General features: G+C 59.7%; 210 protein-coding genes, 2 tRNA genes and 4 pseudogenes (2 of these 216 only partly in view). 105 read left to right on the top strand and 111 right to left on the bottom strand.

The features are described 5' to 3' along the window. The 13 genes in view from ACA058_RS02045 to ACA058_RS01985 are tightly spaced (at most 46 nt apart) and all read left to right on the top strand, a layout consistent with a single transcriptional unit that may run on beyond the window. Positions 1-604: the 3' portion of a glycosyltransferase family 2 protein gene (locus ACA058_RS02045; protein ID WP_497637615.1), read on the top strand. Its footprint begins 131 nt before the window's first position; only the last 604 of its 735 coding nucleotides appear in the window; the start codon falls outside the window, past its left edge; the stop codon is at positions 602-604. Continuing rightward, complete coding sequence (locus tag ACA058_RS02040; RefSeq protein WP_497637614.1) at positions 601-1542, top strand: lysophospholipid acyltransferase family protein; 942 nt, start codon at positions 601-603, stop codon at positions 1540-1542. The genes ACA058_RS02045 and ACA058_RS02040 overlap by 4 nt, the downstream gene beginning before the upstream one ends. Then, positions 1523-3067, top strand: coding sequence for an HAL/PAL/TAL family ammonia-lyase (locus tag ACA058_RS02035; RefSeq protein WP_497637613.1), 1545 nt, complete (start codon positions 1523-1525; stop codon positions 3065-3067). Before ACA058_RS02040 ends, ACA058_RS02035 begins: the two co-directional genes overlap by 20 nt. Next, entirely contained in the window at positions 3060-3485 is a 426-nt protein-coding gene (locus ACA058_RS02030; protein ID WP_497637612.1) for an acyl-CoA thioesterase, read from the top strand. Before ACA058_RS02035 ends, ACA058_RS02030 begins: the two co-directional genes overlap by 8 nt. After that, positions 3482-4186 carry an outer membrane lipoprotein carrier protein LolA gene (locus ACA058_RS02025; protein ID WP_497637611.1) on the top strand — a complete coding sequence of 235 codons (705 nt, stop codon included), beginning with the start codon at positions 3482-3484 and terminating at the stop codon, positions 4184-4186. Before ACA058_RS02030 ends, ACA058_RS02025 begins: the two co-directional genes overlap by 4 nt. Next, positions 4170-6509, top strand: coding sequence for an MMPL family transporter (locus ACA058_RS02020; protein ID WP_497637610.1), 2340 nt, complete (start codon positions 4170-4172; stop codon positions 6507-6509). Before ACA058_RS02025 ends, ACA058_RS02020 begins: the two co-directional genes overlap by 17 nt. Next, on the top strand, positions 6506-7666 hold the full coding sequence (locus ACA058_RS02015; protein ID WP_497637609.1) for a cation:proton antiporter: 1161 nt from the start codon (positions 6506-6508) through the stop codon (positions 7664-7666). Before ACA058_RS02020 ends, ACA058_RS02015 begins: the two co-directional genes overlap by 4 nt. Further along, on the top strand, positions 7653-8900 hold the full coding sequence (locus ACA058_RS02010; protein WP_497637608.1) for an NAD(P)/FAD-dependent oxidoreductase: 1248 nt from the start codon (positions 7653-7655) through the stop codon (positions 8898-8900). The genes ACA058_RS02015 and ACA058_RS02010 overlap by 14 nt, the downstream gene beginning before the upstream one ends. 46 nt (positions 8901-8946) lie before the next feature. Beyond that, on the top strand, positions 8947-9429 hold the full coding sequence (locus ACA058_RS02005) for a hypothetical protein (RefSeq protein ID WP_497637607.1): 483 nt from the start codon (positions 8947-8949) through the stop codon (positions 9427-9429). Beyond that, a complete protein-coding gene (locus ACA058_RS02000) occupies positions 9426-10622 on the top strand; it encodes a beta-ketoacyl-[acyl-carrier-protein] synthase family protein (protein ID WP_497637606.1) in 1197 nt (398 codons plus the stop codon). The genes ACA058_RS02005 and ACA058_RS02000 overlap by 4 nt, the downstream gene beginning before the upstream one ends. Continuing rightward, positions 10619-11080: a hotdog family protein gene (locus tag ACA058_RS01995; protein ID WP_497637605.1), complete on the top strand. Its 462-nt coding sequence runs from the start codon at positions 10619-10621 to the stop codon at positions 11078-11080. The genes ACA058_RS02000 and ACA058_RS01995 overlap by 4 nt, the downstream gene beginning before the upstream one ends. Next, entirely contained in the window at positions 11077-11805 is a 729-nt protein-coding gene (locus ACA058_RS01990; RefSeq protein ID WP_497637604.1) for a 3-ketoacyl-ACP reductase FabG2, read from the top strand. Before ACA058_RS01995 ends, ACA058_RS01990 begins: the two co-directional genes overlap by 4 nt. After that, positions 11805-13031, top strand: a complete 1227-nt coding sequence (locus ACA058_RS01985; RefSeq protein WP_497637603.1) for a beta-ketoacyl-ACP synthase — start codon at positions 11805-11807, stop codon at positions 13029-13031. Before ACA058_RS01990 ends, ACA058_RS01985 begins: the two co-directional genes overlap by 1 nt. A gap of 111 nt (positions 13032-13142) precedes the next feature. On the opposite strand, the gene ACA058_RS01980 is transcribed toward ACA058_RS01985, so the two are convergent. The 3 genes from ACA058_RS01980 to ACA058_RS01970 all read right to left on the bottom strand — a co-directional run bounded on the left by ACA058_RS01980 (position 13143) and on the right by ACA058_RS01970 (position 15011). Further along, positions 13143-13373 carry a helix-turn-helix domain-containing transcriptional regulator gene (locus ACA058_RS01980; RefSeq protein WP_497637602.1) on the bottom strand — a complete coding sequence of 77 codons (231 nt, stop codon included), beginning with the start codon at positions 13371-13373 and terminating at the stop codon, positions 13143-13145. Next, entirely contained in the window at positions 13370-13633 is a 264-nt protein-coding gene (locus ACA058_RS01975) for a DUF6124 family protein (protein ID WP_497637601.1), read from the bottom strand. Before ACA058_RS01975 ends, ACA058_RS01980 begins: the two co-directional genes overlap by 4 nt. 475 nt (positions 13634-14108) lie before the next feature. Continuing rightward, positions 14109-15011, bottom strand: a complete 903-nt coding sequence (locus tag ACA058_RS01970; RefSeq protein WP_497637600.1) for a LysR family transcriptional regulator — start codon at positions 15009-15011, stop codon at positions 14109-14111. 119 nt (positions 15012-15130) lie between these two features. On the opposite strand from ACA058_RS01970, the gene ACA058_RS01965 reads away from it, so the two are divergent. Further along, positions 15131-16411 carry an MFS transporter gene (locus ACA058_RS01965; RefSeq protein ID WP_497637599.1) on the top strand — a complete coding sequence of 427 codons (1281 nt, stop codon included), beginning with the start codon at positions 15131-15133 and terminating at the stop codon, positions 16409-16411. Here ACA058_RS01965 and ACA058_RS01960 read toward each other — a convergent pair. The 23 genes from ACA058_RS01960 to ACA058_RS01850 all read right to left on the bottom strand — a co-directional run bounded on the left by ACA058_RS01960 (position 16404) and on the right by ACA058_RS01850 (position 43467). Beyond that, on the bottom strand, positions 16404-16865 hold the full coding sequence (locus ACA058_RS01960; RefSeq protein ID WP_497637598.1) for a type II secretion system protein M: 462 nt from the start codon (positions 16863-16865) through the stop codon (positions 16404-16406). The genes ACA058_RS01965 and ACA058_RS01960 overlap by 8 nt on opposite strands. Further along, complete coding sequence (gene gspL, locus ACA058_RS01955) at positions 16862-17968, bottom strand: type II secretion system protein GspL (RefSeq protein WP_497637597.1); 1107 nt, start codon at positions 17966-17968, stop codon at positions 16862-16864. The genes ACA058_RS01960 and gspL overlap by 4 nt, the downstream gene beginning before the upstream one ends. After that, the gene (locus ACA058_RS01950) at positions 17965-18795 is read right to left on the bottom strand and encodes a type II secretion system protein GspK (RefSeq protein ID WP_497637596.1); all 831 of its coding nucleotides are present in this window, start codon (positions 18793-18795) and stop codon (positions 17965-17967) included. The genes gspL and ACA058_RS01950 overlap by 4 nt, the downstream gene beginning before the upstream one ends. Next, positions 18792-19334, bottom strand: coding sequence for a type II secretion system protein GspJ (locus tag ACA058_RS01945; RefSeq protein WP_497637595.1), 543 nt, complete (start codon positions 19332-19334; stop codon positions 18792-18794). Before ACA058_RS01945 ends, ACA058_RS01950 begins: the two co-directional genes overlap by 4 nt. Further along, positions 19327-19710, bottom strand: coding sequence for a type II secretion system minor pseudopilin GspI (gspI, locus tag ACA058_RS01940; protein WP_497637594.1), 384 nt, complete (start codon positions 19708-19710; stop codon positions 19327-19329). Before gspI ends, ACA058_RS01945 begins: the two co-directional genes overlap by 8 nt. Continuing rightward, positions 19703-20170: a type II secretion system minor pseudopilin GspH gene (gene gspH / locus ACA058_RS01935; RefSeq protein ID WP_497637593.1), complete on the bottom strand. Its 468-nt coding sequence runs from the start codon at positions 20168-20170 to the stop codon at positions 19703-19705. Before gspH ends, gspI begins: the two co-directional genes overlap by 8 nt. A 3-nt stretch (positions 20171-20173) precedes the next feature. Then, positions 20174-20623, bottom strand: coding sequence for a type II secretion system major pseudopilin GspG (gspG, locus tag ACA058_RS01930; protein ID WP_497637592.1), 450 nt, complete (start codon positions 20621-20623; stop codon positions 20174-20176). 3 nt (positions 20624-20626) lie between these two features. Continuing rightward, on the bottom strand, positions 20627-21835 hold the full coding sequence (gene gspF, locus ACA058_RS01925; RefSeq protein ID WP_497637591.1) for a type II secretion system inner membrane protein GspF: 1209 nt from the start codon (positions 21833-21835) through the stop codon (positions 20627-20629). A 3-nt stretch (positions 21836-21838) separates the two neighbouring features. Further along, a complete protein-coding gene (gene gspE / locus ACA058_RS01920; protein WP_497637590.1) occupies positions 21839-23317 on the bottom strand; it encodes a type II secretion system ATPase GspE in 1479 nt (492 codons plus the stop codon). Continuing rightward, entirely contained in the window at positions 23314-25242 is a 1929-nt protein-coding gene (gspD, locus tag ACA058_RS01915; protein WP_497637589.1) for a type II secretion system secretin GspD, read from the bottom strand. The genes gspE and gspD overlap by 4 nt, the downstream gene beginning before the upstream one ends. An 8-nt stretch (positions 25243-25250) precedes the next feature. Beyond that, the gene (locus ACA058_RS01910; protein ID WP_497637588.1) at positions 25251-25748 is read right to left on the bottom strand and encodes a type II secretion system protein N; all 498 of its coding nucleotides are present in this window, start codon (positions 25746-25748) and stop codon (positions 25251-25253) included. A gap of 195 nt (positions 25749-25943) precedes the next feature. Continuing rightward, the gene (gene gbpA / locus ACA058_RS01905; RefSeq protein WP_497637587.1) at positions 25944-27410 is read right to left on the bottom strand and encodes an N-acetylglucosamine-binding protein GbpA; all 1467 of its coding nucleotides are present in this window, start codon (positions 27408-27410) and stop codon (positions 25944-25946) included. 292 nt (positions 27411-27702) lie between these two features. Further along, positions 27703-28770 (bottom strand): uroporphyrinogen decarboxylase, encoded by a 1068-nt coding sequence (gene hemE, locus ACA058_RS01900; RefSeq protein WP_015093145.1) that lies wholly within the window; start codon positions 28768-28770, stop codon positions 27703-27705. Positions 28771-29024: 254 nt separating this feature from the next. Beyond that, the gene (locus tag ACA058_RS01895) at positions 29025-30443 is read right to left on the bottom strand and encodes an FAD-dependent oxidoreductase (protein WP_497637586.1); all 1419 of its coding nucleotides are present in this window, start codon (positions 30441-30443) and stop codon (positions 29025-29027) included. Positions 30444-30475: 32 nt separating this feature from the next. After that, complete coding sequence (gltB, locus tag ACA058_RS01890) at positions 30476-34921, bottom strand: glutamate synthase large subunit (protein ID WP_497637585.1); 4446 nt, start codon at positions 34919-34921, stop codon at positions 30476-30478. A 350-nt stretch (positions 34922-35271) separates the two neighbouring features. Beyond that, on the bottom strand, positions 35272-36855 hold the full coding sequence (locus ACA058_RS01885; protein ID WP_497637584.1) for an SPOR domain-containing protein: 1584 nt from the start codon (positions 36853-36855) through the stop codon (positions 35272-35274). A 10-nt stretch (positions 36856-36865) separates the two neighbouring features. Continuing rightward, complete coding sequence (gene aroB, locus ACA058_RS01880) at positions 36866-37966, bottom strand: 3-dehydroquinate synthase (RefSeq protein WP_497637583.1); 1101 nt, start codon at positions 37964-37966, stop codon at positions 36866-36868. Positions 37967-38110: 144 nt separating this feature from the next. Then, a complete protein-coding gene (gene aroK, locus ACA058_RS01875) occupies positions 38111-38629 on the bottom strand; it encodes a shikimate kinase AroK (RefSeq protein WP_032831512.1) in 519 nt (172 codons plus the stop codon). A 4-nt stretch (positions 38630-38633) separates the two neighbouring features. Then, positions 38634-40685, bottom strand: a complete 2052-nt coding sequence (locus tag ACA058_RS01870; protein ID WP_497637582.1) for a type IV pilus secretin PilQ — start codon at positions 40683-40685, stop codon at positions 38634-38636. 13 nt (positions 40686-40698) lie between these two features. Continuing rightward, the gene (locus ACA058_RS01865; RefSeq protein WP_497637581.1) at positions 40699-41223 is read right to left on the bottom strand and encodes a pilus assembly protein PilP; all 525 of its coding nucleotides are present in this window, start codon (positions 41221-41223) and stop codon (positions 40699-40701) included. Next, the gene (pilO, locus tag ACA058_RS01860; RefSeq protein ID WP_497637580.1) at positions 41223-41843 is read right to left on the bottom strand and encodes a type 4a pilus biogenesis protein PilO; all 621 of its coding nucleotides are present in this window, start codon (positions 41841-41843) and stop codon (positions 41223-41225) included. The genes ACA058_RS01865 and pilO overlap by 1 nt, the downstream gene beginning before the upstream one ends. Then, positions 41840-42406, bottom strand: coding sequence for a PilN domain-containing protein (locus tag ACA058_RS01855; protein ID WP_497637579.1), 567 nt, complete (start codon positions 42404-42406; stop codon positions 41840-41842). The genes pilO and ACA058_RS01855 overlap by 4 nt, the downstream gene beginning before the upstream one ends. Further along, entirely contained in the window at positions 42406-43467 is a 1062-nt protein-coding gene (locus ACA058_RS01850) for a pilus assembly protein PilM (RefSeq protein ID WP_497637578.1), read from the bottom strand. Before ACA058_RS01850 ends, ACA058_RS01855 begins: the two co-directional genes overlap by 1 nt. 218 nt (positions 43468-43685) lie before the next feature. On the opposite strand from ACA058_RS01850, the gene ACA058_RS01845 reads away from it, so the two are divergent. After that, positions 43686-46124 carry a penicillin-binding protein 1A gene (locus ACA058_RS01845; RefSeq protein WP_497639847.1) on the top strand — a complete coding sequence of 813 codons (2439 nt, stop codon included), beginning with the start codon at positions 43686-43688 and terminating at the stop codon, positions 46122-46124. Positions 46125-46179: 55 nt separating this feature from the next. Here the strand turns inward: ACA058_RS01845 and ACA058_RS01840 are convergent, their stop codons facing one another. Then, positions 46180-47448, bottom strand: coding sequence for a malic enzyme-like NAD(P)-binding protein (locus ACA058_RS01840; protein ID WP_497637577.1), 1269 nt, complete (start codon positions 47446-47448; stop codon positions 46180-46182). A gap of 288 nt (positions 47449-47736) precedes the next feature. After that, a complete protein-coding gene (rpmE, locus tag ACA058_RS01835) occupies positions 47737-47955 on the bottom strand; it encodes a 50S ribosomal protein L31 (protein ID WP_008047849.1) in 219 nt (72 codons plus the stop codon). A 166-nt stretch (positions 47956-48121) separates the two neighbouring features. Between rpmE and ACA058_RS01830 the strand changes: the two genes are divergently transcribed. The 10 genes from ACA058_RS01830 (at position 48122) to ACA058_RS01785 (ending at position 61214) form a co-directional block, all read left to right on the top strand. Beyond that, on the top strand, positions 48122-50341 hold the full coding sequence (locus ACA058_RS01830; protein ID WP_497637576.1) for a primosomal protein N': 2220 nt from the start codon (positions 48122-48124) through the stop codon (positions 50339-50341). A gap of 238 nt (positions 50342-50579) precedes the next feature. Continuing rightward, entirely contained in the window at positions 50580-52316 is a 1737-nt protein-coding gene (gene argS, locus ACA058_RS01825; protein WP_497637575.1) for an arginine--tRNA ligase, read from the top strand. Position 52317: 1 nt separating this feature from the next. Then, positions 52318-53028, top strand: coding sequence for an SPOR domain-containing protein (locus ACA058_RS01820; protein ID WP_497637574.1), 711 nt, complete (start codon positions 52318-52320; stop codon positions 53026-53028). Between the two features lie 253 nt (positions 53029-53281). Next, the gene (hslV, locus tag ACA058_RS01815) at positions 53282-53812 is read left to right on the top strand and encodes an ATP-dependent protease subunit HslV (protein ID WP_007948954.1); all 531 of its coding nucleotides are present in this window, start codon (positions 53282-53284) and stop codon (positions 53810-53812) included. A gap of 54 nt (positions 53813-53866) precedes the next feature. Further along, positions 53867-55204, top strand: coding sequence for an ATP-dependent protease ATPase subunit HslU (hslU, locus tag ACA058_RS01810; protein ID WP_497637573.1), 1338 nt, complete (start codon positions 53867-53869; stop codon positions 55202-55204). A gap of 121 nt (positions 55205-55325) precedes the next feature. Next, positions 55326-55703, top strand: coding sequence for a gamma-butyrobetaine hydroxylase family protein (locus tag ACA058_RS01805; RefSeq protein ID WP_497637572.1), 378 nt, complete (start codon positions 55326-55328; stop codon positions 55701-55703). Between the two features lie 257 nt (positions 55704-55960). Then, positions 55961-57640: a class II poly(R)-hydroxyalkanoic acid synthase gene (gene phaC, locus ACA058_RS01800; protein WP_497637571.1), complete on the top strand. Its 1680-nt coding sequence runs from the start codon at positions 55961-55963 to the stop codon at positions 57638-57640. A gap of 233 nt (positions 57641-57873) precedes the next feature. Further along, positions 57874-58728, top strand: a complete 855-nt coding sequence (phaZ, locus tag ACA058_RS01795) for a poly(3-hydroxyalkanoate) depolymerase (RefSeq protein ID WP_497637570.1) — start codon at positions 57874-57876, stop codon at positions 58726-58728. A 128-nt stretch (positions 58729-58856) separates the two neighbouring features. After that, positions 58857-60539, top strand: a complete 1683-nt coding sequence (gene phaC, locus ACA058_RS01790; RefSeq protein ID WP_497637569.1) for a class II poly(R)-hydroxyalkanoic acid synthase — start codon at positions 58857-58859, stop codon at positions 60537-60539. 57 nt (positions 60540-60596) lie between these two features. Beyond that, complete coding sequence (locus tag ACA058_RS01785) at positions 60597-61214, top strand: TetR/AcrR family transcriptional regulator (RefSeq protein WP_497637568.1); 618 nt, start codon at positions 60597-60599, stop codon at positions 61212-61214. Between the two features lie 156 nt (positions 61215-61370). On the opposite strand, the gene ACA058_RS01780 is transcribed toward ACA058_RS01785, so the two are convergent. The 3 genes from ACA058_RS01780 to ACA058_RS01770 form a co-directional block, all read right to left on the bottom strand. Beyond that, positions 61371-62159 (bottom strand): phasin family protein, encoded by a 789-nt coding sequence (locus tag ACA058_RS01780; RefSeq protein ID WP_497637567.1) that lies wholly within the window; start codon positions 62157-62159, stop codon positions 61371-61373. A 10-nt stretch (positions 62160-62169) separates the two neighbouring features. Continuing rightward, a complete protein-coding gene (locus ACA058_RS01775) occupies positions 62170-62592 on the bottom strand; it encodes a phasin family protein (protein ID WP_497637566.1) in 423 nt (140 codons plus the stop codon). Between the two features lie 226 nt (positions 62593-62818). Beyond that, on the bottom strand, positions 62819-63094 hold the full coding sequence (locus tag ACA058_RS01770; RefSeq protein WP_497637565.1) for a polyhydroxyalkanoic acid system family protein: 276 nt from the start codon (positions 63092-63094) through the stop codon (positions 62819-62821). A gap of 155 nt (positions 63095-63249) precedes the next feature. Between ACA058_RS01770 and ubiE the strand changes: the two genes are divergently transcribed. The 9 genes from ubiE to ACA058_RS01725 all read left to right on the top strand — a co-directional run bounded on the left by ubiE (position 63250) and on the right by ACA058_RS01725 (position 69280). Further along, a complete protein-coding gene (gene ubiE, locus ACA058_RS01765) occupies positions 63250-64020 on the top strand; it encodes a bifunctional demethylmenaquinone methyltransferase/2-methoxy-6-polyprenyl-1,4-benzoquinol methylase UbiE (RefSeq protein WP_497637564.1) in 771 nt (256 codons plus the stop codon). After that, complete coding sequence (locus ACA058_RS01760; RefSeq protein ID WP_497637563.1) at positions 64020-64643, top strand: ubiquinone biosynthesis accessory factor UbiJ; 624 nt, start codon at positions 64020-64022, stop codon at positions 64641-64643. Before ubiE ends, ACA058_RS01760 begins: the two co-directional genes overlap by 1 nt. Then, a complete protein-coding gene (gene ubiB, locus ACA058_RS01755) occupies positions 64640-66244 on the top strand; it encodes a ubiquinone biosynthesis regulatory protein kinase UbiB (protein ID WP_497637562.1) in 1605 nt (534 codons plus the stop codon). The genes ACA058_RS01760 and ubiB overlap by 4 nt, the downstream gene beginning before the upstream one ends. Before the next feature lie 80 nt (positions 66245-66324). Continuing rightward, positions 66325-66726, top strand: a complete 402-nt coding sequence (gene hisI, locus ACA058_RS01750) for a phosphoribosyl-AMP cyclohydrolase (RefSeq protein WP_497637561.1) — start codon at positions 66325-66327, stop codon at positions 66724-66726. Beyond that, positions 66719-67051 (top strand): phosphoribosyl-ATP diphosphatase, encoded by a 333-nt coding sequence (locus ACA058_RS01745; protein WP_007899279.1) that lies wholly within the window; start codon positions 66719-66721, stop codon positions 67049-67051. Before hisI ends, ACA058_RS01745 begins: the two co-directional genes overlap by 8 nt. A gap of 25 nt (positions 67052-67076) precedes the next feature. Continuing rightward, positions 67077-67349, top strand: a complete 273-nt coding sequence (locus ACA058_RS01740; protein WP_497637560.1) for a twin-arginine translocase TatA/TatE family subunit — start codon at positions 67077-67079, stop codon at positions 67347-67349. A gap of 10 nt (positions 67350-67359) precedes the next feature. Further along, positions 67360-67785 carry a Sec-independent protein translocase protein TatB gene (gene tatB, locus ACA058_RS01735; RefSeq protein ID WP_497637559.1) on the top strand — a complete coding sequence of 142 codons (426 nt, stop codon included), beginning with the start codon at positions 67360-67362 and terminating at the stop codon, positions 67783-67785. After that, complete coding sequence (gene tatC / locus ACA058_RS01730; RefSeq protein ID WP_497637558.1) at positions 67782-68576, top strand: twin-arginine translocase subunit TatC; 795 nt, start codon at positions 67782-67784, stop codon at positions 68574-68576. The genes tatB and tatC overlap by 4 nt, the downstream gene beginning before the upstream one ends. After that, positions 68573-69280 carry a 16S rRNA (uracil(1498)-N(3))-methyltransferase gene (locus ACA058_RS01725; RefSeq protein WP_008058090.1) on the top strand — a complete coding sequence of 236 codons (708 nt, stop codon included), beginning with the start codon at positions 68573-68575 and terminating at the stop codon, positions 69278-69280. The genes tatC and ACA058_RS01725 overlap by 4 nt, the downstream gene beginning before the upstream one ends. A gap of 258 nt (positions 69281-69538) precedes the next feature. Here the strand turns inward: ACA058_RS01725 and ACA058_RS01720 are convergent, their stop codons facing one another. The 18 genes from ACA058_RS01720 to hutC all read right to left on the bottom strand — a co-directional run bounded on the left by ACA058_RS01720 (position 69539) and on the right by hutC (position 92128). Beyond that, a complete protein-coding gene (locus tag ACA058_RS01720; protein WP_497637557.1) occupies positions 69539-70273 on the bottom strand; it encodes an amino acid ABC transporter ATP-binding protein in 735 nt (244 codons plus the stop codon). Then, positions 70266-71225 (bottom strand): amino acid ABC transporter permease, encoded by a 960-nt coding sequence (locus tag ACA058_RS01715; RefSeq protein WP_497637556.1) that lies wholly within the window; start codon positions 71223-71225, stop codon positions 70266-70268. The genes ACA058_RS01720 and ACA058_RS01715 overlap by 8 nt, the downstream gene beginning before the upstream one ends. Positions 71226-71365: 140 nt before the next feature. Beyond that, entirely contained in the window at positions 71366-72163 is a 798-nt protein-coding gene (locus tag ACA058_RS01710) for a transporter substrate-binding domain-containing protein (protein WP_339553539.1), read from the bottom strand. 305 nt (positions 72164-72468) lie between these two features. Beyond that, positions 72469-75039: a glucans biosynthesis glucosyltransferase MdoH gene (gene mdoH, locus ACA058_RS01705; protein WP_497637555.1), complete on the bottom strand. Its 2571-nt coding sequence runs from the start codon at positions 75037-75039 to the stop codon at positions 72469-72471. Continuing rightward, the gene (locus tag ACA058_RS01700; RefSeq protein ID WP_497637554.1) at positions 75032-76849 is read right to left on the bottom strand and encodes a glucan biosynthesis protein G; all 1818 of its coding nucleotides are present in this window, start codon (positions 76847-76849) and stop codon (positions 75032-75034) included. Before ACA058_RS01700 ends, mdoH begins: the two co-directional genes overlap by 8 nt. Before the next feature lie 320 nt (positions 76850-77169). Next, complete coding sequence (gene dtd / locus ACA058_RS01695; RefSeq protein ID WP_497637553.1) at positions 77170-77607, bottom strand: D-aminoacyl-tRNA deacylase; 438 nt, start codon at positions 77605-77607, stop codon at positions 77170-77172. Continuing rightward, positions 77604-78575, bottom strand: a complete 972-nt coding sequence (gene pip, locus ACA058_RS01690) for a prolyl aminopeptidase (protein ID WP_497637552.1) — start codon at positions 78573-78575, stop codon at positions 77604-77606. The genes dtd and pip overlap by 4 nt, the downstream gene beginning before the upstream one ends. A gap of 220 nt (positions 78576-78795) precedes the next feature. Further along, positions 78796-79596, bottom strand: coding sequence for an N-formylglutamate deformylase (gene hutG / locus ACA058_RS01685; protein ID WP_497637551.1), 801 nt, complete (start codon positions 79594-79596; stop codon positions 78796-78798). Between the two features lie 10 nt (positions 79597-79606). Continuing rightward, positions 79607-80812, bottom strand: coding sequence for an imidazolonepropionase (gene hutI / locus ACA058_RS01680; RefSeq protein ID WP_497637550.1), 1206 nt, complete (start codon positions 80810-80812; stop codon positions 79607-79609). A 101-nt stretch (positions 80813-80913) separates the two neighbouring features. Beyond that, positions 80914-82446 carry a histidine ammonia-lyase gene (gene hutH, locus ACA058_RS01675; protein ID WP_497637549.1) on the bottom strand — a complete coding sequence of 511 codons (1533 nt, stop codon included), beginning with the start codon at positions 82444-82446 and terminating at the stop codon, positions 80914-80916. A gap of 131 nt (positions 82447-82577) precedes the next feature. Continuing rightward, positions 82578-84101 (bottom strand): histidine ammonia-lyase, encoded by a 1524-nt coding sequence (gene hutH / locus ACA058_RS01670; protein ID WP_497637548.1) that lies wholly within the window; start codon positions 84099-84101, stop codon positions 82578-82580. A gap of 173 nt (positions 84102-84274) precedes the next feature. Then, positions 84275-85105, bottom strand: a complete 831-nt coding sequence (locus ACA058_RS01665) for a quaternary amine ABC transporter ATP-binding protein (protein WP_497637547.1) — start codon at positions 85103-85105, stop codon at positions 84275-84277. Beyond that, a complete protein-coding gene (locus tag ACA058_RS01660; protein ID WP_053153259.1) occupies positions 85102-85953 on the bottom strand; it encodes an ABC transporter permease in 852 nt (283 codons plus the stop codon). The genes ACA058_RS01665 and ACA058_RS01660 overlap by 4 nt, the downstream gene beginning before the upstream one ends. Positions 85954-86023: 70 nt before the next feature. Continuing rightward, complete coding sequence (locus ACA058_RS01655; protein WP_497637546.1) at positions 86024-86992, bottom strand: ABC transporter substrate-binding protein; 969 nt, start codon at positions 86990-86992, stop codon at positions 86024-86026. A 69-nt stretch (positions 86993-87061) separates the two neighbouring features. Further along, complete coding sequence (locus tag ACA058_RS01650; protein WP_497637545.1) at positions 87062-88531, bottom strand: purine-cytosine permease family protein; 1470 nt, start codon at positions 88529-88531, stop codon at positions 87062-87064. Positions 88532-88674: 143 nt separating this feature from the next. Beyond that, positions 88675-90357 carry a urocanate hydratase gene (hutU, locus tag ACA058_RS01645; RefSeq protein ID WP_497637544.1) on the bottom strand — a complete coding sequence of 561 codons (1683 nt, stop codon included), beginning with the start codon at positions 90355-90357 and terminating at the stop codon, positions 88675-88677. Between the two features lie 494 nt (positions 90358-90851). Further along, on the bottom strand, positions 90852-91421 hold the full coding sequence (locus tag ACA058_RS01640) for a HutD/Ves family protein (RefSeq protein ID WP_497637543.1): 570 nt from the start codon (positions 91419-91421) through the stop codon (positions 90852-90854). Next, positions 91418-92128, bottom strand: coding sequence for a histidine utilization transcriptional repressor HutC (gene hutC, locus ACA058_RS01635; protein WP_162135916.1), 711 nt, complete (start codon positions 92126-92128; stop codon positions 91418-91420). The genes ACA058_RS01640 and hutC overlap by 4 nt, the downstream gene beginning before the upstream one ends. 146 nt (positions 92129-92274) lie before the next feature. On the opposite strand from hutC, the gene ACA058_RS01630 reads away from it, so the two are divergent. After that, positions 92275-93639: a formimidoylglutamate deiminase gene (locus ACA058_RS01630; RefSeq protein ID WP_497637542.1), complete on the top strand. Its 1365-nt coding sequence runs from the start codon at positions 92275-92277 to the stop codon at positions 93637-93639. Positions 93640-93753: 114 nt separating this feature from the next. Here the strand turns inward: ACA058_RS01630 and ACA058_RS01625 are convergent, their stop codons facing one another. Further along, on the bottom strand, positions 93754-94323 hold the full coding sequence (locus ACA058_RS01625) for a lipocalin family protein (RefSeq protein WP_497637541.1): 570 nt from the start codon (positions 94321-94323) through the stop codon (positions 93754-93756). 31 nt (positions 94324-94354) lie between these two features. Continuing rightward, positions 94355-94609, bottom strand: coding sequence for a hypothetical protein (locus ACA058_RS01620; RefSeq protein ID WP_497637540.1), 255 nt, complete (start codon positions 94607-94609; stop codon positions 94355-94357). 280 nt (positions 94610-94889) lie between these two features. Between ACA058_RS01620 and ACA058_RS01615 the strand changes: the two are divergent. Then, a pseudogene (locus ACA058_RS01615) lies at positions 94890-95924 on the top strand (HAMP domain-containing protein); the annotation flags it as partial. A 93-nt stretch (positions 95925-96017) separates the two neighbouring features. Beyond that, positions 96018-96782, top strand: a complete 765-nt coding sequence (locus ACA058_RS01610) for a methyl-accepting chemotaxis protein (protein WP_497639846.1) — start codon at positions 96018-96020, stop codon at positions 96780-96782. Between the two features lie 117 nt (positions 96783-96899). Here the strand turns inward: ACA058_RS01610 and ACA058_RS01605 are convergent, their stop codons facing one another. The 3 genes from ACA058_RS01605 to ACA058_RS01595 all read right to left on the bottom strand — a co-directional run bounded on the left by ACA058_RS01605 (position 96900) and on the right by ACA058_RS01595 (position 101276). Next, complete coding sequence (locus ACA058_RS01605) at positions 96900-97502, bottom strand: DUF924 family protein (protein ID WP_497637539.1); 603 nt, start codon at positions 97500-97502, stop codon at positions 96900-96902. A gap of 3 nt (positions 97503-97505) precedes the next feature. Then, positions 97506-98516 (bottom strand): class 1 fructose-bisphosphatase, encoded by a 1011-nt coding sequence (locus ACA058_RS01600; protein WP_497637538.1) that lies wholly within the window; start codon positions 98514-98516, stop codon positions 97506-97508. Between the two features lie 309 nt (positions 98517-98825). Next, positions 98826-101276, bottom strand: a complete 2451-nt coding sequence (locus ACA058_RS01595; protein ID WP_497637537.1) for a glycogen/starch/alpha-glucan phosphorylase — start codon at positions 101274-101276, stop codon at positions 98826-98828. 257 nt (positions 101277-101533) lie between these two features. Here ACA058_RS01595 and ACA058_RS01590 point away from each other — a divergent pair, with 257 nt between their 5' ends. Continuing rightward, on the top strand, positions 101534-101974 hold the full coding sequence (locus ACA058_RS01590) for a YkgJ family cysteine cluster protein (RefSeq protein WP_497637536.1): 441 nt from the start codon (positions 101534-101536) through the stop codon (positions 101972-101974). A gap of 211 nt (positions 101975-102185) precedes the next feature. Here ACA058_RS01590 and typA read toward each other — a convergent pair whose 3' ends face one another. Together typA and thiI are read right to left on the bottom strand one after the other, a co-directional pair. After that, positions 102186-104006 (bottom strand): translational GTPase TypA, encoded by a 1821-nt coding sequence (gene typA, locus ACA058_RS01585; protein WP_497637535.1) that lies wholly within the window; start codon positions 104004-104006, stop codon positions 102186-102188. Positions 104007-104145: 139 nt separating this feature from the next. Then, complete coding sequence (gene thiI / locus ACA058_RS01580; RefSeq protein ID WP_497637534.1) at positions 104146-105600, bottom strand: tRNA uracil 4-sulfurtransferase ThiI; 1455 nt, start codon at positions 105598-105600, stop codon at positions 104146-104148. Between the two features lie 328 nt (positions 105601-105928). Here thiI and glnA point away from each other — a divergent pair, with 328 nt between their 5' ends. The 4 genes from glnA to ntrC all read left to right on the top strand — a co-directional run bounded on the left by glnA (position 105929) and on the right by ntrC (position 110780). Then, positions 105929-107335, top strand: a complete 1407-nt coding sequence (glnA, locus tag ACA058_RS01575; RefSeq protein WP_060542571.1) for a type I glutamate--ammonia ligase — start codon at positions 105929-105931, stop codon at positions 107333-107335. A 153-nt stretch (positions 107336-107488) separates the two neighbouring features. Next, the gene (locus ACA058_RS01570) at positions 107489-107998 is read left to right on the top strand and encodes a DUF4124 domain-containing protein (protein ID WP_497637533.1); all 510 of its coding nucleotides are present in this window, start codon (positions 107489-107491) and stop codon (positions 107996-107998) included. Between the two features lie 263 nt (positions 107999-108261). After that, positions 108262-109347, top strand: a complete 1086-nt coding sequence (glnL, locus tag ACA058_RS01565) for a nitrogen regulation protein NR(II) (protein ID WP_497637532.1) — start codon at positions 108262-108264, stop codon at positions 109345-109347. After that, entirely contained in the window at positions 109344-110780 is a 1437-nt protein-coding gene (gene ntrC, locus ACA058_RS01560; protein WP_497637531.1) for a nitrogen regulation protein NR(I), read from the top strand. The genes glnL and ntrC overlap by 4 nt, the downstream gene beginning before the upstream one ends. A gap of 464 nt (positions 110781-111244) precedes the next feature. Here the strand turns inward: ntrC and ACA058_RS01555 are convergent, their stop codons facing one another. Further along, positions 111245-111685, bottom strand: coding sequence for a hypothetical protein (locus tag ACA058_RS01555; RefSeq protein ID WP_497637530.1), 441 nt, complete (start codon positions 111683-111685; stop codon positions 111245-111247). On the opposite strand from ACA058_RS01555, the gene trmL reads away from it, so the two are divergent. After that, on the top strand, positions 111684-112139 hold the full coding sequence (gene trmL / locus ACA058_RS01550; protein ID WP_497637529.1) for a tRNA (uridine(34)/cytosine(34)/5-carboxymethylaminomethyluridine(34)-2'-O)-methyltransferase TrmL: 456 nt from the start codon (positions 111684-111686) through the stop codon (positions 112137-112139). The genes ACA058_RS01555 and trmL overlap by 2 nt on opposite strands. 132 nt (positions 112140-112271) lie before the next feature. Here trmL and secB read toward each other — a convergent pair whose 3' ends face one another. The 3 genes from secB to ACA058_RS01535 are packed head-to-tail and all read right to left on the bottom strand — an operon-like array spanning position 112272 to position 113475. Further along, positions 112272-112763 (bottom strand): protein-export chaperone SecB, encoded by a 492-nt coding sequence (secB, locus tag ACA058_RS01545; protein ID WP_497637528.1) that lies wholly within the window; start codon positions 112761-112763, stop codon positions 112272-112274. 42 nt (positions 112764-112805) lie between these two features. After that, entirely contained in the window at positions 112806-113060 is a 255-nt protein-coding gene (gene grxC / locus ACA058_RS01540; RefSeq protein WP_008058538.1) for a glutaredoxin 3, read from the bottom strand. Between the two features lies 1 nt (position 113061). Then, complete coding sequence (locus ACA058_RS01535) at positions 113062-113475, bottom strand: rhodanese-like domain-containing protein (protein ID WP_046815277.1); 414 nt, start codon at positions 113473-113475, stop codon at positions 113062-113064. Between the two features lie 153 nt (positions 113476-113628). Here ACA058_RS01535 and gpmI point away from each other — a divergent pair, with 153 nt between their 5' ends. From gpmI to ACA058_RS01510, 5 genes are all read left to right on the top strand, one after another. Continuing rightward, positions 113629-115158, top strand: coding sequence for a 2,3-bisphosphoglycerate-independent phosphoglycerate mutase (gene gpmI, locus ACA058_RS01530; RefSeq protein WP_497637527.1), 1530 nt, complete (start codon positions 113629-113631; stop codon positions 115156-115158). Positions 115159-115400: 242 nt separating this feature from the next. Beyond that, positions 115401-116696 (top strand): murein hydrolase activator EnvC family protein, encoded by a 1296-nt coding sequence (locus ACA058_RS01525; RefSeq protein ID WP_497637526.1) that lies wholly within the window; start codon positions 115401-115403, stop codon positions 116694-116696. 34 nt (positions 116697-116730) lie between these two features. Further along, positions 116731-118050: a S41 family peptidase gene (locus ACA058_RS01520; protein WP_497637525.1), complete on the top strand. Its 1320-nt coding sequence runs from the start codon at positions 116731-116733 to the stop codon at positions 118048-118050. 1 nt (position 118051) lies between these two features. Continuing rightward, positions 118052-118819 carry a divergent polysaccharide deacetylase family protein gene (locus ACA058_RS01515; protein WP_497637524.1) on the top strand — a complete coding sequence of 256 codons (768 nt, stop codon included), beginning with the start codon at positions 118052-118054 and terminating at the stop codon, positions 118817-118819. A 116-nt stretch (positions 118820-118935) separates the two neighbouring features. Further along, positions 118936-120270 carry a Vps62-related protein gene (locus ACA058_RS01510; RefSeq protein WP_497637523.1) on the top strand — a complete coding sequence of 445 codons (1335 nt, stop codon included), beginning with the start codon at positions 118936-118938 and terminating at the stop codon, positions 120268-120270. Here ACA058_RS01510 and ACA058_RS01505 read toward each other — a convergent pair. The 7 genes and pseudogenes from ACA058_RS01505 to ACA058_RS01475 all read right to left on the bottom strand — a co-directional run. Continuing rightward, the gene (locus tag ACA058_RS01505; RefSeq protein WP_497637522.1) at positions 120251-121006 is read right to left on the bottom strand and encodes a substrate-binding periplasmic protein; all 756 of its coding nucleotides are present in this window, start codon (positions 121004-121006) and stop codon (positions 120251-120253) included. The genes ACA058_RS01510 and ACA058_RS01505 overlap by 20 nt on opposite strands. A 78-nt stretch (positions 121007-121084) precedes the next feature. Next, positions 121085-121855 (bottom strand): imidazole glycerol phosphate synthase subunit HisF, encoded by a 771-nt coding sequence (gene hisF / locus ACA058_RS01500; RefSeq protein WP_007897430.1) that lies wholly within the window; start codon positions 121853-121855, stop codon positions 121085-121087. 9 nt (positions 121856-121864) lie between these two features. Then, positions 121865-122602 (bottom strand): 1-(5-phosphoribosyl)-5-[(5-phosphoribosylamino)methylideneamino]imidazole-4-carboxamide isomerase, encoded by a 738-nt coding sequence (gene hisA / locus ACA058_RS01495; protein WP_007972753.1) that lies wholly within the window; start codon positions 122600-122602, stop codon positions 121865-121867. Between the two features lie 41 nt (positions 122603-122643). Then, entirely contained in the window at positions 122644-122901 is a 258-nt protein-coding gene (locus ACA058_RS01490) for a DUF2164 domain-containing protein (protein WP_007989200.1), read from the bottom strand. Next, on the bottom strand, positions 122902-123540 hold the full coding sequence (gene hisH / locus ACA058_RS01485; RefSeq protein ID WP_497637521.1) for an imidazole glycerol phosphate synthase subunit HisH: 639 nt from the start codon (positions 123538-123540) through the stop codon (positions 122902-122904). Further along, complete coding sequence (gene hisB / locus ACA058_RS01480; RefSeq protein ID WP_007939452.1) at positions 123540-124133, bottom strand: imidazoleglycerol-phosphate dehydratase HisB; 594 nt, start codon at positions 124131-124133, stop codon at positions 123540-123542. The genes hisH and hisB overlap by 1 nt, the downstream gene beginning before the upstream one ends. Before the next feature lie 250 nt (positions 124134-124383). Continuing rightward, positions 124384-125250: pseudogene (locus ACA058_RS01475) on the bottom strand (MFS transporter small subunit); the annotation flags it as partial. 140 nt (positions 125251-125390) lie between these two features. Here ACA058_RS01475 and ACA058_RS01470 point away from each other — a divergent pair. The 4 genes from ACA058_RS01470 to ACA058_RS01455 all read left to right on the top strand — a co-directional run bounded on the left by ACA058_RS01470 (position 125391) and on the right by ACA058_RS01455 (position 129127). Continuing rightward, positions 125391-127616: an AsmA family protein gene (locus ACA058_RS01470; protein WP_497637520.1), complete on the top strand. Its 2226-nt coding sequence runs from the start codon at positions 125391-125393 to the stop codon at positions 127614-127616. Further along, positions 127613-128680 (top strand): A/G-specific adenine glycosylase, encoded by a 1068-nt coding sequence (gene mutY / locus ACA058_RS01465; RefSeq protein ID WP_497637519.1) that lies wholly within the window; start codon positions 127613-127615, stop codon positions 128678-128680. Before ACA058_RS01470 ends, mutY begins: the two co-directional genes overlap by 4 nt. After that, the gene (locus tag ACA058_RS01460) at positions 128677-128949 is read left to right on the top strand and encodes an oxidative damage protection protein (protein WP_497637518.1); all 273 of its coding nucleotides are present in this window, start codon (positions 128677-128679) and stop codon (positions 128947-128949) included. Before mutY ends, ACA058_RS01460 begins: the two co-directional genes overlap by 4 nt. 102 nt (positions 128950-129051) lie before the next feature. After that, positions 129052-129127 (top strand) — tRNA-Phe (locus ACA058_RS01455). A gap of 163 nt (positions 129128-129290) precedes the next feature. Here the strand turns inward: ACA058_RS01455 and ACA058_RS01450 are convergent. The 5 genes from ACA058_RS01450 to ACA058_RS01430 form a co-directional block, all read right to left on the bottom strand. Next, the gene (locus ACA058_RS01450; protein WP_497637517.1) at positions 129291-130670 is read right to left on the bottom strand and encodes an APC family permease; all 1380 of its coding nucleotides are present in this window, start codon (positions 130668-130670) and stop codon (positions 129291-129293) included. 184 nt (positions 130671-130854) lie between these two features. After that, positions 130855-132237: an aspartate aminotransferase family protein gene (locus ACA058_RS01445; protein ID WP_497637516.1), complete on the bottom strand. Its 1383-nt coding sequence runs from the start codon at positions 132235-132237 to the stop codon at positions 130855-130857. Positions 132238-132285: 48 nt separating this feature from the next. Further along, the gene (locus ACA058_RS01440; RefSeq protein ID WP_497639845.1) at positions 132286-133083 is read right to left on the bottom strand and encodes a helix-turn-helix transcriptional regulator; all 798 of its coding nucleotides are present in this window, start codon (positions 133081-133083) and stop codon (positions 132286-132288) included. 278 nt (positions 133084-133361) lie between these two features. Further along, the gene (locus ACA058_RS01435; RefSeq protein WP_497637515.1) at positions 133362-134852 is read right to left on the bottom strand and encodes an aldehyde dehydrogenase; all 1491 of its coding nucleotides are present in this window, start codon (positions 134850-134852) and stop codon (positions 133362-133364) included. Between the two features lie 171 nt (positions 134853-135023). Continuing rightward, the gene (locus ACA058_RS01430; RefSeq protein ID WP_497637514.1) at positions 135024-135464 is read right to left on the bottom strand and encodes a carboxypeptidase regulatory-like domain-containing protein; all 441 of its coding nucleotides are present in this window, start codon (positions 135462-135464) and stop codon (positions 135024-135026) included. Between the two features lie 262 nt (positions 135465-135726). On the opposite strand from ACA058_RS01430, the gene ACA058_RS01425 reads away from it, so the two are divergent. From ACA058_RS01425 to ACA058_RS01410, 4 genes are all read left to right on the top strand, one after another. Further along, entirely contained in the window at positions 135727-136779 is a 1053-nt protein-coding gene (locus ACA058_RS01425; RefSeq protein ID WP_497637513.1) for a PDDEXK nuclease domain-containing protein, read from the top strand. Positions 136780-136841: 62 nt separating this feature from the next. Continuing rightward, positions 136842-137804 carry an alpha/beta hydrolase family protein gene (locus ACA058_RS01420; RefSeq protein ID WP_497639844.1) on the top strand — a complete coding sequence of 321 codons (963 nt, stop codon included), beginning with the start codon at positions 136842-136844 and terminating at the stop codon, positions 137802-137804. 38 nt (positions 137805-137842) lie between these two features. Then, positions 137843-138259: a hypothetical protein gene (locus ACA058_RS01415; protein WP_497637512.1), complete on the top strand. Its 417-nt coding sequence runs from the start codon at positions 137843-137845 to the stop codon at positions 138257-138259. A gap of 6 nt (positions 138260-138265) precedes the next feature. Then, positions 138266-138718: a hypothetical protein gene (locus ACA058_RS01410; RefSeq protein WP_497637511.1), complete on the top strand. Its 453-nt coding sequence runs from the start codon at positions 138266-138268 to the stop codon at positions 138716-138718. Positions 138719-138789: 71 nt separating this feature from the next. Here the strand turns inward: ACA058_RS01410 and gabP are convergent, their stop codons facing one another. After that, positions 138790-140181 (bottom strand): GABA permease, encoded by a 1392-nt coding sequence (gabP, locus tag ACA058_RS01405; protein ID WP_497637510.1) that lies wholly within the window; start codon positions 140179-140181, stop codon positions 138790-138792. Between the two features lie 563 nt (positions 140182-140744). On the opposite strand from gabP, the gene ACA058_RS01400 reads away from it, so the two are divergent. The 7 genes from ACA058_RS01400 (at position 140745) to ACA058_RS01370 (ending at position 146117) form a co-directional block, all read left to right on the top strand. Continuing rightward, positions 140745-141518, top strand: a complete 774-nt coding sequence (locus ACA058_RS01400) for an ABC transporter ATP-binding protein (protein ID WP_497637509.1) — start codon at positions 140745-140747, stop codon at positions 141516-141518. Between the two features lie 13 nt (positions 141519-141531). Continuing rightward, positions 141532-142278 carry an ABC transporter substrate-binding protein gene (locus tag ACA058_RS01395; protein ID WP_497637508.1) on the top strand — a complete coding sequence of 249 codons (747 nt, stop codon included), beginning with the start codon at positions 141532-141534 and terminating at the stop codon, positions 142276-142278. A 72-nt stretch (positions 142279-142350) separates the two neighbouring features. Continuing rightward, positions 142351-143046, top strand: a complete 696-nt coding sequence (locus ACA058_RS01390; protein WP_008058481.1) for an ABC transporter permease — start codon at positions 142351-142353, stop codon at positions 143044-143046. Beyond that, positions 143043-143732, top strand: coding sequence for an ABC transporter permease (locus tag ACA058_RS01385; protein WP_497637507.1), 690 nt, complete (start codon positions 143043-143045; stop codon positions 143730-143732). The genes ACA058_RS01390 and ACA058_RS01385 overlap by 4 nt, the downstream gene beginning before the upstream one ends. Next, a complete protein-coding gene (locus tag ACA058_RS01380) occupies positions 143713-144942 on the top strand; it encodes a methyltransferase (RefSeq protein ID WP_497637506.1) in 1230 nt (409 codons plus the stop codon). Before ACA058_RS01385 ends, ACA058_RS01380 begins: the two co-directional genes overlap by 20 nt. 393 nt (positions 144943-145335) lie before the next feature. Beyond that, positions 145336-145411: transfer RNA gene (locus ACA058_RS01375), tRNA-Thr, on the top strand. Positions 145412-145433: 22 nt separating this feature from the next. Then, positions 145434-146117 carry a DUF4145 domain-containing protein gene (locus ACA058_RS01370; RefSeq protein WP_497637505.1) on the top strand — a complete coding sequence of 228 codons (684 nt, stop codon included), beginning with the start codon at positions 145434-145436 and terminating at the stop codon, positions 146115-146117. Between the two features lie 182 nt (positions 146118-146299). Here the strand turns inward: ACA058_RS01370 and ACA058_RS01365 are convergent, their stop codons facing one another. From ACA058_RS01365 to ACA058_RS01320, 10 genes are all read right to left on the bottom strand, one after another. Further along, positions 146300-147415 (bottom strand): hypothetical protein, encoded by a 1116-nt coding sequence (locus tag ACA058_RS01365; RefSeq protein WP_497637504.1) that lies wholly within the window; start codon positions 147413-147415, stop codon positions 146300-146302. Between the two features lie 116 nt (positions 147416-147531). Then, entirely contained in the window at positions 147532-149451 is a 1920-nt protein-coding gene (locus tag ACA058_RS01360) for an AAA family ATPase (protein ID WP_497637503.1), read from the bottom strand. Then, complete coding sequence (locus ACA058_RS01355) at positions 149438-149959, bottom strand: ABC-three component system middle component 5 (protein WP_497637502.1); 522 nt, start codon at positions 149957-149959, stop codon at positions 149438-149440. The genes ACA058_RS01360 and ACA058_RS01355 overlap by 14 nt, the downstream gene beginning before the upstream one ends. Further along, a complete protein-coding gene (locus ACA058_RS01350) occupies positions 149956-150438 on the bottom strand; it encodes an ABC-three component system protein (RefSeq protein ID WP_497637501.1) in 483 nt (160 codons plus the stop codon). Before ACA058_RS01350 ends, ACA058_RS01355 begins: the two co-directional genes overlap by 4 nt. 106 nt (positions 150439-150544) lie before the next feature. Further along, entirely contained in the window at positions 150545-150730 is a 186-nt protein-coding gene (locus tag ACA058_RS01345; RefSeq protein WP_497637500.1) for a hypothetical protein, read from the bottom strand. Between the two features lie 352 nt (positions 150731-151082). Next, positions 151083-151793 (bottom strand): SDR family NAD(P)-dependent oxidoreductase, encoded by a 711-nt coding sequence (locus tag ACA058_RS01340; protein ID WP_497637499.1) that lies wholly within the window; start codon positions 151791-151793, stop codon positions 151083-151085. Between the two features lie 42 nt (positions 151794-151835). Beyond that, positions 151836-152480 (bottom strand): DsbA family oxidoreductase, encoded by a 645-nt coding sequence (locus ACA058_RS01335; RefSeq protein ID WP_497637498.1) that lies wholly within the window; start codon positions 152478-152480, stop codon positions 151836-151838. Next, positions 152477-152695: a tautomerase family protein gene (locus ACA058_RS01330; protein WP_095192344.1), complete on the bottom strand. Its 219-nt coding sequence runs from the start codon at positions 152693-152695 to the stop codon at positions 152477-152479. Before ACA058_RS01330 ends, ACA058_RS01335 begins: the two co-directional genes overlap by 4 nt. A gap of 235 nt (positions 152696-152930) precedes the next feature. Next, a complete protein-coding gene (locus ACA058_RS01325; RefSeq protein WP_218536832.1) occupies positions 152931-153215 on the bottom strand; it encodes a helix-turn-helix domain-containing protein in 285 nt (94 codons plus the stop codon). Further along, positions 153205-153513: a transcriptional regulator gene (locus ACA058_RS01320; RefSeq protein ID WP_497637497.1), complete on the bottom strand. Its 309-nt coding sequence runs from the start codon at positions 153511-153513 to the stop codon at positions 153205-153207. The genes ACA058_RS01325 and ACA058_RS01320 overlap by 11 nt, the downstream gene beginning before the upstream one ends. Between ACA058_RS01320 and ACA058_RS01315 the strand changes: the two are divergent. Further along, a pseudogene (locus ACA058_RS01315) lies at positions 153511-153594 on the top strand (DUF3077 domain-containing protein); the annotation flags it as partial. The gene ACA058_RS01320 and the pseudogene ACA058_RS01315 overlap by 3 nt on opposite strands. Positions 153595-153836: 242 nt before the next feature. Here ACA058_RS01315 and ACA058_RS01310 read toward each other — a convergent pair. Beyond that, positions 153837-155123 (bottom strand): OprD family porin, encoded by a 1287-nt coding sequence (locus ACA058_RS01310; protein ID WP_497637496.1) that lies wholly within the window; start codon positions 155121-155123, stop codon positions 153837-153839. 454 nt (positions 155124-155577) lie between these two features. Here ACA058_RS01310 and ACA058_RS01305 point away from each other — a divergent pair, with 454 nt between their 5' ends. Then, on the top strand, positions 155578-157671 hold the full coding sequence (locus ACA058_RS01305) for a TonB-dependent receptor (RefSeq protein ID WP_497637495.1): 2094 nt from the start codon (positions 155578-155580) through the stop codon (positions 157669-157671). A 196-nt stretch (positions 157672-157867) separates the two neighbouring features. Here ACA058_RS01305 and ACA058_RS01300 read toward each other — a convergent pair whose 3' ends face one another. The 4 genes from ACA058_RS01300 to ACA058_RS01285 form a co-directional block, all read right to left on the bottom strand. Continuing rightward, positions 157868-158080 carry a hypothetical protein gene (locus ACA058_RS01300; RefSeq protein WP_046815312.1) on the bottom strand — a complete coding sequence of 71 codons (213 nt, stop codon included), beginning with the start codon at positions 158078-158080 and terminating at the stop codon, positions 157868-157870. Positions 158081-158324: 244 nt separating this feature from the next. Then, a complete protein-coding gene (gene aguA / locus ACA058_RS01295) occupies positions 158325-159431 on the bottom strand; it encodes an agmatine deiminase (protein WP_497637494.1) in 1107 nt (368 codons plus the stop codon). Positions 159432-159436: 5 nt separating this feature from the next. Then, complete coding sequence (aguB, locus tag ACA058_RS01290) at positions 159437-160315, bottom strand: N-carbamoylputrescine amidase (RefSeq protein WP_497637493.1); 879 nt, start codon at positions 160313-160315, stop codon at positions 159437-159439. A 266-nt stretch (positions 160316-160581) separates the two neighbouring features. After that, positions 160582-163494, bottom strand: coding sequence for an aminotransferase (locus tag ACA058_RS01285; RefSeq protein WP_497637492.1), 2913 nt, complete (start codon positions 163492-163494; stop codon positions 160582-160584). A gap of 186 nt (positions 163495-163680) precedes the next feature. On the opposite strand from ACA058_RS01285, the gene rfbC reads away from it, so the two are divergent. The 4 genes from rfbC (at position 163681) to ACA058_RS01265 (ending at position 168028) form a co-directional block, all read left to right on the top strand. Continuing rightward, the gene (gene rfbC / locus ACA058_RS01280) at positions 163681-164226 is read left to right on the top strand and encodes a dTDP-4-dehydrorhamnose 3,5-epimerase (protein ID WP_497639843.1); all 546 of its coding nucleotides are present in this window, start codon (positions 163681-163683) and stop codon (positions 164224-164226) included. A 106-nt stretch (positions 164227-164332) separates the two neighbouring features. After that, positions 164333-166141 carry a sensor histidine kinase gene (locus ACA058_RS01275; protein WP_497637491.1) on the top strand — a complete coding sequence of 603 codons (1809 nt, stop codon included), beginning with the start codon at positions 164333-164335 and terminating at the stop codon, positions 166139-166141. After that, a complete protein-coding gene (locus tag ACA058_RS01270; RefSeq protein WP_497637490.1) occupies positions 166138-167532 on the top strand; it encodes a sigma-54-dependent transcriptional regulator in 1395 nt (464 codons plus the stop codon). The genes ACA058_RS01275 and ACA058_RS01270 overlap by 4 nt, the downstream gene beginning before the upstream one ends. 40 nt (positions 167533-167572) lie before the next feature. Beyond that, on the top strand, positions 167573-168028 hold the full coding sequence (locus tag ACA058_RS01265; RefSeq protein WP_497637489.1) for a thioesterase domain-containing protein: 456 nt from the start codon (positions 167573-167575) through the stop codon (positions 168026-168028). A gap of 66 nt (positions 168029-168094) precedes the next feature. Here ACA058_RS01265 and cysQ read toward each other — a convergent pair whose 3' ends face one another. Next, the gene (gene cysQ, locus ACA058_RS01260; protein WP_497637488.1) at positions 168095-168922 is read right to left on the bottom strand and encodes a 3'(2'),5'-bisphosphate nucleotidase CysQ; all 828 of its coding nucleotides are present in this window, start codon (positions 168920-168922) and stop codon (positions 168095-168097) included. Further along, complete coding sequence (gene nudE, locus ACA058_RS01255; RefSeq protein WP_459730723.1) at positions 168919-169485, bottom strand: ADP compounds hydrolase NudE; 567 nt, start codon at positions 169483-169485, stop codon at positions 168919-168921. Before nudE ends, cysQ begins: the two co-directional genes overlap by 4 nt. Positions 169486-169575: 90 nt before the next feature. Between nudE and yrfG the strand changes: the two genes are divergently transcribed. Continuing rightward, positions 169576-170238, top strand: coding sequence for a GMP/IMP nucleotidase (yrfG, locus tag ACA058_RS01250; RefSeq protein WP_497637487.1), 663 nt, complete (start codon positions 169576-169578; stop codon positions 170236-170238). 122 nt (positions 170239-170360) lie between these two features. Here the strand turns inward: yrfG and lysM are convergent, their stop codons facing one another. After that, the gene (gene lysM / locus ACA058_RS01245; RefSeq protein WP_497637486.1) at positions 170361-170810 is read right to left on the bottom strand and encodes a peptidoglycan-binding protein LysM; all 450 of its coding nucleotides are present in this window, start codon (positions 170808-170810) and stop codon (positions 170361-170363) included. 129 nt (positions 170811-170939) lie between these two features. Here lysM and ACA058_RS01240 point away from each other — a divergent pair, with 129 nt between their 5' ends. The 4 genes from ACA058_RS01240 to ACA058_RS01225 all read left to right on the top strand — a co-directional run bounded on the left by ACA058_RS01240 (position 170940) and on the right by ACA058_RS01225 (position 175928). After that, positions 170940-171827, top strand: coding sequence for a LysR family transcriptional regulator (locus tag ACA058_RS01240; RefSeq protein ID WP_497637485.1), 888 nt, complete (start codon positions 170940-170942; stop codon positions 171825-171827). Between the two features lie 92 nt (positions 171828-171919). Further along, positions 171920-172759 (top strand): formate dehydrogenase accessory sulfurtransferase FdhD, encoded by an 840-nt coding sequence (gene fdhD / locus ACA058_RS01235; RefSeq protein WP_497637484.1) that lies wholly within the window; start codon positions 171920-171922, stop codon positions 172757-172759. Next, positions 172756-175104 (top strand): FdhF/YdeP family oxidoreductase, encoded by a 2349-nt coding sequence (locus ACA058_RS01230; RefSeq protein ID WP_497637483.1) that lies wholly within the window; start codon positions 172756-172758, stop codon positions 175102-175104. The genes fdhD and ACA058_RS01230 overlap by 4 nt, the downstream gene beginning before the upstream one ends. A 341-nt stretch (positions 175105-175445) precedes the next feature. Beyond that, on the top strand, positions 175446-175928 hold the full coding sequence (locus tag ACA058_RS01225; protein ID WP_497637482.1) for a glycine zipper domain-containing protein: 483 nt from the start codon (positions 175446-175448) through the stop codon (positions 175926-175928). A gap of 64 nt (positions 175929-175992) precedes the next feature. Here the strand turns inward: ACA058_RS01225 and ACA058_RS01220 are convergent, their stop codons facing one another. The 3 genes from ACA058_RS01220 to ACA058_RS01210 all read right to left on the bottom strand — a co-directional run bounded on the left by ACA058_RS01220 (position 175993) and on the right by ACA058_RS01210 (position 179861). Next, the gene (locus ACA058_RS01220; protein WP_497637481.1) at positions 175993-176412 is read right to left on the bottom strand and encodes an acyl-CoA thioesterase; all 420 of its coding nucleotides are present in this window, start codon (positions 176410-176412) and stop codon (positions 175993-175995) included. A gap of 173 nt (positions 176413-176585) precedes the next feature. After that, a complete protein-coding gene (locus ACA058_RS01215) occupies positions 176586-177812 on the bottom strand; it encodes a 3-hydroxyacyl-CoA dehydrogenase (protein WP_497637480.1) in 1227 nt (408 codons plus the stop codon). 120 nt (positions 177813-177932) lie between these two features. After that, on the bottom strand, positions 177933-179861 hold the full coding sequence (locus ACA058_RS01210) for a RecQ family ATP-dependent DNA helicase (protein WP_497637479.1): 1929 nt from the start codon (positions 179859-179861) through the stop codon (positions 177933-177935). A 263-nt stretch (positions 179862-180124) separates the two neighbouring features. Here ACA058_RS01210 and ACA058_RS01205 point away from each other — a divergent pair. The 6 genes and pseudogenes from ACA058_RS01205 (at position 180125) to ACA058_RS01180 (ending at position 184298) form a co-directional block, all read left to right on the top strand. Continuing rightward, a pseudogene (locus tag ACA058_RS01205) lies at positions 180125-181188 on the top strand (S8 family peptidase). Between the two features lie 305 nt (positions 181189-181493). Further along, positions 181494-181784, top strand: a complete 291-nt coding sequence (locus tag ACA058_RS01200) for a hypothetical protein (RefSeq protein ID WP_497637478.1) — start codon at positions 181494-181496, stop codon at positions 181782-181784. Between the two features lie 188 nt (positions 181785-181972). Continuing rightward, complete coding sequence (locus ACA058_RS01195; protein ID WP_497637477.1) at positions 181973-182467, top strand: helix-turn-helix domain-containing protein; 495 nt, start codon at positions 181973-181975, stop codon at positions 182465-182467. Beyond that, complete coding sequence (locus ACA058_RS01190) at positions 182464-183741, top strand: type II toxin-antitoxin system HipA family toxin (RefSeq protein WP_497637476.1); 1278 nt, start codon at positions 182464-182466, stop codon at positions 183739-183741. The genes ACA058_RS01195 and ACA058_RS01190 overlap by 4 nt, the downstream gene beginning before the upstream one ends. Beyond that, complete coding sequence (locus tag ACA058_RS01185; RefSeq protein ID WP_497637475.1) at positions 183738-184091, top strand: DUF1493 family protein; 354 nt, start codon at positions 183738-183740, stop codon at positions 184089-184091. Before ACA058_RS01190 ends, ACA058_RS01185 begins: the two co-directional genes overlap by 4 nt. A gap of 45 nt (positions 184092-184136) precedes the next feature. Beyond that, entirely contained in the window at positions 184137-184298 is a 162-nt protein-coding gene (locus ACA058_RS01180) for a hypothetical protein (RefSeq protein ID WP_497637474.1), read from the top strand. On the opposite strand, the gene ACA058_RS01175 is transcribed toward ACA058_RS01180, so the two are convergent. From ACA058_RS01175 to ACA058_RS01165, 3 genes are all read right to left on the bottom strand, one after another. Continuing rightward, entirely contained in the window at positions 184273-185814 is a 1542-nt protein-coding gene (locus tag ACA058_RS01175) for a phosphoenolpyruvate carboxykinase (protein WP_497637473.1), read from the bottom strand. The genes ACA058_RS01180 and ACA058_RS01175 overlap by 26 nt on opposite strands. 179 nt (positions 185815-185993) lie before the next feature. After that, complete coding sequence (hslO, locus tag ACA058_RS01170; protein ID WP_497637472.1) at positions 185994-186896, bottom strand: Hsp33 family molecular chaperone HslO; 903 nt, start codon at positions 186894-186896, stop codon at positions 185994-185996. 214 nt (positions 186897-187110) lie between these two features. Beyond that, complete coding sequence (locus ACA058_RS01165; RefSeq protein WP_274075090.1) at positions 187111-187515, bottom strand: RNA-binding S4 domain-containing protein; 405 nt, start codon at positions 187513-187515, stop codon at positions 187111-187113. A gap of 216 nt (positions 187516-187731) precedes the next feature. On the opposite strand from ACA058_RS01165, the gene rimB reads away from it, so the two are divergent. Together rimB and rimK are read left to right on the top strand one after the other, a co-directional pair. Further along, positions 187732-188211: a retropepsin-like aspartic endopeptidase RimB gene (rimB, locus tag ACA058_RS01160; RefSeq protein ID WP_497637471.1), complete on the top strand. Its 480-nt coding sequence runs from the start codon at positions 187732-187734 to the stop codon at positions 188209-188211. Next, a complete protein-coding gene (gene rimK / locus ACA058_RS01155; protein WP_008057588.1) occupies positions 188208-189113 on the top strand; it encodes a 30S ribosomal protein S6--L-glutamate ligase in 906 nt (301 codons plus the stop codon). The genes rimB and rimK overlap by 4 nt, the downstream gene beginning before the upstream one ends. Before the next feature lie 143 nt (positions 189114-189256). Here rimK and ACA058_RS01150 read toward each other — a convergent pair whose 3' ends face one another. Further along, positions 189257-190570: an ATP-binding protein gene (locus ACA058_RS01150; protein ID WP_497637470.1), complete on the bottom strand. Its 1314-nt coding sequence runs from the start codon at positions 190568-190570 to the stop codon at positions 189257-189259. Between the two features lie 116 nt (positions 190571-190686). Beyond that, the gene (gene ompR / locus ACA058_RS01145; RefSeq protein WP_020795794.1) at positions 190687-191427 is read right to left on the bottom strand and encodes an osmolarity response regulator transcription factor OmpR; all 741 of its coding nucleotides are present in this window, start codon (positions 191425-191427) and stop codon (positions 190687-190689) included. A 360-nt stretch (positions 191428-191787) separates the two neighbouring features. On the opposite strand from ompR, the gene ACA058_RS01140 reads away from it, so the two are divergent. The 7 genes from ACA058_RS01140 (at position 191788) to tauD (ending at position 200268) form a co-directional block, all read left to right on the top strand. Next, positions 191788-194112: a Tex family protein gene (locus ACA058_RS01140; RefSeq protein ID WP_497637469.1), complete on the top strand. Its 2325-nt coding sequence runs from the start codon at positions 191788-191790 to the stop codon at positions 194110-194112. Further along, positions 194112-194495 (top strand): PaaI family thioesterase, encoded by a 384-nt coding sequence (locus ACA058_RS01135; protein WP_020795796.1) that lies wholly within the window; start codon positions 194112-194114, stop codon positions 194493-194495. The genes ACA058_RS01140 and ACA058_RS01135 overlap by 1 nt, the downstream gene beginning before the upstream one ends. A 272-nt stretch (positions 194496-194767) precedes the next feature. Next, positions 194768-196351, top strand: a complete 1584-nt coding sequence (gene gshA, locus ACA058_RS01130) for a glutamate--cysteine ligase (RefSeq protein WP_497637468.1) — start codon at positions 194768-194770, stop codon at positions 196349-196351. 308 nt (positions 196352-196659) lie between these two features. Further along, positions 196660-197637, top strand: coding sequence for a taurine ABC transporter substrate-binding protein (tauA, locus tag ACA058_RS01125; protein WP_497637467.1), 978 nt, complete (start codon positions 196660-196662; stop codon positions 197635-197637). 31 nt (positions 197638-197668) lie between these two features. Further along, positions 197669-198448: a taurine ABC transporter ATP-binding subunit gene (tauB, locus tag ACA058_RS01120; protein WP_497639842.1), complete on the top strand. Its 780-nt coding sequence runs from the start codon at positions 197669-197671 to the stop codon at positions 198446-198448. Beyond that, entirely contained in the window at positions 198445-199275 is an 831-nt protein-coding gene (gene tauC, locus ACA058_RS01115; protein WP_497637466.1) for a taurine ABC transporter permease TauC, read from the top strand. The genes tauB and tauC overlap by 4 nt, the downstream gene beginning before the upstream one ends. Positions 199276-199425: 150 nt before the next feature. Continuing rightward, positions 199426-200268 (top strand): taurine dioxygenase, encoded by an 843-nt coding sequence (gene tauD, locus ACA058_RS01110; protein WP_497637465.1) that lies wholly within the window; start codon positions 199426-199428, stop codon positions 200266-200268. 123 nt (positions 200269-200391) lie between these two features. On the opposite strand, the gene mgrA is transcribed toward tauD, so the two are convergent. Both mgrA and ACA058_RS01100 read right to left on the bottom strand, forming a co-directional pair. Continuing rightward, the gene (mgrA, locus tag ACA058_RS01105) at positions 200392-201429 is read right to left on the bottom strand and encodes an L-glyceraldehyde 3-phosphate reductase (protein ID WP_497637464.1); all 1038 of its coding nucleotides are present in this window, start codon (positions 201427-201429) and stop codon (positions 200392-200394) included. Positions 201430-201562: 133 nt separating this feature from the next. Then, a complete protein-coding gene (locus ACA058_RS01100) occupies positions 201563-202453 on the bottom strand; it encodes a LysR family transcriptional regulator (RefSeq protein WP_497637463.1) in 891 nt (296 codons plus the stop codon). 119 nt (positions 202454-202572) lie between these two features. On the opposite strand from ACA058_RS01100, the gene ACA058_RS01095 reads away from it, so the two are divergent. Continuing rightward, on the top strand, positions 202573-203313 hold the full coding sequence (locus ACA058_RS01095; RefSeq protein WP_497637462.1) for an SDR family oxidoreductase: 741 nt from the start codon (positions 202573-202575) through the stop codon (positions 203311-203313). Between the two features lie 63 nt (positions 203314-203376). Beyond that, the gene (locus tag ACA058_RS01090; protein WP_497637461.1) at positions 203377-203637 is read left to right on the top strand and encodes a hypothetical protein; all 261 of its coding nucleotides are present in this window, start codon (positions 203377-203379) and stop codon (positions 203635-203637) included. Between the two features lie 8 nt (positions 203638-203645). Here ACA058_RS01090 and betT read toward each other — a convergent pair whose 3' ends face one another. After that, a complete protein-coding gene (betT, locus tag ACA058_RS01085) occupies positions 203646-205601 on the bottom strand; it encodes a choline transporter BetT (RefSeq protein ID WP_497639841.1) in 1956 nt (651 codons plus the stop codon). Between the two features lie 343 nt (positions 205602-205944). Continuing rightward, positions 205945-206871, bottom strand: coding sequence for a serine O-acetyltransferase EpsC (epsC, locus tag ACA058_RS01080; RefSeq protein ID WP_497637460.1), 927 nt, complete (start codon positions 206869-206871; stop codon positions 205945-205947). Positions 206872-207061: 190 nt separating this feature from the next. On the opposite strand from epsC, the gene ACA058_RS01075 reads away from it, so the two are divergent. The 13 genes from ACA058_RS01075 to ACA058_RS01015 all read left to right on the top strand — a co-directional run bounded on the left by ACA058_RS01075 (position 207062) and on the right by ACA058_RS01015 (position 219997). After that, the gene (locus ACA058_RS01075; RefSeq protein WP_497637459.1) at positions 207062-208054 is read left to right on the top strand and encodes a D-cysteine desulfhydrase; all 993 of its coding nucleotides are present in this window, start codon (positions 207062-207064) and stop codon (positions 208052-208054) included. A gap of 292 nt (positions 208055-208346) precedes the next feature. Further along, a complete protein-coding gene (gene tcyJ, locus ACA058_RS01070; RefSeq protein ID WP_401312607.1) occupies positions 208347-209147 on the top strand; it encodes a cystine ABC transporter substrate-binding protein in 801 nt (266 codons plus the stop codon). Next, positions 209147-209812, top strand: a complete 666-nt coding sequence (gene tcyL / locus ACA058_RS01065; protein WP_497637458.1) for a cystine ABC transporter permease — start codon at positions 209147-209149, stop codon at positions 209810-209812. Before tcyJ ends, tcyL begins: the two co-directional genes overlap by 1 nt. A gap of 4 nt (positions 209813-209816) precedes the next feature. After that, positions 209817-210572: an L-cystine ABC transporter ATP-binding protein TcyN gene (gene tcyN, locus ACA058_RS01060; RefSeq protein ID WP_497637457.1), complete on the top strand. Its 756-nt coding sequence runs from the start codon at positions 209817-209819 to the stop codon at positions 210570-210572. A 457-nt stretch (positions 210573-211029) separates the two neighbouring features. After that, complete coding sequence (locus ACA058_RS01055) at positions 211030-211788, top strand: hypothetical protein (RefSeq protein ID WP_497637456.1); 759 nt, start codon at positions 211030-211032, stop codon at positions 211786-211788. A gap of 298 nt (positions 211789-212086) precedes the next feature. Beyond that, on the top strand, positions 212087-213328 hold the full coding sequence (locus ACA058_RS01050; RefSeq protein WP_497637455.1) for an SfnB family sulfur acquisition oxidoreductase: 1242 nt from the start codon (positions 212087-212089) through the stop codon (positions 213326-213328). Positions 213329-213351: 23 nt separating this feature from the next. Further along, positions 213352-214545, top strand: a complete 1194-nt coding sequence (locus ACA058_RS01045; protein ID WP_497637454.1) for an SfnB family sulfur acquisition oxidoreductase — start codon at positions 213352-213354, stop codon at positions 214543-214545. Further along, the gene (locus ACA058_RS01040) at positions 214545-215903 is read left to right on the top strand and encodes an LLM class flavin-dependent oxidoreductase (protein WP_497637453.1); all 1359 of its coding nucleotides are present in this window, start codon (positions 214545-214547) and stop codon (positions 215901-215903) included. Before ACA058_RS01045 ends, ACA058_RS01040 begins: the two co-directional genes overlap by 1 nt. A gap of 120 nt (positions 215904-216023) precedes the next feature. Then, complete coding sequence (locus ACA058_RS01035; RefSeq protein WP_497637452.1) at positions 216024-216833, top strand: MetQ/NlpA family ABC transporter substrate-binding protein; 810 nt, start codon at positions 216024-216026, stop codon at positions 216831-216833. Between the two features lie 2 nt (positions 216834-216835). Beyond that, positions 216836-217957, top strand: coding sequence for a methionine ABC transporter ATP-binding protein (locus ACA058_RS01030; protein ID WP_497637451.1), 1122 nt, complete (start codon positions 216836-216838; stop codon positions 217955-217957). Next, complete coding sequence (locus ACA058_RS01025) at positions 217947-218591, top strand: methionine ABC transporter permease (protein ID WP_008057629.1); 645 nt, start codon at positions 217947-217949, stop codon at positions 218589-218591. Before ACA058_RS01030 ends, ACA058_RS01025 begins: the two co-directional genes overlap by 11 nt. 351 nt (positions 218592-218942) lie before the next feature. Beyond that, complete coding sequence (locus ACA058_RS01020; RefSeq protein WP_497637450.1) at positions 218943-219284, top strand: DUF6124 family protein; 342 nt, start codon at positions 218943-218945, stop codon at positions 219282-219284. A gap of 83 nt (positions 219285-219367) precedes the next feature. Then, positions 219368-219997, top strand: a complete 630-nt coding sequence (locus tag ACA058_RS01015) for a class I SAM-dependent methyltransferase (RefSeq protein ID WP_497637449.1) — start codon at positions 219368-219370, stop codon at positions 219995-219997. Positions 219998-220105: 108 nt separating this feature from the next. Here ACA058_RS01015 and ACA058_RS01010 read toward each other — a convergent pair whose 3' ends face one another. From ACA058_RS01010 to ACA058_RS00995, 4 genes are all read right to left on the bottom strand, one after another. Beyond that, a complete protein-coding gene (locus ACA058_RS01010; protein ID WP_497637448.1) occupies positions 220106-223159 on the bottom strand; it encodes an efflux RND transporter permease subunit in 3054 nt (1017 codons plus the stop codon). Further along, a complete protein-coding gene (locus tag ACA058_RS01005) occupies positions 223156-224223 on the bottom strand; it encodes an efflux RND transporter periplasmic adaptor subunit (RefSeq protein WP_497637447.1) in 1068 nt (355 codons plus the stop codon). The genes ACA058_RS01010 and ACA058_RS01005 overlap by 4 nt, the downstream gene beginning before the upstream one ends. Then, positions 224220-225323, bottom strand: coding sequence for an efflux RND transporter periplasmic adaptor subunit (locus ACA058_RS01000; RefSeq protein ID WP_497637446.1), 1104 nt, complete (start codon positions 225321-225323; stop codon positions 224220-224222). The genes ACA058_RS01005 and ACA058_RS01000 overlap by 4 nt, the downstream gene beginning before the upstream one ends. A 446-nt stretch (positions 225324-225769) precedes the next feature. Beyond that, positions 225770-226519 (bottom strand): RHS repeat-associated core domain-containing protein, encoded by a 750-nt coding sequence (locus ACA058_RS00995; RefSeq protein ID WP_497637445.1) that lies wholly within the window; start codon positions 226517-226519, stop codon positions 225770-225772. A 142-nt stretch (positions 226520-226661) separates the two neighbouring features. On the opposite strand from ACA058_RS00995, the gene ACA058_RS00990 reads away from it, so the two are divergent. Continuing rightward, a complete protein-coding gene (locus tag ACA058_RS00990; protein ID WP_497637444.1) occupies positions 226662-227858 on the top strand; it encodes an AAA family ATPase in 1197 nt (398 codons plus the stop codon). Between the two features lie 142 nt (positions 227859-228000). Here the strand turns inward: ACA058_RS00990 and ACA058_RS00985 are convergent, their stop codons facing one another. The 4 genes in view from ACA058_RS00985 to ACA058_RS00970 are tightly spaced (each overlapping or abutting the next) and all read right to left on the bottom strand, a layout consistent with a single transcriptional unit that may run on beyond the window. Continuing rightward, on the bottom strand, positions 228001-228882 hold the full coding sequence (locus tag ACA058_RS00985) for a transporter substrate-binding domain-containing protein (protein ID WP_497637443.1): 882 nt from the start codon (positions 228880-228882) through the stop codon (positions 228001-228003). Further along, the gene (locus ACA058_RS00980) at positions 228879-229661 is read right to left on the bottom strand and encodes an amino acid ABC transporter ATP-binding protein (RefSeq protein WP_497637442.1); all 783 of its coding nucleotides are present in this window, start codon (positions 229659-229661) and stop codon (positions 228879-228881) included. The genes ACA058_RS00985 and ACA058_RS00980 overlap by 4 nt, the downstream gene beginning before the upstream one ends. After that, entirely contained in the window at positions 229658-230317 is a 660-nt protein-coding gene (locus ACA058_RS00975; protein ID WP_497637441.1) for an amino acid ABC transporter permease, read from the bottom strand. Before ACA058_RS00975 ends, ACA058_RS00980 begins: the two co-directional genes overlap by 4 nt. Then, positions 230298-230686, bottom strand: partial view of an amino acid ABC transporter permease gene (locus ACA058_RS00970; protein ID WP_497637440.1) — the 3' portion only. 277 nt of this gene lie beyond the right edge of the window; 389 of the gene's 666 nt are visible here — the last part of the coding sequence; the start codon falls outside the window, past its right edge; its stop codon occupies positions 230298-230300. Before ACA058_RS00970 ends, ACA058_RS00975 begins: the two co-directional genes overlap by 20 nt.

The following is a 230686-nucleotide window of genomic DNA, read 5'->3' as shown; positions in this document are numbered from 1 at the left end:
GGTGCTCGATCAATTGGCCCAGCGCGACAACGTGCATCTGATCCGCCTCGCCGCTAACCAGGGCAAGGGCGGTGCGGTGATGACCGGTTTTCGAGAAGCATCGCGCCTGGGTTTCAGCCACGCCTTGCAGGTGGACGCCGACGGCCAGCACGACCTGCAGGATGTGCAACGTTTTGTCGAACTCTCGCGCGCCCATCCCGAGGCCGTGATCTGCGGCTATCCGCTATTTGACGACAGCGTGCCCAAGGGTCGTTTGTACGCCCGCTACCTGACCCACGTCATGGTCTGGATCAACACCCTGTCGCTGCAGATTCGCGATTCCATGTGCGGCTATCGCCTCTATCCCTTGCTCCCGGTCCTGGCGTTGATCGAATCGGCGAAGATCGGCAAGCGCATGGACTTCGACTCGGACATCCTGGTCCGTCTGGCATGGCGCGCAACGCCGATGCAATGGCTGCAAACCAGAGTCCATTACCCGCTGGACGGTGTTTCGCATTTCCGCATGTTCCACGACAACGTGCTGATTACGAGCATGCACACCCGGTTGTTCTTCGGCATGCTGCTGCGCTCGCCGGTGATCCTCTGGCGACGGTGGCGAACATGAACGCCGACAAGCAACACTGGGCCGACCGCGAGGAGCGCGGCAGCTTCTGGCTGATGAAATTCACCGCGGTCGCCGCCAGATTGCTGGGTCGTCGACTGCTGAGCCCACTGCTTTACGGCATCGTGTTGTACTTTTTCCTGTTCGGCCGCAGCGCCCGTCATAGTGCCTGGCAGTACCAGCAACGGCTCGCCGACTGGAGCGGTCGCGACGACCTGCGCCCGAGCCATAGGCGGGTGTTCGGCCAGTTCATGGCCTTCGCCGACTCCCTGCTCGACAAGCTCGACGTGTGGAACGGCAAGCTGAGCATCGAGCAAATCGAAATCATTGACCCGGCGCTGCTGCGCAACCAGTTACGCGGCACACGCGGGCAAATGCTGGTGGGCGCACACCTGGGCAACCTCGAAGTCTGCCGCGCACTGGCGGAGATCGGCGAAAAGGTCACCATGAACGTGCTGGTGCACACCAAGCACGCCGAGCGGTTCAACCGTTTGCTGGGCGAAGCTGGTGCGACCAATCTGCGGCTGATTCAGGTCAGTGAACTGGACCCGGTAATCATGCTGCAACTGCACGAACGCCTGGAACGCGGCGAATGGCTGGCGATTGCCGGCGATCGCGTGCCGCTGCACGGCGGGCGTAGCGTGACCGTGGACTTCCTGGGTCACCCGGCAAAATTCCCGCAAGGGCCGTGGCTGCTGGCCGGACTGCTGAAATGCCCGGTCAACCTGCTGCTGTGCCTGAAGAAACCCGATGGCGATTATCGACTGACCCTCGAACCCTTCGCTGACGCGATCACCTGGAAACGCAGCGACCGTGAACAGGTCATTCATCAGTGGGCCTCTCGCTATGCCGAGCGCCTGAGTCACTATTGCCTCGAAGCGCCCCAACAATGGTTCAACTTTTACCCTTTCTGGAAGACCGATGACGACGCCAACGCTTGAGCCTGTAATCTTCGGCGAACGCCCTTTGCGCATCGACGATGTGTTGGCCCTGGCCAACCGCCACGCGCCGACTCAGTTGCAGGGCGACCCCCAGTTCCGCCAGCGCATTGCCAAAGGCGCGCAGTTCCTTGATTCCCTGCTCGACAAGGAAGGCGTGATCTACGGCGTGACCACCGGCTACGGCGATTCCTGTGTGGTGGCGGTGCCGTTGCATCACGTCGAGGCCTTGCCGCGTCATCTGTACACCTTCCACGGCTGCGGCCTGGGCAAGCTGCTTGACGCGCAGGCCACCCGTGCGGTGCTGGCGGCACGCTTGCAGTCGCTGTGCCAGGGTGTATCCGGGGTGCGCGTGGAGCTGCTGGAACGCCTGCAAGCGTTCCTTGAACACGACATCCTGCCGCTGATTCCGGAAGAAGGTTCGGTCGGCGCCAGCGGTGATCTGACGCCGCTGTCGTACGTCGCCGCCACACTGTCCGGCGAGCGTGAAGTGATGTATCGCGGCGAGCGCCGGCAAGCCGCCGATGTGCACCGCGAACTCGGCTGGCAGCCGCTGGTGCTGCGTCCCAAGGAAGCCTTGGCACTGATGAACGGCACCGCCGTGATGACCGGGCTCGCCTGCCTGGCGTACGCCCGCGCCGATTACCTGCTGCAACTGGCCACGCGCATCACCGCGCTGAACGTGGTTGCGCTGCAAGGCAACCCGGAGCATTTCGACGAGCGTCTGTTCGCCGCCAAACCGCACCCGGGGCAGATGCAAGTCGCCGCGTGGCTGCGCAAGGATCTGGCCATCGAAGCGCCGACCGCACCGCTGCATCGTCTGCAGGACCGCTACTCGCTGCGTTGCGCCCCCCACGTCCTCGGTGTGCTGGCCGACAGCCTGAACTGGCTGCGCTCGTTCATTGAAATCGAACTCAACAGCGCCAACGACAACCCGATCATCGATGCCGAGGCCGAGCGAGTGCTGCACGGCGGGCACTTCTACGGCGGGCACATCGCGTTCGCCATGGACAGCCTGAAAAACCTCGTGGCCAACGTCGCCGACCTGCTGGATCGACAACTCGCCCTGTTGGTGGATGAGCGCTACAACCACGGTTTACCCAGCAACCTGTCCGGTGCCACGGCCGACCGCGCCATGCTCAACCACGGCTTCAAGGCCGTGCAGATCGGCACCAGCGCCTGGACCGCCGAAGCGCTGAAAAACACCATGCCCGCCAGCGTTTTCTCGCGTTCCACCGAGTGCCACAACCAGGACAAGGTGAGCATGGGCACCATCGCGGCCCGTGATGCGATCCGCGTGCTGGAACTGACCGAACAGGTCGCCGCCGCCACCTTGCTGGCGGCCAATCAGGGCGTCTGGCTGCGCGCTCAGGCCGAGGATGCGCGACCGCTGCCACCGGCCCTCGCGGCCATGCATGAAGCATTGGCCAAGGATTTCCCGCCGGTCATTGAAGACCGCGCGCTGGAAGGCGAATTGCGCCTGTGCCTGCAACGTATCGCCGCACAACACTGGAGGCTGCATGCGTAGCAAGGGAGTGCTTTACACCGATACGCAAATCCTCGTGCCGTTCTTCGACGTCGACAGGATGAACGTCGTCTGGCACGGCCATTACGTCAAATACCTGGAAATCGCCCGCTGCGCCTTGCTGGACAAGATCGGCCACAACTATACAGCGATGTCCGAGTCGGGCTACGCGTGGCCGGTGATCGATCTGCAATTGCGCTACGTGCGCGGTGCGCAGTTCGGCCAGAAGCTCAACGTGCGCGCCAATCTGGTGGAATGGGAGAACAGGTTGAAGATCAATTACCTGATCAGCGACCTGGAAACCGGCGAACGCCTGACCCGTGGCGTTTCCGTACAGGTCGCCGTCGACATGAGCAATCGCGAAATGCAATTGGCCTCGCCGAAGGTGTTCACCGACGCCGTAGAGAGGGCCCTGCCATGATTTTCTGCCAGCCTCGTTCCCCTGTAGGAGCGAGCTTGCTCGCGATGGTCGTTAACGATGACGCTGGGCGCCTGACACCCCGCGGCGCTCTCAGGATTTTCGCGAGCATGCTCGCTCCTACGGTGTTCTGCGTGTTACTGGGCATTCCAGGGCTGGCCAATGCCTTCGACCTGCAACAGCTCAGCGAGCAACTGGCCAGGCCCGATGTCATCCATGGCCACTTCATCCAGGAAAAACGCCTGCGTGCCCTGCCCCAGCCACTGACCAGCAAGGGCACTTTCGTCCTGGCGAAAAATCACGGTTTGTTGTGGCTGCTGAAAACGCCGTTGCAACAGGACTACCGCATCACCACCACCGGCATTGCCCGGCGTGATGCCAGCGGCTGGCAGATGTTGCCGGGCAAGGGTGCCGGTGCCGAGCAGAACCGCTTGTTCCTCGCCGTTCTGCAAGGCGACAGCAGCGGACTGCAACGGGATTTCGAGCTGTCGCTCAGTGGCGATGCACAGAACTGGACCCTGACGTTGACGCCACGCTCGATGCTACTCAAGCAGGTGTTCAACCAGATCAACATCACCGGCGGCGAACTGGTCCACAGCATCGAGTTGCTGGAAACCCAGGGCGACAGCACGTTGTTGCGCATGCAGGACAGCACCAGCGCGCAACCGTTGAGCGACACGGAGCAACATGACTTTGCCGAGTGAACGCAGGCTGCCGTGGCTGTTCCTGATCCTGCTGCTGGCAGTGCTGGCGCTCGCCGGCTGGCAATGGCGCGACGGCGCTCCGCTGTCGGCCAACCTGATGGAACTGGTGCCCGGCACCGCGCCGGATGCGCTGGAACTGCGCGCCGAACAGCGCATGCAAGAACCGCTGAACCGCGAAATGCTGGTGCTGGTGGGCCACACCGATCGCCAGCAAGCCATTGCCATGGCGCAGACACTGGGGGATCAGTGGCAAGCCAGCGGCCTGTTCGAAAAGGTCCAATGGAACCTGCAGGCCGACCTGCCGGCCCTGCGCACGCAACTGCTGCAAGGCCGACTGGCCATGCTCGCGGCAGAAGATCGCGAGCAGTTGATCGAGCACCCCGATGCCTTTATCCAGCAACGGGTGCAGGCGCTGTTTGACCCGTTCACCGGTTTCAGCCTGGTGCCGAGCCAGGATGACTGGCTGGGCCTGACCGGGCGCATCCAGAACAGCCAGCCACAGCACGGTGCCGTGCAATTGGACCTTGGCAGTGGCGCCTTGATCGCCGAGGCCGATGGCAAGCACTGGGTGCTGTTGCGGGCGCGCACCACCGGCAATGCTTTCGATATGAACCTGCCGCTGCAGGTGGCCGACCTGCTCCAGCACAGCCGTGAGCAGGCCGCCCGGGCCGATGTGCAACTGCTCGCCGCGAGTGGTTTGTTGTACGCGGCCAACGGCCAGCGCCAGGCTTCCCGCGAGATGACCTGGGTCGGTGGCGGTGCCACCGTCGGGATCCTGTTGTTGCTGTTGCTGGCCTTCCGCCGCTGGCGTGTCCTGCTGGCGTTTGTCCCCGTGCTGGTGGGCATGCTGTTCGGCGCGGTGGCCTGCGTGGCACTGTTCGGCCACATGCATGTGATGACGCTGGTGTTGGGTTCGAGCCTGATCGGTGTCGCCGTCGATTACCCGCTGCATTACCTGTCCAAGAGCTGGAGCCTGAAACCCTGGCACAGCTGGCCGGCGCTACGCCTGACCTTGCCGGGCCTGACCCTGAGCCTGGTCACCAGCGCCATCGGCTACCTGGCCCTGGCCTGGACGCCATTCCCGGCGCTGACCCAGATTGCCGTATTCTCGGCTGCGGGTCTGCTGGGTGCCTATCTGTCCGCGGTGTGCCTGTTGCCAGCGCTGCTCAAGGGTGCCGAGCTGCGCCCGGCGCTATGGCCACTGCGGCTTTGCGAGTTTTTACTGGGACGCCGCGAAGCGCTGCTCAGGCATTTGAGCACGCCGGTATTGCTGGCGCTGCTGATCGCTTTTTGTGCCGGCGGCCTGCTGCAGCTCGAGACCCGGAACGACATCCGCCAGTGGGTGGGCGCGCCGCAGCAGTTGACTGACGAAGCGCAGACCATTGCGCGAATCACTGGCTATCAACCCACCAGCCAGTTCTTCCTGGTGCAGGCGGCCGACCAACAGCAATTGCTCGAACGCCAGAGCGCCCTGAGTGAACGTCTGGATCAGTTGGTCAACCTGGAGAAACTCCAGGGTTACCTGTCGCTCAATCAACTGGTCAGCCCGCCCAGCGAACAGCGCAAGGTGCGCGAAGCGTTGAGCAGATTGCCGGCGTTCTGGCAGCCGTTGCTCGATGTCGGCGTACCGGCACAGGCGCTGCAAGCGGAGTTGAGCCAATTGCAAGCACTGCCCGTCGAAGACATCGACAGCGCGCTGGCCGGTCCGTTGGCCGAGCCTTATCGCCTGTTGTGGCTGGGGCCGACCGCTGACGGCGTGGCGGCGATGGTCAGCTTGCAGGGCCTGAACAATCCTGCCCTGTTGCGGGTACAAGCCGAGGATTTGCCAGGCGTGCAACTGGTGGATCGACTGGGCGAGTTGAACAGCGTGTTCGCCGCCACCCAGATAAGTGCCGCCGAACTGAAACTCGCCTCCTGCGTGCTAATCGTGCTGGTGCTTATCCTGCCGTTCGGTCTTGGCGGCGCGCTGCGCATTGTGTCCCTGCCATTGCTGGCGGCATTGTGCAGCCTGGCCAGTCTCGGCTGGCTGGGGCAGCCGCTGACCCTGTTCAGTCTGTTCGGCCTGCTGCTGGTGACGGCGATCAGCGTCGACTACGCCATCCTCATGCGCGAACAGGTCGGCGGCGCCGCCGTGAGCCTGCTGGGTACCTTGCTGGCCGCACTGACCACCTGGCTGTCGTTCGGCCTGCTGGCGGTTTCGAGCACACCCGCGGTGAGCAACTTCGGCCTGTCAGTGAGCCTGGGCCTGATCTTCAGCTTCCTGCTCGCGCCCTGGGCCGGTCGCCAGGTGCATGCCGCCAGCCTCACGGAACCGACAACATGATGATTGCGCTGTTTTGGGCGATGGCCCTGGTACTGTTCGCCGTAGCGACCCGGGTCGGTCGCCATTTCGGCCTGATTCCAATCGTCAGCCAGTTGTTGCTGGCGACCCTCGGCTTGCCATTGCTGATGTACTTCTGGATCGAACCCCAATGGCAACTGAGCGGCGCGGCGCTGGTGTCACCGGCCTGGCTGAAGCATCTCTACAGCCTGAGTTTCGCGCTGCTGCTGGGCTATATCCTCAGCGATGTGATCGATCTGCAACTGGATCGCCAGAGCCTGAAAATCGCCCTGCCGAGTTTCTGCGTTCCGTTCGCCTGCGGCCTGGCCACGGCCATCTGGCTGCTGCCACCGCAACCCTGGATAAGTTCGCTGGCGGTCGGCTTGCTGTTCGCCATTACCGCGATCCCGGTGTTGTACCTGTACCTGCGGCACATCGATTACCCCCACGCCGCCACCCGGCGACTGGTGCAGACCGCGATCATCATCGACCTGGCTTGCTGGACCCTGTTCGCCTTCGCCCAGGGCAGCCTGCATCTGAGCAGCCTGCTGCTACCCTTGGCCGGCGCGTGCCTGCCCGTGCTCCTGCGGTTACTGGGCCTGCGTCAGACGTGGCTGTACAGCCTGGGCTTTTTCGTGTTGCTGGTGGTTGCTGAACACTACAAGCTCAATGCCCTGATTTTCGGCATCGGCTATGTACTGATCATGGCGGCACTCAAGGCGCCGCTGGTCCTGCCGTTGCCGGCGATCTGGATGAGCCGCCTGCAGACGTACATTGCCATTCCCCTGATACTCACGTTCGGTATCGTGCAGATCAACGTGCACAGCGCAATGGACAGCCTCGGCTGGGCGCAGCTGGCGGCCCTGTTGCTGTTGCCGATTGCCAGCAAGCTGCTGGGCAACTGGCTCGGCCTTGGCTGGGCCGGCGCCTCGTTCCAGGGCGCCAGCCGCTGGCGGGAAAGCGTGCTGCTGAATATCCGCGGCTTGAGCGAGATCGTCTTTCTCAACCTGCTACTGCAACAACAGCTCATCAGCCCGGCGCTGTACTTTGCGTTGATGCTGATGGGCCTGGTCGCGACCCTGCTGCCGGCCCTGGCCGGCATGCACCGGATCCCATTGATAGCTGCCGCCCAGGCAAGGAGCCCCCATGCCAACCGTTGAAACGCAACGTCGCCAGATCGTAGTCATCGGCGCAGGTCCGTCGGGCGCCATCGCCGCCGCACTGCTCAAGCGCAAGGGGCATGACGTACTGGTGATCGAGCGCCAGCATTTCCCGCGGTTTTCCATCGGCGAAAGCCTTTTGTCCCACTGCCTGGATTTCGTTGAAGAAGCGGGCATGCTCGACGCCGTCAATGCGGCGGGTTTCCAATTGAAAACCGGGGCCGCGTTCGCCTGGGGCGAGCGCTACAGCACCTTCGATTTCGGCGACACATTCACTCAGGGCAAGCCGACGACTTTTCAGGTCCAGCGCGCCGATTTCGACAAACTGCTGGCTGACCAGGCCGCGTTGCAAGGCGTGGAAATCCGCTATGGCGAGACCATCGTCAGCGTCGATATCGATCAGGCCAAACCGCTGCTCGGCGTACGGCGCGAAGACGGCAGCGAGTACCGCATCGAGGCTGACTTCATGCTCGACGCCAGCGGTTACGGCCGCGTCCTCCCGCGCTTGCTCGACCTTGAAGCTCCGTCGAATTTCCCGGTACGCCAGGCGGTGTTCACCCATGTCGAAGACCATATCGACAAGCCGAATTTCGATCGCACCAAGATCCTCATCACCACCCATCCTGTCCAGCGTGACATATGGTTCTGGACCATTCCGTTCAGCAATGGCCGCTGCTCGGTCGGCGTGGTGGCCGCGGCGGAACACTTCGAGGGCCGCAGCGACAACCTCGACGATTGCCTGCGCGGCTTCATTGCCGAGACCCCGAGCCTGGCCGGGGTGCTGGACAACGCGGTGTGGGACACGCCCGCACGCACCATCGGCGGTTACTCGGCCAATGTGAAAACCCTGCACGGGCCTGGTTTTGCGTTGCTGGGCAATGCGGCGGAATTCCTCGACCCGGTGTTTTCCTCCGGCGTGACCATCGCCATGCGCTCGGCGAGCATGGCTGCCGCGGTGCTGCACCGTCAGCTGCAAGGCGAGTCCGTTGACTGGCAGCGTGAGTTCGCCGAACCGCTCAAGCGCGGGGTCGATACGTTCCGCTGCTACGTCGAGGGCTGGTACGCCGGGACTTTCCAGGACGTGATTTACTACCGTGGTGGCGCTGCGGAAATCCGCCGCATGATCAGCTCGATCCTCGCCGGTTATGCCTGGGACGAGCGCAATCCATTCGTCGCCGAACCGAAACGTCGACTGCGGATGCTGTCAGAACTCTGTGCAAGGGATGCGACATGAGCTACTTGAGCAACGTGCTGCGAAAGCCCGTTGAAGGGTGTGCCTGATGATGCGTTTCCTGCTACTCGGGTGCATCCTGTTGCTGAGCGCCTGCGCCAGCCAGGCGCCGTTGCCCGAGCAGACCCCGAGCGTGGCGTTGCCGCTGCAATTGCACATCAAGCGCCTGCAAGCCGAACAACGACTGGATTGGGTACTGGTCATCCAGCGTGAAGGCCCTGCCATACGCTGGTCGATGATGGACTTGCTGGGTATTCCGCAGGCCCGTCTGAAACTGATCGATGGCCGTTGGCACGCCGATGGCCTGTTGCCGCCTAACCCGGAAGCCCGGGAGCTGTTCGCCGCGTTGCTGTTTGCGCTGACACCCAGGGATGAACTGCCTGGCAACTACCCAGAGGCGTGGCAACACGGGGCGCAACGCTCGCTACCAGAGCGCTGGGCCGTCCGTTACTCACAACCATTGAGCTTTGAATTGAACCTGCCCAAAGGCCCGAAATATCAAATCACGCCCCTGAGCGGTGATACACCATGACGGCCTACCTCAATGCCCTCGGGGTCGTCTGCGCCCTGGGCCGCGACAAGCACGAAGTCGCGCGCAACCTGTTTGCCGGCGATTGCTCCGGCATGCGCAGCGAGGCCGGTTGGGTGGCGGAACGGTCGTTGCCAGTGGGCGCGGTCCCTGGCGAACTCGTGCCGATTCCCGCAGAGCTGACCCGCCAGCGCAGCCGCAACAATCAACTGCTGATGGAGGCCGTGCTGCAAATTCGCGGCGACATCGATCAGGCCATCCAGGCCTACGGCTGCGACCGCATCGGTATCGTGCTGGGCACCAGTACTTCGGGCATCGACGAAGCCAGTCAGGGCCTGGCCCGCTATGTGCGCGAACAGCAATTCCCGGCCGAATACGATTACCAGCAACAGGAACTCGGCGCACCGGCGAATTTTCTCGCCGACTGGCTGCAATTGAGCGGCCCGGCCTATGTGATTTCCACCGCCTGCACCTCCAGCGCACGCGCATTGATGAGTGCCCAGCGCCTGCTCGACCTGGGCGTGTGCGACGTGGTGCTGTGCGGCGGTGTTGACACACTGTGCAAGCTGACCCTCAACGGGTTCTCGGCACTCGAAGCGGTGTCCGGGCAACGCTGCAATCCGTTTTCGGTGAACCGCAACGGCATCAATATCGGCGAAGCGGCCGTGTTGTTCCTGATGAGCAAACAGCCTGGCGAAAGCCAACCGATTGCCCTGCTGGGCAGTGGCGCCAGTTCCGATGCGCACCACATTTCCGCGCCGGAACCCACCGGCCGCGGCGCCCAACAGGCGATGCGCAAGGCGTTGAGCCGGGCCAGACTGCAACCTGAGCAGATCGCCTACCTGAACCTGCATGGCACCGCCACCCAACACAACGACGCCATGGAAAGCCACGCGGTGGCGGCATTGTTCCCGGCCGGCGTCCCCTGTTCTTCGACCAAACCCATGACCGGTCATACCCTTGGCGCGGCCGGCGCGCTGGAAGCCGCGTTCTGCTGGTTGAGCCTGAGTGACGACAATCGCGAGCACAGCCTGGCGCCGCATGTCTGGGACGGCCAACCCGATCCCGAACTGCCCGCCCTGAAATGGGTGACTCCCGCCGATCGCCTGGCGTCCACTGGACCTCGCTACCTGATGAGCAATTCCTTCGCCTTCGGTGGCAACAACGTCAGCCTGATTATCGGAGACGCCCCATGATTGACTGGCCGCTCGCCGAACTGCTGCCCCATGCTGGCGATATGATCCTCATCGATCAGATCCTGGCATTCGATGAAGAGCAGATTCATACCCGCCTCAGGGTCAAGCCCGACGGGCTGTTCAACCTCCCCGACGGCAGCCTGCCGGCCTGGGTCGGGATTGAGCTGATGGCCCAGAGCGTCGCGGCCTTCGCCGGTTGCCATGCGCGCCAGCGTGGCGATGCAGTGGAACTGGGCTTTTTGCTCGGTTCTCGCAAGTTCGAATGCAACGTCGACCGTTTCCCCGCCGGCACCGAGCTGACCCTGCATGGCATCCGCTCGCTGGAAGATGACAACGGCATGGGCGTGTTCGAATGCCACATCAACGCACCCGGCATTCACGCCAGCGCCCGACTGAACGTGTATCGCCCGCCTCAGGCGGCTCAATATCTCCATGAATCCGAAGGAGTCCAGTCATGACTGAATTCGTACTGGTCACCGGTTCCAGCCGTGGCATCGGCCGCGCCATCGCCCTGCGCCTGGCCCAGGCGGGGCATGACATCGTGCTGCATTGCCGCAGCGGCCTGGCGGATGCTCAAGCCGTGCAAGTCGAAATCGAGGCTCTGGGTCGCACCGCGCGCATCCTGCAATTCGATGTCTCCGACCGCGCCGGTTGCAAGGCCATTCTTGAGGCCGACGTCGAAACCCATGGCGCCTATTACGGCGTGGTGCTCAACGCCGGGCTGACGCGTGACGGTGCTTTTCCGGCGCTGAGCGAGGATGATTGGGATGTGGTGATGCGCACCAACCTGGACGGTTTCTACAACGTGCTGCACCCGTTGACGATGCCGATGATCCGTCGGCGCGCCGCCGGGCGGATTGTCTGCATCACCTCGGTGTCCGGCTTGATCGGCAATCGCGGTCAGGTCAACTACAGTGCCTCGAAGGCCGGATTGATCGGCGCCGCGAAGGCGTTGGCGATCGAGTTGGGCAAGCGCAAGATCACCGTCAACTGTGTCGCACCCGGCCTGATCGACACAGCCATGCTCGATGAAAACGTGCCGGTGGAAGAAATGATTAAGATGATCCCCGCACAACGCATGGGCACCCCTGAAGAGGTGGCCGGCGCGGTGAATTTCCTGATGTCGGCGGAAGCCTCGTACATCACCCGGCAGGTTCTGGCCGTCAATGGAGGCCTGTGCTGATGAAACGCGTTGTCGTCACCGGCATGGCCGGCATCACCTCGCTGGGCAGCGATTGGGCAACCATCGCCGGCCATTTCGCGGCCAACCGCAGCGGCATCCGTCGAATGGATGAATGGGACCGCTTCACCGAACTCAATACGCGCCTGGCCGGGCCTATCGATGACTTCAAGGTGCCCAGCCACTGGACGCGCAAACAACTGCGCAGCATGGGCCGCGTTTCACGGCTGGCCGTCGGCGCGGCGGAGCAGGCGCTGGCCGACGCCGGATTGCTCGGTGACGAATCGATCAAGGACGGGCGCATGGGCGTTGCCTGCGGCTCCTCCACCGGCAGCACCGACGAAATCAAGGCGTTCGGCAACATGCTGCTCAACTCGGTGGCCGAAGGCCTGAACGCCAATTCCTACGTGCGCATGATGCCGCACACCACGGCGGCCAACATCAGCATCTTCTTCGGCCTCACCGGCCGCCTGATCCCCACTTCCAGCGCTTGCACCAGCGGCAGCCAGGGCATCGGCTATGCCTACGAAGCCATCAAATTCGGCCGTCTGCCGCTGATGCTCGCCGGCGGTGCCGAGGAACTGTGCCCGACCGAAGCCATGGTCTTCGACGCGCTCTACGCCACCAGCCTGAAAAACAATGCCCCGCACACCACCCCGCGCCCCTACGACAAAGGGCGCGACGGCCTGGTGATCGGTGAAGGCGGCGGCATGCTGGTGCTCGAAGAACTGGAACACGCCCTGGCGCGGGGTGCCCGTATTCATGCCGAACTCGTCGGTTTCGGCAGCAATGCCGACGGCCAGCACACCACCCGCCCGGAGCAAGTCACCATGCGCCGCGCCATGGAGCTGGCCCTGGAAGACGCGGGCTTGAGCCCTGCCGACATCGGCTACGTCAACGGTCACGGCACCGCCACCGAACAGGGCGACATCGCCGAAACCCTGGCCACCAGCAGCCTGTTCGGCGAACACATGCCGATCAGTTCACAAAAGAGCTTCCTCGGCCACACCCTTGGCGCCTGTGGCGCGCTTGAGTCCTGGTTCAGCATCGAAATGATGAACAGCGATCTGTATGCACACACCCTGAACCTTGATGAAGTCGACCCGCACTGCGGCAAGCTGGACTACCTGCGTGGCGAGTTTCGGCAGATGAGTAATCAGTTTGTGATGAACAATAATTTTGCGTTTGGCGGGGTTAATACGTCGCTGATTTTCAAGCGCTGGTCGTAGGAGCTGCCGCAGGCTGCGATCTTTTGATCTTGCCTTTAAAAATCAAAAGATCGCAGCCTCGTTGGGGGGCACTTCAATCCCCTGTGGGAGCGAGCCTGCTCGCGATGGATTTCAACGATAACGCGTGTTGCCTGAATGAACGCGTTGTTCGGACGATTTTCGCGAGCAGGCTCGCTCCCACAAGGATTTCGCCTCCCGAGCGTGCGCGATGGTCTTCAGCGCTTTGGCGATAAATGCAGGATCATCTCCACCCACCTCCATGCAAGCACGCAGATATTCTGCAATGTCCTCTTCGGTCTTCAGGTATTCGGCAGAGTCCCAGCGGCTGAAGTGATCGGTCATGGCGGATCAAGGTTATCCAACACCCGATTCACCGCCAGTTCTCCCAGCATGATCGATTGCTGAATTCCCAGCAGTGTATGACCCTGCGACCCCTTCAGGTCCCTGGCGAAGTCGCTCGCCATGACATTCGCGGATGCCAGTGAAACGCAGGCGTATTCCAGCAGGGTGTGGTTGTCGATATCGGGGGCGATGATGAAGAGGGGGCTGGGTTGGTGTGGCGCGTCCGGATCGGTGTCCGGTGGATTTGGCGTATTGGTCATGATTCAGCGTCCTGAAAGTGGGGAGCCACACCGAATCGCTACTGATGAAAAGGGTGGCAGCTGTACGCAGGTTAGTAGACCGGGTTACACGAACCGGCGCGCCCTAAGGCGCCCTGCGCACAGCTACCGTCAAGGGCAGGTATGGGCATACCTGCCTATCAGGAGCGCCAATGCGCTTCGCATAACAACGGGCTACTAAACCCGATCACTGACCATCAGTGACGCGAATCAAGTTAGCGATGCCCCTCAAAGCGCACAAGCCGGCGGATTCTGGAGTAGTTGTAGGCAACGCCGCAAGGCGCTGTAGCCTCTCCGGGATAGTTCAGAAATGTCCCACGAGCAGCGGCGAAAACTCTGACCTGTAGGAGCGAGCCTGCTCGCGATGGTCGTTAACGATGACGCGGGGTTCCTGGGTGCACGCGGCGTTCGTTGGTCCATCGCGAGCATGCTCGCTCCTACAGGGACGGTGCAGCCGTCATGGCTTCAACGGCTCAACCTTCCTCGTCAACAACTCCACAAACGCCCGCGCCATCGCCGATTTCTGGTCCTTGCGCTGCACCAGCCACACCGCCGACACCGCCGCCGGATCGAGCAGCGGTCGATAGACCACGCCGTCAATGCGCATCCGCTGATAAGACGCCGGCAGCACCGACACGCCCAGGCCCGCTGCCACCAACCCAATAATGGTCATCGCCTCGCCGGCCTCTTGGGCGAAGTGCGGGCTGAAGCCGACGTCACGGGCCAGGCTGAGTAACTGCGCGTACAGGCCACTGCCGTAGCTGCGTGGGAAAAACACAAAAGGCTCAAGGGCCAGCGCTGACAGAAACAATCCTTCTTCACTGCCATTGGCCAATGGATGCTTGGTGCTGAGAACGGCGACCAATGGCTCGCGCATCAATTCTACAACACTGAGGCAGTCCGGCAGCCCGAGCGGGCGCATGATCCCGACTTCGATCGACTCATCCACCAGCGCATCGGCCACCTGGGTGCTGCTCATTTCCCGCAGGTTCAAGTGCACTGCCGGAAAACGCTGGCGAAACGAAAATATCGCCTGGGGAATCGTTGAGTTGAACGGTGCCGACGAGGTGAAGCCGATTTTCAGTTCGCCCAACTCGCCCAACTGTGCCCGCCGCGCAACATCCGCCGCCTTGTCGACCTGCGCCAACACCAACCGCGCCTCTTCCAGGAACAATCGACCGGCCTCGCTCAGCTCGACCCGACGATTGGTGCGCTCGAACAAGCGTGCGCCGACTTCCTGCTCCAGCGCCTGAATCTGCTGGCTCAGCGGCGGTTGCGAGATGCCCAGCACCTGTGCGGCGCGGCCGAAATGCAGTTCTTCGGCGACGGCGATGAAGTAACGCAGATGACGCAATTCCATGAAAACTCCATTAGGTCGTTAAAGCTATCAAACAGGTCGAACAATATATTGGATTGAATCATTAGCCAGCTATATGCTTTTTTCATTGCCTGACCGGCTGCGCTCCTCCGAGGTCCAACGTGAAAACTGCTGTCGCTCCACTCGCTCATGAAGTTCCACCCGCCGCACAGGGCGAAGTCGTTGCTGAGCTGGCACAGATCTACATCGAAAAAGGCACCCCGGCGTTCATGCGCACCGTGTTGGCGCTGTTCTGCGGCGGCTTCGCCACCTTCGCCCTGCTCTACTGCGTGCAACCGATGATGCCGCTGTTGTCCCACGAATACTCCATCAACGCGGCACAGAGCAGCCTGATCCTGTCGGTGGCCACGGGCATGCTTGCCATCGGCCTGCTGATCACCGGCCCGATCTCCGACCGTGTCGGACGTAAACCGGTGATGGTTGCAGCGCTGTTCGCCGCCGCACTGTGCACCATGGCCAGCGCGATGATGCCGAGCTGGCACGGTGTCCTGGCGATGCGTGCGCTGATTGGATTGTCATTGAGCGGTCTGGCAGCGGTTGCGATGACCTATTTGAGCGAAGAGATTCACCCGCAGCACATCGGCCTCGCCATGGGTTTGTACATCGGCGGCAATGCCATCGGCGGGATGAGCGGGCGCTTGATCACCGGCGTGCTGATCGACTTCGTCAGCTGGCACACGGCAATGCTGGTGATCGGCGGTCTGGCGCTGATTGCGGCAGCGGTGTTCTGGAAAATCCTCCCCGAATCGCGCAACTTCCGCCCCCGCTCGCTGCACCCGCGCAGCCTGGTCGACGGTTTCACCATGCACTTTCGCGACGCCGGCCTGCCGCTGCTGTTCCTCGAAGCCTTCGTGCTGATGGGTGCATTCGTCACCTTGTTCAACTACATCGGCTACCGCCTGCTGGCCGAGCCGTATCACATGGAACAGGCCTTCGTCGGATTACTCTCGGTGGTGTACCTCTCGGGTATCTACAGCTCGGCGAAAATCGGCTCGCTGGCCGACAAAATCGGCCGCCGCAAAGTGCTCTGGAGCACTATCGCGCTGATGATCGGCGGTCTCGCCCTGACGATGTTTACGCCATTGCCGCTGGTCATCATCGGCATGCTGGTCTTCACGTTCGGCTTCTTCGGTGCCCACTCGGTCGCCAGCAGCTGGATCGGCCGCCGTGCCACCAAGGCCAAGGGCCAGGCATCGTCCTTGTACCTGTTCAGCTACTACGCCGGGGGGAGCATTGCCGGTACGGCGGGCGGCGTGTTCTGGCACTTGGGCGGCTGGAATGGCATCGGTCTGTTCATTGGTGGACTGCTGGTGGTGGCATTACTGGTCGCCTTGAAGCTGGCGAAGTTGCCGCCACTGTCGGGAGCCGGCGCGACTATCTGAGCACCATCCGCGCCTCCAGCACCGCGTTGCGCTTTTCCAGGGTCAAGGATTGCAGCACAGTGCCATTGCGTTCGATGCGGTCCAGCCATGCCAGCAAGGCCTTGACGTCACCGCGCAGACTCAGGCGCAACTGATCGCCGTCGGTGTTGACCTGATGCAGTTCGAGTCCCGCCTCGGTGGCGCTTTCGCTGACGTGTAGCGACAGCGGCCGAGTGACAGGCTCGATCGTGCTGCGCGGACGCGCCAGTTGCAGTTGCGCCGCCAGTGCCAGTTGCTGATGATACTGACGCTCGGCCGTCGCCAGACGCTGCTGCGTCGGTTGCCAGACCAGGCTGAATGCCGCGATGCCAAAGGCAAGCGCCCCCGACATCAGCAACAGCCGTCGTTCGCGCAGCGACAGACGTTGCCAGCGCTGCAGCAGCGCCGGCCATGTGATCAACCCGTTCAGCTTCATGCGCCTTGCTCCAGGGTCAGGGTCGCCTGCACCCGATCGCCTTCCTTGCTCGCACTGTCGAGTCGCACAGGCAAACCTTGCTGACGGCCACGTTCACGCAATAACTCCAGTTCGGTAAAACTATTGGCGGTCAGCCGGACTTTCCAACCATCGCTTTCGCGAAATTCAATGCGCTGGACATCGACATTGCTGGCGCCGATGACTTGCTCGACGAGTTTGACCAGCCCGGCGATATGGCCGTCCTGGGGGGCCGAATTTTGGTTTTGCAACGCCTTGAGTTGTAACGCCAGGTCAACGATGCGGGTCTGGTCCGGATAAAGCGCCTTGAATTGCTGCTCGTTGAGGTTGTAGAGCTGACGGGTCTGGCTTTGGACAAAGCCGATCCGTGCCTCGCTGGCGCCCCAGTCGAGCAGCAACAGCGCCAGCACGACCAGCCCGCCGAGACGCCAGGGCAGCCGCTTTCGCGGCGCAGCGAAATCACCGTGCAACAGGTTGATTGCCTGTCCGGGCAGCGAGGTCAGCCACTGATCGATATCAGTGAAGTCCTGACGCTCGTCGCGCCACTGAACGTCCATGGGCAAGCCTGGCTTGAGCGCCACCAAACCGTCATCCGACAAGGTCAGGCGAGCAGGCAAGCCGCCACCGAGCAACCAGCGGCCAAACCACCAGATACCGAGCGCCTGGTCACGAGGCAACACATCGGCATCGACAAACACAGATCGCACTTCAATACCCACTTCGGCCAGCAGCGCGAGCACAGCAGCAAATCGTTCGCGGTCGATCACCATCACCGGATAGCGACCTTGTGAATCGCGCGTACCGGTGCTCAGGTGCAGCTTTTCCAGCGCTTCGCTCAACTGCTCTTCGACGGCGAAGGCGATGGCCTGGGCATCAGGCTGGCGCCTGGACGGCCATGGATCGCTGAGCAACCAACTGCACAGTTCCATGGGCAACAGCACATCGACCGCCTGCCCAGCCAGTGCCTGTGCAGCTTGATCCAAGGGCAAGCGCTGCCTTTTGCCGGTCGACGTCCATAGGCAACAAGGCCAGGCGAGCGTGGGTAAGGCCAAGCCTTCGGCTGTCAGGTAAAGCCAGGTTTTCATTGCTGTATCTCGCTTGCATTCGAGGGTAGAACACGCCGTTGCAGGATGTTCAACTGACGCGTCTTTGGGTCGCGTTCGACATCGGTGGCCAGCCGCAGATGACCCTGCCCCTGGGTCACGTGAACGGTGATCCGGTACCAGCGGCTGTCAACGCCCAGGCCATGGCTGCTCAAGCCCAAGCCGGATAACAGCGGGTCCTGAGTAAAGGCTTGAACGCTTGGCCAGCCTGCCGCGGAACGCTGGCGTACCAGGGCTTCGGCCGTTGTGCGCTCGACACCGTCGAGCGTGCGCAATACCAGCGCCGGCGCCGTGTTGATGTTCGTCGCAGCCTCTACCGGTAACAGTGCGACCCAGGGCGCCAGGCGACGCAACAGCTCAGCGTCGACACCGGGAAGCAGTCGCAGCTGGCTGAGCTCGCGCAGCGCCCCCACTTGCTCCAGTTGCAACGACGGCAGTTCGAGCAGCGCCAGCAAACGCGTCCAGCGATTGAGCGTGACTTGATCGATCTGGCCCTGAATCAACAGGGCATTGAGGTTGAAACGCCCGGCCAGGTCCTCGATATCGACGCGTATCTGTGCGTCTTCAACGGCGAAAGCGCTGGACGGGTCAACAATCGGCTCGCTGTCTTTTTGCTGAGCCATGAGCAACGCCAGGCCCCAGGTTTCCCCGGCCACACCGAGTTGCCGCAGGTGCATCTGCTGTAACTGTTGCCCAGTGCTTTGCAGCAATGCGCGATGGCTGCGTAGCATGCCGCCGATGATTAACAGCGCCAGGCTCATGACCAGCAACACACTGATCAACGCAACGCCACGTTGACCTGCCCTCATGGCAGTGCCCCCGGCAATAACAGCACCCGGCGGATCGCCTCGAAACGCCCTGCCGACATTTGCATTTCCACCGCCAGGGGCGCCTTCAGGTTCTGCCCGGACGGCCAATCACCACGCCAACCGACCTGACTGTCGTACAGACGCCAGCGCACGTCTCGAACATCGTCGAGCAGTTTTTGCCGCTGCACGTTCCGGGCCCCTTCTGCCCGGCTGTCGCGCCATAGGACGCCGTTGTCGAGTCGATAGGTCAGCAGCTGTCGTTCACTGCGCGGCAAGTCCAGCGGATTACGCCAATTGCTGCGCAACAGCTGCAACTGCGACGGGTCAGGCACGACAGGCTGCTGCGCGATGTGCAGCAGGTCGCGCTCAATCACTGCCACGGCGCGTTGCAGGTTTCTGAGTTCTCGTTCGTGGCTCAGGGTGCCCTGCTGCACGCGCACCACACCGTCGAACAGCGTCCAGCTGGCCAGACCCAGCAAGGCGAAAATCGCAATGGCAATGACCAGTTCCAGCAGGGTGAATCCGCCTTGCTCATTCATGACGATTGGCTATCCAGCCACTGGCGCGGAACAGGGTATGGTCCCGACCGGCAAGGCCGACCTCGACCTCGACCGGCAACCCATGCGGATCGCTCGCCTCACCGACGGATTGACGCACAACCCAGTCGCGATCCCCCATGCTCACCACCCGTTGTGGCTGTGCAATTACGGGGAACGATTGCAGGCGCAACTCGTTCAGCTGGTTGTCTGCCACCCAGGCCGCGAGAAGGCGCTCCTCGGCAGCGCCTGCCTGCCTCACCACGTACTGGCTGGCGGACAGCACCGCCGTCGCCAGGGTCGCGAAAATCGCCAGGGCCACCATGACTTCAAGTAAGGTGAATCCCCCCATTCGAGGCATGAACGACGGCTCAGTCATCGATCATGACCTCACCGATGCCATCGCTGGTCAGGGTCGCCCAGATCCTGTCTTTGCCAGCGACTGTCAGTGTGAAGCTGCTGGTTTCATCGCTGCTGTACAGCAGAATCTGCGGATGACCGGCGTCAGCGCCCAGCCTCATGGAATACCCCTCCTGCTCAAGGCTCAGTCGCAAGCTCTCGGGCCATCGATAGAAAGCTGCCAACGGCTCCCAGCCAGAGTCATCGAGGCGCATTGACCGGTACCCTTCGACGCTCAGCCGCAGACCGTACTCCCGGCCCTCGAGCACTGCCTGTTCCCGCAGTTGGCGGATGACGCCAGCCAGGGCACCCGCTTCCTGCCTGGCTTGCTGTGCCGGGTTAACGCCAGTGGCAAGACTCACCATGCCCACCAGAACGCCGATCAAGACGATCACAATCATCATTTCCAGCAAGGTAAATCCCCGACAGCGGCGCGGCATGCTTCAACCACCCCAATTGCCGATTTCCGCCGCGTGCCCTTCGCCACCCGCTACGCCATCGGACCCGAGGGAATACAAGTCGTAGCCGCCATCGACCGATTTAACGCCAGGATTGAGGTACTGATAGGGCGTGCCCCACGGATCAACGGGCAAGCTTTTCAGGTAACCCTGAGGGTTCCAGCTCCTCGCCGCCGGCATCCCGGAAGGACGATTGCTCAAGGCCTCCAGCCCTTGTTGCGTGGAGGGATAGTGGAAGTTGTCGAGGCGATACATTTCCAGGGCGGTGCCAATGGCCTGGAGATCGACTTTGGCGGCGGTGACTTTGGCCTGGTCGGGACGGCTCATGAACTGCGGCACCACGATTGCCCCCAGGATGCCGATGATGACCACGACCACCATGATCTCTATCAGGGTAAAACCGTGCTGGGAAGTTCTGTGACGTAAAGCGTTCATGGGTCAATTCACCAATTGATTGAGGCTGAGAATCGGAAGCAGAATGGCCAGGACAATCAGCAGCACGACGCCGCCCATCAACACGAGCATGGCCGGCTCGAACAGGCTCACCACCAGGGCAATACGTGCCGCCAGGCTGCTTTCCTGTTGTTCGGCGGCGCGGGCCAGCATGCGATCGAGTTCGCCCGCACGCTCGCCACTGGCGATCATGTGCAGCATCATCGGCGGGATGTCGCCGCTCAGTTCCAGGCCATGGCTCAGGGTTCCACCTTCGCGGACCGAGCGGGCGACATCGGTCATCCGTGCACGGATGGTCAGGTTGCCGATCACGGCAGCGGCGATTTCCAGTGCGTCGACCAAGGGCACGGCGCTTTTGCCGAGGATGGCCAGGGTGCTGGCAAATCGTGCGGCTTCCATCGCTCGAAGCACGTCGCCAAAGACCGGCAAGTTCAACGCCAGGCGATGCCAGCGCAGGCGCCAGACCCGTTGGCGCAAGCTCCAGCGCCAGAGGGCGATCAGCAGCGCCAGCGCGACGATCAACAGCAGGCCATGGTTGCGCAACCCGTCACTGGTAGCGATCAACGCCCGAGTCAACCACGGCAACGGTTGGCCGCTTTCGACGAAAATCTTCACCACGTCCGGCACCACGTAACCGAGCAGAAAACCGACGATGACCACGCTGGCCAACATCAGGATCAAGGGGTACACCAGCGCCATCTGGATTTTTTGCCGTGAGGCCTGGCGAGCCTGGGTATACGCAGCCAATTGCTCCAGCACATGGCCAAGATGGCCGGAACGTTCGCCGGCGGCCACGGTGGCGCGGAACAGTTCAGGGAAGGCCTTGGGAAACTGCGCCAACGCAGCGGCCAAGGCATGACCTTCCATGACCCGGCTCCTGACCGCTGACAGCAAACTGGCAACCCGGCGCTTGACACTCTGTTTCGCTACGGCCTCAAGGGACTCCTCCAAGGGCAAACCAGCCTGAACCAGGGTGGACAACTGCAGCGTCAGCAGTGCCAGGTCGGCGGCACTCAATCGCCCTGCGCTGCCGGGCTTGTTTGCGCCTCCACCGACCCGGATTTCCTTCATGTCGCGCGGCCACAACCCGCGCTCACGCAACAGTTGCCGCGCATGACGGGGGTTTTCGGCCTCCAGCCGCCCCTTGCAACGGCGGCCCTGAACGTCATCGGCCCGGTAATCGAATGTCGGCATAACCTAGTCCTCCCGAGTCACGCGCAGCAGCTCGTCGAGACTGGTCAGCCCGTCCAGCACCCGTTGGCGGCCATCTTGGAACAAACTGCGCGACATCTGGCGTGCCTCGTTGGCCAAGGCCTGTTCACTGGCTCCCTGGTGAATCAGCGCTGCCAGTGCCGGTGTTACGCTGATCAGTTCATAGATGCCGACGCGCCCGCGATAACCGTGCTGACACTGCTCACACCCCACGGCCCGGAACAGCTGCAGCGGTGCGGCGCCAAGCCCCAGACGCTGGCAAGCAGTCGCATCCGCGCTGTAGGGCGCCTTGCAATGAGGGCATAACGTACGCAGTAATCTCTGGGCTAGAACACCCACCAGCGACGATGCCAACAGGTAGGTATCGACACCCATGTCCGCCAGGCGCGTCACCGCACCGACCGCACTGTTGGTGTGCAGCGTCGAGAGCACCAGGTGACCGGTCAGGGAAGCCTGGACGGAAATTTCAGCGGTCTCGCGGTCACGGATTTCGCCGACCATCACCACGTCCGGATCCTGGCGCAGGATCGCTCGCAACCCTCGGGCAAAGGTCATGTCCACTTTCGGGTTGACCGGCATCTGCCCCACGCCCGGCAGGTGGTATTCGATGGGATCTTCGACCGTGAGGATATTGCGGGTCTGGTCGTTCAGACTACTGAGCGCGGCGTACAGGCTGGTGGTCTTGCCTGAGCCGGTAGGCCCGGTCACCAGCAGAATGCCGTGCGGTTTGCCCAGCAGGTGGCGCAGGTCCCGGAGTATGTCCTGCGGCATGCCCAGGCGCGACAATTCAAGACGTCCGGCCTGCTTGTCGAGCAAGCGCAGTACCACCCGTTCGCCGTGTGCCGAGGGCAGGGTCGAGACCCGCACATCGACTTCATGCCCGGCCAGACGCAGGGCCATCCGACCGTCCTGAGGCACGCGTTTTTCAGCGATATCCAGGCGCGCCATGACCTTGATGCGCGACACCAGCAGCGTCGCCAATTCACGTCGAGGCCGGAGCATTTCACGCAATTGCCCGTCGACCCGCATGCGCACAGACAGATACTGCTCAAAGGTTTCCAGATGCACGTCCGAGGCGTGCTCGCGCATGGCCTCACTGAGTAACGCATTGATCAAACGGATGATCGGTGCATCGCCCTGCTGCTCCAGCAAATCGGCGGTTTGCGGCACCTTGTCCACCAGGCTGAGCAGATCCAGCTCTTCGTCCAGCCCTTGGGCAACCTGCTCCGCGGCACTCTGGCCTTCGCGGTAGGCGGCTGCCAGGCGTGTCGCAAAAATCTCGGGTTCCAGCACCCGCAGCGGCAGCTCGCGAGCGCATGCCCGGCGAGCTTCCGCCAGGGCGGTGAGCGGCGTATCGGCACGCACTGCAAGGCTCGACTCGCCGCCTTCGCACTCCAGCAGCACGCCGAAACGACGGGCAAAACCGAAGGGCAGTGGCTGGCAACCATCGATCGAACGGGTCATGGCGTTTGCGGCGTCGGCTTGCGCAGGTCGAATACGGGTGCATCGGAAACCGGTTCGAACAGCTGACGCGAATCAGCCGGCAACAGCAACGAGTTGTTATCCCGCGCCCCCGACTGGCTCAAGTCACGCAGCGCGTTGTAACGCTGCTGGCTGATGCCGCTCAGGTCTTCCTTGCTGCGCACGATCGTGGGCCGCAAGAACACCATGAGATTGCTTTTGCTCTGGGTGTCCCGGCTCCAGCGAAACAATGCGCCCAGATAAGGAATATCACGCAGTAACGGCACCCCGCTTTTCTGGGTTCTGACGCTGTCTCTGATCAAACCGCCAATGACGATGATTTCACCATCGTCTGCCAGGATGGTGCTCTTGAGGGCGCGCTTGTTGGTGATCAGGTCCGAAGAGTCGATGCCCGATACCGAGGGTGCGATGTCCGACACTTCCTGTTCGACCTCCAGCCGCAGCGTCGAGCCTTCGTTGATGTAAGGCTTGATCTTCAGGCTGATGCCCACGTCCTTGCGTTCGACTGTGGTGAACGGATTGTCCGCACCGTTGCTGTTTGTGGCGTAGGAGCCGGTCTTGAACGGGACGTTCTGGCCGACGATGATGTGCGCTTCCTGATTGTCCAGCGTCAACAGGCTTGGCGTAGAGAGCAGGTTGCTGTGAGTGTTGCTGGCCAAGGCCGAAATCAATGCGCCAAAGCGATCACTGCCCAGGCGCAACAGCGCGCCTTCGGGTGCGGACTTTTTCTCGTCGAAATCCAGGCCGCCGACAATCGGGATATCGGTGCCGGGGAAGTTGATGAACCCTTTCGCATCCCCCGTACTAATGCCCCATTGCACGCCTACCGCTTCAGCGATGTCCCCGGAAATCTCGACAATGGCGGCATGGATCAGCACCTGGGCGCGTGGCTGGTCCAACTGGCGCACAATGCTTTCGATGGTCCTGACCTGCTCCGGCTCGGCGATCAGCACCAGCGCATTCTGGCTTTCGTCGGCCTTGATCATGAAGGCAGTGCCTGGCGCTGCGTCCTTGCTGCCGCCAAGGGCTGGAGCGGCTTTTCGGCCTTGCCCCATGCTTTCCAGAATCTCGGCCAACTGCTTGGCGTCGCTGTGACGCAAGCGGATCACCCGGGCGTTGTCCGGGGTCGCCGTGGCAGGAATATCGAGACCGCGCGCCAGCTCGACCAAGCGTTGGCGAACGGCTGCCGGGCCGATCAGGATCAGACGATTGGTTCTGCTATCGGCCAATACCTGGATCGCGCTCTCGGCAGTGCGCTTGCCCAGGGAGGCTTCCATTACAGGAGCCACGTCACTGGCCCGGGCGTGGCGCAACTGCACCACGGCGTGCATATTGCTTTGCCCGGAGTCCAGTTGGCGGATGACCTGGACGATGCGTTGCGCATTGGCTGCCGTCTCCGTGACCACCACCGCATTGGCCGACACGGACGGCCCGACATAGCCGTTGGCCGAGACCAATGGCCGGACCAGCCCAGCGATGTCGGCGGCACTGCTATTGTTCAGCTCGATCACCCGGGTGACAAATTGCGAGGGCGTAGCGTTTTTTGCAGGGCTGGTGCCGGCGCGAGTCCTGGCTTCGGTCACTGGCGTGATCAGGATCCGGTCACCCTCATCGATCACCGTGAAGTTGTGGGCGTCGAGCACCCCGTAGAACAAGCGGCGCACGCCTTCGCGATCAAGGGCTTGCTGAGACATTACCGTGATGCGTCCGGAGACCCTGGGATCAAGCACCACGGTGGTCCCCAGAATGCCGGAGATTTCTTCAACGATGTCGCGCAGCTCGGCGTTGTTCATCGCCAACTGCCACTTTTCCTGCGCAGCCTGCAACGCGCCCGGCGAAGCCAGACTCGCCAGCACGATAAGGAAAAGCATGGAGCGCAAGGCCTGCGCGCCAATGAAACTGTTCATGATGTTGATCACTCTGACAGCCCGGAAACCGGGCGTAGATAACGCGGAGCAATAGCAGGAGCCTGTGTGTCGCCTGGCGACTCAAGCCTGCGCAGGAAACGCGCAGCAGACGGTTGCAGCGTTAATCGCTCTTCCCGCCCCTTGTTCCACAGCACCACCTGAGTGGCCTCGACGCGACGCAGCACGCTGCCACCGGGCAAACGTTCGCCCACCTGGTACATACGCGAGCCTTGCGCATCGGCGAGCAATGCTCTGGACAAACCGCTGTTCAGGACAAAACTGGCCTTCAAGGTCAGCGGCTCGGCACTGGCAAGCAACGAGGCTCCTTCCGTCAGGCCCAGCACCGACGCCACCGCAGTAGCATCCAGCGGTACATGGACGGGAACAGAGGTTGGCGCCACCACTGGCAGCGGCGGCGAGACGAGTCGCTCACGGAAGAGCCACTCCTGCCAGATCAGCAGCACGGCATAACCCACCGGCAAGACCAGCAGGCCAAAACGGCTCATCACCTTCCACGAATTCTTCACGAGCGGTTAACTCGAGCCGCTCGATAAAACGATTGCCGCATCAACATAAAGACATTCGCCGCAGTATCCGGTGGCCGCAGACTTTGTGCATGATCGAAACCGTCATTTGCAACTCGATAAAAAAAGTGAACCTTCAGGCAACCTTCACAGGTCACCTGAAGTACTGCGAGGGACTTAGAGTTTGTTCCAGGCCATGTGCCAATGCTCACCGATGCCAGGTTCAAAACCATTGGCAGACGGGCTGTACTGCTTGCAATAACCGGACTCCGGGAATGGCTTGCACTCAAAGACTTCATTGGTCTTCGGCTGCAGTACCTTGGTACCGGCGGTGTACTCGCTGAGGCCTTGCGGGAACACGAAGTCGTAGTCGGCGCCCGCGCCTTCACCGGCCAACTGGGTCACCTGAGTATCCTGGCGAGTGGTCCGGCCATCCAGAGTCGTGCCGACCAGCGTCAGGGTGTGCTTGCCGGGGTTGCTGCGAACATCCATGGCCAACCAGGTCGGGCCGCTGTCCACTTGTGCGGAAGTGGAACCGACCGGCTTGTTGCTCTCATCGAACAGCGTCGCTTCGACGTTCATCTTGCGATTGGACAGGATGCTGAAATCGATCTTGGCCAAGCCTTTGTCCAACACATACTCAGCTTGCTGGGCAGCCACCGACAGACGAGCCGCGGCATCTTCCTGCACGTTCAACTGCACTTCGTAGCGCGTCACGCCGCTGTCTTTTTGCGCGTACACGCTGTTGTTGCCCTTGACCGGCTCGATCGTCCCGCTTTCATCACGAACGCCCGCACGGACGAGGGTGTGAGCCTTGTTGATGGCTTCTGCCAACTTGAACGACCAGTTGTTTGGCGAGCCTTCCTCGGCACTATTGATGGAGATTTCAACGCTGTAGTCCGGGTTCTCGCCATTGGCGGAGAATGCCCGGGCCTTGACCTTGTCACCGACCAGCAACGAGGTCGACGGCGCGATGCTGCCTACGGAGGACCAACCGCCCGGAAGCTCCGGCTCGGCAATGATGTTCACATCCGCCACGTTATAGAACGCTGCAGCGGTATCACCGACCGACCAGATCGCCAGGATGACATGCTGGCCGGATTTGTCCGCGGGGATGTTGCAGTTGTGTTTGGCACCGGACTCGGGCTTCTGGTTGCCGCCGTCGATGGTGCAGAACGCCGTGCTTTCGAACGTGGCACGCTTGAGTGCTTCATTCGGATTCCAACCGTTGCGGGTGATGAAATACTCATGCTTGGTGGCTGGATGCACAGCCGTGTAGCGCCACTGGAAATCGATGTTGCGATCCTTGATTTCCGTCATATGCCAACGGGTGGCCGATTGGGCGTCCAGAGCGGAGAACAACGAGTGACCGCCACTCGGGATCTTGCCATCGACCGGCCCTTGCTCAGGCGCGCCGCCAGCACCGGCCGGAAAACCCTTGAAGGTTTCACCGACACTTTGAGGTTCGTATTGGGCGCCACCGCACTGGGTATTCAAGCCTTTCTGGCAGGCCAGTGCGCGCGAAGGCGGCACTTCCAGATAGCCATGCGCGGAAACACTTTGTGACGCCAACATTGCCGATAACAGGATCATTGAAGAAGTGCAGGCGGCCAGCGCACTTCCTTTGTAGTAAATATTTTTCATCCAATAAATTCCAGACTGCTTATCGAAAATCAAGGCGTGTATTGCAGACGCCGTTAATTGCAATTCTGCTCACCACGGGGAGAGCACTGGCCGGCAAATTTACTTGGATGAAAGAGCTTTATATGTAGGAAAAATCTCTACTTACATGAGGTTTTTACGATCTGATCCTTTATCCGAAACAGAATGAAAAAAATCTTACAAGAGGCAACACTTGAACTAGAGATGAAAACTAAAGGTATAAAAAAACCCGTCCGGCACCAGTCCGGACGGGTTTTACACAACTTGAACGCAGTTATTCGTGATACTGCGCCGACAACTCATGCACCGCGCGCAGGAAGGCGCCAGCGTGCTCCGGATCGACTTCCGGGGTGATGCCATGGCCGAGGTTGAACACGTGGCCGCTGCCTTTGCCGTAGCTGGCCAGAATACGCCCGACTTCAGCGCGAATGGCTTGCGGTTTGGCGTAGAGCACGGTCGGGTCCATGTTGCCTTGCAAGGCAACCTTGTCGCCGACACGTGCTCGGGCGTTGCCGATGTCGCAAGTCCAGTCCAGACCGAGCGCATCAGCGCCAGCGTCGGCAATGCTTTCCAGCCACAGGCCACCATTCTTGGTAAACAGGATGACCGGCACCTTGCGGCCTTCGTGCTCGCGGATCAGGCCGCTGACGATCTTGCGCATGTAGGCCAGGGAAAACTCCTGGTACGCCGCCGCCGACAGGTTGCCGCCCCAGGTGTCGAAGATCTGCACCGCTTGCGCGCCGGCCATGATCTGGCCGTTCAGGTAGCTGGTGACCGACTGCGCGAGCTTGTCGAGCAGCAGGTGCATGGCCTGTGGGTTGTCGTAGAGCATGGCTTTGGTCTTGCGGAAATCTTTCGACGAGCCGCCTTCGACCATGTAGGTGGCCAGGGTCCACGGGCTGCCGGAGAAACCGATCAGCGGCACGCGGCCGTTCAGTTCACGGCGAATGGTGCTGACCGCGTCCATTACGTAACCCAGGTCTTTCTGCGGATCGGGAATCGGCAGGGCTTCGATGTCGGCCAGGGTGCTGACGACTTTCTTGAAGCGCGGACCTTCGCCGGTTTCGAAGTACAGGCCTTGGCCCATGGCATCGGGGATGGTCAGGATGTCGGAGAAGAGGATCGCCGCGTCCAGCTGCGGATAGCGGTCGAGCGGCTGCATCGTGACTTCGCAAGCGAACGCCGGGTTCATGCACAGGCTCATGAAATCGCCGGCCTTGGCACGGCTGGCGCGGTATTCAGGCAGGTAGCGACCGGCCTGACGCATCATCCACACGGGGGTGACGTCTACGGGTTGCTTGAGCAGGGCGCGCAGGAAACGGTCGTTCTTCAGGGCAGTCATGTCGGCATCCGGAAAAAAAGTGCGGGCATTTTCTCAGAGCCGGGCGCAAAAGGCACGGCAAGCGCCGCACCTTTTGTCTATCGGGTCAATTTGTCGCAACGAATACACTGATTTCAGCAGTACACAGAAACAACTGTGGGAGCGAGCCTGCTCGCGAAGAGGCCGGCATATCCAACAAAGATGTTGGCTGACAGTCCGCTTTCGCGAGCAGGCTCGCTCCCACAGGTTTACTGCATTTCAGCTCGGGATCGCGTTTAGACGCCCAGGTAATCCAGGATCCCTTCAGCCGCATTACGGCCTTCGAAGATCGCCGTCACCACCAGGTCGGAACCGCGAACCATATCGCCACCGGCGAAGATTTTCGGGTTGCTGGTCTGGTGCTTGTACTGACCTTGTTCCGGGGCGACAACGCGGCCCTGACTGTCGGTCTGGATCTCGAACTGCTCGAACCACGGCGCCGGACTCGGACGGAAACCGAAAGCGATGACCACGGCGTCGGCCGGGATGATCTCTTCGGAGCCCGGGATCGGCTCGGGGCTGCGACGGCCACGGGCGTCCGGTTCGCCGAGACGGGTCTCGACCACTTTCACGCCTTCGACCTTGTCTTCGCCAACGATGGCGATCGGCTGGCGGTTGTAGAGGAATTTCACGCCTTCTTCCTTGGCGTTCTTCACCTCTTTGCGCGAGCCCGGCATGTTCGCTTCGTCACGACGATAGGCGCAGGTCACCGATTTGGCGCCCTGGCGGATCGATGTACGGTTGCAGTCCATCGCCGTGTCGCCGCCGCCGAGTACCACGACCTTCTTGCCTTTCATGTCGACGAAATCTTCCGGCGACTTTTCAAAGCCCAGGTTGCGGTTGACGTTGGCGATCAGGAAGTCCAGCGCGTCGTACACGCCCGGCAGGTCTTCACCGGCGAAACCGCCCTTCATGTAGGTGTAGGTGCCCATGCCCATGAACACTGCATCATATTCTTCGAGCAACTGTTCCATGGTCACGTCCTTGCCCACCTCGGTATTGAGGCGGAACTGGATGCCCATGCCGCTGAAGACTTCGCGGCGATTGCTCAGCACGGTCTTTTCCAGCTTGAACTCGGGGATGCCGAAGGTCAGCAGGCCGCCGATTTCCGGGTTCTTGTCGAACACCACCGGGGTCACGCCGCCGCGTACCAGCACGTCGGCACAACCAAGGCCCGCCGGGCCCGCACCGATGATCGCGACACGCTTGCCGGTCGGCTTGACCTTGGACATGTCCGGGCGCCAGCCCATGGCAAACGCGGTGTCGGTGATGTACTTCTCCACCGAACCGATGGTCACCGCGCCGAAGCCGTCGTTAAGGGTGCAGGCACCCTCGCACAGACGGTCCTGCGGGCACACCCGGCCGCAGACTTCCGGCAGGGTGTTGGTCTGGTGCGACAGCTCGGCGGCGGCGAGGATGTTGCCCTCGGCCACCAGTTTCAGCCAGTTGGGAATGAAGTTGTGCACCGGGCACTTCCATTCGCAATACGGGTTACCGCAACCCAGGCAGCGGTGGGCCTGGTCGGCCGACTGCTGGGGTTTGAACGGTTCGTAGATTTCCACGAACTCTTTCTTGCGTTGACGCAACAGTTTCTTCTTCGGATCCTTGCGCCCGACCTCGATGAACTGGAAGTCATTATTCAGACGTTCAGCCATTTTAAAACCTCATCAAACTCTTCAGGCGCATATCACTGCGGGTTGGCACGGGTGCTGGAAAGCAACGATTTCAGGTTGGCAGCCTTGGGCTTGACCAGCCAGAAACGACGCACGTAATCGTCGAGATTCTCGGCGAGTTCACGACCCCACTCGCTGTCGGTTTCCTCGACGTACTCGTTCAGCACGCGTTGCAAATGGCTACGGTAGGCTTCCATCGCCTCGCCGCTGATCCGCTGGATTTCCACCAGTTCGTGGTTGACCCGGTCAACGAAGGTGTTGTCCTGGTCGAGCACGTAGGCGAAACCGCCGGTCATGCCAGAGCCAAAGTTGTAACCGGTCTTGCCCAGGACGCAGACGAAACCACCGGTCATGTACTCGCAGCAGTGATCGCCAGTGCCTTCCACGACGGTGTGGGCACCGGAGTTACGCACGGCGAAACGCTCACCCGCGGTACCGGCGGCGAACAGCTTGCCGCCGGTGGCGCCGTACAGGCAGGTGTTGCCGATGATGGCACTGTCCTGGGTCTTGTAGATGCTGCCCTTGGGCGGAACGATCACCAGCTTGCCGCCGGTCATGCCCTTGCCGACGTAGTCGTTGGCGTCGCCTTCCAGGTACATGTTCAAGCCACCGGCGTTCCACACACCGAAGCTCTGGCCGGCCGTGCCTTTGAAGCGGAACGTGATCGGCGCGTTGGCCATGCCCTGGTTGCCGTGCTTGCGCGCGATGTCACCGGAGATCCGCGCGCCGATGGAACGGTCGCAGTTGCAGATATCCAGGGCGAATTCGGCGCCGCTCTTGTCGTTGATCGCCGAGGTGGCCATGTCGACCATTTTCTCGGCCAGCAGGCCCTTGTCGAACGGCGGGTTACGCTCCACACCGCAGAACTGAGGCTTGTCCGCCGGCACATGATCGCTGCCCAGCAACGGAGTCAGGTCGAGGTGTTGCTGCTTGGCGGTCTGGCCTTCGAGGACTTCCAGCAGATCGGTACGACCGATCAGCTCTTCGAGGGAACGCACGCCCAGCTTGGCCAGCCACTCACGGGTTTCTTCGGCGACATAGGTGAAGAAGTTCACCACCATGTCGACGGTACCGATGTAGTGATCCTTGCGCAGTTTCTCGTTCTGGGTCGCGACGCCGGTGGCGCAGTTGTTCAGGTGGCAGATGCGCAGGTATTTGCAGCCCAGGGCGATCATCGGCGCGGTGCCGAAGCCGAAGCTTTCAGCGCCGAGGATGGCCGCCTTGATCACGTCGAGGCCGGTTTTCAGGCCGCCGTCGGTCTGCACCCGGACTTTGCCGCGCAGGTCGTTGCCACGCAGGGTCTGGTGGGTTTCGGCTAGGCCGAGTTCCCACGGAGCGCCCGCGTATTTGATCGAGGTCAGCGGCGATGCACCGGTGCCGCCGTCGTAGCCGGAGATGGTGATCAAGTCCGCGTAGGCCTTGGCCACACCGGCGGCGATAGTGCCGACGCCCGCTTCTGCTACCAGCTTCACCGAGACCAGCGCCTTCGGGTTAACCTGTTTCAGGTCGAAAATCAGCTGCGACAAGTCTTCGATCGAATAGATGTCGTGGTGCGGTGGTGGCGAAATCAGGGTCACGCCCGGCACTGCGTAACGCAGCTTGGCGATCAGACCGTTGACCTTGCCCCCCGGCAGTTGACCACCTTCGCCCGGCTTGGCGCCTTGAGCGACCTTGATCTGCAGCACTTCAGCGTTGACCAGGTATTCCGGGGTCACACCGAAACGGCCGGTTGCCACCTGCTTGATTTTCGAGCTCTTGATGGTGCCGTAGCGCGCCGGGTCTTCGCCGCCTTCACCGGAGTTGGAACGCGCACCGAGGCGGTTCATGGCTTCGGCCAGGGCTTCGTGAGCTTCCGGCGACAGGGCGCCCAGCGAGATACCGGCGGAGTCGAAGCGCTTGAGCACCGATTCCAGCGGTTCGATTTCGCTGATGTCCAGCGGCGTGTCCAGGGTTTTGACTTTCAGCAGGTCACGGATCATCGACACCGGGCGGTTGTCCACCAGCGAGGTGTATTCCTTGAACTTGCTGTAGTCGCCCTGCTGCACAGCGGCTTGCAGGGTGTTGACCACGTCCGGGTTGTAGGCGTGATATTCGCCGCCGTGGACGAACTTCAGCAGGCCGCCTTGCTGGATCGGCTTGCGCGGACTCCAGGCTTCGGTAGCCAGGGCTTTCTGCTCGGCTTCGATGTCGACGAAACGCGCGCCCTTGATGCGGCTAGGCACGCCCTTGAAACTCAGGTTGCAGACTTCCTCGGACAGGCCGATCGCTTCGAACAGTTGTGCACCGCGGTATGAGGTGATGGTCGAGATACCCATCTTCGACAGGATCTTCAGCAGGCCTTTGGTGATGCCTTTACGGTAGTTCTTGAACACCTCGTAGAGGTCGCCCAGCACTTCACCGGTACGGATCAGGTCGCCCAACACTTCATAGGCCAGGAACGGATAAACGGCAGAGGCACCGAAACCGATCAACACGGCGAAGTGATGCGGATCGCGAGCGGTCGCGGTTTCCACCAGGATGTTGGAGTCGCAACGCAGGCCCTTCTCGGTCAAGCGGTGGTGTACCGCGCCGGTGGCCAAGGAGGCGTGGATCGGCAACTTGCCAGGGGCAATGTGACGGTCACTCAGTACGATCTGCGTACGACCGGCGCGAACGGCTTCTTCTGCCTGATCGGCAACGTTACGGATCGCCGCTTCCAGGCCGATGCTTTCGTCGTAGTTGAGGTCGATTTTCTGGCGTTCGAAGCCCGGACGATCGAGGTTCATCAGCGAGCGCCACTTGGCCGGGGAAATGACCGGCGAGCTGAGGATCACGCGCGAAGCGTGTTCCGGCGACTCCTGGAAGATGTTGCGCTCGGCACCGAGGCAGATCTCCAGAGACATGACGATAGCTTCACGCAGCGGGTCGATCGGCGGGTTGGTGACCTGCGCGAACTGCTGGCGGAAATAGTCGTACGGCGTGCGCACGCGCTGCGACAGCACGGCCATCGGCGTATCGTCGCCCATCGAGCCCACGGCTTCGTAGCCCTGCTCGCCGAGCGGACGCAGCACCTGATCGCGCTCTTCGAACGTGACCTGGTACATCTTCATGTACTGCTTGAGCTGATCGACGTCGTAGAACGCCGAACCGTGGTCGTTGTCTTCCATGGTCGCCTGGATGCGCAGGGCATTCTTGCGCAGCCATTGCTTGTACGGATGACGGGACTTCAAGCGGTTGTCGATGGCATCGGTGTCGAGGATCTGACCGGTTTCGGTGTCCACGGCAAATATCTGGCCCGGGCCAACGCGGCCCTTGGCGATCACGTCTTCAGGCTGGTAGTTCCAGACGCCGATTTCCGAAGCCAGGGTGATGAAACCGTTCTTGGTGGTGACCCAGCGCGCCGGACGCAGACCGTTACGGTCGAGCAGGCACACCGCGTAGCGACCGTCGGTCATTACTACGCCGGCCGGGCCGTCCCACGGTTCCATGTGCATCGAGTTGTATTCGTAGAACGCGCGCAGGTCCGGGTCCATGGTCTCGACGTTCTGCCACGCAGGCGGAATGATCATCCGCACGCCACGGAACAGGTCGATGCCACCGGTGACCATCAACTCGAGCATGTTGTCCATGCTCGAGGAGTCGGAACCGACGCGGTTGACCAGCGGGCCGAGTTCTTCCAGGTCCATCAGATCGTTGGTGAACTTGGTGCGACGGGCCACGGCCCAGTTGCGGTTGCCGGTGATGGTGTTGATCTCGCCGTTGTGCGCCAGGAAGCGGAACGGTTGAGCCAGCGGCCATTTCGGCAGGGTGTTGGTGGAGAAGCGCTGGTGGAACACGCAAATCGAGGTTTGCAGGCGCTCATCGCTCAGATCCGGATAGAAGGCGGTCAGATCCGCCGGCATCATCAGGCCTTTGTAAATGATGGTCTTGTGCGAAAAGCTGCAGACGTAGTGGTCGGTGTCGGCGGCGTTGGCCACCGAGGAGCGACGACGGGAGGTGAACAGCTTGACGGCCATGTCCTGGTCGCTCAGGCCTTCACCGCCGATGAACACCTGCTCGATCTGTGGCAGGCGCTCAAGGGCCAGGCGGCCGAGAACGCTGGTATCGATCGGCACTTTGCGCCAACCGGCCAACTGCAGGCCGGCAGCCAGGATCTCGCGGTTCATGTTCTCGCGAGCGGCCTGGGCTTTGACTGGGTCCTGGTTGAAGAAGACCATGCCCACCGCATATTGCTTGGGCATTTCGACGCCGAAGGTTTCCTGGGCGATGGCTCGCAGGAACGCGTCCGGCTTTTGAATCAGCAGACCGCAACCGTCACCGGTCTTGCCGTCGGCATTAATCCCACCGCGGTGGGTCATGCAGGTCAGGGCCTCGATGGCCGTTTGCAAAAGGGTATGACTGGGTTCGCCCTGCATATGGGCTATCAGGCCGAAACCGCAGTTATCCTTGAATTCATCTGGTTGGTACAGACCTGCTTTCATAGACACTTTCTCACCAGGCTGCTTCTCGCGAAGCAAATTTCTTTTCAATTCAACCACTTACCAACCGCGCCGAACGTACGCCAGCTTTGCGGGGGCAAAAGGGAGGTCATTGTACACACCGACACAGAGGCTCACAAATTTGACGACGAAATGTCGCAAATCTATGTCGCATTTGTGAAAGGTTTAAAGCGATCTGCTGTGCTAGTCAAAACTTTTTTTTAATTCTGACCGCAACGACTCAAAGACTACTGTGACGCAGACACCACAAGGCACGCAGCCTGGAAGGTTGCGCGCACTTGTAGAAATTTTGAGGTGCTTGGAGAGGCGGCCTGGGTAAGGCCACCGAATCTTCAGCGAGTTGTTGCCAGTTCCTGTTGGACGCTGGCGACAGTGCGAGGCCAAGGTTTACCAGCCTGAACCTTCGCTGGCAAGGCCTTGATGGCGGAAACGGCTGCATCACGATTGGCGAAGTTGCCGTAGGTGATCACGTAGAGCGGCTTGCCGTTGAGGACTTTCTTGAAATAACGGTACTCGCCGCCCTGCTCCTTGACGAAGTTTTGTGCGGCCGTTTCGGAGCTGGTGCCGAGGATCTGCACCACGTAGTTACCCGGCGCCTGACCTGCATACCAGGTGCCACCGGCAGCCTTGGCGACGGTCGCTGGTTTCTCGGCTGGCTTGGCGGCAACGGCGGCTGGCTTGGCTGGTGCTGGAGCCGGCTTGGCAGCCGGAGCAGGCGCTGGCTTGGCGGTAGCGACCTGGGTCGGCGCTGGAGTCGGGTTGGCTGTTGGCGTCGGCGCAGGACCGGCCGGAACGCCGGCTGGCGGTGCAGTCGTGGTCACGGTCGGCGGTGTCGCGCTGGAACCCTCGACCGGCACCCCGTCATCGCCCTCGGTAATGCCGCCCGCCGCTTCGGCCAATGGAGCCCGCATGACCGGTTGCGAATTGCCGACCAACGGCAATGGCGTTGGCTGCGTGTTGCCGGCGAATTCGACGGCCGGAGCGCCGCCCGGTTGTGGCGAGCCCTGGCCGAGCGGCAGTTGCGCCTGTTCGTTGGCAGGCGCACCCGTGGTCGGTGCCTTGCTGCGACCGGGCATCAACCAGGCGGCGGCTACCGCGACCACAACGACGGCGGAAATCGCCAATACGTGTTTCTTCGGCATATTGAACCCCATACTTGGACGCTTCACCGCTGAGCGGCTGGCAATCATGGCTTCGATCATTGCATCGCGGGCAACCTGGTTGATGTTGCCAGGCCAACCCTCGGAGCTTTCGTGAATATCAGAGATCTGATTTGCAGTGAAAAGTTCGATACCCCGGCCGGCGCCTTCGAGCCGCTGATCCAGATATTCGCGGGTTTCCTCTTCGGTGTAAGGCTGCAGCTCGATGACGTGGAAGCGTTCTTCCTCGAGTTGCAAAGCCTCAAGCTGAGCGATCATCGACGACTCGCCGAACAGAAACACATGCGGACGGCCTTCCGGCGCACCAGCGGCCAGAGCCATCAAGGCTTCCAGCGCGGACTCGTCGAGCTGCTCGGCGTCATCGACCAGCAGATAGACTTCCTGCCCAGTGAGAGCAAGCTGCACCACCTGCTTCAGGATTGCACCGATCTCGGCCTGGGCAACGTCCAGTGCCTGGGCGACCTGGCGCAACACGCCAGCCGAATCACCCGCACCTTGGGCGGAAACCACCAGGCTCTGCACGGTTTGCTTGTTGGTGCTGGCCACCAGGGCCTGACGCAGCAGGGTCTTGCCACTGCCATGCGGACCTGTGACCACCAACAGCAACTGGCTGTACCGCGCCAGATGGTGCAACTGCCCCAGCACCGGCTTGCGCTGGGCAGGGAAAAATTTGAAGCCAGGGACCCGCGGAGCAAAAGGGTCATGATTCAACTGGTAGTGGCCGAGGAAAGCCTCGTCGGCATGCAAACTAGTCATCGCGTTCTTATTAACCTTTAAGCTGAGCCAGGGCGCGGTAATCCGCTCCCAGCGTGGCCTGTAGAACCTCTTTCGGATAATCGTCGGTCACTACCGCTTCGCCCATGTGGCGCAGCAGCACCAGGCGCAAACGACCGTCGATCACTTTTTTATCAATTGCCATGTGTTCGAGGAAATCGGCTGCCGTCATTTCTTCAGGCGGAATAACCGGCAGACCGGCGCGCTGGAATAGGCGAATGCCGCGGTCGCGATCCTGTTCGCTGATCCAGCCCAGGCGCGCGGACATTTCCAAAGCCATCACGGTGCCAGCAGCGACCGCTTCACCATGTAGCCATACACCGTAGCCCATGTGGGTTTCGATGGCGTGACCAAAGGTATGGCCCAGGTTGAGCGTGGCACGCACACCGGTCTCTTTTTCGTCCGCGCCGACTACCGCGGCCTTGGCAGCACACGAGCGCTCGATGGCATAGGTCAGGGCTTGCTGATCCAGATTGCGCAGGCGGTCGACGTTGTCTTCGAGCCAAGTCAGGAACGGCTCATCGCAGATCAGCCCGTACTTGATGACTTCGGCCAGGCCGGCGGACAGCTCCCGGGGCGGCAGGGTATTGAGGGAAGTGGTGTCAATCAGCACGACGTTCGGCTGATAGAAGGCGCCGACCATGTTCTTGCCCAGCGGATGGTTAATCCCGGTCTTGCCACCCACCGAAGAGTCGACCTGCGACAGCAGCGTGGTCGGAACCTGGATGAAATCGACACCACGCTGGTAGCAGGCAGCCGCGAAACCGGCCATGTCGCCAATCACGCCGCCACCCAGGGCGATCACCGTGGTGCGCCGATCATGCCGCGCGGTCAGCAGACCGTCGAAAATCAGCTGCAGGGTTTCCCAGGTCTTGAAGGCCTCACCGTCGGGCAGCACCACGGAAATCACCGAGAACTGCGCAAGGCTGCGGGTCAGACGTTCGAGATAGAGGGGCGCGACGGTTTCATTGGAAATGATTGCCACTTGCCGTCCGCGAATATGCGGGGCCAGCAGCTCAGGCTGGTCCAACAAACCTTCGCCAATATGAATCGGGTAGCTGCGCTCGCCTAGATCGACCTTGAGTGTCTGCATGTGTCCCCACAGTGAAGATGGAATCAGGCAACCTGCCTTGAGTTAACGAATGTCTACGGCCATTGATGGTGTGACGCCGCTCGGTGGCCGCTCGCCACAGCGGTCATGGCAGGACGTCGAGGATAGCGCATTTCGCGCGGCGCTTTAACGGGGCGGCAATTGCTGCAGACGCTCCAGGATATCGAGCACTACCATTCGCGGCGGTCGTTCATCCGTTTCCACCACCAGATCGGCGATTTCCCGATAAAGGGGGTCCCGGATCGCCAGCAGATCCCTGAGGGTCTTGGCCGGATCAGCTGTGCGCAACAATGGCCGATTGCGGTCACGGGACGTGCGGCCGACCTGTTGCTCGACGGAGGCATGCAGATAGACCACCCGTCCGCCGGCACGCAGGGCCCGCCGATTGGCTTCGCGCATGACCGCGCCACCGCCGGTGGCCAGCACCACACCGTCGTAATCGCACAGCTCGGCAATCATTGCCTGCTCGCGCTCACGAAAGCCCGGTTCGCCTTCCTTGTCGAAGATCCATGGGATATTGGCGCCCGTGCGTAATTCAATTTCCTTATCGGAATCTTTGAATGGCAAGCGCAGCTCTTTGGCCAGCAACCGGCCGATGGTGCTTTTTCCAGCCCCCATCGGTCCTACAAGTATCAAATTTCGCACAGAATCAACGACTCACAGCAATCGCCTGGTTATTCATGATACGCGGTGTGAGAAACACCAACAGCTCGGATTTTTTCTCCGAAACCACGTCACGCCGGAAAAGGCGGCCAAGATACGGCACATCGCCAAGAAATGGCACCTTATCTACAACCTTGCTCTGAGTATTTGAGAAAACACCACCAATGACGATGGTCTCGCCATCGTTGACCAAGACCTTGGCATTGACTTCGTTTTTCTTGATCGGCGGTACATCCTGGACCTTGTTCAGGTAGTCCGGCTCGTCCTTGGTGACTTTTACCTCCATGATGATCCGGTTGTCCGGCGTGATCTGCGGCGTCACTTCCAACGACAGCGAAGCCTCTTTGAACGAGACCGAAGTAGCGCCGCTGGAGCTGGCTTCCTGATAGGGAATCTCGGTGCCCTTGAGGATCTTTGCGGTTTCCTTGTCGGAAGTGACCACCTTGGGTTGCGAGACGATTTCGCCATTGCCGGTCTTTTCCATGGCCGTCAATTCAAGGTCCAGCAAGACGTTGTCGGTAATGAAGGCAATGCCTATTCCCGAGGTGTTGTTGGCGACCCCCAGGTCGACGAACGGCGAACTGGTGCTGCCGCCGTCGCTGGTGCCGTTACCGACTCCCGAGGCATTCCAGTTGCCTCTATTCTGTATCGAGCCACCCCAGCGCACGCCGAGGCTCTTGTCGTAGTCGACGTTGGCTTCGACGATGCGCGCCTCGATCATCACCTGACGCACCGGAATATCCAGTTGCGCAACGATTCGCCGCAGTTCGTCGAGCCGGTCCTGGGTCTGGTAGGCAATGATGTTGTTGGTGCGCTCATCGACGGTGATTGACCCCCGTTCGTCGGCTTTCGCCTCGGCACTGGTCACCGACTGAAACAGTTTGGCGATATCGGCCGCCTTTGCGTAATTGACCTGCAACAGTTCCCGACGCAGCGGCGCAAGGTCGGCAATCTGCTTCTGCGACTCCAGCTCCTGGCGTTCACGGGCGGCAATTTCATCGGCCGGGGCGACGAGCAGCACATTACCCACCTTGCGCTTGTCCAGGCCCTTGGTTTTCAGCACCAGGTCCAGCGCCTGGTCCCAGGGTACATTTTGCAGGCGCAGGGTAATGCCCCCCTGCACCGTGTCACTGGCGACCAGATTGAGGTTGGTGAAATCGGCGATCAGTTGCAGCACCGAGCGCACGTCGATGTCCTGGAAATTCAGCGAGAGCTTTTCACCGCTGTAGGCATAGCGGTCCGCGTTGCGCTTTTGCAGGTCGTCGACAGTCATTGGGCGGATGCTGACGGTCAGCTTGTTGTCGGTCTGGTAGGTCGAATAATCGAAGGCACCGCTGGGTTCGATGGTGATCGTCGCCCTGTCGCCCGTGGCACTGGCATTGACGAACTGCACCGGCGTGGCGAAATCCTTGACGTCCAGGCGCACGCGCAATGCTTCGGGCAATCGGGTTTTGGCGAAACCGAGAATGATCTTGCCTTCGCGCTCCTGAATATCTGGCGCAATGGACGGATCCGACAAGTCGATCACGACATTGCCTTCCCCCTGGGTACCACGTTGGAAATCCACCGCACGAATGGCCTTGCCTGCCGGCGCAGCCGCGCGCGCCGGAGCCGGGACCGAAACGGCGGCAGCGGCCGCTCGCGGTGCCGTGCTTTTGCCACCCTGCCCGACAATCACAAACAGGTTATTTCCTTCGACCCGGGTGTCGTAAGGGCTCAACTGGGTCAGATTGATGATCAGCCGCGCACGATCCTTGGCCTCCACCACGGTCGCACTGCGGGCATTGCCACTGCCCAGGTCGCGAGTCTTGCTCGCCAGGTGGCTGACGACACCGGGCAGGTCCAGTGCAATCCTGGCCGGAGATTGCGTCGTGTAGCCACGGGGTGTCGGCGGTGGCTCGTCGAACACCAGCTTCAACTCGACGCGGTCTCCCGGCAACGCGGCGACATCCAGCGTCTTGAGGTTGGCCGCTTGTACCATCGGCGACAGCAACGCTATCCATAGCGATACTCCGAGGGTGGAGAAAATCCTGTTCATTGTTCGAGTTCCACTATGAATGCTCTTTCAAAGGAAGGGTCCGCGGCCGCTCCAGCCAGGCACCTTCGCCGTCGGGAACGATTTCGACCACATCGACTTGCGAGCCACTGATGGCGACTATCCGGCCATCGTTACGCCCCAAGTAATCACCGACTTTCAGCCGATGCACCCCACCGGCGCCGCGCAGCAACGCAAAGGCGCCTGCCGCATTGGAGATTGTGCCGACCATTTCAAACTGCTCGATATTGAAACCCTCGAGGTACTGCTTGACCCGGCCGGGATCAGGCTTGACATTGCGCGCGCCCTGCCTGTGCGCCAGATCGACTTTGGCCTGCCGGGAAAACGGGCTGCGCAAGTTGGCGGCGTTATAGGTGAATGTCGGGTAAGACCGGAATGTCGGCGTTGGTTCAATCTTGCCCGGCGCCCGCAGGCGCATTTCGTTCATGTAGGCGTCCAGGTCGCTGAAATCATCGCCGCCACCACAACCTGCCAAGACGGCGACCAATACCACTGTCGAACAACCACGAAGCGGGCTCATCAATGCAGCCCCTTGTCGTTGTAGCGGTAGGTCTTGGCCAGGATGCTCATGCGTAATTTCGGCCCGTCGCCGGGATTGACCGGCGCCAGGTCGAAATCATGCAGAGTGACGATACGCGGCAACCCGGCCACGCCACTGACAAAAGTGGCCAGGTCGTGATAGGCGCCGGTGACCGTGATCTGGATCGGCAGCTCGATGTAGAACGGCTGGGTGACCTCCGGCAACAGCTTGATCTCTTCGAACTCCAGGCCACTGCCCAGCCCCGTTCGCGTGATGTCTTCCAGCAAGCCGGGGACTTCGGTGTCGCTGGGCAGTTGTCGTAACAGCACGCCGAAGGAGTTCTCCATCTCCTTCATCTGCTGGGTGTAGAGCTCCAGATTCGCCGCTATATGGGATTTGCTGGCAAATTGTTCCTTGAGGCTCGACTCCTCCTCGCGCTTGAGTTCGAGCTGATTCTCAAGCTCGCTTGTGGAAAAGTTGTAGCCGATCGACAACACCAGGATCGCGATCACGATGCCCATCAGGACTTTGATCGCGGGTGGCCAGGAACCCATGTTATTGGTGTCCAGATCGTTGATGTCGATCCTGCGCAGCCCTTCGAACCATTCGGACGGACTCATTGGCCATCCTCCACGACCGCAGGCTGGATCTGACGAACGGTCAACTGAAAAACGTTGGCCTGGTCCAGTTGACCACCGGTCCTCGCTTTGACTTCGGTCAGGCTGGGTGCGTCGAACCAGTCGGACGCATCCAGGTTACGCATCAGGTCTGAAACACGGTTGTTCGATTGCGCCGCACCGGTGATGGACAAGGTCTTGCCCGTCATTTTGACTTCGGTGAAATACACCCCATCGGGCAAAGTCCGCGCCAGCTGATCAAAAATTCGCCCGCTGATTGGGCGATTGCCCTGCAAGGCCTGGATGATGCGCATGCGCTCGACCAATTGTTGACGACGAGCCTTGAGATCGCTGATCTGTTTGATCCGTTCGTCGACCACGGCAATCTGTTTGCCGATGTAATCGTTACGCGCAATCTGCCGCTCGATAGCGCTGTTGATGACCTGGTTGGCGATGAGCAATGCGCCTGCCGACCCCACGAGTACACCCGTCATCACCAGCAGAAAGCGTTTGCGACGCTCTTCACGCCGCTCTTCGCGCCAGGGTAATAGATTGATCCGCGCCATCAGTCGAAACTCCTGAGGGCCAGCCCGCAGGCAATCATTAGCGCCGGCGCATCGCTGGCCAGAGCCGCGGCGTTGACCTTGCTGCCCAATGTCATGTCGCAAAACGGGTTGGCCACCTGCGTCGGCATGCCCAATTGCTGCTCGATCAACCGGTCCAGACCGGGGACTGACGCGGTGCCGCCGGCCAGCAGAATATGGTCGACCGCGTTGTACTGGCCCGAAGCGAAGAAGAACTGCAATGAACGCGAAACTTGCAGCACCAGCGCCTCACGAAACGGCTGCAACACTTCGCTGACATAATCGTCCGGCAAACCGCCCTGCTTCTTCGCAAGGCCAGCCTGGTCAATGGTCAGGCCATATCGGCGCTGAATTTCCTCCGTGAGCTGACGGCCACCAAACAATTGCTCGCGGGTGTAGATGATCCGCCCGTCATGCAGCACGCTCAGGGTGGTCATGGTAGCTCCGACATCGACCACTGCCACCAGACGCCCTTGAGCGCCGCCCTGCTGGCTCTTGAGCAAACTGAAAGATCGCTCCAGGGCATAGGCTTCGACGTCGACCACGCGCGCAGTCAAGCCCGCCAGGGCCAGGGCGGCCTCACGGACCTCGACGTTTTCCTTGCGACAGGCGGCGAGCAACACATTGACCCGCTCAGGATTGCGCGCTGACGCGCCCTGGACTTCGAAATCGATGGCGACCTCGTCCAACGGATAAGGGATGTACTGGTCGGCCTCGATCTTCAGCTGGTCTTCCATCTCGTCGTCGGAAAGACCGGCATCCATCTCGATGGTCTTGGTGATCACCGCCGAACCGGCCACGGCCACAGCCACGCTTTTGAGGTTGGTCCGAGCCTTGGCCAGCACACGCGTCAGCGCCTGGCCCACGCCATCGAGCTCGGCAATATTTTTCTCGATGACCGCATTGGGGGGCAACGGCTCGACCGCGTAGGCTTCGACCCGATAGCCAGTGCCCTGGCGGCTCAGCTCCAGCAGCTTCACCGATGTGGAGCTGATATCGATCCCCAGAAGCGACCTGGCTTTTTTATTGAAGAGTCCTAGCACTACCAATTCCCTATGACTTTCCGTGAGTTACGGACTCCATTACGGGTGTTGCGTTCAATCCACCCGTCTTGACAGCTAGCGCAAATAACGCCTTGGACGGAAAAATGCTTATAATGCCCAGCGATTTTTTCCGCTTTTTTCTCAAGCGCGGGTCGTTCTCCTTTAGCCTGAACCCTGATGCCAAATTCATTCTTTGCCCTGGATGTCCAAAAGCCTTGATTCGTCTGCTGAAATTTTTCGGTTGGTCCATCGTCGCCGTATTCTGCGGACTGCTTCTGGGTCTGAGTGGGGCGTTTCTTTACCTTAGTCCCGGATTACCGTCCGTAGAGGCACTGAGAAGCATCCAGTTGCAGATTCCCTTGAGGGTCTACAGCAGCGACAACAAGTTGATCGCAGAATTCGGCGAAATGCGCCGTACACCGATCCGTTTCGCCGACATTCCCCCCAATTTCATTAATGCGTTACTAAGTGCTGAAGACGATAACTTCGCCAACCACTACGGCGTTGATCCCAGCAGCCTGATGCGCGCCGCTACTCAACTGGTAAAAAGCGGCCATATCCAGTCCGGTGGCAGCACCATCACCATGCAGGTGGCGAAGAACTTCTTCCTGACCAGCGAACGCAGCTTCTCGCGCAAAACCACCGAAATCCTTCTGGCCCTGCAGATCGAACGGCAACTGACCAAGGACGAAATCCTTGAGCTGTACGTCAACAAGATCTATCTGGGCAACCGCGCCTACGGCATCGAAGCAGCGGCTCAGGTGTATTACGGCAAGTCGATTCGCGACATCAGCCTGGCGCAGATGGCGATGATCGCCGGCCTGCCCAAAGCGCCTTCGCGATTCAACCCGCTGGCCAACCCGGCCCGTAGCAAAGAGCGTCGCGACTGGATCCTGGGGCGCATGTACAAGCTGGGCAAAATCAGCGAAGCCGACTACACCACCGCCATCAACGAGCCACTGAACGCCAGCTATCACGTTCCGACTCCGGAAGTGAACGCGCCCTACATCGCCGAGATGGCCCGCGCCGAAATGGTTGGCCGCTATGGCAGCGATGCGTACACCGAAGGTTTCCGCGTCACTACCACGGTGCCGAGCAACCTGCAGGAAATGGCCAACACCGCCGTCCACGAAGGCTTGATGACCTATGACCAGCGTCACGGCTATCGAGGCCCCGAGTCCCGCCTGCCGGGCAAGACGCGCGAGGCGTGGGCGACCGAACTGACCAAGCAACGCACCATCAGTAGCCTTGAACCGGCCATCGTCACTCAGGTCGACAAGAGCGGCCTGCAGGTGCTGACCCGCACCGGTAGCGAACATGTTGGCTGGGACAGCATGAAATGGGCTCGCCCATTCCTGAACACCAACAGCATGGGCGCCAATCCGAAGCAGCCTTCGGATGTAGCCCAGATCGGCGATCTGATTCGTGTGCAGCGCCAGGCAGACAATTCGCTGAAGTTCAGCCAGATCCCGCAAGCTCAGGGCGCGCTGGTCTCCCTTGATCCGCAAAACGGCGCCATCCGCGCGCTGGTCGGCGGCTTTGCCTTTGAGCAGAGTAACTACAACCGCGCCCTTCAGGCCAAGCGCCAGCCGGGTTCGAGCTTCAAGCCCTTCGTCTACAGCGCCGCGCTGGATAACGGCTACACCGCCTCCAGCCTGGTGAACGACGCACCGATCGTGTTTGTCGACGAATACCTGGACAAGGTCTGGCGTCCGAAAAACGACACCAACACCTTCCTCGGCCCGATCCGCCTGCGTGAAGCGCTCTACAAGTCACGCAACCTGGTTTCGATCCGCCTGCTGCAAGCGATGGGCGTTGGCAAAACCATCGACTACATCTCCCGCTTTGGCTTCAACAAGCAGGACCTGCCGCCCAACCTGTCCCTGGCCCTGGGCACCGCGACCCTGACGCCAATGGAAATCGCCACGGGCTGGAGCACCTTCGCCAACGGCGGCTACAAGATCACCCCGTACATCATCGACAAGATCGAAAGCCGCAACGGCGACACGCTGTTCGTCGCCAACCCGCCCAGCGTGCCAAAAGGTGGCGTCGCGACCGACGGTATCGCCGCACCGGCCGCCGAAGCCTTTACGGTCAATGCAACACCTGGCCAGACACTGAACCAGCAACCAGCAGCACAAACACCTGCCGTGGCTGAACGCATTGTCGATGGACGCACTACCTACATCCTCAACAGCATGCTGGAGGACGTGATCAAGCTCGGTACCGGCCGTCGCGCGCTGGCCCTGGGCCGCGGCGACATTGCCGGCAAGACTGGTACCACCAACGAGTCCAAGGACGCCTGGTTCTCCGGTTACAACGCCGATTACGTCACCACTGTCTGGACGGGCTTCGACCAGCCCGAAAGCTTGGGCCGCAAGGAGTTTGGCGGCACCGTCGCCCTGCCGATCTGGATGACCTACATGGGTGCTGCGCTCAAAGACATGCCGCCACACACCCAGCCAGAGCCGGAAGGTATCCTGAGCCTGCGGGTAGATCCGATCAGCGGTCGTGCAGCCACTCCAGGCACGCCAGGGGCCTACTTCGAACTGTTCAAGGTCGAAGATACGCCGCCGTCGGGCAATGAGCTGGGCAACGGAAATGCGCCAGGCAGCCCGCTGCCGGCGGATGAGGCGGCGCCGATCGATTTGTTCTGATCCCTTGGCCTATAAAAAACCCGGCCAATGGCCGGGTTTTTTATAGAGCCGCTACTTAGCCGTTGAACACATCATCCACGCTTTTCAGCGGGTAGTTCTTCGGATACGGCAGGGTCGCCACGCCGGTCTCGATCGCAGCCTTGGCCACAGCGTCGGAGATCAGGGTGATCAGGCGGGCATCCATTGGTTTCGGAATGATGTACTCACGACCGAATTCCAGCTTGATGCCGCCGTAGGCGTCGCACACTTCCTGAGGCACTGGCAGCTTGGCCAGTTCGCGCAGGGCGTTGGCCGCAGCCACTTTCATCTCTTCGTTGATGCGCTTGGCGCGAACGTCCAGGGCACCACGGAAGATGAACGGGAAGCCCAGAACGTTGTTGACCTGGTTCGGGTAGTCCGAACGGCCGGTGGCCATGATCACGTCGTCACGGGTGGCGTGTGCCAGCTCCGGGGAGATTTCCGGATCCGGGTTCGAGCAAGCGAACACGATCGGGTTGGCCGCCATGGATTTGAGGCCTTCCGGGCTCAGCAGGTTCGGGCCGGACAGGCCGACGAACACGTCTGCGCCTTGCAGGGCGTCTGCCAGGGTGCGCTTGTCGGTCGCGTGAGCGAAGACGGCTTTGTACTGGTTCAGGTCGTCACGGCCGGAGTGGATCACACCGGTACGGTCAACCATGTAGATGTTTTCGATGTTGGCACCCATGCTCACCAGCAATTTCATGCAGGAGATGGCGGCAGCACCGGCACCCAGGCAGACGATCTTGGCGTCGGCGAGGGTCTTGCCTGCGATTTCCAGGGCATTGATCATGCCGGCCGCGGTCACGATCGCGGTACCGTGCTGGTCGTCGTGGAATACCGGGATGTCGCACTGCTCGATCAGCGCACGTTCGATCTCAAAGCACTCAGGTGCCTTGATGTCTTCCAGGTTGATGCCACCGAAGGTGATGGAGATGCGTTTGACGGTGTCGATGAAGGCTTGTGGGCTTTCCGAGTCGACTTCGATGTCGAAAACGTCGATGCCGGCGAAGCGCTTGAACAGCACGCCTTTACCTTCCATCACTGGCTTGGAGGCCAATGGGCCGAGGTTACCCAGGCCCAGAATCGCGGTGCCATCGGAAATGACTGCAACCAGGTTGCCTTTGCCGGTGTATTTGTAGGCCAGCTCAGGATCGCGGGCGATCTCGCGTACTGGTTCAGCTACGCCGGGGCTGTAAGCCAGCGACAGATCGCGGGCGGTAGCAGTGGCCTTGGTGAGCTCGACACTCAGCTTCCCTGGACGAGGATTGGCGTGATATTCGAGAGCGGCAGTTTTCAGATCAGACATTTTGGCATTCCGCTTTTTACTGTTGGACAGACTGGTCAGCGAGGATACGCGCCTGGCAAAATCCCCACAAGACTGACCGGTCACCCCTGTCAAACGCCCTTCCCTACGACTTTGGGCCAAGAGCCACGGAACACAAGGGATAGACTGTTCACAATCTTTCTAAAAAATGTCTACAATTATTTTCAAATGGCCGTTGGTGCCAAATCACAGACACAAAAAAGGCGTCCGCAGGGGACGCCTTTTTCATCAGCATGGAAAAGCTGTAGCGCTTTCCCAGGTTGATCGGCCTTAGGCCTTTTTCGCACCGAAAGCACCAAAACGGTCTGCGAAGCGCTGAACGCGACCGCCAGTGTCCAGAGTCTTCTGCTTACCGGTGTAGAACGGGTGGCATTCGTTGCAAACGTCGATCGCCAGGGCTTTGCCGAAGGTCGAACGGGTTTCGAACTTGTTGCCGCAGCTGCAGGTAACAGCAACTGCTGGGTATTCTGGATGGATATCAGCTTTCATGGTGTCTTCCTCGGGCTAGCGTGCCGCCACCCAACACTATTGTTGAATACCGCACGTAATTAGGCCGCGGATTCTACCAGACAATGCCAATCACGCAAGCTGTCCCTCAAACCAGTCGTCTGCTAGGCTCGCGCCCTTCTTCATCGCTCCCTCATCGAGAAAACGCGTGCCCGACGCCATTCTGCGCCTCGCCTTGCCTTCGCCCCTGCGCCGCCTGTTCGACTACCGGGCGCCGGCCGGCGTGCTGCGTGCGCAGTTGCACCCCGGCATGCGTTTGCGGGTGCCGTTCGGCCGGCGGGAGATGATCGGGATTCTGGTGGAGGTCACCGACACCAGCGAAGTACCGGCGGAAAAACTCAAACCCGCCCTCGCCCTGCTCGACGCTACGCCGCCGTTGCCGCCCACGCTGTTCAAGCTGTGCCTGTGGACCTCGCAGTACTATCAGCACAGCCTCGGCGACACCTTGAGCTGGGCACTGCCGGTGTTGCTGCGCCAGGGCGAACTGGCCGAGGCGCGCCAGGAGCGCTTCTGGTCCGCTGCGCCGGGCGCCAGCCTCGATGACCCGCGTATCGCCCGTGCCCCGCGCCAGCGCGAAGCCCTGGCAACGCTGGCCCAGCACCCCCACGGCGTCGCCCATCAGTTGCTGAGCAAGCTGATGCTGAGCAAGGACAGCCTCGATCTATTGCTGGCCAAGGAACTGGTCCAGGTCGAAATCCGCAGGCACGCCCCCGGAGCCCGACACGAACACTGGCTGGCCCAACCCGAACTGCCACTCAACCCGGAACAGCGGGCAGCGTATGAAGCCATTCGCGCCGGGTTCGACAGTTACCACGCGTTCCTCCTCGCCGGCGTTACCGGCAGCGGCAAGACCGAAGTCTATTTGCAATTGATTCGCGAAACCCTGCAGGCCGGCAAGCAAGCGCTGGTGCTGATTCCGGAAATAAACCTCGGCCCGCAGACCCTGGCGCGCTTCGAGCAACGTTTCAACGCGCGCATCGCGCTGATTCACTCAGCGGTCAATGATCGCGAACGTCTCGACGCCTGGCTCGCTGCCCGCGACGGTGAAGCCGACATCATTATCGGCACCCGCTCGGCGCTGTTCACGCCGATGAAAAACCCGGGGCTGATCATCATCGACGAAGAGCACGACAGCTCCTATAAACAGCAGGAAGGCTTGCGCTATCACGCCCGCGATCTGGCGTTGGTGAGGGCACGCCAGGAAAACATCCCGATCGTCCTGGGCTCCGCCACGCCCTCACTGGAAAGCCTGCACAACGCCTACACCGGCCGCTATGGCCTGCTGCGGCTGAATGAGCGCGCCGGCGGCGCCAAGCAACCACGATTCCTGCGCCTGGATGTGAAAAGCCGTCCACTGGACAGCGGTATATCCGGGCCCATGCAACAAGCCATTGGTCAGACCCTCGCTGCCGGCCAGCAGGTGCTGGTTTTCCTCAACCGCCGCGGCTTTGCCCCGACCCTGCTGTGTCACGACTGCGGCTGGATGTCCGAGTGCCAACGCTGCGATGCGCGAATGACCGTGCACCAGCGTTACGGCGAACTGCGCTGCCATCATTGCGGCTATGTCGAACGCGTACCGCGCCAGTGCCCCAAGTGCAACAAGGTCGACTTGCGCCCCGTGGGAGCCGGTACCGAACGGGCCGAGGAACGCCTGGGGATCTTGTTCCCGGACTATCCGGTCCTGCGAGTCGACCGCGACAGCACGTCGCGCAAGGACGCGATGAACCAGTTGTTCGCGACCATCCAGAAAGGCCAGCCATGCATCCTGGTCGGCACGCAGATGCTCGCCAAGGGCCACCACTTTCCACGGGTAACCCTGGTCTCGATCCTGGATGCCGACGGCGGGCTGTTCTCCGGTGACTTCCGCGCCAGCGAGCGCATGGCGCAACTGATTGTCCAGGTCGCCGGTCGAGCAGGCCGGGCGGAAGAGCCGGGCAAGGTGATCATCCAGACACACCTGGCCGACCATCCACTGCTGGTGCAGTTGACCGAGCAGGGTTACTTCGCCTTTGCCGAGCAGGCCTTGAGCGAACGTCGCGCGGCAGGCCTGCCGCCGTTTGCGCATTTGGCATTGCTGCGCGCCGAGGCGCACAAGCCGGGTCAGGCCGAAGGGTTTCTTGATGAGGCGTGCAGCGAGGCCGAGCGTTTGCTGGCCGAACAGAATCTGACGGGGATCGAACTGCTCGGGCCGGTGCCGGCACCGATGGAGCGTCGGGCCGGGCGTTATCGTGCCCAGTTGTTGTTGCAGGCTACGGCACGGGCGCCGCTGCATCGGTTGCTTGCCAGTTGGTTGTTGGTGCTGGAGCAGATGCCGAGCGGGCGGGCGGTGCGTTGGTCGTTGGATGTCGATCCCGTCGATTTGTATTGATCTGAAGGATGCCTTCGCGAGCAGGCTCGCTCCCACATGGGGGTTATGGTGAATGCAGAATTTATGCACACACTGGATCTACTGTGGGAGCGAGCCTGCTCGCGAAGGGGCCCGATTTGTCACCACATATCCATAACCTGCCCGCTATAGTTGGCAAGCTCGCCTTGGCAACGGATAATGCCCAGTTTTTCCACCAGCGCATGATGCGCCGCCGCGCCTGCGGTCGAAAGAGAAGACCATGAAAGACACCATTCGCCAGCTGATCCAACAAGCCATCACCCAACTCGTCAACGAAGGTGTGTTGCCTGAAGGCCTGTCGCCGGCGATCCAGGTGGAAAACTCACGCGACAAGAAGAACGGCGACTTCGCCAGCAACATCGCCATGATGCTGGCCAAGCCGGCGGGCATGAAACCGCGCGACCTGGCGGAAAAAATCATCGCTGCGCTGCCGGCTGACGAAAACGTCTCCAAGACCGAAATCGCCGGCCCTGGCTTCCTGAATTTCTTCCAGAACACCGATGCGCTGGCTTCGCGCCTGGACGCCGCGCTGGCCGACGCCAACATCGGCGTACGCAAGTCCGGCCCGGTACAGCGCACCGTGGTCGACCTGTCGGCACCGAACCTGGCAAAAGAGATGCACGTCGGCCACTTGCGCTCGACCATCATTGGCGACGGCGTGGCCCGCGTGCTGGAATTCCTCGGCGACGAAGTGATCCGGCAGAACCACGTCGGCGACTGGGGCACCCAGTTCGGCATGTTGATGGCTTACCTGCAGGAAAACCCGATCACCAGCGACGAACTGTCGGACCTGGAAAACTTCTACCGCGCCGCCAAAGGGCGCTTTGACGAATCCGAAGAGTTCGCCGACCGCGCCCGTGGCCTGGTGGTCAAGCTGCAGGCTGGCGATGCCGATTGCCTGGCACTGTGGACCAAGTTCAAGGACATCTCGCTGTCCCACTGCCAGAAAATCTACGAGCTGCTGAACGTCAAATTGACCATGGCCGACGTGATGGGCGAAAGCGCCTACAACGACGACCTGATCAATGTGGTCAACGACCTCAAGGCCGCTGGCATGCTGGTCGAGAGCAACGGCGCCCAGTGCGTGTTCCTCGACGAGTTCAAGAACGCCGACGGCGACCCGCTACCGGTGATCATCGTCAAGGCCGACGGTGGTTACCTCTACGCCACCACCGACCTGGCCGCCGTGCGCTACCGCAGCGGCAAGCTCAAGGCCGATCGCGCACTGTATTTCGTCGACCAGCGTCAGGCCCTGCACTTCCAGCAAGTGTTCGCCGTGGCGCGCAAGGCCGGCTTCGTGACGCACCCGATGGAAATGGAACACATGGGCTTCGGCACCATGAACGGCGCCGATGGCCGCCCGTTCAAAACCCGTGATGGCGGCACCGTGAAGCTGATCGACCTGCTGACAGAAGCCCAGGAACGCGCCTACACCCTGGTGAAGGACAAGAACCCTGAACTGGCCGAAGCCGACCTGCGCAACATCGCCAAGGTCGTGGGCATCGGCGCGGTGAAATACGCAGACCTGTCCAAGCACCGCACCAGCGACTACAGCTTCAACTTCGACTTGATGCTGAACTTCGAAGGCAACACCGCACCGTACCTGCTGTACGCCTACACCCGCGTGGCTGGCGTGTTCCGCAAACTCGGCAAGGACTTCAGCGAAGTCGAAGGTAAAATCAGTCTCGAAGCAACCCACGAACACGAACTGGCGGCAAAACTCGCACAGTTTGGCGAAGTGCTGAACAACGTGTCCGAGAAGGGTACGCCGCACATCCTCTGCACCTACCTGTACGACGTCGCCGGCCTGTTCTCCAGCTTCTACGAGAACTGCCCGATCCTCGCCGCCGACACCCCGGAACAAATGCAGAGCCGTCTGCGCCTCGCCGCGCTGACCGGACGCACTCTCAAGCAAGGCCTGGAACTCTTGGGCCTGGAAACTCTGGAGCGTATGTAAGTTGGCTGCCAAGAAAAAACCTGCACCCAAGCGTGGCGCCAGCCGTTACCAAGCTCCAGCGAAGCAACCGATCCCGGGTTGGCTGTGGATGGCCATCGGCCTGACGGTCGGTGCTTTCATCGTATTCCTGATGAAGCTGGAACCGGGCAAGGGCAGCGACACGGTCAAGCGCGAGAAAGTCGAGCAGCAACAGAAAGCCACCAAGATCGCCGAGGCCAACAAGACCCCGCCAAGTCCGACGCAACCGGTGAAGCCGAAGTACGACTTCTACACCCTGTTGCCGGAATCGGAAGTCATCGTGCCGCCGGACGCCGTGCCGGAAAAAACCCTGCCGACGCCGCAAGTGCCGGCCATTCCGACCACGCCGGTTACCCCGGCGGAAGCGGCGAAGATCGACACCGCCCGCGCCCAGGCAGCCCTGGCCGGCATTACGCCGCCGCCAGCGCCACCGGTGACCAAGGCCGCACCGGTGACCAAGTTCTTCCTGCAGGCCGGATCGTTCCGCAAGGAGGCTGACGCGGACAAGGTACGGGCGCAGATCATCCTGCTTGGCCAGGCTGTGGCGGTTGAATCGGGGACGGTGAAGGACGAGACCTGGTATCGGGTATTAGTGGGTCCGTTCAGTAACCGTGAGCAGTTGACCACGGCACAGAAACAACTGGCCGGTGCCGGCTTCAGCAATCTGTTGTTACAACAACGCCAGAACCGCTGATCCACCACCTGTGGCGAGGGGATTTATCCCCGTTGGGTCGCAAAGCGGCCCTCAAGCCTGCGCCCGCGGGCTGCCAGATAAACCGCGAGCACCGGTTTGGCGACTGCTTCGCAGCCGAACGGGAATGAATCCCCTCGCCACAGTCATCGCACGCCATTCATCCCCTGCCGCGTCTTCGAGTTGAAATCCACTCCACCACCCCCATATGAATGGGCATAAGGCATTTTCGCCCCGCAGCGTGGAGACTCTTCCCTTGACCACCATCGTTTCAGTTCGCCGCCACGGCAAAGTCGTCATGGGCGGCGACGGCCAGGTTTCCCTTGGCAATACCGTGATGAAAGGCAACGCGAAAAAAGTTCGTCGCCTGTACCACGGTCAGGTCATTGCCGGCTTTGCCGGTGCCACCGCTGACGCCTTTACCCTCTTCGAACGCTTCGAAGGCCAGCTTGAAAAGCATCAGGGTCACCTGGTACGCGCAGCTGTCGAACTCGCCAAGGAGTGGCGTACCGACCGCACCCTGAGCCGCCTCGAAGCCATGCTGGCAGTTGCCAACAAAGACGCTTCCCTGATCATCACCGGCAACGGCGACGTGGTCGAACCCGAAGAAGGCTTGATTGCCATGGGTTCCGGTGGCGGTTACGCCCAGGCCGCCGCTAGCGCTCTGCTGAAAAAAACCGACCTGTCGGCCCGGGAAATCGTCGAAACCGCCCTCGGCATTGCCGGCGACATTTGTGTATTCACCAACCACACCCAGACCATTGAGGAGCAGGACTGCGCCGAGTAAGCCTGATTCGGCCCCGCGCCACGGCTCATTCTTGCTTGAGGTCCTTTAAATATTATGTCCATGACTCCCCGCGAAATCGTCCACGAACTCAATCGCCATATCATCGGCCAGGACGATGCCAAACGCGCCGTCGCCATTGCCCTGCGTAACCGCTGGCGCCGCATGCAACTGCCCGAAGAACTGCGCGTTGAAGTAACACCCAAGAATATCCTGATGATCGGCCCGACCGGTGTCGGTAAAACCGAGATCGCCCGCCGCCTGGCCAAGCTGGCCAACGCGCCTTTCATCAAGGTCGAAGCCACCAAGTTCACCGAAGTCGGCTATGTCGGCCGTGACGTCGAATCGATCATTCGTGACCTGGCCGATGCCGCGATCAAGTTGCTGCGTGAACAGGAAATCACCAAGGTCCGTCACCGCGCCGAAGATGCCGCGGAAGAGCGCATTCTCGACGCCCTGCTGCCACCGCCACGCATGGGCTTCAGCAACGACGACGCCCCGACCGCAGATTCCAACACCCGCCAGCTGTTCCGCAAGCGCCTGCGCGAAGGTCAGCTGGATGACAAGGAGATCGAGATCGAAGTCGCGGAAATGGCCGGCGTCGACATCTCCGCGCCACCGGGCATGGAAGAAATGACCAACCAGCTGCAGAGCCTGTTCGCCAACATGGGCAAGGGCAAACGTAAGAGCCGCAAGCTCAAGGTCAAGGAAGCGCTGAAACTGGTGCGTGATGAAGAAGCCGGTCGCCTGGTCAACGATGAAGAGTTGAAGGCCAAGGCCCTTGAAGCGGTCGAACAGCATGGCATCGTGTTCATCGACGAAATCGACAAGGTCGCCAAACGCGGCAACTCCGGCGGTGTCGATGTGTCCCGCGAAGGCGTGCAGCGCGACTTGCTGCCGCTGATCGAAGGCTGCACCGTCAACACCAAGCTGGGCATGGTCAAGACCGACCACATCCTGTTCATCGCCTCCGGTGCCTTTCACCTGAGCAAGCCCAGCGACCTGGTGCCCGAGCTGCAAGGTCGACTGCCGATCCGTGTCGAACTCAAGGCCCTGAGCCCGGAAGATTTCGAGCGCATCCTCAGCGAGCCCCACGCCTCGCTCACCGAGCAATATTGCGCGCTGCTGAAAACCGAAGGCCTGGGTATCGAGTTCCTGCCGAGCGGTATCAAGCGCATTGCCGAGATCGCCTGGCAGGTCAACGAGAAAACCGAAAACATCGGTGCCCGTCGCCTGCACACCTTGCTTGAACGCCTGCTCGAAGAAGTGTCTTTCAGTGCCGGCGACCTGGCCAGCGTGCATGACGACAAGGTGATCCAGATCGACGCCGACTACGTCAACAGCCACCTGGGCGAATTGGCGCAGAACGAAGACCTGTCCCGTTATATCCTGTAAGCCATACTTGTAGGAGCAAAGCTTGCTCGCGATGGTGCGTCAGCCACATTGATGTCAACTGACACACCATCGCGAGCAAGCATTGCTCCTACAGGGTTCCATCCATAACGGAACTTTGGCAATGACCCAACTCCCCACCGACATCAAGCTGCACAAAGCCTCGAAAACCCTGACGCTCAAATACGCGTCCGGTGAGGAATACACCCTGCCCGCCGAATTCCTGCGCGTGCACTCTCCTTCCGCCGAGGTCCAGGGCCACGGCAAACCCATCCTGCAATTTGGCAAGATCAACGTAGGATTGAGCAAGATAGAACCGGCCGGTCAGTACGCACTGAAACTGACCTTCGACGATGGCCACGACAGCGGCCTGTTCACCTGGGAATACCTCTACGAACTGGGGCGACGTTATGACGCACTCTGGGAGGATTATCTTTCCGAGCTCAAAGCTGCAGGAAAAACCCGCGACCCGAACGAATCTGTCGTCAAGCTGATGCTCTAGCCTGAGCTTCTTGCTCTTTAGAGGGCATTTTCTAATTCCATCTGTTTGAATGCTCGGCTTCAGGGTCGACGCTTGGCCCGCTTGCGAAAAAAATTAAACTCGGGTAACCAATGGATTGGCAAGTTCCCTGCAGTGCTCTCTGAACTAAAAAGCAGTGATGCAGAATTAAAGGTCACCCGAGCGGTAGTACCTGGCAGTAGCTGTGTGACTACACAGCAGGACCAAGGTACTCGTCTCAGGACAATGGAGCGTCGTAGATGAGTAACAAGAGTAACGATGAGTTGAAGTATCAAGCCTCGGAAAACACCTTGGGGCTCAATCCTGTCGTTGGGCTGCGTGGAAAGGATCTACTGGCTTCTGCTCGAATGGTGCTTAGGCAGGCCCTCAGGCAACCGGTGCACAGCGTCAAACATGTCGCGCATTTTGGTCTTGAACTCAAGAACGTGCTGTTTGGAAAATCCGGGCTGCAACCGACCAGCGATGACCGTCGCTTCGCCGATCCGGCCTGGAGTCAGAACCCGCTCTATAAACGTTATTTGCAAACCTACCTGGCGTGGCGCAAGGAACTCCACGACTGGATCGACGAAAGTAACCTCGCCCCCAAGGATGTGGCGCGCGGGCACTTCGTGATCAACCTCATGACCGAAGCCATGGCGCCGACCAACACCGCGGCCAACCCGGCGGCAGTCAAACGCTTTTTCGAAACCGGCGGCAAGAGCCTGCTCGATGGCCTCTCGCACCTGGCCAAGGACCTGGTGAACAACGGCGGCATGCCGAGCCAGGTCAACATGGGTGCGTTCGAGGTCGGCAAGAGCCTGGGCGTGACCGAAGGCGCGGTGGTGTTTCGCAACGATGTACTGGAACTGATCCAGTACAAGCCGATCACCGAGCAGGTACACGAGCGGCCATTGCTGGTGGTGCCGCCACAGATCAACAAGTTCTACGTTTTCGACCTGAGCCCGGACAAGAGCCTGGCGCGGTTCTGCCTGCGCAACAACGTACAGACCTTCATCGTCAGCTGGCGCAACCCGACCAAGGAACAGCGCGAATGGGGCCTGTCGACCTACATCGAAGCCCTCAAGGAAGCGGTTGATGTCGTCACCGCGATCACCGGCAGCAAAGACGTGAACATGCTCGGGGCCTGCTCCGGCGGCATCACCTGCACCGCGCTGCTGGGCCATTACGCGGCGATCGGCGAGAACAAGGTCAACGCCCTGACCTTGCTGGTGAGCGTGCTTGATACCACCCTAGACAGCGACGTCGCCCTGTTCGTCAATGAACAGACCCTTGAAGCCGCCAAGCGCCACTCGTACCAGGCCGGCGTACTGGAAGGCCGCGACATGGCGAAGGTCTTCGCCTGGATGCGCCCCAACGATCTGATCTGGAACTACTGGGTCAACAATTACCTGCTGGGCAACGAACCGCCGGTATTCGACATCCTGTTCTGGAACAACGACACCACCCGGTTGCCCGCAGCGTTCCACGGCGACCTGATCGAGCTGTTCAAAAACAACCCACTGATTCGCCCGAATGCACTGGAAGTGTGCGGCACCGCCATCGACCTCAAGCAAGTGACGGCCGACATCTTTTCCCTGGCCGGCACCAACGACCACATCACCCCGTGGAAGTCCTGCTACAAGTCGTCGCAACTGTTCGGCGGCAACGTTGAATTCGTGTTGTCGAGCAGCGGACATATCCAGAGCATCTTGAACCCGCCAGGCAATCCGAAATCCCGCTATATGACCAGCACCGAAGCGGCGAACAGTGCCGATGAATGGCAACAGAACGCCACCAAGCACACCGATTCCTGGTGGCTGCACTGGCAGGCCTGGCAGGCCCAACGCTCGGGCGAGCTGAAAAAGTCCCCGGTGAAACTGGGCAACAAGGCCTATCCGGCGGGTGAAGCAGCGCCAGGTACCTATGTGCACGAACGGTAACTGACACACCCCGCTCCATTGTAGGAGCGAGCTTTTGTGGTGAGGGGATTTAGCGAAACGTCGCACCGCCCCGTTGGGCGGCGACGCCGCCCCAAAACCTGCAAGCACGGTGTATCAGTTACACCAGGTGCATTGGTTTTACGACTGCTTCGCAGTCGAACGGGGATGAATCCCCTCGCCACAGCTCGCTCCTACAAAAGTTCGGGGATGAATTCATAAACAGGGCCAGAAGCATGCCGCAACCGTTCATATTCCGCACCGTCGACCTGGATGGCCAGACCCTCCGCACGGCGGTGCGTCCCGGCAAGCCTCATTTGACGCCCTTGCTGATTTTCAACGGCATCGGTGCCAACCTGGAGCTGGTGTTTCCGTTCGTCGCAGCGCTGGACCCGGACCTGGAAGTCATCGCCTTCGACGTGCCCGGTGTCGGCGGTTCGTCGACGCCGAAACTTCCGTATCGCTTTCCAAGCCTGGCGAAACTCACGGCACGCATGCTCGACTACCTCGATTACGGGAAAGTCAATGTGATCGGCGTGTCCTGGGGTGGCGCCCTTGCGCAACAGTTCGCCTATGACTATCCAGAGCGTTGCAAGAAGCTTGTCCTGGCAGCGACGGCAGCGGGCGCGGTGATGGTGCCGGGCAAGCCGAAAGTCTTGTGGATGATGGCCAGCCCACGGCGCTACATCCAGCCCTCCCACGTGATCCGCATTGCGCCGATGATCTACGGCGGCTCGTTCCGTCGCGACCCGACGCTGGCCGCGAGCCATGCGGCAAAGGTCCGTTCGGCGGGGAAGCTCGGTTACTACTGGCAGCTGTTCGCCGGCCTCGGCTGGACCAGTATCCACTGGCTGCACAAGCTCAATCAGCCGACCCTGGTCTTGGCCGGCGACGACGATCCGTTGATCCCGCTGATCAACATGCGCTTGCTGGCCTGGCGAATTCCCAACGCCCACTTGCACATCATCGATGACGGGCATCTATTCCTGATTACCCGGGCCGAAGCGGTGGCGCCGATCATCATGAAGTTCCTTGAGGAGGAGCGCCTGCGTGCGGTGATGCACCCGCATCCTGCGCCTCTGGGCGGCTGATCGGCCCATTTTTTGTATAGGTAAAGAGGGGGCGGCGGGCATCGCACCGCGCAACAACCCGTTACAGCGTCTATGGTGTTCTGGTTCGGTGTTTTGTATTTGGCCTGAAGACGAAGGAGTGTTGAGTCATGCGCGATAAACCAGCGAGGGAGTCACTACCCACTCCCGCCGCGTTCATCAACGCACAAAGTGCGATTACCGGCCTGCGCGGCCGGGATCTGGTGTCGACTTTGCGCAGTGTTGCCGCCCATGGCCTGCGCCACCCCGTGCACACCGCGCGACACGCCTTGAAACTGGGTGGTCAGCTGGGTCGCGTGTTGCTGGGCGACACTCTGCACCCCACCAACCCGCAGGACCGTCGTTTCGACGACCCGGCGTGGAGCCTCAACCCCTTTTATCGTCGCAGCCTGCAGGCCTACCTGAGCTGGCAGCAGCAGGTCAAAAGCTGGATCGACGACAGCAACATGAACCCGGATGACCGCGCCCGCGCGCACTTCGCGTTCGCCCTGCTCAACGATGCCGTGTCGCCGTCCAACAGCCTGCTCAATCCGCTGGCGATCAAGGAAATCTTCAACTCCGGCGGCAACAGCCTGGTGCGCGGGATCGGCCATCTGCTCGATGACCTCCTGCACAACGACGGGCTGCCCCGGCAAGTCACCAAGCACGCATTCGAGGTGGGCAAGACCGTCGCCACCACCACCGGCGCCGTGGTGTTTCGCAATGAACTGCTGGAGCTGATCCAGTACAAGCCGATGAGCGAAAAGCAGTATTCCAAACCGCTGCTGGTGGTGCCGCCACAGATCAACAAGTACTACATTTTCGACCTCAGCCCCCACAACAGCTTCGTCCAGTTCGCGCTCAAGAACGGCCTGCAAACCTTCGTGATCAGTTGGCGCAATCCGGATGTACGTCACCGCGAATGGGGCCTGTCGACTTACGTTGAAGCGGTGGAAGAAGCCATGAATGTCTGCCGGGCGATCACCGGCGCGCGCGAAGTCAACCTGATGGGCGCCTGCGCCGGCGGGCTGACCATTGCCGCCTTGCAGGGTCACCTGCAAGCCAAGCGACAGCTGCGCCGCGTTTCCAGCGCGACCTACCTGGTGAGCCTGCTCGACAGTCAAATGGACAGCCCGGCCACGCTCTTCGCCGACGAACAGACCCTGGAAGCCGCCAAGCGCCGCTCTTACCAGAAAGGTGTACTGGACGGCCGCGACATGGCCAAGGTCTTCGCCTGGATGCGCCCCAACGATTTGATCTGGAGCTACTTCGTCAACAACTACCTGATGGGCAAGGAGCCGCCGGCGTTCGACATTCTCTACTGGAACAACGACAACACACGCCTGCCGGCCGCCCTGCATGGCGACTTGCTGGACTTCTTCAAGCACAACCCGCTGAGCCATTCGGGTGGCCTGGAAGTGTGCGGCACCCCGATCGATTTGCAGAAGGTCACCGTCGACAGCTTCAGCGTGGCCGGTATCAACGACCACATCACGCCGTGGGACGCAGTGTATCGCTCGACCCTGCTGCTCGGTGGCGAGCGCCGCTTCGTCCTGTCCAACAGCGGTCATGTGCAGAGCATTCTTAACCCGCCGAACAATCCGAAAGCCAACTACGTTGAAGGCGCAAAACTGAGCAGCGACCCCAGGGCCTGGTACTACGACGCCAAGTCCGTCGACGGTAGCTGGTGGACACAATGGCTGAGCTGGATTCAGGAACGCTCGGGCGCGCAAAAAGAAACCCACTTGGCCCTCGGCAACCAGAACTACCCACCGATGGAGGCGGCGCCCGGTACTTACGTGCGCGTGCGCTGATGTTCAACGACCACGGCCTCTACTGGCCGTGGCATGACCCGATCATAAGAAGACTGGATGAAAACCCGCGAACGGATCCTCGAATGTGCCCTGCAATTGTTCAATGAGAAGGGCGAACCGAATGTTTCCACCATGGAAGTCGCCAACGAAATGGGCATCAGCCCAGGCAATCTGTACTACCACTTCCACGGCAAGGAGCCGCTGATCCTTGGTCTGTTCGAACGCTTCCAGGCCGAACTGGCCCCGTTGCTCGATCCACCGGCCGACGTCGAGCTGGCTCCCGAAGATTACTGGCTGTTCCTGCACCTGATCGTCGAACGCCTGTCCCACTATCGCTTTCTGTTCCAGGACCTGTCGAACCTGGCCGGGCGCCTGCCGAAACTGGCCAAGGGTATTCGCAACCTGCTCAATGCGCTCAAGCGCACACTGGCGTCGCTGCTGGCCCGATTGAAGGCCCTGGGGCAACTGGTCAGCGACACCCAGGCGCTGGGACAATTGGTGGAGCAGATCACCATGACGCTGCTGTTCTCGCTGGACTATCAGCGGATTCTCGGCCGTGAAGGCGAAGTACGATTGGTGGTTTACCAGATCATGATGCTGGTGGCGCCGCACTTGTTGCCGCCGATCAAAGCGGCGACTGAGCAAATGGCGTTGCAGTACCTGGAAGAGCATTAAAATCAAAAGATCGTCCGAACGCGGCCCGAGCCTGCGGCAGCTCCTACATGGGATCGCGTTTACCCATAGGAGCTGCCGCAGGCTGCGATTTTTTCAAGCCACAAACAAAAACGCCCGACCTTGGCAGGCCGGGCGTTTTTTTAGAGCCCTGAAATATCAGGACTGACTGGTTGGCGTCGATGGAGCTGGCGCGGCAGTCGGGGTTACAGCAGGGGTCGGCGCGGTAGCGGAGTTCGAGGTGCTTGCCGAAGTTGCCGGGGTCGCCGGTTTTGCGGCAGCCACTGCTGGTTTGGGTGCGGCAGCTTTTGGAGCGGCCGGTTTTTTCACTGCTGGTTTCTTCGCAGCAGCAGGTTTTGCCGCTGGCTTGGCTGCCGGTTTAGCGGCGGCGGTTTTAGCTGCTGCCGGTTTGGCGGCTGGCTTGGCGGCGGCGGCGGCTTTAGCAGCAGGTTTGGCCGCTGCTTTTGCCAATGGTTTGGCTGCGGTTTTGGCGGCCGGCTTGGCTGCCGCGGTTTTCGCCGCAACAGGCGTAACCTTGGCGCCGGTGAGTTTTTCGATTTGCTTGGTCAGGGTCTCGACCTTGCTGTGCAGTGCCTTGACTTCATTGCGACTCGGTACACCCAGACGCGAAATGGCGCTGTTCAGGCGCTTGTCGAAAGCACCTTCCAGCTCATCCCACTTGCCCAGTGCACGATCTTTCACGCCGCTGATGCGCGATTTGGCCGACGAAGCGGAGTCCTTGGCGGCGTCGACAGTTTTGCCAACAGCGCTCTTGGTGAGCTTCTCGGCTTTCTCGCCGTCCTTGACCAGTGAGTCGAAGAGTTTGCTGCCGTCAGTGTCGATCTTCGAGTACACGCCTAAACCAGCCAGCCAGATTTTGCGGGAGTAGTCTTCGACTTTTCCGATCCACGAGCTGCTTTCTTTTTCGGTGTTCTTTTTACCAGCCATCCCGTTCTCCTTAAGATTTACGCGCGACGCGTTCGAGCAGTGCCGTCAGCTCATCGAGCTTGACAGAGAGTGTCTCAACGTCATGTTTAGACGGAATGCCGATACGATTCAAGGTACTTGCGACACGCGAGTCGAACGCTCTCTCGACTTTGTCGAGTTGAACTTCGACCTTGCCTTTGAAAGTGCTCACTTCACTCTTGGCTTCATCGATCTCGGCATTGGCCGCTTCAAGCTTCTCGGCAACTGCTTTTTTGCCTTTGGTTTCAACTGCTTGCCCAGCCTTGATCAACTCTTGAAAGTACTCGCTACCCTCTTGGCCGACCTTGGCGTAGGCACCCAGGCCTGCCAGCCAGATCCTGCGGGCATACGATTTGACGTCATGCAGAGCGGTCGTCGATGCGTCGATTTTTTTCTTCAAAATAACTTTGGCCATGGTGCACCTCACGCGCAGAAGGTTTGAGGAACTGCCCGCGAAAGTGTCGGGCTCTGGCACAAAGTAGGGAGAAAAATTAGAAACGGCACCCTAACAACCGACATGAACAGGAAGCGCCACACACCTGTAGGAGCAAAGCTTGCTCGCGATGCAGGCACCTCGGTGATTCAGGTGCACTGCGCTGATGTCATCGCGAGCAAGCTTTGCTCCTACAGAAAAGCGCGGGTTACACCAACGCTTTATCCAACGCCTTTTCGATTTCCGATTTGATCATGCCGCTCATGGCCGACATCATCAGGCCCAACTCCACATCGACCTTGATCGAGTCTTCACTGACACGCACCGCACCTTTCACGCCCGAACGCTTGAGGTTCAGGGTATCGCCGGACCACTGCGGCTCCAGGCCATACTGATCGGAGAGTTTCTGCGCCAGCTTGTCGGCCTTCTCGCGCGCCGCTTCCTTACCCAGGCCGTGGGCTCGCTCAACACTAATATGGGCCATCAAATGACTCCTGCTTTATGGATGCTTTCCTGAGGCATCTTGACCTCTGCTGCGTCAAAACGTCCCGATGGTTGCCCATCTTACCTTCAGCCTTGCCAAGACAAAGCATGCCTTGGGGATTAGAATGTCGCGCATTCTCTTTTGGTGACAGCGATATGACTGATCAGCGCAAAGGCAACGATGCCGAACCCACCACTCACTTCGGCTTCAAAAACGTTCCGGAAAGCCAGAAAGCGGAAAAAGTCGCCGAGGTTTTCCACTCGGTAGCCGCCAAGTACGACCTGATGAACGACCTCCTGTCGGGCGGCATGCACCGTCTGTGGAAGCGTTTCGCAATCGAATTGTCGGGCGTGCGCACAGGCAACCGGGTGTTGGACATCGCCGGCGGCACGGGTGACCTGACCCGCAAGTTCTCGCACCTCGTTGGCCCGACCGGCCAGGTTGTGTTGGCCGACATCAACGAGTCCATGCTCAAGGTAGGTCGTGACCGTCTGCTGGACCTGGGTGTGGCCGGCAACGTCGAATTCGTCCAGGCCGACGCGGAAAAACTGCCGTTCCCGGACAACCATTTCGACTGCGTGACCATCGCCTTCGGCCTGCGCAACGTCACGCACAAGGAAGACGCCCTGCGTTCGATGCTGCGTGTACTCAAGCCTGGCGGCCGCCTGCTGGTGCTGGAGTTCTCCAAGCCGACCAACGCGTTGATGTCCAAAGCCTACGACGCCTACTCGTTCGCCTTCATGCCGCTGATGGGCAAGCTGATCACCAACGACTCGGAAAGCTACCGCTACCTGGCAGAATCGATCCGCATGCACCCGAACCAGGAAACCCTGAAGTCGATGATGGTCGATGCCGGCTTCGACCGCGTGACCTATCACAACATGACCGCAGGCATCGTCGCCCTGCACCGTGGCATCAAGCCCTGATGCTGCTCGCCGGCCTGCTCGCCAGCGTTGAACTCGGCCTGAACCGGGTGCTTCGCCTCGACAGCACGGCGCTGCCGCGACTGGCGCATTTGAGTGGTAAGGTGATTGCCGTCGATTGCCGCAGCCCCGCGTTGCAAGTGTTCATCCTGCCCAGCGATGAAGGCCTGATGCTCGCTTCCCAGTGGGAAACGGGTGCCGACTGCACCTTGCGTGCACCTGCTTCAAGCCTGCTGAAACTGGCAATGAGCAAGGACAAGACCGCAGTGCTGCACGCCCCGCAAGTCGAGCTCGACGGCGACAGCGGCGTACTGCTGGAACTGGCAGCGATCCTTCAGGACCTGGAGCTGGACTGGGAGTACGAACTCGCACGCGTGCTCGGCCCTGTCGCCACGCAACTGGTCGGCGGTCATCTGCGCAGCCGCGCCCGCTGGTATCAGCAAGGGTTCGCCAGCCTCGGCCAGAACCTCGGCGAATACCTGGCCGAAGAATCACGCACCCTCGTCGGTCAGCGCGAAGCTGAAGCCCGATTCAGTGAACTGGACCAGATCAAAGTCGATCTGGAACGTCTCGAGGCGCGTTTCGAGCGCCTTTCCCGATCCCTCGACCCAAGCGATAACGCATGAAGCTGCTTGCCGTCCGCCGTTTGTTGCGCATCCAGCGCGTCGTGATCCGCTACCGCCTCGATGACCTGCTGTTCGCCCTGCCCCTGCCCTGGTTTCTTCTGGCGCTGCGTTACGCCTTGCCGTGGCGCTGGTTTCCGCGCAAGACCCTGGACCTTAGCCGTGGCGCACGATTGCGCCTGGCGTTGCAGGACCTGGGGCCGATTTTCATCAAGTTCGGGCAGATCCTGTCCACCCGCCGCGACCTGCTGCCGGAAGACATCGCCGATGAGCTGATGATGTTGCAGGACCGCGTGCCGCCGTTCGACTCGCAAGTGTCGGTCAAGCTGATCGAAGAGCAGCTTGGCAAGAAAATCAGTGAAGTGTTCAGCCGCTTCGACGTCGAACCGCTGGCCTCGGCGTCGGTGGCTCAGGTGCACGCCGCGCAGCTGAAAACCGGCGAAGAAGTCGTGGTCAAGGTTATCCGACCGGGCCTCAAACCGGTGATCGCGCAAGATCTGGCGTGGCTGTTCATCCTCGCCCGCACCGCGGAAAAACTCTCGGCCGATGCGCGCCTGCTGCATCCGGTGGACGTGGTTCAGGACTACGAAAAAACCATCTACGACGAACTCGACCTGCTGCGCGAAGCGGCCAACGCCAGCCAGTTGAAGCGCAACTTCGACGGTTCGCCGCTGCTGTACGTACCACAAGTCTATTGGGACTGGTGCCGGCCGAAAGTGCTGGTGATGGAGCGCATCTATGGCATCCAGGTCACCGACCTCGCGACCCTGGCCGACCAGCGCACCGACATGAAAATGCTCGCCGAACGCGGCGTGGAGATCTTCTTCACCCAGGTGTTCCGCGACAGCTTCTTCCATGCCGACATGCACCCCGGCAACATCTTCGTCAGCACCGTCAACCCGTGGAGCCCGCAGTACATTGCGATCGACTGCGGCATCGTCGGCAGCCTGACCCCGGAAGACCAGGATTACCTGGCGCGCAACCTGTTCGCGTTCTTCAAGCGTGATTACCGGCGAGTGGCACAACTGCACATCGATTCGGGCTGGGTGCCGGCGGAAACCAAACTCAACGAATTCGAAGCGGCGATCCGGACAGTCTGCGAACCGATCTTCGAAAAACCGTTAAAAGATATTTCCTTCGGTCAGGTGCTGATGCGCCTGTTCCAGACGGCCCGTCGCTTCAACATGGAAGTGCAGCCGCAGCTTGTTCTTTTGCAGAAAACCCTGTTGAACATCGAAGGCCTGGGCCGTCAGCTGTACCCGGACCTGGACTTGTGGAACACCGCGCAACCGTTCCTCGAACGCTGGATGCGTGAGCGCGTCAGTCCCAAAGCCTTGTTTGGCAACGTGCAGAGCCAGTTCGAACAGATCCCGCACCTGACCAACATGGCCCGCGACCTGCTCGAACGCATGTCCCAGCCCCATGCCAACGATCCGCCACCACCGTGGCACCGTCGCCGCGACGACTGGTTTCTGCGCCTGCTCGGTACGGCGCACCTGGCCGGTGGCGCGATCCTCGCCGCTGGCGGGCCGTTGAACGATCTGGCCTACTGGCCGGCGGGCATCATGATGGCGGTCGGTTTGTATCTGGTCGTTCGCCGATAGCCAGTTGTGCTGCGCACTGGCACACTGTTTCAACGTTGAGCCTGACTAATGAAGTGTCGGGCTCGCTGTCGGAGTCGAAGATGAAAAACTGGCTGGACGAGATCAAATGGGATGCCGACGGCCTGGTGCCGGCGATTGCCCAGGACCACAAGACCGGGCGCGTCCTGATGATGGCCTGGATGAACCGCGAAGCATTGGAACTGACGGCTGCCGAGAACCGCGCCATCTACTGGTCGCGCTCGCGTGGCAAGCTGTGGCGCAAGGGCGAAGAGTCCGGCCACGTGCAGGCCCTGCATGAGATGCGCCTGGACTGCGACGCCGACGTGATCATCCTGATGGTCGAGCAGATCGGCGACATTGCCTGTCATACCGGCCGCCAGAGCTGCTTCTACCGCGTTTTCGAAAACGGCGACTGGACGACTGTCGACCCGGTCCTGAAAGATCCGCACGCCATCTATTCCGCAGGACACAAACATGAGTGACACTTTGACCCGTCTGGCCCAGGTGCTGGAAGAGCGCAAAGGCGCCGCCGCCGACAGCTCGTACGTCGCCAGCCTGTACCACAAGGGCTTGAACAAGATCCTGGAAAAAGTCGGCGAAGAGTCGGTCGAGACCATCATTGCCGCCAAGGACGCCGCCATCAGCGGCGACTGCAGCGATGTGATCTACGAAACCGCCGATTTGTGGTTCCACAGTATGGTCATGCTCGCCCAATTGGGGCAGCATCCCCAGGCTGTACTCGATGAACTGGACCGTCGCTTCGGTCTGTCCGGGCACGCCGAGAAAGCCTCGCGCCCGTCCGCCTGAATAACTATTAGAGAGGAGCAGCAGCATGGGCATTTTTGACTGGAAACACTGGGTCGTCATCCTGGTTGTCGTGGTACTGGTGTTCGGCACCAAGAAACTGAAAAACCTCGGCACCGACGTCGGCGAGTCGATCAAGGGCTTTCGCAAGGCCATGAACGACGACGAAAAGCCGGCCGATCCGACAGTGACTCCGGCTCAACCGGTTCCACCGGTTCAGCCGCAGGCCTCTGTAAACCAGCCGCACACCATCGACGTGCAGGCGCAGAAAGTCGAAGAGCCGATCCGCAAAGACGTGTGAGCATTGACTAATGTTTGGTATCAGCTTCTCTGAACTGCTGCTCGTCGGCCTCGTCGCCCTGCTGGTGCTGGGCCCCGAGCGCCTGCCGGGCGCTGCGCGCACCGCCGGCCTGTGGGTCGGGCGCCTCAAGCGCAGCTTCAATGCGATCAAACAGGAAGTTGAACGTGAAATCGGTGCCGACGAGATTCGTCGGCAACTGCACAACGAGCATATCCTGTCGCTTGAGCAGGAGGCCCGCAAGATCTTCACGCCGACCCAGCAGCAGCCGACGCCAGTCGAGCCTGTGGCGACGCAGACGATTCATGCGTCTGTCGTTGAATCTGCGCCTGTCGAAGCTGCGCCTGTCACAGCGACGCCGGTCGTCCCCGTTGCCCCTGCGGCTGCGCCCGTAGCGCCGGCCCCTCATGACCCAACACTGCCGCCGCGAGCCCCATGAGCGATCTTCCTGAAAACGACCAGCACATGCCGCTGGTTTCGCACCTCACTGAGTTGCGTACCCGCCTGCTGCGCTGCGTAGCGGCGATCTTCATCATCTTTGCCGGGCTGTTCGCCTTTACCCAGCAGATCTACACCTTCGTCTCGACACCGCTGCGCGCATACCTGCCAGCCGGCGCGACGATGATTGCCACTGATGTGTCGTCGCCGTTCCTGACGCCACTGAAGCTGACCATGATGGTTTCGCTGTTCCTGGCGATCCCGGTGATCCTGCACCAGATCTGGGGCTTCATCGCACCGGGCCTGTACAAGCACGAGAAGCGCATCGCCGTCCCCTTGTTGTGCTCGAGCATCGTGCTGTTCTACGCCGGTATGGCGTTCGCCTATTTCCTGGTGTTCCCGTTGATCTTCAAATTCTTCGCCGCCGCCACCCCGGCCGGCGTGGAAATGATGACCGACATCACCAGCTACCTCGATTTCGTCATGACGCTGTTCTTCGCCTTCGGCGTGGCGTTCGAAATCCCGGTGGCCGTGGTGCTGCTGGTGTGGATCGGCGTGGTGGACGTCAAGTACCTGAGGAAAATCCGCCCGTACGTAATCATCGGCTGCTTCGTGGTCGGCATGATCCTGACCCCGCCGGACATTTTCTCGCAGACCCTGTTGGCGGTACCGATGTGGCTGCTGTTCGAGATCGGCATCCTGTTTGGCGGCCTGATCAGCAAGCGTGGTGAACATCCGGACGATCAGCCTGCCGACGATCACAACGACCAGCCGCCAGCGACCCAACCGTGAATCTGCTGCTTCTTGAAGAGGCCGACTTCATTGCGGCCGACCGGGTTGTCCTGCGTGATCGGCGGTTGACCCACATGCAGGAAGTACACCGCTGTGAAGTCGGTGACAGCATGCGTGTCGGCCGCATCGGCGGCCTGATGGGGTCGGCCGAGGTCTTGCGCCTGGACGCCAACGAGGCGGAACTGCGCGTTACCCTCGACCAGCCTCCACCCGCCAAACTGCCGTTGACCCTGGTCCTGGCCCTGCCGCGGCCCAAGATGCTGCGCAGGGTGTTCCAGACCGTCGCGGCCATGGGTGTGCCACGGGTCGTGCTGGTGAACAGCTATCGCGTTGAGAAGAGCTTCTGGCAGACCCCGTTCCTGGAGCCCGAGGCCATTCGCGAGCAATTGATCCTTGGCCTCGAACAGGCCAGGGACAGCGTGTTGCCGCAAGTCGTGATCGAGAAACGCTTCAAGCCATTCGTCGAAGATCGCCTGCCTGCAATCACCGAGGGCACCCTCGGTCTGGTTGGCCATCCGGGCCAATACCCGCCCTGCCCCCGCGCCCTGACCGAGCCTGTGACCCTGGCCATCGGCCCGGAAGGTGGCTGGATTCCTTACGAGATCGACTTGCTGGGCAAATCCGGCCTGCAACCGGTGCAGCTGGGTGAGCGCATCCTGCGCGTGGAAACCGCCGTCACGGCGCTGCTGGCACGCCTCTTCTAGCCCTTTCGCGCCCCCTGATTGAAGAGACGACGGCGTCCAGCATTGAGCTGGCGCGGTTGGGTACGCATTTGCAGATGCTGGTGGGGCGGTTCAAGGTTTGAGGTGATGCGAGGGTCTCGATTCACAGGGAACTGAGGTGATGCCAATCGCGAGCAAGCTCGCTCCCACAGGGTCAGTGGTGTTACGCAACCAGCATGAACACCGAAAAACACTGTGGGAGCGAGCTTGCTCGCGATAGCGGTCCGTCAGACGACGACGTTAGAGAACCTGCCGCAGGAAAGCCTGAGCCCGCGGATCTTTCGGCGCATCGAAGAACTCCGCCGGCGAGGCATCTTCCAGCAATTTCCCGTGATCGAAAAACAACACCCGATCCGCCACTTCCCGCGCGAAACCCATTTCATGGGTGACGCAGACCATGGTCATGCCTTCCACGGCCAGGTTTTTCATCACATCCAGCACTTCACCGACCATTTCCGGGTCCAGTGCCGAGGTCGGCTCATCGAAGAGCATGACCTTCGGCTCCATCGCCAGCGCCCGGGCAATCGCCACGCGCTGTTGCTGGCCACCGGACAGGCGCGACGGAAATTCGTTGGCCTTCTGCGCGATCCCGACCTTTTCCAGCAGCGCCATGGCCTTGGCCTCGCGCTCCTTTTTGCCGCGCTTGCGCACGACTTTCTGGGCGAGGCAGAGGTTTTCCAGCACGGTCATATGCGGGAACAGGTTGAAATGCTGGAACACCATACCGACTTCACGGCGATAGGCATTCACGTCGGTTTTCGGGTCGGCCAGTTGCAGGCCATCGATGCTCACCGACCCCGAATCGAATTCTTCAAGGCCATTGAGGCAGCGCAGGAAGGTCGACTTGCCGGAACCGGACGGACCGATCACCACCAACACTTCGCCCTTGGCGACGGTTGTGCTGACGTTGTCCACCGCGCGCACCACATGGCCGCGGGTGTCGAAGACTTTTACCAGATCGCGGACTTCAATCACTTTGCGCGAGCCTCCGCTCAAGCCGGCTGGCGATTTTCGACAGCGGCAGGTTGATCAACAGGTACAGACCGGCAACGCAGAACAGGATTTCGAACGGCGAGAATGAGGTGGTGATGACTTCGCGACCGCTTTTCAGCAGCTCGGTAATCGCGATCACCGACACCAGCGACGTGTCTTTCACCAGACTGATGAACTGCCCGGCGAGCGGTGGCAGTACGCGTTTGAACGCTTGCGGCAACACCACATGACGCATCGACTGCCCCGCGCTCAAGCCGAGGGAGCGGGCGGCTTCGTTCTGTCCACGGGCAATCGACTGCACGCCGGAGCGGATGATCTCTGCGACGTAGGCGCCGGTGAACAGCGACAGCGCGGCGATCCCGGCGAACTCTCGGGACAGGTTCATCACGGTGCCGATGAAGAAGTAGAAAATGAAGATCTGCACCAGCAGCGGTGTGCCGCGCACCAATTCGACGTAAATGGTCGAGAGGTCGCGCAGGGTCGGGTTGTTCGACAGCCGGCACAAGCCCGTCGCCAGGCCGATCAACAGGCCGAGCACGCCGGACACCACCGACAGCCACAGCGTGGTCCACAGGCCCCACAACAGCGGCCCGGCGGCCCAGTGACGGGTGACGCCAATCACATCGCCTTCGGCCACGTCATCGCCTTGGGCGACTTGCAGGCTGTTGTCATCGATGGTCAGGCGTTGCTCGTCGCCTGCGTCATTGCGCAGGGTGACTTCAGCCTTGTCACCCTTGCGCACCAGTTCGCTGACGGTAGAGATGTCGGCGGCGCGCTGGGACTCTTCGGCGTGGTAGGCAAAGTACTGCGGTACGCGGTTCCAGCGCCATTCGTAGGACATCAGCGAGGTGGCGTAATACAACGCGCCGGCCAGGCCGATCAGCACCAGCACGGTCAGGACGTGCCAGGGCCATTGGGCTTTTTTCTGTTTCATTGAACGTTACTCTGGTTCGCTCGTTCCCACGCTCTGCGTGGGAATGCATCCTGTGACGCTCTGCGTCACGCTTGCGAAGGGACGCGGAGCGTCCCGGGCGGCATTCCCACGCAGAGCGTGGGAACGATCAAGTAGAGGCCTTACTCCATGTCCTTGAGCCACTCGGTGCTCTTGAACCACTTGTCATGGATGCGATCGTAGGTGCCGTCTTCGTGGATCTGGTGCAGGAAGTTGTTGATGAAGTTGATGCTGTCGTAGTCACCCTTCTTCAACCCGAACGCCAACGGCTCGTAGGTGAACGGCTTGTCGAGGAACACCAGTTTGCCGTTGCCGACCTTGTTCACTGCCACAACGTTGTAAGGCGCGTCGTAAATGAAGGCGTCGGCCTTGCCGTTGACCACGTCGAGCACCGCTTCCTGCTCGTTGTCGTAGCCGTGGTACTTGGCCTTGGAGATCAGCTTCCTGGCAACCATCTCGCCAGTGGTGCCGAGCTTGGAAGTGATGCGGTAGTCGGCAGTGTTCAGGTCTTTGTAGGACTTGATGGTGCCTTCCAGCTCCTTGCGGATCAGCAGGGTCTGGCCGACCACGATGAACGGTTCACTGAAGTTCAAGCGCAGGTTGCGTTCCTGGGTCAGGGTCATGCCGCTGCCGATCATGTCGAACTTGTCGGTGAGCAGGGCCGGGATGATGCCGTCGTAGCCGGTGGACACCAGCTCCAGCTTGACGCCCATGGCCTTGGACATGGCTTTGAGGATGTCGACTTCGAAACCGATGATCTCGCCGCGTTTGTTGGTCATTTCGAACGGCATGTAGGTCGGGTCCATGCCGACTTTCAACGTGCCGCGCTTGACCGCGTCATCAATGGCACCGGCCTGCGCCGCGCTGACTGCAACCAATGCCGTGACACCGACCAGCAGCATCGACAGATACTTCTTCATCTTCAAGTCCCCCAAAACCATTGCGTTTGCGGCGCGAAATCGACAGTTTTCCAATGAAAACCGATAGATACGGACACAAAATAGTCCGGGCGCACCAATTCGGGGACGGATGCTAACGTACTCGCTCAATTGCACAAGGGTTTGCGTGGGAATTGTTGGTGATCTTGATCGTTCCCACGCTCTGCGTGGGAATGCAGCCAGGGACGCTCTGCGTCCCAATCAAAAGCCGAACGCGGAGCGTCCGTTGAGGCATTCCCACGCAGAGCGTGGGAACGATCAGCCCCGCCAGCCAGGGGGGCCCTTCATCATGCCAACTGCGGCTGCACGCTCAGCGGCTTGAGCGGCAACAGCGGTGCATGCGGATCGGCCTGGACCGACTTGCGCCACGCACCCAACCACTCAGGGTGACCTTCGCTCCAGACCTGCTGATGCAAGCGAGCCAATGCCACCGGGTCGCTCAGCAGCTGTACACGCTCATTGTTGGTCAGTCCTTCAGGCCCGACTTTCATCGCGTGCCGGACCCGCTCGACCCGCAGCCATTCGATCGGCTCGGCCTCACGGTGACGCGAGGTCGCCAGCGAACACGCCAGGGCGTTCTGCTGCGGATCGACCACCGAACGAACAAAGCCGTCGTTCAGCGCATGCCAGCGGTTTTCGTGGGTGTACTGGTCGGTGGCCAGCAGTGCCTGCGGCGGATTGTATTCCTCAGGGATCAGGAACAGGCTCTCGTCACGGGACTTGAGACCCAGGCCGACACGGCTGGAAATCACCGACACCGGGATCGACAACATCAGCGAACCGACGATCGGTACCAGCCACCACAGGAAGCTCGGGTTCAGCCAGATCACCAGCAGCGCCCAGAAGAAACCCAGCAAGGTCTGAGGACCGTGACGCTTGACCGCTTCGCTCCATGGCGTGGAGTCGTCGTCACGCTGCGGCGAGTTCCAGGTCGCGGCCCAGCCGAGGAACGCGGCGAGCACGAAACGTGTGTGGAAAATCATCCGCACCGGCGCCAGCAGCATGGAGAACAGCATCTCCAGCAGCATCGACAAGGTCACCTTGAGCTTGCCGCCGAACTCTTTCGCGCCCTTGGCCCAGATCAGGATGATGCTCAACAATTTCGGCAGGAACAACAGCACGACCGTGGTCGAGAACAGCGCAATCGCCTTGTCCGGGTGCCATTGAGGCCACAATGGATAAAGCTGGCGCGGTTCGAGGAAGTACTGCGGCTCCATCAGCGTGTTGACTGCCAACAGCGCGGTGGACAGCACCAGGAAGAAGAACCACAACGGCGCCGACAAGTAGGACATCACGCCGGTCAGGAACACGGCACGGTGCACAGGGTGCATGCCCTTGACCAGGAACAGGCGGAAGTTCATCAGGTTACCGTGGCACCAGCGACGGTCACGCTTGAGTTCGTCCAGCAGGTTCGGCGGCAATTCTTCGTAGCTGCCCGGCAAGTCGTAGGCAATCCACACGCCCCAACCGGCACGGCGCATCAGCGCGGCTTCGACGAAGTCGTGAGACAGGATCGCGCCGGCAAACGCGCCTTTACCCGGCAACGGCGCCAGGGCGCAGTGCTCGATGAACGGTTTCATGCGAATGATCGCGTTGTGGCCCCAGTAGTGGGATTCGCCCAGCTGCCAGAAGTGCAGGCCGGCGGTGAACAGCGGACCGTACACGCGGGTGGCGAACTGTTGCATGCGTGCATACAGGGTGTCCATGCCCGACGCACGCGGCGCGGTCTGGATGATCCCGGCGTCCGGCGTGGCTTCCATCAGGCGCACCAGACTGGTCAGGCACTCGCCGCTCATTACGGAGTCGGCGTCGAGCACGACCATGTATTTGTAGTCACCACCCCAACGACGGCAGAAGTCGTCGAGGTTGCCGCTTTTACGTTTCACACGACGACGGCGGCGACGATAGAAGATCTTGCCGAAGCCCTTGGCTTCGCGGCAGACGTCCAGCCAGGCCTGCTGTTCGGCGACGCAGATGTCGGCGTCGTTACTGTCACTGAGGACGAAGAAGTCAAAGCGATCCAGGTCACCCGTGGCTGCTACCGACTCGAACGTTGCACGCAGACCGGCGAATACCCGAGGCACGTCTTCGTTACAGATCGGCATCACCAGTGCGGTGCGCGCATCCTTCGGAATCGGCTCGTTGCCCGCGCTTTTGCCGGAGATGCGGTATTTATCGTGACCGGTGAGCAACTCGAGGAAGCCCATCAACGCGGTCCAGAAACCGGCTGAGACCCAGCAAAACAGAATCCCGAACAGAATCAGGATACTGGTCTGCAAGGCGTACGGCAGCACTTGCGTGGCGGTTTGCAGCAGCGGTTGGTGCAGGACTTCATCAAGGTCGACGAACGACCAGCCCTGGTACGGCATGAGGCCTTTCATGAACCAGCCGGCGACGATGGTCTGACCGAGCATCAGTACCAGCAGAATGTAGCGACGGATCGAACCGACCGTGCGCCAGCGCGCCGCCGGCAATACGTTCTCATCCTTCGGCGGCTTCGGCGGGTTGGTGCGGCCGGTCAGGCGACGCCAGCCACGCACCAGAATATTGGTGCGCCACGGTTCCGGCACGACCTTGGTCCGGCGAATCGGTGGGGTCGCCTTGAGGACGACCCGACCAGCGGCGTCGAGCGCCAGCATTTCGGCGTCCTGCAATTCCTCGGCGGTACTCAGGGTCAGGCGCTTGCCAACCGATGCCTGGGCGGCGTCGGTCGGGGCGTCAAATGTCGAAGACGACAAACGCTCGTGCAATTCGCTGAAGGACTGGCAGCCCGCGAGTTCCGCGCGCTGCTGGTCGGTCATCGGCAGATGTGCCAGATACTCGGAAAGCGTCTCTGGCTGTACTTGAGAATTACTCATCGGCAGGCAACTGGTAGCTCCAGGTCTCGGTCAGGACTTCTTCAGTCGGTGCCGATTCCGGTGTGGCTGGGGCCGCGTCGGCAGCAGCAGGCTGCTTGGCGTCTTTGTTGTTCGCCGTGTCCTTGGCATCTGCGACTGGCTTGGCATCGGCCTGCGTAGCTTCGGCTGCCTTCGCTTCCTTGTCGGTTTTTTCCTGCTGCTTGGCGGCGACCTTGTCGGCCTTGGCAACGGAGGAGTTCGACACTGGAAGCGAAGTCTTGGCCAGATCGGCTGGCACGATGCTCTGCACCAGTGCAGCACGCAATTCGGTGGCCTTGCCTGCGTCCTTGACCTTCATCCGCAGGGTCAGGCGCCAGCCCTTGGTCTCAGGGTTGTAGCGCACGCTGTTTTCCACCAGCTCGGCGTTGTCGCCGACGCTGACCTGGCTGCGAACGTCAGCATCTGCCGGCAATGCCGCCAGGGACGGGCCTTCGAAGTCCACCAGATAGGCAACGCTGCCGTCCGGCTGACGAATCAGGTTGGACTGTTTGACGTCACCGGTGGAACGCAAGGTCTGCTTGACCCAGGCACTGTCCGGAGCATGAATCGAGGCTTCGTCCATGGTCCAGTGCATGCGATAGGCGAAGTCCAGCGGCTGGCCAGGCTCCGGCATCGTTTCCGGGCTCCAGAAAGCCACGATATTGTCGTTGGTTTCGTCGGCGGTCGGAATCTCTACCAGATCGACGGAGCCCTTGCCCCAGTCGCCTTGCGGTTCAATCCAGGCGCTTGGGCGCTTGTCGTAGCGGTCGTCGAGGTCTTCGTAGTGACTGAAGTCACGGCCACGTTGCAGCAAGCCAAAGCCACGCGGGTTCTCGACCGAGAAGTTGCTCACCGCCAGGTGTTTCGGGTTGTTCAGCGGACGCCAGATCCACTCGCCGTTGCCGGCATGGATCGCCAGACCGCTGGAATCGTGCAGCTCACGGCGGTAGTTGAGGACTTTCGACGGCTGGTTGGCGCCGAACAGGAACATGCTGGTCAGTGGCGCGATGCCCAGTTTGCCGACCTTGTCACGCAGGAACATCTGCGCCTTGACGTCGACAACGGTGTCGCTGCCCGGACGCAAGGTCAGGCGATAGGCACCGGTCGCCCGCGGCGAATCCAGCAGGGCGAAGATCACCAGATGCTTGTCGCCCGGTTTCGGCTGTTGAATCCAGAACTCGCGAAAACGCGGGAATTCTTCGCCGGACGGCAGTGCGGTATCGATCGCCATGCCGCGAGCGGACAAACCGTAGACGTGACCCTTGCCGACCACGCGGAAGTAACTTGCGCCCAGCATGGTCATGATTTCGTCTTGCTTGTCAGCCTTGTTGACCGGGTACAGGACACGGAAACCGGCATAACCGAGTTGTTCGGTGGCCTTGGGATCGAACTTGACGTCGCCGAAATCGAAACGATTCGGATCGTACTTGATCTCTTCGACGGTGTTCGCCGTGATTTCGTTGATTTTCACCGGCGTATCGAAATGCATGCCCTGGTGATAGAACGACAGCTTGAACGGGGTCTTCTGATCGGCCCATTCGGCTTTTTCAGTCAGGAAGCGAATTTTCTGATAATCGGCGAATTTCATCTCGCGAAATTCGTTCGGCAGGTTACTGCGCGGAGCTTCGTACTTTTGCCCGGCCAGTTCTTTTGCCTTGACCGATACATCATCCAGACTGAATGCCCAAAGCTGGCCGGCGCTGAGCAGGCACAGCAGTGCCGAGCCCGCTACCAATGCGCTACGAAACCGTTTGGCAGTCAATTTTGGTGCGTTACAGGGACTAACAATCACGAGCAACCCTCGCCGAAAACAGATCAAAAAACCAACGGCCAGTTAAAGGGCCTGCAGGTATCCGGTACGAAAAAACCGGCCCTGCAGACCACTCTTGCCAAGTTGGCGAGCATTGTTCCGACTCCGCTGGGGCAAAATGATTCCCCAATCGGATTCGGACAAGTCTCTACCTAAGTCAAAATGGACCAACGAACGCTGATCCCCGTAGCGCGCGATTATCTAGTAGGCCGCGTTACAACGCATCAGGGGTAACAAAGTATTTATCGGGAAAAACGCCTGTTTTCAGTCCAAAAGCGCTTAAAAAGATGTTTCAAGCGCTTTCAGGTCTGTAACAGGAAGGTAACCGGGCCGTCATTGACCAGGTGCACCTGCATATCCGCGCCGAATCTACCTGATGCTACAGTGCCATGCACCTGTTTCGCTTTGCTTAATAGATAGTCGAAAAGCTCCTCGCCCAAGGCCGGAGGGGCCGCGGTCGAGAAACTCGGTCGCAACCCGCTCTTGGTGTCGGCGGCCAGGGTGAACTGCGAGACCAGCAGCAACCCGCCACTCACATCCGCCAGGGACAGGTTCATCTTGCCCTCAGCGTCGCTAAACACACGATAGTTAAGCAGCTTATTGAGAAGTTTGTCGGCGCTGGCCCGCGTGTCGTCCGGCTCGACGGCTACCAGCACCAGCAAACCCTGGTCGACCGCGCCGACCACCTGCCCCGCTACCTCGACTCGCGCGCCGCGCACGCGTTGCAGCAAGCCCTTCATGCTTCTTCAGGCGACAGGTCGAGCAAGCGCCGGGCCATTCGATCGGCAGCGCGTACCAATGCATCGGTGATCCCCGGTTCGGCGGCGGCATGGCCCGCGTCACGGATTATTTGCAGTTCGCTATTCGGCCAGGCCTGGTGCAGTTCCCAGGCGTTGTCCAACGGACAGATCACGTCATAGCGACCATGGACGATCACGCCAGGCAAGTGGGCGATTTTGCCCATGTCACGAATCAGCTGATTCGGTTCGAGGAAGGCGTTATTGGTGAAGTAGTGGCATTCGATGCGGGCGATGGACAACGCGCGCTGCGGCTCGGAGAATCGATCGACCACCAGTGGGTTCGGACGCAGCGTCGCGGTCCGGCCTTCCCACGTGGACCAGGCCTTGGCCGCGTGCATCTGGGCGATCTGATCGTTGCCGGTGAGTCGTTTGTGGAAGGCGCTGAGCAAATCGCCGCGCTCGTCCAGCGGGATCGGCGCAACATAGTCCTGCCAGTAATCGGGGAACAGACGGCTTGCGCCCGCCTGATAAAACCATTCGATTTCCTGCGGGCGGCAGAGAAAAATCCCGCGCAGGATCAGCCCGTGCACGCGCTCCGGATGGGTTTGCGCGTAGGCCAGCGCCAGGGTCGAACCCCAGGAACCGCCGAACAGCACCCACTTGTCGATGCCCAGGTGCTGGCGGATCCGCTCAAGGTCGGCGACCAGATCCCAGGTGGTGTTGTTTTCGAGGCTGGCGTGGGGGGTGGAACGACCGCAACCGCGCTGATCGAAGGTAACAATGCGGTACAGATTAGGATCGAAGAAACACCGACTCTGGGCATCGCACCCGGCGCCGGGGCCGCCGTGAATGAACACCACCGGCAAACCTTCCGGTGAACCGCTTTCGTCGACATACAGCGTGTGGGTCTCATCGACGGCCAGATCGTGCCGGGCGTGGGGTTTGATCTGCGGGTACAAAGTCTGCATTGCGCGCTCCGTAAGGGGTCGAGGTCATCCCTGGGGGGACTTCTATTATTCTGCCGTTGGGCATCATAAACCCGAATTACGTGAATGAGCATGTACTTGTAGGAGGTCGCTGATCGTTCCCACGCGCCGCAAAGGAATGCAGCAAGGGATGCTCTGCGTCCCAAGAGCGGACGCGGAGCGTCCGGGGAGGCATTCCCACGCAGAGCGTGGGAACGATCTGTCACCGGTAGTGCTTTTCGCCCCAGGCCAGCAGTCCTTGCAGCAGTTCCTTCAAGACCACGCGGGTCGGCTCGGCCAGATCCGGCCGATAGCGGAACGGCTCGAACTCTTCCATGTAGGTGCACTGGCCCAACTCCAGTTGCACGGCATGAATGTTTTCTGCCGGATTGCCGTAGTGACGAGTGATGTGCCCGCCCTTGAAGCGCCCGTTCAGCACATGGCTGTAGTCCGGGTGACCGGCGCAGATCGCTTCCAGCTGCGAAGCCAGCTGCGGATCACAACTGGCGCCGTTGAAGGTGCCAAGGTTGAAGTCCGGCAGCTTGCCGTCGAACAGGTGCGGGATGATCGAGCGGATCGAGTGCGCATCGAACAACAGCGCGTAGCCGAACTCGGCTTTCAGTCGCGCCAGCTCGCTCTGCAAGGTGTTGTGGTACGGCGTCCAGATCTGCTCAAGATAGGTGGCACGCTCATCCTTCGAGGGCTCCAACCCTTCGCGGAACAACGGGATACCGTCGAACAGTGTCGCCGGGTACAGACCGGTGGTGGCGCCGACATACAAAGGCTTGTCGTCGGACGGCCGGTTCAGGTCGATGACGAACCGCGAGTATTCGGCGGCGAGGGTGCTGGCACCCAGTTCGGCGGCAAAATCGTACAGCTGCGGGATGTGCCAGTCGGTGTCCGGCAGGCTTTTCGCGTCGGGGATCAACCCGGCTTCGACTGCAGGAGTCAGGCACACACCGGCGTGGGGCATGCTGATCAGCAGCGGCATGCGGCCTTGATTGAAGTTAAGAACCTTATCCACAACGACTCTCCTACAAGCTCATTTCGACGCCGTGACGCACGACGCGTTTTTCCAGGTCGCCGCCCAGCCAGTAGCACAGGTCGGCCGGGCGATCGATTTGCCAGGCAACGAAATCCGCGACCTTGCCAGCCTCCAGCGAACCGTGAGTGTCAGCCATGCCCAGGGCGGTGGCGGCCTGAATGGTTGCGCCAGCCAGCGCCTCTTCCGGGGTCATGCGGAAACAGGTGCAGGCCATGTTCAGCATCAAACGCAACGACAGTGCCGGCGAGGTACCGGGATTGAGGTCGCTGGCGATGGCGATTTTCACGCCGTGTTTGCGCAAGGCCTCCATCGGCGGCAATTGGGTCTCGCGCAGGAAGTAGAAGGCGCCGGGCAGCAACACGGCCACTGTGCCGGACTTGGCCATGGCGATGGCGTCGTCTTCGGTCATGAATTCCAGATGATCGGCCGACAGTGCGTGGTAACGCGCCGCGAGGCTCGATCCGTGCAGGGACGATAGCTGCTCGGCGTGCAGCTTCACCGGCAGACCCAGTTCCTGGGCAGTGATGAATACGCGCTCGACCTGAGCAGGGGAAAACGCCAGGTATTCGCAAAAGGCATCCACCGCGTCCACCAGCCCTTCGGCGGCCAGGGCCGGGAGCATTTCGCTGCAGATGTGATCGATGTAATCGTCGGCGCGACCGGTGTACTCCGGCGGCAAGGCGTGAGCGGCCAGGCAGGTGCTGCGCACGCTGACCGGCAGTTCGGCGCCGAGGCGACGGGCCACCCGCAGCATCTTGCGTTCGTTGGCCAGGTCGAGGCCGTACCCGGATTTGATTTCGATGCTGGTGACGCCGTCGCGCATCAGGCTTTTCAGACGCTTGGCGGCGCTGGCGAACAGTTCATCTTCGCTGGCCGCGCGAGTGGCACGCACGGTGCTGGCGATGCCGCCGCCGCTTGCTGCAATTTCCGCGTAGCTGACGCCTTGCAGACGCTGCTCGAATTCGCCACTGCGGTTACCGCCGAACACCGTGTGGGTGTGGCAGTCAATCAGGCCAGGAGTGACCCAGGCCCCCTTCAAATCGTTGACCGCCGGGTACTCGCCTGACGGCAGTTCACTGCGCGGGCCGACCCACTCGATGTGCGCACCGGACGTCACGATGGCCGCATCCTCGATGATCGAGTAGACGCCTTGCGCCATGGTTGCGACGTGGCAGTGTTGCCAGAGGGTTTTCATCCCTTAGTCTCCACAGTATTCAAAATCGAATCGCCAGCAGGCTGGCTCCCACAGAGGAACGCATTGCAACTGTGGGAGCCAGCCTGCTGGCGATGAGTCCATCACAGGCTAGGCAAAAGCTTGGTCGTGATCAGCTCGTTCAGGCAACGCGAAGCCAACAACTCAGTCGCCGCATTGATGTCTGGCGCAAAGAAGCGGTCCTTCTCGTAAAACGGCACTTCCTCACGCAGAATCGCCCGAGCCTGTTCCAGTTTCGGCGAGCTTTTCAAACCGTTGCGCAAGTCCAGGCCCTGGACCGCTGCCAGCCATTCGACAGCAAGAATCCCGCGGGTATTCTCGGCCATTTCCCACAGACGCTTGCCCGCAGCAGGGGCCATGGACACGTGGTCCTCCTGGTTGGCGGACGTCGGCAGGCTATCCACCGAATGCGGATGGGACAGCGCCTTGTTCTCGCTGGCCAGCGCCGCTGCGGTCACTTGGGCGATCATGAAGCCGGAGTTCACGCCGCCATTGGCCACCAGGAACGGCGGCAGTTGCGACATGTGCTTGTCCATCATCAGCGAGATGCGACGCTCGCTCAGGGAGCCGATTTCAGCGATGGCCAATGCCATGTTGTCAGCGGCCATGGCCACCGGTTCGGCGTGGAAGTTACCGCCGGAAATCACGTCGCCTTCTGCGGCGAATACCAACGGATTATCGGATACGGCGTTGGCTTCGACGGCCAGCACTTCGGCGGCCTGACGGAACTGGGTCAGGCACGCGCCCATGACTTGCGGCTGGCAGCGCAGGGAGTACGGGTCCTGGACCTTCTCGCAGTTCTCGTGGGAATCGGAAACTTCACTGCGCTCACCCAGCAGATCACGATAGGCGGCAGCGGCGTCGATCTGGCCTTTTTGGCCACGAGCGGCGTGGATGCGTGCATCGAACGGCGAGCGCGAGCCCAGCACCGCTTCAACGGTCAGGCCACCGAGCGCCAGGGCACCGGCGAACAGGTCTTCGCCTTCGAACAAACCGCGCAGAGCAAACGCGGTGGACACCTGAGTACCGTTAAGCAGCGCCAGGCCTTCTTTCGCAGCCAGGGTCAGCGGGGTCAGACCGGCGACTTTCAGCGCTTCGGTCGCTTCCATCCACTCGCCTTTGTAGCGCGCCTTGCCTTCGCCCAGCAGCACCAGCGACATGTGCGCCAACGGTGCCAGGTCGCCGGACGCACCGACCGAACCTTTCAGCGGAATGTGCGGGTAAACCTCGGCGTTGATCAAGGCGATCAGCGCGTCGATCACTACACGGCGGATGCCGGAGAAACCACGGCTCAGGCTGTTGACCTTGAGCACCATGACCAGGCGCACCAGTGCATCGCTGATCGGCTCGCCAACACCGGCGGCATGGGACAGCACCAGCGAGCGCTGCAGGTTTTCCAGGTCTTCGCTGGCAATGCGGGTCGAGGCCAGCAGGCCAAAACCGGTGTTAATGCCGTAGGCGGTGCGGTTTTCGGCGAGGATCTGTTCCACGCAGGCAACGCTAGCTTCGATCTGGGCAGCAGCGCTGTGGTCGAGGGTCAGTTTCACCGGCTGCTGATAGACATCACGCAGTTGGGCAAGGCTCAGTTGGCCGGGAATCAGGTTTAGCGCAGTCATTTTGTTCTCCTTTTGAGAGTTGTCTTCTTCATGAATGAAGAGTACTCACCAGACGCTCCGGAGATGTCCGTTGTCCGTCGCGTCTCGCCTGTAGGGGAGCCGCGCCTTGGCACGCTGGTGTTGTGGAAAAATCAGTGCAAATTCGGTAACGCTTTGTGCAGCAAAATCGGGTCTTTCAAAACGCTGGCAGCAGCGGCGATATCCGGTGCCAGCCAACGATCCTGGTCATAGGCAGGAACGCGCTCACGCAGCAGACGCCACGCCGCATCGGTGCCGGCGCCGAAGCGTTGCTCTTTCAGGAATTCAAACGCCTGGGCAGCCAACAGATACTCGATTGCGAGGATCTGCGTGCAGTTTTCCAGTACGCGATGCAGCTTCAGCGCGGCGTTGGTGCCCAGGCTCAGGTGATCTTCCTGCAGGCCCGAGGTGACGTAGTTGTCGAGCACCGCCGGTTGCGCCAATTGGCGGTTTTCCGCACACAGCGAGGCAGCGACGTACTGCACGATCATCATCCCGGAATTCACGCCCGGGTTGGCCACCAGAAACGCTGGCAGGCCGCTGACGTGTGGGTTGATCAAACGGTCCAGGCGACGTTCGGCGATGGAGCCGATTTCGGCCATGGCGATGGCCAGCAGGTCCGCCGCCAGCGCGACGGACTGGCCGTGCGGGTTGGCCTGGGAAACGACGCGGTAGTTTTCCGCGGTGCCCAGCACCAGCGGGTTGTCGGTGGCGCTATTGAGTTCGGTTTCGATCTGTTGGGTTGCGTGCACCAGTTGGTCACGTGCAGCGCCGTGCACCTGCGGGATCGAGCGGATGCTCAGGGCGTCCTGGGTACGAATGCCTTTGCTCTGGGCAATCACTTCACTGCCGTCGAGCAATCCGCGCAGGTTGATGCCGACCTGCTGCATGCCCGGATGCGGCTTGAGCGCGATGATCTCGGCGTCGAAGGCGTCAATCTGACCGCGTTGGGCTTCGAAGCTCATGGCGCCGATCACGTCGGCCCAATGCAGCAGATGCGCGGCGTCAGCAATGGCCAGGCAGCTCAGGCCAGTCATGCATGGCGTGCCATTGACCAGACACAGACCATCCTTGGCGCCAAGCTTGACCGGTTGCAGGCCTTCTTCAGCCAGGGCCTGCTGCGCGGAAACCATCTGTCCGCGATAGCTGACATTGCCGACACCCAGCAACGCGATGCCGATGTGGGCCATGTGGGTCAGGTAGCCCACAGAGCCCTGGGATGGCACTTGCGGGGTGATGCCACGGTTGAGCAGTGCCAGCAGTGCTTCTACGACCTGACGGTGCAGGCCGGATTTACCGTGGCTGTAGTTGACGATGGCCGCGCACATGATCGAACGAGTCTGCTCGTTAGTCAGGGGTGCGCCGACGCCACAGGCGTGGCTGAGCAAGGTGTTGCGCGACAACTGGCTGAGCTGCTCGTCCTGCAGCGACACGTTGCACAGCGCGCCCAGCCCGGTGTTGATGCCGTAGGCACGCTCGCCGCTGGTGACGATGCGCTGGACGATGGCCTGCGCGTTTTCAATCCGTGCCCAGACCTGCGCCGACAGCTCGAGCTGCGCGCCATCACGGGCGACTGCGACTACATCCTGCCAACGCACCTGTGCATCGGCGATAACGATTTTTTCAGCCTGGGACATTTCTAACCTCTTGAACCTGATCGTTCCCACGCTCTGCGTGGGAATGCCGCCTGGGACGCTCCGCGTCCCGATGTCAACGCAAGGCTCGAACCCTGCGCATGGGTGACGCAGAGCGTCACGGGATGCATTCCCACGCAGAGCGTGGGAACGATCATCACACCAAGCGGTGCTGTTTAAACCACCGCCGCCCGACGCTGCACGAACCGGTCGACATACTCATCCGCCGGCGAATGCAGGATCTCTTTCGGCGTGCCGACCTGGATCAGCCGGCCATCCTTGAGAATCGCGATGCGGTTGCCGATGCGCACGGCCTCGTCGAGGTCGTGGGTGATGAAGACGATGGTCTTGTGCAGGGTCTTTTGCAGTTCCAGCAACTGGTCCTGCATCTCGGCACGGATCAGCGGGTCGAGGGCACTGAAGGCTTCGTCCATCAGGATGATGTCAGTGTCCGCTGCCAACGCACGGGCCAAACCTACACGCTGACGCATGCCGCCGGAGAGCTGGTGCGGGTATTTGTTTTCGTAGCCCTTGAGGCCCACGGTGTTGATCCAGTGCAGCGCGCGCTCGGCGCACATTTGCTTGCTCTCGCCACGGATTTTCAAGCCGTAGGCGACGTTGTCCAGCACGCTCTTGTGCGGCAGCAGGCCGAAGCTCTGGAACACCATGCTGATCTTGCGCCGGCGAAATTCGCGCAGGGCTTCCATGTCGTATTGCAGGATGTCCACACCGTCCACCAGGATCGCGCCGCTGGTCGGGTCAATCAGGCGGTTGAAGTGGCGCACCAGTGTGGATTTGCCGGAACCCGACAGGCCCATGATCACGAAGATCTCGCCGCTGCCGATGCTCAACGAAAGGTCGTTGACGCCGACCACGCAGCCGGTCTCGGACAGTACTTGTTCCTTGGTTTTGCCCTGGCCGACCATGGCCAGCGCATCCTTGGAACGGCTGCCGAAAATCTTGAAGACGTTTTTGACTTCGATCTTGCTCACGGTTGCGTTGTTCATTTGCTCACCTCATGCCGTGGCCGACCATACGCCTGTGTAATGCGGTCGATCACCACTGCCAGAATCACGATCGCCAGACCGGCTTCAAGGCCACGTCCGACGTTGAGGGTCTGAATCCCCACCAGCACGTCTTCACCCAAACCACGGGCACCGATCATCGAGGCAATCACCACCATCGACAGGGCCATCATGGTGGTCTGGTTGATACCCGCCATAATGCTCGGCAGGGCCAGCGGCAATTGCACGCCGAACAGTTGCTGCCAACGGTTGGCACCGAAGGCGTTGATCGCTTCCATCACCTCACCGTCAACCTGGCGAATACCCAGGTCTGTCAGGCGGATCAGCGGTGGCGCGGCATAGATCACGGTAGCGAAAATCGCCGGGACCTTGCCCAGGCCGAACAGCATCAGCACCGGGATCAGGTACACGAAGCTCGGCATGGTCTGCATGATGTCCAGCAACGGCATCAGCACCGAACGCAGGCGATTGCTGCGCGCCGAGAGGATGCCCAGCGGAATGCCGATCAACACCGAAATGACCGTCGCCACCATCATCAGCGCCAAGGTCTGCATCAGCTTGTCCCAGAGGCCGACCGCCCCCACCAGGAACAGTAAACCGACGATGACGGCGGTGGTCACGACTTTACGCGTTGCGTGCCAGGCCACACCGGCCACGATCGCTAGCATCAGCCACCATGGCGCTGCACGCAGCAGGCCTTCGAGATTGACGATGGCCCACAACAGGGTGTCGGAGATGCTGCGGAACACATCGCCGTAGTTGGTCACCAGCGAATCGACCCAACCGTTGACCCAGTCGGCGATGGAAAAAGTAAAGCTTTCGGGAAACATAAGAGACTCTCAATCAAGGGGTTGCGATGCAGCGTCCGACTGCCGTTACCGACAGCCGGAGAGGCTGGACCTACAAGGCCGCGTCGATCTTCTTGGCTGCGTCTTCACTCACCCACGCATGCCAGACTTCAGGATGTTCCTTGAGGAAGATTTTCGCCAGCTTCGGCGAAGCGATCCGCTCCTTGGCCATGCGCCCAAGGTTCTGGTTCAACAGGTCGATCGGCAGGTTGACCTTTTCCAGCACGGCCACCAGTTCCGGGGCTTCGTCGTGGAAGGTCTTGGACAGGCCGACCTTGATGGTCACGCTCTTGTCCACGCCCGGTTTTTCTTCAAGTTTGACCAGGTCGACCTGGCCCATCAGCGGCGTTGGCGACCAGTAGTAGAACAGGATCGGCTCGCCACGCTTGTAGCTCGACAGCACGGCGGCATCCAGCGCAGGGCCGGTGCCTGGGCGGAAGTTGGTGTAGGTGCTTTCCAGGCCGTAGCTTTTCAGCATTTCGCTGTTATCGAGCTCACAGGTCCAACCGGCCGGGCAATTGTAAAAACGGCCCTTGGACGGTTCTTCCTGGTCCTTGAACACGGTGGCGTATTTGGCCAGGTCGGCGATGTTTTTCAGGTCTGGCGCCTTGGCTTCCAGCTTTCGGTTGGCGTCGCCTTCGATCACGTAGCGCGGCACGTACCAGCCTTCGACAGCGCCAACCACCGGAGCGCCAACACCGACGACCTTGCCGGCCTTCTCGGCCTTATTCCAGACCTCGCTGCGGCCGACCCATTCTTCGGCGAACACTTGAATATCGTTGCTGCTCAGCGCGTTTTCCATGGTGATGGAGTTGCCCGGCAGGCTGTCGGTCTTGCAGTCGTAGCCTTTCTCTAGCACAACTTGCAGCACGTCGGTCAGCAGCATCCCGCTTTCCCAGTTCAGGCCAGCGAATTTCACCGGTTTGCCCGACTCGCACCAACCCGCCGCCTGAGTGGCGCCAGCACTGGCCAGCAGGCCCATGGAAAGCAATGTGGTCAGCAGGGTCTTGTTCGATTTCATTGTAGTGACGCTCCTAATCGTGAATTGGCTTACGGCAGTCAAGAGGCATCCAGCCCTGTCCACGTCCAATCAGGCCTGCGCCGCAGCGCGACCGACGCTCAGTTTTTGTTCGACGACCGCGTCCTGCTCGACCGGCAGAATCAACTGATCGGGCACTGCGCCGTGCCATTTTTTCGCGCACACGTAATACAGGGCTGCGGGAAGCACCAGACCGATGATCCAGGAAATATCCACATCACCCAGGACAGCCACCAGCGGACCGGTGTAGAACTTGGTGGAGATGAACGGCAGCTGCACCAGCACACCGAAAACATAGACGCTGATACCGAGCAGGTTCCAGCGGCCGTAGCGACCGTTCGGATCGGCCAGTGCCGGCACGTCATAACGCTCGCGGGTGATGCAGTAGTAGTCCACCAGGTTGATCGCGCTCCATGGCGTAAAGAACGCCAGCAAGAACAGGATGAACGACTTGAACGCACCGAGGAACGAGTGCTGACCGAGCAACGCCATCAGGGTCGCAGCGCCGACGATGACCAGTACGAACACCAGACGCTGCAAGTGCGTTACTTTCAGGTCACCACGGAAACCGCTGATGATGGTCGCGATGCACATGAAGCTACCGTAGGAGTTAAGCGTGGAGATGGTGACCTTGCCGAACGCGATGCTGAAATACAGCAGCGCAGCGGTGGCACCGGTACCGCCCAAACCGACGATGTAGGCCACTTCGTGACCGGCGAATTGCCCATTGGCCGAAGCGGCAGCGAACACGCCGAGGATCATCGCCACCTGTGCGCCAATCACCGAACCTGCGCCAGCGGCGAAAAAGGTTTTCACCGAGGAAGTCTTGCTCGGCAGGTAGCGTGAATAGTCAGCCACGTAAGGGCCGAAGGCGATCTGCCAGGACGCCGCGAGCGACACCGCGAGCAGGAAGCTACTCCAGCTGAAGTGGCGGATTTCCAGCAGTGCGCCAACGTCAGTCTGGCTCATCAGACGGCTGAACAGGAAAACAAAGGCAATGACACCAATGACACTGGCAACACGTCCAATCCAATGGATCACCCGGTAACCGAGCACCGTGACCAGCACGATGACGCTGGCGAAAATAAGAATTCCGACACTGTCGCTGACGCCAAACAACTGGCCCAGCGCCTGGCCGGAAAGCACGGTTCCCGTTGCCGTGAAGCCGAGGTACATCAGACAGACCAGCACGATCGGGATGGCCGCGCCATAAACGCCGAACTGTACCCGGCTGGAGATCATCTGCGGCAGGCCAAGCTTGGGACCTTGCGCCGCATGCAGCGCCATTACGCCGCCACCGAGGAGTTGGCCGATCAGCAGACCGATCAACGACCAGAACACGTCACCGCCCAGCACCACGGCCAGGGCCCCGGTGACAATTGCGGTGATCTGCAGGTTGGCACCCATCCACAGGGTGAACTGGCTAAACAGACGACCGTGTCTTTCCGCTTCCGGGATGTAGTCGATCGAGCGTTTCTCGATCAACGGTTTGTTGCCTGCACGATCGCTGGTAACAGCCATGGTTCAACCTCTATGGATTGTTATTCTGGGTGGTGCAACCCCTGTAGGAGCTGAGCTTGCTCGCGATGAGGCCGGCAAATTCAACATCTGTGTCGGCTGACACATCGCCATCGCGAGCAAGCTTTGCTCCTACAGGGCAAGCATTACTTGCCGGTAATCATCGGCAGGTTCAGCCCTTGTTCCTTGGCACAGTCGATCGCGATCTGATAACCGGCATCGGCGTGGCGCATGACGCCGGTCGCCGGGTCGTTGTGCAGGACGCGCGCGATACGCTCGGCCGCTTCATCAGTACCGTCGCAGACAATCACCATGCCCGAGTGCTGGGAGAAGCCCATGCCGACGCCGCCGCCGTGGTGCAGGGAAACCCAGGTCGCGCCGCTCGCAGTGTTGAGCAGCGCGTTGAGCAGTGGCCAGTCGGACACGGCATCGGAACCGTCCTGCATCGATTCGGTTTCGCGGTTCGGGCTCGATACCGAACCGGAATCCAGGTGGTCGCGACCGATCACGATTGGCGCGGACAGCTCACCGCTACGCACCATTTCGTTGAACGCCAGGCCCAGCTTGGCGCGCAGGCCCAGGCCAACCCAGCAGATACGTGCCGGCAGACCCTGGAAGCTGATGCGCTCGCGGGCCATGTCCAGCCAGTTGTGCAGGTGGGCGTCGTCCGGGATCAGTTCCTTGACCTTGGCGTCGGTCTTGTAGATGTCTTCAGCGTTGCCCGACAGCGCAGCCCAACGGAACGGGCCGATGCCACGGCAGAACAGTGGACGGATGTAGGCCGGTACGAAGCCTGGGAAGTCGAATGCGTTTTCCACGCCTTCTTCCTGGGCCATCTGACGGATGTTGTTGCCGTAGTCGAAGGTCGGCACGCCCATTTTCTGGAAGTCGAGCATCGCTTTGACGTGCACCGCCATCGATTGCTTGGCGGCTTTGATCACTGCAGCCGGTTCGGTCTTGGCGCGAGCACGGTACTGGTCCCAGGTCCAGCCGGCAGGCAGGTAGCCGTTGAGTGGGTCGTGGGCGCTGGTCTGGTCGGTGACCATGTCCGGGCGCACCCCGCGCTTGACCAGTTCCGGCAGGATTTCTGCCGCGTTGCCCAGCAGGGCAATGGAAATCGCTTTGCCTTCAGCGGTGTATTTGGCGATGCGGGCCAGTGCGTCGTCGAGGTCGGTGGCTTGCTCGTCGACATAGCGGCTTTTCAAACGGAAATCGATGCTGACCTGCTGGCATTCGATGTTCAGCGAGCACGCGCCGGCCAAGGTTGCAGCCAGAGGCTGGGCACCACCCATGCCGCCCAAGCCAGCGGTCAGTACCCACTTGCCTTTCAGGTCATCGTTGTAATGCTGGCGACCCGCTTCGACGAAGGTTTCGTAGGTGCCTTGGACGATGCCCTGGCTGCCGATGTAGATCCAGCTGCCGGCAGTCATCTGGCCGTACATGGCCAGGCCTTTGGCGTCGAGCTCGTTGAAGTGTTCCCAGCTCGCCCAGTGTGGCACCAGGTTGGAGTTGGCGATCAGTACGCGCGGGGCGTTGGTGTGAGTCTTGAACACGCCGACCGGCTTGCCGGATTGCACCAGCAGGGTCTCGTCGTCGTTCAGGTTGGTCAGGCTCTCGACGATCTTGTCGTAGCATTCCCAGTTACGTGCTGCACGACCGATACCACCGTAGACCACCAGTTCTTTAGGGTTCTCGGCGACTTCCGGGTCGAGGTTGTTCATCAGCATGCGCAGCGGCGCTTCGGTCAGCCAGCTCTTGGCGGTCAGCTTGTTACCGCGGGCAGCGCGGATTTCAACGTCACGAAACTTAGTAGGTTTATTGTCAGTCACGAAAAAGACTCCTCAGCGATCAATCCAAACCAACCCTGGCGGTGGGTAAGCCAGCCTGTGCGCGTCAAAGCGACACAAGCGAATCAGTGGACGTTGCGGGGAGTCTCGATCGACTCATACGCATACGTCTTTACTTGTACATACAAGCATATGCAATCAAGCGGCCAACTTGTTGGATGGGCATTCAAGAAAAATTCTGAAATGGCTGGAGAGCGCCTGAATCAAGGGTTCTGGCGCATATGAAATTTTTCGAGGGGATTTTTTGAAGAGTGAGGGTGCTGTTACTTGAGCGTGGTTTTGCGCCACGCTGGGGCGTTCGGTAACAAAGTGGTGCGCGGAGGGAAACGGAGTTGAGTACTGCCTTTGTGGTGAGGGGATTTATCCCCGTTGGGCTGCGCAGCAGCCCTATTTTTTTGGGGCCGCTTCGCGACCCAACGGGGCGGTGCGACGTTTCGCTAAATCCCCTCGCCACATTAGATTTCTTCAGCAGTTAATCAGCGTGCGGTCAGTTCGATAACGCAGCAGGCGCCGTTACTGGAGACTTCCAGCAGACCGTTGTTACCGTCGAGTTGCAGGCAGTCATGGCGACCCAATTGCTGGGCACTGTTACCGACCTTAATTTCAAGCACTTCAGACACGCTGAAAATCAGCAGGGTCCCGGTCTCGCTGAAAAACCGCTGCTCGCCGCTCAGCCACTGCAATCGCGCGCTGTAACGCTGCGGCGCATAAATCAGGTTGAAATCGCGGATCGACCCACCAAGCAAGGTGCAGGAAACCTGGCTCTCACCGCTGAAGGCAAACGGGTCCAGCGGTAACAACGGCCGCATGACCTGACCATCAACCGACAAGGTCATGCCGTCACCCTGCAACACGGTGATGATCCGCTCGTACCCGGCAAAGGTGGAAAACCCGCCCGACTCGCCGATATCGGCAATCGACAAGCGCCAGCCGAAACCATCCAGACCAGTCCCGGCATCGCGGGTGATTTCTTCGGTACTGCCGCCGCCGTTTTTCCACGGCATGCGCGGGTAATCTTTGGCGCGTAAAACTTTCAAACTGCTCATTTATGAAAGCGTCCTTCCAGACGATGACGGGAACCGGGGTGGATCAAGCGAGCGGCGGTCACCGGCTGACGGCCGGACCAGGTGCGGCGACGGATCAGCAGGCACGGCTCGCCTTTTTCAATCTGCAGCAACTTGCATTCGGACGGCTCGGCCAGAATCGCCTCGACCACGTGCTCCCCTTCGGTCAGCGGCGCGACCTGGTTCAGGTAGGCGTACGGCGTTTGCAGGGTGAAGTCCTGCTTGAGGTAGTCGGGCGCCACCAGCGCGTTGACGAAACGGTCTTCGATTTGCACCGGAATGTCGTTCTCGAAATGCACGATCAACGAATGGAACACTTTCTGGCCTTCACGCATGTCCAGCGCCAGCGCGCGCTCGGAACCTGCAGCTTCTTCTTCCAGGGTGATCACCTTGCAGGTGTGACGATGGCCACGGGAGGCGATTTCGTCGGCGATGTTGTGCACTTCGAACAGGGCGGACTGGCTTTTCGGCTCAGCGACGAAAGTGCCGACACCTTGCATGCGCACCAACAGACCGTCGGCGGTCATTTCGCGCAAGGCGCGGTTGATGGTCATGCGGCTGAAACCCAACTGGCTGACCAGCTCGCTTTCCGATGGAACGCGATAGTGCGGCGGCCAGTTTCCACTGTCGATTTGCTGGGTGATCATCTGTTTGACGCGGGCGTACAAGGGCGCCGGACTGTCGCCCATGTTCGCGGCCAACGGAGAGACTGGAGGCGGAGTCGGCACGGTTAATCCTTGGTCGTTTGGTTGATGTCGCTAGCTTGCCGGAGTTTACCGGGCAGGCAAACGTCTGTATATGTATATACAAATAACACACGATGGGGTGCTGAACCATGTCCGCCTTCTTTGCCGAACGCGCGCTGCTGCCTAGTGGATGGGCCAACAATGTACGTCTTGAGGTCAGCGCCGATGGCGTCTTGACCCATATCCAGGCCGATTCTCATGCAGATGACGCCGAACGGCTGAGCGGTCCGCTGCTGCCAGGCATGCCGAACCTGCACTCCCACGCGTTCCAGCGGGCCATGGCCGGGCTGGCGGAAGTGGCAGGCAACCCCAATGACAGTTTCTGGACCTGGCGCGACCTGATGTATCGCCTCGTCGGAAAAATCAGCCCGCAGCAACTGGGCGTCATTGCCCGCCAGCTGTACATCGAAATGCTCAAGGCCGGTTACACCTCGGTGGCCGAATTTCATTACGTGCACCATGACAACAACGGCCAACCTTATGCCGACCCGGCCGAACTGGCCCTGCGCATCAGCCAGGCCGCCAGTGCCGCCGGTATCGGTCTGACCCTGCTGCCGGTGCTCTACAGCCACGCAGGTTTCGGTGGCCAGGCGCCAAACGACGGCCAGCGCCGCTTCATCAACAGCACCGAAAACTACCTCAAGCTGCAATCGCGACTGCAGCCGATACTGGCGCAACAACCCGCACAGTCCCTGGGTTTGTGTTTCCACTCATTGCGCGCGGTCACACCGCAACAGATCAGCGAAGTTCTGGCGGCCAGCGACAAGCAATGCCCGGTGCACATTCACATCGCCGAACAGCAGAAGGAAGTCGACGACTGCCTGAGCTGGAGCGGTCGTCGTCCTCTGCAATGGCTGTACGAAAACACTGAAGTCGACCAGCGCTGGTGCCTGGTCCACGCCACCCACGCCAACCCGGAAGAAGTCACGCTGATGGCCAGGAGCCGGGCCATCGCCGGCCTGTGCCTGACCACCGAGGCCAACCTGGGCGACGGGATTTTCCCGGCTGTGGATTTTCTCGCCCAGGGCGGGCGCATGGGCATCGGTTCCGACAGCCACGTGTCATTGAGCGTGGTGGAAGAGTTGCGCTGGCTGGAATACGGCCAGCGTCTGCGCGATCAGCGGCGTAACCGTTTGTATGGGGCAGACCAGCCGATGGTCGGCCGCACGCTGTTTGATGCGGCGCTGGACGGCGGTGCCCAGGCGCTGGGGCAACCGATTGGTGCGCTGGAAGTCGGCAGGCGTGCCGATTGGCTGGTGCTGGACGGCAACGATCCATACCTGGCGACCGCCACGGGTGACGGGATTCTCAATCGTTGGTTGTTTGCCGGTGGCGATCGTCAGGTGCGTGATGTGCTGGTCAATGGCCAGTGGGTAGTGCGTGACGGGCGCCATGCCGGGGAAGAGGAAAGTAATCGCGCCTTCACCCAGGTCCTGCGCGACTTGCTCGGCTGACACAAAACAACTGTGGGAGCGAGCTTGCTCGCGATGGCGGACTGTCAGTCAACATCTTTGTTGACTATGACGGCCTCATCGCGAGCAAGCTCGCTCCCACAGGGATATGTGTAATCAGTCGGATGTTTTCGCCATCTGCGTATCCGACGCCCGCCAGATCAGCCGCGTGGTGTCATAACCCTGCTGACGCGCCTTGCTCAGCAACTCTTCACGCACTACGCCGTTGACGGTCGGGGTGCGCGACAGCAACCACAGGTAACGACGGCTCGAGTCGCCGACGATGGCAGTCTTGTAGTCATCGCTGACGTACAACACCCAGTACTCGCCCTTCGCCAAACCCGGAATCAACCTTGAAAACCAGGTATCGAATTCGACCCACAACTTGTCGGTCTTGCCCGGTACTTGTGGATACGCCGTGCCCCTGACCTCTTCCCACTGCCACTGCGGCGTCAGGCAGCGATTCAACACCGCGACGTTACCGTCAGGCTTGAGCGTGTAGTGGGCTTCGGATTGCGCACAGTCGCGCTGGAAGTACATCGGCAAACGCGCCAACTCGTACCAGGTGCCCTGATAGCGCTTGAGGTTGACGCTGTTGGCAGTTTTTGGCGCCAACGAATCCTGGCCAGAACTGGCACAGCCGGCCAACACCAGGCCGGCAAAAAGCATGATCAATAACCGCTTCATTGTTTTTCTCCCGTGGGCGCGTGGCCCCGGTTTACTTCAGGCCTTGGCCGGAAAACATCAAGACTTTGTCACCGGCGAACTGCACGCTGATAAAGCTGTTCTTGTCGCCCCATGTGCAACTGGACATGCCGAGCGCGCCTGAGCAATCGGCGGGTTTGCCCAAAAGATTCTCAACCTCGGCCTTGGCCATTCCTGACGACAGCTTCGAGTAGTTTTCCTGATTGACCTTGCTGCACGCAGCCAACAACACGCAAAACGACAGCAGGGCGATGGATCGCAGCGACATGTGTAACTCCAGGGGCGAAGGGATTGGCATGACTGCCAAGCTGAACCTTAGAAGAGAAAACCCCTGTCTGGTTCCCTGCCCGACGGGCTATTTATCAGGCCGCTCGTCTACCTTTGCGCGAATTATCAGCCACTTCGTTTTGCTGTCGGGTATTTCGTCGGTTTTTGCATAAAGCGCCTAATCTTTGGCGCCGTCCAGTCGACATACATGCAACGCAAAGCCACGTCCGTGACATTTGCCTCCCCTTTCGTTGACCAGATCTCCTGCGGTAGCTCATCCAATGACCAGAAACATGAAATTCAGCCACAAGATCTTGTTGGCTGCCGCCCTCGTGGTGGCCGTCGCATTCGCTTGTTTCATCCTGTTCAACGACTATCGCCAGCGCCAGACCTTGCGTAGCAGCACTGAAGCCTCGATGCAGGAACTTGGCAGCCTGACCACCAGCAACATCAAGACCTGGCTGGAAAGCCGCATGCAGTTGCTGCAATCAATGGCCCAACAGGTCAGCGCCGACGGTAATGCCCCTGCCAGCCTGAAACGAATCATCGACCTGCCCGCCTACACCGGCAATTTCCAGCTGAGTTACTTCGGTGGCGCCGATGGCGTGATGTTCTCGGTCCCGGCGGGCAATCGCGCGCCGGACTACGACCCGCGCGCCCGCGGCTGGTACAAGGCTGCCAATAGCGCACAACAGACCATCGTCACAGAACCGTACATCGCTGCTTCTTCCGGCAAACTGGTGATGACGGTGGCAACTCCGGTTCAGCGCCAGGGCCAGATGATTGGCGTTGCTGGCGCCGACATCGACCTGTCCAGCGTCAGTGCGATCATCAACTCGCTGAACTTCGGCGGCCACGGCCATGCCTTCATCGTGGGCGCCGACGGCAAGATCCTGATTCACCCGGACAGCAAATGGGTGCTCAAGAACCTCACCGACGCTTATCCCAACGGTGCGCCGAAAGTCAGCCCGGGCATGAAAGAAGTCGAGATCGATGGCAAAAGCCAGTTCATTTCCTTCACCCATGTCAACGGCGTACCGTCGGCGGATTGGTACGTGGCACTGGTGCTGGACCAGGACACCGCGTTCTCGATGCTGAGCGAATTCCGCACCTCGGCGATCATCGCCATGGTGATTGCAGTGGTGATCATCATCACGTTGCTGGGTATGTTGATCAGTTTCCTGATGCAGCCGTTGCTGACCATGGGCCGTGCCATGCACGACATCGCCGAAGGCGAAGGTGACCTGACCAAACGCCTGACCATCCACGGCCATGACGAATTCGGCGCACTGGGGCTGTCGTTCAACCGTTTCGTCGAACGCATCCACACTTCGATCAGCGAAGTGTCCTCGGCCACGGGCCAGGTCAACGAAGTGGCCCTGCGCGTTGTCGCCGCGTCCAATTCGTCGATGTTCAACTCCGACCAGCAAGCCTCGCGCACCAGCAGTGTGGCCGCCGCGATCAACGAGCTCGGCGCCGCCGCCCAGGAAATCGCCCAGAACGCCGCCCTCGCCTCGCAGCACTCGAGCGATGCGCGCGCGTTGGCCGAAGAGGGTCAGCAGGTTGTGGATAAAACCATCTCGGCGATGCACCAGTTGTCGGCAAAGATCAGCGACTCGTGCGGCAACATCGAGACGCTCAACAGCAACACCGTCAACATCGGGCAGATTCTGGAGGTGATCACCAGCATCTCCCAGCAGACCAACCTGCTGGCGCTCAACGCGGCGATTGAAGCCGCGCGCGCCGGTGAAGCCGGACGTGGATTTGCGGTGGTTGCCGACGAAGTGCGCAACCTCGCCCACCGCACGCAGGACTCGGCGCAGCAAGTGCAGAAGATGATCGAGGAACTGCAAGTCGGCGCCCGGGAAGCGGTAACCATCATGACCGAAAGTCAGCGCCAGAGCGAAAGCAGCGTCGGTATCGCCAACCAGGCCGGCGAGCGCCTGGGCAGCGTGACCCAGCGCATCGGCGAGATCGACGGCATGAACCAGTCCGTGGCCACGGCGACGGAAGAGCAGACGGCCGTGGTGGAGTCGATCAACGTCGACATCACCGAGATCAACACGTTGAACCAGGAAGGTGTGGAGAACCTGCAGTCGACCTTGCGCGCGTGTGCCGATCTTGAGCGGCAGGCGGCGCGGTTGAAGCAATTGGTGGGTAGTTTCAGAATCTAGAGCGCTCTCAATGGCCCCTTCGCGGGCAAGCCCGCTCCCACAGTGGATCTCCAGTGCGACAAAGATCCCTGTGGGAGCGGGCTTGCCCGCGAAGACGGCATCAGCCGCGATGAAAATCTAGAACCTTGATCCCGGCTTCGAAAGAAACACCAATTCCTCTACCGTAGATTCGCGCCCCAACACCGCATTGCGATGCGGAAACCGTCCAAACTGTGCAATCACTTTCTGATGCCGCTCGGCAAAATCCAGATAATCGGCAAACAATGCCCGGTCACTCTCCGGCTGTTGCGCGACCAGTTCGATGTAGCGCGAGACGCCTTCGGTCTGCACCGCGAGGTTCTCGCTGTGCTCGAACACCAGGAAGATAAACACCCGTTGAATCGGTGGTAACTGCCGATCAAAATCCGCAGCAATGCCTTGGGCGACCAGCTTCTGGGCCCGTAGATCACCGGAAAAGGCTTTAGGGGTGTCGCGAAAGATCATGCGCGGGAGTTGATCGAGCAATAGCACCAGTGCCAGCCAACCTTCGGGACGTTGCATCCACTCGGTCAATCCGCCGGCCAGTGCCTGCTCGACCTGGTCCCCGAAACGCTCACGCGCTTCGAGGTCCTGGCTGTCACGCTTGCCAAACCACAACTTGCCCTTGTCAGCCGCGATTGCCCTGGCTGTTTCGGCTGTACCGAACCACCAATCGAGCAACGGCTGCCAGGGCGCGCTCATGGTTTATTCCTTGTGGTAAGCCGTAACGCGTGCAACTTCTTCTTTCGAACCCAGGAACACCGCTACGCGCTGGTGCAGACCTTCAGGCTGGATGTCGAGAATGCGTTGGTGACCATCTGTGGACGCGCCGCCCGCTTGTTCCACCAGGAACGACATCGGGTTGGCCTCGTACATCAGGCGCAGTTTGCCCGGCTTCGATGGTTCGCGGCTGTCGCGTGGGTACATGAACAGACCGCCACGGGTCAGGATGCGGTGCACGTCCGCAACCATCGCGGCGACCCAGCGCATGTTGTAGTTCTTTTTCAGCGGGCCTTCGTCGCCTGCCAGCAGTTCGCTGACGTAACGTTGTACCGGCGCTTCCCAGTGACGCTGGTTGGAGGCGTTGATCGCGAATTCCTGGGTGGTTTCAGGAATGGTGATGTCTTCGTGAGTCAGTACGAAGCTGCCCATTTCGCGGTCCAGGGTGAAACCTTTCACGCCGTCGCCCAGGGTCAGGATCAACATGGTCTGTGGACCGTAGATGGCGTAACCGGCGGCCACTTGCTGGGTACCTGGCTGCAAGAAAGCCTTTTCATTCAAGGGCTCGTTCTGGCTCAGGTATTCGTTCGGGCAACGCAGTACCGAGAAGATGGTGCCGACCGGGGCATTGATGTCGATGTTCGACGAACCGTCCAGCGGGTCGAATACCAACAGGTACGCGCCTTTCGGGTATTTGCCCGGGATCTGGTAGGCATTGTCCATTTCTTCGGAAGCCATGCCGGCCAAGTGACCGCCCCATTCGTTGGCTTCGAGCAGGATCTCGTTTGAGATCACGTCAAGCTTCTTCTGCACTTCGCCCTGGACGTTTTCAGTGCCCATGCTGCCCAGAACACCGCCCAGGGCGCCTTTGGACACGGCGTGGTTGATCTCCTTGCAAGCACGCGCCACCACTTCGATCAGGAAGCGCAGATCGGCAGGAGTGTTGTTGCTGCGGGTCTGCTCAATCAAATAGCGACTCAGGGTAACGCGGGACATGGGAGGCTCCGGTGGAATGGGGGGTCTAAAAACCCGCGCAGTTTAACGCGAGTCGGGGCGTATTTCCTCCTATCAGACGTGATCGGCTGAAGAGAGTTCATGCGCGGGGATTAGCGTAGATGGAAATGGGCCGAATGTGGGTCGTGAATGGGTGACAGTTTGGATATTTCAGATGACTGTTCGCACGCTATCGCGGGCAAGCCCGCTCCCACTAGCCAGCTCCAAAAAGATCGCAGCCTCCGGCATTTGTAGGTGCTGCCGGAGGCTGCGATCTTTTACGGGCGCTAGTATATCGATCCGCTGGACGAGTTACTCCAACGCCTTCCAGATATCCGCGGCGTACTCGCGAATCGTCCGGTCGGACGAAAACCAGCCCATCCGCGAGGTGCTCAACACCGCCGATCGCCACCATTCCTGGGAATCGTGCCAAAGGGCTTCGACGCGCATTTGCGCATTCCAGTAAGAATCGAAATCGGCACAGACCAGGAAGCGGTCGTAGTCCACCAACGAATCGATCAGCCCGGTGTAACGGGATGGATCATCCGGCGAGAACACCCCGCCGCGAATAGCTTGCAATACATCATTGAGTCGATGGGACGCGGCAATGTCCGGCACCGCGCTGAACTCGTGGTTCTGCTTGCGCGCTTCAACCTGCTGGGCGCTGAGACCAAAGATGAACATGTTCTCGACGCCGATGCGCTCGGACATCTCCACGTTGGCACCGTCCAGCGTGCCGATGGTCAATGCACCGTTGAGGCCGAATTTCATGTTGCTGGTGCCCGAGGCTTCAAAGCCGGCAGTGGAGATCTGCTCGGACAGATCCGCCGCCGGAATGATGCTCTCCGCCAGGCTGACGTTGTAGTTGGGCAGGAACACGACCTTGAGCAAGCCGCGTACGGTCGGGTCGTTGTTCACCACCCGGGCGATGTCGTTGGTCAGCTTGATGATCAACTTGGCCTGGTGATAACTGGCCGCCGCTTTACCAGCGAAGATTTTCACCCGTGGTACCCAGTCGATTTCAGGTTCCGCACGAATCGCCTGGTACAACGCCACGGTGTGCATCAGGTTGAGCAGTTGGCGCTTGTATTCGTGGATCCTCTTGACCTGAACGTCGAACATCGCCGCCGGGTTGACCGCCACCCCCAATCGCTCATGAATCAGGTAGGCCAGAGCCTTTTTACTGTGCAGACGCTGTTCGGCGAACGCCTTGCAGAACGCAGGCTTATCGGCGAACGGCTGCAGGTCGAGCAAGCGCTCCTCGGGCTTGTCCAGCAGGTCTGGGCCGAGGGCATCGACCAGCATCGAGGTCAGCCCCGGGTTTGCCTGGTACAGCCAGCGGCGAAACGTGATGCCGTTGGTCTTGTTGTTGATCCGTTGCGGATAAAGCTTGTGCAGCTCGGAGAACACCGTCTTGCGCATCAGTTGCGTGTGCAAGCCGGATACGCCGTTGACACTGTGGGAGCCGAGGAACGCCAGGTTGCCCATGCGCACGCGTCGACCGTTGTCTTCCTCGATCAATGACACCGCGCGCAGCACGTCGAAATCGTGGATGCCCTTGGCCCGCAGCGAGTCGATGTGCTGGGCGTTGATCAGGTAAATGATCTGCATGTGCCGTGGCAGCATGCGCTCCATCAATCCCACCGGCCAGGTTTCCAGCGCCTCGGGCAGCAAGGTGTGGTTGGTGTAGGAAAGCGTGTCGACCGTAACCTGCCACGCCGCATCCCATGCCACGTCGTAGACATCGACCAATTGGCGCATCAACTCGGCCACGGCAATCGAGGGGTGGGTGTCGTTGAGCTGGATCGCCGCGTGATCTCCCAGGGTCAGCACCGAGGTGTGCATGTTGCGATGGCGGCGCAGCAAATCCTGCAGGGACGCGGCGACGAAGAAGTATTCCTGGCGCAGCCGCAGTTCCTGGCCGGCCTCGGTGCTGTCTGCCGGGTACAGTACCCGCGAGATACTTTCGGCCCGGGCCACTTCCGCCACCGCCCCCAAGTGGTCACCGGCATTGAATCGTTCCAGGTGCAAATCTTCCATGGCCCGCGCGCGCCACAGCCGCAAAGTGTTCACGCTCGCGCCGCGCCAACCGACCACTGGCGTGTCGTAGGCAATGGCCCGCACGGTTTCCGCCGGGTGCCAGACTTGCTTGGACTTGCCAGCTTCGTCGGTCACGGTTTCTACACCGCCGCCAAAGCCGATTGTGTAAACCACTTCCGGCCGCTCGAACTCCCATGGGTTGCCGAAATCCAGCCAGTGTTCGGTCTGCTCCTGTTGCCAGCCGTCGACGACGGCCTGACGGAACAAGCCGTGCTCGTAACGAATGCCGTAACCATGACCCGCGATACCCAGGGTCGACATGCTTTCCATGAAGCACGCCGCCAGTCGTCCGAGACCACCGTTACCCAACGCCGCATCGGGCTCCAGCAGCCGGATGCGTTCAAGGTCGACGCCGAGTTCGGTCAGGGCTTCGCGTGCCACGTCGAGCAGGCCGAGGTTGCTCAGGCTGTCGTAGAGCAGCCGGCCGATGAGAAATTCCAGGGAGAGGTAATAAACCCGTTTCTGACCTTTGCGGTAAATCTGCCGGGTGTGATCCATCCAGTGCTCGACCATGTGATCGCGCGCTGCCAGGGCGATGGCTTCGAACCAGTCGTGGTCGAAGGCGTGATCCGGGTCTTTGCCCACCGCGTAGGTAAGTTTGGTCAAGACGGCATCGCGAAATGCGGCCACCTCTGCTTCGCGAACAAGTGGTTCTTGAGTCATCGATAGGACCTCGAGCGAGCTTGGAATTGTCTGAGACTAGACGGTCTGACAGACGGTATAGACTCTGGTTCGGCAGTTTTTCCTGTTAATGCGCATTAGGCCGGCAATACATTGTCGTGTACCTGGTTCAATGCAGGGGCCGTGCCGGATTAGCGGTGCTGCTTGGGTGCCCGTAAAAAAAACTGGCGAAAGGTTGTTCAAAAATCCACCAGTCCCGGTATGATCGCGCGCCCTGATGCACACGCTGGTAACAACCGATGATGAAGCCCAACCTGATCGCCGCCGCGGAGATCGACCGACTCGATACCTGGGCCAAGTACTCTGCCCCAATGTGCGGCTCCTGCCTATCGAGCTGTTGCACCCTGCCGGTCGAGGTCAAGATCAAGGACCTGATCCGCATCGGCATCGTCGACGAGTTCGAACGCGGCGACCCACCAAAGAACATCGCCAAGCGCCTGCAGAAGGAAGGGATCGTCGAGCGCTACAACCAGAAGTCCGAGATCTTCACCCTCCAGCGCATGAGCAACAACGATTGCCTGTACCTGGATCGTAAGAGCCGTCTGTGCACTATTTATGAAAAGCGCCCGGATACATGCCGCAACCACCCGAAAATCGGCCCGCGGCCGGGGTATTGCGCTTACAAGCCGAAAGAAGTGGTACGCGAAAGCAGTAGCCGTCGGACCCTCGAGAAATTCTAATTCAGAATCTCGCTGCCTGACCGGGCCTCATCGCGAGCAAGCTCGCTCCCACAGGGTTTTGTGTCGTACATAGAATCTGTGTTCAGAATTAAAACTGTGGGAGCGAGCTTGCTCGCGATGGGGCCGGAACTGGCACCGCACAAACCCCAGACAAACAAAAACGCCCCCGGCCTTTCGACCGGGGGCGTTTTCGTTCAGCCGGGGCTAAGTGTTACGCCTTGGCTTTCTTGGCAGCGCGGGTACGCTCGCTTTCGTCCAGGATCTTCTTGCGAAGACGGATGGACTTAGGAGTTACTTCGCACAGCTCGTCGTCCTGGATGAATTCCAGAGCCTGTTCCAGGGTGAAGCGAACAGGTGGAACCAGAGCGATGGTTTCGTCTTTACCCGAAGCACGCATGTTGTCGAGCTTCTTGCCCTTGGTAGGGTTGACGCCCAGGTCGTTGTCACGGCTGTTCAGGCCAACGATCTGACCGTTGTAGATTTCCTGACCGTGTTCAACGAACAGCTTGCCACGCGCCTGCAGGGTTTCCAGGGAGTAGGTCAGTGCCTTGCCGGTTTCAACCGAAACCAGAACGCCGTTCTGACGGCCGGACATGTCGCCGGACTTCATCACGTCGTAACGGTCGAAGATCGAGGTCAGGATGCCAGCACCGTTGGTCAGGGTCAGGAACTGGTTACGGAAACCGATCAGACCACGAGCAGGGATGTTGTATTCCAGACGTACACGGCCCTTGCCATCCGGCACCATGTTGGTCAGGTCGCCCTTACGCAGGCCCATCTCTTCCATCACCTTGCCCTGGGATTCTTCCGGCAGGTCGATGGTGACGTTTTCGTACGGTTCGTGCTTCACGCCGTCAACCAGACGGATGATCACTTCCGGACGGCCTACAGCCATTTCGAAGCCTTCGCGACGCATGGTTTCGATCAGTACCGAGAGGTGCAGTTCGCCACGGCCGGAAACCTTGAACTTGTCAGCCGAGTCGCCTTCTTCAACGCGCAGTGCAACGTTGTACAGCAGCTCTTTGTCCAGACGTTCCTTGATGTTACGGGAAGTCACGAACTTGCCTTCTTTACCGCAGAATGGCGAGTCGTTTACCTGGAAGGTCATGGAAACGGTTGGCTCGTCAACGGTCAACGGCTTCATCGCTTCAACGGTGTCCGGCTGGCACAGGGTGTCGGAGATGAACAGCGAGTCCATACCGCTCACGCACACGATGTCGCCTGCAAAAGCTTCTTCAACGTCTACACGGTGCAGACCGTGGTGACCCATCAGCTTCAGGATACGACCGTTACGCTTCTTGCCGTCGGCGCCGATAGCGACAACCGGGGTATTCGGCTTGACGCTACCACGAGCGATACGGCCAACGCCGATAACACCCAGGAAGCTGTTGTAGTCCAGTGCGGAGATTTGCATCTGGAACGGACCTTCACGGTCAACTTGTGGAGCTGGAACGTGGTCAACAATCGCCTGGTACAGCGGGGTCATGTCTTCCGCCATGTCGGTGTGTTCCAGACCGGCAATACCGTTCAGGGCCGAAGCGTAGACGACTTGGAAGTCCAGCTGTTCTTCGGTAGCACCCAGGTTGTCGAACAGGTCGAAGATCTGGTCCAGAACCCAGTCCGGACGCGCGCCTGGACGGTCAACCTTGTTGATGCACACGATCGGACGCAGGCCGGCTTCGAAAGCCTTTTTGGTCACGAAACGGGTTTGCGGCATAGGGCCGTCTTGGGCATCAACCAGCAGCAGAACGGAGTCAACCATCGACATTACACGTTCAACTTCGCCGCCGAAGTCGGCGTGGCCCGGGGTGTCCACGATGTTGATGTGGAAGCCGTTCCAGTTGATGGCGGTGTTTTTCGCCAGGATGGTAATACCGCGCTCTTTCTCCTGGTCGTTGGAGTCCATCACGCGCTCGTCGTTGAGCTCGTTGCGCTCCAGGGTGCCGGATTGACGCAGGAGTTTGTCTACCAGGGTGGTTTTACCATGGTCAACGTGAGCAATGATGGCGATGTTGCGTAGATTTTCGATCACTTGTGTATCTCGATCAGAGGATTCGGTGCGCTGACAAGTCTTGGCAGCGATTTACAGTAGAGTCAGGCCTTGCCGTTACAGCTTGACGGCGGCGTCGGGGGGCCGGTGACGCAAGCCACAGGCAAACAGCCCCGGGCACTTAGCTCGGTCGATAAACGCGCACATTGGCATGCCCCTCACTGAGCAAATGGTGGGCATGCAGGCGACTCATCACGCCTTTGTCGCAATAAAGCAGGTACTGGCGAGTAGGGTCCAGTTCCTTGAAACGAGCGTTCAGAGCATAAAACGGCATCGTTTGTACCTCGATGCCAGAAAGCTCAAGCGGGTCATCCTCGGCGGCATCCGGATGACGGATGTCGATAACGATCTGACCGGCCAGCGCTTCGCTGACTTCTTCAATTTGCAGATCCTGGCCCAATTCGTCGATCACGCGATCGATCGGTACCAGTTTGGCGTTCTCGAGCGCACGCTCAAGGACTGCCATGTCGAATTCTTTCTCTTCGTGCTCCACGCGATGGCGCTTGGCAGCGGTCTTGGGATTCACCGAGATGACCCCGCAGTACTCCGGCATGTGCTTGGCGAAGTCGGCGGTGCCGATTTCGTTGGCCAGGTCGATGATGTCCTGCTTGTGGCTGGCGATCAGCGGACGCAAGACCAGCTTGTCGGTCACGCAGTCGATCACGGACAGGTTCGGCAGGGTCTGGCTCGACACCTGGGAGATCGCTTCTCCGGTGACCAACGCGTCGATGTGCAGTCGATCGGCAATTTGCGACGATGCGCGCAACATCATACGCTTCAATACTACGCCCATATGACTGTTATCGACTTTGCCGAGAATTTCCCCCAGCACTTCTTCGAACGGCACACTGACAAATAACACGCGTTGCGAGCTGCCGTACTTCTTCCAGATGAAATGCGCGACTTCCATGACGCCCAATTCGTGGGCACGTCCACCCAGGTTGAAGAAGCAGAAATGCGCCATCAGGCCGCGGCGCATGATCTGGTAGGCCGCGACGGTGGAATCGAAGCCACCGGACATCAGCACCAGCGTCTGCTCCAGCGCACCCAGCGGATAACCGCCGATACCATTGTGCTGGCTGTGGATCACGAACAACCGTTTGTCGCGAACTTCGATGCGGACTTCGATTTCAGGCTTTTTCAGGTCAATCCCGGCGGCACCGCACTGGCGGCGCAACTGGCTGCCGACATATTTCTCGATATCGATCGAGCTGAATGGGTGCTTGCCGGCGCGCTTGCAACGTACCGAAAAGATCTTCCCGGTCAGTGCATCACCGTAGTGCTGCTTGCACTTCTCGACGATGTCATCGAAGTCACCCAGCGGGTATTCGTCGATCTGCAGGAAATGCGCGATGCCCGGCATGCAGCTCAGGCGCTCGCCCATCTCCTTCAGGGCCTTGGGCTCGCTGACGCGGGTCTCCAGCTCGAGGTTGTCCCACACGCCGTTCACCACCACAGCCGGGTCCAGGTCACGGAGCACGGCACGGATGTTCTTGGCCAACTGGCGGATGAAACGCATCCGTACCGGGCGGCTCTTGATGGTGATCTCGGGAAAGACTTTTACGATTAATTTCATGGAAACAGCGCGCGCGAGGCCTGCCGAAAAAGGGGGGCGCGGATTATAGCGGAAATTGCTCAAGGTTTGACCAGTTAATGTGCAGAAGGTTTTGCATGCACCAAAACAGGTCAACTTTCGATTTCGGCGCCACATTAAGGGGCGAAATTTTCTGCTTTAAAGCACTTTGCGCTTCTATAAGCGTGAAATTGGGGCAAAAAACCCATGGTGGGGCACTGGCATGCAATTTGCTCCCTTGTGAGGCAGGTTGCCTTGGCAGAGTATTCGCGCCGGCATCACAAACATTTAAGGGCATCCACTACCAGCCCTAATCCACCCGGAGGACACTATGTCGAAGTCGGTTCAACTCATCAAAGATCATGACGTCAAGTGGATTGATCTGCGCTTCACAGACACCAAGGGCACTCAGCACCACGTGACCATGCCGGCTCGCGATGCGCTGGAAGATGACTTCTTTGAAGTTGGCAAAATGTTCGACGGCTCCTCCATCGCTGGCTGGAAAGGCATCGAAGCCTCCGACATGATCCTGCTGCCGGACGATTCCACCGCTGTTCTGGATCCGTTCACCGAAGAGCCGACCCTGATCCTGGTCTGCGACATCATCGAACCTTCGAGCATGCAAGGCTACGACCGCGACCCACGTGCGATCGCCAAGCGCGCCGAAGAACACCTGAAATCCACCGGTATCGGTGACACCGTGTTCGCCGGTCCAGAGCCAGAGTTCTTCATCTTCGACCAAGTGAAGTTCAAGTCCGACATTTCCGGATCCATGTTCAAGATCTACTCCGAACAAGGTTCGTGGATGTCCGACCAGGACATCGAAGGCGGCAACAAGGGCCACCGTCCAGGCGTCAAAGGCGGCTACTTCCCTGTTCCACCGTTTGACCACGACCACGAAATCCGTACCTCCATGTGCAACGCACTGGAAGAAATGGGCCTGACCGTCGAAGTTCACCACCACGAAGTGGCAACTGCCGGCCAGAACGAAATCGGCGTCAAGTTCAACACCCTGGTGAAGAAAGCCGACGAAACCCAAACCCTGAAGTATGTCGTGCACAACGTTGCCGACGCCTACGGTCGTACCGCTACCTTCATGCCTAAGCCACTGTACGGTGACAACGGCTCGGGTATGCACGTACACATGTCCATCTGGAAAGATGGCAAGAACACCTTCGCAGGTGAAGGCTATGCCGGCCTGTCCGATACCGCCCTGTACTTCATCGGCGGCATCATCAAGCACGGTAAGGCCCTGAACGGCTTCACCAACCCGGCGACCAACTCCTACAAGCGTCTGGTTCCAGGCTTCGAAGCACCAGTAATGCTGGCCTACTCGGCCCGTAACCGCTCCGCTTCGATCCGTATTCCATACGTGTCGAGCCCGAAAGCCCGCCGTATCGAAGCGCGCTTCCCGGATCCGGCTGCCAACCCGTACCTGTGCTTCGCGGCACTGCTGATGGCTGGCCTGGACGGCATCCAGAACAAGATCCACCCTGGTGATGCCGCTGACAAAAACCTGTACGACCTGCCGCCTGAAGAGGCGAAAGAGATCCCACAAGTTTGCGGCAGCCTGAAAGAAGCCCTGGAAGAGCTGGACAAAGGTCGTGCGTTCCTGACCAAAGGCGGCGTTTTCAGCGACGACTTCATCGACGCTTACATCGCCCTGAAAAGCGAAGAAGAAATCAAGGTACGTACCTTCGTACACCCACTGGAATACGAGCTGTACTACAGCTGCTGATCCGGTAGCGCCTGCGCAAGCGGCGTGACAAAAAAGAGGCCTCCTTCGGGAGGCCTTTTTTGTGGGATTTCCGTACCCAAATGTTAACGACTTGGGACAACCACCTCCCCTGACCTATGCTGCAACCCATCGCTTTCGTTTCCGGTCGATTTCATGGGTCGTGGTTATCTCTTCATCCTGCTGCTGATCGCCCTGCCCACCACAGCGCAGATCTATAAGTACACCGACGCCCAGGGCAACACGGCCTACAGCAATCAACCACCTGACGGCGTCACCGCCCAGCCGGTCGAACTGCAACCGCTCAATAGGGTTGAGCCCCAACCCACGCAAGCACCTCCCGCACCCACCCATGCGCAAGATCAGCCCCCCATCGCCTACGACGTACTGGAGCTCACAGGCCTGCCTACCACCGAGGCCCTGCGCGCCAACAACGGCACCTTCACCGTCACCGTGCTGATCGAACCGCGCCTGCAAGGCCCGCATCTACTGCAGCTGTTGCTGGATGGCCAGCCTTATGGCCAACCCGGCAACGTGCCGATCCTGCAACTGGTGAACATCGACCGCGGCTTGCACAGCCTCGCAGTACAAGTCGTCAGTGGCGAAACCATCGTGCAGCAAAGCCCTACCGTCACCTTCAATTTGCAGCGGGTGCACAAGCGCTGAAGGATAGAAAACTCGCTCCGAACTTTTTCTAACCTCATTCAGCTTGGCGCACTATATTGGTGCGAATGGTTGCACCACGCGCACATTGCAGCCCATTTTGGTTCGAAACTACCCGCGAAAGCTGGCATAGCGCCACGCAATCGAGCGTCAAACGCCCGTTTCAAAGGTTTAGCGCTTCTTTTCGGAGCCTTGGTTTGGTTTTTGCATTTTCCTCGCATCAGCGCTTTATTCATGCGCGCGCCCTGCTCCAAAAGAGGTCCTGAATGACCATCAGCGACGCACTACACCGCTTGCTGCTCGACAACCTGACCACCGCCACCATCCTGCTCAACGCCGAATTGCGCCTTGAGTACATGAACCCCGCGGCGGAGATGCTCCTGGCCATCAGCGGCCAGCGCAGCCATGGGCAGTTCATCAGCGAGCTGTTCACCGAATCCACCGAAGCGCTCAATTCATTGCGCCAGGCGGTCCAGCAGGCGCATCCGTTCACCAAGCGCGAAGCCATGCTCACCGCCCTCACCGGTCAGACCCTGACGGTCGATTACGCGGTAACGCCGATCTTGAGCAATGGCGAAACACTGCTCCTGCTCGAAGTCCATCCCCGCGACCGCTTGCTGCGCATCACCAAGGAAGAGGCCCAGCTGTCGAAGCAGGAAACCAGCAAGATGCTGGTGCGGGGTCTGGCCCATGAAATCAAGAATCCGCTGGGGGGTATTCGCGGCGCGGCACAGTTGCTGGCCCGCGAGCTGCCGGAAGAAAGCCTGCGCGACTACACCAATGTCATCATTGAAGAGGCCGACCGCCTGCGCAATTTGGTCGATCGCATGCTCGGCTCGAACAAGCTGCCATCGCTGGCCATGTGCAACATTCACGAAGTGCTGGAGCGCGTCTGCCATTTGGTCGAGGCCGAAAGCCAGGGCTGCATCACTTTGGTGCGAGACTACGACCCGAGCATTCCAGACGTCCTCATCGATCGTGAACAAATGATCCAGGCCGTGCTGAATATCGTGCGCAATGCGATGCAGGCCATCAGCAGCCAGAATGAGCTGCGCCTGGGCCGCATCAGCCTGCGCACCCGCGCCATGCGCCAGTTCACCATTGGCCACGTGCGCCATCGCCTGGTGACCAAGATCGAAATAATCGACAACGGTCCGGGCATTCCTGCGGATCTTCAGGAAACCATCTTTTTCCCCATGGTCAGTGGCCGTCCGGACGGTACCGGGCTGGGCCTGGCCATTACTCAGAACATCATCAGCCAGCACCAGGGCTTGATCGAATGTGACAGCTACCCCGGCCACACCACGTTCTCGATCTTTCTGCCACTGGAACAAGGAGCCACATCGACATGAGCCGTAGTGAAACCGTGTGGATCGTCGATGACGACCGTTCTATCCGTTGGGTCCTGGAAAAAGCCTTGCAGCAGGAAGGCATGACCACGCAAAGCTTCGACAGCGCGGATGGCGTGATGAGTCGCCTGGCGCGCCAGCAGCCGGACGTGATCATCTCCGACATCCGAATGCCCGGTGCCAGCGGCCTGGACCTTCTGGCGCGGATTCGCGAGCAACACCCACGGCTGCCAGTGATCATCATGACCGCGCACTCCGACCTGGACAGCGCTGTCGCGTCCTATCAGGGCGGCGCCTTTGAATACCTGCCCAAGCCGTTCGATGTCGACGAGGCGGTCTCCCTGGTCAAGCGCGCGAACCAGCACGCTCAGGAACAACAAGGCCTGGAAGTCCCGGTCGCACTGACCCGCACCCCGGAAATCATCGGCGAAGCGCCAGCGATGCAGGAAGTGTTTCGTGCCATCGGGCGCTTGAGCCACTCCAACATCACCGTGCTGATCAACGGCGAATCCGGCACCGGTAAAGAACTGGTGGCCCACGCTCTGCACCGCCACAGCCCGCGGGCCGCTTCGCCGTTCATTGCACTGAACATGGCAGCGATCCCCAAGGACCTGATGGAATCGGAGTTGTTCGGCCACGAAAAAGGCGCGTTCACCGGCGCCGCCAACCTGCGTCGCGGGCGATTCGAGCAGGCGGATGGGGGCACGCTGTTCCTCGATGAAATTGGCGACATGCCGGCCGACACCCAGACCCGTTTGCTGCGGGTCCTGGCCGATGGCGAGTTCTACCGTGTCGGTGGTCACGTCCCTGTCAAAGTCGATGTGCGGATCATCGCCGCCACGCACCAGAACCTGGAGACCCTGGTGCATGCCGGGAAATTCCGTGAAGACTTGTTCCACCGTCTCAACGTGATCCGCATCCACATACCGCGCCTGTCGGACCGTCGCGAAGATATCCCGACCCTGGCCAAGCACTTCCTCGGCCGTGCCGCGCAGGAGCTGGCCGTCGAGCCGAAGCTGCTGAAAAGCGAAACCGAGGAATACCTGAAAAACCTGCCATGGCCGGGCAACGTGCGCCAGCTGGAGAACACCTGCCGCTGGATCACGGTGATGGCCTCCGGTCGCGAAGTGCATATCGGCGACCTGCCACCGGAGTTGCTGAGCCTTCCGCAGGATTCGGCCCCGGTGACCAACTGGGAACAGGCGTTGCGCCAATGGGCCGACCAGGCACTGGCTCGCGGTCAGTCCAGCCTGCTGGACAGCGCCGTGCCGACCTTTGAGCGGATCATGATCGAAACCGCCCTCAAGCACACCGCCGGCCGCCGCCGCGATGCCGCCGTGTTGCTGGGCTGGGGGCGTAATACCCTGACTCGCAAGATCAAGGAGCTGGGGATGAAGGTTGATGGTGGGGATGATGATGAGGGGGATGAGGGCTAAGCAGCCTTAGAGTTATCGTCGCACTTCAGATCCAATCGCGGGCAAGCCTTGCTCCTACAGGTCATGCGCTAGTTTTGAAATGGCGCATAACCTTGTATGAGCAAGGCTTGCCCGCGATGCTTTTAAGGGGCTCATGCACCGACTGAAGGCACCGTGAACCGCAATCGCGCACGGCAACTGATCCGAAATCCCGCTTGTATACCTAATCGAACGCCTATCGAAAAACACGAAAGCCCCGGATTACTGGGCTTTCAACGCTTGCACGCGACTTTCTGTTTCAACTTGTTAAAACCTGGCACGCCCCCTGCAATAGTCTCATCAGTGATTCAGATCACTACCCAGTTTCGGGGACCTTGGTACAGGCAGGCCGGGGATTCCCCTCTTTACACCGGGCTCACACCGCACAAGCGACGAGCCCTCCCGTTTTGGGGACCTTGGTACAGGCAGGCCGGGGATTCCCTCTTTTATTGCTCCCGGAGATGGATCTCCAACCGCCAGCGGTCATCGACCTCGCTACCGGCCCACTCCCCCTGAATGGGCCGGGCCGCCACCAACGTCAGCAACAATCCCCCGTCACTCAAGCGCACCCGCCAGTTCACGTCCTTGCCGTTGAGCTTGATCTGGCCTTTTTGCGCCTTGCCTTCTGCTTCGAACAACAGCGCGACACTGCCTTCCACGATCTCGCCGTGGGTCTTGGGTTCATTGTTGAACCACACCATCAACCCGTCGTCCGTCACTTCAATCTGTTGCAATTCGCTGGGATCGGGGGTGGTCAGGCGACCGATCATCAACCCCACCATCACCCCTACAATTGCCAGTGAAGCCATCACACGCAGGAATAGTTTCGAACGAGGGTCGGCTTGCGGCGTAGAATGCCGCTCATCTTTACCTTCGGAGCCGTGCATGTTTCACGTCATCCTTTTCCAACCAGAAATTCCGCCGAACACCGGCAACGTTATCAGGCTGTGCGCCAACAGTGGCTGCCACCTGCATTTGATCGAACCGCTGGGCTTCGAGATGGACGACAAGCGCCTGCGCCGGGCGGGCCTCGACTACCACGAGTATGCCACCCTGCAACGCCACGCGGACCTGGCCAGTTGCCTGGAAAGCCTCGGTCATCCGCGGCTGTTCGCCTTCACCACCAAGGGCTCGCGGCCGTTTCACGAGGCCAGCTTCGCCGAGGGCGATGCATTCCTGTTCGGCCCGGAAAGCCGTGGCCTGCCAGCCGAGGTACTCGACGCCCTGCCCGGCGAACAACGTCTGCGCCTGCCGATGCGTGAAGGCTGCCGCAGCCTGAATCTGTCGAACACCGTGGCGGTAGCCGTTTACGAAGCGTGGCGTCAGAACGACTTCAAGTAACACCCAAAAACAATTGTGGGAGCGAGCCTGCTCGCGATAGCGGTGCGTCAGGCGACATTGATGTCATCTGACACTCCCCATTCGCGAGCAGGCTCGCTCCCACATTGAAATTGCTTTGTCGCTTGAGACCCGTTATTGAACGGTCGGAGTCTCGCCCGCCGCCTGCATGCGTTGCAGCTCTTGCGCGTACAGCGCGTCGAAGTTCACTGGAGCCAGCATCAGGGCCGGGAACGAGCCACGGGTCACCAGGCTGTCCAGCGCTTCGCGCGCGTACGGGAACAGGATGTTCGGGCAGAATGCACCCAGGGTGTGACTCATCGAAGCGTCGTCCAGGTTCTTGATCAGGAAGATACCGGCCTGCTGCACTTCTGCAATGAACGCCACTTCTCCGTTCTCACCGTTCTTCACGGTCACCGACAGGGTCAGCACGACTTCATGGAAGTCGCCTTCCAGAGCCTTTTGACGGGTATTGAGATCCAGACCGACACTCGGCTCCCACTGCTGGCGGAAGATCGCCGGGCTTTTCGGGGCTTCGAAGGACAAGTCACGTACGTAGATGCGCTGCAAGGAGAATTGCGGTGCGGTTTCTTCTTCGCTAGCTGCAGTGTTCTGTTGGTCAGTCATCTCAGATCCTTTCTGATCTTGGGCTTTTATAGGGTATGGAATTCAGGCCTTGAGCAGCGCGTCGAGCTTGCCGGCGCGCTCCAGGGCAAACAAATCATCACAACCGCCAACGTGGGTGCTGCCGATCCAGATCTGCGGCACGGACGTACGTCCGGCCTTCTGAGCCATTGCGGCGCGCACCTGCGGCTTGCCATCGACCTTGATCTCTTCGAAGGCCACGCCTTTGTTCTCGAGCAGGTACTTGGCTCGGGAACAGTAAGGGCAGTAATCGCTGGAATAGACGACGACGTTGCTCATATCACTTCACCAGCGGCAGATTGTCGGCTTTCCAGCTGGAAACACCACCGGACAGCTTGGCGGCGGTGAAGCCCGCCTTCACCAGCTCGCGAGCGTGAGTACCGGCCGTCTGGCCCATGGCGTCGACCAGGATGATGGTCTTGGCCTTGTGCTTTTCCAGTTCGCCGACGCGTGCGGTCAATTTGTCGTGAGGAATGTTCAACGCGCCTACAATGTGACCGGCGGCGAAGTCCTTGGTCGGACGAATGTCGATCACCACGCCGGCGTCTTTGTTGACCAGGCCAGTCAGTTCGCCAGTGCTCAGGCTACGGCCGCCGCCCTGCATCTGATAGGCAATCAGCAACGCCAGCAGTACGACGAAGATACCGACGAGAATGTAGTGGTTAGTGGCAAATTCAATCAGGTGAGCAACCATCGAAGGAGGTTCCAGGGCGTTAAAATGTCGGCCAGTATACACAGCCACTATGGTGGGCCAAACCCCGTCCGGCGGTGACGTGGCCGGAACTTCGCTTTAAACTGCCACTCCCTTTTCCATCGCCCCTTTTTAACTCAGCCACGAGCGGACTCCATGACTACCACGCCTAAACCTTTGGTCCTGATTATTCTCGACGGCTTCGGTCACAGTGAGAGCCCTGAATCCAACGCCATCTTTGCTGCGAAGAAGCCTGTACTGGACCGCTTGTGGGCCACCGTGCCCAACGGCCTGATTTCGGGCAGCGGCATGGACGTCGGTCTTCCTGATGGCCAGATGGGCAACTCCGAAGTCGGCCACATGAACCTCGGTGCCGGCCGCGTGGTGTACCAGGACTTCACCCGAGTGACCAAATCGATACGCGATGGCGAGTTCTTCGAGAACCCGACCATCTGCGCCGCGGTGGACAAGGCCGTCGCTGCCGGGAAAGCCGTGCACTTCATGGGCCTGCTGTCCGATGGCGGCGTGCACAGCCACCAGGATCACCTGGTCGCCATGGCCGAACTGGCTGCCAAACGCGGCGCCGAAAAAATCTACCTGCACGCCTTCCTCGACGGCCGCGATACCCCGCCGAAAAGCGCGCAATCGTCGATCGAACTACTGGACGCTACCTTCCAGGCCCTGGGCAAAGGCCGGATCGCCAGCCTCATCGGTCGTTATTTCGCCATGGATCGCGACAACCGTTGGGACCGTGTGTCCCAGGCCTACAACCTGATCGTCGACGGCAATGGCGAATTCAACGCCGCCACCGCCCAGGAAGGTCTGCAAGCCGCCTACGAGCGTGGCGAGAGCGACGAGTTCGTCAAGGCCACCTCCATCGGTGAGCCCGTGAAAGTCGAAGACGGCGACGCCGTGGTGTTCATGAACTTTCGCGCCGACCGCGCCCGCGAACTGACCCGCGTTTTCGTCGAGGACGATTTCAAGGACTTCGAGCGTACCCGTCAGCCTAAACTGGCCGGTTTCGTCATGCTGACCCAATATGCCGCCAGCATTCCCGCACCCTCAGCCTTCGCCGCCGGCAGCCTGGAAAACGTGCTGGGCGACTACCTGGCGAAAAAGGGCAAGACACAGCTGCGCATCGCAGAAACCGAAAAATATGCCCACGTGACCTTCTTCTTCTCTGGCGGGCGTGAAGAACCGTTCCCGGGCGAAGAGCGCATCCTGATCCCGTCGCCGAAAGTCGCCACTTACGATTTGCAGCCTGAGATGAGCGCGCCGGAAGTCACCGACCGCATCGTTGACGCCATCGAAAACCAGCGCTATGACGTGATCGTGGTCAACTACGCCAACGGCGACATGGTCGGCCACAGCGGCGTGTTTGAGGCAGCGGTCAAGGCCGTTGAGTGCCTTGACCAGTGTGTCGGCCGCATCGTCGAAGCGTTGGAGAAAGTCGGCGGCGAAGCCCTGATCACCGCGGACCACGGTAACGTCGAGCAAATGTCTGACGAGACCACGGGCCAGGCACACACCGCACACACCACCGAGCCGGTGCCGTTCATCTATGTCGGCAAGCGCGACCTGAAGGTCCGCGAAGGCGGCGTGCTGGCAGATGTGGCACCGACCATGCTCAAGCTGCTGGGTCTGGAACAGCCGGCGGAAATGACTGGTACTTCGATTCTGGTGTAATCGGGATACCCTAAACACCGAAAAACCCTGTGGGAGTGAGCCTGCTCGCGATAGCAATCTGACAGCCAACATCTATGTTGAATGATCGGACGCCATCGCGAGCAGGCGCACTCCCACATTGGTTTTGGGGTGTTTTTGGATGCAACTCCCCTCCAGTCATCACACAGTCAGAAATGGGCATTTTTTTTGCCGCTCATGGCGGGCATACTAGGACGTCCCTTTCCCTGGTGTCGCCCGCCTCTATGCTTCGCGTCCTGATAGCCCTTGCCCTGACTTGCCTGCTCCAACCGGCCTTCGCCGATGAGCGCGCGCAAACCCAGCAACAGTTGGACGCCACGCGTCAGGACATTGCCGAGCTGAAAAAACTGCTGGGCAAGCTGCAGGAAGAAAAATCCGGCGTGCAGAAAGATCTCAAGGGTACCGAGACCGAGATGGGCAAGCTCGAGAAGCAGGTCGACGCCCTGCAAAAAGAGCTGAAGAAAAGCGAAACCGAGTTGCAGCGACTCGATGCAGAGAAAAAAAAACTCCAGAGCGCGCGCACTGAACAGCAGCGACTGATCGCCATCCAGGCCCGCGCGGCTTACCAGAACGGCCGTCAGGAGTACTTGAAACTGCTGCTCAACCAGCAGAACCCCGAGAAGTTCGCCCGCACGCTCACCTATTACGACTACCTGAGCCAGGCCCGCCTGGAGCAGCTGAAGAATTTCAACGAAACCCTGCGCCAGCTGGCCAATGTCGAAAAAGACATCGGCCTGCAGCAAGCGCAATTGTTGGTGCAGCAAAGCAGCCTTGAAACCCAGCGGGGCGAACTCGACAAAGTCCGGCAGGAACGCCAGCAAGTCCTGGCCAAGCTCAACGATGACGTGAAGGCCCGCGACCAGAAACTGGCAGCCCGTGAGCAGGATCAGGCAGACCTGTCTAAAGTCCTTAAAACCATTGAAGAAACCCTGGCCCGCCAGGCTCGTGAGGCAGAGGAAGCGCGGCAAAAAGCGCTGATCGCCCAGCAGGAAGCCGAAAAAAAGCGTTTACGTGAGGCCCAGGCGCTGGCAGATGCCAACGACGACGCCCCACGCAAACCGGTTAAATCGACACCCGGCGCACTGGTTTCAAGTTCAGGCGAAACCTTTGGCGGCGCATTTGCGTCAACTCGCGGCAAACTTCCCTGGCCTGTCGATGGTCGACTGTTGGCGCGCTTCGGTGAAAGCCGTGGTGACGACGCCCGGACCAAGTGGGACGGCGTGATGATCGGCGCTTCTGCCGGCAGTACGGTGCATGCGGTGCATGGCGGTCGCGTGGTGTTCGCCGACTGGTTGCGCGGCGCCGGGTTGCTGGTGATTCTCGACCACGGCAACGGTTTTTTGAGTCTTTATGGTCACAACCAGACACTGCTCAAGTCTGCGGGTGACGTGGTAAAAGCCGGTGAATCCATCTCCACTGTCGGTAACAGTGGCGGGCAAGACACACCAGCGCTGTACTTTGCTATTCGTCAGCAGGGTCACCCGAGTGATCCGGCGCAATGGTGCCGCGCGCAAGGATAGGCGCTGAGTCACCTACATTAGGAGTTCGTTCGACATGCTGCATTTGTCCCGCCTTACCTCTCTGGCCCTGATGATCGCCCTGGTGATCGGCGCGCCTCTGGCGTTTGCCGCTCAACCGGCACCGGCAGTCGCGCCTGCGGGCACTGCCGCAACCACCAGGGCGCCATTGCCGCTGGAAGAGTTGCGCACCTTCGCCGAGGTCATGGATCGGATCAAGGCCGCGTATGTCGAACCGGTAGACGACAAGACCCTGCTGGAAAACGCGATCAAGGGCATGCTCAGCAACCTTGACCCGCACTCCGCCTACCTGGGACCTGAAGACTTCGCTGAACTGCAGGAAAGCACCAGCGGCGAATTCGGCGGCCTGGGCATCGAAGTCGGCGCCGAGGACGGCTTCATCAAAGTGGTGTCGCCGATCGATGACACACCGGCCTCCAAGGCTGGCATCCAGGCGGGCGATTTCATCGTCAAGATCAACGGCCAACCCACCCGTGGCCAGAGCATGACCGAAGCCGTGGACAAGATGCGCGGCAAGATCGGCCAGAAAATCACCCTGACCCTGGTACGCGACGGTGGCACGCCGTTCGATGTGACCCTGGCCCGCGCCATCATTCAAGTGAAAAGCGTGAAGAGCCAGTTGCTCGAGTCCGGTTACGGCTACATCCGCATCACCCAGTTCCAGGTCAAGACCGGCGAAGAAGTGTCCAAGGCCCTGGCCAAGCTGCGCAAAGACAACGGCAAGAAACTCAACGGCATCATCCTCGACTTGCGCAACAACCCGGGCGGCGTGCTGCAAGCGGCGGTGGAAGTGGTCGACCACTTCATCACCAAGGGCCTGATCGTCTACACCAAGGGCCGCATCGCTAACTCCGAATTGCGTTTCTCTGCCACCGGCAAGGACGAAAGCGAAGCCGTGCCAATGGTCACGCTGATCAACGGTGGCAGCGCCTCGGCCTCGGAAATCGTCGCCGGCGCCCTGCAGGACCAGAAACGCGCAGTGGTCATGGGCACTACCAGTTTCGGCAAAGGCTCGGTGCAAACCGTGCTGCCGCTGAACAACGAACGCGCACTGAAGATCACCACGGCGCTGTACTACACGCCGAACGGCCGCTCGATCCAGGCCCAGGGCATCGTTCCGGACATCGAAGTGCGCAAGGCCAAGATCACCAACGAGCAAGACGGCGACTACTTCAAGGAAGCCGATCTGCAGGGTCACCTGGGCAACGGCAATGGCGGCGCCGACAAACCGAGCAGTTCCGGCGGCAAGGCCAAGCCGATGCCGCAGGACGACGATTACCAACTGGCCCAGGCCCTGAGCCTGCTCAAAGGGCTGAGCATCACGTCCGGCCGCTGAGATGCTTCTGCGTTTAGTCCTGGGGCTGTTGTGTTGCCTGGCGGGTGTTGTTCACGCAGCGTCCGCCCCTCAAAAGGCTTATATCAGCCTGATCATCGATGACCTGGGGCAGAGTCTGCCCCGGGATCGCCGCGTGCTGACCCTGCCTGGCCCGGTGACCGCAGCGATCATGCCCGACACCCCTCACGCCACCGAATTCGCCCGCGAAGCCCATCGCGCTGGCAAGATCGTCATTCTGCACATGCCCATGGACCCGGCCACCGGCCCCTTTGCCTGGCACCCCGACCTACCCATCGAAGAGCTTGAGAAACGGCTGAACGCTGCGTTCAAAATGGTGCCTTACACTGCCGGCATCAACAACCACATGGGCAGTCGCATGACCGCTCAACCGGCCGCGATGGCCTGGTTGATGGCGGATTTGCAGCGCCGCCACAAGTTCTTCGTCGACAGCCGTACCAGCGCCCAGACCGTGGCCGCGCAGCAGGCACAGAAGACGGCTCTGGCCAGTGTTTCACGGGATGTATTCCTGGATGACGAGCGCACTGAAGCCGCAATCTTCACCCAGCTACAGACGGCAATCAGCCTTGCGCGAAAGCAGGGCTCGGCGGTGATGATCGGGCACCCTTATCCGCAAACACTGGCGGTGCTGGAGAGGGAATTGCCCAAGCTCAATGCACAGGGTATCGAGTGGATTGATATCAAGCAGATGATCAGCGTGCGCGGCAACCGCGCCATGGTCGCCCATGGTAAAGACGGTGTTTACCGGTAATAACCGGCTCGAAGTCGATAAATAGTTACCGCCACATACCCATCTCCATTCCGGATAGTGAGGCCTGCAACAGGTCGCGACTCCCCATGTCGCCTTCTCAACTATCTGGATTGAATATGACCAACGAAAACGAGGCATCCGTCGCAACACCGATGGAGTCGATCAAAGTCGACAACTTGCTGATTAACTTCACAACTGAGTTCCATCGGGTCTGCGATGTCAGGGGTTCAAACTCCAAACCTGCAAGTTTTTGGCGCCCCACCTCGGCCGCCGATTTGTTGCCCGGATTTTTCCCGCTGGGTGATGTCGCCGTTGCCGGACATGACAATATCAACGAGAAACGAGTGGTAGCAGTTGTTTGCGAAGCCGATTTGCCAAGTGCAGACCCGGAGCAAGGCAATGCACTCGCCCGACCTGATGATTTTGAACAGATTTGGGCCATCACAAACCCGGCAGGCACCTCTGAGTGCACGATATGGCGGCCAATCCCCCCTGATGGTTATGAGGCCCTGGGGTTGGTGTGCACTAGTGACTCGGTAAAACCTTCATTCAATTCGGTGCGTTGCGTCCGGACGGATCTGGTGGTCGCCTCGAGCGTCGGCGCGGGCATCTGGGACAACAGGGACAACAGGAACAACAGGGACAGTGGCACCAATCAGGACTTCAGCGCCTGGATTATCGCTCCTCCACCCGCACCAGCGGGAGAGATCCACTTCGCCCCAGGGACCTTTGTCGGGGCCAACAGCTTTATCAAACCCACGACCCACCCCTGCGCTTACTCGTTGCGGATGAAGATTGCGCTCCGGATCAAATCCGCACCTGTGGGCCCGATACTTTCCGCCTACGAGGTGCCCCCAGAACATGAATCGCTGGAAGCCACTCAAATCGCCTACATTCCGTGGTTCGCGGCAAAAGACGACGGTCTGTCCGCTGTCGAAAAATTAAGCACATCACCGTACTACCGATTGGAGAGGAGCGACGTTTATGCCCTCGTTGGCTATGGCCATAACACTGGCAAAAAGGGGGAATTCTTCAAATGGAGAGCGCCCCGAATCCAGAGCGCCAAGATACTCGAGATATTCACTCGCATTACCTCAGTTCAAGTGGGGCCCGCTTGGCCGGCCAGGATTACGGAGCCTGTCGACTCCATACAATTCTCGGCACGATTGAACAAGAATTTCAGCCACACTGAAACGTCAACTCGCGAATGGCTCACGCCGACAAACGTAGAAGTCGTCGCTTTCATTCCGACAAACAAGATTATGGCGGTGTACCAACTGCAGAGCCATTTCGATCTTGTGCGCAATGACGGCACTCAAGTGGCCATCAACTTCGGATACTCCGATAACAGCAGCTTTCACTTGACCGAGTACTCTTCTGAGTCCAACGGCGAAGCCGAGGTCACGTCGCCGGTCTTGGACTTGCCAACACCTACAGATATCGCCCCATGATCTCGTCGACCATGCCGTCTTTGCGCATCTGATCCAGCGCAGCCTGTAACTTGGCGACGGTTGCCTCAGGCACGTCCTTGTTCAGTGCCAGGTACAGTTCGGCGCTATTGAAACGCAACACGGTCTTGAGTCCGTTTACCCCGTCCTGGCGCGCAAGATAGCGCCCGGCCGGGTCGCCGGTGGCCCACAGGTCAATCTGGCCATTGATCAGCTTCTTCGCATTATCCTGGTCGCGCAGCACCACAATCGGCTTCAAGCCCTGCTTAGCCAAAGTCATGGCAATGGCGTCGCCCTTGTAAGCACCAATCCTGTACTTTCGCGCGTCCTCCAGGGTTTCGAGGGAGATTTTACTGTCAGCCTTGGCCAGCATGATCCAGTCATCCGGACCGATTGGCCCGACCCACTTGAAAAGCCGCTCGCGGTCCGGCAAACGCGCCATCACGAATGCTCCGTAACCGGGGTTTTCCAGTGCGAGTTTGTAGACACGCTCCCAAGGGAAACGCAGGGTCAGGCTATAGGTGATGTCGGCGCGCTTGAACATCTCGCGGACGATGTCCACGGCGATGCCATTGATGTTCTCGTCCTGAGCGAAGTTCTTGCCGTTCTTGGCCATGTTGTACGGTGGGAAGTTTTCCGTTAGCAACACCAGTTCCGTGGCGGAGCTTTCTGCAGCGCGAGCGCTACTGATGAGCAACAAGGAAGCGCTGGCGAGGACAAGAAGAATGCGTTTAAACATGTCTGGCTACCGAAATCCATGGCGTACTCAAGAGTGCCCTGAGCCCGCCATGATGTCCACTGGCCTGCAACGGTTTGTTCAACGCATCACAATTCCACGGTGGGCCATATACGCCTTGGCCTCCTGCACGGTGTATTCGCCGAAGTGAAAAATACTCGCCGCCAACACTGCACTGGCGTGGCCTTCGAGAATGCCATCGGCCAGGTGCTGCAGGTTGCCGACACCACCGGAAGCGATCACCGGAATGCCCAATGCATCGCTGATGGCGCGGGTGACGCCCAGGTCGAAGCCATTTTTCATACCGTCCTGATCCATGCTGGTCAGCAGGATTTCACCGGCACCCAGGCCTTCCATCTTCTTCGCCCATTCGACGGCGTCGAGGCCGGTTGGCTTGCGACCGCCGTGGGTGAAGATTTCCCAGCGCGGGGTTTCGCCAGGTCCCGAGACCTTCTTCGCATCAATGGCAACCACGATGCACTGCGAACCGAAGTGCTGCGCCGCTTCACCGACGAATTCCGGATTGAACACTGCCGCGGTGTTGATCGAGACCTTGTCCGCTCCGGCATTGAGCAGGTTGCGGATGTCCTGCACGGTGCGCACGCCACCGCCCACGGTCAGCGGGATAAACACCTGGCTGGCCATGCGCTCGACGGTATGCAGCGTGGTATCGCGACCGTCGACGCTGGCGGTGATGTCGAGGAAAGTAATCTCGTCGGCACCCTGCTCGTCATAGCGACGGGCGATCTCCACAGGGTCGCCTGCATCGCGGATGTTCTCGAACTTCACACCTTTGACGACCCGGCCGTTGTCCACGTCCAGGCAAGGGATGATGCGTTTGGCCAGCGCCATGGTCAGTCCTCAGCCTTTGTATGAATCGCAGAAAGCTTGCGCTTCAGCGACGTCGAGGGTGCCTTCGTAGATCGCGCGGCCGGTGATCGCGCCGATAATGCCTGGCGCCTTGGCGTCGAGCAGCGTCTTGATGTCACCCAGATTGTGGATACCGCCGGAAGCGATCACCGGGATCTTCGTGGCAGCAGCCAGCGCGGCGGTGAACGGCACGTTGCAACCCTGCATCATGCCGTCTTTGGCGATGTCGGTATAAACGATCGCGGACACGCCATCAGCCTCGAACTGCTTGGCCAGGTCGATTACTTGAATGGTGCTGATTTCAGCCCAGCCATCGGTGGCGACGAAGCCGTCCTTGGCGTCCAGGCCAACGATCACCTTGCCCGGGAACGCGCGGCAGGCTTCGGCAACGAAGGCCGGGTCTTTCACGGCTTTGGTGCCGATGATCACGTAGCTCACGCCCGCTTTCACGTAGTGCTCGATGGTTTCCAGGGAACGGATGCCGCCGCCGATCTGGATCGGCAGGTTCGGGTAGCGCTTGGCGATGGCGGTGACCACTTCGCCGTTGACCGGCTGGCCTTCGAAGGCGCCGTTCAGGTCGACCAGATGCAGACGACGGCAACCGCCCTCCACCCACTTGGCAGCCATGCTCACCGGGTCATCGGAGAACACTGTGGAATCTTCCATGCGGCCCTGGCGCAGACGTACACAGGCACCGTCTTTAAGATCGATAGCGGGAATAATCAGCATCTGGCAAACCTTCAAATTCGAATGTTAGCTTGGCTCGGGAATCAGTTTTTCTCGAGCGCCCACAAGTCGCTTTCGATGCTTTCGAACCTCTCTTTGAGGTGCGCCTGCACATCGAAAATCGCCCTGTTGTAATAGTGCGGAGCAATTTCGCGGGTAAACAGCTCAAGGATTTCGGCCGCTTCGAACGAACCCAGGTCCAGTTCGAAGCGATCCTCCATGAAGCGCTTGATCTTGCGATTGGCCTCGCTTTCCTGTTCAGGAGTGAGAGTCAGGATCGGCGGCTTCTTCTTGACGGCCATTTACCAGCGACCGTCCCACGCGGCGAAGTTCTGCAGCAACTGCAGGCCATGGGTATGGCTTTTCTCCGGATGGAACTGCACCGCGAAACGCGAGCCTTCGGCCAGCGCTGCGGCAAAATCGACCCCGTAGTGACCGCCACCGACCACCTGCCGCGCATTGCTGGCGGCGATGTAGTAGCTGTGCACGAAGTAGAACCGCGCCATGTCCGGAATATCGTGCCACAGCGGGTGACTCACCTTCTGCTTCACTTCGTTCCAGCCCATGTGCGGGACTTTCAGGTGTTCGCCATCCTCGACAAGATCCTTGCCGAAGAACTTCACTTGGCCCGGGAACAGGCCGATGCAGTCGACGCCGTCGTTCTCTTCGCTGCGCTCGAGCAAGGCCTGCATGCCGACGCAGATGCCGAGGAATGGACGATCCTGGCTGACTTCACGCACCAGCGAATCGAAGCCCAGGCGACGAATCTCTGCCATGCAATCGCGGATCGCGCCAACACCAGGGAAAACCACCCGGTCAGCTTCGCGAATCACGTTCGCATCGCTGGTGATCAGGACCTTGCCGGCACCGACGTGCTCGAGGGCCTTGGCCACCGAGTGCAGGTTGCCCATGCCGTAATCGATAACCGCAACTGTCTGCATTACAGGACGCCCTTGGTCGAAGGCATTTGCCCGGCCATGCGGTCATCGAGCTCCACAGCCATGCGCAGCGCGCGGCCGAAAGCCTTGAACACGGTTTCGATCTGGTGGTGGGTGTTGTGCCCACGCAGGTTGTCGATGTGCAGGGTGACGTTGGCGTGGTTGACGAAGCCCTGGAAGAACTCCTGGAACAGGTCAACATCGAAACCGCCGACGGTGGCGCGGGTGTACGGAACATGCATCTGCAGGCCAGGACGGCCGGAGAAGTCGATCACCACGCGCGACAGCGCTTCATCGAGCGGCACGTAGGCGTGGCCGTAGCGCCGGATGCCTTTCTTGTCGCCGATGGCTTTGGTGAACGCTTGACCCAAGGTGATACCGACGTCTTCCACGGTGTGGTGGTCATCGATATGCAGGTCGCCTTTGCTGACGATATCCAGGTCGATCAGCCCGTGACGGGCGATCTGGTCGAGCATGTGCTCAAGAAAAGGTACACCGATATCAAATCGGGCCTTTCCGGTGCCATCCAGGTTGATCGAGGCTTTGATCTGGGTTTCCAGAGTGTCGCGCTCGACTGACGCCATACGTTCGGCCATCACCAGCTCCGCAAAATCATTGGGCGAAAAAGGCAACCATTATAGGGGCGCGAGCGCGAAACAGAAACACGGGAGGTGATATCACTGACGGAGTGAATCAAGTATCGCCAGTGATAGACCTGTAATGACATGTAGGAGCAAAGCTGGCTCGCGATGAACGATAACGCGGTTAGCCAGGCACACCGCCATCGCGGGCAAGCCATGCTCCTACAGGGGGGCGGTGTGCCCGAGCGATCGGGCACATTGTGTTTTAGTGGAAGAGGACTGCCGTCTTCTGCAGAGTCACCCAAACACCCCACGCCAACGGAATACCCACCACCAGCCAGGCAGCCACCGCCAGCGGCTTGGTGCCAGCATCGGCTTTCCACTCCAGCACGGTGCTGCTATCAGCCCCTTTGTCATGGCCCAGCGCCTGTTCGGCGGCCAGCTCGGCGTCGGTCATGAAGTACTTGTCGGCCACCGGGCGCACCAGCAGGTTGCAGATGAAGCCCAGCACCAGCAGACCCGCCAGGATATACAGCGTGATGTCGTAAGCCGCCGCCCGTTCAACGCCGATGCTCAGCTGATATTCACGCAAATAGTTCACCAGCACCGGACCCAGCACGCCCGCCGCCGCGCACGCCGTCAGCAGGCGACCGTGAATCGCGCCGACCATTTGAGTGCCGAACAGGTCCGCCAGGTAAGCAGGGACCGTCGCAAAACCACCGCCGTACATCGACAGGATGATGCAGAACGCCGCCACGAACAGCGCAATGTTGCCCAAATGACCGAGGTTCGGGATCAATGCATACAGCGCAAAGCCCAGGGCAAAGAACACGAAGTAGGTATTTTTGCGACCCAGGTAGTCCGAGAACGAAGCCCAGAAGAACCGCCCACCGATATTGAACAGGCTCAACAGACCGGTGAACCCGGCGGCGATCGCTGCAATCGAGGACAGTTGCGAGGCGTCCAGTTGACCAAATGTCAGGTCATTGCCCAGCAACTTGCCGGCAAACACTTCCTGCAACAGTGGCGATGCCATACCGAGGATGCCGATACCTGCCGAAACGTTCAGGCACAGCACCAGCCATACCAGGCAGAATTGTGGAGTTTTCCACGCCACGTTCACGTGCTCCCTTTCGATCATTGTCGAACTGCTGAACAACGTCTTCTTCGGTACTGATCCTGAATACAGCCAGTGATCTGCCCGGTCACTCGCCGCGGAGCGCTATACTCCCCGGCTAAATTTCGAATTCGACTAACTACAAGGACTCGCCCATGAAAGCGTTCGGCAAAATCCTGGGTCTGGTACTTCTCGGGCTGTTGCTGATCGTAGTGGCGTTGGGCTTCGCCCTGACCCACCTCTTCGATCCCAACGACTACAAAAACGAGATACGCCAGATAGCCCGCGACAAGGCTCACATCGAGCTGACGCTCAATGGCGATATCGGCTGGAGCCTGTTCCCGTGGCTGGGCCTGGAACTGCACGATGCGGCGGTCGCCACCCTGGCCAAGCCCGCCGAGCCGTTCGCCGACCTGCAGATGCTCGGCCTGTCGGTCCGCGTGCTGCCATTGCTGCGCCGTGAGGTGCAGATGAGCGATGTGCGCGTCGAAGGCCTGAACCTGCGTCTTAACCGCGACAAGGATGGCCACGGCAACTGGGAAGACATCGGGAAGGTGCCCAAGCCTGCAACCACGGCCACGCCTGTCGACTCCACCAGCGAACCTGAGCCACCAACCACCGCCCAGGCGGAAAAACCGGCCCAGCCAATGCGCCTGGACATCGACAGCCTGACCGTCAACAACGCCCGCGTTGAATACAGCGACGAAAAAACCGGCAAGCTATTCAGCGCCGAAAGCATTCAGCTCAGCACCGGCCCGGTGCACGACTCCACCAATATCCCGGTCAAACTCACCGCATTCCTGGGCACCAACCAGCCGGTTCTGCGGGTGCGAACCGAGCTCAGCGGCGAATTGCGTTTCGAGCGCGCGTTGCAGCGCTACAAGCTGGAAGACATGAAGCTGTCCGGTGAAGTCGCCGGTGATCCGCTGCAAGGCAAGACCATGACCTTTGCCGCCCAGGGGCAGTTGCTGCTGGACAAGGCTGCCAACGTCGCCGAATGGACCGGGATCAAGGTCTCCGCCAACCAACTGCGAGCGCTGGGTGAGCTGAAGGTCAATGACCTCGACAAGACCCCGCAGGTCAATGGAGGTCTGTCGATTGCCCAGTTCGACCTGGCGAAATTCGTCGACAGCATCGGCCAGAAACTCCCGGCGATGGCCGAAGGCAGCCTGAGTAAGGTCGAACTGGCCACACGCCTGGCCGGCACGCCCTCCAGTCTCACGCTGGATGACATCAACCTGAAAGTCGACGACAGCACCTTCAGTGGTCGCATCGCCGTCGAGGACTTTGCCAAGCAATCTCTGCGCGCAACCCTCAAGGCTGACACCTTCAACGTCGACCGTTACCTGGCGCCGAAGTCGGCCGAGGCCAACAGTGCCAAGCAAGTGCGTCAGGCCGAAGTCGCCAGCACCGAAGCCGATGCCATGGCCGGGGCCGGCAGCACACCGCTGCCGCAATCCCCAACCAAGGAAGCGTGGAGCAACGAACGCCTGCTGCCGGTGGAACGCCTGAACAAGCTGGATGTAGACGCCGACCTGACCTTCGGCCAGTTGACCCTGGAAAAACTGCCGATCCACAACGCTGTACTCAAGGCCAACGGCCAGGGCGGATTGTTGACGCTGACGAGCCTGCGCGGCGATCTGTACGAGGGCAACTTCGAAGCCAAAGGCACCCTCGATGTGCGCCAGCAGGCACCGGTGTTGAATATGCAGACGCAGATCAGCCAGGTGCCAGCGGAAAAAATCCTCGAAAGCCAGGGCAAGGAACCACCGGTCAAGGGCCTGGTAACGCTCAACAGCACCCTCACCGGTAGCGGCAACAGCCAGAAAGCGCTGATTGAAACCCTTAACGGCAACGCCAGTTTCGTTATCAACAATGGCGTGCTGCTCAATGCCAACCTCGAACAACAGTTGTGCAAAGGCATCGCCACGCTCAACCGCAAGGCCCTCAGCGGCGAGCCTCGTGGCAAGGACACACCATTCCAGGAGCTCAAGGGCAACCTGACCTTTCGAAACGGTGTCGCGAGCAACCCGGACCTGAAAGTGCGTATCCCAGGCATGACCGTCAACGGCGACGGCGATGTCGACCTTCGGGTCCTGGGCATGGATTACCGCGTGGGCATCATTGTCGAAGGTGACAAGAGCGACATGCCGGACCCGGCCTGCCAGGTGGGCGAGAAATTTGTCGGCATCCAGTGGCCGCTGCGTTGCCGCGGTCCGCTGGAGCTCGGCGCCAAGGCCTGTCGCCTGGACAACGAACGCATGGGTCAGGTCGCGAGCAAAATGGCGGGCGAGCGCATCAGCGAAAAAATCGACGAGAAACTGGGCGACAAGGTCAGCCCGGAACTCAAGGACGCACTCAAGGGGCTGTTCAAGCGATGAGAGCCGAGCAGTTTTCATCGGCGGTGCTGGACTGGTTCGACCGCCACGGCCGTCACGATTTGCCCTGGCAACAGGGCATCACCCCTTATCGGGTGTGGGTCTCGGAAATCATGTTGCAGCAAACCCAGGTCAGCACCGTACTGAATTACTTCGACCGGTTCATGGCTTCGCTGCCGACGGTCGAAGCCCTGGCCGCGGCGCCCGAGGACGAAGTGCTGCACCTGTGGACGGGCCTGGGGTACTACACCCGCGCGCGCAATCTGCAGAAGACCGCGAAGATCGTCGTCGAGCAGTACGGCGGTGAATTTCCCCGGGACGTGGAAAAACTTACCGACCTGCCCGGCATCGGCCTGTCCACGGCCGGCGCGATCGCCAGCATCAGCATGGGCCTGCGCGCGCCAATCCTCGACGGCAACGTCAAACGCGTGCTGGCGCGCTTTACCGCACAAGAGGGCTACCCTGGCGAGCCGAAGGTCGCCAAACAGCTCTGGGCGAACGCTGAGCGCTTTACGCCGCACGATCGGGTCAACGCCTACACCCAGGCGATGATGGACCTGGGCGCCACGCTCTGCACCCGCAGCAAGCCGAGCTGCCTGCTCTGCCCGCTGGAAAAGGGCTGTGAAGCGCACATGCTCGGCCTGGAAACCCGCTACCCGATTCCCAAGCCACGCAAAGCCATCCCGCAGAAACGCACGCTGATGCCGATGCTCGCCAATGCCGAAGGTGCGATCTTGCTTTACCGCCGCCCTTCCACGGGCCTGTGGGGCGGTTTATGGAGCTTGCCGGAACTCGATGACCTCGACGACCTGCAACACCTCGCCTCGCAGCACTCGCTGCAGCTGGGCAACCCGCAGGCACTGCCGAGCCTGGTGCACACCTTCAGCCATTTCCAGTTATCCATCGAACCCTGGCTGGTTCAGGTCCGGGAGGCCGGCCATCACGTGGCCGAGGCCGACTGGCTCTGGTATAACCTCGCCACCCCGCCGCGCCTGGGCCTTGCCGCCCCGGTCAAAACCTTGCTCGAACGCGCGGCCGCCGTATTGAACGCAGGAGAGTCGTCATGACCCGCACCATCATGTGCCGCAAGTACAAAGAAGAATTGCCCGCCCTGGAGCGCGCTCCATTCCCGGGTGCCAAAGGCCAGGACATTTTTGAACACGTCTCGGCCAAGGCCTGGGCCGACTGGCAAAAACACCAGACCCTGCTGATCAACGAAAAGCGCTTGAACATGATGAACGCCGAAGACCGTAAATATCTTCAGGGCGAGATGGACAAGTTCTTCTCCGGCGAGGAATACGCCAAGGCCGAAGGCTACGTTCCGCCTGCCGAGTAAGTCCGTAAAATCGGGGGTCGGATCGTAAGCGACGGTAATAATTAAATTTTTTTGATAACTTGCTTGACGACCCCCTGAAAAACCAGTTTAATGCGCCCCGTTGCCCAGATAGCTCAGTCGGTAGAGCAGGGGATTGAAAATCCCCGTGTCGGCGGTTCGATTCCGTCTCTGGGCACCACCTTTCGTTTTCAGGTGATGCCAAGCACACCTGAAAGCACACAAGAAACCCGCCTAGTGCGGGTTTTTTGCTTTCTATGGTTTGTTACCTTGCAAGCTCCCCCGTGAAAGCCTGGTGGGCGATCACGAGGGACGGCGGGAGCAGTCCGGCCTCAGCAGCCTGATCACTCCGCCATCTGCAACTCCGGCAGCTTCACTCGGAACCCACGCGTAACGCCCAGCAAACAAATGAGCCCCAGCCCCATCCAGCACAGGCCAATCATGAACGACATGCTGGACAGGCTGGTCCACAGCCAAATGGTGCTGAGGAACCCCAAGGCCGGCACCGCGCCGTATACCAGGCAGTTCCGGACGCCGCGCAGCTTCTGGTCGACCAGGTAATGCTTGATGACCGCCAGATTCACCGCCGAGAACGCGAAGAGCGCGCCGAAGCTGATCATGTTGGCAACGGTTTCCAGGGTGATGAACAGCGCAATCAGCGAGATCATGCTGACCAGCATGATCGCGATGGCCGGCACCCGCTTCTTCGAGACCAGCCTGCCGAACACTCGAGGCAGCGCGCCATCCCGGCCCATGGCGAACAGCACCCGGGATACGCTGGCCTGGGAGACCATCGCCGAGGCAAAACATCCGGCCACATAGGTGGCGGTAAAGGCGGTCACCAGCAGTTCACCACCCACGCGGCGCATGACGTCCAGCGACGCCGAGTCCGGGTCGGCAAAGGTGTTCCATTGCGGATAGACCATTTGGGCGAAATACGAAACGACGACAAACAGCAGGCCACCGAACAGGCTCACCACCATGATGGCAAGGGGGATGAGACGCCGCGGGTTGGGTGTCTCTTCGGCCATGGTCGACACGGCGTCGAAGCCGAGAAAGGACAGGCAGAGGACAGCCGCGCCGGTCATGATCAGCGGGACGCTGAAGCCCTCATGGTGGAAGGGTGCGAGCAGCGAAACCGGCTCTGACTGATCCCCCAGGTTGTGGATCGACAACGCAACGAACACTACGATGAAGACCAACTGGACAACAACGAGTAACAAGTTGACCCGGGTGATGGATTCGATGCCGATCAGGTTGAGGAAGGTCACCAGAGCAATGGAGCCAATCACCCACACCGCAGCGGGAACCGCGGGGAAGTATTCGGACATGTAGATGCCGATCAGCAGATAACTGAGCAGCGGCAGGAAGATATAGTCCAGCAACAAGGTCCAGCCCGCCATAAAGCCAAAGTAGGTACCAAAGGCCTTACGCGTATAGGAGTACACAGATCCCGAATACGGATGCGCCTGCACCATGCGTCCGTAGCTGTAAGCGGTCAGCAGCATGGCGGCGAGGGTCAGCAGGTAGGCGGTAGGCAAGTGGCCCTTGGTCATCTGGGTCACCATGCCATAGGTGGTGAACACCGCCAGCGGGACCATGTACGCCAGGCCGAAGAGGACCAGAGCGGTGAGACCCAGGGATTGTCGAAACCTGCCAGGCGAATCCGATTCCGACGGCAAGTGATGGGAAGGAGTATCGGCCACGCTTGTTATTGTATTCATTGCTGACTCCTGAAAATTTGAATGCAGGACGCTGCGGTATCCGAAGAACGGATACCGTTAGTGAATGATCTGCTGAAGGGTGGGCTGCCCAATGTCCGGCAGCCTCATGTTCAATCGATATGCACGCAGGGCGATGAAACGGTGTCGATCACCACCCCAAGCATGGGTTGGCTCACAGATGAGTTCAGAGCTTTCCCGCGATCCGTGCAGTGCGGTCAACCGCGATGCGGGTCTTTTCAACCAGCTCATCCAGCTCGAAGCGCGTTGCCACAAGTGCCGGCGCCATGATCATGCGGCCCAGGGTCGAGCGAATGATCACGCCCTCTTCAAAACCAAAGGTGCGGCACTGCCAGGTCAGGTCGCTTTCTTTGTCGAAGCGTTTGCGCGTAGCCTTGTCCTCGGCGAACTGCAAGGCCGCGACGAGGCCCGCGCCCTGGATCTCGCCGATCATCGGGTGGTTGCCGAACACCTCGCGCAGAATCTGCTGCAAGTACGGCCCGGTATCCTCCTTCACCTGGCGAACGATGCCTTCATCACGCAGTGCCTTGAGGTTGGCGAGCGCCACCGCGGCCGCGACCGGGTGTCCGGAATAGGTCAGGCCGTGGGCGAAGACGCCGCCCTCCTCGACCAGCGCATCGGCAATGCGCTTGCCCAGCACCAGGCCACCCATCGGCACATAACCGGAGGTCAGGCCCTTGGCGATCGACAGGGTGTCCGGCTCGAAACCGAAGTACTGGTGGGCGAACCACTCGCCCGTGCGACCGAAGCCACCGATCACTTCATCGGCACACAGCAGCACATCGTATTGTCGGCAGATGCGCTGGATTTCCGGCCAGTAGCTCTCAGGCGGGAAGATCATGCCGCCAGCGCCCTGGAAGGGCTCGGCGATAAAGCCCGCGACATTTTCGGCACCCAGTTCAAGAATTTTCTCTTCCAGTTGCAAGGCACAGCGACGACCGAACTCGGCCGGGGTCAGATCGCCGCCCTGGGCGTACCAGTAAGGCTCATCGATGTGCGCGATGTCCGGAATGAGGCCACCCATCTCGTGCATGAACTTCATCCCGCCCAGCGCAGTGGCCGCCAGGGTCGAGCCGTGATAACCGTTCCAACGGCCGATCATGATCTTCTTCTGTGGCTTGCCGACGACCTGCCAGTAACGGCGCACGGTACGGATCAGCACCTCGTTCGCTTCGGAGCCGGAGTTTGTGTAAATGACGTGGCTGTAGTGGCCCGGCAGGAGACTGAACAGCAGCTCGGACAGCTCGATCACCGAGGGGTGGGTGGTGTGGAAGAACATGTTGTAGTACGGCAACTGGTTCATCTGCGCAGCAGCCGCGGCGGTCAGGTCCTTGCGACCATAGCCGAGCTGGGTGCACCACAGGCCCGACATGCCATCCAGGTAACGCTTGTCGTCGTTGTCCCAGAGATACAGTCCCTCGCCGCGGACAATCACTCGAGGCCCTTCGGCATTGAGCGCCTTTTGATCCACAAACGCATGGATATGGTGGGCTGCATCGGACTTCTGATAATCCTGAGTCTGCCGTTTCGGTTCGAAGGGTGCATTCATGGCTTTTTTCTCTTTTGTTGGTAGTCACGCGAGGGATAGCAAGTCCGCTCAGCGGGTCTTGCTCATGTAGCTTTCAAGAGGGTCTTTGCTGAGCACGCCCTGGGCTTCGGCCAACGAATCGATAAACAGTGAAAACAATTCCGATTGCGTGCCGATGTCGAGCTTGCAGTAGACGTTTTTGCGGTGAGATTTGATGGTGTCTTCCGATACCCCGAGGCGCTCGGCCAGGGAGCGGGTCGAATGGCCACGCAGGATCAGTTGGGCGATTCGGCATTCGCGCTCGGTCAGAATCGACGAGCCGAAGTTATTCAGTGCCGAGTGGATGCGCTGCTCCAACTGGTTTTCGAAGCGAGCGCCGCGCGTGTCCAGGCCGACAAAATGCTTACCCAGCAAGGTCAGGACCCAGGGTGCCATGCGCTTGAACTGCTGCGTCGTAGCGGCGTCCAGTTTTTCCGTGAACGCCAGTGAGACAGCCAGGCTCAGCCCGGGAGAAGACTGCAGGATGTAGTTCAACTCATCTTGCAGGTGCGAGTGCCGATAGAACGATTGGTAGTACTCGCTGAGTTCGAAGTGGTCGGGAGCGACCTCAGCGAGATCGTAGCAACCGGAGCTGAAGCCTTCCACACAGGCACCGTAGAACGGGTCGAGCAGATAGAACCCGGACAGGTACTGGCGCACATTGCCTTGCGGCAGCCAGGGGCCGTCAAGTTCGAACAGCGCGCTGGGCATACCGCCATGCGGATACTGGTACAGCGTCGTCGCCTGAATGGGCCAGATACAGCCCAGGGTTTCGAACAGCGTCGCGGTGAATCCCGGTTGACCGATACTCTCGGTCACCTTGGCCATCTGTTCGAACCATTGCGCAGAAACAAACCGATCGTTTTCCACTTCAAAGACTCGCCAAAAAAAACGGTTGGGAGCGACACAAGGTTAATGGTGCCGGGGTTGAAATGATGTTCCCACGCTCGGAAAACTGCCGATATCACCCGTTAGGGTGAGTCGACCAAAGGGTGTTGAATGACCGCCCCAGCTGCCCCGCAAGCAGGAAAAGCACGCCACTCCGGGGAGTGCGTGCAGATGGATTTTCCCTGCCACACCTTGCGACGTGGCCGAGGGAAGCGGCCTTAACGAAGCTGGAACCAGGTGGTTTTAAGTTGCGTGTACTTGTCGAACGAATGGAGGGAAAGATCGCGCCCGAAGCCGGACTGCTTGCCGCCACCGAAAGGAATGGCGACATCCAGTGCATCCATGGTGTTGACCGAGACAGTCCCGGCCTTCAATGCCCTGGCCACACGATGAGCGCGGTTCAGGTCATCGCTCCAGACTGAAGCGGCGAGACCGTAGATGCTGTCGTTGGCCAACTGAATCGCCTCTTCTTCGGAGTCGAAGGCACTGATGGCTAACACCGGACCGAAAACCTCATCACGCGCCAGGCTCATATTTCTACCCACGCCACCGAAAATCGTCGGCTGGATGAAGTTCGAAGATCCATTGATCGTCAGGCGTTCGCCGCCTGCCAGGAGTTTCGCGCCTTGACCACGTGCTTGCTCGATCGCCTTCATGATGCGGGCGGCTTGCTCGCTATCCACGATCGCACCGGCCCTGCTTTCAGGGTCCAGCGGATCACCAGGCATCCAGGCCCGAGCCTTGGCGATCAGGCGCTCGACGAATTCATCGTAGATAGAACGTTGCACGTAGAGCCGGGAGTTGGCCGAGCAGACCTCGCCCTGGTTAAAGAAAATGCCGAACGCGGCTTTTTCCGCAGCCAGATCCAGGTCCTGGCAGTCTTCGAAGACCAGGTTCGGGCTCTTGCCGCCGCACTCCAGCCAGACCTGTTTGAGGTTGGACTGCGCCGAGTACTGCATGAAGTACTTGCCGACCTGGGTCGAGCCGGTGAATACCAGGCAGTCCACATCAGGATGCAGTCCCAGGGCCTTGCCGGCGCTTTCGCCCAGGCCCGGGACAACATTCAGTACCCCTTTCGGTATGCCGGCTTCGAGCGCCAACTGACCCAGGCGCAAGGCAGAGAATGGCGACTGCTCGGCGGGCTTGAGGACCACGCTATTACCGGCAGCCAATGCCGGGGCGAGCTTCCAGGCAGCCATGTCCAGCGGGAAATTCCATGGCACCACGGCGGCAACCACCCCCAGAGCCTCGCGAGTGATGGTGGCGAGGGCATTGCGCGCGGTAGGGGCGACCTGGTCGTAGACCTTGTCCAGGGCTTCACCGTACCAGGCGAACACATGGGCCGCGCCAGGTACATCGATGTTGTAGGCATCCATGACCGGCTTGCCCATGCTCAGCGAGTCGAGCAGTGCCAGCTCCTCGCGGTTGGCCAGGAGCAGTTCGGAGAGTCTGATCAGGATCTTCTTGCGTTCCACCGGGGCCATGCGAGCCCACGGCCCCTCTTCGAACGCCTGGCGAGCCGAGCGTACTGCGAGGTTCACTTCGTCTTCGACGCATGCGGTGACACATGCCAGCAGCTGGTTGGTTGCCGGATTGATCACCTCGAAAGTCGCACCCGAGGCGCACGCGACCTGCTGCCCTCCGATCAACGCATTTTCAATGAAGGTTTGGCGGGCAGCCCGCTGCTGCCAGTAGTTGAGATCGAGCACACGCTACTCCCATGCCGACCGCTGATACGGTCAGTTATTATTGGTTTCGCAGGATGATGCTCCTCACTCGCGGCGAGGAAAAATAGTAAAAATATGCTCGGTCCCCAAGAAAAAACTGGGTAGCGGCGAGGGTCTGGAGCAGTTGGTAAGATTCAGTTTTTTACGACACGGCTATTCACCACCGCTCCAGTGAAAAACCAGATTGCGCGCAGTACCCGTGCCAACATCCGTGGTATCACGCCGCTCCTCACCAGCACGCGTTGCAACGACCGTGTACTTGCCAGGAGGCAGCTGGACGTACACCAGCGGACCCGCCTGAGTCAGGGTCAACACGCTTTGCCCCTGCGCGTTATGAATGACCACATCGACATCCGGAACGTATTTGTTCTCGACACCGACGGAGAACGTCATGTGCAGGTTGTAGCCCGTGGCTTGCTGGATTGCCTTCGCCTCATCCTCACCGATACCGCCGGACAGGTAGGCAACTCCATTTTGTTCTTGTCGTTGAACCTGCACAGCCGAATTGTCGATCGGCTCAAGACTGGCGGCCTGCAGCATGACCGGAAACATCAACACTCCGACAGCGACAAACAGGGACTGGACATATTTCATGATGACGACTCCCGGGCTCTACGGAGCCCAATCGTTTACCTAATTGTGATTTCTGGCGCAGTCGTCGTGTTTTAGAACAATTTGTACTTGGAGCCACTGCGAAACGTACTACGTGAATCGATCCGCGGCCCTTCACAGCTATCAGCTCGCTCCTGCCAACGAAACCGGCAAATCCTTCGGGTTTCTCAGCGGCGCCCTGCATCAGCGACCCATACTCTCTTGCCATTCTCTTGTGCCTGTTCAGCCAGTCGCAGAAGAGTTCATGAGCGCCCTCATACCCAATGACACACAAGATCCACAAATCACCTCACTGCTTGGCAATCTTGGTGAGTTGATCCGCCAGGCACGACAGAAGGTGTTGCGCGCGGTCGATACCATTCAAGTGCAAACCTGCTGGCAGATCGGTCGGCACATTGTCGAGTTCGAGCAGGAAGGGGCTCGGCGGGCGGGCTATGGAAAACAATTGCTTTCGACCTTGGCCAAGGTACTGACAGCGGAATTTGGCAAGGGCTTTGACGCCTCCAACCTTCGTTATATGCGCCTGTTCTATCAAGCGTTCCCAATTTGTGACGCACTGCGTCACGAATTGAGCTGGACCCACTATCGCAGGCTGCTCCGGGTCGACAACGATAGCGCCCGCCTGTGGTACATGAACGAGTCTGCTACGCAAAACTGGTCAAGCCGAGCGTTGGAGCGCCAGATCAATACCCTGTACTACGAACGCCTTTTGGCAAGCCGCGATCGCGGCGCCGTCAGGAAGGAAGCAACCACCAATGTTCAGCAAATGAAGGCCAGCCCTCGGGATTTCATCCGAGACCCGGTTGTGCTGGAATTCCTTGGCTTGCCCAGTGCCGGCAGGCTTCAGGAAAGCGAGATCGAACAGGCACTGATCGAACAATTGCAGGGCTTCCTGCTCGAACTGGGCAAGGGCTTTGCCTTCATCGCCCGTCAACAGCGAATCAGCACCGACAGCAAGGACTTCTACATCGATCTGGTGTTTTACAACTACCTGCTCAAGTGTTTCGTCATCTTCGATATCAAGCGTGGTGAACTGACCCATCAGGATGTGGGCCAGATGGACATGTACGTACGCATGTATGACGACCTCAAGCGCGGAGAAGAAGACAGCCCTACCGTTGGCATCATTCTCTGCGCGCAAAAGGATGAGTCCGTCGTGCGTTACTCAGTGCTGGAGGGCAACGAACAATTGTTTGCCAGCAAATACCAACTGGTACTGCCGAGCGAGGAAGAGTTACGTGCAGAACTGGATCGAGAGCGGGCGGTGGTTGAAGAGCGGCTTCATCAGGAAACGTGATGGATTGTTCATACGCGGTGCGAGGACTATTGTTGGCAGCTACCCGCAAAGGTCCGACGCCGATGAATTTGCAGGACACGCCCTCACTCGCCCCTACTCAAATCGAGCTGCCGCTGACGGCTGGCACTTCGGGCGAACCGTTCAAGCAACCTGCCGCCGACGGTTTCATCCTCGGCGGCTTCACCTGGCGGCATGCGGGGCAGGACACTTCCCGAGCAGTCGTCATCATCAACGCCGCCACATCGGTCCGCTGCCGACACTACTGGCGCTTCGCTGATTACCTGTATGCCAACGGCTTCGATGTAATCACCTATGACTATCGCGGAATCGGCGAGTCGCGCCCGGCATCGATTAAAGGAATGAAGGCGTCATGGTCTGACTGGGGGGCTTTGGACTTCGAAGCGATGCTCAAGCGCGCTCAGCGCGAATTCCCCGGCCAGCCCATCGATGTCGTTGCCCACAGCTTTGGAGGCTGTGCAGCGGGCCTGGGAGTATCCGGACAGCTCATCCGTCGCCTGGTGACCGTCGGTGCGCAATTCGCTTACTGGCGCGACTATGAGCCCGCTCATCGCTGGCGCATGTTTGCCAAGTGGCATGTGGTGATGCCGTTGGTGACGATGCTTTGCGGCTACTTTCCCGGCAAACGCCTCGGCTGGCTGGAAGACACGCCAGCCGGTGTCGTCCACGACTGGAGCACGCTCACCGCTCGTTACGAGAAGCGCCCCAGCGGCCAGGGCAGCCATGTCAGGAACTTCGCTGCCGTGACCGCGAAAACCCTGGCGATCAGCATCAGCGACGATCCCTACGGCACAGTCCCGGCCATCGAACGCCTGCTCGGCTACTTCACCGGCAGCACCAACACCCACCTGCGCATTACCCCCGAAGACATCGGCGAACAAGAAGTTGGACATTTCGCCTTTTTTCGCAGCGCATACCAAGCCACACTATGGCCCATTGCACTGTCCTGGCTGCAAAACGGCGAGCTGCCCCCCGACACACCCGGGCGCACTGTGCCACGCAATTGAGCCACCAGCCCTTTTCAACGAAATACGGAACGACGCCCATGGCCTCCGCCAACAAGCAGCACAAACGCGCCTCCCGCGCCAAGGCCAAGGCCAAGCAGAACCGCACTCAACGAGCCGCCGCGCCGGTGGAGCTGGACCCGAACGACGACCGCATCGACTTCGAGTCAGTGGACCTGACCGAATTGTTCAAGAAAATGATCGACGCCGAGAAGATCAGCCAACAAGCCATGTGCACAGCGTTCCTCGAAGACCCGCTGCTGGAACTGGTGTACGAGCAGGAAGGCGAAGAAGGCGCGACGGACTTTATCCTCGCCGCACTGATCGAATATCGCCAATGGTCCACCGAAACCGACGAAGCCGGTGCTTTGGCGTGGATTGAATCACCAGCCTTCCAGGCTGACTACGTGGCGGCGTCCGACGCTATTGCTGCGCAAACCCAACAGAAACCCAACTGAGTTCCCATGGCCTCCCTGAACAAACAACAGAAACGCGCCAAGCGCGCCAAAGCCAAAGCCAAGCAAATCAATATCCACGGCAGAAAACCCGCCGCAATGGACGATGACTTGGGCGAAATCGGCGAGCCGATCCCGGAATACACCCTGGCAATGTTCAGCAAAATGCGCGATGCGGAAGCCGTCAACCGCAGCGAAATGCTCTCAGTGCTGCTGACGAATCTCGCCTTTATCATCATCGATCATCCAGAATTGCTGGACATGGAAAACGCCGACGACGAAGGCATGGCCGCCACCCACCTGGCAGCCGATATGTTGATCGACTACCGCATGTGGGCCGACGGCATGGACCGCGACGCCGCCCAGGCATGGCTGAGCGAGCCACAGTTCATCACCGATTTCAGCGCTGCACTGGATGTCTACCGCGAGTCGCTGGAAGCGCCGGAAGAAAAAGCCGAGTAAAGGTTACGACTCAAACAAAAACGGCCGCTTGTCATCACTGACAGCGGCCGTTTTGCATTATGCGGTATGGGTCAGTTCAGCACTACCGCGCCACGCTTCTCCAGTTTGCGACGACGTGCTACCAGCAAGCCGGCAGCGACGACCAGAAGGGCCAGCAGGCCAGTCGCGAGGATCTCCACGCGATGAGCATCCTGGAACAGCATGATGGTCAGGGCCGCGACGATGAACGCGATCACCGCATAGGTCAGGCCCGGGAACAACCACATGCTGAACACGATTTTCTCACCGCGAGCCATACGCTGTTTGCGCATGCGCAGTTGCGAGATCGCAATCACCAGGTACACCAGCAGCGCGATGGCGCCGGAGCTGGCCAGCAGGAATTCGAACACCGCAGCCGGGGCCACGTAGTTGGCGAACGTTGCCAGGAACGCTGCGCCTGTGGACAGCATCACCGCCCAGTATGGCGTGCCACTTTTGTTGGTGCGGGTGGAAACGGCTGGCGCATCACCGCGCTTGCCCAGGGAGAACAACATGCGCGACGACGTATAGAGCGCCGAGTTCAGGCAGCTGGTCACGGCAACCAGTACCACGATGTCGACGATCATCTTGGCGTTCGGGATGCCCATGCGATCAAGAACGGTCTGGTAGGAACCGACGCTGGCCAGAATCGGGTCGTTCCATGGCACCAGCGCCACAACGATGAAGATCGATACGAGGTAGAACAAGCCGATCCGCCAGATGACCGAGTTGGTGGCCTTGGAGATTTGCTTGCCAGGGTTCTTCGATTCCGCGGCCGCGATGGTCACGATCTCGGTGCCCATGAAGGAGAACATGGTAGTCAGGATGGCACCCAGCACCGCGCCCATGCCGTTTGGCAGGAAGCCTTGGGTGTCGAACAGGTGCGAAACGCCGCTGACCTGGCTGTTGGGCAGGAAGCCGAAGATCGCCAGAACGCCGAGCACAATGAAACCAATGATCGCCACAACCTTGAGCAGGGCAAACCAGAACTCGAACTCACCGTAGTTCTTCACGCTGAACAGGTTGGTCACGGTCAGCAGCATCGTGATCACCAGGGCGAAGGCCCAGATGTCCACGCCAGGGAACCAGGCATGCAGGATGGTTGCGGCGGCGTTGGCTTCCAAAGGGATGACGAGCACCCAGAACCACCAGTACAGCCAGCCGATGGTGAAGCCGGCCCAGTGACCGATCGCGCGATCGGCGTAGGTCGAGAAGGAGCCAGTGTCCGGCGAGGCAACAGCCATTTCACCGAGCATGCGCATCACCAATACCACCAGCATGCCGGCGGCGGCGTAAGCCAAGAGCACGGCCGGGCCTGCTGCCGCGATGGCGTGGCCCGAGCCAACGAACAGGCCGGCGCCGATAACCCCGGCGATCGACAGCATGGTGACATGCCGTGGTTTGAGCCCCTGTTCGAGGCCGTTAGAGCTTTGGGTACTGCTCATTGAAACTACCTTTGTAAGGAAAAGCGAATGCATGCATCCCGTCTGCGTTCCTTCTTGTAAAAAGAAACAAACGGGGCGTTCCGGAATCTGCACGCAATATTTGCGCCAAAATATTTCAAAACCCTCTAACTCGGGAATTTCGCCCCGACCGGACAGTCATCGCAAGCCATTGATATTAATAGCACTTTGCCAGAACGTTACCCTGCGACACACTTTATGAACGAGCCAGCGCACAGGAAACACACCCAAAAATCCCTCGACGCACGATAAAAGGGCAGATCCGCCACCTTTGGCCCGTTAGCGCTTCCAACCCCCCGCCAAAGCTGGCAACATCGCGCCCTTTTTTACGCGACAGCCACCGCGCTTTTATCTGAAAGCAGGGTTCAAACGGCTGTTCGGTTGTTGATGGGGCGACAGTCTGCTGTGCCAATGCGACAACCTGCCACATGCCACCCGTTTACTGCCCGTAGCGCTGTTGGCTGCCCTTGAAACGCTATGCTAGCTTGGCCGCTTCGCCAGGAAGGCCACCAACAGCAGGAGCGAATACACAATGAGGAACGCACATGGCTGAGGCCACGCCCGCGCTTGAAATCCGCAACTTGCACAAACGCTACGGCTCGCTGGAGGTGCTCAAAGGCATCTCGCTGACCGCCCGCGACGGCGATGTGATCTCGATCCTCGGCTCCTCCGGCTCCGGCAAGTCCACGTTCCTGCGTTGCATCAACCTGCTTGAAAACCCGCACCAGGGCCAAATCCTGGTGGCCGGCGAAGAACTCAAGCTCAAGGCCGCGAAGAACGGCGAGCTGGTCGCTGCCGACGGCAAGCAGATCAACCGCCTGCGCAGCGAAATCGGTTTTGTGTTTCAAAACTTTAACCTGTGGCCGCACATGAGCGTGCTCGACAACATCATCGAGGCCCCGCGCCGCGTGCTCGGCCAGAGCAAGGCCGAAGCCATCGAAGTCGCCGAAGCCCTGCTGGCCAAGGTCGGCATCGCCGACAAGCGCCACGCCTACCCGGCGCAATTGTCCGGCGGCCAGCAACAACGCGCGGCCATCGCCCGCACCCTGGCCATGCATCCCAAGGTCATCCTGTTCGACGAGCCCACCTCCGCGCTTGACCCGGAAATGGTCCAGGAAGTACTTAATGTCATCCGCGCACTGGCCGAAGAAGGCCGCACCATGCTGCTGGTCACCCATGAGATGGGCTTTGCCCGTCAGGTCTCCAGCGAAGTGGTGTTCCTCCACCAGGGCCTGGTAGAAGAGCAAGGATCGCCACAGCAGGTGTTTGACAACCCGCTTTCGGCGCGCTGCAAACAATTCATGTCCAGCAACCGCTAACGGAGCTAACCACATGCGCAATTACAAGAAGGTCTTCCTGGCCGCCGCCGTCACCCTGGCGTTCAGCGCCGGTGCCATGGCCGAAACCCTGAAGATGGGCATCGAAGCGGCCTACCCGCCGTTTAACAATAAAGATGCCAGTGGCAATGTCGTCGGCTTCGACAAGGAAATCGGCGACGCCCTGTGCGCCAAGATGAAAGTCGAGTGCACCGTCGTGACCTCCGACTGGGACGGTATCATCCCGGCCCTGAACGCCAAGAAGTTCGACTTCCTGATCTCCTCGATGTCGATCACCGAGGAGCGCAAGCAAGCGGTGGACTTCACCGACCCGTACTACTCCAACAAGCTGCAATTCATCGCCAAGAAAGACGTCGACTTCAAAACCGACAAGGCTTCCCTGCAGGGCAAAGTGATCGGCGCACAGCGCGCGACGCTGGCGGGTACCTGGCTGGAAGACAACATGGAAGGCGTTGAAATCAAACTCTACGACACCCAGGAAAACGCTTACCTCGACCTGACTTCCGGTCGCCTGGACGGCATCCTGGCCGACAAGTACGTCAACTACGAGTGGCTCAAGAGCGACGCAGGCAAATCCTACGAGTTCAAAGGCGACCCGGTGGAAGAAAGCGACAAGATCGGTATTGCTGTGCGTAAAAACGACCCGATCCGCGAGAAGCTGAACGCGGCGCTCAAAGAAATCGTTGCCGACGGCACCTACAAGAAGATCAACGACAAGTACTTCCCGTTCAGCATCTATTGATCCTGACCTGCCTGACCGGCGCCTGATGGCGCCGGTTCACGGTATTGCCTGCCGCGATTTGAAAAGAAATCCATGATTATCGACCTCTACGGATTCGGCCCGGCGCTCGCCGCTGGCGCGCTGATGACTGTGAAACTGGCACTCTCGGCCCTGTGCCTGGGGCTGGTGCTCGGTCTGCTCGGCGCCTTGGCCAAGACTTCCCCGTACAAGCCGTTGCAATGGCTTGGCGGCACTTATTCGACACTGGTTCGCGGCATCCCGGAACTGCTCTGGGTGTTGTTGATCTACTTCGGCACGGTTAACCTGATGCGCGCCCTGGGCGAGTTTTTCGGTAACCCCGACCTTGAGCTCAATGCCTTCGCTGCGGGCGTGATTGCCCTGGGCCTGTGCTTTGGCGCCTACGCCACGGAAGTGTTTCGCGGCGCGATCCTCGCCATACCCAAAGGCCATCGTGAGGCCGGCGTGGCCCTGGGCCTGTCGAAATGGCGCATCTTCACCCGCTTGATCATGCCGCAGATGTGGCGCATCGCCCTGCCGGGCCTGGGCAACCTGTTCATGATCCTGATGAAAGACACCGCGCTGGTGTCGGTGATCGGCCTGGAAGAAATCATGCGTCACGCGCAAATCGGCGTGACCGTGTCCAAGCAACCGTTCACCTTCTATATGGTCGCTGCGTTCATGTATTTGAGTCTGACGATTCTGGCCATGACCGGCATGCACTTCCTGGAAAAACGCGCCGCTCGCGGCTTCGCGAGGAGCACCCAATGAACTGGGAAGTCATCATCAAGTGGCTGCCGAAACTGGCCCAGGGCGCAACCCTGACCCTGGAACTGGTTGCCATCGCCGTGATCGCCGGCCTGTTGCTGGCGATTCCGCTGGGGATCGCGCGCTCGTCGCGCCTGTGGTGGGTGCGGGCGTTTCCCTACGGCTACATCTTCTTTTTCCGCGGTACACCGTTGCTGGTTCAACTGTTCCTGGTCTATTACGGGCTGGCGCAGTTCGACGCAATCCGTAACAGCTCGATGTGGCCCTACCTGCGCGATCCGTTCTGGTGCGCCACGGCGACCATGACCCTGCACACTGCCGCCTACATCGCTGAAATTCTGCGCGGCGCGATCCAGGCGATTCCACCGGGTGAAATCGAAGCGGCACGGGCGCTGGGCATGTCGAAAGCCAAGGCGCTGATCTACATCATCCTGCCCCGCGCGGCGCGTATCGGCCTGCCGGCCTACAGTAACGAAGTGATCCTGATGCTCAAGGCCAGCGCCCTGGCCAGCACCGTGACCCTGCTGGAACTGACCGGCATGGCCCGCACCATCATCGCCCGGACCTACCTGCCAGTGGAGATCTTCTTCGCCGCCGGTATGTTCTATCTGTTGATGGCCTATGTGCTGGTACGCGGCTTCAAGCTGCTGGAGCGCTGGTTGCGCGTCGATGCCTGTCAAGGGCGTTGATCCTCGGGTGCTGACGGGCGAGGAACTGCTCGCCCGTTTCACCGCGCTGGACACTTTTCTGACAGCGCATCAGGCGCTGTGGAAACCGCGACCCTTCACTCATCTGCAGCTGCCCTGGGAAACCACCTATCCCGAACTGGCCGCCTGGCTACGCGGGCGGTCGCTGGAAGAGGCGGAAAGCGCTCACAACCACCCTGCCCTTGTGGATGCGCCGCAGCCTTTTGCTTCGTTGGCATCCATGTCCCTTGCGCTGAGTGCGCTGGATGAATTGCCCGCACAGGCGCTCCAAGCGCCAGCTCATCGATTGAATGTGGATGTGCCGGGGCGCAAGTGGCAGCAAATCGAAGCCTTCGCCTGCCGACTAGAGTTTGCTGATAGCGCCCGGCATTGGCTGGACTGGTGCTCGGGCAAGGGACACCTGGGCCGACGCCTGCTACAAACCGGACAGCAACTGACCTGCCTGGAATACGATCCAGCGCTGGTTGCCAGCGGCCAGGCACTCAGCCAGCGGCATCGACTGCATGCGCTGCATGTCGAACAGGACGTACTGGCGGCCGATGCGGCTGCGCTATTGAAAGCTCGACACACACCCGTCGCACTGCATGCCTGCGGCGATTTGCATGTGCGACTTATCCGGCTCGCCAGCGCAGCCGGCTGCAAGCAACTGGCCATCGCCCCTTGCTGCTACAACCGGACCAGCCTGGCCCGGTATTCGCCAATGTCCTCGGCCGCGCAACGCTCTGACCTACAGCTGTCCCTCGACGATCTGGGGCTGCCGATGAGTGAAACCGTCACCGCCGGCGCTCGCGTGCGACGCCAGCGCGACACATCGATGGCTCGACGCCTGGGCTTCGACTTGTTGCAAAGGCAACTGCGCGGCGTTGACGAGTACCTGCCGACCCCATCCCTGCCCAGCGCCTGGCTGGAAAAACCCTTTGCCGAATACTGCCAACACCTGGCCGACCTCAAAGAGTTATCCACAATCGGTGCCCATAACTGGCCCGCAGTCGAAGCCGCCGGGTGGCAGCGCCTTGCCCAAGTCCGCAATCTAGAGCTTCTGCGCGGACTTTTCCGACGCCCGCTGGAGCTTTGGCTGGTGCTGGATCGGGCACTGTTCCTACAAGAACAGGAATACACCGTTCGCCTCGGTACCTTCTGCGGAACCTCGCTCACACCGCGTAACATCCTTCTGCTGGCGGAGCGTCCTTAACGCCTCACAGCCTGTGGATAACTCTGTTGATGAAATATTCATGGATCCAATCTTTACAGCTGTTTCAGCCTTGATACGGCACTGCACAAATTTCATACATTGAATAAAAAACCAGAAAAACAGGCATTTGCGAGCTAATGAGAACGGATCCACAAAAATACTGTTAACCGGGTGAAGCGCAAATCCCGTTGTGCATAAGCGTTGGATCAAAAGACATAACCGCTGCAACAGCGACGGATCTGCAACAGCTAAGAGCAGCTCTGACACCTCGTTTTGCACCACGCCATAACAACCAACGTGCGTCGGAAGACCTCGACAGAGGCCCGCGCAAAAATAGTCTGAATTCAGGGGTTTACAGAACCTTCCCAATCGCTATAATCGTCGCCCTGACATGCCGGTATAGCTCAGATGGTAGAGCAACTGACTTGTAATCAGTAGGTCCCGGGTTCGATTCCTGGTGCCGGCACCATACAAAACAAAGGCTCGCAGCAATGCGGGCCTTTCGTTTATCTGCAATACGTAACAAGCGACGTAACAAGCATCGTACTCAGACGGATGAGCCCTATATGAAGCACGGAAGCAGTCTGCCACTGGCTCGATGCCCTCATTGCAACGTGGCTAAACCTCATCTGAAGTTGCACTACGGTTTCGAGAACAATAATGACAGTCTGAGTGCCAAGCGGCGCTGGGGCAATTATCAATGTTCGATCTGCGGTGGAATAACGCTAGCAGTGGCCCCGGCCATCGGGCAGGGCCGCGAAGGCGTGATCTATGGCGATATAGATCAGTGGTGGCCCTCCTCTCAAACCGTCCATGAATCGATCCCTGATCGGGCACGAATGTTCCTAGAGCAGGCGATAGCTAGCATTTATGCGCCGGCGGGAGCGGTCATGCTGACCGGTTCATCGGTAGACGCGATGTTGAAACAAAAAGGATTGAAAGACGGCAACCTTTACGGACGCATCAAGCTCGCCGCAGCGAATCAGCTCATCACGGAAGAGATGGCGGCCTGGGCGCACGAGATTAGGCTAGATGCAAACGACCAAAGGCACGCTGATGAAGAGGCAGCACTGCCAAATGATGCAGATGCCAGAAAGGCAATTGAGTTCGCTACGGCGCTTGCGCAATTTCTTTTCGTGCTTCCTGCCAGTGTTGCTCGCGGCAGGGGAAAGTAAACGGTATTCGCTACCGGTATTCGATACATGAAGTAGTAAAGAGAGAAAAGGAGAAAAGAAGGAGAAAAGGGGACGGATTTATTTTTCTGATAAATGAAAAAATAAATCCGTCCCCTTTTCTGCGAAAGTATTGTTAGCGGAAAGGAAACCACCCAATTGCGACATTTGCTTCAACAGCATGCTCAGCGTCGCTTGACAAGCATAGGCACTAGGTCGTGAAAATTTTTTACAAACTGGTCTTCCACTCCCTTCATTGACACTTGCCTACGTTTAAGTACGCCACGTTTTCTATCATGTTGCAAACTAATAACAACCTCAGAGCTTTCATCAAAGCTAACATGAGTAACTCCAGCTATAGCCATAAATTCTTCTGGCAGTTTTTTCGCTGCGTGCGGATTATGAAAAACAAATATTCCATCGTATAAATTTTCATCTGGCTGCTGCTTACTATACCTACTAATATCATACTCCATACTTTCTAACTGTCGCGTCAATACAATAAACTTTTCCAGAGGCACATGATCCTCAGACAAGCTCGATAGCTTACCCAAAGTAGTAGTGCAACTATATATGACGGCTGAAATATGAGAGTATTCCGACGAATCAAAAAGACCAACTTTTAACTTAGCCCCATTTTTCTTTATATGACTTTCAAGATACTTATACTCCTTCCCAAAGTCATCTTCACCGAGAATCAGTAGATCTTCCCTTATATCATCTTTATCGTAGTATGCACCGTAGAGCAGGGCCAGTAGCGGATAGTAAAATGATTGGCCATAATTAATTTGCGCATAGTCACCTATCGCCAAAACGAATGGTGACTCCTTAACACATGGTGTATTTGAGTAATTTTTTACGTACTCAGTATGCTTTTGAATAAACGAGTTATAAAGCCTTACTATTGATTCATCCAAAATTTTATAGTGATCATTATCACCATATACATCATCTAATGTTCTCTCTGCTTCTTTCGGTTCTGAATCGGCAACATTTGAGACCACTGCTTCAATGTAAATTTTCCCCTCATTAACAAGCAAGCAAAAATCTGGCGACACCACATTTTCGTCTGTTTTGTAGCCTAGGCTTGAGAAAACCTCATTTAAATAAACCTCCCAAAATACAGAATGAAAGGTTTCCTGAAACTGATTTATAGTCTTATCAACTCCATCCTTGATTTTAAACCTCTCAATCCAAGATGTTAACAACTCTCGTTCAGAGGTGTATTGAAAATTGAGAAGAAACTTAAATTTCGGATTTAATTTTTTTTCATTTATACGAGACTCAAACCACTCATGCATAACCACCTCACCAGAATACCATCCATGTAAAATCTAAATCTATCTGCACCCGCACGCTCCAGGCTCTCTTTCCATATGAACATGCACCAGAGCAGAGAGAGCCACAGTCAGACCATTTATTTCCACAGCTCAATAGTAGGTTCATCCCTAGTGGAATAGCGGCCAACGGTGTAGGACGCGTTATTCAATTCTGGATCAATCATAGCAGTTGCATAAATTATTTGATGCCTGGCCTTAAGCTTGGCGGAGCGATTAACTAGCAAACGCTGAAAATTCTGACTTCTAACCTCTTCTACCCCCATGTTCTCCAGCGTATCAATCATGCAAAATCTTGGATGCCTGAAAAACTCTTCCTCACTTGCAGCAGCAGTGAATCCAGCAAAAAAACTGCTCTTCAATATCGCTCGCGAACTTGCAGAAAAATAACTTTCACCATCGACTGTTAAGCGATTTTTCTCAAACGAAAAACTAAGACCCTTAGCATTTTCAAAAGAATCTTGCCTACGAAGATCATTATGAAGCAAATGCTTTACTTCCTCTGAAATCAATAAATATGCACGATTTAACCTATCCTGCTGCGCACGCCTTAAACCTAGATTTTCTTCGTCAAGTGAAGTAATCCTTAACTGCAATTCTGTTTTTCGTTGCGAAAGGCTTGAAATGACTCCGGCCATCTTAGACTTCTGATCAAAGTCTTCAACCATTCGATCAATGTAGCCTAGCTTACGCTGTAACTCTCTTAAGAGTTGCTGATTCTCTGTAGAGGGCCGCCCAAGCATGGAAGACAGTTTTTGTGCTGAAGATTTCCATTCCTTGCCAAGAGACTCTAAGTCTTCCTCCAACTTTAGCAATTTCTCTCTGCGTCGACCTTGAAGCACTTCTGACTGCTTTATCTGTACTGCAGATTCATTCACAAGCCCCGCTATCCGAGCTGCAACCTGCTCCGAATCATACGGAGTCTTACATAAATGGCACGCATAAGTTAGAGCATCTTCCTCACTATCTAAGATACTGAAGCACGCAGGGCATGAATGAAACTTAATTTCTTCTAGATTCCTGGCTACAACCGCAGAGTCTCGGAGGTTGTTTACTTTTTCTTTAAGACCATTAACAAACGCATCCGAGTCAGCAATATCGAGAACCAGAGAGTGAATTGCTTGCTTAGTTTTAGCTATCTCAACTTGCTTTCTCTTAACAAAGTCGTAACACTCAGCCTGTTCCTTCATGCTAATAGGATCAGAAGAAATAGAAGCCATCTTTCTTTCGAGGGCATCAGTTTCTTGCTCTACTTGACGTTTCTGCTTTAACAGTTCTTCGCGCTCAGCCGAAAGCCAATCTGTGGTCGCTACTTCTTGCTCTGCCTTTCCCAGCACAACGAACAAACTTCGTAATTGAGCATCGATCTTATCAAACTCTTTTTTCAAAGACTTTAGGCTTTGAGTATTCTCATACAGCTCGTTCGTATATGCCCCACAGAGCAACCTGCCAATTGTATCCCTAGTGTCTTTTTGCTCAAACTGCTCAAACCTAAAGATTTCATCAACAGGGCTCAACTGATCAGCGTAAAGCAAACGCAGAACCTGATGCATCGTAATGTTGCCTGAAACCTCCAGAGAAACATCAGGCATTCCGAGTAATCTGAACAGCGCTTGAGAAAAACTTTCGGTCGTTAATGAGCGACGGTACGGATATCTATTCCATGCATTAGCCGGCTGCTTTAAAGATAGTTCATATGCGCCACTAAATATATCCATCGGAGAGCCAGCCGTTTTGGATATATCCCTAGCCAAAGTAACAACCATACCATTAAGCTCGACCTCTAAATAGACACGACTGCAAAGAAGCGCAGCAGTGCTCCAATCCGTGAGATCCCCACCTAATCCATAGTATATAAAATTAAGTATGGTAGACTTTCCTGATGCATTCTCCCCTCGAATTACGTTAACCCCAGGGTGAAGTCGCTCGTCATATACAGGCTTAGCCCCTTTTACGACAATGAGGCGCCTGACTATTAGCACCGGTTCAAACTGTGTCATATCGATACTCCAGCAATCCTGTTCTGGCTTTCAGTCCATCGCGCCCATAGATGGAGTAGTCAGATGCAAGCACCTTGACCAACTCAACTAAAATTGACTGCTCGACATTTAATTCATTAATACGAGCAAGTACTTCTGGCGGCGCCATCTTTCCAGTTGGCTTTATTTCTTTATGGCCATACGCTGAGGCATCTAAATACCCATAAGCAACTAATGTATCAAGCGCCGCAACTTGAATACTTTGCATCCGACCAAACAACACAAATGAATCAGGCAGTTCACCGTATGGTTTGAGATGATTAAAATCACTCGCCACACGCTTGTATTTCCGATGCTTGGAAAATAGCTTTATCTCTCCAGAGCGGAAGGGGTAAAGCAGATAGAAATCCAAAATACGAACTTGATCTACGGTTAGAGAATCTAATCCTTTGGTAATTTCAATAATTCGAAAAAACCTAAACAAAGCATGGAATGGGTCGAAAGCCGCCTGGAAGGTAATCTGGATCATTTATGCCACCGCACGTAGCACTGCTCCGCCAGCCAATACACCATACCCATTGCCACACTGTGATCCATGGATAAAACCCCGACACCACAGTCAGTAATAGTTGGCTCAATAATCCTAGCATCGACTAATTCATTAATCTCGACTATCGACAACCCATCGACCTGCGGATAGACAAAACTTTGAAAGTTATATTCAACCCTTGCCAATAGACAAGCCAATATCTCTTGCGCCGACGCGTAATGCGAATACCGCTCAAGTAGTTTCGAGAAAAGCTCTTTCTTCTCTAAAGCGTCAAACGTTTCATACTCCCTACCCCCTGCTTTAAGCTTGGCCTCTAATCCGTCAATCCCATCTATAGTACGCTTTTTGTGAAACCGACTTAGGCTATCTAAAGTATCTCTAACCCGTTCATTTGAGTCGATCTCTTTAGTCAGCTTTTCGAGCAGCAATTCAATTTTGGTAGCTGCCTTGGCAGGCAATACGGTCTAGTTAGTTATCTTGTCACGCCCTACAAGATCAAGACCCGCAGATGCGCCTTTTTGATTAACAACAGCTGGAAAATTAACCATTGCAACTTACCCAGAATTAGTTGTTTCTGGTTATTTTATCTCTGCCGACGACATCTCCCCCAGCCCGAGCCTTACTTTGATCGGTAATAATCCCTCCATTTTTTACGCTGTTCCTTGTAAACCTGAAGGTTACGGCTGCGCCGCCCGCCGCTCCGGCTACAAAACTTAGAATTTCGGACACGTGCTGCATAATTACATCCATGAACAAAGCTCCTTTTAGACATCAAAATGCCATCCTATACGGAAGCCTCTTTAAGGTACAGCTGGCCTAACTGTGCACACTCAGGGCGTCTCGCTTCACGTAGCACGGTTCCTAGAGAGCTCCCACTACGCTTCAGGTGAGTGCTCAATCCTCACTTCTCTTTCCTAGGATTTACCGACAGAGAATCGGAAAGGATACGAATGGAGATACCCCAGGAACAAATTATTTTGTAAGTCTTTGAAAAATATCATTTTAATTACTTTTTTCGATTCCTGGTGCCGCACCATACAAAACAAAGCCCTCGTAGAAATACGAGGGCTTTGTTGTTTCTGCCGTCTGGAAAAGCCAGGTCTTAGTGACCCGCGCTCTGACCGCCGTCAACGTGGAGGATTTCGCCGGTAACAAACTTGGCGCTGTCCAGGTACACGACAGCCTGGGAAATGTCATCGATCTCGCCCATGTGCCCGACCGGGTGCAAAGCGCCCAGAGCGGCGTGGGTTTCTTCGCCGTGCATCGGGGTCTTGATGATGCCAGGCGATACCGCGTTCACCCGAATGCCGCGCTTGGCGTATTCGATGGCCAGGGAACGGGTCGCCGCATTCAGACCGCCTTTGGTCAGCGAAGCCAATACTGAAGGCACGCCATCAATCGCGTGGTCCACCAGGCTGGTGGTGATGTTGACGATGTGGCCGCTGCCTTGTTTTTCCATCTCGGCGATGGCCAGTTGAGTGATATAGAAGAAGCCGTTGACGTTCACCGACAACACATTGGCGTAGTCTTCAGCGGTGTACGCAGTGAACGGCTTGGCGATGAAGATCCCGGCGTTGTTGACCAGGGTGTCGACACGGCCGAAACGTGCGATCGCTTCACGAATCACGCGCTGTGCAGTCTCTGGTTCGCCGATGTCGCCGGCCACGGTGAGGATGTCCGGATCGGTGGATGGTTTGATCGAGCGCGAGGTCGCGACGATCTGGTAACCGAGTTCGCGGAAGGCCTTGACCATGCCGTCGCCGAGACCTTGGGATGCGCCAGTGATGACAACGACTTTTTTCGAGTTGCTCATGATTAACCTCTACTAATAAATGATGGTTTGAAAAAGCTGTAATCAGGCTTGTGCCATTTGTCTCAACATCTGTTCGTAGTACTCGACCGACTGCGAGCCGGACACCAGGTGACGACCGTTGAGCACCAGGGCCGGTACCGAATTGATGCCGTGCTGCCGATAAAACTCTTCAAGCTCACGCACCTCGTCGGCAAAGGCGTCCGACGCCAACACCTTGCGTGCACGGCCCTCGTCCAATCCGGCTTCAGCCGCTAGCCGCACCAGCGTCTGCTGATCACTCGGGTTCTGGCCTTCGCTGAAGTAAGCGCGAAGCAGGATCTTCTTCAGCGCCACCTGGCATCCTTCTTCCAGCGCCCAGAGCAACAAACGGTGAGCGTCGAAGGTGTTGTAGAAGTGCGTGCGCTTTTCCAGATCGAACTTGAAGCCGATGGCCTCGCCGCGAGCGACCTGCATCGCTTTGCCAGACGCGACGTCCTCGGCCGTGCGCCCGTACTTGCGCATCAAGTGCTCGACGGCTTCCTCGCCTTCGGCCGGCATGTTCGGGTTCAGCTCGAAAGGCTTGTAGGTCAGCTCGACCGCAACCTCACCTGCCACGTTTTCGATCGCCTGCTCCAACGCCGTCGCCCCCAGTGCGCACCAAGGGCACACCACATCGGAGACGAAATCGATGGTCACCGACGCCGTCATGACTGCCCCTCTTGCGCCAGTTGCTTGCGGTATTGAGTGGTGGTGATGCCGGCGTAGCCCCAGTTATCGGTGTCGACTTCCTCGATCACGATGTGGGTCAGGTCAGGGCGTTTGTTGAGGACGCGTTCCAGTGTTTCAGTGATCTCGGCGATCACCTGAGCTTTCTGCTCAGTGGTAACGCCATCGCGGGTGATGCGTACGCTTACAAAAGGCATGAGGGAAACTCCAGTGACCTTCCCGTCGGAGTGATGGGAGAGGCGTTGGAGCTCAATGTAGGGAGTTCGCTGGAGCGGATAAAGGTGGGGGCGGGAACATCATTAATTACGGTGTGTAATTAATTGGGTTGAGCCAGGGAGCCGCTGCTCCCCGCGAGTGCTCTACTGATTTTTTGGCAACAGGCAATAACTACGAGCAGATAAGCATTCTTTAAAAGTGTCCTTCTTCCTGCCTCTAAACTGCCTGAAGGTCACGCAATGCCTCAGGATGCTGACTCGCAACACGCAACAGCGTCTGAGCTGCGCCCGTCGGCTGCCGTCGTCCTTGCTCCCAGTCCTGCAATGTCCGCAAACTGACTCCAATGAGCTTGGCGAACGCGCTCTGAGAAACACCTACTTTTGCCCGTGCTTCAGCAGCCGCTGATAGCGGTACCTCTGTCACGCGCGCCGCTTTGCCGGCTTTCATTTGACGCACAGAGTCCAGCAAGTCCTGCTGGAATTGCTCCAGTTCATTGACCATTGCTGATTTCCTCCTTCAGTTGCTTGAGGAAGGCTGCGGGTAAATTGTCGAATTTCGCCTTGGTGTAGGCGATCAGCAACCAGATAGAGCCTTCTGCAAGCGTATTGTAGTAAATGACGCGGGTACCACCTCGTTTGCCCATCCCGCTAAGGGACCAACGAACCTTGCGCAGACCGCCGCTGCCAGGAACCACGTCACCGGCCAATGGATTAGCCGCCAGCCAGGTAATGAATTCATGACGTTCGCCATCGCCCCAAATGGATTCAGCGTAACGCTTGAAACCTGCAACCCACGTCATTATTTACAGGATATGAGCAAAGAGATCATCGATGATGTTGTGAAGGTGTTGGACGCGCCGATGAACAATCTCGGTCAGTAACGTCTTCATTTGTCACTTCGACTTTTTAACCGGCGTGCGACATGAGGCCTTAACGTGTCGCAATTTTTCACTTTTTGCGACACGTATTTGGAACATGTCGCTGCGGACGACACGTTCCCAAAACGTGTTCCCGAAATCGGGCTTTGGCGACACGTACTATCTGAACGAAAAAAAGCCCCGAACCAGTCGGAGCTTTTCGTTGTTCTCAGCCCTGTATCAGGCCTCGATACCGCAACCAATCATCAGAAAATATTGATCGGGTAATCCACGAACACACGTACTTCGTTACCACTGACGTTGTACTCGCTCGACTTCTGCGACACGCGCAGGATCGAGCTGCGCAGCTTGATGCTCAGGTCTTTGGCCGGGCCGCTTTGCACGACGTACTTGAACTGGTTGAAGATCTCGCGTTCGGTGCCGCCTTCGCTGGTGGAGGTGGTGATGTTGTCACCGCGTACGTAGGCGAAGTTGTAGCTCAGGCCCGGGACACCGAAGGTGCTGAAGTCCAGGCCGTAGCCCAGTTGCCAGCTGCGTTCGTCTTCGGCGTTGAAGTCTGACCAGTAGGAGTTGGCCAGGTAGATGGTGTTGCCACCGTCACCGACGCGACCTTGATCCTTCTGGTAGCCGCCGTAGGCGTAGCCCAGGTTGCTGTCGCCAGTGCTGCGCTGGTGTGCGACGGTGAACGAGTGTGGGCCGGTGGCGAAGGTGGCTGCCAGGCTCCAGATCTTGTTGTCGTCGCCGGTGATGTTGTTGTCGCGAACGTAGGAATCTTCCAGCTTGGTGCGATACCCGTTGAAGTCCAGGGTCAGGGACTGGTCCTTGTCGATCGGGAACACGTAGTTGGCGTTCACGTATTGCTTCTTCAACACGTCTTCAACGTCGGACGCGTACAGCGCAGCCTTGAATTGTTCGGTGAACTGGTAGCTGCCGCCCAACACGTTGATCGACTTCAAGCCACCGCTGTCACGGCCTTCGGCGCTTTTGCGCGATTCGGCGGTGAAGCGACCAGCGTTCAGTTCCAGACCCTTGATCTCCTTGGAGGTGATCAGGGTACCGGTGTAGCTTTCCGGCAGCAGACGACCGTTGTCGTAGCTCAGTACCGGCAGGACCGGCATTTGATCGCCGTAGGTCAGCGTGGTGCTGGAGAGACGGAATTTGACCGCTGCGCCACCTTTGGCCAGGTCGTCAGCCGGTTCGCCGCTGGCACCCTTTTTGAAAAAATCGATGCCTTGGGCGCCGCTGCGGTCTTCATTGCGCTCCAGGTTGAGCGCGTACAGCCCAAAAGCATCCACACCCACACCGATGGTGCCCTGGGTGAAGCCGGACGAGAACGTACCGATGGCCGCTTGGCCCCATTCGGATTTGTCCGGGTTGCCGTCTTTGTAGTCACGGTTCATGTAGGCGTTGCGCAGTAGCACTTTGAGGCTGCTGTCTTCAACAAATCCCTTGGATTCGGCCTGGTCGTTGGCCATGGCCTGTGTAGCGCTCAAAATCCCCAGAGCGATCAGGCTGATTCGCTTGTTCAACATGTTGTTTTCCTTATTACCGGTTGAAACGCGCTGTGTCGAACGGCCGAAACGGCGCTATTGCGCTCTTTTTTCATCCCGCAAACAAAAAGGCCCGCCCACGATCACTCGCGGCGGGCCTTTTTATTATTTTAGGGTCATGGCGGTCTGCCACAGGCGTTGGGCCGGATCGTAGCCGCGGCCTTAACGATATGTCAATTTCATAAATCGTCTGTAATTAAGCGAAATTCGTCTAAGAAACGGATTTACTTGGCAGAAAAATTCAAATGGCGTGCATTCCTGGCGTCATCGAATGATGTCGAAAACCCAAAAGTAACTATTTCGACAAAGCTACGACACAATTGGAAATAATCAAACAGAGGTGCATCTCAGGAATAATCAACACAAGTAAATAGCAAGCATTATCATTCGCGCCGCTTCTGTTACACCCCGAAAATTCCTACGGATGCGTTCATCAATGCCTGCCCCTTTTCGCCTTACGCCTTTCAGCCTTGGGCTTTCTGCTCTGATATCTGCCGGTTTTTCCTACGCTGCCCCTACCACCTTACCTGCCACGTCCATCAGTGCCGAAGCCGAGGCCGATGATCCGCGAGTGAAGGAAACCAACACCGCGACCCGCACCAACACACCGGTGCGCTACGTGCCTCAAGCCATCGACTCGATCAAGACCGCCAACGTTGTCGATTACGGCACCAACGATCTGGGCACCGCGCTCAGTGGCATCCCCAACGTCAGCAGTGGCGCCGACACCCGCTTCGACAGCCTGCGCATCCGTGGTTTTGACGCCAGCAACGACTTCTATCTCGATGGCATCCGTGACGACAGCCAATACGTGCGCGACTTGCACAACATCGAACGCATCGACGTGCTCAAAGGCCCAGCCGCCGTGTTGTACGGCCGTGGCAGCCAGGGCGGGATCGTTAACCGGGTGAGCAAACTGCCGGAGTTCGGCCGCCGCTCGACCCTCGAAGCCCAGGGCGGCAGCGATGATCTGCGCAGCCTGTACGCCGACCTCAGCACCGATCCATCCGAGAACATCAGCTTGCGCCTGAACATGGGCAACATGGACCAGAACAGTTTCCGCGATGGTGTGAGTGGCAATCGCCAGTTGTTCGCGCCTTCGATGAGCTGGCAACTGACACCAGACCTGAACTGGCTGGTGCAGTACGAATACAGCCGTTACAACCGTACGCCGGATCGCGGTGTCCCCGGGGTCAACGGCCGCCCGGCAGACGTCGGACGCGACACGACCTACGGCAGCGAGCACGATTTCATCGACGACAAGTCGCAATCCCTGCGCTCCAGACTCACCTATGAGCTCAGCGACAACTGGCAGCTGCGCCAGACCCTGGGCGTGTTCAAGCTCAACAGCGATTTCGACAACACCTACCTGACCGGCTACAACCCGACCACCAACCAGGTCACGCGCCAGCACTGGCAACAAGACCTGACCACCCGTAATGTCTACAACAACGTTGAACTGGAAGGCGGGTTCGATACCTTCGGCCTGGAGCATCGCCTGCTGACTGGCATCGAGATTGGCAGCCAGCGCCGCGATCCGACCTTGTACACCGCCGCCACCGCAGGGCCAGGCAGTTCACCGGTGCCGTCGGTGGACCTGAACAACCCCAATCGGGATTTGCGCCACACCGGACGCATGCAGGTCTCCAGCAGTTCGCACACCGAGGTCGAAAGCCGTGCGGTGTATGTGCAGGATCAGCTGCAACTGAACGATCAATGGCAACTGCTCGCCGGTTTGCGTTACGACACATTCGACATCGAATCGACCAACAAGCTGCGGGACATTTCCGAAGACCGTGACAGTCACAGCACCAGCCCTCGCGTAGGACTGGTGTGGACGCCGCTGCAGAATCATTCCTTCTATGCCTCCTGGTCGAAGACGTTTTCGCCAGTCGGTGGTGGTTTGATCGGCATCACTCCGGGTGCGGTCGGCAACACCAACGACCTGAGCCCGGAGCTGACCAGGCAGAAAGAAATCGGCGTGAAAAGCGACTGGCTGGACGATCGCCTGAGCACCACACTGGCGATCTACGAGCTGGAACTCTACAACCGCCGTACCAGCGATCCGAACAACCCGACCATTACCTTGCTGACCGGTATGCAACGTTCGCGTGGGATCGAACTCACCGCCGCCGGCAAGATCGCCGGCAACTGGTATGTGCGCGGCGGCGTAGGTTTTCAGGACGCAACGATCGAAAAAGATAACAACGGCTTTGAAGGTAATCGCATCAGCAACGTGGCCAAGCGTAATGGCAGTCTGTTCCTGACCTGGAAACCGGAAATGGGCTGGTACGCCGAAACCGGTTTGACTCTGGTCGGCGATCGTTATGCCGACAACCTCAACACCACCGTGCTGCCGGGTTATGGCCGCTGGGATGCCTTGGCCGGCTTCAGGCAGAAGGATTGGGATTTGCGCGCGGCGCTGAATAACATCAGCGACAAGACGTACTACGAGTCGGCCACCAGTGCGGCGCAGATTCAACCGGGTGAGCCGCGGAGCGTGGTGGTGACAGGAACCTACAGCTTCTAAACACACCGCAAAAAACTGTGGGAGCGAGCTTGCTCGCGATGGCGGTGTGTCATGCAAAAAAATTGTGACTGACACTCCCTCATCGCGAGCAAGCTCGCTCCCACAGTGGACAACAGTGACGTAAAAACTTTCGTACATAAAAAAAGCGCTGCCATCCCGGCAGCGCTTTTCTTTAACCAATCCGTTGTTTTTCCTCCTATCCTTCCATCACATCCCACAACGCATCCAGTTCCGCCTCGCTGAATAAACCAGCAGGGTAGCGCTCGATCATCGTCCGGCGCGGATCACTTTCTGCGATCTGACGCGTTCCATTGGACTTGAACCAGTGCGCCAGGATCTGCAGCGATTCGCTGTTTACCGCCAGGGGATGCAACGCCCGCTCGCTTGCCACATTCACTTCGGCGTTCATTTCAACGCTCTCTCCTGGTTTTAAGCGGCTAACTTATCCAAGGTTTATGACAGAACATCGAAGCTCTCCCCCTCCCCGTTTACCCCATGACAGATACAAGAGCTATGCCAATCGCTCTCATTTACCGACCGACGGATACAAAAAAGCCCGCAATCCTGAAGGGCTGCGGGCTTGCTCGTGGCACGGCGGGTGAAAGCGCTGGCCTGAAATATTTTGCTGTTAACTCAAGCTGTTACAAGTGCACTCACTCTTTGTGCGGCGCTGGCTGTTGTTGGGTAAGACAGTGAATGTTACCGCCTCCCAGTAACAGTTCGCGGCCCGGCACCATCACCACTTCATGCTGTGGGAACAGCGCCTGCAGAATTTCCTTGGCCGGGCCATCCAACGGATCATCGAAGCTCGGGGCAATGATTCCGCCATTGACGATCAGGAAATTCACGTAAGAGCCGGCCAGACGAACGGTCGGGTTACGCTCCTGAGTCCCGTCCACCGGATCGACACCGGCGCATTCTTCCTCGGTGGCGTACAGCGGTCCCGGAATCGGCATCTTGTGCACCGTGAACGGGCGCCCCTTGGCGTCGGTGCTGCTTTGCAGCACGCTCATGGCGGCCTGGCAACGTGGGTAGTTCGGATCCTGTGGGTCATCCGTCCAGGCCAACAGCACTTCACCCGGACGCACGTAGCAGCAGAAGTTATCCACATGGCCGTCGGTTTCGTCATTGAACAAGCCGTCCGGCAGCCAGATGATCTTGTCCACAGCCAGATTCGCGCTGAGCACCGCTTCGATTTCCGCACGGTTCATGTGCGGATTGCGATTGCGGTTGAGCAGGCATTCTTCGGTGGTAATCAGCGTGCCTTCGCCATCGACATGGATCGAACCGCCTTCGAGCACGAAGCCCTCGGTGCGATAGCGCGGGCTGCGCTCGATCTCGAGGATCTTGCCGCCCACCTGCGAGTCGCGGTTCCACGGCGAATACAGGCCACCGTCAAAACCGCCCCACGAGTTGAAGTCCCAGTTCACGCCCCGGACTTCGCCGCTGTTGTTGATGACGAACGTCGGGCCGGTGTCCCGAACCCAGGCGTCGTCGCTGGACATCTCGACAACGCGGATATTCGGTACGTCCAGGCGGGCACGGGCGTTTTCGTATTGGCCGGCGGACACAGCCACGGTCACCGGTTCGAAACGGGCAATGGCCTTGGCCACCGCCACGTGCGCGGCTTGCGCCGGTTTGCCACCCAGGCGCCAGTTGTCCGGACGCTCGGGCCAGATCATCCAGGTCTGGGTTTGTGGTGCCCACTCGGCCGGCATGTAGAAGCCGTCTGCGCGAGGGGTGCTGCTCAAAGTGGTCATGTCGATCAGGACTCCAGGGAACCGTCGAGGGTTTTCAGCGCGCTGTACAGGTTCGGACGACGGTCACGGAACGAGCCCCACGCGCTACGGATGTGTTCCAGTTGGACGAGGTCGAAGGTGTGAACCAGAACGCCTTCTTCGGTTTCGTTGAGTTCCTGCACCTTCTCGCCGAACTGGTTGGCGATGAACGACGAACCATAAAAGGTAATGTCGTAGCCATCTTGTTCTTCGTTGCCGATGCGGTTACTGGCGATCAGCGGCATCAGGTTAGCGCCGGCGTGGCCTTGTTGCACGCGCTGCCAGTGATCACGGGACGAAATGGTCTTGTCGTGCGGCTCACTGCCGATGGCGGTCGGGTAGAACAGGATTTCCGCGCCTTGCAGCGCCATGCTGCGAGCGGCCTCAGGGAACCACTGGTCCCAGCAGATGCCCACGCCGATTTTCGCGTAGCGGGTGTTCCACACTTTGAAGCCGGTATCGCCCGGATTGAAGTAGTACTTCTCGTGGTAGCCAGGGCCATCCGGAATGTGGCTTTTACGATAAATCCCGAGGTTGCTGCCGTCGGCATCGATGATCGCGATGCTGTTGAAACGTGCGCGGCCCGCCAGTTCGTAGAAGCTGATCGGCAGCACTACTTGCAGTTCCTTGGCGATTTTCTGGAAGTGCTTGATGGCGACGTTGTCTTCCACCGTCGTCGCCAGTTGCAGGTAATCCGGGTTCGGCTTCTGGCAGAAGTACGGCGCTTCGAACAGTTCCTGGATCAGGATGATCTGCGCGCCTTTGGCGGCGGCTTCGCGGACCAGCCTTTCAGCGACTTCGATATTGCCTTCAAGGTCCCAGGAACAGGCCATCTGGGTGGCGGCGACGGTAACGTTACGGCTCATGAATCATCTCCGGGCAAGTGCTTGACGGTCGGGCATGGTTCATCCGCGCCCTGGCATTGGCGACTTTATATCCGATAAATATCGGCTTTTGAAGTTATAAATATGCCTTCCGTCTATTATTACGCACTTGTACCCGATAACAATCGAACTAACACCAGCATTCCCTTGTGGGAGCGGGCTTGCTCGCGAAGGCGGAGTGTCAGCCGAGACAAGTGTGAATGACACACCGCTTTCGCGAGCAAGCCCGCTCCCACAGGGGGAAGCGTTTAGAGACCCTCCGCGAGCACCTTCGAGAGCATATCCACAAAGAAATCCACGCTCTGGCGCGAGGTGACCATCGGCGGTTTGATCTTGAGAACGTTCAGGTAATCGCCAGTCGGTTGCATGAAAATCCCCAGTTCGCGCAAGCGATCGCACAACGCGGTGGTTTCTTCCGTGGCCGGCTCCAGGGTTTCACGGTTGCGGATCAACTCCACCCCCAGATAAAACCCGGAACCATGCACGGCACCGACCAGCGGATGAATATCGATCAGCGCTTCAAGACGCTCCTTGAAGTACCCGCCGACGACCTGGGCGTTTTCCCAGAGTTTTTCCTCTTCCATCACATCCAGCACCGCCATGCCGATCTGACAACTTACCGGGCTGCCACCGGCGGACGAGAAGAAATACCCCTCGGCCTCCAGCGCTTCGGCGATTTCCCGGCGGGTGATCACCGCGCCCAGTGGCTGGCCGTTGCCCATGCCCTTGGCCATGGTGATGATGTCCGGTACCACGCCCTGCTCTTCAAAGCCCCAGAAGAAATGGCCCATGCGCCCGTAACCAACTTGCACTTCGTCGGCGATGCACACGCCGCCTTGGGCGCGGACCATTGCGTAAACCTGCTGCAAGTAACCCGGCGGCAGCGAGATGCCACCGGCATTGCCATACACGGGCTCGCAGATAAAGCCAGCCAGCTGGCGGTTCTGCCCGGCAATCTTCGCCAGGTTGTGTTCGACGCAGCGCACGTAGTCCGGCGTGCTGTCAGGGCCGCGAAATTCGCCGCGATAGGTGTTCGGTGCGGTCACGGGGTGCACCCAGTCCGGGCGGCTGCTCAGGGCCTTGGGGTTGTCGGCGATCGAAGTCGATACCGCATCCGCGCCTACTGTCCAGCCGTGATAGGCCTCCAGTACGCTGAGCATGTCGCGCCCGCCGCTGTAGGCCCACGCCAGGCGAATGGCCAGATCGTTGGCCTCGCTGCCGCTGTTGACCAGGAACACCCGATCCATGCCCTCTGGTGACAATTTCAGCAGGCGCTCGGAGAACTCGGCCACGGCCGCATAGTTGAACCGCGAGTTGGTGTTGAGCAGCGACCACTGACGACTGGCGACCGCCGCCATGCGCGGATGGCCGTGGCCGAGTACCGCAACGTTGTTGAGCATGTCGAGGTAAGAGCGGCCCTGCATGTCGATCAGGTGGTTGCGCCAGCCTCGTTCGATACGCGGCGGGTCGACGTAATAGTGTTTTTGCGTGCGGGCGAAACTGGCGTCGCGACGGGCCAGCAAGGTCTGTGAATCGAGCTCTTCCTGCGCATCGCAAGCCAGCCCCAGCAGCGTCGCTGGCGATGGGCACAACGCTTGCCAGGCACCAGCACGTGAAGGTGTGCAAAACAACGGCGCGGTAAACGACGCCCCTCGGCACAGCTGCACGATCAACGGCCCGCTGACCGAGCCCAGCACCTGGCCCTTGACCAGCGCCGCGCCGCTATGCAGCGATGGCGTGACACCCCACAACCGCACACTCAGTTGCGGGCCGTCCAGTTGCAGCACCCCAGGCATCGGCTGGTGCACCACCCCCGCAAACGGCGCTTCGACTGCCGTGCCGTGGGGTACGCGCAACTCGACGTGCAAGGGACAGGTGTCCGGCTCGTTGGCAGTGTCCGGGCGCGTGCGGGACAAACGGTATTGCCCATAACGACTGGCCGCCAAGCCGTGGGCGGCTTCGGCTTCGTCCAACAGGCGCTGATCGATGCCTTCCTGCTCCCAGTTACCGGCCTCGAAATGCGGGCTGAGCACGCCCAGGTCGATCAACGCAAACTCACGCCCCACCAGGCTCGGCAGCAGCGGCGCAAAGCCTTCGCTGCCAATGCCCGGCAGGTTCTGCCTGACCGCCGCCAGGATGGCCGCTTCCATCAGCGCCAACGGCACCGATGTGGCCACACGGAAGATTTCCCACTCGTGGACCAGGTTTTCGCGGCTATAGGTATTGCCCGGATCGATGCTGACCTGCTGTTCGCCACTGAGCACCAATACCGCCGCGCGGGCGACGATCAGCGGCCACAGCGCCAGCAGTTCTTCATGCTGCAACGGATTGACCGCGTGATACGCCTGCACCGCTGGCAAAATGCAGAAGGGATCGCCTTCGCCATGGTGCAGCAACGCTGCACAGGTCACCGACAGATCGGTAATGCGCCAGGTGCGGATCAAGTCGCCGAAATCGATCACACCTTGCAGTTGCCAATGGCGTTGAGTATCTCGCTGCCAGACCACGTTGTCGTCGGTGATGTCCATGTGAATGGCTTGCACCGGCAACTTGTCTTGCAGCGGCAACAAATGGCACTCGGCCTGCCCGGACGCTTCAACGATCAGTCGGCGCTGGGTTTCATCCTTGATGACCGGCAGCAAATGCGCGATCAGTGCGTGGGCGTGGCGCGCGTCCCACTGCAGGGTTCGCACCAGCCCCGGATGGTCAAAATCCGCCAGTGCCAGGTCCATTTCACCGCACAGCCGCCCGAAACCGGCCACCACCGTGCGATTGAAATGTTCGAGGTGCGTCAGGGACTGGCCCTCGATGTAATCCAGCAAACGCACATGCACCGCTTGGCCAGCGATTTCCAGGGACAACAGGTCCGCACCGTTTTTCGCCGGGATCACACGCGGCACGTGCACGTCAGGATGTTCAGCCAGATGCTTGAGCCCGGCATGCTGGGCTTGCAGCTCCAGCGCCGAGTAGTCGCCCCGGCAGATTTTCAGGACAAACCGCCCCTGATCGCTATCGACACGAAAGTTCAGATCCTGCTGGCTGCCGAGGGGCTGTAATCTTGCGCTCAGCCCGTAATGCGCCTGCAACAGCTCAAGCGCTTGTTCCGCAGACACTTGCGGGCTGGGCAAACTGGCGCGATGAATCAACGTGGCGAGCGGCATACAACGACCCCTGAAATTTTATTAGGCGCCTATATCGCCACTGCTTGGGGCGATACGCAACCCCCCTTCAGCCGGCTGGCAAGCGGCTAGATCGGTCAACTACGAAGAAAAAAGCACATGACGCTCGCCCTTACTGACACTCTGGGCAAGAATAACGACCATCAATGGCTACGGTTGGAGAAAACCATGAATGTTGTGACCACCGACCTGCCCGGCGTTTTGATCATCGAGCCCAAGGTTTTCGGTGACGATCGTGGTTTTTTCTACGAAAGTTTCAACGCGAAGGCTTTCAAGGAAGCCACCGGCCTGAATACGCAATTCATTCAGGACAACCATTCGCGCTCGCAAAAAGGCGTGCTACGCGGGCTGCATTACCAACTGGAGAATACCCAGGACAAACTGGTTCGGGTCTGCGCCGGGGAAATCCTTGATGTAGCCGTTGACGTGCGGCGCAGCTCGCCACATTTCGGTAAATGGGTGGCCGTGCGCCTTACTGCGCAGAATAATCGCCAACTGTGGATCCCCAAGGGTTTCGCCCACGGTTTCGTGGTGTTGAGTGATTTCGCCGAGGTTCTGTATAAAACCACTGAATACTACAACCCATCGGCCGAACGCAGCATTCGTTGGGACGACCCGGACCTGGCCATCGACTGGCAGCTGGATACAACGCCGCAACTGTCGGGCAGGGATCAGGCCGCGGCATTTTTCAATGACGCCGACGTCTTCGACTGAAATACCGGCGCCCGTTTCGCCGTAAATGCGCACCGGATCCAAGGTGCGCAGACTGCATCGGCAAGCCTATGCATAATGCACCTGTCCCCACAGGCGCTCGATGCTCATGACTCCGACCCTTCCCCGCAGACCCCGCTGGCGCAGCCTGGCCCTGCTCGCGCTGTGCCTGGCGCCCTTGCTGTGGCCGCTGGAGCATCTGGCCGAGCGCTATTACCGCAGCGAACTGGCTGGCCAGAATCGCCAGACCCTCGATCTCTACGTCGCCAACCTGCTGGGCACCCTGCACCGCTATGAAGTGCTGCCGCAGATCCTCGGCGACCTGCCGGCCCTGCGCGCCGTGCTTGGCGCGCCAGACGATAGCGTCACCCAGGGCAACGCCAACCGTCTGCTGAAAAACATCAGCACCCAGACCGGCGCCGAAGTCATGTACCTGATGGACACCACGGGCAAGACCCTGGCCGCCTCTAACTGGGACAAGCACGACAGTTTCGTCGGCCGTAACTTTGCCTTCCGGCCGTACTTCAGCGAAGCCATGGCCGGTCGGCTCGGGCGGTTTTTCGGGCTGGGCACCACGTCCGCCAAACGTGGCTACTTTTTCGCCGCTGCCGTGCGCGAGGGCGAGAAAATCACCGGCGTGCTGGTGGTCAAGGTCGACCTCGACCACACCGAAAGCCTGTGGGGCAAAACCCCGGAGCAACTGCTGGTGACCGATCACAACGGCGTGGTCATCCTCACCTCGCGGCCGGAATGGCGCTTTCGTTCGACCCGTGAGTTGAGCGAAGAAGAGCGCAAAGCCATCACCGCGATCCAGCCCTATCCCACCCGCGAGCCCAAGCCGCTGAAGCTCAATCCCAACGCCTGGTTGACCCAGACCCAAGCGATCGCGGAAACCGGCTGGAACGTCAGCATCCTCGCCCCGCGCACCCTGATCGATCGCCCGGTGCGCACGGTGGTCGCCATCGGTGGCGCGACGCTGTTGGTGTTGATGCTGTTACTCGGCCTGATGATGCAACGCCGCCGTCATTACCTGGAACGGATCGCCTTCGAAGCCAAGGCACGGCGCGAACTGGAAGGCCGGGTTGCCGAGCGTACCAGTGATCTTGAGGGCCTCAACCGCCGACTCAAACAGGAAGTACTGGAGCGCGAACAGGCCCAGCAAGAGCTGGTTCGCGCCCAGGATGACCTGGTGCAGGCCGGCAAGCTCTCGGCCTTGGGAACGATGTCGGCGAGCATCAGCCACGAACTCAACCAACCGTTGGCAGCCATCCGCAGCTACGCGGAAAACGCCGAAGTGTTGCTCGACCACCAGCGCACCGACGATGCCCGTGGCAACCTCAAGCTGATCAGCGAATTGACCGGGCGCATGGCGTCGATCATTGCTCACCTGCGCGCCTTTGCCCGGCGCGACCGCCACGCCCCGGAAAGCGTCGCCCTGCAGCCGGCGCTGGACGATGCCCTGGCCTTGTTGGCCAAGCGTCGGCGCAGCATGGAAGTCGAGCTGATCCGCGACTTGCCCGCCGCCACTTTGTGGGTCGAGGCCGGAGAAACCCGCCTGCGCCAGGTGCTGGGCAACCTGCTGGCCAACGCCCTGGATGCCCTGACGGAAAAAGGCCCGCCGCGTAAACTCTGGCTGAGTGCCCAATCCACCGCCGAAGGCGTCAACCTGTACATTCGCGACAACGGTCCCGGTTTCTGCCTGGAGGCCCTCGGCCGCGCCAGCGAACCCTTCTACACCACCAAGACCCGCACCCAGGGCCTTGGATTGGGGCTGGCGATCTGCGAGACCCTGATGCGCGCCTTCGGCGGCGAACTGTCGTTCGCCAACCACAAGGAGGGCGGCGCCCTGATTACCCTGAAGCTACGCGCAGGCGCACCGGGTGTGAGCCTGCAACCGTCCGAGGACCGAAGTGCATGACCATCGACAACCGCATCCAGGTCGTGTTGATCGACGACGATCCCCACCTGCGTCAGGCTTTGAGCCAGACCCTTGACCTGGCCGGCCTGAAGATTCTGCCGCTGGCCGAAGCCAAGGGCCTGGCCGCGCAACTGGAGCGCGACTGGCCGGGCGTGGTCGTCAGCGATATCCGCATGCCGGGCATGGACGGCATCGAACTGCTGACCGAACTCCACGCCCAGGACCCGGAACTGCCGGTGCTGCTGATCACCGGTCACGGCGATGTGCCGCTGGCGGTGCAAGCCATGCGCGCCGGGGCTTATGATTTTCTGGAAAAACCCTTCGCCAGCGACGCGCTGCTCGACAGCGTACGCCGCGCCCTGGCTTTGCGCCGACTGGTGCTGGACAACCGCAGCCTGCGCCTGGCCCTGAGCGATCGCAATGAATTGAGCACACGCCTGGTCGGGCAGTCGCCCTCGATGCTGCGCCTGCGCGAGCAAATCGGCGCCTTGGCGGCGACCCGGGCGGACGTGCTGATCCTCGGTGAGACCGGGGCCGGTAAAGAAGTGGTGGCCCGCGCGCTGCATGACCTGTCGAGTCGGCGCAGTGGTCCGTTCGTGGCGATCAACGCCGGGGCGCTGGCCGAGTCAGTGGTCGAAAGCGAGTTGTTCGGCCATGAGCCAGGTGCTTTCACGGGCGCGCAGAAACGCCGCATCGGCAAGTTCGAATTTGCCAACGGTGGCACGTTGTTTCTCGATGAAATCGAAAGCATGAGCCTGGACGTCCAGGTGAAATTGCTGCGCTTGTTGCAGGAGCGTGTGGTCGAACGCCTGGGTGGCAATCAACTGATCCCGCTGGACATCCGCATCATCGCCGCCACCAAGGAAGACCTGCGTCAGGCCGCCGATCAGGGCCGATTCCGCGCCGACTTGTACTATCGCCTGAACGTCGCGCCATTGCGCATTCCGCCACTGCGCGAACGCGGTGAAGATGCGCTGATGCTATTCCAGCATTTCGCCGATGAAGCCAGCGCCCGCCACGGCTTGCCGCCCCATGAACTGCAACCCGGACAACGCGCCCTGCTGTTGCGCCACACCTGGCCCGGCAACGTGCGCGAGCTGCAAAATGCTGCCGAACGCTTCGCCCTGGGCCTGGAACTGGCGCTGGACAACAACGAGGTGCAAGGCACGGCTGGCACGACGGTAGAAATGGTCAGCGGCGGGTTGAGCGAGCAAGTGGAAAGCTTCGAGAAAACCCTGATTGCCGCCGAACTGGCGCGCTCGCACAGCTCGGTGCGCAGCGTCGCCGAGGCGCTGGGCATTCCACGCAAGACCTTGCATGACAAATTGCGCAAGCACGGCCTGAGCTTCGCCGACAGCGGCACCTCCACCCACAGCGACGACCTCGATTGAGCCGCCGCCCACTCATCCACTTCAAACAAGAGGCCGCTGAATGAGCCGCGACAGTCGCCAACTGGAATCCGTCCTCCATCACGACATTCCCCTCACCCGGGACATGGGCCTCAAGGTGCTCGACTGGCACGAACAACAACTGCGCCTGTACTTGCCGCTGGACGCCAACGTCAACCACAAGAGCACCATGTTCGGCGGCAGCCTGTATTGTGGCGCTGTACTGGCCGGTTGGGGCTGGCTTCACCTGCGCCTCAAAGAAGCAGGCATCACCGACGGGCACATTGTGATTCAGGAGGGGCAGATCAGTTATCCACTGCCGGTGACGGGTGATGCCAACGCGATTTGCCAGGCGCCGAGTGCGCAGGTGTGGAAGAAGTTTCTGGCGATGTATGAACGTTATGGCCGCGCGCGCCTGACCCTGCATACGCGAGTGGTCAATGCGGGCAGCGATGAGGATGCGGTGAAGTTTGTCGGGCAGTACGTGCTGCACCGGTAAAGCAAAAGATAGCAGCCTGTACGCATAACCCCTGTAGGAGCTGCCGCAGGCTGCGATCTTTTGATCTTAACTTCGCGCCAGCGCCAACAACTGTTCCCGCCACGCAGCCTTGGCCGGCAATGCCAGGAAAAATTCGTTCAGCAGCGATTCCCGCGCCGGATAACAGAACGGTGCTCCATTCAGGTCCAGCACCTCGCCACCCGCCCCTTCCAGCACCCCTTGCGCCGCCGCCGTGTCCCACTGCGAAGTCGGCGCCAGCCGTGGATAACAATCCGCCGCCCCTTCGGCCAACAGGCAGAACTTCAGAGAGCTGCCGATATTGGCAAGTTCCAGTTCACCCAGGCTGGCGCTCAACCCGGCCAGCAAGCGTTCCTGCTCCGGACTGGAATGGCGACGACTGGCAACCACGGTGAACGATTGGCCGGGGGCCGGCACATCACGCACCTGAATCGCCACGGGCGTACCACCTTGATCGCAACGCCACGCGCCGAGCCCGGCACCACCGACATAGAAACGCCCGTTAGTCGGCATCGAAACCACGCCAAATACCACGCGCCCCTGCTCGATCAGCGCGATGTTGACGGTGAACTCTTCGCTGCCGGAAATAAATTCCTTGGTGCCGTCCAGCGGGTCCACCAACCACCAGCGCTGCCATCCGGCGCGTACGCTTTGCGGGATGTTGGCGTCTTCTTCGGACAACACCGCAATGCTCGGGTCCAGCGCGGTCAGCCCGGCCAGAATCACATGGTGGGCGGCAAGGTCGGCGGCGGTGACCGGCGAATCGTCAGCCTTGGCGGTCACCGCCGTGCCGGTACGCCAGAACGGCAGGATCGCCTCGCCGGCCTTCAATGCCAGCTCGACCGCCGACGCCATCAATGGATGGGGAAAATTCATGGCTGAAACACCCCTCGCTGGGTCAGCAGGTCACGGGCCAGGTACAAGGCCGCCAAGGCACGGCCTTCGGTGAACTTCGGGTTCTGCGCCAGCGCCGACAACTCGCGCAGGTTGACCTTGTCCATGCCCATCGGCTCCGGTTCGTCACCTTCCAGGCGTTCTTCGTACAGGTCAGTGGCCAACACCACCTGGATTTTCTGGCTCATGTAACCCGGTGACAACGACAGCTCGGTCAGATGTTCCAGCTGCCGCGCGCCAAAACCGGCCTCTTCCTTGAGCTCGCGCTCGGCTGCCGCCAAAACGTCCTCGCCCGGCTCGATCAAGCCTTTGGGCAGCGAGAATTCGTATTCATCGGTACCGCCGCAGTACTCCTCGACCAGTACGGCATGGTCCGCATCGAGCATCGCCACGATCATCACGGCGCCATAGCCCGCGCCCTTGCCGACCAACCGCTCATAGGTACGTTCCACGCCATTGGAAAAACGCAACTTCAGTTCCTCGACGCAGAACAAACGGCTGGTGGCGACAATCTCGCGGGCGAGGATGGTGGGTTTCTGGCGCATGAGCGGCTCCTGGGCGATAGCGGGTTACTATACCCGGCCTATCCTGATTGTTGTCCCCGGATACCTTTTTTTACCGCTGGAGAAGTTTTTATGTCCCTGCTGCCCTGGCGCGACATCGATACCGTTCTGCTGGACATGGACGGCACGCTGCTGGACTTGCACTTCGACAACCATTTCTGGCTGGAGCACCTGCCAGAGCGTTATGCCCAATGGCACGGGGTGAGCCGGGCCATGGCCGAGATGGAGTTGCAGCCCCTGTTTGAACGCAATGCCGGTCAGCTGCAGTGGTACTGCCTGGATTTCTGGAGTGCCGAACTGAAACTGCCTGTGCGCGAACTGAAACTGGAAACCGCTCATCTGATCGCCCTGCGCCCGGATGCGGACACCTTTCTGGCAGCAATCAAGCGGGCAGGCAAGCGCGTGGTGTTGATCACCAATGCGCACCGCGATTCGCTGTCATTGAAGCTGGAAAGAATCGAGCTGGCACCGTATTTCGAGCGCATGATCAGCTCCCACGATTACGGTTTCCCCAAGGAAAACCCGCAGTTTTGGGATGCCTTGCAGGCCGACATCGACTTTGACCCGGCGCGTTGCCTGTTTATCGACGACACCCTGCCGATCCTGCGCAGTGCGCGGGAGTTCGGGGTGGCTCATTTGTTGGCGGTGAAAGAGCCGGACAGCCGCAAAGGGCTCAAGGACACGGAGGAATTTGCGGCGGTTGGGGACTATCGGGATTTGATTGCGGGGCTTTGAGACCGAGTTGCCTGCTTCGCGAGCAGGCTCGCTCCCACACTGGATTTGCGTCGTGCACAAATGCTGTGTTCACTGCAGATCAAATGTGGGAGCGAGCCTGCTCGCGAAAGCGGTCTTGAGGGTTACTCAGGAATTCGCAATGACTGCCCTGGATAGATCTTGTTCGGGTCCTTGAGCATCGGTTTGTTGGCTTCGAAGATCTTCTGATACTTGTTGGGATCACCATACACACGCTTGGAGATTGCGCTAAGCGTGTCGCCTTTTTCGACGGTGACAAACTTCGCCGGTGTGGCAACCGGTCCGGTCACGGTGATCTGGTCATCAACACCACTAATACCGGCCACGTTACCCAGCGCCAGAAGAATTTTTTCTTTCTCTTCCTGGCTGGCGGCTTCGCCGGTAGCAATGATTTTCTCGCCCTCGACCTTCACCTGAATCTTGGAAGTGTCGATTCCCGTCAGCGCATCCTTCATATGCTTGGTCAACGCCTCGCTGTTGGCTTCGGCCTTGTCCGGCGTCAACGCGTCGAGGATTTTTTCACCGGCTTCTTTTAGAAAACTGAACAGGCTCATCGTTTCGCTCTCCTTGGGTTTCGGGTTCCAGACGCAAAAGCCTAGACCACGGCAGTCATTTGCGAATGCAACCCGACCAATGACGCCGCTTGCGATAGAATCGGCCCCTTCCCGCACCCAGGAGCGAAGATGGACATCAAGCAGCTGAAATTCCTCATCGCTCTGGACGAAACCCGCCATTTCGGCCAGGCCGCCGCACGCTGCCACATTACCCAGCCGACCCTGTCCATGCGCCTACGCAGCCTCGAAGAAGAACTCGATCTGCCGCTGGTCAATCGCGGCCAGCGCTTCGAAGGCTTCACCGCACCTGGCGAGCGGGTCCTGGCCTGGGCGCGCACCGTTTTGGCGGCCTATGACGGCTTGTACGCCGAAGCGGCTGCCTGTCGCGGCAACCTGGTCGGCACCTTGCGCCTGGGCGTCGTGCCGCTGTCGAGCTTCGATCCCTTGCCGCTGCTGCAACGCCTGCACGCGGAACACCCGAACCTGCGCTTCGAACTCTCGGCGCTGAGTTCCGAGCAGATCCTCGAACAACTGGCGAACAATCGCCTGGACCTCGGCGTGTCCTACCTCGAACGCCTGGATGCCGAGCGCTTCGATTCCCTGACCTTCAGTGAAACCCGCATGGGCCTGCTCTACGATCAGCGTTTCTTTACCTTCGGCGAAGCGCCGCTGAGCTGGGAATCGTTGATCGAATTGCCGCTGGGCATGCTCACCAGCGGCATGCACTTTCGCCAATCCATCGACCACAACTTCCATAGCCGCGGCCTCAACCCACAGCCTTTGTTGCAAACCGATGCCGTGCATCAACTGTTACAAGCTGTGCATGGCGGCTTGTGCTGCGCCGTGATGCCGTTGGACGGAGGCCTGGAAGGACTGACCGAACATCTGCGCCTGCAACCGATCGAAAACGCCCAGACCCTCGGTCGACTGGGGCTGATCATGCGGCGCAGCGCGCCACGCTCGGCCTTGGCGGAAGCTTGTTTCGCGATTTATCAACAATCATTGATCGGCACTTGATCGACGGCATCTATCGGTAGATCAGTAATAGCGATTAGACGCGACAAGTTGCCACGCCTAGTCTTAAAGCTGATCAAACCCTCGGTGATGCCATGAACGCCAAGCGCCCAGCCTGCGCGGCGCCTGCCCTCGAAACGCCCGCGCCCGCCGCCAGCCAAACATACAGCTACAGCAACCTTGAGCACTCGGAGTCGGCCAGCACCGCGCTGGCCGAGGAAGTCGCACTGGCGATTGCCTATAACGGCATCAGCCAGGCGGTGATGCTGGTGACGCCCACGGACCTGGAAGACTTCATCGTCGGCTTCAGCCTGGGCAGCGGCATTATCCAGGACGCCTCGGACATCTATGACCTGCAACTCAGCGGCTCGGGCTCGGCGCAGTACGCGCAAGTGACCATCGCCAATCGCGCGTTCTGGAACCTCAAGCAACAGCGTCGGCAACTGGCCGGTACCAGCGGTTGCGGGCTCTGCGGCGTGGAAGCGGTCGAGCAGGCATTGCCCGAGCTCGAGGTATTGCCCGGCGCACCCCTGCCACCAGCCGAATGGCTCGACGGCCTGCGCCAGCGCATCGGCGCGTTCCAGCCGCTTGGCCAGCACAGCGGGGCGGTGCACGCGGCCGTGTTCATGAACGATCAGGGCCAACTGTTGCTGGGCCGTGAAGATATCGGCCGGCACAACGCCCTCGACAAATTGATCGGCGGCTTGATCCGCCAGAACATTCCAACGGCTGGCGGACTGGCGATTGTCACCAGTCGATGCAGCCTCGAATTGATCCAGAAAGTCTTGCGCGCCGGTATCCAGACCCTGGTCAGCCTGTCATCGCCCACTGGGCTCGCCGTGCAATGGGCGCGTCGCCACAACCTCAATCTCATCCATCTGCCACAAAAAAATGCGCCGCGGGTCTACAGCCCAGCGTTGGAGAACCAAGCGTGAGTCAACACCGTCAAGCCGACCAGAAACCCGTCCCTCGCTACAAGCCCTACAAAGGCGCGGCCGGAGGTTGGGGCGCACTGATCAGCGTCGCCCAGGCCTGGTTGACCAGCGACAACGCACTGAAAAACCTGCGCATGATGCTCAAGACCAACAAGAACGGCGGCTTCGACTGCCCCGGTTGCGCCTGGGGCGATTCCAACGAAGGCGGCATGGTGATGTTCTGCGAAAACGGCGCCAAAGCGGTGAACTGGGAAGCGACCAAACGCCGCGTCGACGGCAAATTTTTCGCCAAGCACAGCGTCACTTCGCTGCTGGAGCAAAGCGATTACTGGCTCGAGTATCAGGGCCGGCTGACCGAGCCATTGAGCTACAACGCTGAAACAGATCGTTATCAACCCATCAGTTGGGACGATGCCTTTGCCCTGATCGCCAAGCATCTACGCAGGTTGTCGAGCCCGAATCAGGCCGAGTTTTACACCTCGGGCCGCGCCAGTAACGAAGCGGCTTTTTTGTACCAGCTGTTCGTGCGCGCCTACGGCACCAACAACTTCCCCGACTGTTCGAACATGTGCCACGAAGCCAGCGGCGTGGCATTGGCACAAAGTGTCGGCGTCGGCAAAGGCACCGTGACCTTCGACGACTTCGAACACGCCGATGCGATTTTCGTCTGGGGCCAGAACCCCGGCACCAACCATCCACGGATGCTCGAACCGTTGCGTGAAGCGGTGAAACGCGGCGCGCAAGTGGTGTGCATCAACCCGCTGAAAGAGCGCGGCCTGGAGCGCTTCCAGCACCCGCAACATCCGATCGAAATGCTCACCAACGGCGACAAACCGACCAACACCGCGTACTTCCGTCCGGCACTGGGCGGCGACATGGCGATCATGCGTGGCATGGCGAAGTTCCTGCTGCAATGGGAGCGCGACGCACAGAAAGCGGGCGAGCCTGCGGTGTTCGATCACGCCTTCCTTAATGAACACAGCGTCAATGTCCTGGACTACCTGACCGCCATCGACGAAACCCCATGGCAACAGATCGTCGAGCAGTCCGGCCTGCCCCTGGTTGAGATCGAGCGAGCGGCGCGCATGTACGCCAAGGGCAAGAACGTCATCATGTGCTGGGCGATGGGCATTACCCAGCATCGCCATTCGGTAGCGACCATCCAGGAAATCGCCAACCTGATGTTGCTGCGCGGCAACATCGGTCGGCCAGGCGCCGGCCTGTGCCCGGTGCGTGGCCACAGCAACGTGCAGGGCGACCGGACCATGGGCATCAACGAACGGCCGCCCGTGGCATTCCTCGATTCCCTGGAACGTCGCTTCCAGTTCAAGGTGCCGCGCGAAAACGGCCACAACGTGGTAGAGGCGATTCATGCCATGGCCGAAGGTCGGGCCAAAGTCTTCATCGGCCTGGGAGGCAACTTCGCTCAAGCCACCCCGGACAGCCCGCGCACCTTCCAGGCCCTGCGCAACTGCGACCTGACCGTGCAGATCAGCACCAAGCTCAACCGCAGCCACCTGACTCACGGTAAAGACGCCCTGATCCTGCCGTGCCTGGGCCGGACCGATATCGACATCCAGACCGAAGGCGCGCAAGCGGTGACCGTCGAAGATTCGTTCAGCATGGTCCACGCCTCCAACGGTCAGTTGCAGCCGCTGTCGAACCAGATGCGCTCGGAACCGGCGATCCTGGCCGGCATCGCGGCGGCAACTCTGGGCAACCACCCGGTGGACTGGAACTGGCTGGTGGCTGATTACGGGCGCATCCGCGACCTGATTGCCGAAACCATTCCAGGCTTCATAGACTTCAACGAGAGGGTCAAGAACCCAGGCGGCTTCTACCTGGGCAACAGCGCCGGTGCGCGCAAGTGGAACACCGCATCCGGACGGGCCAATTTCCGTGCTAACGCGCTGCCCAAAGACCTGGTGCACGAACGCACCCGTGCTACCGGTGTGCTGCCGGACCTGATCATGCAATCGATGCGCTCCCACGATCAGTACAACACCACGATCTATGGCCTTAATGACCGTTATCGCGGGGTGAAGGGGCAGCGTGACGTGCTATTCGTCAACGAAGCCGACATCATTCGCCTGGGCTTCAAGCCGGGGCAGAAGGCTGACATCGTGTCGATCTGGGATGACGGACTTGAGCGTCGGGTGAAGGGCTTCACGCTGCTGGCATTTGATATCCCGGCGGGGCAAGCGGCGGCGTACTATCCGGAGGTGAATCCGCTGGTGCCGCTGGAAAGCACCGGGGATGGCAGTCATACGCCGACGTCGAAGTTCGTGGCGATCCGGTTGGAAGCGGCCAGTGAGACCGGATTGATCTTGGCGAAGTCGGCGTAACGCTGCGCCTGAACCGGCCTCATCGCGAGCAAGCTTTGCTCCTACAGCATGTGAACGGCGAAAAATCCGTAGGAGCAAAGCTTGCTCGCGATAGCGTCCGACCTGCCAATGCAGGTCTCGGCAGTCTTCCGCCCTTTCCAAAAAAACGCCCCACAAAAAGGCCGTTTTTTCATAAAAACGGCCTATCCGAAGTAACTAAAGACCGGCGAAAAGCCGTTAAGTTCCGCCCAAAAAACAGCAACTTATAGAAATGTGCTCAAGTCGTGTTACTCGTCGGATTTCGATTGTCACACCTATTACACAGCCTCAGGATCGCGTCGTCATCCCCTTGAGGTTCCTCCATGAAGTTCTCCTCGATTCTCTTGTTGTCCCTTGGCCTGGTCAGTGGTATGGCCTCTGCTGGCGGCACCACCGAAGCAGGTGTGGGCGGCGCATTGGGCGGGGTTTTGGGCTCGGTCGTCGGCCAATCGATTGGCGGCAATACAGGTTCCACCATCGGCGCGGCCCTGGGCGGCGCGGGTGGTAGCGCAGTCGGCGCAGACAAACGCAGCCGTGGCGAAGCGGCCATTGGTGGTGCGTTGGGCGCAGCAGGCGGTAACGTGGTCGGCCGCAGCATGGGCGGCACCACCGGCAGCCTGATCGGCTCCGCAGCAGGCGGCGGCGCCGGTGGCGCGCTGGGTAACTACATGGGCAACAAGAGCGATGATGATGACGACGATGATCGTCGTGGTGATCGTCGCTACTACCGTGACGGCCATCACGATCGTGGCCATCATTATGGCCATCGCAAGCATCACAAGAAGTACTACCGCCACCGTCATTGAAACCGGAACGGTTTCGCTGACAGATAAAAATCGCAGCCCGAGGGCTGCGATTTTTTTGCCTGCTTTAAAGCACCAGACGTTCCATCGCACTGCGCAATCCGGTCGGAATCGCCACCGGCTGATTCGATGCCCGGTTGACAAACACATGCACAAAGCGCCCGGCGGCACAGGCCTCATCTTCCCCGACCTTGAACACCGCCAGCTCATACTGCACCGAGCTGTTACCCAGCTTACCCACTCGCAGGCCGACCTCGATCCGGTCCGGGAACGCGATGGAAGCAAAGTAATCGCAGGCCGAACTCACCACGAAACCCACCACCTCGCCATCGTGGATATCCAGGCCGCCGACTTCGATCAGGTAGGTGTTCACTGCCGTGTCGAAAAAGCTGTAGTAGGTGACGTTGTTGACGTGACCGTAGGCGTCGTTGTCGTGCCAGCGTGTGGTGATCGGTTGGAAGTGCGGATATTCGGAGCGTTGGGGCATCAGCGTTGATTCCTGAGTGTGTTCGCCAGTCTAAGGCGAAAACCGCGTTATCGTTCTTCGCGAGCAGGCTCGCTCCCACAGGGGTCTTAGTCGTACATAAAATTTGTGTTCCCTGAAGATCAACTGTGGGAGCGAGCCTGCTCGCGATGGCGCCCTCGCAGGCGCCAAATCAATCACCTATCAGTAAACCTTCTACCTACCGCCGCCAATTCACCAATCAACCGCGCCGGGCTCCAGTGATCACCCTGGCGAGTCTCAAGCGCCAACAGCCGCTGATGAATATCCGCCAACCCCTGCTGATCCGCCCAGGCCATCGGCCCGCCCTTGTCCGCCGGGAACCCGTATCCGTTGAGGTACACCAGATCGATGTCGTGGGCCGATCCGGCGATCCCTTCCTGAAGAATCTTCGCGCCCTCGTTGACCAATGCCAGCAGGCAGCGCTCCAGAATCTCCTCCGGGCTTATCTCGCGGCGATGAAAGCCCAGCCAATCGCTGACTTCCAGTACCAGCGCATCCACCTGCGGATCGTGTTCAGCCTGGCGACTGCCCGGCTCATAGTGGTAGTAGCCGTTGCCACTCTTCTGACCGAAACGGCCCTGCTCACACAGACGATTATCCACCTGCACCTCTGGCGCATCCTGCCCCACACCAGACAGTTGCCGGGCGCGCCATTGCAGATCGACGCCGACCACGTCGAACATACGGAATGGCCCCATCGCGAAGCCGAAGCCTTGCAGCGCCGCATCGACCTGGTAGGGGTAAGCGCCCTCCAGCAGCATTTTTCGGGCCTCCAGCACGTAGGTATTGAGCATGCGGTTGCCGATGAAGCCGTCGCAATTACCCGACACCACGCTGACCTTGCCCATGCGCTTGCCCAACGCCAGTGCAGCATCGATGATCGCCGGTGCAGTCTGGGCACCCCGGACGATTTCCAGCAGTTTCATGATGTGTGCCGGGCTGAAGAAGTGCAGACCCAGGACCTGTTGTGGGCGGCCAGTCACCGCGGCGATGGCGTCGATGTCCAGTGCCGACGTGTTACTGGCCAGAATGGCTTCAGGTTTGAGCAAGCCGTCCAGTTCGCGGAAGATGGCCTGCTTGAGTTCGAGGTTTTCGTAGACGGCTTCGATGACCAGATCGACATCACGGATGGCCGCATAATCGGCGGCCGCCGTGACCCGCGCGATGCGGGCATCGGCCTCGACCTGATCGATGCGTTCCTGCCGAACACTATGTGCATAGGTGTCCGCCACGGTGACCAGTGCCTGTTCAAGCATCTGCGGATTGTTATCGACCCATTGCACCGCCACCCCGGCGTTGGCCAGGCACATGACAATGCCCCGGCCCATGGTGCCCGCGCCGATGACGGCTGCGCGCTGAATATCGAACGGTGTCTGGCTCATGTTTTGTTCTCTTGTTGGAGATCCGAAGACAGCCTTCACCATAGTCAGCCGCCACACCTTTTTGAAATTTATTCCTGTGATGAGCAACATTCAGCGGATGGATGCGCTCCCAGACACCGATTAGAGGTGTGCCTCGGCCCATCCCCGCACCTCGGCATACGGATAATCTTCCAACGCCGAAAACCCCGAAATCGTCCGCACCTTGAGCTTGGTAAACAGCGGCACACTGATCCCGCATAAAAATCGCGTCACGCGCTCGGCCGACGGCAACCCTCCAGTGTATTGCTCATGCCTGTGGATAAAATCGCTACACAATGCCTCGAAATCTTTATCCACAAGCGCCGGTAACGCCGGCGGTGCTGGCAGCCGCGCCACTTGCCCGTGGCAAACCGAGCAATGCCCGCACTGGCGCGGCGCATTTTCGTCGCCGAAATACGCGGCCAGGCGATAACCCAGACAGCGGTCGGTGGCGAACAGATCCAGCATGGCGTGAATCCGCGCAATCTCGGTCTGTTCATGCCGAGTGAAACCGGCGTGCAGCGCTTCACTCAACGCGACACTGTCGAAACCGGTTTGCAGCAGGCTGTAGACTTCGGTCATCAGCTTGCTTTCAAGCTCGACCCAGCCCTTTTCCTGGAAATAATCCAGCGCCTTGACCACCCGACTGCGCTCGGCCTGATGCTGTTCATACAGCGCATCGAAATTCACCGTGGCCCAGGTACGCGCACGGCTGGATGTCTGGATGATCGCCGCGACGAAATCCCTGCGTTCACCCTCGAAGCGAGCGAGCAATGCTTCGGGCTCCTGCAGATACTTGAACCGGTATTCGGCGTAGTAGGCATAACGCGGAGCGATCAAGCCACGAAGCTCCAGCTGAACCAGCAAGGTCTTGAGCGGCAGCTGGCGGATGTTGCTCTGGTCCGCCAGCGGCCCCAGCAGAAACTCCCATTGTCCTTCGGGCGCGGCGGCCTGCATCTCGTCGAGCACGCAGCGGATGCCGTCCAGTTCAGGCGTATCGCCGTAGACGAAGTTTTCCAGCACGTTAAGGCTGTCGCGATTGGCCAGCACCAGGCAGTCCGATGGCTGCCCGTCTCGCCCGGCACGGCCGATTTCCTGGCTGTAGTTTTCGATGGATTTGGGCAGGTCGAAATGCACCACGTTACGGATGTCGCTCTTGTCGATGCCCATGCCGAAGGCGATGGTGGCGACGATGCAATTGGACTGCCCGCCCATGAAACGCTTCTGGATGCCGTCGCGTTGCTCGTGGGGCAAACCGGCGTGATAGGCCTCGGCCTGAATGCCATTGCGCTGCAGGTGTTCAGCAATGTGCTCGGCGGTTTTCTGCAGGGTGACGTAGACAATGCTCGGCTGGCCGGGGCGCTGGCTCATCCATTCCACCAGGCGTCGGCGCTTGTCCTGGCCGCGAACCGGCTCCACCCACAGGTTTAGGTTCGGCCGATAGAAACCGGTGGTCACCACGTCGTCAGGTTCGATGGCGAATTTCGCCTGCATGTCGGCGATCACTTTCGGGGTCGCGGTGGCGGTCAGCAACAACACCTGGGGGATGTTGAACTGGCGCTGATAGTCCGGAAGCTTGAGATAATCCGGGCGAAAGTTATGCCCCCATTCGGAGATACAGTGCGCCTCGTCCACCACCAGCAGCGAGATCGGCACCTGCTGCAGGAAATTACGAAAACGCTCGTTCTTCAGGCGCTCCACGGAGATCATCAGGATTTTCAGTTCGCCTGACTTGGCACGGACCATGACATCGCTGGCGTCATCGCGGCTCTGGGCCGAATCGATACTGCCTGCCGCAATGCCGTGGCGTTGCAGGAACGCCAACTGATCCTGCATCAACGCCAGCAATGGCGAGACCACCAGCGTCAGGTGCGGCAGCAATACGGCCGACAGCTGATAGCAAAGGGACTTGCCGGAACCGGTGGGGAAAATCGCCGCCGCCGAGCGCCCCGCCAGCACCGCGCTGACCGCTGCCTCCTGGCCAGGCCGAAACTGTGGATAACCGAAAACCTGTTCCAGGGTGTTGTGCATAAGCTGTCACTCCGTTGACTGCTGCGATTAGCAAAGCCTAGCCGGCGATCGCAGCGAATCGAGAAAAGGTCGGGGGCAGAAACGATACGGGATGATACAGCGTTCCAACCCACCGATCCTTGGCCACAGGTTGATACACACGAGGCACTTTGCCAACTGACGCCAACCTTCTGTCAACCGGTATGGTTTACCTCTATCAACCTCCGCCAGGTGTTCATCATGCAGAAAGCCTGAGATACGCGGATCTTTATCAAGGAACGATCATGTCCCAAACATCCTGTTTACCATTCGCCCTCGTGCTGGCGTTGCCCGTGCTGTTAAGCGGATGCCTGACCGTCCCGGAAAAACCTTCCCTTGACACTGCCGCATTCGAAACGCCGGAGTATCAAGCCCAAAAAGGTCTGGCGATTGTCAACGCATCAAGTCTTTATGCCCGCGGCGGAACCGGCCAGGGTGTGGCTGTCGCACTGATCGATTCGGGTCTGAACAGCAGCCTGCCGGAATTTCAAGGAAGGCTCGTGACCCGGGTTTTGACTATGTCGAGAATCAGGTCGGCACCGTTGACCGGGTCGGCCACGGCACCCAGATGGCCGGCATTCTCGCAGCCAACAAGGATGATCAGGGCATGCACGGCGTCGCGTTCAACGCACAGCTGATTCCCTATCGCTTTGGCGACGACAACGAACCCTTTTTCTTCGACAGTGAAATCGCTCAGTCCTGGCAAGCAGGTTTCGACAAGGGCACGCGCATTTTCAACAACTCTTGGGCCAACGCCATTCCGTCGACCGAAATCAACGAGGCGCGCTACAAGCAAGTCATGCCGCAATCACTGGTTACCGTACGGAAACTGGTTGAGGACGGTGCCGTATTTGTTTTCCCTACCGGCAATGAACTGAAACGAGAGCCCTTGGCTGAACCCGGCTTACCTGTCGCCATACCCGAACTGGAAAAAGGCTGGATCGCGGTGGTTGCGCTGAAAAGCGACGGCAGCGCCATCAATGCCAAATCCAACTATTGTGGCGTGGCGGCAGACTGGTGCATTGCCGTACCGGGCGGCGACTCCGGTGCAGGGCAAGGCCTGCTGACCACCAACAAGGATGGCAAATACACCCAGACGGCAGGCACCTCGCCTGCTGCCGCGCTGGTCAGCGGAGCATTGGCGGCATTGCAAAGCCGTTACCCCGAGCTCACTGCGCAGCAAGTACGCGAGCGTCTGCTGGCGACGGCGAACCGGACTGGCATCTATGCCAACAGTGAAGCGTACGGTAGAGGATTAATGGATCTGGAAGCGGCATCGCGTCCGGCGCCGAAGGTCCTGACCAAGTAAGTCTGTATGGGTCGTTCGGCACCACAAAATCGAAATGCCCTACGGTTTCTGACACGCCCTCTGTCGAAGTCTGCCTCGCCGAAGCCGACATCCCCGTAGGAATTTTAACCAGTAGCAGGCTCATAGCAAAAATACTCAATCAACCTGTAGGGCTCTTCCTCAAAAAACAATAAAAGCCCTACAAAACCTGTCCATCAGAGCCGTCTTGTCGCACCGCAACACGCGCCTCTATAGTTTCCGGCGCAGCTGAAAAAGTGTCTCGGCCTGCCGGGCACACTTGCCGATTTCGCACAGGACCCACCTCGATGAACAACCCCGATCCACTGGCCGACCGCTATCGCCCGCTCAAATCCAGTAACAGCGAAACACCGGTGCTAATGATCGACACCGAGGCCGACCCCCTGGAAATCCTCGACGCCGCCCGCCAACGCATCCGCGCCGCCAGCGACCTGCTGGAAACCTTGTACTGCCTGTGCTTCAAACAGGCCGACGCCAGCGACATCCCCAACATCGTCAATGCACTGTACCTGCTGACCCAGGATGGCAACGACCTGCTCGACATCGCCCGGCAACGCCTGCCGAAACTCACCGGCTGAAGAACACTCGCACTAACTGGCATTATTCTGGCTGTTTCCACGTATTTCAGCTGGAATAATGGCAGTGTAAATGTGAGCCCCACAAATCTTTTATTGCAGTGCTGACGCTCTCAAGACAACGCGATGCTCTTCTTTCATAGTGCTATTATTCTGGCAGTTAAGACAAAAAAGTGAAGGAATATTGGCATATGGCCAAGAAGACTGCGCCACTCTTGCCCTCCGCGTCCAGATTGCTTGCCGAGTTCGGGGAGCGGCTGAAGTTAGCTCGCCTGCGCCGCAAGCTCACAGCCAAGCAAGTCGCCGAGAGATCAGGCATGTCGCTGACAACCTTGCGCTCTCTGGAGTCTGGGGGTTCAGGAGTGACCATTGGGGCCTACCTGTCTGTCATGCAAGTACTGGGCTTGGAAAAAGACTTGAGCAAACTGGCTGCAACCGATGAAGTGGGACGTCAATTGCAGGATGCACAACTGAAACCCGGGTCAACCTCCACCGCGCGCGCGAACCGGCGAGCACGCAGGATGAGCCCAGTAAAAAAATCTTCTTCGATTCAGGAAAAAGACTCTGACGTGATTGAAAGTGCCACACACACAGCAGATCTATCCGCCGACTTCCCCTTCAATACCCACACACTTTCCAATTTGTTGACCAAGAAAAAAACCAAGCCCACGACAGGTGAAAAATGACGCAGATTGCGGTGTATGCCGATTGGGAATCCTTGAATGGCCCCAGACGTCTCGGTTTCCTGCATGCCCGAAAAGCCCGATCCACGGACGTCTTCGAGTTTGAGTACGACACCGCTGCGCTGGCAGATCCCGAGTTGAACTTCACACCGCTGGACCCTCGAATCGGGCTCTATGAAGGTCGTCAGTTCCCTGGTCAGCATCAAAGCCGATTTGGCGTATTCGCTGATTCAAGCCCGGATCGCTGGGGTCAACTGCTGATGAAGCGGCGACTGGAGCGAGATGTTCGCGACGGTTTGGTTGCCAAAGGCAGCAAGCTCTTCGAGTCAGATTTCCTGTTAGGGGTACATGACGTCTATCGGGTCGGTGCGATCCGCTACAAGCTCAATGACGAAGGTAATTTTCTCGATGATCATGATGGTGTGGCCGCCCCACCTTTCATCGAGTTGCGGGCGCTGGAACAAGCAAGCCGCGCTTTGGAAAATGATCCGGACAACACTTCCCTCGATGGTCGTGAATGGCTAAGAATGCTGATCGCACCCGGAGGTTCGCTGGGTGGGGCCCGCCCCAAGGCCAGCGTTGCAGACGAGCACCGTCACTTGTGGATTGCCAAGTTTCCCAGTACCCGCGATGACTATGACATTGGCGCTTGGGAACTGGTGGTGAATGCCTTGGCCAATCACTGTGGCCTACGAGTTGCGACCGGTATTGCCCGACGCTACGCCAGCGATCATCACTGTTTCATGGTCAAGCGCTTCGATCGCACCGAACGGGGTGGCCGACTGCATTTTGCTTCAGCCATGACCATGACTGATCGCGTGGACGGTGACGATGCGTCAGTCGGCGCAAGCTACCTTGAGTTGGCCGAAGTGCTCATGGAACACGGCTCGGAAACCAACGCTGACCTACGAGAGTTGTGGTCTCGAATTGTGTTCAACATCCTGGTCTCCAACACCGACGATCACCTGCGTAACCATGGTTTTATCCTTGATCCAGGTCGGGGATGGCGATTGTCTGCTGCCTATGACATGAATCCGGTAGCCCACGCTGACGGCTTGAAGCTCAACATCACCGATACCGACAATGCCCTGGATCTGGAGTTGGCCCGGGAAGTGGCGGAGTATTTTCGGGTCAGTCGTGCGGATGTAGAAAACATCATCGACCGCTTCAAAGAGGTTGTCAGCCAATGGCCAACGCTAGCGCGGGCACTGCGTCTATCGAAACGTGAACAGGACAACATGGCGCCTGCATTTCGATTGGCGGGGCTTACGCAATGAACCTCGCCCCCAACCTCCCCGACGACCCCACCCTGCACCTGCTCATCCAGCTACTACACGAAGAACTCGGCTTCCCCGAACGCAAAACCATCAGCCTCACCACCTCGATCAATTTCGACCTGAACTGCAACGGCGCCGATGCACAGCATTTAATCGAAACCCTGGAAGACCACTTCGCCATCGATTTCGTGGACTACGACAGCTACCGCTATTTTCAACCCGAAGGCTACGATGTATTTCTCAAGCGCAAAGCCAAGGGTCGCGGCGACAAGGAACCATTGACCATCGGCATGCTCTACCGAGCGATCAAGGCTCAACGCTGGGACACCCGGGAGCTCGAAGGCCTGTAACGTCCGCGGCGCATAACGATAAGGACATTGCGTGGAGACGTATTGATGGGCTTGTTGGCCGCCTTGCTGTGGGGCGGCACGGATTTTCTGGTAGGCATTTGTGCTGCACCTGAAAACCTGAGCCGTCGCCCACAAAAAAGCCGCCCCGAAGGACGGCTTTTTCATTACATCAAACCAACACTTACAACTTCGGACCAGCAGCCTTGATCGCGTCGCTCACTTCGAACTTCTTGAAGTTCTCGATGAACAGGCCGGCCAGTGCCTTGGCGGCTTCGTCGTAGGATGGCTTGTCGGCCCAGGTGTTGCGTGGGTTCAGCAGGCCAGTTTCAACGCCCGGTACGGCCACTGGCACATCGAGGTTGATGGTGTCCAGGTGCTCGGTTTCGGTACCGATCAGGGCGCCGCTCTGGATCGCTGCGATCACCGCGCGGGTGGTCGGGATGTTGAAGCGTTTGCCGACGCCGTAGCCACCGCCGGTCCAGCCGGTGTTGACCAGGTAAACCTTGGAGCCGAAGCCGCGGATGCGCTTGATCAGCAGCTCTGCGTACTCGCCAGCAGGACGCGGGAAGAACGGTGCGCCGAAGCAGGTGGAGAAGGTCGACTTGATGCCGCTGCCCGAACCCATTTCGGTCGAGCCCACCAGAGCGGTGTAGCCGGACAGGAAGTGGTAGGCCGCTTGTTCTTCGTTGAGGATCGACACTGGCGGCAGCACGCCGGTCAGGTCGCAGGTCAGGAAGATTACAGCGTTCGGCTCGCCACCGAGGTTCTTCTCGGAGCGCTTGGCAACGTGCTCCAGCGGGTAGGCGGCGCGGCTGTTCTGGGTCAGGCTGACATCGGCGTAGTCGGCGTGCTTGGCGTCGTCGATAACGACGTTTTCCAGGACCGCGCCGTGCTTGATGGCTTTCCAGATAACCGGCTCGTTCTTCTCGGACAGGTCGATGCACTTGGCATAGCAACCGCCTTCGATGTTGAACACCACGCCCTCGCCCCAGCCGTGTTCGTCGTCACCGATCAGGTAACGGCTTTCATCGGCGGACAGGGTGGTCTTGCCGGTACCGGACAGACCGAAGAACAGGGTCACGTCGCCTTCTTCGCCGATGTTGGCAGCGCAGTGCATTGGCAGCACGTCGGCGGCCGGCAGCAGGAAGTTCTGCACCGAGAACATGGCTTTCTTCATTTCACCGGCGTAACGCATGCCAGCGATCAGCACTTTTTTCTGCGCGAAATTGATGATCACGCAACCGTCGGAGTTGGTGCCGTCACGCTCTGGAACGCACTCGAAGTTGGCAACGTTGAGCACTTGCCACTCTTCACGACCTGCCGGGTTGTACTGAGCCGGGTTGATGAACAGGCAACGACCGAACAGGTTCTGCCAGGCGGTCTGGGTGGTCATCTTCACAGCCAGGTAGTGCTCGGAAGCTGCACCTACATGCACGTGGGAAACGAAGTGCTCTTGCGCGTTGTTGAATGCTTCTACGCGGCTCCACAGGGCATCGAACTTGTCGGCCGGGAACTTGCGGTTGATCGGGCCCCAGGCGATGGCGGCCGAAGTGGACGGCTCTTCAACGATGAAACGATCGACTGGCGAACGGCCGGTACGGTGACCGGTACGAACAACCAGTGCGCCGGTATCGGCAAGCTCGCCTTCACCGCGGTTGAGGGCTTCTTTAACCAGATCATCAACACTCAGATCGGTGTACACGGCGTTATTGGCTTGCGTCATGAGGTTCCCCGTCGGCCAGTGGCCGAGTGCTCCAAACGTTTTGTAGTAGAAAGTCGTGCACTACTACCGCGAAAAAAGTGGGCCGGATTATGCCAGAAAAGCCCAAAAAGAGTAGGGCCCTCCCGTCGTAACGGCGCTATTGCGGCACTTTCCAGTGAATTTACCTGCGCTGAACCGTTTTAGTGCCGGGTATCTGACGGCGTCTCGACACCCGCGCCGGCGAACAATTGGCTGACATCGGCGGCGTCGAACAGGTACTGCTGGTTGCAGAACTGACAATCGATCTCGATGTTACCACCGTGTTCGAGCACCAGGTTTTGCGCGTCTTCCATACCCAGACTGACCAGCGCATTGGCTGAACGTTCGCGCGAGCAGCTGCAACGGAAGCGCAGTTTCTGCACATCGAACAGACGAACCTGCTCTTCGTGATAGAGACGATGGAGCACGGTTTCGTTGTCCAGGCTCAACAACTCATCGGCCGTCAGGGTGGTGGCCAGCGCAGTGAGGTGTTGCCAGCTGTCGGCGCGTTCTTCCTCGTCTTTCAAGCGATCGGCGGGCAGCTGCTGCAGCAACAGGCCACGGGCGCGGCGGCCATCGGCGCAGAGCTTGATGCGAGTTCCAATCTGCTGAGACATGACGAAGTAGTTGGTGAAGCAATCAGACAAGGTTTCGCCGTCAAGATCGACGACGCCCTGGTAGCGCTGGCCCTGCTTTGGGTCGATGGTCAATGTCAGCGAGCCATCCGGCATCAGGTCGGCCAGGGTGGCGTCGGGGGCGATCCGGTCAGCCTCGTAACGGGCCAGGCCACGGATGTCGCGCTCGCTGGAGCACTCGATCATCAGCAACGGAATCGGGCCTTCGGAGCGGGCCTGAAGGATCAGCAGGCCATCGAACTTCAAGGTGCCAACCAGCAACGCTGCGGCCGCCATCAGTTCGCCGAGCAGTTGCGCAACCGGCTCCGGATAGGCGTGTTTGGCCAGGACTTCAGCGTAGCTGAGCTCCAGCGAAACCATCTCGCCACGGGTGTCGCTGTCATCGAAGATGAAGCGTTGGGTAAAGTCGTTATCCGGTAAGTCGGTCATAAGTCTGGTATCTGAAGTGGTGACAAAAGTGGTTACAGAACGAGGTTACGCCTTGGCTATAGCGTATGGCTGCCTGGTTGTGGCATAGAGGCCGGTGGCTGTGCGCGCTTTACGACGAATGGCACATGCGCGGCAGACCAATTACCTCATATGGCTACGCACAGGCGCAATTACAAGTCCTGGCCTGATTGGCGTGACCGGTGGCCCCGGTCAATCATTCGTTGCTGCTGCCACGAAACTTGAACAGATCCCGCCGCTGTTTCTTGCTCGGTTTGCCATCAGTACTCACGCCCAAGGCACCTGCCTTGCGCTCGGCCGCGGCATTTTCGCGTTTGGCGATGCTGGCTTCGGTTTCGGCATACAGCGTCTGTGCTTCGGGAGCACCACGGCGCACGATCGACAGCGCCTGGACTACCACCGTGCGCTCCTCGAAACCGGTGCGAATCACGAATTCATCGCCAATGCGCGGCTCCTTGCCCGGTTTGCAGCGTTCACCCCGGCAGTGCACCTTGCCGCTTTCGATCGCCGCCTTGGCCAAGGCACGGGTTTTGTAAAAGCGCGCCGCCCACAACCATTTATCGAGCCGGACTTTGTCGTCCTCTTCGTTTTTTTGTGCCATGGGATTTCCTCGTTCTGAAATATTGGTGAACTGTACTACCGTTTCAGTCGTACCAAGAATTACGCCGTCTCGGATTACAATGCAGACATTCCAGAACCTCCCCGTGGGGCTGGAAATCCGGGCCGTAGATATCTGTCGCCTTTTAACCATTATTCTGCGTGAATACCGCGAATTCGGCCGCTTGCGGCCAGAGCGGTTTCTACCGGTTGAGCAACTTTGAAGACATTTGACCATTTGACCGTTGTCGGTCTGCGCGAGTGGGTGGCGCTCCCGGATTTGGGAGTCGCCGGCCTTCGGGCAAAAATCGACACCGGCGCCAGCACCTCCAGCCTGCACGCCACCGACATCGAGACTTTCGACCGCGATGGCGCGCAGTGGGTGCGCTTCACCGCGCACCTGGGCACGGTGGTGCAGTTACGTCACCGCCGCTGCGAAGCACCGCTGGTGACGAGAAAAACCATTAAAAGCTCCAACGGTCATGCGCAGGTGCGATACGTGATCAGCACCACCCTGGCCCTCGGCGATCGGGTCTGGCGGGTCGAGTTCACACTCGCCTGCCGCAAATCCATGCGTTATCGCCTGCTACTCGGTTCCAAAGCCCTGATTGATGGCCAGTTGGTAGTCAATCCGGGAATCAAATATGTACAAGACAAGCCGGTGTTCCCGGTATCTACCTCCTCCACAGGTGTTGCATGAAGATCGCTGTGCTGTCGCGAAACCCGCGTCTGTATTCCACCCGCCGCCTGGTTGAAGCCGGTACCGAACGCGGCCATGAAATGGTGGTGGTCGATACCCTGCGCGCCTACATGAACATTGCCAGTCACAAGCCGCAGATCCACTACCGCGGCAAGCCACTGGAAGGCTTCGACGCGGTGATCCCGCGAATCGGTGCGTCGGTCACGTTTTATGGCTGCGCGGTGTTGCGCCAGTTCGAAATGATGGGTGTGTTTCCGCTCAACGAATCGGTGGCCATCGCCCGCTCGCGGGACAAACTGCGTTCGCTGCAGTTGCTCTCTCGTCGCGGGATCGGCTTGCCGGTCACCGGTTTTGCTCACTCCCCTGATGACATTCCCGACCTGATTGCAATGGTCAACGGTGCACCACTGGTGATCAAGGTGCTGGAAGGCACCCAGGGTATCGGTGTGGTGCTGTGCGAAACCGCCACGGCGGCGGAGTCGGTGATCGAGGCATTCATGGGCCTCAAGCAGAACATCATGGTTCAGGAGTACATCAAGGAGGCTGGCGGCGCCGACATTCGCTGCTTCGTAGTGGGTGACAAAGTCATTGCAGCCATGAAGCGCCAGGCCAAACCCGGGGAGTTTCGTTCCAACCTGCATCGCGGTGGCAGCGCCAGCCTGATCAAGATCACCCCGGAAGAGCGCATGACGGCATTGCGCGCGGCGAAGGTCATGGGGTTGGCCGTGGCAGGGGTGGATATCCTGCGTTCCAATCACGGGCCGCTGGTAATGGAGGTGAACTCGTCGCCAGGCCTGGAAGGGATCGAGACCACCACCAGCAAGAACGTGGCGGGGATCATCATCGAGCACCTGGAGAAAAATGGCGGGCCGAACATGACGCGGACCAAAGGCAAGGGTTAACACACCGATCGTTCCCACGCTCTGCGTGGGAATGCCTCAACGGACGCTTTGCGTTCGACTCTGAAAGGGACGCGGAGCGGCCTTTTAAAGGGACGCGGAGCGTCCCGGGCTGCATTCCCACGCAGAGCGTGGGAACGATCGGGTTAGACGGCATCCCGCGGCAGCATCAATCCAAGTGGCAACCGCACCCGAGCCTCAAGTCCACCGCCAGACCGATTGCGCAGCTCAACATTGCCGCCATGCATCGAAGCAATCCGCTTCACGATCGCCAAGCCCAACCCGGTCCCCTTCCCTCCCCGGGCCCGATCACCCCGAGTAAATGGATTGAAGATCGCTTCCAGCTCCGATGGATCTATCCCCGCCCCACGGTCCATGACGCTCAGGACGACATAAGGCGCACTGGTATCCCCCGACACATACGCCGCCACCTCAACCCCACTGCCCGCGTGATTCAACGCGTTGCCAATCAGATTGTTCAATAGCCGTTTCATCGACACCCGACGCAAGGGGAATGGTTGAATCGGCTCAAGACGCAAGCGCACCTTTTCTTGGTTCTGGTTGTACGGCGCGGCGACTTCCCGGACGAGATCGCTCAGGTCCACCTCCTCCACCGACTCGTCACGCCCATCGCGAATGAACGCCAGGAACTGATCGAGAATGGCGTCCATGTCCTCGATATCGCGCACCATGGCGTCCGTCAGGTCGTTATGGTCGCCCATCAGCTCCAGCGACAGGCGCAACCGGGTCAGCGGCGTGCGCAGGTCATGGGAAACCCCAGCCAGCATCAGTTCGCGCTCGCGGCCGGCCTGTTCGACGTCTTCGGCCATCTGGTTGAAGGCGCGATAGACCTCGGTCATTTCACTGGGTGTATCACTGATCGGCAAGCGCACGCTGCGCCCCTGGCCGAGTTGCCGCGCGGCATACACCAGGCGTTTGAGGGGCTGGTTGAGCTGGCTGACGAAGATCCACGCCGAGGCAGTGGACAGCAGGCCGATGGCGAGAAACCAGCCGAGCACATTCCAGATTTTCTGGCCGCGCAAAGGGTGTGGATACAGCGGCACTTTCAGCCAGCCATCGCCCAGGCTAGGCGCCCGAACCCATAACGCCGGTGGCGAGTGCATGCGCAAGCGCACCTCGGTATCGGCCCCCAGTTCGGCTTGCATCTGCCGTTGATAGATCTCGCTGTAGGGCCAGTGTTGTTCACCCTCAGGCACACCGGCGCCCACCACCCGGATCAGGGTTGCAGCATCGGCAATCTTTTCGCGATTGTTTTCATCGGCCGCCCAGTAGGCGCGCAGCGTCAGGGCGACGCCATGGCTGTACTGGCGGTCCACCAGCACGTCTTCGTTCATCAGCAGATAAACCAGGGTCAGCGCCTTGGAAAACAGGACAACGATCAGCACCAGCCAAAGGGTGCGGGAGAAGAAACTCTGGGGGAACCAAACCGGGGTTTTCATGGGTAACCGTTAAACACGTGCTGGAGCGAGCGATGCTCGCACATTGCCGGTCGCGAGTCTGCGGGCAAGGCCATCTGGCCCGTTGCCCACACAAACCCGCGCCTACAAATCGCCTATCACTTGGTGGCGGCGCCATCCGGAACAAATACGTAGCCCACACCCCAGACAGTCTGGATGTAACGCGGCTTGGACGGATCGGGTTCGATCATCCGGCGCAGACGGGAAATCTGCACGTCGATGGAGCGCTCCAGGGCATCCCACTCACGACCACGGGCCAGGTTCATCAGTTTGTCCCGGGTCAATGGCTGACGAGCGTTCATCACCAACGCCTTGAGCACAGCGAACTCGCCGGTGGTGAGCATGTGCACTTCTTCACCACGCTTGAGTTCGCGGGTGGCCAGGGACAACTCGTAGTCACCGAAGGTCACGCTTTCGTCTTCGCTGCCTGGTGCGCCCGGCACTGGAGCCGACTGACGACGCAGGACGGCTTTTACGCGGGCCATCAGCTCGTCCGGGTTGAACGGCTTGGCCAGGTAATCGTCGGCGCCCAGTTCCAGGCCCTTGATCCGGCTCAGCTCATCGCCCTTGGCAGTAAGCATGATGATTGGAATCTGATTGTTCGCGCCCCGCAGACGGCGACAGGCAGTCAGGCCGTCTTCGCCGGGCAACATCAGGTCGAGAACGACCAGGTTGAACACTTCACGCGCCAGCAGGCGGTCCATTTGTTCGGTGTTCGGTACGGCGCGGGCACGGTAGCCCTTGCTGACGAAAAAACGTTCCAGCAGGCTGCTGAGGCCCGGATCGTCGTCAACAATAAGAATTTTTTCGCCTTCAGCAATGTTTGCAGTGCTGCTCATTGGATGCTCCTTTGATCTCGGCGCGCATTATGGCGTAGCTGCCGTTATACGCACCGTGTGCATTGTTAGCAGATTTTTCCTATATCGCCAGAAATCCGGGGATTATGCCTACAACCTGCGATGCCCCCGAAGGACGCAACGCTGGTTATAATGCGCGGCCATTTGTGTCAGGCAACGTCTGATCGTTACGCCGGCGGGCCGCTTTTTATTTTCATGGCGCCGGCAGTAATTGTTCGATTTCACGGGTCAACGGGATACCTTTGATCCAGGTAGCGGCGCAGGCCAGGCCGCTCAACCAGTCTCGCCAAGGCCTCATCGTTGCGCCTGCGAGCCTGCTTTCACAATTTGTCAGGTGGTTTTATGGACAGCATCAACAGCCGCATCGCCGAAGAACTCGGCGTACGCCCACAACAGGTCGAAGCGGCCGTCGCGCTACTCGATGAAGGTTCTACCGTTCCCTTCATCGCCCGTTACCGGAAAGAAGTGACCGGCAGCCTCGATGATATTCAACTGCGTCATCTGGAAGAGCGTCTGCGCTACCTGCGAGAACTCGACGAACGGCGCATCAGCATCCTTGCCAGCATTGCAGAGCAAGGCAAGCTGACCCCGCAACTGGAACGCGACATCAAGCTCGCCGACACCAAGACCCGCCTCGAAGACTTGTACCTGCCGTACAAGCAGAAGCGCCGCACCAAGGGCCAGATCGCCCTGGAAGCCGGCCTCGGCGAATTGGCTGACGGCCTGTTCAACGACCCGACCCTGAGCCCGGAAACCGAAGCCGCCCGCTTCATCGACGCCGAAAAAGGCGTGGCCGACGTGAAGGCCGCCCTCGAAGGCGCCAAATACATTCTCATGGAGCGCTTCGCCGAAGACGCCGGCCTCCTGGACAAGCTGCGCAATTACCTGAAGCAGGAAGCCACCCTCAGTGCCCGCGTGATTGCCGGCAAGGAAGAGGAAGGCGCCAAGTTCCGCGACTACTTCGAACACGACGAACCGCTCAAAAGCATGCCGTCGCACCGCGCGCTGGCGATTTTCCGTGGCCGCAACGAAGGCATTCTCAGCTCCGCGCTGAAGGTTGGCGATGAGCTGCCGGGCACCATGCACCCGTGCGAGGGCATGATCGGCCAGCAGTTCGGCATCCAGAACCAGAACCGCGCCGCCGATAAATGGCTGGGCGAAGTGGTGCGCTGGACCTGGAAGGTCAAGCTCTACACCCACCTGGAAACCGACCTGCTGGGCGAGCTGCGCGACGGCGCGGAAACCGAGGCGATCAACGTGTTCGCCCACAACCTGCACGACCTGCTGCTGTCAGCCCCGGCCGGCCCACGCGCGACCCTGGGCCTCGACCCGGGCCTGCGCACCGGGTGCAAGGTTGCGGTGGTCGATTCCACCGGCAAGCTGCTGGATCACGCCACGGTTTACCCGCACGTGCCGCATAACAAGTGGGACCAGACCATCGCGATTCTCGCCGCCCTGTGCGCCAAGTACTCGGTGGACCTGATCGCCATCGGCAACGGCACCGCCAGCCGTGAAACCGACAAGCTGGCCGCCGAACTGATCAAGAAATACCCAGCCATGAAGATGACCAAGGTCATGGTTTCCGAGGCCGGCGCTTCCGTGTACTCGGCGTCGGAACTGGCTTCGAAGGAATTCCCGGATCTGGATGTGTCGATCCGTGGCGCGGTGTCGATTGCCCGTCGCCTGCAGGATCCGCTGGCTGAGCTTGTGAAGATCGACCCGAAATCCATCGGTGTCGGCCAGTACCAGCACGACGTATCGCAGCTGAAACTGGCGCGAGGCCTGGATGCCGTGGTCGAAGACTGCGTGAACGCCGTGGGCGTCGACGTCAACACCGCCTCCGTAGCGCTGCTGGCGCGGATCTCCGGCCTCAACGCGACCCTGGCGCAAAATATCGTCAGCCACCGCGACGAACACGGTGCGTTCAAGACTCGCGCTGCGCTGAAGAAAGTCGCGCGTCTGGGCGAGAAAACCTTCGAGCAGGCGGCTGGTTTCCTGCGCGTCATGAACGGCGAAAACCCGCTGGATTCGTCGGCGGTGCACCCGGAAGCCTATCCGCTGGTACAGCGAATTGCCGCCGAGACAGACCGTGACATCCGATCGCTGATCGGCGATGCCGCGTTCCTCAAGCGCCTTGATCCGAAAAAGTACACCGACGAAACCTTCGGTCTGCCAACGGTCACCGACATCCTGCAAGAGCTTGAAAAACCTGGGCGCGACCCGCGTCCCGAGTTCAAGACGGCCGAGTTCCAGGAAGGCGTCGAAGACCTCAAGGATCTGCAGCTGGGCATGATTCTCGAAGGCGTAGTGACCAACGTGACCAACTTCGGTGCATTCGTCGATATCGGCGTGCATCAAGACGGTTTGGTGCACATCTCCGCACTTTCGGAGAAGTTCATCAAGGATCCACGGGAAGCGGTCAAGGCCGGTGACGTGGTGAAAGTGAAGGTCATGGAAGTCGACATCCCGCGTAAACGCGTGGGCCTGTCGATGCGCATGAGCGACACCCCTGGCGAGAAAATCGACGGCGCTCGTGGTGCGCGCCCGGGTTCGGCTCCACGCCAATCCCAGAACACCGCACCGCGCAAGGAAACCACGGCCGCAGCGCCGAGCAACAACGCCATGGCGTCGCTGTTCGCCAACGCCAAACAGCTGAAGAAGCGCTGATGGACATCCCTGCCGGGTACACCGAAAGCGCATTTTTCAAGCTGCTGGGCTGCCGTTTGCACAGCCTGGAAACCGGGGTGGCGCAAGTCGCCCTGGCGCTTGAGCCACAACTGCGCAATCGCGCCAACAAGCTGCACGGCGGGGCCTTGTTCAGCCTGGTGGACATTGCCATGGGGCTGGCCTGTTCCAGCACCCACGGCTTTGACCAGCAGAGCGCGACCATCGAGTGCAAGATCAACTACATCCGCGCCGTCGCTGACGGTGAAGTGATGTGCACGGCCCGGGTGATCCATCCGGGTCGCCGCACGCTGGTGGTCGAAGCCGATGTGATGCAAGGCGACAAACTGGTCGCTAAAGCACAAGGCACGTTCGCTGTCCTGTAGCTAGATGTCATCGATTTGAGTTAATTTCGGCGCTATGCCTTTCCCTGTAGGAGCGAGCATGCTCGCGATGGGCGTCAACGATGACGCTGGAAGCCTGACACCCAGCGGTGTTCACGGGTCCATCGCGAGCATGCTCGCTCCTACAGGGGATCTGCGCAGTTTTTGATCGATCGGCGACAAAAACCAGGCGAAAACGCCAGTTTTAACTTCACCCTTGTAGACCGTCTTGCCCACCCCCATATTGGGGCGACTGACGCGTGAAGGAATCCAACTTGAGCGAACTTCTCAACCGCCGCCTGGCTCTGCTCGGCGAGCGCGCTAACCTCTCTCTGCTCGAACAGTGCCTTCACGGCATCGAACGTGAATGCCTGCGCGTGACCGATGAAGGTCGCCTGGCGCAAACGCCGCACCCGGAAGAATTGGGTTCCGCGCTGACCAACGAACAGATCACCACCGACTATTCCGAGTCGCTGCTGGAGTTCATCACCCCGGCCCTGCCCGACCCGGCCGATACGCTGGCGAGCCTGGACAGCATTCACCGTTTTGCCTACAGCAAGCTCGGCAACGAGTACCTCTGGAGCCCCTCGATGCCGTGCCCGTTGCCGGCCGAGGAAGATATCCCGATCGCCTACTACGGCACGTCCAACATCGGTCAGCTCAAGTACGTCTACCGCAAGGGCCTGGCCCTGCGCTACGGCAAGACCATGCAGTGCATCGCCGGCATTCACTACAACTTTTCCCTGCCGGAAAAACTCTGGCCGCTGCTCAAGCAGGCCGAAGGCTTTGTCGGCACCGACCGTGACTATCAGTCGTCGGCCTATATCGCGCTGATCCGTAACTTCCGCCGCTACAGCTGGCTGCTGATGTACCTGTTCGGCGCGTCGCCAGCGCTGGACGCCGGGTTCCTGCGCGGTCGTTCGCACCAGTTGGAACAGCTGGACCCGGACACCCTCTATTTGCCGTACGCCACCAGCCTGCGCATGAGTGACTTGGGTTACCAGAGCAACGCCCAGGCCGGCCTGACGCCGTGCTACAACGACCTGAACAGCTATACCGATAGCCTGCGCAAAGCGGTGGCGACACCCTATGCGCCGTATGTCGAAGTCGGCACCCACCAGGACGGTGAGTGGGTCCAGCTCAATACCAACATCCTGCAGATCGAAAACGAGTACTACTCCAACATCCGCCCGAAACGCGTGACCTACACCGGCGAGCGGCCGATCCAGGCGTTGATGGCCCGCGGCATCCAGTACGTCGAAGTGCGCTGCCTGGACATCAACCCGTTCCTGCCGCTGGGTATCGACCTCACCGAGTCGCGCTTCCTCGACGCCTTCCTCCTGTACTGCGCGCTGAACGACAGCCCGTTGCTGACCAACACCAGCTGCTCGAATGCGACCTCCAACTTCCTCAGCGTGGTCAAGGAAGGTCGTCGCCCAGGCCTGCAATTGCAACGTGACGGGCAACCGGTCGACCTGAAAGAGTGGGCTGGTCAATTGTTGGAGCGCATTGCCCCGTTGGCCGCGCTGCTTGATCAGAGCCATGGTGGCGATGCCCATAGCAAAGCGCTGGATGCTCAGATGGCCAAGGTCCAGAACCCTTCCCTGACGCCATCGGCCCAGGTACTGGCGGCAATGGCCGAGCACAAGGAAAGCTTTGCTCAATTCTCCCTGCGTCAGAGCCGGGTACACGCGGAGTTTTTCCGTAGCGAGCCATTGCCGGCAGAGCAACAGGCCAGGTTTGAAGAGCTCGCGCGTTCGTCGCTGGCTCAGCAAGCCACGCTTGAGCAGAACGAAGTCGGTGATTTCGATGTGTTTGTCGGTTCGTATCAGGCGAGTATTTTGGCGATCAGCAACTGATGTAAACCCTGTAATGACAGGTTTTTTATGTGGCGAGGGGATTTATCCCCGCTCGGCTGCGAAGCAGTCGCAAACTATTCGATTCGGTGTAACTGATATTCCGTGATTGAAGGTTTTGGGGCCGCTTCGCAGCCCAACGGGGCGGTGCGACGTTTCGCTAAATCCCCTCGCCACAAAAAAAAACCTAGATCGTCCGGTTTAGAATTTTCCGCTCATAAGCTCATTCGAAAAAGTTATTTATTTTCGGATTCTTAGATCATTTAGTCTCCTATCACGCCGCCCTCGGCCGCCTGACAAGGAGCTTCCCGATGAAACTGAATTTCTCTCTTCGCCTGCTGGCGGCCGCTTCCTTGGCTGCGGCGAGTTTGTTTGCCCAGGCGGCCGACGTGACTGTCGCTTACCAGACCACCGTAGACCCGGCGAAAGTCGCCCAGGCCGACGGCGCTTACGAAAAAGCTACCAAGGCCGACATCAACTGGCGCAAGTTCGATAACGGTGCCGACATTATCGCTGCCATCGCTTCCGGCGACGTGCAGATCGGCTGCCTCGGTTCCAGTCCCCTGACGGCTGCAATCACCCGCAAAGTACCGGTGGAAACCTTCCTGATCGCTACCCAGATCGGCGCCGCCGAAGCCCTGGTGGCCCGCGACGGTTCCGGAATCAAGACTCCCCAAGACCTGATCGGCAAGAAAATCGCCGTGCCGTTCGTTTCCACCGGCCACTACAGCCTGCTGGCCGCGCTGAAGCACTGGAACATCGACCCGTCGAAAGTCACTGTGCTGAACCTGGCTCCGCCAGCGATCATTGCCGCATGGAAACGCGGTGACATCGACGCCACCTATGTGTGGGACCCGGCCCTGGGTGTGGCCAAGGAAAATGGCAAAGTACTGATTACCTCCGGCGAACTGGCCAAGTTCGGTGCGCCCACCTTCGACGCCTGGATCGTGCGCAAGGACTTCGCCCAGAAGCACCCGGAAATCGTCACCGCGTTCGCCAAAGTGACCCTGGATGCCTACGCCGATTACCGCAAAGACCCACAAGCCTGGCTCGCCAATCAAAGCAACGTCGACAAGCTGGTAAAACTGTCCGGCGCCAAGGCCAGCGACATTCCGCTGCTGCTGCAAGGCAACGTCTATCCGCTGGCAGCCGATCAAGTGATTACGCTGGGCGCACCGACGACCAAGGCCATCACCGACACCGCTGTGTTCCTCAAGGAACAAGGCAAGGTTGACGCTGTGCTGCCGGATTACGCGCCGTACGTCAGCGCCAAGTTCATCACGGACTGATCAGGAGTTAATGGCGATGGCTTAGTTACAGCTGGAGCGCATCAGCGCACAGTACCCCGGCAGCCCGGAACCGGTGTTGGCGGATATTTCCCTGACCCTGGGGCCCCAGCAGTTGCTGGTCGCCCTCGGCCCGTCCGGCAGTGGCAAGACCTCGCTGTTGAACCTGATTGCCGGTTTCGTCGAGCCCAGCGCCGGGCGTATTACCCTCGACGGCGTGCCGGTCAAAGGCCCGAGCGCCGAGCGCGGCGTGGTGTTCCAGGACGACGCCCTGCTGCCCTGGCAGGACGTGCTGGCCAACGTAGGCTTCGGCCTGGAACTGGCCGGCATTGCTCGGGACAAACGCGAAATCCGCGCACGGGAAATGCTCGCGCTGGTGGACCTTTCCGGTTTTGAAAGCCGCCGGATCTGGCAACTCTCGGGCGGCCAAAAACAGCGTGTCGGCCTGGCCCGCGCGCTCGCTGCCGATCCGCGTGTATTGCTGATGGACGAACCCTTCGGTGCCCTCGACGCCTTCACCCGCGAACAGATGCAAGAGCTGCTGCTGCAAGTCTGGCGGCGCACCGCCAAACCGGTGTTTTTGATTACCCACGACATTGAAGAAGCGGTATTCCTCGCCACGGATCTGATTCTGCTGGCACCGAATCCGGGGCAGATCGTCGAGCGTCTGCACCTGGATTTTGGTCAACGGTACGCCGCGGGTGAATCGGCAAGGTCGATCAAGTCCGATCCGCGCTTTATCGAAACCCGCGAACACGTGCTCGCCAAAGTGTTCTCCCAACGCAGCGCCGCACAGCGGCAGGAGCGCGCATGAGCAGCTACGAAATTCCCGCCGCTGCGGTTAAATCAGCCACGGTCGTTCCACTGCGCCGTAGTTTGAGCACCCGCTGGATCAGTGTGCTGACGCTGGTCGCCCTCGTTGCCATCTGGTGGGCCGTTACAGCGACCGGTTTGATTGAACCGCTGTTCCTGCCACCACCGTCCGCCGTGCTGCAAAAAGGCTGGCTGCTGGTCACCAGCGGCTACATGGATTCGACCTTGTGGCAGCACTTGGGGGCGAGCCTCAGCCGCATCGGCCTGGGCCTCGGCTTCGCAGTGCTGACCGCCGTGCCAGTCGGTATCGCTATCGGACACAACCGCATTGCACGCGGCATTCTCGATCCGCTGATCGAGTTCTACCGCCCTATTCCACCGCTGGCTTACCTGCCGCTGATCGTGATCTGGTGCGGTATCGGTGAGTTGTCGAAAGTGCTGCTGATCTACCTGGCCATTTTCGCCCCGATTGCCATCGCCACCGCCACTGGCGTGCGAACCGTCGACCCGGCCAAATTGCGCGCCGCGCAGTCACTGGGTGCCACCCGCGCACAATTGATCCGCCATGTGATTCTGCCGAGCGCCTTGCCGGACATATTGACTGGCGTGCGTATTGGCCTGGGCGTGGGTTGGTCGACGCTGGTGGCCGCCGAATTGATCGCCGCCACCAGCGGCCTGGGTTTCATGGTGCAGTCGGCTGCGCAGTTCCTGGTCACCGATGTGGTGGTGCTGGGGATTCTGGTGATCGCGCTGATTGCCTTCGCCATGGAGATGGGCCTGCGTGCCCTGCAACGCAAACTGGTGCCATGGCACGGCCAGGCACATTGATGACTGAATAAACCTGTGGGAGCGAGCCTGCTCCGGGCGGCGTTCCGACGATAGCGATGTATCAGTCAAAACAATGTTGGCTGACAAACCGCCATCGCGAGCAAGCTCGCTCCCACAAAAAGCACGGCCCCCGGATTGAAGAGAACCACCATGAGCAACCTGACCATCGTCCCTCTTAGCTCGGCCCTCGGCGCACAGATCAGCGGCGTCAATGTCAGCCAGCCGCTGAATCTGGAACAACGCGACGCCATCGAGCAGGCACTGCTCAAGCACCAGGTGCTGTTCTTCCGTGACCAGCCGATCACCCCGCAGCAGCAGGCGCGATTCGCTGCCAATTTCGGTGACCTGCACATCCACCCGATCTATCCGAACGTGCCGGAACAACCTGAGGTGCTGATCCTCGACACCGCCGTCACCGACGTGCGTGACAACGCGATCTGGCACACCGACGTGACCTTCCTGCCGACCCCGGCCATGGGCGCGGTGCTCAGCGCCAAGCTGCTGCCGGAGTTTGGCGGCGATACCCTGTGGGGTAGCGGCATCGCGGCGTATGAAGCCTTGTCGGCGCCAATGAAAAGCCTGCTCGAAGGGTTGACCGCCACCCACGACTTCACCCGTTCGTTTCCGCTGGAGCGCTATGGCAACACGCCTGAAGCGCTTGCCCAATGGGAAGAGACACGGCGCAAGAATCCGCCGCTGTCCCACCCGGTGATCCGCACGCATCCGGTGAGCGGACGTCGCTCACTGTTCGTCAACGAGGGCTTCACCTCGAAGATCAACGAGCTGTCGGAATCCGAGAGCGAGGCGATCCTGAAGTTCCTGTTCGCCCATACAACCCGGCCGGAATTCACCATTCGCTGGCGCTGGCAGAAAGACGACATCGCGTTCTGGGACAACCGCGTGACTCAGCATTACGCGGTGGATGATTACCGGCCGGCGCGGCGGGTGATGCAGCGGGCGACGGTGTTGGGGGATGTGCCGTTCTTTCGCTGAACCGATCGTTCCCACGCTCTGCGTGGGAATGCAGCCCGGGACGCTCCGCGTCCCATCGAGAGCCGAACGCGGAGCGTCCGTTGAGGCATTCCCACGCAGAGCGTGGGAACGATCAGTGCTCGCTTACTCCGCCGTCGAAGGCTTCTCCCACAGATTGATCCCACCCTCCTGGGCAAACCGATCGATCTCCGCCAACTCTTCAACACTGAAGCTCAAATTCTTCAACGCCCCGACGTTCTCGATGATCTGCTCCGGCCGGCTCGCGCCGATCAGCGCCGAAGTCACCCGTGGATCGCGCAGGGTCCAGGCCAACGCCAGTTGCGCCAGGCTTTGACCGCGACGCTTGGCGATCTCATTGAGCGCACGCACCTGGGCGATGTTGGCTTCGGACAAGTGCGAGGCCTGCAACGAACCACCGCCCGGACGGTTGACTCGCGCATCCGCCGGCACGCCGTTGAGATACTTGTCCGTCAGCAGCCCCTGAGCCAGCGGCGTAAACGCAATCACACCCGTACCGAGTTCGTCGGTGGTGTCCAGCAGGTCTTTTTCAACCCAGCGGTTAAGCAGGTTGTAAGCCGGTTGGTGAATCAACAACGGGACTTTCCACTCTTTGAGCAATGCCGCTATTTCGCGGGTTTTCACCCCGGAATACGACGAGATACCGACGTACAACGCCTTGCCCTGTTGTACGGCGGTAGCCAAGGCGCTGGCGGTTTCTTCCAGCGGGGTGTCCGGGTCGAAACGGTGGGAATAGAAGATGTCCACATAGTCCAGGCCCAGGCGTCGCAGGCTCTGGTCAAGGCTGGCGAGCACGTACTTGCGCGAACCGCCGCCCTGACCATAAGGACCGGGCCACATGTCCCAACCGGCCTTGCTGGAAATGATCAACTCGTCGCGGTACTGCTTGAAGTCTTCACGCAGCAAACGCCCGAAATTGATCTCGGCACTGCCGTACGGCGGGCCGTAGTTGTTGGCCAGGTCGAAATGGTTGATCCCAAGGTCGAACGCCGTGCGCAACAACGCACGCTGGGTATCGATCGGCGTGCTGTCGCCGAAGTTGTGCCACAGGCCCAGGGACAGCGCCGGCAGCACCAGCCCGCTGCGGCCCACGCGGCGGTAAGGGATAGAGTCGTAGCGGTTTTCGGCAGCGGTGTAAGTCATCGAATCCTCTCTTGTCTGTCTTGAATCTGGTTGCCCAGCATACGCCCAGACCAACGTCAGAAAACCCCGGACTCGAGAAAATGCTGAAACGTTTCACGGACGATCGTTCCAACGCTCTGCGTGGGAACGATTTTCATCCGGCATCCGCAAACACCTCCCCCAACCAATCCACAAATACCCGAACCCGTGGCGACATGTGGCGATTGTGCGGATACAACACTGACACCGGCATCGACGGCGGTGGGGTGGCGGTGAGGATTTCCTTGATCAGTCCCTGGGCGATCTGCGTTTCCATGCGGTAGTGCGGACACTGGATCAGGCCTAATCCGGCAATCGCCGAGGCGGCGTAGATTTGCGCGCCAAACACCGAAACGGTGCCATCGATGGGCACTTCCTTGAGTTCGCCATCGACCATGAATTCGAATGGAAACAATTTGGCCGTCGTGCGCGAGACGTAGTTCACCGCGCGATGGTTTTTCAGATCGGCGAGGCTTTTTGGCTCGCCGTGTTGGCGCAGATAGCTGGGACTGGCGCAGGTGATCTGGCGCAGGTTCGCAACTCGTTTGCCGATCAACGTGGAATCGCCAAGGGTGCCGGCGCGCAGCACGCAATCGACGCCTTCGGTGATGAGATCAACGTGGCGGTCAGCCTCGCTGATGGACAGTTCGATGTCCGGGTAACGGGCCATGAATTGCGGCAAGGCCGGGATCACGAAATGCTTGGCCAAGGTACCGTGCAAGTCGACCCGCAGCCGCCCTTTTGGCGCCACGCCGCGAAACGCCAGTTCGGCCTCTTCCAGCTGCGCCAGCAATTGCACACAACGCAGGTAGTACGCCTCGCCATCCAGCGTCGCGCGCACCTTACGGGTGCTGCGTTCCAGCAGACGCGTGCCGAGCCAGGCTTCGAATTGATTCAACGTGTGGGTCAGCGTTGCGCGCGGCAGGTTCAGGTCATCCGCCGCCAGGGTGAAGCTGCTGCGCTCGTAGATACGCACGAACACCTTCATCGCTTTGACTTGATCCACGCTGAACTCCTACGCTCGATTGTTGGCGATTATTGAACAGTCAAGGCCACTCTCGTGCATTTATCGGCCTGAGTAAACATGTGAAATTGGCCCCACACCCAACCAACAGGAACATCGCCATGACCACTCAAACTTCCAGGGTTGCCCTCGTGACCGGCGCCTCCCGCGGCATCGGCGCGGTCATTGCCAGGCAACTCGCCAGCGAAGGTTTCGCCGTCGTCATCAACTACGCCAACAGCGCCAGCAAAGCATCAAGACTGGTTGTAGAGTTGCGTCAAGCCGGCAATCAAGCCATAGCGATCAAGGCCGACGTGGCCAGTGCCGACGACGTGCGCCGGATGTTCGATGAGACCGAAATCCAGTTGGGCAAGGTCGACGTGCTGGTGAACAACGCCGGTATCCTCAAGGTCATGCCGCTGGCGCAACACAGCGACGAATTGTTCGAGCAGAACTTCAACATCCATGCGCGCGGCACCTTCAACACCCTGCGCGAAGCCGCCACACGTCTGAACAGCGGCGGACGGATCATCAACTTCTCCAGCAGTACCGTGGGCCTGAACCTGCCGGGCTATGCGGTGTACATTGCCAGCAAGGCAGCGGTGGAATCGTTGACCCAGGTATTCGCCAAGGAAATGCGCGGGCGCAATATCACGGTCAACGCCGTGGCACCTGGCCCGGTGGCAACCGATCTGTTTCTGCATGGCAAAAGCGAAGAACAGATCCAGAATTTCGCGAAGATGGCGCCGCTGGAGCGTCTCGGGCAACCAGAGGATATTTCCCGAGTGGTGTCGTTTTTGGTCGGGCCGGAGTCGGCGTGGGTCAATGGGCAGATTCTGCGGGTGAATGGCGGGCTGGTTTAACTATGCTCGGTGTATTGGGGTGAATCAGTAATGGCAGCTCACACCTGAAGGGAGGCACACACCATGCACACCACCATCATCATCACTTTCGGCCTGATCCTGCTCGCTCTGATGCTGTTCATTGGCGAAAAAATCGGCTTCCCGCGCCAGGTTCTCGCCTACAGCTTCATCGTGCTGTGGCTGGCACTGACGCTGATCAATGGCGCGGTGGGCATGGTGCATGCCGGCCAGCCATTGGGCACAGAACTGGTGGTCGGCAGCGCCGTGTTCGGTATCCCGGTGGCGGCGCTGGTGTTGTTCATGGTGTTGACCACCGAGACCTGAAGACCCGCTCAACGCACCAGGTGCAGGAACTGCATGTGCCGCTCGTACTGATCAAGGATGTCATTGATGATCTGTTCCTTGGTGTATCCCACCAGATCGTAGTTCTGACTGCCCTCGCTCAAATGCACTTCGGCCCGGTAATAACGACGATTATTGAGCTCCTTGGAGCCCATGCCACCCCGGGCAAACGACGGCGTAAAGTAACCGCGCATTTGTACCTGATAGATGAATGGGTGTTCATCCCCGTGACCGATTTCCAGGCTGACGCTGTCATTGACCGGCTCCGGGTGAGTCACGACGCTCAGGCCCTTTTCGATAAACACCGCCGACACCTCTTCGATGGCGGGGCGCACCGTCGAATCGAGGAAGCGATAGACCTCGTCCCGCGACGGGAAATGCACCGCCTGGCTCAAGCGCTGACGCCAACCACCGCGCCGCGAGCCGGACACCGGTGCCAGGGAATGCATCTGCGCAATCTGCTTCTGCGATTCCAGATAAAACGCTTTATGCAGCCCCCACATCATCAATAGCAAAATCAGCGAAAACGGCAGCGAAGTCAGGACCACGGCTGACTTCAACGCATCGATGCTGCCGGAAAACAGCAGCGCGCTCGTCACCAGCGCGGTCATCGCGCCCCAGAACACCCGCAGCCATTTCGGCCCGTCTTCATCGGGGTTGCCACCCTTGGCGGACAGCGTCGACAACACCACGGTGCCGGAGTCGGCAGAGGTGACGAAGAACACGAAGCTGATGAACACGGTGACCGCGATCACGGTTTTGCTCCATGGGTAGGTTTCCAGCAGCAGGTAGAGGGTCATCGACGGGTTGTCGATGGCCGACATGCCCAGCGCCGACATGCCGTGGTTGAGCACTTGGTCGATGGCGCTGTTGCCGAAGATCGACATCCACGCCAGGGTGAAACCCAGCGGAATCAGCAGCACGCCGAAGACGAATTCGCGGATGGTCCGGCCACGGGAAATCCGCGCAATGAACAGGCCCACGAACGGCGACCAGGCGATCCACCAGGCCCAGTAGAACACCGTCCAGCCACCCAGCCAGTCGCTGGGCTTGTCGTAGGCGTAAAGGTCAAAACTCTTCATCGGCAAGGCGCCAAGGTAGTCGCCAACGTTCTGGATCAGGGTATTGAGCAGATGCTGGGTGGGCCCGGCGAACAACACGAACAGCAGCAGCGCACAGGCCAGCAGCATGTTGATGTCGGACATCACCCGCACGCCCTTGTCGACACCGGATACCGCCACGATGATTGCCGCGCCCATCATCAGCGTGATCAGCCCGACCTGAATCCACTGGGTGTGAGCGATGCCGAACAGGTAGTCCAGACCCGAGTTGAGGTGCAACACGCCAAAGCCCATGTCGGCACCTAGACCGAAGACCGTGGCGATGATGCCGAAGCCGTCCACCGCGTAACCAATGGGGCCGTTGATGCGTTTGCCGATCAGCGGGTACAGCGCCGAGCGCAAGGCCAGCGGCAGGTTATGCCGATAGGCGAAGTAGGCCAGCGCCATGCCGACAAAGGCGAACACGCCCCAGCCATGCAGGCCCCAGTGCAGAAACAGAATCTGCATAGCCTGCCGCGCCGCATCCGCCGTGCCCGCCTCGCCCTGAGGCGGCTGCAACATGTGGGTCAGGGGCTCGGACACGCAGAAGAAAAACAGCGTAATGCTGATCCCGGCGGCGAACAGCATGCCGGCCCAGGACAGATAACTGAATTCGGGCTCGTCGTGGTCGGCACCGAGTTTGATCTTGCCGTAGCCCGATAACGCGGTGACCACCACGAAGACCAGATACAAGGTCATCGCCAGCATGTAGTACCAGCCAACCGTGTTGGCTGCCCAGTTTTGCGCCGCCAGCAACCAGGCGCCGGCCTGTTCGGGCATGGCCATGACCACGACACCAAACAACAAAATGAAAGTCGCCGCGAAGTAAAACACCGGCGGATTCATGCGGACCAGGCCGCTTGGAGGAATGGACGATGCACTCATTGACGGTGCACCTCGAAGGGGTCAAACGTGGCTGTAGAAATCGGACTCAGCAAAGGCAAGCCTCCTGTTGTGAGCGGGCAGCGAACCACCGGTTTAACTTGAATGAACGTTCAAGTTAAACATGAATAGGGTGCTAAGGACTAATCGCAGGGCTCGGCGGTCGTCTTGTGGCGAGGGGATTTATCCCCGCTGGGCCGCGAAGCGGCCCCCAAAAAAAACAGAGGTTAATCCAGATAGATCACGGTTTTTTGCTTTGCGGCTGCTGCGCAGCCCAACGGGGACAAATCCCCTCGCCACAAAGGGTCTACTTCTGCGCCCCATCATCAAGCTGCAGATTCGCCTGGGTCAGATTACTGCCCGCCGCCACACTGCGCGTCAGCCAGACATTACCGCCAATGGTCGAACCCTTGCCGATGGTGATCCGCCCCAGAATCGTCGCCCCGGCGTAAATCACCACGTCATCCTCGACAATCGGATGCCGCGCCTGGCCCTTCTGCAGCTGGCCGTCTTCGTCCGCTGGAAAGCGCTTGGCACCCAAGGTCACCGCCTGATAAATCCGCACCCGCTCGCCGATGATCGCGGTCTCGCCGATCACCACGCCGGTCCCGTGGTCGATGAAGAAACTGCGGCCTATCTGCGCGCCCGGGTGAATGTCGATGCCCGTGGCCGAATGGGCAATTTCCGCGCTGATCCGTGCCAGCAATGGCAAGCCGGCGCGATACAAATGGTGGGCGAGGCGATGGTGAATCACCGCCAGAATGCCGGGATAGCACAGCAGCACTTCATCGACGCTTCGTGCCGCCGGGTCGCCGTGATAGGCCGCCAGAACGTCGGTGTCCAACAGGCTGCGTAGCCCCGGCAACGCGAGGGCGAAGTCTTGAATGATCTGGATGGTTTTAGCCTCAACCTCAGCGTCGGCCTGGGTGCTGTGGCGAGCGGCGTAGCGCAATTCCAGTCGCGCCTGAGCCAGCAACGCATTCAACGCCACATCGAGGGTGTGCCCGACGTAGAAATCCTCACTCTCTTCGCGCAAGTCCACCGGCCCCAGGCGCATCGGGAACAGCGCACCGCAGAGCGCTTCGAGAATGTCCGCCATGGCCGCCCGTGACGGCAACTCGCGACCACCCTGCTCACCGCTGGCGCGGCCGTTTTGTGCACGCCACTGCTCACGTGCCGTGCGCAGTTGGCTGACGATGGTTTGCAATTGCCAATGGCTGGAACGCTCACTCACGGTAAAAACTCCTCACGGGCGGCCGGACTGTCTGGCCGCACTGACGGCGATTACTTTACGGCAAGGCCCGCAAGCCAAATTAAGAACCAATTGTGCTGTGGTAAGCGCAATCGGCTATAAGCGATTGCCGGTTGCCCCGACAAAGTGGCGTGCCTATAGTCCAGAGATATTCCACCGCCAGTACGGACCCATGATCAAACAACAGCTTGCCCGCTTCGACCGTCTCGACCTGCTCACTCAGCCCACCGCCCTGGAAAAACTTGAACGCCTGTCGGCGTGGCTAGGGCGCGACGTCTACGTCAAACGCGATGACCTGACCCCATTGGCGATGGGTGGCAACAAGCTGCGCAAACTTGAATACCTGGCAGCCGATGCCCTGGCCCAGGGCGCCGATACATTGATCACGGCGGGGGCGCTGCAGTCCAACCATGTACGCCAGACCGCTGCCATTGCGGCCAAGCTGGGTCTTGGCTGCGTGGCCCTGCTGGAAAACCCGCTGGGCACCGATGACGCCAACTATGTCGGCAATGGCAATCGGCTGTTGCTGGACCTGTTCGATGCCAAGGTCGAGCTGGTAGAAAACCTGGATTACGCCGACGAGCAATTGCAGTCCCTGGCTGCCCGTCTGCGCAGCAACGGCAAGAAGCCGTACCTGGTGCCGATCGGTGGCTCGAATGCGCTGGGCGCCCTGGGTTATGTGCGAGCCGGGCTGGAACTGGCCGAGCAGATCAAGGACACCGGGCTGAATTTCGCCGCCGTCGTCCTGGCCTCGGGCAGCGCCGGGACTCACAGCGGCCTGGCGTTGGCCTTGAGCGAGGCGTTACCGGATTTGCCAGTAATCGGCGTCACGGTTTCGCGCAGCGATGAAGATCAGCGGCCAAAAGTACAGGGCCTGGCCGAGCGTACGGCCGAATTACTGGGGGTGACGTTGCCGGCGAGCTTCAAGGTCGAGTTGTGGGACGAGTATTTCGCGCCGCGCTATGGCGAGCCCAACGCCGGGACGCTGGCAGCGGTGAAGCTGGTGGCTGGTCAGGAAGGCCTGTTACTGGACCCGGTCTACACTGGCAAGGCCATGGCGGGGTTGTTGGACGGGATTGGACGTCAGCGTTTCGATGAGGGTCCGATCATCTTCCTGCATACCGGTGGAGCGCCGGCGTTGTTTGCCTACACAAGCTTTTTGTAAGGGCCAAAGATCAAAAGATCGCAGCCTTCGGCAGCTCCTACAGGTGCACGCCAACCCCTGTAGGAGCTGCCGAAGGCTGCGATCTTTCATCAGGCAAAGCATATTCCATTAAGAAATAACAATAATAGAATTTATTAGTTTCTAATCTAAAAGCGCCATCATATAGTCTCGCCGCAGGCGAATTTGCAGCGAGACGCATACGCTGCTTTAGGGCAGGATATCGCATTCGTCCAAATCCCGAATTTGCCAACTTTCCTAAAGCGTCTTCCATAAGAAAACACAGGGGCTTGTCATGAATTTTTCCGCACTACGTCGAAATCTGCTGGTGGGTTCGCTGGGCCTGGCACTCAGTGCCGGCCTGATCGGCCAGGCAGTGGCCGGTGAGCAACTGCAACAAATCAAGGATAAAGGCGTGATCAACGTCGGCCTGGAAGGCACCTACCCACCGTTCAGTTTCGTCGACGCCGACGGCAAGCTGACCGGCTTCGAAGTCGAATTCTCCGAAGCCCTGGCCAAAGAGCTGGGTGTGAAGGTCAAACTGCAACCGACCAAATGGGACGGCATCCTCGCGGCACTGGAATCCAAGCGCCTGGACGCCGTGATCAACCAGGTGACCATCTCTGAAGAGCGCAAGAAGAAGTATGACTTCTCCGAGCCCTACACCGTTTCCGGGATTCAGGCGCTGGTACTGACCAAGAAAGCCGCCGAGCTGAACATCAAGTCCGCAGCCGACCTGGGTGGCAAGAAAGTCGGCGTGGGCCTGGGCACCAACTACGAGCAGTGGGTCAAAGCCAATGTCCCGACTGCTGACGTGCGCACTTACGAAGATGATCCGACCAAGTTCCAGGACCTGCGTGTCGGCCGTATCGACGCCATCCTGATCGACCGTCTGGCCGCACTGGAATACGCCAAGAAAGCCAAGGACACTACTGCCGCCGGTGACGCGTTCTCCCGTCAGGAAGCCGGCATTGCCCTGCGCAAAGGCGAGCCTGAACTGCTGGCAGCCGTGAACAAGGCCATCGACAAGCTGCGCGCCGACGGTACGCTGAAAAAGCTTTCGGAAAAATACTTCAGCGCTGACGTCACCCAATAATGGAAGAAGCTTTTCAACTCGCACTGGACTCCCTGCCCTTCCTGCTCAAGGGGGCGTACTACACCGTCATCTTGAGCCTGGGCGGGATGTTCTTCGGGCTGCTAATGGGTTTCGGCCTGGCGTTGATGCGCCTGTCGCGCTTCAAGCTGGTGAGCTGGATCGCCCGCATCTACGTGTCGTTCTTTCGCGGCACGCCGTTGCTGGTGCAACTGTTCGTGATCTATTACGGCTTGCCGCAATTGGGCATGGAACTCGATCCACTGCCGGCGGCCCTGATTGGCTTCTCGCTGAATATGGCTGCCTACGCCTGCGAAATCCTGCGTTCCGCGATCAGCTCCATCGAACGCGGTCAGTGGGAAGCCGCTGCCAGTATCGGTATGACCCGTGCGCAAACCTTGCGCCGGGCCATCCTGCCGCAGGCGATGCGCACCGCATTGCCGCCGCTGGGCAACAGCTTCATTTCGCTGGTCAAGGACACCGCGCTGGCGGCCACGATTCAGGTGCCGGAGCTGTTCCGTCAGGCGCAACTGATTACCGCCCGAACCTTCGAAGTGTTCACCATGTACCTTGCCGCCGCGCTGATCTACTGGGTTCTGGCCACGGTGCTATCGCACCTGCAGAACCAGCTGGAAGCACGGGTCAACCGGCACGACCAGGAGTCCTGACCCCATGATTGTCGTGGAAAAACTGACAAAGCAGTTCAAGGGTCAAGTCGTGCTCAACGGCATCGATCTGCAAGTGAAGGAAGGTGAGGTGGTGGCGATCATCGGGCCAAGCGGCTCGGGCAAGACCACCTTCCTGCGCTGCCTGAACTTCCTTGAAGAACCCACCAGCGGCCGGATCAAGGTCGGCGATATCGAGATCGATACCAGTCGCCCGTTGAACCAGCAGCAAAGCCTGGTGCGCCGTTTGCGCCAGCACGTGGGCTTCGTGTTCCAGAACTTCAATCTGTTCCCCCACCGCACCGCCCTGGAAAACGTTATCGAAGGCCCGATCATCGTCAAGAAGATCGCGCACGCCGACGCCGTTGCCCTGGGTAAAAAGCTGTTGGCCAGGGTCGGTCTGGCAGGTAAGGAAGACGCTTACCCGCGCCGCCTTTCCGGTGGTCAGCAACAGCGTGTGGCGATTGCCCGCGCGCTGGCAATGGAGCCGGAAGTGATCCTGTTCGATGAACCGACCTCGGCGCTTGACCCGGAGCTGGTGGGCGAAGTGCTGTCGACGATTCGCAGCCTGGCCGAAGAGAATCGCACCATGGTCATCGTCACCCACGAAATGGGCTTCGCCCGCGACGTGGCCAATCGTGTGGTGTTTTTCGACAAGGGTGTGATCGTCGAACAAGGCGAATCGAAGGCATTGTTTGCCAACCCCAAGGAAGAACGCACGAAACAGTTTCTCAGCAAGTTCCTGAACAACGCTCACAATTAACAACCCTCGCAACACCGGTTAACTTCCACGGATGGAAGTGCCACTCTCCTTTTACAAAACCCACTCTTACATAATTAAATGCACGTGCACGACAAGCACATTTTGTCAGCGCGCTCTATACATATATGTATTGCGCAACAGTTTTACTGACTGGACCTCAATCGCACCAAAATTACCCCAACCCCTCAAAAAATGCTGCTCTGAGCAGGCAGATTCGACGCATCGGGACGGCTTATTAACTTCAACGCGTAGGACTTTTCTGAATAACACCCAATATTCCATTTAACTAATCCACTCTATTGACACTTACTCCGACTAACTCTTATCTAGTCTCCTTCCAGCGGCACCGCTCACGTTCAAACATTATTTAAAATCAAAGTAATGAACGGTTTTGCTGTTCGAACTCACGTTTTATTTTCCGAAACGGACTTCATTGCAAAACATCAAGGAGACTTCCATGACAAGCACCTCAAATAAAACCGGACTTGCCGCGCCGACTCTGGCGCAATCGCACAAGGCCGGAATCAACCTCGCCTCGGCGACACACTTGCTGATCGAGGTGCCGCCCTACCCCGCGATGGACGAAGGCGACCTGATCGAACTGTTCTGGGACAACTGCTACGTCGCCTCCAGGGTCCTGCTGGCCAATGAGATTGGCCAACCCGTCCAGCTACGGGTACCCGAGAGCTTTATCGCCAGTGGCTCTTCTCGCGTTCACTATCGAATCATGCAAATAGGGCAAGCACCGATCGTATCGCCCGCCCGGCGCGTGCAGTCCAAACTCGAGTGTCCCGGTGGCCAACCGTCTGCACTGAGTGGCGACGAAAACCAGAGCCTGGCCCCGGTAAACATTCCTGGAACGATTCGCCGGCAGGGGGTGAACCCCAACCAGATCAAGCGCGGCGTGCCCGTGACCATCGAGCCATACCTGAACATGGCCGCCGATGACGAAATCACCCTGCGCTGGGGCGATGCCCGCATGGATTTGCCCCCACTCAAGGAAAGTGATGTGGGCCAGCCGGTTCAGGTCTGGGTGCCACCGGCGATCATTCTTGAAGCCGGCGAAGACCTGCGACTGGAGGTGACTTACTGCATCCTCGACCGCGTAGGCAATAACTCGCGCTGGGCGCCAGCACGCAATCTGAAAATCGGCTGCGCCAATCCCTATTTCAAGGTGCCGAAGAAGGAAAATCTCCAGGCCGCAGAACGTCGTTAGCGATCAATCGCAGCTTTGAATAGATCGCAGCCTTCGGCAGCTCCTACATGGATTGGCATACACCCTGTAGGAGCTGCCGAAGGCTGCAATCTTTTTGACCTTCTATGCATATTCCTAAAAGTTAGTTCAAAAAATATTTATACACGTTTAGGGTATATAAACCGGACCACCGGACATTCTTGTTTTCGTTCGCCGCACCCCGCGGCGTTTCCATGAGATGTGAGGTAGGTATGGTCCGGAACACAATCACCCCAGTGCAGAACGCCAGGGCATTGCGTGTAGCCAAGGAGTGGTACTGATGTCCAGTCTGGCTGATGCAATCGTCCAGAGTGACCTGGACACTGCCCCATTGTTGTTGCCCGCGCAAGTGCTGCGCAACGACGCTCAAGCCATCAAGGCCGCCCACGAACTGGCGCAAGTCGCGCGCCTGCAAGCGGCCAGGCGCGACCAGCAGCGCAAGCTGCCGTGGTCGGAAATCGAACAATTCACTCGAAGCGGTCTGGGCAGCATTGCCATTCCCCGTGAGTACGGTGGCCCACAGGTTTCATTCGTCACCCTGGCCGAGGTTTTCGCGATCATTTCCGCGGCGGACCCGGCCCTGGGGCAGATTCCACAGAACCAGTTCGGCATTCTGAACCTTGTGCTCGGCAGCGCCACCGAGGTGCAGAAAAAACAGCTGTTCAAGAGCGTTCTGGAAGGCTGGCGCATCGGTAATGCCGGGCCGGAACGTGGCGCTAAAAACACCCTGGAACTCAAGGCGCGCATCACCGCCGATGGCGATGGTTTTGTCCTCAACGGGCAGAAGTTTTATTCCACCGGCGCGCTGTTTGCGCACTGGGTCGCGGTCAAGGCGCTCAATGACGACGGCAAGCAAGTGCTGGCCTTCGTTCGTCGCGGGACGCCAGGGCTGCGCATCGTCGATGACTGGTCCGGCTTCGGCCAGCGCACCACCGCCAGCGGGACTATTTTGCTCAACAACGTGCGGGTCGACGCCGAGCTGGTGGTGGATAACTGGAAGATCAACGACAAGCCCAATACTCAGGGTGCGGTTTCGCAACTGATCCAGGCCGCCATCGATGCCGGGATCGCCCGGGGCGCCATTGATGACGCCATCGAATTCGTGAAAACCCGCGCACGGCCATGGGTCGACGCCAACGTTGAACGGGCCAGCGATGACCTGTACGTCATCGCCGATATCGGTAAGTTGAAAATCGAATTGCATGCTGCCGAAGCACTGCTGCGCAAGGCCGGGCAGGTGCTCGACCAGGTGAGCGCCGCGCCGCTCACCGCCGAGTCCGCCGCCCGCGCTTCGATTGCCGTCGCGCAAGCAAAAGTGTTGACCACCGAGATCTCGTTGCTGGCCAGCGAAAAGCTGTTCGAACTGGCCGGCAGTCGCGCCACCCTTGCCGAGTTCAACCTCGACCGCCACTGGCGCAACGCCCGGGTGCACACCTTGCACGACCCGGTGCGCTGGAAGTATCACGCCGTCGGCGCCTATCACCTGAACGGCACATTGCCGGCTCGCCATTCCTGGATTTAACGACCAGACATCTGGAGAAACTTATGACTTTTTCTCACCCCGTCGCGGTCATCACCAGCGATGAGCAAGCCCTGATCGTCGCCAGCGACCTGGCCGAAGATTTCAAACGCGACAGCGCCCTGCGCGACCGTGAACGCCGTTTGCCACACCCGGAACTGGAAGTGTTTTCCCGCTCGGGTCTCTGGGGCATCAGCGTGCCGAAGGCGTACGGCGGCGCGGGCGTTTCCAACGTTACCCTGGCCAAGGTCATCGCACTGATCGCCCAGGCTGATGGCTCCCTCGGGCAAATCCCGCAGAACCATTTCTACGCGCTGGAAGTGCTGCGCGTAAACGGCAGCCAGGAGCAGAAAAAACGCCTGTACGCCGAAGTATTGGCTGGCCAGCGCTTTGGTAATGCGCTGGCAGAACTCGGGACTAAAACCGCCCACGACCGCGTCACCAGCCTGACAAGCGATGGTGACGGCTATCGCATCAACGGTCGCAAGTTCTACGCCACCGGCGCGATTTACGCCCAGCGCATTCCGACCTCGGTGATCGATGAAAACGGTGTGCAGCAACTGGCATTCGTCCCGCGCGACAGCAAGGGCCTGACGGTGATCGACGACTGGAGCGGCTTCGGCCAGCGCACCACCGGCAGCGGTTCGGTGGTGTTCGAAGATGTCTACGTTGCCGCCGAAGACGTGATCCCGTTTCAAAGCGCTTTCGAGCGCCCGACACCGGTCGGCCCGCTGGCGCAGATTCTCCATGCCGCCATCGACACCGGCATCGCCCGCGCAGCGTATGAAGATGCGCTGCATTTCGTACGCACCAAAACCCGGCCGTGGATCGACGCCACCCATGAAAAAGCCACCGACGACCCTCTGACCATCAAGAGTTTCGGTCACTTGAGCATTCGTCTGCATGCTACCGAAGCCTTGCTCGAACGCGCCGGTGAATTCCTCGACACAGCCCAGGCCGACACCAGCGCCGAGACCGTCGCCGCCGCGTCGATTGCCGTCGCCGAGGCCCGCGCCATCAGCACCGAAATCTCCCTCGCCGCCGGCACTACGTTGTTCGAACTGGCCGGCAGCCAGGCCACGCTGATCGAGCACGGTCTGGATCGCCATTGGCGCAACGCCCGGGTGCACACACTGCACGACCCGGTGCGCTGGAAGTATCACGCGGTCGGCAACTACTACCTCAACGATGAAAACCCACCACTGCGGGGGACCATCTGATGGCCGACGCGAAAAAGAAGATCCTGCTCAACGCGTTCAACATGAACTGCATCGGGCACATCAACCATGGCTTGTGGACGCATCCACGGGACACCTCGACCCAGTACAAGACCCTCTCATACTGGACCGAACTGGCACAGTTGCTGGAGCGCGGGCTGTTCGACGGCTTGTTCATCGCCGACATCGTCGGGGTCTACGATGTTTATCAGAATTCGGTGGACGTGCCGCTGAAAGAGTCGATCCAGTTGCCGGTCAACGACCCGCTGCTGCTGGTTTCGGCGATGGCTGCGGTGACGAAAAACCTTGGCTTCGGCCTCACCGCCAATCTCACCTACGAGCCGCCGTACCTGTTCGCCCGGCGCATGTCGACGCTGGATCATTTGAGCCGCGGTCGGGTGGGCTGGAATATCGTCACCGGTTACCTCGACAGCGCCGCCAAGGCCATGGGCCTGAGCGAACAGGTCGAACATGACCGCCGCTACGACCAGGCCGATGAATACCTGCAAGTGCTCTACAAACTCTGGGAAGGCAGTTGGGAAAATGGCGCGGTACTCAACGATCCGCAGCAACGGATCTACGCGCAACCGGAAAAAGTGCACAAGGTCGAGCAAAAGGGCGAGTTCTATCAGGTCGAGGGTTACCACCTGTGCGAACCGTCACCGCAGCGCACGCCTGTGCTGTTCCAGGCTGGCAGTTCAGATCGCGGTTTGCTGTTCGCCGGGCGCCACGCCGAGTGCGTTTTCATCAGCGGCCAGAACAAGCCGTCGACCAAGGTTCAGGTGGATAAGGTCCGCGCCAGCGCCGTCGAGGCCGGGCGTAACCCCGAAGACATCAAGGTGTTCATGGGTCTGAACGTGATTGTCGGTGCCACCGAAGAGCTGGCCTGGGCTAAGCACGCCGAATACCTGAGCTACGCCAGCGCCGAGGCCGGCGTGGCGCATTTTTCGGCATCTACCGGCATCGACTTTTCCGAATACGCCATCGACGAACCGATCCAGTACGTCAAGAGCAACGCGATCCAGTCAGCGACCAAAAACCTGCAGAACAACGACTGGAGCCGACGCAAATTGCTCGAGCAACACGCCCTCGGCGGACGCTACATCACCGTGGTCGGCTCGCCTGAGCAAGTGGCCGACGAGCTGGAATCGTGGATCGCCGAAACCGGCCTGGACGGCTTCAACCTGACGCGGATCGTCACGCCGGAAAGCTATGTGGATTTCATTGAGCTGGTGATCCCGGAGCTGCAACAACGTGGGTCGTACAAGACGGCTTACGACAATGGCAGCTTGCGCGAAAAGCTGTTTCACGGTGAGGCGCATTTGCCTGAGCAACATACGGGATCGGCGTTTCGCCGCTAAAAGCATCGCGGGCAAGCCTTGCTCCTACAAGAGCACCGCACTCCTTTGTAGGAGCAAGGCTTGCCCGCGATGAGGCCCGACCAAACACCAAAAATCTTATGCACTGACTGGAAAACCATCATGACCAAAAACCACTTCACTCACCCAGTCAAAGCACTGGCCCTGGCCCTCGGCCTGTTCAGCTCTGCGGTTTTCGCCGCCGACGCACCACTGAAAATCGGCACCACCGCCGCCTTCGCCATTCCTCTGGAGGCGGCGGTAGAAGAAGCTGGCAAACAAGGCCTGAAAGTTGAACTGGTGGAATTCACCGACTGGATCGCGCCCAACGTCAGCCTCGCCGCCGGCGACATCGACGTGAACTACTTCCAGCACATCCCGTTCCTGGAAAACGCCAAGAACGCCTCCGGGTTTGACCTGGTGCCATTCGCACCGGGGATCATCAACAACGTCGGTCTCTACTCGAAGAAATACAAAAGCTTCGACGAGCTGCCGCAAGGCGCCAGCGTGGCCATCGCCAACGATCCGATCAACAGCGGTCGTGGCTTGCAGCTGTTGGCCAAGGCCGGGTTGATCACGCTTAAACCGGGTGTCGGCTACAAGGCAACCGAAGAAGACATCATCGCCAGCCCGAAGAAAATCAAAATCCTGCAAGTCGAAGCCGTGCAACTGGTGCGCGCCTTTGACGACGCCGATCTGGTCCAGGGCTACCCGGCCTATATCCGCCTGGCGAAAACCTTCGACGCCGGCTCCGCCCTGCTGTTCGACGGCCTCGACCACAAGGAATACGTGATCCAGTTCGTGATCCAGCCGAAAAGCAAAACCGACCCGCGCCTGATCAAGTTCGTCGACATCTACCAGCACTCGCCGGCCGTTCGCGCAGCCCTGGATAAAGCCCACGGCAAGCTCTACCAAACCGGTTGGGAGAGCTGAGCATGACGGCTGCGATCCAACGGCGACTGGATATTCCAGAGCCTCAGAAAGCCGAACAGACCGAACTGCATCCGGAGCTGAACCGAGCTCATGTGCGCTTCATCGGTCTGGGCAAAACCTACGACGGCAAGCAAGGTCCGGTGGCGGCGCTGCAAGGCATCGACCTGGCGATCCAGCGCGGTGAAGTGTTCGGCATCATCGGCCGCAGCGGTGCCGGCAAGTCGTCGCTGATCCGCACCATCAACCGCCTCGAACAACCGACGTCGGGTCGAGTGCTGATCGATCAAGTCGACATCGGCGAGTTCGATGAAGACCGTTTGGTGGCGTTGCGTCGGCGCATCGGCATGATCTTTCAGCACTTCAATTTGATGTCGGCGAAGACGGTTTGGCAGAACGTCGAGTTGCCGCTGAAAGTCGCCGGTGTACCCAAGGAAAAGCGCGAGCAGAAGGTTCGTGAGCTGCTGGAACTGGTGGGCCTGCAAGGCAAACACAAGGCTTACCCGGCGCAACTGTCCGGCGGCCAGAAACAGCGCGTCGGCATCGCCCGCGCGCTGGTTCACGACCCGGCGATTCTGCTGTGCGACGAAGCCACTTCGGCACTGGACCCGGAGACCACGCAATCGATCCTCGGGCTGCTGCGCGAGATCAATCGGCGCCTGGGCCTGACGATTATTTTGATCACCCATGAGATGGCGGTGATCCGCGAAATCTGTGATCGCGTCGTGGTCCTTGAACATGGACGAATCGTTGAACAGGGGCCCGTCTGGGAAGTTTTTGGCAACCCGCAGCATGAGGTCAGCAAGACCTTGCTCGCGCCCTTGCAACACGCCCTGCCGCCAGAGCTGCATAGCCGCTTGCATCCGCAACCGCAGTCCTCTGAAGACGCGGTGGTACTGCGCCTGCAATTCACTGGAACGGCCCACGCCGAACCGGACCTTGCCGCACTGTTCGGTGCCCTCGGTGGCCGCGTGCGCTTGTTGCAGGGCGGCGTGGAACGGATTCAGGGGCACGCGCTTGGGCAACTGCTGCTGGCCGTGACGGGGTCGTCTCTGGGTGCCGAAGAATTGCGCCAACGCGCCGGCCACTGGGCGCAACAGGTAGAGGTGTTGGGTTATGTGGTTTGATCGCTTGCTGCAAGGCTTCATCGACACGTTTCTGATGGTCGGCGTGTCGTCGTTGATCGCACTGCTGGCGGGGATTCCGTTGGCGGTGATCCTGGTCACCAGTTCCAAGGGCGGCATCTACGAAGCCCCGGCGCTTAACCGCGCACTGGGTGCCTTCGTGAACCTGTTTCGCTCGATTCCGTTCCTGATTCTGATGGTTGCGTTGATTCCGTTTACCCGGTTGATCGTCGGTACCACGTATGGCGTGTGGGCGGCCGTGGTGCCGTTGACCATCGCTGCCACGCCATTCTTTGCACGCATCGCTGAAGTCAGCTTGCGCGAGGTCGATCACGGCTTGATCGAAGCGGCGCAGGCCATGGGGTGCCGACGTGGGCACATTGTCTGGCATGTGCTGCTGCCTGAAGCGTTGCCGGGGATTGTCGGGGGATTCACGATCACTCTGGTGACGATGATCAACTCATCGGCCATGGCCGGGGCGATTGGTGCGGGTGGATTGGGGGACATTGCCTATCGTTATGGGTATCAGCGCTTTGACAGCCAGATCATGCTGACGGTGATTGTGTTGCTGGTGGCGTTGGTGGCGGTGATCCAGTTGGGTGGGGATCGGTTGGCTCGGGGCTTGAACAAACGCTAGGGCGATATTTCGTACAAGAAAATCGGCAATTCTGAAGGCTCAATCCCTTTCCTTTGCAGGACGTTTCCTAGATTATTCCGCTCGCTTGCGCCTGCCAAACTCCGTGGTTAGTCTCGGTCCGTCACTGCTCATCAGTGATCGGGTTTAGTCGCCCGGATATAGTCAGGCGCACAGCGTCACCTTTTCTCAGGTGTTTTTTATTGTCTGAGATTTATGGTGGCTGTGCGCAGGGCACCCTCGGGTGCGCCGGTATTGCCTGGCGACCGGTCGACTAACCTGTGTGCAGCCGCCACCCCTGTTCGTTTAGTCGCGATATAGGTTGACTCCAACTAACGGTCAGGAGTTTTACCAATGGAAAGATCAGTTCCCGATCCACCCCCCGAAACCTCAACCGAAGACCCACTCAGGGATCGATCAGCGCTCTACCGCGCCATTGATTTCTACCTCACCGGCGATCAACCCTCCCCGCCCGATGAACTGCGGTTCTACAACGTCAGCAAAGACGTGAGCTTCGAAGACACCCAACTCTACGTCGCCGATCTGCTGCGCTGTGCCTCGGTCACGGCGTATCAATGTGGCGACCATCTCAAGGGCGCCGACCGTGCAATGGTGTTCTCGGTTTGGCATTTGCTGGAGATTGCCAAGGCGATGGTGGATCACTCCATCGAATGCCTGGGAATGAAAAAGGGTTGATGCAGTGAACGGCTGCGCAGCAGGCCCCAGGGCTGACTTGATGGCGTATATTCGGCGGACTTACATCACCTGCGCAGCCGACCATGAAACAGACTCCCGCCGACCTCGAGCAGATCACCGCCACCACCCTGGGCCATTACAACTCGGTGGCCGAAGGATTTCGTGAAGGCACCCGCGATCACGATGTCAGCCAGAACATCGACGCCCTATTGCGTCACATTCAGGGCGAACCGCCGTTCGACATTCTCGATTTTGGCTGTGGTCCCGGTCGTGACCTGCAGACCTTTACGCGCATGGGGCACACAGCGGTCGGTCTCGATGGCTCGGAGAAGTTCGCGCAGATGGCCCGGCAGGACAGTGGTTGCGAGGTCTGGCAGCAGGACTTTCTGAAACTGGATTTGCCGGACGAGTGCTTTGACGGGATTTTTGCCAATGCGGTGCTGTTTCACATCCCGCGCCAGGAGTTGCCTCGGGTGTTGAAGGAGCTACGCGGTGCGTTAAAGCCGGGGGGCGTGTTGTTCAGTTCCAATCCCCGTGGCGAGAACCAGGAAGGCTGGAACGGGCCACGCTATGGGGCGTATCACGATCTTCAGGCGTGGCAGCAGATGCTGACTGAAGCGGGGTTTGTGGAGCTGGAGCATTACTACCGGCCGGCGGGGCTGCCGCGGGAGCAGCAGCCCTGGTTGGCGAGTGTGTGGCGTCGCGCCGACTGATCGTTCCCACGCTCTGCGTGGGAATGCAGCCCGTGACGCTCTGCGTCACAGCCGCGGGGACGCAGAGCGTCCCGAGAGGCATTCCCACGCAGAGCGTGGGAACGATCACTACACGGCGTCTTTCTTCGGCTCGCGAATCTTGTACCAGGCCACATACAACGCCGGCAAAAACAGCAGCGTCAGCAAGGTGGCGACGATAATCCCGCCGATCATCGCGTAGGCCATCGGCCCCCAGAACACTTCCCGGGCAATCGGGATCATGCCCAGGCTCGCCGCCGCCGCGGTCAGCAGGATCGGTCGCCGGCGATGTTCGGTGGCTTCCACCACGGCATCCCAGGGTGAAGAACCTTCAGCCACGAACGCGTCGATCTGGGTCACCAGGATCACCGAGTTGCGGATGATGATGCCGATCAGCGCCAGAATGCCGAGGATCGCCACGAAGCCCATCGGTGTTCCGGTCGGCACCAGCGCCAGCACCACGCCAATCAAGCCCAGCGGCGCGACGCTGGCCACCAGGAACATCTTCTGCACGCTGTGCAGCTGAATCATCAGGAAGGTGGCCATCAGGAACACCATCAACGGCACGACCTTGTTGATCGGCCCTTGGGCCTTGGCGCTTTCCTCCACCGTACCGCCCGTGGCGACCTTGTACGCTGCCGGCAATGCGGCGGCGAATTTTTCGATGTCCGGCTTGAGCTGGGTCACCAGATCGGTTGGCTGGATATCACCGATCACCGCAGTCTTGATGGTGATCGTCGGTTTGCGGTCGCGCCGCCACACCAGCGGTTGCTCGAGTTCGTAGCGCACGGAGGCAAACGCCAGCAGCGGAATCGAGGTGCCGCCCGGCGTGACGATCTGCAGGTTCTGCAGGGTATCCGGTGAACCTCGCTCGGCGTCCACGGCGCGGCCGACCACGTTGATCAGGTAGATGTCGTCGTCGACCTGGGTCACCGTCGAGCCGCTGACGATGCTGTTCATCAGGTTCGCCACGTCTTCAGACGACAATCCAAGCTGCCGCGCCTTGTCCTGGGCGATGTCGATGCGCAGCACCTTGCCTGGCTCATTCCAGTCGAAAATGATTTCGCCGATGTGCGGGTTCTTGTCCAGTTGGCTGGCCAGGTCGATGGCGTGCTTGCGCACCTGGTCAATGGCCGGGCCGCTGACGCGGTACTGGATCGGCCGCCCCACGGGTGGGCCCACCTCCAGCGCTTGGACGAAACTGCCGATGCCGACGAAATCTTTGCGCAGGCGTTCGCGCAGGCGATCACTGAGGGCCGCGCGCGTCTCGAAGTCTTTACTCACAATCACGAGCTGTGCGTAGTAAGGGTTCTGCAGTTGCTGGTCGAGGGGCAGGTAGAAACGAATCGCGCCCTGGCCGATGTAGGTACTCCAGCGCACGATGTCGGGGTCGCCCTTGAGCGTCGCTTCGAGCTTGTCCACGGCTTTGCGGGTTTCAGCGATGGAGGCGTTTTGCGGCAGGTTCAGATCCACGAGGATTTCCGGGCGATCCGAAGCCGGGAAGAACTGGTTCTGCACAAAGCGCATGCCGACTACCGACAACCCGAACAGCAGCACCGTAATGCCGATCGCCCACCAGCGGTTGCGCATGCACCACAGCAGGCCGCCATTGAAGGCCCGCCCCAAACGCCCTGGCTCGGCCGCGTGCGGCTTCACATTGGCGCTGAGGATGTGCACGCCGATCACCGGGGCGAACAGCACCGCCACCACCCATGAGACCATCATGGCCACGGCAATCACCGCAAAAAGGGTGAAGGTGTATTCACCGGCCGAACTGCCATTGAGGCCAATGGGTACGAAACCCGCCACCGTCACCAGGGTACCGGTGAGCATCGGGAAGGCGGTCGAGGTGTAGGCAAAGGTCGCGGCCTGCTCCTTGGTATCGCCCAATTCCAGGCGCGAGACCATCATCTCGACAGTGATCATCGCGTCATCCACCAGCAGGCCCAGCGCGATGATCAGCGCACCGAGGGAAATCCGCTGCATGGTGATGCCGCTGTATTCCATGAACACAAACACCATCGCCAGCACCAGCGGGATCGAGCACGCCACCACCAGCCCGGCCCGTACGCCGAGGCTGATGAAGCTGACCACCAACACGATCACCACGGCTTCGAACAACGCACTGGTAAAACCGCCAACGGCCTCTTCCACCACGACAGCCTGGTCCGACACGTTGTGCACGCCGACGCCCACCGGCAGATTGGCCGTCAGCTCGCTGATGCGCTGGTGCAGGGCCTTGCCGAAGTCCTGGATGTTGCCACCCGTTTGCATGGCAATGGCCAGGCCGATGGCTTGCTGGCCATTGAAGCGAAACTCCGGGGTCGACGGGTCGACATAACCACGGCGAATGTCAGCAATGTCGGCCAGCCGATAGAAGCGGTCATTGAGCCGCAAGTTGACGTTGGCCAGATCCTTCTCGGAAATGAACTGCCCGGACGTGCGCACGGAGATCCGCTCGGGACCGGCTTCGATCACCCCGGCCGGGGTCACCGCGTTCTGGGTCTGCAGGCTCTGCACCACCTGGGCTTGATCGATACCCAGCGCCGCCAGTTTGCGTGTCGAGAAATTCAGGTAGAGCACTTCGTCCTGTTGGCCGACCATCTCGATCTTGCCCAACCCCGGCACACCACGGATATCGGCGCGCGCCTGCTCGACGTAGTCGCGCAACTGGCGCAACGACAGGCCGTCGGCGGTAAAGGCGTAGATCGAGCCGAACACGTCACCGAACTCGTCGTTGAACGACGGACCCTGAATGCCCTGGGGAAACGAGTAGCGAATGTCGCCGATCTTCTTGCGTACCTGGTACCAGATTTGCGGAATGTCCTCGGCCTTGGTGGTGTCGCGCAAGTACACATAGACCGTTGATTCGCCGGGGCGGGTGTAACTTTTCACGTAGTGGAGAGAATCAAGCTCTTCGAGTTTTTTCTCGATACGGTCGGTGACCTGCTTGAGGGTTTCTTCCTGGGTCGCACCGGGCCAGCGGGTCTGGATCACCATGGTCTTGATGGTGAACGACGGGTCTTCCTCGCGCCCCAGGTTCAGGTACGAGAACACGCCCATCAATAACGCGACGAACATCAAATACCAGACGAACGACTGATGCTTGAGGGCCCATTCGGATAAGTTGAAACTCCCTTTCATTGTGGGCTGCCCTCGTCGACTTTCACTTTTTGCCCCGGCTTGAGGCTGTTCACACCGGCACTGACGACTCGCTCGCCGGCCTTGATATTGTCAGCCAACACCACAGTGCTGTCCGTGCGGCTGACGATGCTGACATCTCGCGGGGACACCGTTTGCGTCTGCGCATCGATGACCCAGACGCGGCTTTTGCCGTCGACCTCCTGCAATGCGCTCAGGGGCAGTTCGATGCGCGGTTTGACCGCGCTACTCAAGGTCACGCTGATCGCCGTCCCGAGGCGAAACGCGGGCGGTGTCTCGGCCAGCGTCAGACGCGCGCGCCGGGTGCGGGTCGCACTTTCGGCCTGGGGTTCGATTTCACGCACAATGGCCGTGGTGGCAATGCTCGGGTTCAGTTGCGAGGCGACTTGAAACACCACGTCGGCGGGCAACTGATCGACCAGGGTGTCGGGCAGGTCGATCACCGCTTCCTTGATGTCCGGCTGCGCCAGGGTGACCACTTGCTGACCCGCGGTGACAACCTGTCCGGCTTCGGCACTCCACGCCGTGACCACCGCCTTGTGATCGGCGCGCAACTCAACATAGTTGAGCTGGTCCCTGGCCTGGCTGACCGCGGCCTTGGCCTGATCGAGCGAGGCCTGGGTGGTTTTCAGGTCGGTGATTGCACTGTCGAGTTGCGCCTGTGAGCCCACCCCGCGATCGAACAATTGCTGCTGTCGCCGAGCGCTGGCCTGGGCATTGATGAGTTGCGCCTGGATACTCGCCAGGTCGCCCTCGGCCGAACGCAACTGGTTCTGCTGGTCGGTGGGATCGAGCGTGGCGAGCAAGGCACCCTTGTCGACTTCGGCACCGACATCGACGCTGCGACTGGCAATGCGCCCCGGCACACGGAAGCCGATGTTGCTTTCATAACGGGCCTGAATGTTGCCGGCGAAACGCCCGAGATTTTCCTCGTCCAGGGCCTTCACCTTGATGGACAGCACCGGGCGCACCGGTTCCGGGGCGGGTTCTTCTTTCGAGCAGGCCAGCAGCATCACACCGGCGAACACCAGTAACAGACGCTTCATGGCTGCCCCCCCGCGGACAAGTCCTTGTAGGTGTTTTCGGCAATTTCCACCTTCACACCGGGGTGCAGCAACTGGCCGCCGGCGATGACGACTTTTTCACCGCCGGTCAGCCCGGCGCTGATGATGACTTTACCGGTCAGGTAGCGGCCAACCTTGACGTTGTGCAATTGCGCCTTGCCCTCGCCATCCACCAGCCACACCGCCGGCTCGCTGATGTTTTTGGTCAACGCCGACCACGGCAGCTCCACGGCGGATTTGCCCCGGGTATTGGCGGTGGCACTCACCACCGAACCCAACTGCATCCCTGGCGGCAAGGCGTCGAGGGTGACTTTGACCTGCACCGTACCCGTTTGCTCGGAGACGGCCGGGGTGACTTCGCGTACGGTCCCGGTGGTTTTGATCGCCGGATTATCCAGCAGGCTGACCACCACCGCTCTATTCGACGGCGGCTCGGCCAGCAGCGATTCGTAGACGTTGAACACCGCATCCCGCTCCCCGTCCCGGGCCAGGCTGAAAATCGGTACCGTGGCCTGCACCACCTGGCCCACCTCGGCCTGCCGCGCCGTGATCACACCCGGCGCGTCGGCGATCAACGCGGTGTAGCTCAATTGTTCACGGGCGTTGGCCAGTTGCGCCTGGGCTGCCGCCAGCGAACTTTGGGTGCTGCGCAAGGCAGCCTGGGCGGAATCGTATTCGCTTTGGCTGGTGTAGCCCTTGGGCAACAGCTTTTGCTGGCGCACGAAGGCCGCGGCGTTCTGAGTGACCTTGGCCTGCTCGGCGACGACCTGGGCCTGGGCCGAATCCACGTTGGTCTGCAGGTCCTTGGGGTCGAGCCTGGCGAGCACCTGCTTGGCCGAAACCCGGTCACCGACATCCACCGTACGCTGGATGATCTTGCCCCCGACGCGGAACGACAGCTCGGTCTGCACCCGGGCCTGGACATCACCGGTCAACGTGATGTTGACGGCGTAGTCGGCCAGTTTGACCTCTTGCACGAAAACCCGGGGCCGGTCCTTCTCGACCGGTTTTTCTTCGTCGCAAGCGCTCAGCAAGGCCAACAGGCTCAGGCCAAGCGCTATTTTCAATCCGGGACCAGCCATGCAGACTCCTTTGCGTTGTACGGGTGCGCGTGACGAATACGACTGTGAGCTTAGAACAGGGTTGCAAGGGTGCACTCGATAGCGGCAAAAAACCGCAGGCATTGTGGCAATACCTGCGGCGATAGAGTCATGACGTGAAAAAGTACTTGCTTGTACGCTACAGGGAGTGGCGACGATATTTTCCGTCGGCTCCACGGATTTCATTGTTTATTTGAGTCACGTCTGGAAAGAGAAAGCTCGGTCGCGTACCGGGTCTGGTCGTATTTACAGAATCAGGTGAAGTCGGCGGTGTCTCACCCGTTGTCGGTACAGGCTTGTGACGCCCGACAAAATCCTTCAACGAAGGAATGGTCTTGGGATCACGTGCCGCCCAGCCTGAACCCACTCTTGCAGTAACCGTCAGCGCGGCCAGGCCGGCCAAAACAAATCCCACTGTTTTCGCGGCCTCAGAGTCCCCGGTAATGCCCGCGATAGCGCCAACCCCCCCCCGTCAAAGACGAAAGCATCACCAAGACTCCGACACCGGTACCACCTGCAGCACCGACGGCTTGTTTGAGCGGCAGCTCTCCGACCGCGCCCCATTGCATGGCATCCTTTGCCAATTTGTAGGGGACGGCAGGCATCTGCATAATTCGCGTGCCAATAACGTTGAGCACGCTGGTAACAAGCCTGGCAATCTGACCCGTCGGATCACTGAAGTTCACCGGATCCCCCAGACAATACGCATAGGGATTCAACCCACCCCGACCAAACGGACTCAAGCGGTCCGGGCTGTTGAAACGCATCAGCACCGGATTGAACGCCCGGTGTCCATTGCCCAGCAAATAGTGGCCAGTGACTGGATCGACCGCTTCGCCAGCAAACCCCAGGAGGCTGCCCAGCCCGCTTTCGACCCGGCGATGACCGTAGGGTGTATAAGCCTGACGCACATCCCCACCTGGCTCGATAACCTGCAAGACAGAACGTTGTTGATCGTTAGCCAGCAAGCCACTTCTGACGTCATTACCCTGGCGAGCTTGAAGCGCCAGCAATTGCTTGCCGTGCTGGAACACGCTCTGACTGGACTGCCCCTGAAGCTCGGTAACCAGATGCTCACGTTCGTAAAACCGTTGGCGCTTTTCCCCGCCGACAGGCTCAATTGCTACCAGCAAATCCAATGCGTCATACCGATACAAACAATCTTTTGATGTATTCATCAATATAACCTCGCGAAGTCATTACTTTGCCCTAGCGAGGCGGCTCAGCGCACCTAGCAGAACTACTAGGTAGTTGACGTTTGCTGCCACCGCTCAAGACCGCTATGTTCTCTGCGCCGTCACAATGATCAGTGAGAAGTTCATGCTTAAAACCCTCGCGGTGGCCAACTACCGCTCGATCAACAAATTGGTCATCCCGTTGGGTCGGCTGAACCTGATTACAGGCCCTAATGGCAGTGGCAAATCCAATCTCTACCGTGCATTGCGCCTGCTGGCGGAAACCGCTCAGGGTGGCGTGGTCAATGCATTGGCTCGAGAGGGTGGACTCCATTCGACCTTCTGGGCCGGCCCGGAAACCATCACCCGGCGCATGCGCAATGGCGAAGTTCCCATCGAGGCGACGGTGCGGCACGGTGTGAAGCGTTTGCGGTTGGGATTTTCCGGGGAAGATTTCGGCTACTCGATCAGCCTGGGGCTACCCGACTCCAACGGTCATTTCATGCTCGCTGGGCACCCTTTACCCATTCCGTCACGTTTCAGCCTCGACCCGCAAATAAAGCGCGAGTGTCTGTGGGCCGGGCCGTTCTATCGTCCAGCGAGCCTGCTGGTGGATCGCGACGGCCCGTTGATCCGCACTCGGGCCAACCGCAGTTGGGACGTGCTGGCGCAACACACACCGAATTTCGACAGCCTGTTCGATCAGGTCGGCAGCCTGCGTACCTCGCCGGAGGTGCTGGAGACGCGCGAGTTCATCCGCCGCTGGCGCTTCTACGATCACTTTCGCAGCGACGCCGACGCACCGGTGCGTCAGCCACAACTGGGCACCCGCACCCCGGTGCTGCACCACGACGGTAGAGATCTGGCGGCGGCGTTACAGACCATTATCGAAATCGGCGACCCCGAGGCATTGCGGGGCGCGATCAGCGACGCATTTCCCGGTGCCCGGCTGCACATCGAACCGTTGGCCGGCGGTCGCTTTGCTATCGAGTTTTATCAGGAAGGACTGTTGCGGCCGTTGTCAGCGGCGGAGTTGTCGGACGGGACGCTGCGTTATTTGCTGCTGGTGGCGGCGTTACTGACGCCCAGGCCACCGACGTTGATGGTGCTGAACGAACCTGAAACCAGCCTGCATCCGGACCTGTTGCCGGCGTTGGCGCGCTTGATTATCCGGGCGTCTGAGCAGTGTCAGGTGTGGGTGGTGTCCCACGCGCGGCGGTTGATTTCGGCGTTGCAGGAAGACCCGGAATGCAACTGCATCGTGCTGGAGAAAAGCCTGGGCCAGACCGGGATTGTCGGGCAGCGGATGCTGGATGAGCCGGCGTGGTATTGGCCGGATTAGGTGGCGCCTGAGAAATCCAATCGCTGGCAAGCCAGCTCCCACAGTGATCTCCAGTGGACACAGAATTTGCGTCTACTCCGAAACCTGTGGGAGCGAGCTTGCTCGCGATGACGACCGCACGAGCGCCGCAAAGGTCAGAGAATCACCCCTGCCATTTCCCGCCCTCGACAATCACGCTCTCAGGCTTGGTTTCATCGCTCAGTTCTTTACGCACATATTGATCGTAAAGCTTGAGCAGATACTTCTCTTCACCCAGCTTCGCCAACTCGGCATTCACCCAGTCGCGCAGTTCGATGTTGCCCTTCTTCACCGCCGGCGCAATCGGCGCTTCGGCGCCCAGGGTCTGGCTGAGCACGCGGTAGCCGGGGTTCTGCTTGGCCCAGCTGAACAGCACCAGATTGTCTTGCGCATAGGCATCACCGCGACCGTTGGCCAGGGCTTGCAGGGACTCGGAGTTTTTCTCGAACTTCAGCAGTTTCCAGTCCGGATGGTTCTTGGTCAGCCAGATGTCGGCGGTGGTGCCGGTGGTGACGATGGTGGTACGGGTCGCCAGATCATCGAGGTTTTTCACCGCGCTGTCCTGAGGCACCAAGGCCTGCACGGCGACCTTGAGGTTGGGGTTGGTGAATTCCACCGCTTCCTTGCGCTCCGGGGTGACCGTCATGTTGGCCAGAATCAGATCGACCTTGTCACTTTGCAGAAACGGAATGCGGCTCGCCGGTTCCACGGCAACGAACTCGACCTTGTTCTCGTCGCCCAGCAGATCCTTGGCGAATTGGCGGCCGATGTCGGTATCGAAACCGACGTAGCGTCCGGCTTCATTGACGAAACCGAACGGCGGCTTGTCGGTGAAGACACCCACGATCAGTTTATCCCGCGCCTTGATCTTTTCCAGATAGCTGGCCGGCGCAGTGGATTCGCTGAAGACTTTAGGTTTCGGTGGCTCTTCGGTTTTATTGCAGCCGGCCAGCAGCGCAAGACCCAGCAGTGGCAGAAGCAAGAGTGAAGACTTGGCAGTTTTCATGGCAGTTCCAGTTCCTTTGTTTGAGTCGTTTTGGGTAGTGCGGCGACGTAGGAGAACTTCTCCAGGAACTGCTGCGCTCGTGCGGTTTGCGGGTTCGTAAAGAAAATCTCGGGAGGTTTCTGCTCAAGGATTCGCCCGGCATCCATGAACACGATTCGATCTGCCACGGCGCGGGCGAAGGCCATTTCGTGGGTGACGATCAGCAGGGTCATGCCCTCGCGGGCCAGGCCCTGGATGACTTCCAGCACTTCCTTGACCATTTCCGGGTCGAGGGCAGCGGTGACTTCGTCGAAGAGCATGACCTTGGGGTTCATGCACAGCGAACGGACGATGGCGATGCGTTGTTGCTGACCGCCGGAGAGCTGGCGTGGGAAGGCGTCACGCTTGTTCAGCAGGCCTACGCGCGCCAGCAAGGCTTCGGCCTGATCGCGAGCTTCGCGGCGGTCGCGTTTCTGCACCTTCACCGGGCCGAGCAGCAGGTTGTCGAGCACGCTCATGTGCGGGAACAGGTGATAACTCTGGAACACCATGCCGATCTGCTGCCGCACTTCGCGCCAGTCGGTGCCCTTGTCCAGCAACTCGCGACCAGCAAAATCCAGGCTGCCGCTGTGGGCGACTTCCAGCCCGTTGAGGCAGCGCAGCAAGGTGCTTTTACCGCAGCCGCTGGGGCCGAGGATGACGATCACCTCGCCCGACTTCACACGCAGGTCGATGCCATTGAGCACCTGCTGCTCGCCAAAAAACTTGTTGAAACCCTTGAACTCGATCAATGCGCTCATGCTTGCGTCCAGCGCCGTTCCAGCACGCGCGAGGCGGCCGAGAGCGGGTAGCAAATGAAAAAGAAAAACAGGAAAAGCGCGCCGTAGATCAGCACCGATTCGTAGGTGCGTTCGATGATCTGCTGGCCGACTTTGATCACGTCCACCACACCGATGAGCACCGCCAGGGAGCTGGTCTTGATGATGCGCGTGTAGACGTTGATGGTCGGTGGCGTCATGCGTTTCAACGCTTGTGGCAACAGCACGTAGCCGTAGAGTTGCGGGGCGTCCAGGCCAATGGATAATCCGGCTTCACGCTGACCGCGCGGCAACGAATGCAACGCACCGCGCACCACTTCGCCGACCTCACTGGCGCCCCACAACGACAACACCATCACCGCGCACCAGAAGCTCGGAATGCTCAGGCCGAAAAAAATCGGCAGGCCGAAGAACAACAAGTAGAGCCAGACCAGCACCGGGATCGCCCGGAACAGCTCCAGATAGACGCGCAGGATCGCGTTCAGCCACGTCACATTCAACGAGCGCAGCACGCCATAAAGCACGCCGCCTACGGTGCTGATGGCGATGCTCAGGAAGGAAATCGACAGGGTTTGCGCCGCGCCCTTGCCCAGTTGCGGCAACGACACCCACAACAACTCAAGACCCGAACTGGCCATGCTGGAGCCTCCTTTCCAGACGGCTGAGCAACAGCGACAGCGGCAAGAACAGCAGCACGCAAATCAGCGTCAGCACGGCAAGCATTTCGTAGGTTTTGTAGTAAAGCGCGATGTAGCTCTTGGTGGTGTAGAGAATCTCCGGCACCGCCACCGCCGAGACCACTGTGGTTTCCTTAAGCAGGAAAATGAAGTTGGCGAACAGCGAAGGCAGGCTGAGGATGCCGGCTTGCGGCAGGATCACGTAGCGCAGCAGTTGCCCGTGGGACAGGCCGATGGAGCGGCCGGACTCGAGCTGCGCCGGGGGCACCGCATCCACGCCGGCACGCAGGACTTCGGTGAGGTAGGCACCGCCGAGGAAGGTCATGGTGA

Source organism: Pseudomonas sp. LBUM1649 (genome assembly GCF_059716155.1).
This window is presented reverse-complemented; position numbering and strand designations above follow the sequence as displayed.

Bases quoted from the DNA above. Each gene is read 5' to 3' on its own strand.
- ACA058_RS01305 (WP_497637495.1), top strand. From the start codon at position 155,578: ATGCCTGCCCCTTTTCGCCTTACGCCTTTCAGCCTTGGGCTTTCTGCT.
- tcyN (WP_497637457.1), top strand. From the start codon at position 209,817: ATGATTGTCGTGGAAAAACTGACAAAGCAGTTCAAGGGTCAAGTCGTG.
- ACA058_RS01505 (WP_497637522.1), bottom strand. From the start codon at position 121,006: ATGTTTAAACGCATTCTTCTTGTCCTCGCCAGCGCTTCCTTGTTGCTC.
- ACA058_RS01050 (WP_497637455.1), top strand. From the start codon at position 212,087: ATGTCCAGTCTGGCTGATGCAATCGTCCAGAGTGACCTGGACACTGCC.
- ACA058_RS01785 (WP_497637568.1), top strand. From the start codon at position 60,597: ATGAAAACCCGCGAACGGATCCTCGAATGTGCCCTGCAATTGTTCAAT.
- ACA058_RS01605 (WP_497637539.1), bottom strand. From the start codon at position 97,502: ATGAGCGCGCCCTGGCAGCCGTTGCTCGATTGGTGGTTCGGTACAGCC.
- ACA058_RS01425 (WP_497637513.1), top strand. From the start codon at position 135,727: ATGAGCGCCCTCATACCCAATGACACACAAGATCCACAAATCACCTCA.
- tcyL (WP_497637458.1), top strand. From the start codon at position 209,147: ATGGAAGAAGCTTTTCAACTCGCACTGGACTCCCTGCCCTTCCTGCTC.
- gbpA (WP_497637587.1), bottom strand. From the start codon at position 27,410: ATGAAAAATATTTACTACAAAGGAAGTGCGCTGGCCGCCTGCACTTCT.
- ACA058_RS00985 (WP_497637443.1), bottom strand. From the start codon at position 228,882: ATGAAAACTGCCAAGTCTTCACTCTTGCTTCTGCCACTGCTGGGTCTT.
- ACA058_RS00975 (WP_497637441.1), bottom strand. From the start codon at position 230,317: ATGGCCAGTTCGGGTCTTGAGTTGTTGTGGGTGTCGTTGCCGCAACTG.
- glnA (WP_060542571.1), top strand. From the start codon at position 105,929: ATGTCGAAGTCGGTTCAACTCATCAAAGATCATGACGTCAAGTGGATT.
- ACA058_RS01055 (WP_497637456.1), top strand. From the start codon at position 211,030: ATGACAAGCACCTCAAATAAAACCGGACTTGCCGCGCCGACTCTGGCG.
- ACA058_RS01715 (WP_497637556.1), bottom strand. From the start codon at position 71,225: ATGAAACAGAAAAAAGCCCAATGGCCCTGGCACGTCCTGACCGTGCTG.
- ACA058_RS01895 (WP_497637586.1), bottom strand. From the start codon at position 30,443: ATGGCTGAACGTCTGAATAATGACTTCCAGTTCATCGAGGTCGGGCGC.
- mgrA (WP_497637464.1), bottom strand. From the start codon at position 201,429: ATGACTTACACCGCTGCCGAAAACCGCTACGACTCTATCCCTTACCGC.
- ACA058_RS02030 (WP_497637612.1), top strand. From the start codon at position 3,060: ATGCGTAGCAAGGGAGTGCTTTACACCGATACGCAAATCCTCGTGCCG.
- lysM (WP_497637486.1), bottom strand. From the start codon at position 170,810: ATGAGCCTGTTCAGTTTTCTAAAAGAAGCCGGTGAAAAAATCCTCGAC.
- ACA058_RS01090 (WP_497637461.1), top strand. From the start codon at position 203,377: ATGCACACCACCATCATCATCACTTTCGGCCTGATCCTGCTCGCTCTG.
- ACA058_RS01400 (WP_497637509.1), top strand. From the start codon at position 140,745: ATGGCTGAGGCCACGCCCGCGCTTGAAATCCGCAACTTGCACAAACGC.
- ACA058_RS01415 (WP_497637512.1), top strand. From the start codon at position 137,843: ATGGCCTCCGCCAACAAGCAGCACAAACGCGCCTCCCGCGCCAAGGCC.
- ACA058_RS01975 (WP_497637601.1), bottom strand. From the start codon at position 13,633: ATGACCAATACGCCAAATCCACCGGACACCGATCCGGACGCGCCACAC.
- ACA058_RS01445 (WP_497637516.1), bottom strand. From the start codon at position 132,237: ATGAATGCACCCTTCGAACCGAAACGGCAGACTCAGGATTATCAGAAG.
- ACA058_RS01395 (WP_497637508.1), top strand. From the start codon at position 141,532: ATGCGCAATTACAAGAAGGTCTTCCTGGCCGCCGCCGTCACCCTGGCG.
- gspG (WP_497637592.1), bottom strand. From the start codon at position 20,623: ATGAACGCTTTACGTCACAGAACTTCCCAGCACGGTTTTACCCTGATA.
- gabP (WP_497637510.1), bottom strand. From the start codon at position 140,181: ATGAGCAGTACCCAAAGCTCTAACGGCCTCGAACAGGGGCTCAAACCA.
- hemE (WP_015093145.1), bottom strand. From the start codon at position 28,770: ATGACTGCCCTGAAGAACGACCGTTTCCTGCGCGCCCTGCTCAAGCAA.
- ACA058_RS01285 (WP_497637492.1), bottom strand. From the start codon at position 163,494: ATGCCGCTCGCCACGTTGATTCATCGCGCCAGTTTGCCCAGCCCGCAA.
- ACA058_RS01440 (WP_497639845.1), bottom strand. From the start codon at position 133,083: ATGGCCAAGGTGACCGAGAGTATCGGTCAACCGGGATTCACCGCGACG.
- ACA058_RS01095 (WP_497637462.1), top strand. From the start codon at position 202,573: ATGACCACTCAAACTTCCAGGGTTGCCCTCGTGACCGGCGCCTCCCGC.
- tatB (WP_497637559.1), top strand. From the start codon at position 67,360: ATGTTTGGTATCAGCTTCTCTGAACTGCTGCTCGTCGGCCTCGTCGCC.
- betT (WP_497639841.1), bottom strand. From the start codon at position 205,601: ATGAATCCGCCGGTGTTTTACTTCGCGGCGACTTTCATTTTGTTGTTT.
- yrfG (WP_497637487.1), top strand. From the start codon at position 169,576: ATGTCCCTGCTGCCCTGGCGCGACATCGATACCGTTCTGCTGGACATG.
- ACA058_RS01045 (WP_497637454.1), top strand. From the start codon at position 213,352: ATGACTTTTTCTCACCCCGTCGCGGTCATCACCAGCGATGAGCAAGCC.
- pip (WP_497637552.1), bottom strand. From the start codon at position 78,575: ATGCAGACTTTGTACCCGCAGATCAAACCCCACGCCCGGCACGATCTG.
- gspL (WP_497637597.1), bottom strand. From the start codon at position 17,968: ATGAAAACCTGGCTTTACCTGACAGCCGAAGGCTTGGCCTTACCCACG.
- ACA058_RS01805 (WP_497637572.1), top strand. From the start codon at position 55,326: ATGACCCAACTCCCCACCGACATCAAGCTGCACAAAGCCTCGAAAACC.
- hutH (WP_497637548.1), bottom strand. From the start codon at position 84,101: ATGTCCCAGGCTGAAAAAATCGTTATCGCCGATGCACAGGTGCGTTGG.
- ACA058_RS01135 (WP_020795796.1), top strand. From the start codon at position 194,112: ATGGACATCCCTGCCGGGTACACCGAAAGCGCATTTTTCAAGCTGCTG.
- ACA058_RS01000 (WP_497637446.1), bottom strand. From the start codon at position 225,323: ATGGCTGGTCCCGGATTGAAAATAGCGCTTGGCCTGAGCCTGTTGGCC.
- ACA058_RS01840 (WP_497637577.1), bottom strand. From the start codon at position 47,448: ATGTCTGATCTGAAAACTGCCGCTCTCGAATATCACGCCAATCCTCGT.
- ACA058_RS00980 (WP_497637442.1), bottom strand. From the start codon at position 229,661: ATGAGCGCATTGATCGAGTTCAAGGGTTTCAACAAGTTTTTTGGCGAG.
- ACA058_RS01460 (WP_497637518.1), top strand. From the start codon at position 128,677: ATGACCCGCACCATCATGTGCCGCAAGTACAAAGAAGAATTGCCCGCC.
- ACA058_RS01360 (WP_497637503.1), bottom strand. From the start codon at position 149,451: ATGACACAGTTTGAACCGGTGCTAATAGTCAGGCGCCTCATTGTCGTA.
- ACA058_RS01310 (WP_497637496.1), bottom strand. From the start codon at position 155,123: ATGTTGAACAAGCGAATCAGCCTGATCGCTCTGGGGATTTTGAGCGCT.
- aroB (WP_497637583.1), bottom strand. From the start codon at position 37,966: ATGCAGACACTCAAGGTCGATCTAGGCGAGCGCAGCTACCCGATTCAT.
- ACA058_RS01005 (WP_497637447.1), bottom strand. From the start codon at position 224,223: ATGAAGCGTCTGTTACTGGTGTTCGCCGGTGTGATGCTGCTGGCCTGC.
- tauA (WP_497637467.1), top strand. From the start codon at position 196,660: ATGAAACTGAATTTCTCTCTTCGCCTGCTGGCGGCCGCTTCCTTGGCT.
- ACA058_RS01220 (WP_497637481.1), bottom strand. From the start codon at position 176,412: ATGCCCCAACGCTCCGAATATCCGCACTTCCAACCGATCACCACACGC.
- ACA058_RS01525 (WP_497637526.1), top strand. From the start codon at position 115,401: ATGCTTCGCGTCCTGATAGCCCTTGCCCTGACTTGCCTGCTCCAACCG.
- ACA058_RS01270 (WP_497637490.1), top strand. From the start codon at position 166,138: ATGACCATCGACAACCGCATCCAGGTCGTGTTGATCGACGACGATCCC.
- gspD (WP_497637589.1), bottom strand. From the start codon at position 25,242: ATGAACAGTTTCATTGGCGCGCAGGCCTTGCGCTCCATGCTTTTCCTT.
- ACA058_RS01950 (WP_497637596.1), bottom strand. From the start codon at position 18,795: ATGAGGGCAGGTCAACGTGGCGTTGCGTTGATCAGTGTGTTGCTGGTC.
- ACA058_RS01355 (WP_497637502.1), bottom strand. From the start codon at position 149,959: ATGATCCAGATTACCTTCCAGGCGGCTTTCGACCCATTCCATGCTTTG.
- ACA058_RS01870 (WP_497637582.1), bottom strand. From the start codon at position 40,685: ATGAACAGGATTTTCTCCACCCTCGGAGTATCGCTATGGATAGCGTTG.
- ACA058_RS01515 (WP_497637524.1), top strand. From the start codon at position 118,052: ATGCTTCTGCGTTTAGTCCTGGGGCTGTTGTGTTGCCTGGCGGGTGTT.
- ACA058_RS01710 (WP_339553539.1), bottom strand. From the start codon at position 72,163: ATGAAGAAGTATCTGTCGATGCTGCTGGTCGGTGTCACGGCATTGGTT.
- ACA058_RS02040 (WP_497637614.1), top strand. From the start codon at position 601: ATGAACGCCGACAAGCAACACTGGGCCGACCGCGAGGAGCGCGGCAGC.
- ACA058_RS01985 (WP_497637603.1), top strand. From the start codon at position 11,805: ATGAAACGCGTTGTCGTCACCGGCATGGCCGGCATCACCTCGCTGGGC.
- thiI (WP_497637534.1), bottom strand. From the start codon at position 105,600: ATGAAATTAATCGTAAAAGTCTTTCCCGAGATCACCATCAAGAGCCGC.
- ACA058_RS01195 (WP_497637477.1), top strand. From the start codon at position 181,973: ATGGCCAAGAAGACTGCGCCACTCTTGCCCTCCGCGTCCAGATTGCTT.
- grxC (WP_008058538.1), bottom strand. From the start codon at position 113,060: ATGAGCAACGTCGTCGTCTATTCCAGCGATTACTGCCCTTACTGTTCC.
- hutH (WP_497637549.1), bottom strand. From the start codon at position 82,446: ATGACTGCGCTAAACCTGATTCCCGGCCAACTGAGCCTTGCCCAACTG.
- gspI (WP_497637594.1), bottom strand. From the start codon at position 19,710: ATGACTGAGCCGTCGTTCATGCCTCGAATGGGGGGATTCACCTTACTT.
- ACA058_RS01040 (WP_497637453.1), top strand. From the start codon at position 214,545: ATGGCCGACGCGAAAAAGAAGATCCTGCTCAACGCGTTCAACATGAAC.
- ACA058_RS01885 (WP_497637584.1), bottom strand. From the start codon at position 36,855: ATGACTAGTTTGCATGCCGACGAGGCTTTCCTCGGCCACTACCAGTTG.
- ubiE (WP_497637564.1), top strand. From the start codon at position 63,250: ATGACTGATCAGCGCAAAGGCAACGATGCCGAACCCACCACTCACTTC.
- ACA058_RS01595 (WP_497637537.1), bottom strand. From the start codon at position 101,276: ATGACTCAAGAACCACTTGTTCGCGAAGCAGAGGTGGCCGCATTTCGC.
- ACA058_RS01760 (WP_497637563.1), top strand. From the start codon at position 64,020: ATGCTGCTCGCCGGCCTGCTCGCCAGCGTTGAACTCGGCCTGAACCGG.
- ACA058_RS01370 (WP_497637505.1), top strand. From the start codon at position 145,434: ATGCGGGCCTTTCGTTTATCTGCAATACGTAACAAGCGACGTAACAAG.
- ACA058_RS01215 (WP_497637480.1), bottom strand. From the start codon at position 177,812: ATGAGCCAGACACCGTTCGATATTCAGCGCGCAGCCGTCATCGGCGCG.
- aguA (WP_497637494.1), bottom strand. From the start codon at position 159,431: ATGACCACTTTGAGCAGCACCCCTCGCGCAGACGGCTTCTACATGCCG.
- ACA058_RS01430 (WP_497637514.1), bottom strand. From the start codon at position 135,464: ATGAAATATGTCCAGTCCCTGTTTGTCGCTGTCGGAGTGTTGATGTTT.
- phaC (WP_497637569.1), top strand. From the start codon at position 58,857: ATGCGCGATAAACCAGCGAGGGAGTCACTACCCACTCCCGCCGCGTTC.
- secB (WP_497637528.1), bottom strand. From the start codon at position 112,763: ATGACTGACCAACAGAACACTGCAGCTAGCGAAGAAGAAACCGCACCG.
- gspH (WP_497637593.1), bottom strand. From the start codon at position 20,170: ATGCCGCGCCGCTGTCGGGGATTTACCTTGCTGGAAATGATGATTGTG.
- ubiB (WP_497637562.1), top strand. From the start codon at position 64,640: ATGAAGCTGCTTGCCGTCCGCCGTTTGTTGCGCATCCAGCGCGTCGTG.
- ACA058_RS01240 (WP_497637485.1), top strand. From the start codon at position 170,940: ATGGACATCAAGCAGCTGAAATTCCTCATCGCTCTGGACGAAACCCGC.
- ACA058_RS00990 (WP_497637444.1), top strand. From the start codon at position 226,662: ATGCTTAAAACCCTCGCGGTGGCCAACTACCGCTCGATCAACAAATTG.
- ACA058_RS01330 (WP_095192344.1), bottom strand. From the start codon at position 152,695: ATGCCTTTTGTAAGCGTACGCATCACCCGCGATGGCGTTACCACTGAG.
- tauD (WP_497637465.1), top strand. From the start codon at position 199,426: ATGAGCAACCTGACCATCGTCCCTCTTAGCTCGGCCCTCGGCGCACAG.
- hisF (WP_007897430.1), bottom strand. From the start codon at position 121,855: ATGGCGCTGGCCAAACGCATCATCCCTTGCCTGGACGTGGACAACGGC.
- ACA058_RS01275 (WP_497637491.1), top strand. From the start codon at position 164,333: ATGACTCCGACCCTTCCCCGCAGACCCCGCTGGCGCAGCCTGGCCCTG.
- ACA058_RS01570 (WP_497637533.1), top strand. From the start codon at position 107,489: ATGGGTCGTGGTTATCTCTTCATCCTGCTGCTGATCGCCCTGCCCACC.
- ACA058_RS02000 (WP_497637606.1), top strand. From the start codon at position 9,426: ATGACGGCCTACCTCAATGCCCTCGGGGTCGTCTGCGCCCTGGGCCGC.
- ACA058_RS02010 (WP_497637608.1), top strand. From the start codon at position 7,653: ATGCCAACCGTTGAAACGCAACGTCGCCAGATCGTAGTCATCGGCGCA.
- ACA058_RS01665 (WP_497637547.1), bottom strand. From the start codon at position 85,105: ATGAACAACGCAACCGTGAGCAAGATCGAAGTCAAAAACGTCTTCAAG.
- ACA058_RS01610 (WP_497639846.1), top strand. From the start codon at position 96,018: ATGTTCAACTCCGACCAGCAAGCCTCGCGCACCAGCAGTGTGGCCGCC.
- ACA058_RS01035 (WP_497637452.1), top strand. From the start codon at position 216,024: ATGACCAAAAACCACTTCACTCACCCAGTCAAAGCACTGGCCCTGGCC.
- ACA058_RS01450 (WP_497637517.1), bottom strand. From the start codon at position 130,670: ATGAATACAATAACAAGCGTGGCCGATACTCCTTCCCATCACTTGCCG.
- ACA058_RS01200 (WP_497637478.1), top strand. From the start codon at position 181,494: ATGAACAACCCCGATCCACTGGCCGACCGCTATCGCCCGCTCAAATCC.
- glnL (WP_497637532.1), top strand. From the start codon at position 108,262: ATGACCATCAGCGACGCACTACACCGCTTGCTGCTCGACAACCTGACC.
- ACA058_RS01010 (WP_497637448.1), bottom strand. From the start codon at position 223,159: ATGAAAGGGAGTTTCAACTTATCCGAATGGGCCCTCAAGCATCAGTCG.
- ACA058_RS01380 (WP_497637506.1), top strand. From the start codon at position 143,713: ATGCCTGTCAAGGGCGTTGATCCTCGGGTGCTGACGGGCGAGGAACTG.
- tcyJ (WP_401312607.1), top strand. From the start codon at position 208,347: ATGAATTTTTCCGCACTACGTCGAAATCTGCTGGTGGGTTCGCTGGGC.
- hisA (WP_007972753.1), bottom strand. From the start codon at position 122,602: ATGCTGATTATTCCCGCTATCGATCTTAAAGACGGTGCCTGTGTACGT.
- tatC (WP_497637558.1), top strand. From the start codon at position 67,782: ATGAGCGATCTTCCTGAAAACGACCAGCACATGCCGCTGGTTTCGCAC.
- ACA058_RS01995 (WP_497637605.1), top strand. From the start codon at position 10,619: ATGATTGACTGGCCGCTCGCCGAACTGCTGCCCCATGCTGGCGATATG.
- ACA058_RS01625 (WP_497637541.1), bottom strand. From the start codon at position 94,323: ATGAAGCGGTTATTGATCATGCTTTTTGCCGGCCTGGTGTTGGCCGGC.
- gspE (WP_497637590.1), bottom strand. From the start codon at position 23,317: ATGACCCGTTCGATCGATGGTTGCCAGCCACTGCCCTTCGGTTTTGCC.
- ACA058_RS01015 (WP_497637449.1), top strand. From the start codon at position 219,368: ATGAAACAGACTCCCGCCGACCTCGAGCAGATCACCGCCACCACCCTG.
- ACA058_RS01180 (WP_497637474.1), top strand. From the start codon at position 184,137: ATGGGCTTGTTGGCCGCCTTGCTGTGGGGCGGCACGGATTTTCTGGTA.
- hslU (WP_497637573.1), top strand. From the start codon at position 53,867: ATGTCCATGACTCCCCGCGAAATCGTCCACGAACTCAATCGCCATATC.
- ACA058_RS01470 (WP_497637520.1), top strand. From the start codon at position 125,391: ATGAAAGCGTTCGGCAAAATCCTGGGTCTGGTACTTCTCGGGCTGTTG.
- hutC (WP_162135916.1), bottom strand. From the start codon at position 92,128: ATGGGCGACAGTCCGGCGCCCTTGTACGCCCGCGTCAAACAGATGATC.
- fdhD (WP_497637484.1), top strand. From the start codon at position 171,920: ATGAACGCCAAGCGCCCAGCCTGCGCGGCGCCTGCCCTCGAAACGCCC.
- ACA058_RS01630 (WP_497637542.1), top strand. From the start codon at position 92,275: ATGTCCGCCTTCTTTGCCGAACGCGCGCTGCTGCCTAGTGGATGGGCC.
- trmL (WP_497637529.1), top strand. From the start codon at position 111,684: ATGTTTCACGTCATCCTTTTCCAACCAGAAATTCCGCCGAACACCGGC.
- ACA058_RS01510 (WP_497637523.1), top strand. From the start codon at position 118,936: ATGACCAACGAAAACGAGGCATCCGTCGCAACACCGATGGAGTCGATC.
- ACA058_RS01390 (WP_008058481.1), top strand. From the start codon at position 142,351: ATGATTATCGACCTCTACGGATTCGGCCCGGCGCTCGCCGCTGGCGCG.
- ACA058_RS01555 (WP_497637530.1), bottom strand. From the start codon at position 111,685: ATGCACGGCTCCGAAGGTAAAGATGAGCGGCATTCTACGCCGCAAGCC.
- ACA058_RS02020 (WP_497637610.1), top strand. From the start codon at position 4,170: ATGACTTTGCCGAGTGAACGCAGGCTGCCGTGGCTGTTCCTGATCCTG.
- ACA058_RS01165 (WP_274075090.1), bottom strand. From the start codon at position 187,515: ATGGCACAAAAAAACGAAGAGGACGACAAAGTCCGGCTCGATAAATGG.
- ACA058_RS01075 (WP_497637459.1), top strand. From the start codon at position 207,062: ATGATCAAACAACAGCTTGCCCGCTTCGACCGTCTCGACCTGCTCACT.
- rimK (WP_008057588.1), top strand. From the start codon at position 188,208: ATGAAGATCGCTGTGCTGTCGCGAAACCCGCGTCTGTATTCCACCCGC.
- ACA058_RS01650 (WP_497637545.1), bottom strand. From the start codon at position 88,531: ATGGCTGTTACCAGCGATCGTGCAGGCAACAAACCGTTGATCGAGAAA.
- ACA058_RS02025 (WP_497637611.1), top strand. From the start codon at position 3,482: ATGATTTTCTGCCAGCCTCGTTCCCCTGTAGGAGCGAGCTTGCTCGCG.
- hutI (WP_497637550.1), bottom strand. From the start codon at position 80,812: ATGAAAACCCTCTGGCAACACTGCCACGTCGCAACCATGGCGCAAGGC.
- dtd (WP_497637553.1), bottom strand. From the start codon at position 77,607: ATGAAGGGCTTGCTGCAACGCGTGCGCGGCGCGCGAGTCGAGGTAGCG.
- ACA058_RS01365 (WP_497637504.1), bottom strand. From the start codon at position 147,415: ATGCATGAGTGGTTTGAGTCTCGTATAAATGAAAAAAAATTAAATCCG.
- ACA058_RS01780 (WP_497637567.1), bottom strand. From the start codon at position 62,159: ATGGCTGGTAAAAAGAACACCGAAAAAGAAAGCAGCTCGTGGATCGGA.
- ACA058_RS01600 (WP_497637538.1), bottom strand. From the start codon at position 98,516: ATGTCCCGCGTTACCCTGAGTCGCTATTTGATTGAGCAGACCCGCAGC.
- mutY (WP_497637519.1), top strand. From the start codon at position 127,613: ATGAGAGCCGAGCAGTTTTCATCGGCGGTGCTGGACTGGTTCGACCGC.
- ACA058_RS01745 (WP_007899279.1), top strand. From the start codon at position 66,719: ATGAGTGACACTTTGACCCGTCTGGCCCAGGTGCTGGAAGAGCGCAAA.
- ACA058_RS01990 (WP_497637604.1), top strand. From the start codon at position 11,077: ATGACTGAATTCGTACTGGTCACCGGTTCCAGCCGTGGCATCGGCCGC.
- ACA058_RS01910 (WP_497637588.1), bottom strand. From the start codon at position 25,748: ATGAGCCGTTTTGGCCTGCTGGTCTTGCCGGTGGGTTATGCCGTGCTG.
- gspF (WP_497637591.1), bottom strand. From the start codon at position 21,835: ATGCCGACATTCGATTACCGGGCCGATGACGTTCAGGGCCGCCGTTGC.
- hisI (WP_497637561.1), top strand. From the start codon at position 66,325: ATGAAAAACTGGCTGGACGAGATCAAATGGGATGCCGACGGCCTGGTG.
- ACA058_RS01970 (WP_497637600.1), bottom strand. From the start codon at position 15,011: ATGGAATTGCGTCATCTGCGTTACTTCATCGCCGTCGCCGAAGAACTG.
- ACA058_RS01535 (WP_046815277.1), bottom strand. From the start codon at position 113,475: ATGGTTGCTCACCTGATTGAATTTGCCACTAACCACTACATTCTCGTC.
- ACA058_RS01265 (WP_497637489.1), top strand. From the start codon at position 167,573: ATGAGCCGCGACAGTCGCCAACTGGAATCCGTCCTCCATCACGACATT.
- ACA058_RS02015 (WP_497637609.1), top strand. From the start codon at position 6,506: ATGATGATTGCGCTGTTTTGGGCGATGGCCCTGGTACTGTTCGCCGTA.
- ACA058_RS01775 (WP_497637566.1), bottom strand. From the start codon at position 62,592: ATGGCCAAAGTTATTTTGAAGAAAAAAATCGACGCATCGACGACCGCT.
- ACA058_RS01740 (WP_497637560.1), top strand. From the start codon at position 67,077: ATGGGCATTTTTGACTGGAAACACTGGGTCGTCATCCTGGTTGTCGTG.
- ACA058_RS00995 (WP_497637445.1), bottom strand. From the start codon at position 226,519: ATGAATACATCAAAAGATTGTTTGTATCGGTATGACGCATTGGATTTG.
- ACA058_RS01325 (WP_218536832.1), bottom strand. From the start codon at position 153,215: ATGGTCAATGAACTGGAGCAATTCCAGCAGGACTTGCTGGACTCTGTG.
- nudE (WP_459730723.1), bottom strand. From the start codon at position 169,485: ATGCGCCAGAAACCCACCATCCTCGCCCGCGAGATTGTCGCCACCAGC.
- aguB (WP_497637493.1), bottom strand. From the start codon at position 160,315: ATGAGCCGTAACGTTACCGTCGCCGCCACCCAGATGGCCTGTTCCTGG.
- ompR (WP_020795794.1), bottom strand. From the start codon at position 191,427: ATGAGCAGCACTGCAAACATTGCTGAAGGCGAAAAAATTCTTATTGTT.
- ACA058_RS01770 (WP_497637565.1), bottom strand. From the start codon at position 63,094: ATGGCCCATATTAGTGTTGAGCGAGCCCACGGCCTGGGTAAGGAAGCG.
- phaZ (WP_497637570.1), top strand. From the start codon at position 57,874: ATGCCGCAACCGTTCATATTCCGCACCGTCGACCTGGATGGCCAGACC.
- rpmE (WP_008047849.1), bottom strand. From the start codon at position 47,955: ATGAAAGCTGATATCCATCCAGAATACCCAGCAGTTGCTGTTACCTGC.
- ACA058_RS01190 (WP_497637476.1), top strand. From the start codon at position 182,464: ATGACGCAGATTGCGGTGTATGCCGATTGGGAATCCTTGAATGGCCCC.
- ACA058_RS01175 (WP_497637473.1), bottom strand. From the start codon at position 185,814: ATGACGCAAGCCAATAACGCCGTGTACACCGATCTGAGTGTTGATGAT.
- ACA058_RS01210 (WP_497637479.1), bottom strand. From the start codon at position 179,861: ATGCACAACACCCTGGAACAGGTTTTCGGTTATCCACAGTTTCGGCCT.
- ACA058_RS01300 (WP_046815312.1), bottom strand. From the start codon at position 158,080: ATGAACGCCGAAGTGAATGTGGCAAGCGAGCGGGCGTTGCATCCCCTG.
- ACA058_RS01660 (WP_053153259.1), bottom strand. From the start codon at position 85,953: ATGTTTCCCGAAAGCTTTACTTTTTCCATCGCCGACTGGGTCAACGGT.
- ACA058_RS01385 (WP_497637507.1), top strand. From the start codon at position 143,043: ATGAACTGGGAAGTCATCATCAAGTGGCTGCCGAAACTGGCCCAGGGC.
- ACA058_RS02035 (WP_497637613.1), top strand. From the start codon at position 1,523: ATGACGACGCCAACGCTTGAGCCTGTAATCTTCGGCGAACGCCCTTTG.
- ACA058_RS01655 (WP_497637546.1), bottom strand. From the start codon at position 86,992: ATGAAATCGAACAAGACCCTGCTGACCACATTGCTTTCCATGGGCCTG.
- argS (WP_497637575.1), top strand. From the start codon at position 50,580: ATGAAAGACACCATTCGCCAGCTGATCCAACAAGCCATCACCCAACTC.
- gpmI (WP_497637527.1), top strand. From the start codon at position 113,629: ATGACTACCACGCCTAAACCTTTGGTCCTGATTATTCTCGACGGCTTC.
- ACA058_RS01025 (WP_008057629.1), top strand. From the start codon at position 217,947: ATGTGGTTTGATCGCTTGCTGCAAGGCTTCATCGACACGTTTCTGATG.
- hisH (WP_497637521.1), bottom strand. From the start codon at position 123,540: ATGCAGACAGTTGCGGTTATCGATTACGGCATGGGCAACCTGCACTCG.
- phaC (WP_497637571.1), top strand. From the start codon at position 55,961: ATGAGTAACAAGAGTAACGATGAGTTGAAGTATCAAGCCTCGGAAAAC.
- ACA058_RS01980 (WP_497637602.1), bottom strand. From the start codon at position 13,373: ATGACCGATCACTTCAGCCGCTGGGACTCTGCCGAATACCTGAAGACC.
- ntrC (WP_497637531.1), top strand. From the start codon at position 109,344: ATGAGCCGTAGTGAAACCGTGTGGATCGTCGATGACGACCGTTCTATC.
- ACA058_RS01855 (WP_497637579.1), bottom strand. From the start codon at position 42,406: ATGGCGCGGATCAATCTATTACCCTGGCGCGAAGAGCGGCGTGAAGAG.
- ACA058_RS01345 (WP_497637500.1), bottom strand. From the start codon at position 150,730: ATGGATGTAATTATGCAGCACGTGTCCGAAATTCTAAGTTTTGTAGCC.
- ACA058_RS01620 (WP_497637540.1), bottom strand. From the start codon at position 94,609: ATGTCGCTGCGATCCATCGCCCTGCTGTCGTTTTGCGTGTTGTTGGCT.
- ACA058_RS01420 (WP_497639844.1), top strand. From the start codon at position 136,842: ATGAATTTGCAGGACACGCCCTCACTCGCCCCTACTCAAATCGAGCTG.
- ACA058_RS01865 (WP_497637581.1), bottom strand. From the start codon at position 41,223: ATGAGCCCGCTTCGTGGTTGTTCGACAGTGGTATTGGTCGCCGTCTTG.
- ACA058_RS01335 (WP_497637498.1), bottom strand. From the start codon at position 152,480: ATGACGGCGTCGGTGACCATCGATTTCGTCTCCGATGTGGTGTGCCCT.
- ACA058_RS01520 (WP_497637525.1), top strand. From the start codon at position 116,731: ATGCTGCATTTGTCCCGCCTTACCTCTCTGGCCCTGATGATCGCCCTG.
- ACA058_RS01020 (WP_497637450.1), top strand. From the start codon at position 218,943: ATGGAAAGATCAGTTCCCGATCCACCCCCCGAAACCTCAACCGAAGAC.
- ACA058_RS01185 (WP_497637475.1), top strand. From the start codon at position 183,738: ATGAACCTCGCCCCCAACCTCCCCGACGACCCCACCCTGCACCTGCTC.
- tauC (WP_497637466.1), top strand. From the start codon at position 198,445: ATGAGCAGCTACGAAATTCCCGCCGCTGCGGTTAAATCAGCCACGGTC.
- hisB (WP_007939452.1), bottom strand. From the start codon at position 124,133: ATGGCCGAACGTATGGCGTCAGTCGAGCGCGACACTCTGGAAACCCAG.
- ACA058_RS01640 (WP_497637543.1), bottom strand. From the start codon at position 91,421: ATGAGCAGTTTGAAAGTTTTACGCGCCAAAGATTACCCGCGCATGCCG.
- rfbC (WP_497639843.1), top strand. From the start codon at position 163,681: ATGAATGTTGTGACCACCGACCTGCCCGGCGTTTTGATCATCGAGCCC.
- ACA058_RS01340 (WP_497637499.1), bottom strand. From the start codon at position 151,793: ATGAGCAACTCGAAAAAAGTCGTTGTCATCACTGGCGCATCCCAAGGT.
- ACA058_RS01140 (WP_497637469.1), top strand. From the start codon at position 191,788: ATGGACAGCATCAACAGCCGCATCGCCGAAGAACTCGGCGTACGCCCA.
- gltB (WP_497637585.1), bottom strand. From the start codon at position 34,921: ATGAAAGCAGGTCTGTACCAACCAGATGAATTCAAGGATAACTGCGGT.
- ACA058_RS01225 (WP_497637482.1), top strand. From the start codon at position 175,446: ATGAAGTTCTCCTCGATTCTCTTGTTGTCCCTTGGCCTGGTCAGTGGT.
- hslO (WP_497637472.1), bottom strand. From the start codon at position 186,896: ATGACCGACTTACCGGATAACGACTTTACCCAACGCTTCATCTTCGAT.
- ACA058_RS01960 (WP_497637598.1), bottom strand. From the start codon at position 16,865: ATGAAGCTGAACGGGTTGATCACATGGCCGGCGCTGCTGCAGCGCTGG.
- ACA058_RS02005 (WP_497637607.1), top strand. From the start codon at position 8,947: ATGATGCGTTTCCTGCTACTCGGGTGCATCCTGTTGCTGAGCGCCTGC.
- ACA058_RS01945 (WP_497637595.1), bottom strand. From the start codon at position 19,334: ATGAATGAGCAAGGCGGATTCACCCTGCTGGAACTGGTCATTGCCATT.
- ACA058_RS01410 (WP_497637511.1), top strand. From the start codon at position 138,266: ATGGCCTCCCTGAACAAACAACAGAAACGCGCCAAGCGCGCCAAAGCC.
- pilO (WP_497637580.1), bottom strand. From the start codon at position 41,843: ATGAGTCCGTCCGAATGGTTCGAAGGGCTGCGCAGGATCGACATCAAC.
- ACA058_RS01030 (WP_497637451.1), top strand. From the start codon at position 216,836: ATGACGGCTGCGATCCAACGGCGACTGGATATTCCAGAGCCTCAGAAA.
- ACA058_RS01320 (WP_497637497.1), bottom strand. From the start codon at position 153,513: ATGACGTGGGTTGCAGGTTTCAAGCGTTACGCTGAATCCATTTGGGGC.
- cysQ (WP_497637488.1), bottom strand. From the start codon at position 168,922: ATGAATTTTCCCCATCCATTGATGGCGTCGGCGGTCGAGCTGGCATTG.
- mdoH (WP_497637555.1), bottom strand. From the start codon at position 75,039: ATGAGTAATTCTCAAGTACAGCCAGAGACGCTTTCCGAGTATCTGGCA.
- ACA058_RS01490 (WP_007989200.1), bottom strand. From the start codon at position 122,901: ATGGCCGTCAAGAAGAAGCCGCCGATCCTGACTCTCACTCCTGAACAG.
- ACA058_RS01150 (WP_497637470.1), bottom strand. From the start codon at position 190,570: ATGAAAACCCCGGTTTGGTTCCCCCAGAGTTTCTTCTCCCGCACCCTT.
- ACA058_RS01590 (WP_497637536.1), top strand. From the start codon at position 101,534: ATGATGAAGCCCAACCTGATCGCCGCCGCGGAGATCGACCGACTCGAT.